A 230686-nucleotide genomic window follows, 5' to 3' on the forward strand; every position below is an offset into this window, starting at 1 on the left:
AAGATCGTGATCCGCCGTTAGCCCTCTTGACCACAACCAACGATGTCTGTTGATATTTCCTTAGAAACCCTCTGGAATCAAGTTCTTGAACTGCTTGAAAGCCAACTTAGCCGTCCTACCTACGAAGGATGGATTAAGACAGTTGTGGCTGACGAGCTTACGGCTGATCGCTTGACTATTCGCACGCCCTCAATTTTTGCTAAAAATTGGCTGCATAAATATTATGTGCAAAATATTGCGGATGCAGTCACTGAAATCCTTGGCTATCCAGTAGAAATTCATATTGAGGCATCTCCTAGTAGTGAACCGCCCACAGGTCAGCCTGAGCTAAATCTCCATCTTGACAGCGTAGAAGCTAGTCAAGATGGGATGTTGGAAACAGCGATCGCTGCTGAAGCAGTTCATGCCATGGCAGCCGCAATCCCTACTGCGCTCAATAATGTCCAAAGCCCTCAATCATCAGACAGCAACGGCAACGCGCAACGTCCTAGTAATCTCAATCCTAAGTACAATTTCAATCGTTTTGTGGTTGGCTCCACCAATCGCATGGCTCATGCGGCGGCTTTAGCGGTGTCTGAGTCTCCTGGGCGTGAATTTAATCCTTTGTTTTTATGTGGTGGTGTGGGCTTAGGTAAAACACATCTGATGCAAGCGATCGCCCATTACCGCCTAGAAATTGAACCGAAAGCAAGAATCGCCTATGTATCGACGGAGCAATTTACTAACGATTTGATTGCGGCAATTCGCAAAGATAGTATGCAGAGATTTCGGGAGCTATATCGCGAGATTGATATGCTGATCGTTGATGACATTCAATTCATCGAAGGTAAAGAATATACTCAGGAGGAGTTTTTCCATACTTTTAATACGCTTTACGAAACTGGTAAACAAATCGTATTAGCCAGCGATCGCCCACCTGCTCAGATTCCCCGTTTGCAAGAACGACTTTGTTCCCGTTTCTCGATGGGATTGATTGCGGATATTCAAGTTCCAGATTTGGAGACACGCATGGCAATCTTACAAAAGAAAGCCGAATACGATCATCTCAAAATCCCTGCCGATGTTCTGCATTATATTGCCGCTAGCTATACTTCCAACATTCGTGAATTGGAAGGAGCATTAGTGCGAACTGTTGCCTATATCTCGATTTCGGGATTGCCGATGACGGTGGAAAATGTTGCTCCAGTTCTCAATCCTCCTAAAGAACCTGTAGAGGTATCTGCTGAGATGGTTTTGAGCGTAGTTACGGAAATGCTGAATATCGATTTAGCCGATCTATTAGGAAATTCACGCCGCAGAGAAATCAGCCAAGCCCGTCAATATGTGATGTATCTCATGCGTCAACATACGAATCTCAGCTTGCCCAAAATTGGTGAAGCGGTAGGCGGTAAAGACCATACAACGGTGATGTATAGTTGCGAAAAGGTCGCTCAGTTGCAATCAACTGATGGTGATATTGCCCAGTTGTTAAGGCAGTTAAGCGATCGCATCTATCTCGTTGCTCAAACTAAAAATTAATGGAGTAAACAGCGCAAAGCGCTATCCACACTTACCACACTAAAAAACTATGCAGATGATTGATTTTGCCGTAAATGGAACTTTAATGCGAGGACTAGAGTTAAATGGGAACTTGCAGAAGGTAGGGGCAGTATTTGTAAGAGAAGATGTAACAGCACCTATATATCGGCTTTGGTCGATCGCTGATCGCCATCCTGCGATGTTACGAGTTAGCGAAAATGGACAAGCGATCGCCTTAGAGATTTGGTCAGTTACTCCCGATGCTTTGGGCGCAATTTTATTATCTGAGCCTGCTGGTCTATGTATTGGTAAAATTGTTTTAGCCAATGGACAAGAAGTTTTAGGCGTTCTCGGTGAACCATTTTTATGTGAAGGACAAAAGGAAATTACTTCCTATGGTGGGTGGCGAGCTTACACATCGAGTTAAACAAAGAACTCTTGTCGCTAGCCAAGCAGGGCAACCACGGGGGGATTGCCCCTACCTACTTGCTAATTAAATGTTCTGTAGGGGCTGTGCCCCCGTGCCAGCCCCAAACCTTAGCGATCACAGGAATTCTATCTGCGTAAGGTGACTTTTTTATTTGATGGGTAGTTGTAAATGGGAAGGATATTCCGCGCCATAAAAAATTTGCTGTGTTGCCTCCACCAAGTCACTGACTGTCGCCTCTGACGGTAACTTCTGCGTATTAGAATGTCGCTCGATCGCAGGAAAAGCTGAACTCGCGATCGCTACGCCAATCCGATGCCCTTGAGCAAAATTCTGACAGGTTGGACGCAACTTAATGCGATATTCATTCACCACATCAGACTCTATCCATTCAGGCTCAGTCCATGATTTACGGAACTTAGCGCGTAAAACACCCATTGACACCAGCATTTGCTTACCATCGGGATAAATATCTAAAAGCTTAATTACCCAATCAGTATCAGGAGCCGTAGTAGCTGCATAGAGAACAAATTCGGGAATACCTGCGATCGCTATATCTTGCTCCAATTCTGAACTCTCATAAACTAATACATCCCAACGATGATGCACATTGCGCTGATCGTAGAATCCGTAGGGAGTTGTAGGGTTGGGATTGCGGGGATCGTAGACGTAGATATCGGGTAATTGGTGATTGGTGATTGGTGATTGGTTGCTTAGTTGTTTTTGGGAAGAGAGATAGAGTGTTTTCGCATGAGGATTTTTCGGGAATTCTGGTAAATCTAGCCAGTGATTTTTGCCCATGAAGAACATCTGCACAGGAGCGCGATCGCAGATTCCATTCTCAATTCCCTTTAACCAAAAATCAAACCAATCTACTTGCAATTGATCGATTTTAGAAACAGCCGCTTCACCAAAATCAATCTCACCAACTTTCGGCAGCCAAGGCATATGCTGCCAAGGTGCAACTACTAAATGCTGTGGTTTTGTTGTTGCAGATTTGGCGTGATGGTAAGTGCTAATCGTCGCCTCAATAAAAATGTCAGCCCATCCCGCAATGTGTAAAGCAGGTAAATCATAGCGATCAAAATAACTGAGAGGATTTAGCTGTTGCCAATATTGATCATCAGCTTGTTGGTTTCCAATCCAATCAAAAAAGAATTGACCAAAATCTCCAAAAGACTCATTCTTAAATAATTCTATTTCACTTAATGGCACTGTCTCTAACCATTTAGAGATCTGCTTTTGGGCTTCAAAAAGATTGGTTGCCTGTGGTTCTTTTTTTAAATACCATGCTCGATTTTGAGCTAGCTGTAAAGCCCAGCCTAAGTCAAAGTCCAGACAAAGCGCACCACCAAAATAAAACCAACCGTGATATAAATCCGCCGTCGCCATAGTCGGACAGATTGTAACTAGTCCTTCAGGCTGTTGCACGGCAGCTTGGAATTGGGTTACCCCCTGATAGGAAAATCCATACATTCCCACCTTGCCACTACTGCCTTCTAGTTCCTTTGCACACCATTCCACTGTGTCAAATCCATCATCATATTCGCTAACAAATGGATAGAACTCTCCCTCAGAAGTGCCACAACCACGCACATCTTGGATCACGACAATATAGCCTTGGCTGGCATACCAACTGGGATGAGCATAGGTACAACTAGAGGCGATCGCTCGACCATAGGGCAAGCGCATCAATAGCACGGGCAAAGGCATGTCAACATTTTTGGGTCGGTAAATATCAGCCGTCAAGTTAAGGCGATCGCGCATGGGGATCTTGACTTGACGCTGGACATTAACTTGAGAATGGAATGAAGTTAATTTAGGAGGCATAGAGATATCCTAGTCCTGTTGCCAATCAGGGAAGATCTTTCTGATTTCAATTAAGAGATCATCAAGTTCTTCTAAGGCTTGGATCACATCGATGCTCAAGCTACCCAAATTATCTTTGAGAGACAACTGCACCAATAATTCACGCTTGCTAGCGATCGCCACAAATCTTTCTTTTAAAGCTTCAGGAGTAGACATATCTTAGGTTTTAATAAGTTGTTTTGGATTGGATTTAAGTAATATTTTAGCTCAAAAGCTATAGTCCGTGATTCTGTCGTTATTTTGGACTAAATAGCCAGCCTTTTTTCCAAAAGTAAAATAGCAATCCACCAGAAATAGACATGATCAATAGCCAAAAGAAAGGATATCCAAATGGCATTTTTAACTCAGGCATGTTCCATGGAATCTCGGTATCAAAGTTCATTCCATAGACTCCTGACACGAAAGTAAGGGGAATAAATACCGTTGAGATGACAGTCAGAAAGCGCATGATCTCATTGGTACTATTGCTCAAAGATGATAGGTAAATATCCATCAAGTTGGCGGCAAGTTCGCGATAAGTCTCAACCATATCGATTACCTGTACCGTATGGTCATAACAATCACGGAGAAAAACCCTGACCTCTCGATCAATCAAAGGACTTTCTTCACGAATTAAAGAGTTAATAGCATCACGCTGCGGCCAAATCGCACGACGTAGCAACAAAAGTTCGCGCTTGATTTTATGGATTTTATCGAGAGTTTGGCGCGTAGGATTAGCAACTACTTCATCCTGCAAATCTTCGAGACGTTCGCCGTAGTCCTCTAACACAGGGAAAAATCCATCAACGATCGCATCAATTAGGGCATAGGCAAGATAATCAGACTTTTGCGATCGGATTACTCCACGATTGCGATGGATGCGCTGACGAATTGGCTCAAATACGTCGTTTTCAGGCTCTTCTTGGACAGTGAGGATGTAGTTTTTGCCTAGGATTAAACTTACCTGCTCATCATAAAACCCCCGACCATCTTCACGGCTAGTCACCATATGCAAGATGATTAATTCCTGATCCTCAAAGCTCTCAACCTTGGGACGCTGGGGAATATTAACAATATCTTCTAATACAAGCTCATGAAGTCCAAAAACTTTACCTAGACGTTTCAAGACTTCTTCTGAACCCAAACCCTGTACATCTACCCATGAAACTGAGTGACTATCTAAATAGGGAAAACAGTCTTCGGGCGTAGCAAGCTGAATGCCTAGAGCTTCATCGGCATTGTAATCAATCAAGAAGATATTGGGAATAGCCGCATCTTCATCAATGATTAGCGTTCCCGGTGGACTGCCTGGTTCTGGTTCATTGAAGTCATAAAATTCCAATTCTTCATCATTTTCTTCAGAATCATCTTCAATGGGACTAGGTTTAAATCTGGTGGGGTTGTGAAGCATGGTGAAGTGCATTATGAAATACAGTTGTCAGTGTGCCACATTGTTAAGCCAAGTTCGTCTATGAAAACGCGGATAGTATAGGATTTATAGCAATTACAGCAATTTTCGATCAAATGAACCACAAGAAATTTTTTGAAAGGGTTGCTTCGCAACCCTTTCAAAAAATTTCTTGGTTTGAGCCTGAGCGTAAAGCACTGTAACAAAAGGGTTGTCATACTTTTGTTGGTTAAAAACCAAACCCAGTAAGGGTTTTAAAAACAAAAAATAGTTACATCATTTTTTGTTTTGGTACTATTTCTGAGCAGTCTCCCTTCAATTACTGGGATTACCATTTTTTATTCTATGAAATATAAAAGAAATCTAATCAAGATCAATAAATTTAATTTGTTGGCGATCGCCTCTATTAGCATCTTAAACTCAGCTTTTGCAGGGAAAGCGATCGCGGGATCTCTACCAGATAAAATCCTGTGGGGCAACCCTACCTGTGATGTGAGCAAGGCGGAAATCTTGCGAAAACATGAATTACGAAAATCAGCTTTAGTCACAAATCCTAGTAGCTCTACTGCTCAATCGCAATATCAGGCTATTGTCCAAAAGCATAAGTCAGAATTACAAGCCTGTCGCGATCGCAGCAAACCCCAAACACAAGCCACTTGGGTAAGGCTATATCCCAATGATGTTAAGTCAGGCGTGTTAGAGGATGTTTTCGACAAAATGGCAAATCGTGGCTATAACCAAGTTTTTGTCGAAGTTTTCTATGATGGTCGCGTCTTACTACCTGTTGCTGATAATCCGACACCTTGGCGATCGGTGATGGAGGAAGCAGTCAAGGCAGGGGAAGTGCCTGCGGATTATGATCTGTGGCAAAGGGCGATCGAGATTGGTAGAGAACGGGGCATCAAAGTTTATGGTTGGTCATTTACGATGAATTTTGGCTATGGCTATAGCGAAATCAAGGGACGCTCAGGAGCCTTAGCACTTAATGGTAGAGGGGAAAATAGTATTGCCAATACCAATTTTGATCGCAACATGGTTAGTAATGGACGTGCTTTTTACGAAGATGCCTATGAAGTTGATCATCTGTTTGCCGATCCCTATAGCGCGATCGCCAAAGCCGATCTGACAGCCGTAGTTAAAGCTTTAATGAAACGCAATCCTGATGGGATGGTATTTGACTATGTGCGCTATCCCACTAATTCCACGGGTGAATTGATCAATAACGTCAAGCAGCTTTGGATTCATGGACAGTCATCGCGATCGGCTTTGCTTAATAGCATTGACAATAAAAATGTGCGTGAGCTAATGGCAATTTATCTCCAAAACGGGGATCTCACGGCTGATGATGTTATTCAGACTGAGAAGAAGCTAACAGAGAGCATCAAGGTACAGCCAACCAATATCAGAAATCCTAGGGAAACTGCCACGATTACTAAAGGATTACTTTGGAATATTGCAACTAATCACGCCTACCAAGGAGTAGTTAATTTTGTCAATACAATTACTATTCCACTCCAACAAAATAATATTCCAATTGGAACAGTTTTCTTCCCTGGTGGCAATCGTGTTGAGGCAGGTCGATTCGATCCTAAAATGCAACCATGGGATCGATTCCCAAAATTTATGGAACGCCATCCGATGACCTATGCACTTTGTGAGGATGGTCAATGCGTTGCGGAACAGGTCGCTGAGGTTGTCCGCCAATCTGCTCCTGAGACTTTAGTTTGTCCAGTTTTAGCAGGAACTTGGGGGCAGAGCTTTGATGGACATCCTAGCTTTGAGATTCAAACGCGAGCTATCCTTGCTAGACAACCAAAGATTAATTGCATTAGTCACTTTGTCTATTCATGGATGGAACCCGAAAGCGATCGCCTTCGCAAATTTGGAAAAGCCACAGGTCTAGAACCCGCAACTCTTCCAAACTGACGTTACGTGGAAGTTTCTAAAGTAGGGGCGGGTTTTGCAGATAGATCCTGCATTCAGCACAGAATTATCAACTAAACCCGCCCCTACTGCATACACAATAACCTGACGGAGTGATGGTTCCACGTAACATCAGTTCCTAATTAAGTAAGGACTTCGCCATAAAACAAAGAACCCTAATTTAAAAACAGTGCGAAGCATTGTTTTTAAATTAGGAAATCGAACAAACGATGGGCAAGTTCTAATTTTGAGCAGAGGGGAGTAGTTTGCTCATGTCCCTCTTTATGAATGAATATGGCTTGATTGGTATCAGTGCCAAAACCTGTTAGGGAAGTATTAACGGCATTAGCCGCGATCGCATCTAGCCCTTTGCGCTCTAGTTTCTCCTGTGCTGCGGCGCAAACCTCTGCCTCAGTTCCAGTTTGCGCCGCAAAGCCTACTAGTATTTGCTCAGGACGTTTACGAGTGGCGAGATCGGCAATGATATCAGGAATATATTCAAGTTCAAGATTTAAGGGTAATTCTGATTTTGGTAATTTGCGATCGCTTTGCATTTTAGATCGCACATCACCAACAGCCGCAGCCGCGATCGTGATATCAGCATTAGGGAACTCTTCGAGCATGGCTTGGTGCATTTCTGCGGAAGTACGGACTACCCTCACCCCTATCCCCTCTCCCATGGGGAGAGGGGAACTGGAGGTAGTTATAAGGGTGACCTTTGCGCCACGATGGATTGCTGCTTTGGCGATCGCAATTCCCTGTTTCCCTGTCGATGGATTGCCGATAAACCGTACAGGATCGATAAATTCTCTGGTTCCACCTGCATTAACTAAAATATGCTTCCCTTTTAAATCCTGTTTGCCTTGAGTAAACAAGAAAGATTCTAAATATTCCAGAATAATCTCTGGCTCTGCCATTCGACCAGTCCCCACAGCATCACATGCGAGAATCCCATCCGTCGGTGCGATCGCTGTATAGCGAGAATCCTTTAATAACTTATGCCAATTCTCCTGCACGGTGGGTTGTAGCCACATAGTTGTATTCATTGCTGGCGCAAAGAGAATTGGACAATTGGAAGCGAGAACAGTATTAGTGAGAAGATTATCCGCCATGCCATAGGCGAGTTTAGCTAGGGTGTTTGCGGTCACAGGTGCAAGCAGAAATATATCCGCCCATTCTGCTAACTCAATATGCAATGGTCTACCATTAGTCGGTTGCCAAAAGTCAGAGTCAGTATAAGCAGGTTGGCGCGAAAGGGTGGCAAAGGTAAGCGGAGTCACAAATTCCGCAGCCGATCGCGTCAGGATAACCCGCACTTCAATGCCGCGCTTCGCTAGGCTAGAAACTACTTCACAAACTTTATAGGCGGCAATACCTCCAGAGATTCCAATCAGTATATGATTCATAGTCTTAGCATAGTTTGCAAATTATTCACATCCGCAAGACGGACTTCTCTCATTTTCTAAAATTCGTCGTCAGCTAGTCCAAATACTCTTTGTAAAATGCGACGATTTTCTACTTGTAGTCCTCTTACTTCGGTCTGCATTTCGCGGATTGCTGTCCATTGCTCCTGTTGCGATCGCGCTAAGTTGGTCATCGCTGACACCAAGGTTTCGATCGCTGCATCATTGCGGGCTTGACCTTCGCCCAGTTTGGCGAATAGTCTAGATGATTCAAAAATGAAGCTATCTAATTTTACGCTTGTGCTTTCAACAGTAGTTGCTAGGCGATCGAGTCTTTCATCTGTCCATCTTTCGGTCATGTTTTTTCTCCTTTAACTTGTTTTATTCCAAATCTAGCACACCCTGCTTGACTTCCATTTGCTTTTCAGCCGATTTTAAAACTTCTAGGGCAAGGAGGATTTCAAGGCGTTTTTGTTCTTCGATGATTTCTTGAACAGTGACGATGCGAATTTTATCAACGGGGGCGCTCATGTATTGGCTTTGATAAATTCCTGCTTCCTTGGCTTCCTTGAGCATATCTTTGGTGGGCTTTTGCAGGGTGATAAATACTCCTAGTACGGCGCTTTCACGGGTCATTGTGCCTTGCAGATCGCGGATATCGCCTGATTTGACTTTGCCTGATTTGACTTGCAGGATAATTTTTTCAGGATCATCTTTTTCACTGCGAAAGTAGGCAATTCCGTCAATGCCTTTGTCTGCGCCTTTCTTTTGGTTGATGGTGGCGCGGTTGTTGGAATAGGTAAGCACAGCCCATTTTTCAAATTCTTTACGGGTGCGATCGTCGCTTTTATTAGCCAGCGCTTCGGCAGATTTCATGTCTTTGGGAATGCCGTTAAGCAAAATATTGTCTAATACGCCTTTACCAAAGCTGTCTTCTAATCGTTTGAGGATTAAGCTAATGCTTTGATAGGTGATATCAATTCCAATCCATTGGCGATTTAATCTTTGGGATACTGCAACGGTTGTACCGCAACCGCAATAAGCATCAAGAACTACATCGCCTTCATTACTGCTGGATTTTAGGATTCTCTCTAATAAGGCTTCTGGTTTTTGAGTTGGATAACCTAATTTTTCTTTTGCTTTTGCAGATATAGGTGGAATATCTACCCATGTATCTTGAGCAGAAACTCCAGACATCTCATCTAAGTAATGCTTCAAACGTGGCATACCATTGCGAGTATATACAATACGATTTTCACTCTCGAAACGTTCCATATTGCTTTTGGAGTATGCCCAATATCTTCCTTTGCTCGGAAAAGCTCCTTTCCATTCGTACGATGTATCACCACCAGCTTTAGCTGCTGTCAAATCACTAGTTTTATATCGACGACCTGTAATCTCCTCAATGTTACTGTAGTTTGTACGGATATATTCTTCGTCATAATCAACATAGCTTGTATTCCATATTAGATTTGTTGTTTTTGTATAAAAAAATATCACATCATGATTTCTTCCAAACCTTCTTAGTCCTTGAGCAGCGTCATTGTGTGCATTTGTTCTCTTCCATATAATTTCATTCAAAAAATCCCCTCCTTGAGAGCAAAAAATTGAATCTAGTATAAGTTTGAGATAATGAGAAGCACTTGGATCGCAATGTAAATAAAAGCTTCCAGTTGTTTTTAAAACTCGATAGATTTCCGCAATTCGTAACGTCATACTGACAAGATAAGCCAACAAACTCCCCTTCCCCAAAACCTTAGTCAAACCAGAAATGAGATCGATACTTTGCGAAGTAAAATGACCTAAATAATTTTCTTGAATCTCTGCCAAACCCTGATTTGCAATATCATCTCAAGTCCAAGTATCGATAAAAGCTTGCGCCTGCGCCTGATCTTCTTTCCCAATATTGTTATAAATCTGGTTATAGTTCCGCTTCGAGTTAAACGGCGGATCGATATAGCACAAATCCACCGACTCATCCTTGATATGCCGCCGCAACACCTCAAGATTATCCCCATAGAAAAGTTGATTTTTGGGTTGATTTGGCATAAATACTTCATTTAATAGCTATATTTAATTTACGTTATCATAAAGGCTAGATAGTCTTAAATTTGCGACTTAAAAAATATGCTCACTGCTATTGACATCGGCACATTAGTAACTCGTACTAACAACAAAGGCGACATCCGCCCCATGATCACAGGCACAAAAACATCAGTCAGTAGGATTGTAGTCTTGTATAAACAAGGTGCAGATGCCGTTGAAATTTCCCGCCGCATTAGTCATCTAAACCTTGCTCAGGTTTATGCTGCTTTAGCTTATTACCATGCCAATCGCGATGAAATTGAAACAGAGTTAGCAGAATCTGATGCTGAATATTGGCGATTAGCAGAACTACATAGTCCAAAAGCTGAACTGATTTACACATGAGTTAGTAAATTTTGAGTTGAATGAAAATGCTAGGATAAATCTAGACAAAAGAAAAATGCTTTTATGATACAAACTAATGAACCACTAGCAGAACAGATCATTAGCTTGAGAGTTCCTGTCAGTCAAATTGAAATTGTTCAAGCCAAAGGCATTGACTGGATTCGAGAAGCGATCGCTGAGAAATTACAGAGAGAATCTGTAATTATAATTTCTGCTGAAGCTAAAGCAGTCCAAAGGTTAGATAGATTAAACAACCAAGACAACTATACAACTCTTGGCGAAATCGGCGAACCAATTGATATTACAGCAATCCAAAAACATCTAAGACAACGTGGCAAAAAGCAAATATCAATTACAGATTGACAATCTTCTTGTCAAAGAGGACTTACCTCTGCTACCTATAGAACTATTAGAAGATTTTACAAATCTCATTAAACCATTGCTACAGTTAGATCCCTTAAATTTTGGAGGAGTCTATTCTAGCCGTAATCTGATTGGTAAGTTGCAAGGATTTCGCGCTCTAGAGATTGACTTAGATAATAAAGTTTACCGTCTAGTTTATCGGATCTATGAAAAGCCAGCACCCCGTCGTGTTGTGCTTATTAGCTTTGGAGAACATGATCCAGCTTATGAGAAAGCCAAGCAGCGCAAACACAAAAGCTAGCTGTTAACAAGCACATACAATAAACTCTATGGCTGACTGCTAAATTCGGAATTACTGACAATTTCTTGCGATCGCAAATCGATTTCGGCGACTTTGATTTTATTGGAAGATGTGTAGAAAACAGACAACCGATTATTTTTAATTGCCGAATAACCGTTAAATCGCTCAACCTGATCGATTAATACTTTAAAACTCGTACCTGCGGCATTAGAGATAGCAATTTGTTTCTGATCGCGATCATTGATCCGTTTATCGTTGTTAGTATCTTTATCCACTAACACATACAGAAAGGCAACTACAGGAACTGGCTTCTCCTCATTATTAGCATTCAAAATGAGATTATTGTCAATAGGATTGCTATTTTGAACTAAAGCGATCGCAGATAGAAATAGTCCTTCGCTTTTCGGTCTCAACCAATAGGAGCGTTTTTGATTAGGATCAAAGAAGATGTAGTTTTGAATGGAACTAGATTCTTTAGAACCTGCTCTGTAGTCATAGTCTTGAATTAGATACAGTGGCGCTTGCAGGATTTCAGAGCCTGAGATCGGTGTAAACGTGCCAATTTCAGTCTTTGCCTTAACCTGCTCATTGTTCGCGATGTTTATGACACTATCAACTTCTCTAGTTCTCGTAGCTTGCAAGATGACATAAACTGCTGATGCTGATAACGAGAGTATTGCAAGAAGTCCACCCATCAAAATAATGACAGAATTAATGCGCCAAATATAGTGAAAGATTCGCCGTGATTTCATATTTGCTTATGGTTTACCTGAGGTATGCGGCAGGAGCGCTAAACCTAGTTATTTCAAAGACTTGCAGTGCAAGTCTTTGAAATAACTAGGTAATGACTAGGGCGCAACGTAGCCTTGAATATTCTCAGGACGTAAAGGACGCATAATTTGATTCGCACGAACTACCTGTTGATCAGTACCTTGGACAACGATTAAATATTTACCCTCATTAAGACGATTACGGAGAGGCACAGAATCACTACTAGTTGCCACCCCAACACCGCCGCCGATAAATATACTGCCCATTGCGCCGCCGAATGCGCCGAGCAAGCCACCAACTAGATGATTGCCAATATTTCCAGCCCAAGCAAAGGTATGTAAATCGGTAACGAGGCTAAACCCAATTCCTGCTAGAAATCCAAAGGGAACTAGCCAATAAGCCATAAAAAAAGCTTGTTTGCGACCTTGCACAAGGGGATCGATAAACCCAAATTCTTCCGCACTCTTGTAGCCTTTACCCAAGATTGAAATCGCTTCCATCGGAAATTTTGCTGCTTCTAGCTGGGTATATACCTCTTCAGCCTTGAGGCGATCGCTCCAAACACTAACCAAATAGTTCATATATTCTAAAAAATTACTAATAACTTCTAGCCAATATCCTATAGCGCAAAGCGATCTAAATAAATTAGGGCTACCCAAAAACTAATGAAGTGCCGCGCGGAGCGCGGCACTTCATTTAAATATTGGCGAGTTCTAAAATTTTTTGCCAATGCGCCTCAGATACAGGAACGACTGACAGACGACTAATCCGAATTAGGTCAAAGCCTTCAAAATCTGGGTCTTGTTTAATTTGAGCAAGGGTCACAGGCTGAGGTAGCGATCGCACAGCCTTTACATCAACTACTGCCCGTTTGGGGTCGTCCAATTTCGGATCAACGTAGGGCAAACTAACCACTTCCGCAATACCCATGGCACGCCGTTCATCGCCTGTGTGATAAATCAGGGCAAGATCTTTGATCTGCATTGTGCGGATATGCTTGAGCGCCAAATTATTATTCACACCATCCCAAATCGTTTGGCGATCGCGTTCTAGGTCAGCATAGGAATAGACATTGGGTTCACTTTTAAGCAGCCAATAAGCCATGATGCAAGTCACTGAAACTGTTTTGCCATTATAAGTACTTGTACAAAATAAATTATCCAAACCCATAAAGTTGCGACCCGCAGGGTCGCAACTTTATGGCGCGGCAAAGCCTTTACTTAAACAAAACAACAAAAGAAGAAGTGATTGATCCTGTAGCTTTGGGTTTCACATGTATGTCAAACTACACCCAAAAACTGTAGTGAGTCGAACATAAGAAAGATCTTTGTCGCTTATAATCAGTAATGCCCCACTTAAAAAATTCATACTAGAATATTTACTTAGTACCTATGCACAAGGCTAAGTAAAGAGCTATGCTCTAAAATCTGCTTTCATTCAAATGATTGAACGCAAGCTTGGTTCAAATGTTAAGTCTTGGCTTAGAACTCAAGCTCTAACTAGGGTAAGAGTGACAATTTGCAATAATCTTAAGCGATTTAAGTCAGTCTAAAGCAAATTTCTGTAAGCAAGATATTAACAGTTTTGCATCTGTTAATAAAAAGCTTAATCTAGAATTAACAATGTACAAGGTACGAAGTGACGCAGTGAGAGCTTCATCACCCACCTTAAGAATCTCATAATTTCAACATATATTTTTTGATAGCAACAGATAATCCGATGGAAGTGAGCCGCGTGAATACAAGTCAGTCTAATCAGTCTGGAACTAATAATCTTGTCCAAGGGCCCTACTGGCTGGTGGAAGAGCGTGATGCCTGTGGGGTAGGATTTATTGCGGACAAAGAAGGTCGTGCTAGCCATAAGATTGTGAGCAATTCTCTCAAAGCACTGACTTGTATGGAACATCGCGGCGGATGTAGTGCCGATCAGGATTCGGGCGATGGGGCAGGTTTGATGACCGCAATTCCTTGGGGTTTGTTACAAAAGGAATTCACAGATTTGACCATCAATCCTGAGTATTCAGCTTTGGGGATGTTTTTCTTGCCACAGGATAATGATCATGCGGCTAAATGTCGCGCCATTACCGAGAGAATTGCCGCAGAAGAAGGCTTAAAACTCCTACGATGGCGAATTGTGCCTGTAAATCCAGAGGTATTGGGTGTGCAGGCTAGGGAAAATCAACCCCAAATCGAACAAGCGATTTTCGTGGCTGATGCCGATCATCAACAGACCGATCAGATCGAGAGAGCGATTTACATTACCCGTCGGCGCATTAAACTTGAGGTCAAAAAGCTAGCTCCTGATCTCCCCAGCGATTTTTATGTGCCATCCCTTTCTAACGCCACTGTCATTTATAAAGGGATGGTGCGATCAGCGGTATTAGATGCGTTTTATGCAGACCTGCAAAATCCTGATTATGTGTCGGCTTATGCGATCTATCACCGTCGTTTTAGCACCAATACTCTACCAAAATGGCCCCTTGCTCAACCGATGCGTTTTCTCGGTCACAATGGTGAAATTAATACTTTGCAGGGAAATACCAATTGGTTCCTTGCTCGTCAAGGCGATCTCACCCATCCTACTTGGGTAGACGCAAAGGGCGATCGCCTCAAGGATTTGCTACCAATTCTTAAGCCAAATGAGAGTGATTCAGCAACACTCGATCACGTTTTTGAATTGCTAATTGAGACAGGGCATAGTCCACTTGAGGCGATGATGATCCTTGTGCCAGAAGCCTATGAGAATCAACCAGATTTAAGCGATCGCCAAGCAATCGTTGATTTCTACGAATATTACAGTGGCTTACAAGAAGCTTGGGATGGACCTGCTCTACTAGCCTTTAGTGATGGCAAAATCGTCGGTGCGGCTCTGGATCGCAATGGCTTACGTCCTGCTCGTTACATGATTACTAGCGATGGCATGGTGATTGTTAGCTCAGAAGCAGGAACTGTGGATATTCCTGAAACAGATATCATCGAAAAAGGTCGCCTTGGTCCTGGACAAACGATCGCTGTGGATTTGCAAACCCATGAGATTCTCCACAACTGGGAAATTAAGGAACGGGTTGCTAAAGCTCATCCCTATGGTGAATGGATTAAACAATATCGTAAGAATCTAGAAGTCAAACCTTTTGCAGAAGCGCCAACCCTCGATGAGCAGAAAGTTCTCACCTATCAAACCGCCTTTGGCTACACCCTCGAAGATGTGGAAATGGTGATCGAAGCGATGGCTCAAGATGGAAAAGAGCCAGTTTTCTGCATGGGTGATGATGCACCCCTTGCATTTCTATCGCAACGTCCCCACCTGCTCTATGACTACTTTAAGCAGCGCTTTGCACAGGTAACAAATCCACCAATCGATCCTCTCCGTGAGGGAACGGTGATGTCTTTATCGATGTTTTTAGGAGAAAGAGCGAATTTGCTCCTTGCCACTCCTGAAGCGGCTCATCAGATTAAGATATCCAGTCCTGTCATCAATGAGACTGAGCTTGAAGAATTGCAGAATTTGGGTTTTGCGGCGACGCAGTTAGATATGCTGTTTGCGATCGCCTCAGGAGCTGATGGACTGAAGGAGGCGATCGCTAAGCTCAGTGATGCTGCTGTGAAGGCGGTTCGCGATGGTGCAAAATTGTTGATTTTAAGCGATCGCAACTTGAGCGCTGAAAGTGCCTATATTCCACCTCTGTTAGCCGTGGGCGCTGTCCATCACCGTCTCTGTGCCGAAGGGCTTCGTATGAAGGCTTCGATCATTGTGGAAACGGCTCAATGCTGGAGTACCCATCATTTTGCGTGCTTGATCGGGTATGGAGCCAGTGCCATCTGTCCTTACCTAGCCTTTGAAACCACACGCCAATGGTGGGGCAAAGCTAAAACTCAAATGCAAATGCAGCAGGGCAAAATCAAGGCTCTGACAATTACTCAAGTGCAAGATAGCTATCGTAAAGCAGTTGAAGGCGGCTTACTAAAAATTCTCTCGAAGATGGGAATTTCACTTCTGTCGAGCTACAGTGGCGCACAAATTTTTGAAGCGATCGGTATTGGCGAAGAAGTAATTACCAGTTGTTTTAAGGGAACAGTTTCCCGTGTTGGCGGGGTTAACTTCGCCGATATTGCGTCGGAATTACTCAGTTTCCATTCTCAAGCCTTCCCTGAATTGCAAATCAAAAAGCTAGAGAACTACGGCTTTGTGCAGTATCGCCCCACGGGTGAGTACCACATGAACAGTCCTGAAATGGCAAAGGCTCTGCATAAAGCAGTAGCGGGTGATGGCTATGACCATTACGAAGTCTATCGGACACAATTACAGAATCGCACACCAACGGCGCTACGAGACTTACTCGAATTTAAGAGCGATCGCCCTAGCATTCCCCTAGACGAAGTTGAAGATGTTTCTGAAATCCTCAGCCGCTTCTGTACAGGAGCCATGTCTCTGGGAGCCTTGAGCCGTGAAGCCCACGAAGTCTTAGCGATCGCTATGAATCGCGTTGGCGGTAAATCGAATTGTGGTGAAGGTGGCGAAGATCCAATTCGCTATCTACCAATTAATGATGTGGATGCTAACGGCATTTCCGCAACATTCCCTCACCTCAAAGGCTTAAAGAATGGCGACACCGCTAACTCAGCAATTAAACAGATTGCATCGGGACGTTTTGGAGTCACTCCTTCCTATCTAGTCAGTTCCAATCAACTAGAAATTAAAGTTGCTCAAGGTGCGAAACCTGGAGAAGGCGGACAGTTGCCAGGACCAAAAGTCAGCAGCTATATTGCCATGCTCCGAAACTCCAAACCAGGGGTATCGCTAATTTCACCACCTCCACACCATGACATCTATTCCATCGAAGACCTCGCGCAGTTGATTTATGATTTGCATCAGATCAATCCCACTGCGAAGGTATCGGTTAAACTGGTATCGGAGATTGGGATTGGCACGATCGCCGCAGGTGTAGCTAAGGCAAACGCCGACATCATCCAAATTTCAGGTTATGACGGTGGTACGGGCGCATCCCCCTTGAGTTCGATTAAGCATGCTGGCTCACCTTGGGAACTTGGGCTAGCAGAAGTGCATACGGTGCTGATGGGTAATAAATTGCGCGATCGCGTTCTCTTACGTGTCGATGGCGGATTTAAAACTGGTTGGGATGTGGCGATCGCGGCTCTCCTCGGTGGTGAAGAATACGGCTTTGGTACGGCAGCGATGATTGCTGAAGGTTGCATCATGGCAAGAGTTTGTCACACAAACAAATGCCCTGTCGGTGTCACTTCGCAACTAGAACAGTTCCGCAAGCGCTTCCCTGGAACACCCGAACATGTGGTCAACTTCCTTTACTTCGTCGCTGAAGAAGTTCGTCAAATCCTTGCTAAGCTCGGTTACAAATCCCTCAAAGAGATCATCGGACGTTCCGACCTATTGGCTCAGCGTCAAGACTTGCAACTCGCCAAACTGAATCTCAATCAAGTAGATTTAGGTTGTCTCATCAATCTCCCTGACACCAAGAGCGATCGCAGTTGGTTAGAGCATTCTCCAACTTCCCATAGTAATGGTGCAGTTCTGGATGATGAAATCTTGGCAGATCTCGAAGTGCAGGAGGCGATTGCTAATCAAACCGATTTAAGTAAAACCTATGCGATCGTCAATACTGATCGTTCAGTGCCTGCGAGAGTATCGGGGGCGATCGCTAAGCAATATGGCAACTCTGGACTGGCTAGCCACCTCAACCTCGAATTTGTAGGCGCAGCAGGTCAAAGCTTCGGCGCATTCAATATCAATGGCTTGAATCTATCCCTAGTCGGTGAAGCTAACGACTACATTGGTAAAGGGATGAATGGTGGCACAATCAGCATCAAGCCAAAATCTGATTGCACCTTCAATCCTGCGGACAATGCCATCATTGGCAACACCTGCCTATATGGTGCAACGGGTGGCTATCTGTTTGTACATGGACGTGCTGGCGAACGCTTTGGAGTGCGGAACTCTGGTGCAAAGGCAGTAGTAGAAGGAACAGGTGACCACTGCTCTGAATATATGACGGGTGGTGTAGTTGTAGTTCTAGGAACCACAGGTCGTAATGTTGGTGCTGGGATGACAGGCGGGATTGCTTACTTCCTCGATATTGATGGCAAGTTTAAAGAGCGCTTAAGCCAAGAGGTTCTCAAAGTCCAGAGAGTTTGCACCGCCGCAGGTGAGAATCAGCTAAAGGAATTGATTCAATCTAGCTATGAGTATACTGGTAGTTCTAGAGCGAAGGAAATTCTCGATAATTGGTCTAGCTATTTGCCGAAGTTCTGGCAGGTTGTGCCACCTTCAGAGCAGAATAGCCCTGAAGCAACGGATGCAGTGCCTGTAGCAGCAACTGTTTAGAATCAACAAAAAAAGAGGGCATATGCCCTCTTTTTTTTGTTGATTCTAAGAGATTGTTGGAGAAGTATCCTAAGCAGGCAGATTTTTATTAACTTCTATCACAGTAATCTTACCGTTTTCGACTACGGTATTGCCCATAATTGTGTTGTGCATTGCCTCAAACTTCGATTCTGCATCGATTGTACATTCAAAATGCAGTATGACATGGTAAAGCTTGCTAATTGCTTCTCCATCAGGCGATCGCTCCACGGTCAGCATATCCACATTTTGCTGTTCTTCAGCAATCTGGCGATACTGCTCTGCTAGCTTTTCTAAAGCGATCGCAATGGAATGTTCTTGGGTTTGACCATAACAATTAATGGTGTTTTGGGAGGGATCTAGCAATGGGTTTGATAGCTGGCAAAGATAATAACCATTATTCTCAAGGGTTACAGTGATGGAAATGTTCTCACTATTTAGGTTGGGATTGGGATTCATGCATGTTGTTTGGTGTAGGTTTATAGTGGAGTTTGAGAAGTTGATGAACGGGTAATACCTGCATGGCTTAGGTTTGACCGTCATTATCACTAAATTCGACTTCGTAGACTTCGGGTGCGAGAATTTCGACTGATCAGGCGGTTACTGCTTGTTTAACTTGATCTCGGACTTGAAACTCTCTTAAGAGTTTAAAAAACATTTCAAAGCCTGTCTTTTCATCGTGACAGGAGAGCATGATTAGTTTTGCCCATGAGGTAACGGATCTTACGCCTAGTTTTTGCTGTAGCCAAGGCTGAAATTCGTTATAAAAGTCTTCTTCTTCTTGGGTGAGTTCTTCATTGATCTGACTTCGTGCAAATTCATATCCAGCCAAAAACATAAATAGATCGCTAACAGATTGACGACCTAAATACATTCCTGAGTTCTTTTCGATCTTTTGTAAAAGCTCAAATAGTCCAATCATTTTATGCCTCTCAAAAATGTTACAAATTAGTTAGTTCATCGACTACAAAAGAGCCACTCAGACAACTAAAGTCTTTTAGCCAATCTGCACGGGACAAGCCTTCAGCAGACAAATTATCAAATACCTTTCCCATGACTTCTACTCCATAATGAGTCCCATTTTCAGTTATTGATTCTTCTAATCCATAGCGATCACTTGTGATAAAGTTGTCACTACGGCGTTTGGTTCGTAATCGTAGGATTTTTGCTTCGATACCCCGCTTTTTTAGCCAACGCATTACGGTTAGGGCGCATTTATCACATTCTAGTAATGGATAATTAATCGTAATCCTACCAATTGCTTGCCAGATTTCCTCCTGTTTTTCCATGGTTGAAGTAATTTTTATGTTTTTTAGGATTAACTAGCTTTTGGGCTTATGAAAGAAATCACTAATCTTACTGAGAAAAGCATCGTACAGGGTCGCTTGCTTTAGAACTGCGAGAATAACTGTCTCAAAGGATTGTCCTTCCATTTGTCCTGTGGCTTTGAGTACAAAAATTACAGCAATAGTCATCAGCAGAATAATTGAAAACATTGCCACAATTAGCTGTGTAATATTCAAAATCCCTGCGAATGCAAGCACTAAAAACGCTGTAGTTGAAAATAGAAATCCAAAAGATATTGATGCAGCAATCACTGAGGGAAGTTGTACTTTCTCTGATTGGGGTAAGTTTTCGGGTTGGGGCTTCTCAGGTTCGGGCATGATATTTGCTTGTTGGTTGATGTTGTGGATATTAACATTTACAATAGGCTGCGATCGCCGATCGCTATCCCAATCGCTTTCTCGTAAGCCTTCTTTTGAACGCGATCGCCTGTCTTCGATACCATCAATAAGTTCGCGGATATTGTATCTGTGCTTAGCATTTTCAGGATAACAGGTTGTCTCACCATCATCTAATAATTGGAGGAGGTGCTTATAACTGACAGTAACTTGGAGATTATCGGGGAGAACGATACGCTCATCGGGAGTAAGTTTTGGACGGTCATGAATATCGTCAAATTTGTCGCGAATTACGGAGAGAAAATTGTGGCGGGTGTAGGGATTGCCTTTGATTTTGACAGAGATTTTGGTGTCTTCGAGATCGGCTTTGATGTAGGCGAAGTTGCCTGTATCGGAGGCGAGGATTACGCCTGTACGCCAGTAGGTGCGGCTGTTGGTGTGGGCGATTAGTTTGTGTGCTTTGACGATGAATCGGGAAATGACGCTATTGGGTAGGACTTTATCGTAGCGATATTCAAATCTCAGGCAGTCGTCCCATGTGCCTGTGTGGGGTTCATCTTTGGGTAGTAAATCGGGAATCAGGTATTCGGGATAGTCTCGATCGCGGGAGTTTTCCATTGCAAAGCAAAGCTCGAATTTTTCCATCATTCTGAGAATGAATTTACGCGCTTCTTCAGTAGTGTAGCAGTCCTGTTCTTTGCTAGATTTGGGCTGAAAGATACGCTCTGTATCTTTCCAATGCAATACGCCCTGATATTCTGTCATCAAGAGGTTATCGTTAATTATTTTGTATACGCCGACTGTGACCCATTCAGGCTTGAGAACGTTAGTGTTTTTGAGGTGTTTGTCATTGGTAAAGTCGATGATATTGGTGTCTTTGAGTCGTTTATCATCAGCGAAGTTGAGAACGATGCCCAGTTCATGCAGGAGGCGGACAAGGGTATGGCGCGATGATTCTCTAGTGATGCCCGTTTCGATACATTTTTGTTCGTATTCCTGATAGGTGATGTAGTCGCGATCGTCCTGTTCCAGTTTGTCCTTGAGGTTTAGCCATTTGACGGGTATGGGATCGAAGACATGGGGCATTTCGTTGGCGATGATTTCGGTGATTTTTTGTTTGAGTTCGCTAATCCCTAACCCTGTGGCGCAGGATGTGCCGATAAAGCCTTTGATGTTGGGATATTTGGTTTGCAAGCCGTGGCGATCGAGGTCGAGGGGATGGTCATCTATTTTATTGCCGACAATTATCACGGGGGCTTGATTTCCGAGACTTTCAATCAGTTTCAGCCAATATTCGATGCGATTGGCAAGTTCGTCTTCGCGGGTGTTGATGACTAATAGATAGAGGCTGCGCTCGGTGAGAAAAAACTGATGGGTGGCGTGCATGATTTCCTGTCCGCCAAAGTCCCAAACCCGCAGTTTCACTTGTTTATTGTTGGCTGTAATCTGCCAATCGCGAATATTAATGAGATCGGTTTTGCGTTCATCTGCATTAAATTTATTGTCGATTAAGCGATTGACCAGTGAGGTTTTGCCTACGGTTCCCTGTCCAACTAAAATCACTTTCGCTTCGTTTAATGGCTGTCTTTCTCGCTCTAACCAAAAATCAAAAATCGCTTTAGGGTTTTCATGTTCATCAAGAATTTCTGGCGGAATTGGTAAGAGATTATCTCTAAGATCAAGTGTATACAGATGGGGTAATTGGGTGATAGCGTTTGGTATTTCCGTAATTCGGTTACCAGAAAGGTAAATCTCAGTAAGATTGGCTAATTGGGTGACAGCGTCTGGTATCTCCGTGATTTGGTTGTTATCGAGGGAAAGCGTATTCAGATTAGCTAATTGGGCGATCGCATCTGGTATCTCTGTGATTTGGTTATTATCGATGGAAAGAGCATTTAGATTAGCTAAGTTGGCGATCGCATCTGGTATCTCTGTGATTTCGTTGTTATAGAGGTAAAGCGTATGCAGATGTGGTAATTGGGTGATAGCGTTTGATATTTCCGTAATTCGGTTACCAGAAAGGTAAATCTCAGTAAGATTGGCTAATTGGTTGATAGCCTGTGGTATAGACTTGATTTGGTTGTTATCGAGGGAAAGCTCCGTCAGATTTGCTAAGTTGGCGATCGCATCTGGTATTGTCGTGATTTGGTTGCTCTCGAGGCGAAGCTTTGTCAGATTTGCTAATTTGCCAATCGCATCAGGAATTTGCGTAATTTGGTTGTCACTGAGGTCAAGCTGAGAGAGATTGGCTAAGTTTCTGATCGCATCAGGAATCTGCGTAATTTGGTTGGAACGGATGTCAAGATCAGACAGATTGGCTAAGTTAGCGATCACATCAGGAATCTGCGTAATTTGATTAGAACGAAGTTTAAGTTGAGTTAGATTTACTAATTTGCAGATCGCATCAGGAATCTGCGTAATTTGGTTGTATGAAATATGAAGTTCTTTGAGATTGGTTAATTGACAAATCTCTTGAGGAATGGAATTTAAATGGTTTCCTGCATTATACCTACCTAAAATCAATCTTCCCAGACTTTGCAACCGTCCAATTTCGCTCGGCAATCCTTCCAGATCCTTCCCCGACAGATCGAGTTCTGTCCATCCCTCTCGTTCTGCTTGGGCGATTATTGCCAATAACTCTGCATCATTCATAAGGAAAAAGTAGAAAGGAAAAAGGAAAAAGTGTTTTTTTAGCTTGCAATTTAATCTGAAATATTATTCATAGAAATTCCAATACATTTTTTATCGATTCATGGGAAGTTCTTTGCAGCAAAGCTAACAGCCTTCGCAAAGCTTCACCAATCGGCAACTGCGGCGACACAATAATTCCGAAATGTTCCTGTTCTGAAATCACATAGTCATTGTGCAGCAAAACAAAATCTTTCACATTGAAAGTAAACATACAACTAGCCTGCTCGACCGCATACTCAATCTGTTCGCGATCATTTCTTCCCTTCCGTCCCAACTCCTGCACATGAATTGCTTCATATCCCCTTTTGCGTAAAGCCGAAGCCAAGTCAAGCTGCACATCTTCATCTAGCAATAACTTCACCTTAGCCATCTTTAATGACCTGCTTTAGGATGAACTAACGCCCGACTCTTCCAATACTCGATATTAGAAGACTCTTCCAAATCCTTCTCAACTTCCTCCTGATGATCGAAATAATAGGCAAGTGCCGAATGTACCTGAGAAGGTCGTAAATGGGAAAGCACACTTAAAATTTCATCCACATGCATCCCCATCTGATAATACCCCGCAATCCGCCGTACCGTTACTCTTGTACCTTCAATAATTGGCACACCACCCGCAATCTCAGAACTAGCGGCAATATAAGGATAAATTGTTGCGGTAATACTCATAGTTTCAGGTAATAACGAACTAATTATATTTTACAAGATTTTTAGATAGGCGATCATAGATCTTTTTAGATAAAATACCAGTATCGAGAACTACACGCTGACTCATTTCTGACCATATCCTTCCATATACTTCTGATTAAAAGAAAGATCGTCAACGCCACCTTCAACAGCCCCTTCCCATTTTTTGAGTAAATCACGAGGAGAACCTTGGGGTTTTTTAGTAATTGGGCATTCAGATTCTTGGGTAACTTGCCGATCTCCCAACTCAAACGTGAGAAATTCAATAAATCGCAAAACTTGTTGCTGTTGCTCAGTGCGAAGGAAAAATAAAATCGATCTCCACCTACTTCCCAATATGAGCGAACTATTTCTATTACGGCAAAGTAAGGTGACTTAAGCCACCTTACTTTATATTTGTTAGCGCATCGATTCGCGATGAACCTTGACTAATTTAATTTCATCTTCTTCTGCAAGATACTTATTCATCATATAGACCACATACTCAGGTTTGAGGTTGCTATCAGGCTTGCAACTTCCCATGAAATGAATTTTAGGGAATTCAGGATCAGGGTTGATTACATTGATCGCAAAAAGGCGATCGCGTAATTCCAACATTTGATTGCGACCCGATTTCGAGACTTTTGGCATTTGGATTGAAGTAGCCGCTAGCACACAGTAACTCGCACCTTCCAGTAAATCCATAATGTCCGCCGCATTGCGTTCCTTAGACGTAATAAAAGCACAAGTAAGCGTATATTCGGCAACTTCGAGCATCGCATCCAAAGAAGGCGCATGAACAGGAACTTCCTCGATCGCATAAATTGGCAGATCCGCATCTAATTCTACTTTGAAACGTTCTTGAAATTCTTCAATGGGTATAGTTGCCGTTAGCTCAAAATCCACAAATTCAGCGCTGCTAGTCTGACCGAGAGGCAAAGCCTTCGCTATAGAAATACGTGGTAAGGGATTGAAGCCTTCAGTATGAGCAATGGGCAAAGCGGCACGCCTAGCAGCACGCTGAAAGAAGCGATGCAAGTCTAGATGAGAAATTAGACTCATATCGCCTAATTTGCCAAACTTGAGGCGGATGCGTTGGACTCTAGGCGGTACTTTGGGCTTCTCTAGGGAAATGGGTGGCACTTCAGGCGGTGGAATCACCTCGTTATGTCCAAATTCAGGACCACAGACTCCACAATGGGAACAACCACCAAAGGAACAGTCAGGAACGATCTGAGCCGCGATCGCTCTTTCCCAATCTTCGATCAGCCATTGCTTATCGATACCCGTATCAATGTGATCCCAAGGTAAAGCATCCTCCATTTTTAACGATGGTGCATCCCAAACTAGATCTGCTTCAGCAATTGCCTGTGTCCATGCACCAAAGGCTTTTTCGGTATTTTCAAACCATGAATCCATACCCGCGCCCAGTTGCCATGCACGATACAACACTTTACCCAAACGGCGATCGCCCCGCCCGACAAAGTCCTCCATCGCACTGATGCGAACTTCCGTATAGTTCACTTTCACTCCACTGAGACGACGAAACTCCTTGCGAAGTAATTGTTGCTTCCGTACAAACTCACCACTAGAGACGGTGAACCATTGGAAAGGTGTATGGGGCTTGGGCGTGAAGTTAGAAATAGTCAAGTTAAAGGAAATTTTCTTTCTTCCCTTTTGTGAACATTCATTTTGGAGCCATTCCACTGTATTGACAATACCAATTACATCTTCATCGGTTTCTGTCGGTAAGCCAATCATGAAATAGAGTTTGACCTTGTCCCAACCTTCGACATAGGCAGTTTTTACCCCTTGCAATAGCTCTTCATCGGTCAAGCCCTTATTAATCACATCCCGCAAGCGTTGGGTTCCCGCTTCAGGTGCAAAGGTTAGCCCCTGTTGACGACCATCACCACTACGCAGCATATGGGCAATATTCTCATCAAAGCGATCAACTCTTTGGCTAGGCAATGAGAGCGTCACATGTTCTTCTTTGAAGCGATTCTTGATTTGTACGCCTACTGATGGTAACGCGAGGTAATCAGAACAGGAGAGAGAAAGTAAAGAGAACTCGTTATAGCCAGTTTCACGAATGGCTTTCTCAATGGTATCGACAACTTTTTCAGGCTCGACATCACGGGCGGGACGGGTAAGCATCCCTGGTTGGCAGAAACGACAACCGCGCGTACATCCACGCCGAATTTCAATAGTAAGGCGATCGTGGACAGTTTCCACTAAGGGGACTAAGCCTATGCTATGTTCGGGCATTGGTGTCGCCACACGCCGCAATGCACGGGGAGAAACATCGCTACGGTTGGGAGTAACTGCGCCTGTTTTCTCATCCATATCATAGAATTCTGGAACGTAAACCCCATCGACTTCATTGGCAAGATCTAGTAAGGTTTCACGACGAGTTTTACCTGCAAGTTTCGCGGCTTTGAGAACTTCTCCAATTTCAGGTAATAGTTCTTCGCCATCACCGAGAGCAAAGAAATCAAAGAAGTCGGCATAGGGTTCAGGATTAGAAGTGGCAGTTTGTCCCCCTGCAAAGATTAATGGGCATTCCTCAATACTTAATTCGCCCCTTTCACTCCATGTCATGGGAATATTGGCTAGGTCAAACATTTCCAAAACATTGGTTGCGCCTAGTTCATAACTTAGGCTAAAGCCTAAAATGTCAAATTCCCGCAGCGATCGCTTAGACTCGACAGCAAACAAATCTGTTTTGGTTTCGCGGAGTTTTGCTGAGAGGTCAGGTGCGGGGAGATAGGCGCGATCGCAAAGTTGCCCATCTTTAGAATTAATAATGCTGTAAAGGATGATATGTCCCAAGTTTGACGCACCCACTTCGTAAATCTCAGGATAAGTAAGTGACCAGCGCACGATCGCCTCCTCCCAAGGTTTATGCACTGCGCCAAATTCGTTACCTAAATAACGGGCAGGTTTGAGGATTTCAGAGTTAAGTAACTGTTCTACGGGTACAGGCATGATTTCACGACGATATGAGCTAAACCTATTTTACATTTAGCGCGAACGCGATTCCAATAGTGGCATTTTACTCTTCAGAAATACCAAGCGATCGCAACTTTGCCAATAATAATTCCACCTGTTTTTGTGCAACATCAGCCCTTTGCTTTTCGATTTCTGCCCTGTGCTGCTCAATATCTGCCCTTTCCTCTCCCGTGAGATAGCGATCGCCTCGTTCATCGAACCAGCTTAAAACTTCACGTCTAAAGCGATCGCTAGGCAATACATAGCGACCTATACCTAAACCGATCTCTGGCATCCACAATGGTTCACCAATCTGTAATTGGTAATTACCATCAACCAATTTATAAACCTCTAAGGGCAAATGTCCATCGCGCCGCCAGAATTGAGGATTATAAATCACGTAATATTTGACACCTAATTTGCGATAAATCTCTAATTTCTTTTCATACTCGTCGCCATAGGTATGGGATACCACTTCTAGGGTCAAAATTGGGGCGGTATAATCTTCTTCCCACATGACATAGCTCCTACGCGACTTGCCGTTTTTGCGGCGCTCAACACCTAAGCTCAAAAATCCATCGGGAATTATGGGAACTCTGGGACTTATATCAGTAGTGTGATAGATGCCCATATCGACACCAAAGTACCAATCATCGCGACTTTTCCAGATGTATTCCAGTAGGAATAATAGTAAATTTGGTAAAAAATTCTGGTCTTCGTTATCCACAGGCGTATCGTCAGAATCGGGTAATTCGTCACTAGTGGGTAGATGTTTGAGATCGATTTGTAGCATCGGAATCACCTTAAAAGTATCTTAGCTATCTGATGGGTATTATAGGCGATCGCAAAATAAGTAAGCCAAACAAGTAAAATGAGAGCATCATAAAAAATACAGGATTTTATGGCATACCGTGACTTCACTTTTAGTAAGGTCAAAGAAACTTTTCAGTTATCCGTTGACGAAAAGACAAATCTTTTTGCAGATACAGCCAAAGTTACACCGTCCCAAATCCTGACGACACTACTTCAAGAAAATCTATCTTTTGCGATCGCTGTTGGCACTGAGAAAGCGCGATCAGAATTTATTATTGCTCAAGTTTTAAGTGAAGTTCGCCGCCAATTGAACTATAAAATTTCATTGTTTTCTGGCTCAGAGTTTACAGTTGATCGCGATCGCGGTTTGACAGGATTTTGTGATTTTTTATTGAGTAGTTCTGAAGAACAATTAGAAATCACGGCTCCTGTGGTAATTATTGTTGAGGCAAAGCGAGAAGATATTTTTGGTGGTGTTGGTCAATGTATTGCGGCGATGGTTGCAGCCCAAATCTTTAACGAACAGCAGCATAACGAAATCCCAATTATTTATGGAGTCGTTACTAGTGGCACTAACTGGCGCTTTATTAAGCTAGAACGAAACTTAGTCCAGATTGATGCGGTGGAATACTATATTAGCGAGGTGGATAAGATTTTAGGAATATTATTAGAGCCATTGCGATCAGTTTCTCAGCTTGTAAGTGTTTAAATTGCTGTAATTTCATTTAAAAACTAACATCTTCATAAAGATCTTGAAATTTCCCTTCAAAATTAATACTTAATAGTTGAAAACTGTCTTGCTCTCCAGAATATGTTTCTAAAAACCAGCGTCCCTCTTCTTTGCGAAAGCAGTCAATTCTTTGACGTTTTGTATTTACGAGAACGTATTCTTCTAGACTGTCTAACTGCTGATAATCAGCAAACTTATCGCCTCTGTCAAATGCTTCTGTAGATTTTGATAGAACTTCAATAATTAGTTTAGGAAAACGCTTATGATTTGGGGTTTGGGTATCTCTAGGATCGCAAGTCACCATCACATCGGGATAGTAAAATCGATTCAATACATCTATCCGTGCTTTCATATCTGACATATAGACTCGGCAACCAGATCCACGCAAATGGTTGCGAACAGCAAAAGCCATATTCAAGGCGACCGTTACGTGAGGATCATTTGCTCCAGCCATTGCATAAACATATCCATCGATATATTCATGTTTGATATCGCTTTGTTCCTCCATTTCAAGATATTCATCTGGAGATATATAGTTAAATTTTGGATTGGCAATCATGGCTTACTTACAGTGAGTTGCTAGTAGATATTTTTCAGTTTAACCTTTAACCTTCATCACTAAACTACTAAATAATATTGCTAAACTTTGATATATTGCCATTTTCTCATATTGTCTTTTAGCTCATGCCATTTTCCTCAGTAATTCGTTCATTAATCCGATCGCCTCTCACTGATGAACTAGAGAGTAAGCTGATGCGATCGCATCAACTCACGCTTTCGGGTTTATCGCGAGTTGGTAAAGGGCTCGTTAGTTCGACTCTGAGCCAAAAACAAGAACGGCTGATGTTGGTCATTGCTGCCACAATTGAGGAGGCAGGGCGCTGGTCAGTGCAGCTAGAAACTATGGATTGGCAGACCGTGCATTTTTATCCCACTTCTGACGTACTGCCCTACGAACCCTATGCGCCTGAATCGGAGGTCGTTTGGGGACAAATGCAAATTTTGGCGGATTTAGTCAACTGGGACGAACGGGAAGGAGAAAAGAAAAAAGTAGTGATCGTGGCAACCGATCGCGCTCTCCAGCCACATTTGCCCAGCCCTAAAGAATTTAAAGAATATTGCTTATCTTTAGAAGTTGGCACAGAGGTTACACTGAAGGAAATGTCAGAGAAACTTACTCTGATGGGCTATGAGCATACATCAACGGTCGAGACAGAAGGACAATGGGGAAGACGTGGCGATATTATTGATATTTTTCCTGTTTCCAGTGAAATGCCTGTGCGGATTGACTGGTTTGGCGATGAAATAGAACGGATTCGAGAATTCGAGCCTTCTACCCAAAGACCACTCGATAGCATTCCCTCAGTGATTCTAGCACCGATTAGCTATGGGCATATTTTAGGCAAACTACCATCAAATGAGCGCGATCTACTAGATGATGAATTCAGCGTTCAAGGATTTGCAGTTCATCCCAAATCTACAGCTTCTCTATTAGACTATTTGCCGACTTCAGAGAACTGTTTGGTAGTAATTGATGAAATCGATCAATGCAAGGCACACTGCGATCGCTGGTACGAATCCGCCGAAGAAATTGCTCCCCGTTCCCACGGGAGTGTGACTGGGGGTGAGGGCAAACTCCATCGCTCCTTTGCTGAATGTTTAGAACAAATATCCAAGTTTGATCGCCTTGAATTATTTGAACTAGGTGAAGAAAATCGCGGCGTGAATATGTCCAGTCGGTCGATTCCTGCAATTCCCCATCAGTTCGGCAAAATTGCCCAAACCATCCGTGACTATCGCGAACAGAAATATAAAATCATTCTCATCTCCGCCCAACCTTCGCGCACAGTAGCACTGCTGCAAGAGCATGATTGCCAAGCCCAATTTATTCCCAATGTCCGAGATTATCCTGCGATCGACAAAACCCATAATCTCCGCATCGCCGTTGCTTTAAAATATTCGGGCATTGCTGAAATCCAAGGTTTTGTGCTTCCCACTTATCGGATTGTGGTGATCAGCGATCGCGAGTTTTTTGGACAACATGCCTTGGGTACTCCCAACTATGTTCGCAAACGTCGCAGGGCAGTTTCTAAACAAGTAGATCTCAATAAACTCTCCGCAGGTGACTATGTTGTTCACAAAAATCATGGCGTGGGTCAGTTTATCAAATTAGAAAAATTGACGGTCAATAATGAAACTCGTGAATACCTAGTTCTCAAATATGCCGATGGATTGTTGCGCGTCGTCGTCGATCAGATGTCAATTTTGTCGCGTTATCGGGGTATGAATGAGGGTAAGCCAGAACTGCATAAAATGACTGGCAAAGCGTGGGCAAACACTACTGCTAAAGCCAAAAAAGCAATTAAGAAAATTGCTTTTGATTTGCTAGAACTTTACGCTAAGCGATCGCAACAAGTAGGATATGCTTTCCCTCCAGATAATCCTTGGCAACAGGAAATGGAAGATTCTTTCCCTTATCAAGCGACTCCTGATCAATTGAAGGCGACTCAGGATGTGAAGCAAGACATGGAAAGTTCGCGCCCAATGGATCGCCTCGTCTGTGGCGATGTGGGATTTGGCAAAACTGAAGTTGCTATCCGTACAATTTTTAAAGCCGTCACAACAGGAAAACAAGCGGCGCTACTGGTTCCGACCACGATTCTCGCACAGCAGCATTATCACAGTTTGCAAGAGCGCTATGCAGCTTATCCTGTGAATATTGCACTACTTAATCGCTTCCGCACTACATCCGAGAAAAAAGAAATTTGTCGTAAGCTGAAGACTGGAGAACTGGATATTGTTGTCGGAACGCATCAACTTTTATCCAAAGATGTGGAATTTAAAGATTTAGGACTATTGGTCATTGATGAAGAGCAGCGCTTCGGAGTTGCTCAGAAAGAAAAAATCAAAACCATGAAAACGGAAGTTGATGTTCTTACCTTGTCAGCGACACCAATTCCTAGAACTCTCTATATGGCTATGTCTGGCGTGCGTGAAATGAGTCTGATTACGACACCACCCCCTTCAAGGCGATCGATTATGACGCATTTATCGCGTTATAACCCCGAACTAGTTCGCGCTGCAATTCGGCAGGAACTTGATCGCGGTGGTCAGATCTTTTATGTGGTGTCGCGCATTGATGACATTGAGGAAGTTTCGGCACGAGTTCATGAAATGTTGCCATCGGTACGCATGGCGATCGCTCACGGACAGATGCCCGAATCAGAACTAGAAGCAACGATGCTCAGTTTCAACAGTGGTGAAGCCGACATGATGATCTGTACTACGATTATCGAATCAGGGTTAGATATTCCCCGTGTCAACACGATCATTATTGAAGATGCTCAAAGATTTGGACTGGCGCAGCTTTATCAATTGCGTGGTCGGGTTGGTCGGGCTGGCATTCAAGCCCATGCTTGGTTGTTTTATCAGGAAAAAGGTGAACTCACCGATGTCGCTCGCAAACGACTCAAAGCAATTCAAGAATTTACCCACCTAGGGTCAGGCTATCAATTAGCGATGCGTGACATGGAAATTCGCGGTGTAGGGAATCTCTTGGGTGCAGAGCAATCAGGTCAGATCAATACGATTGGCTTTGATTTATACATGGAGATGCTGCAAGAGGCGATCGCCGAAATACGTGGCTCGGAGATTCCTGAAGTCGATGATACGCAAGTGGATCTCCCCATTACCGCCTTCATTCCTGCCGAATATATTCCCGATAGTGATCGCAAGATGAGCGCATACCGTGCGGTAGCCTCTGTAAGTTCTCGCCGCGAACTCAACCAAATTATCGAAGAGTGGAATGATTGCTATGGAAAAGTACCAGCACCTGCGATGCAGCTTGTCAAAGTAATGGAATTGAAGTTAATTGCTAAGCGCATCGGTTTCTCGCGCATCAAACCCGAAGGTAAACAGCACATTGTCCTAGAGTCTAAAATGGAAGAACCCGCATGGAAACTCCTCCATGAGCATCTACCTAGTCATCTGCGATCGCGCTTTGTTTATAGTCAAGGTAATGTCACCGTGCGTGGCTTAGGCACACTATCTCACGACAAGCAACTTGATAGTCTGATTGAATGGCTTGACATCATGCATCTTGCCAAAGCTGAAGCTTAATTAGTAATAGCTCAACGTAGGAAAATTGACAAAGGGGCAAAAGCTGATAAATTAAAGAAATGAAAGAACTACCCAACCTAAAAGAACTAACAGACGAGGCAAAAGAAGCCTTGATAGTTAAGTTATGGGAAGAACTACAAAAACTACAGAAACAGTTAGAAAAGAAACCAAAGAAGACTTCAAAGAACTCAAGTTTGCCACCAGCCAAAGGATTTAAAGCCGAAATCAATAATCAAGAAGAAATAGATAGCAAACGAGCAGGAAGCATAGGTAGAGACGGAGGAGGTCGCCAACTAAGTGAAAGCCCCGACCAAACGATCAAAGCAACTGTAAAAAGTTGTACAGAATGCGGGAAAGAGATCATCGAATCAATGCAGATATTACTGGAACGATACGACAAGATCGATATACCACCAATCAAGCCCATCGTTACCAGAATCGAAAGGTATGGATGCAAGTGTGAGCATTGCGGACAGGAACAGATAGCCACAGTACCAGTAGACATGGAAGCAGGTAGTCCCTTTGGAGAAAGAATAGCTGCGCTAGTGACAACGATGAGATACAGTCACGGTATAAGCTATGGAAGAATGCAGCAAATGCTGAGTGAAGTATTTGGCTTAGAGATATCAGAAGGAGGTATCGCCAATCTCTTAACAAGGGTGAAAGGACAACTAGAGTCGGAGGTGACAGGAATACTCCAAGCCCTAAAAACATCTCGTCTAGTATGCAGTGACGAAACCAGAGCAAGGGTAAACGGTAAAAATCAATGGGAATGGGTATTTCAGAACGAACAAGTATGTTTTCATATCATCCGACCGTCTAGAGGCGCAGATGTCATCGCCGAAGTGATGGCAGAGCATCAACCAGAGGTGTGGGTATCAGATTTGTTTAGCGCCCAAAAGACCAATCCAGCGACAGAATGGCAAGTTTGTCTTGCCCATCAACTCAGAGATTGTCAGTATGGAATTGATGCAGGAGACCAGATTTTCTCTGGCAGGATGAAAAAGCTGCTGCTACGAGCTTTGGTGCTGCGAAGGCGATGGTCGGATTTAGCTGACTCTACTCGTTATCAATATCGATGTCGATTGTATCGAGACCTCGACAATATTTTAGCTCTGTTACCTACTCAAGAAGATGGACTTAGATTACAGAAGCGATATCTAGAATTACGAGAAAACTTATTTCTGTTTTTGGATGACCACACCATCCCGCCAACTAATAACTCTAGCGAACAGGCTTTACGTTGGAGTGTCATTTTTAGAAAAGTTACGAATGGTTTTCGCTCCGATTGGGGGCGTGACTTATTTGCGGCTGTTCGTTCCATTGTCAATACTGGAAAAAGACAAGGCTTTTCTGCTTTTGAGTCCATTCTTATCGCTTTGAATCCTCTCAAATCATTGTTTTCTATAGGTTGAGCAATTACCTTAATTATTGAGAGCTAACGGTAGTTATGAAATTTATTAATCCCAAAATTGACTTTGCCTTCAAGAGAATATTTGGCTCAGAACAAAGCCATGACATTTTGATTAGCTTTCTCAATGCCATGCTTTATGATGGGCTTGATATCATCCAAGACTTAGAAATACTTGACCCATACCTTGCACCAAAGATACGTGGCATTAAAGATACCTACGTTGACGTGAAGGCAAATATTCGCAATCAAGGAGGTGAAATAACTTCTGTGATTATTGAAATGCAAGTGTTAAACGTAGAAGGCTTTGAAAAGCGAATTTTATACAATGCTTCCAAAGCATATTCTACTCAACTAGATATTGGTGAAGACTATACAATTTTGCAACCAGTCATTGCACTGACAATTACCGATTTTGAGATGTTTCCAGAGTTAGAACAGATTCTATCTCGCTTCATTCTTAAGGAAAAGACTTACCTTACTGACTATCCAGTTTATGATATTGAACTGGTCTTTATTGAATTACCCAAATTCAATAAAGAATTAGAAGAGCTAGAAACCATCACCGACAAATGGCTATATTTTCTTAAAACTGCGCGTAAGTTAGATGCTATACCAACAGTGATGGAAAATGAGCCAGCAATCAAAAAAGCTTTTGCGATCGCCAGTCAAGCCAACCTTAGCAAGCAGGAGCTAGATGATTTAGAGCGCCGTGCGATCTTTATCCATGACCAACGCAATGCCCTCAAAAAAGCAACCAGATTGGGGCTTGAACAGGGTAAGAAAGAGGGAATTCAACAGGGTATTGAGCAAGGTATCGAGCAAGGAGAATTAAAAGCAAAACTGTCGATCGCTCAGCAACTATTGGCATTCCTAGATGACGAAGCAATTTGTCAGAGTACAGGGCTAAGTTTAGATGCGATCGCCAAACTCAGAAATGGCTAAAGTGATCGCAAAATTTCCATGATCGCCATATTTTTTTGATCTGCAAATAAAACAAAATATGTCAGATGCTCAAATTAGTGTTATAAAGTTCGCAAACTAGACGCAACCAATTAAGCCAATTAAAAAATTAGTGCCAAACTTAGTCCCTAGCGTTATTTCAGATGGCATTGTTACGAGGTGATTTCTTCAATGGAGAGCAATAATATTCGTAGTAATAGTAATTACGAGCAGACCCTCGCGGGAGTCACCAAGGACTTGTCAGATCTGCGGGCAAATATCTTGGGCAAACTCAGCCGTGAAATTTTGATTTTACAAGCCCAAAAAAATGCCCTAACTGATGATATTCAGCGCCTCCAGTCTCAGCGTAAGGAGCTAGAGGTGTTAACTGTCGCGCAGCAAGGCATGAATCAGCAAGAAATCCAGCGCCAACAATGGATCGAGCAACTTGCCCAAGCGATCACCTATCATTTAAAAAATGATGTGATCGTCACTAACTCAAAGGTACTCAGTGATCATTCTGAGAATTTTGAGCAATTAATGCTTAATCTTGATGGTGCTATTCGAGCCACATTCCAGTCTTTACAACGGGATGTGGATACATATCAGCGCGATCTCGACGATCAGATGCAACGTATGTATACACAACGGCAACAAGGCGAGTTAATGCTCTCGGCTCTTGTTGAAAGAATTGATGAATACTTACGACGATCATCGGGCGATCGCTACACAGGTGGAAGTGTCGCGAGTAGTCCACCAATCAACTTTACGGGGACATCTGGTTTTGCGGGGGTGATCGGCACTAATGGCAGCAACACTGCACCTACTATTCCTAACGGCAATGCTAATTACGGTCAAATTCAGATTCCTACATTCAATAGTAGTCAATTTAGGCAATATGACCCAAATGACACTCGCCCCTATGCTGGTGATCCCACAGAACCATTTAACTCTTTAGAATCAGCTCCTTCGGTTCCCATAGCTCAACCAACTAAGAAGCTCAATGATTGGTGGTTAGGATTTATATTGGTATTAGGCGCTTCGGTAGTTTTGTCCTTGCAAAATATTTTGGTAAGGGTGATTTTCTCCAACTCCAGTATTTTTGGACTGTTTAGTTTTGGCGGATTGATTAAAGCCACTGTCCCCAACTCCTTCATGTTGTTACTGTTGCGAATGCTGTTCGCAACACCAATTATGTGGATGGTTGCTAAGTTTGTTTTTCGGGTGGATGTATTACGAGACTTTCAATATTTGCTCACACCTAACCGCAGATTGTTGTTCTGGCGGGTCGCTTTCAGCGCTTTACTGCAATTTGCCTCTTTTGCTTTCATTTATGTGGCTTTAGGCATTTTGAATCCAGGATTAGCCGTCACTCTATTTTTCATCTTTCCGACAGTTACAGTTTTGATGGCTTGGCTGCTGTTTGGCGATCGCCCTAGCAAGGAGCGCTGGTTTGTAATCGGGGTAATTTATGTAGGCATTATGCTAACCTACAATGTCTTTGGCGTGAATAAGCCTGATACTTGGGGAGTGATTGCAGCAATGCTTTCAGGAATTGCTTTCGCGGGATATATCATTACCTCTCAGGCTTGTTTTAAACAACTAAATCCTGTTTCTTTTACATCAATTAACTTTGCGATTATTTTGCTACTGTGTTTTGGGACATTACCATTCACCTTGGCTTCGATTTCCTTTAATAGCTCACTTATATTTATGTGCTTCTTGATTGCACTAACGACTTTAGGTGGTTATTTGCTGACCAGCTTTGGTACAAAGTTAATGGGTGCAGCGCAAGCATCGATTGTGAGTGCTAGTGGACCTGTGTTTACCACCTTCTTAGCATTCACAATCTTGGGAAACAAACTAGATTTTATCCAACTATTTGGGGTATTTCTAGTGACAGGTGGTGTGGGGCTGCTCAGCTTACAAAACATGTATAAGAAACCTGCTAAATAAAAAAGGTGAGATGGGCTTAGCGCCCCCTCACCTTTTTTATCTAAAATCCTGTAAAGTAGCTATTACAGTCCTTAGGGATAAAAGTGGCAATCAGTGGTCAAAACTTCACATCATTCAGAACAAGAATCAACTTCATCCTCATCGCAAACTCAACAATTCGTGCGATCTCTTTGGCGTGGGCTTGCCCGTGAGCAAGGTTTGCCAGTATGGGCTTTGTTAGCGATTTTTTTGGTGATGCTGCTACTGTGGAATTGGCAGCTAATCGCGGCAACCAGTGCGGGGATCTTTGCCATGACTGCGGTCTATATGATGCAGGACTGGAACTGGAATGTGATTTTGTGGCGCATTCAGAAGTTTTTGCAAAGTCCCTATCGCCACTTACCTTTATCAGTCGCGAGCGGCACGGTCACCGTTTTTTTGACCTATACAGTATTAGCTGTATGGTCAGACCAAGAAAATCATTGGTTAGCGTCAGCCAACATTTTGCAGCTTGTCGCAACTTTAGGGATTTTAGTGTTGCTCGTACGTCAAGCTTTTAGCCAATGGTTGCAACGTCAACAAAATAATTTTGATCAGCTTATTACTCAGCTAGCAGTAAATGATGATCTAGCAAGACTGATTGCCATTAAGAAAATCAATCAATATGTTCAAGATAATTGGTTGCCTGCTGCTCAAGAACGGGCGATCGCTGATTATTGCCAAGTATTGCTAAATCGCGAAACCGAGACAACTATGCGTGAGGCAATTTTTGAGACTTTAGAGTCATTGCAATCGATTACAGCCAAACCTGCTCTTCAGAGATCAGCCAATAATATTTAGATGATTAAGCCGCGCTCTGCGCGGCTTAATCATCTAAATTCAAGATATTAATCACGATCTAACGTTAACTAGAGATTCATGCAAACTAAAGATCAAATTCTCGATCGCCAAGTTGCTTTATTAGTTCAGAGTACACCTGATGAAGAAACGGCTAGTGCAGTCAGTTTGATTGCATCAGTACTAAAGGCGATCGCTCAAAATCTTAGGCATACAATTTATTTTGTGATTCAAGATATTGAAGGTGGTTGGTTACTCACACCGCTTAGCAATCACGATAACCCTGAAATTGAAAAAACAACAATTTATGCCTATTGCGATCGTACGCCTGCCAATATTGATCGATTGCGATTAAATGATGAAAATCTCGAATGTGGAGAATATAACGTAATTGATATGCTGTTTCGCCTAATTGGGATGAAACAGGTGGACAGCATTGTATTTTTTGATCGAGCCACGGATACGCAAAACGGGATTGAAATTGTGCGCACCGATATTGAAGAATTATGCGAAAAACAAATTAAACGCGCTCAGTTTGGATTGCAAAAGCTAAACGAACTTAAAAATAATGCCAATATTGCCTAAATCAATAAAAGGGACGCTTCGCATCCCTTTTATTATTCATAGTCGATGAATCCACACATGACAGCACCATCGACAGAGCCAGTGCCACTTACTAGGCAAGCAAGACTATCCTTGTGACTTACGGTTACGATGCGGTCATAACTACGACCAGTAAGTAAACTGTCCGCGATCGCCATTACTTCAGGGGTGGTGTTAACTGCAAGGATAATTTGCTTGTTGTTAATATCAGCACTGTCATAACGGACTTCAGTTTGAGGAGCAGTAGGATTTTGATAAAGTGCGGCAATAATCGCTGTTTGAGCATTAGCTGATGTAGCAAATGCAAAACCTGAAATGGCGAAACCCGAAATGGCTAAAAATGTGGCGACGATTGTACTTTTCATGACTGCCTCTACTTCTACGTTCTCTAATTACTTGCAACGAATTAGAAAATCAAACTTTTATAAATTTAATTTTCTATCAAAAGTAGCGATAGCTACTTCCTTCTATCAATTCAACCGACTGGGTGATCTTTAACTTGTGAGTGATTAACTCCATGAAGTCATCATCTAGCTTTTTTTGATAATCACCAGTGACATCAGATATCTACCCTTGTGATTGCGATCGCACTCCGTAGTGATATAAAGTTTTGCGCTTAATTCCAACCCCCCAAAACGAAAGCGGTGCAAAGCACCGCTTTCGTTTTGGGGGGTTGGAATTTGCTAAAGGGAAAGCTTCACACAGACTCCACTTTCTAGGTTTTATACTGACAGTAGTCTAAACAACTGAGATTTAAACAAATGAAACCTCTAATCAAGTCTTGTGTGATTATTTCAGGACTAATCAGCGCGATCGCGCCAATTAGCTGGACAGAAGTTGCCTTTGCTGATCCCAACCAAGTCCGTCAAGTTTTGCAAACTAGAGAATGCCAAGGTTGCGATCTATCAAGGGCAAAACTAAGTTTTGTAAACCTCAGGGGGGCAAATTTACGCAATGCGAATCTGTTCTCAGCGGATCTTAAACTTGCTGATTTACGCGAGGCGAACTTAATCGGCGCGATCCTTGATAAAGCGGATCTAAGGGGAGCAGATCTTACGGGCGCAGACCTGACCAGTGCATATACGTCAGAAGCTAACTTTTGTGGTGCAATTATGCCCGACGGACAAAAATCAAGCGAAGGCTGTCCTAAAGCACCAAAATAGACAATTCTCTATTGCATTTGTGTAGAATTGTATGCAAAGGATTGAGAAAGTTGGAAAACTATTACCTAAACTCAATTAAAGCTTTAGGCTAGAGATTATTTGAGTTGATCTCACGTCCTTATATTTATTCGTCCAAGCGGAGTTCCGCCCTATGATTGACGCTATTATCATTTTCACATTCATCCTCGCGGGAGCAGGTACTGGCTTTCACGGTATTGATTTTTTACCACCAGAGGCGATCGCTAATCTGAATATCCAAAATTTACGTTGGGTAACTCTTGGAGTAGGATCTGTGGTTGGACTAATTGCAGGCTTGATCGTCCAAAATACCTATCGCCGTATCGAAACGAATATTCGATCAATGCCGCTTGAGACGATTTTGGGTCGTGCTGTTGGATTGGTATTTGGTTTACTGGTAGCTAACTTGATGCTAGCACCATTATTTTTGATCCCTATTCCTGACAACTTTGACTTTATTAAGCCACTCACTGCAATTTTAGTAAGTATTATCTTTGCCTATTCGGGGATGACGCTGTCGGATACTCATGGGCGTGCACTGTTGCGTTTGATTAATCCCAATAATGTTGAAAGTAGTCTCCTTGCTGATGGGACTTTGCGTACTGCATCAGCAAAGGTTTTAGATACTAGTACCGTAATTGATGGACGCATTCAGACTTTAATGGAGACGGGCTTCTTAGAAGGACAATTATTGATCCCCCATTTTGTGATTCAAGAATTGCAGACGATCGCTGATAGCTCCAACGATCAAAAACGGGTACGTGGTCGCCGAGGATTGGATATTCTCAACAATATGCGTGACCAGTTTAGTGATCGCATCACAATTCATTCCGCCGATTATGAAGACTTGCACACTGTTGATGCCAAGTTAGTCCGTTTAGCCCAAGAGCTAAGCTGTACCCTAATCACCAATGATTACAACCTCAACAAAGTTGCCAATTTACAACAGGTTGAAGTTTTAAATATTAACGATCTTGCCCAAGCTTTACGCCCAACCTATTTGCCAGGGGATCTGATCGAAATCAAGGTACTCAAGGAAGGTAAAGAAGCATCGCAAGGCATTGGCTATCTTGAAGATGGCACTATGGTGGTAATTGAGGAAGGTCGTGAGTACCTCGGCAAACAAATTATTGTGATAGTCACTAGTGCTTTACAAACTTCGGCTGGTCGGATGATTTTTGCTCGTCACGAAGCGATCGCCACTGTGTAAGGCAAAAGTAAAAAGTAGAAAGTAAAAATTAATTACCAAGTCACTATCGCCTATGCAAGTTTTGCCCTCTCACTCACAGCGACAATTGGTATCGGGTAAAGTCGGGTGGGGCTGGCGGCAGGCGACTTATCCTATTTCTGCGAATTTTATTTTTGCAGGTTTTTTGATTCTAATGTTGGCGATCGCTCAATTAGTGCGACTAGGTGATGCGAGTATTTTGGTGCTCGTCGGTGTCATATTAATTGTGGGCTTTGTAGTTGGGCTATATACAGCTAAATCTGTAGTTGAAGTATGCCGCCAAAACTCAGATTATTTATTTTCGCAACCTCAGTTAATTGGGATGACAGCCTATTGGTTAGTCTTAATTGCAGGGCTAAGTAACTCTTCGGAAACTTTCGCAAAGTTATTTATCTCAATGTGGTGGATTTTACCTGCTGCTATTTTCACAGGTATGGCTAGCTCTCTAGCTTGGCGATCGGGTAAATCAAAGACAGCATCTGAGAAACAGCTAATCATCGAAGCCGTTAATGCAGACATATTGAATGTAATTACCTATTCTGACCAGACAGTTTTGGTTAGTCCATCGGCTCTTGGTCAGCAGCCAAGACAGTTTAATAGTCTGGTGCTAATTGTGTTGGGCTTTTTCTTTTGGACGATGCTTGACTTCTCCTCAAATTTAAAGGCGATCGCCGCGATTGCTTTGACAACTTCGGGACTGACAGGTTTTTTTACATGGCAAGCCCAGTTGCGATCGCCAGAGAAAGTTTTACATTTGAAGTTTAGTGGCTTATGGGGGATTGGTGCGGAATATGCGATCGATCTACGCCCATTTTCAAGTCTATCGGTAGTTAAATTGCAAGAGGCGAGTGGCGAACTAAGCTGGATGCAGCTATCGGGAAATAACAGTGACATCACCATCCCATTAGCGATGACAATTGTGCCATCTAGCACCAAAGAAGGTACAAATCAAAATGATCAGTTAGGGCAAACCATTCGTGATCAGTTTCATCTTGCGAAACAAGAATCTGAGCGTGACAGTTTAGGGATGGCGAATGTATTACTGCCGCAGGGTGCGGGAATTTTAGCAGGAACCGCATTTATTATGCTGGGGGGATTACTTCTATTTATTTTTCCTTTACCCACAAATCTATCTGCAGAAAGCATGATCTCTTGGCTAGGTGTTTGTCTGGTTAGTCCTGCGATCGCCAGATTTTTCTTGCAACTAGTTGCCCCTAATAGTCTGCAAAGCGATCGGCTTAGCTATATCAAAAATCATTTACAACCTTGGGAAATCGGTACAGCACTTTTACTAATCAGCGCTTTTTTATTCAGACAACCTACACAGAACATCAATTCCTTAGTGACATTCAATCAATCATTGCCCCTATTAACGCTAATTTGTGGCTGGCTCAGCATTAGCATTGGCGTTTGCCTGCTTTCCTTTGTACGACGCACACCTCTTTGGAGTACTAACTAACCAAGCAAAAAACTCGCTTCGCGAGTTTTTTGCTTGGTTAGTTAAGCATCGCTGTACATTCGAGAATTAGTTTTTGGTTGGTGAGGGAATAGGGTTGAATTTCTAAGGCGCGGCGAAAAGTTGCGATCGCCTCGTGATAATTACCGATCGCCGCATAGCACAAACCTAAACCGTGAACTGCTCCAAAATGATAAGGATTCAGGGCGATCGCCTTTTGACAATCTTTGATTGAACGCTTGTAATCTCCTTGCATATAAAACAAAACTGCTCGTCGATTCCATGCTTCCACAAAGTCTGGCTGAGCATGAATTAATTGCGTAAGCATCAGTTCCGCCTGTCTCACATTACCGCTATCAGCCATCATTTGGCTCTGTCGCAAAACTTGTAAGCCCTGCATTCCCTTTTGCATAAACCACATTTCCCAAAGCCCCTGTGTGGCGCGGTCTCGTATCTCCTCATCTTCACTTTTGAGGTCTCTCAACAATTCTTCGATGGGCTGGCTCATTAGTCTAGACAAATAAATTTATAGTACTCAAATAGTTTTTGAAGAACCTTGCTTTGCAAGGTTCTTCAAAAACTATTTGATTTTGTTGCGATGGCAAAGCGCAATAATCTAAAGTTTGAACTAAAAGCGGGACTTGTGTTAGTTTTTTAACTCATACCTAAGAGATATTTTGCACGTATGTCTATCATACAAATTACTGTCCAAGAGCTAGCCGAACGTTTGGCTGGAGATCGTCAAGATTTACAACTGATCGATGTGCGTGAACGTGATGAAGTGGAGATTGCCGCGATCGCTAATTTTACGATCTTGCCTCTCAGTGAATATGGAGAATGGTCTGTAGATTTTAAGGAAAAGTTTGATCCCCATGCGGAAACATTAGTGCTGTGTCATCACGGAATGCGATCAGCCCAAATGTGTCAATGGTTAATTAATCAAGGCTTTACTAACGTCAAAAATATTGGTGGCGGCATTGATGCCTATGCCTATGCGGTTGAACCAAGCATGGCTAAGTACTAAAACCCAATAAAGTAAAGCGCCCGCTACGCGGGCGCTTTACTTTATTGGGTTTTAGTTGGCGGTCAAGAAAGGAATGCTGAAAAATACTGCTAAACCGATCGCTGAGACAATACAGGTAATGATCGTGATAATGATGAACTTACGATCGCTTGCACCGTAGAACCTATTGGGTAGTGAACTAGCCAATACCATTAACCCAATTAAGACGAGAATCCCAATAAATAAGGTGCGATTCATAGGCTTTTGATTCTAAATTATAGAGAGGTGGCGCTTAGCGCCACCTCTCTATAATAAAACCATACCTTACGTAATCTATCTATGACCGATTGGTTGTGGCTTCAGCGATCGCTACCTGCAAACATGACAGGTGCAGATGTATGGCAATCGCTTTATGATGATGAACCGATTACAGTTCTGCTAGAAAGCCCTGCCACTGATACAGTTCCTTCAAAACTAGCAAGATATTCGATCTCCGCAGGGAAACCACAACAATTTTGGACTCCTGAAGTTGGTGAAATTTTGCCATGTTTGGAAAAATTGCGATCACAGATGCAAAATTCTCATTCTGATTTACCTAATCATTTGCCGTTTACAGGGGGATATTTAGGATGGTTAGGCTATGACCTCGCTTGGGAAATTGAACGCTTGCCATATACCAAACCTGACACCTTGCCTTTTCCCGTTGCATTTTGGTATGAGCCATCTAGTTTTGCGGTGATTGATCATCAGACTCAAACGGTATGGCTAGCCGCTAGCGATCGCCTTGAATTAACCGAATTAAGCGATCGCCTTAGCAATTTAGAAAACAAGGGGCTTACCCCCCTTGCTTTTCCTAGTAAAGCTCACATTGCACAAGCTACTCCAACTTATTTGCCAGAGCGACAAGGCTATGAAGCCATGGTGGAAAAAGCGAAACAGCATATCTATGCTGGCGATATTTTTCAGGCAAATCTCTCAATGCGGTTTGGATACCCTTGGGACTCGGATGGGTGGCAACTATACCGCCATTTACAAAAGATTAACCCATCACCCTTTGCAAGTTATTGGCGCACAACTTGGGGAGAAGTAATCAGCGTTTCGCCTGAGCGCCTAGTTAGCTTACGCGATCGCTATGCCGAAACTCGCCCGATCGCAGGTACAAGACCACGAGGCAAAACTGAACAGCAAGATCTCGACTTTGAGCGTGAATTACTTGCCTGCACTAAAGAGCAAGCCGAACATATTATGTTGGTTGATCTAGAGCGCAACGACCTTGGACGAGTTTGTGAATGGGGCAGTGTCAAGGTCGATGAGTTATTAGCAATCGAGCGCTACAGCCACGTTATGCATCTTGTCAGTAATGTGGTGGGTACATTACGTCGCGATTGCACTGTGGTTGATCTTATTCGCGCCACTTTCCCTGGGGGAACAATTACAGGCTGCCCGAAAGTACGCTGTATGGAAATTGTGGAAAAGTTGGAACCACAGCGACGCAGTTTGTTTTATGGCTCCTGTGGCTATATCGATAGACGCGGCAACATGGATCTGAATATTTTAATTCGGACTTTACTCAAGGCTAATGATCATATTTGGGGACAGGTTGGTGCAGGAATAGTCGCTGATAGTATTAGCGATCGGGAATGGCAAGAATCTTTGCAAAAAGCCCAAGCTCAACTAGCCGCACTAGGCTTAGCTTAGCCCCACGAGAGATTTGCAGCGCTTAGCGCTGCAAATCTCTCGTGGGGTTTGCAATCCTATAGAATACTTAAGCACCTACTATCGCTATATATCTATCCATGAGTGGAACCAAGCTCTACGAAGGCAAAGCCAAAATACTGTTTACAACAGATGATCCCAATATTTTGCTATCGCGCTACAAAGATGATGCAACCGCATTCAATGCTCTTAAAAAAGGTACGATCGCTAACAAAGGGGAAATGAACTGCGCGATTACCTCACATATTTTTCAATATCTCGAAGCGCAAGGCATTGCTACCCACTTCATCAAGCAAGTTTCACCCAATGAGATACAGGTTACTGCTGTCAAGATATTGCCGATTGAAGTTGTAGTTCGGAATATTGCCGCAGGGAGTATTTGCAAACGCCTTGGTTTAGCTCAAGGTCAACCGCTCAAAAAGCCCCTAGTTGAATTTTTCTATAAAAATGACGACCTTGGCGATCCTCTAATTACTGATGCTCATGTCGCTATGCTTGATCTTGCTACTCCTGAACAAGTAGCTCAACTCAAACAACTAGCTCTAGATATTAATCACCATCTGCAAATATTTTTTGACCGTTGCAATTTGATTCTCGTTGATTTTAAGGTGGAAATTGGCGTTGATGCTGATGGGCACTTACTACTAGCCGATGAAATTAGTCCCGATACATGCCGTCTCTGGGATAAGGCGATCGCAGACCCCACTGCTCGTATTATGGACAAAGATCGATTTCGCCAAGATCTCGGCAATGTTGCGGAAGCCTATCAAGAGGTGATGAAACGAGTCTTAGCGGCGATCTCTTAAAAGCAATTTTGCGAAAATTTGCAAAAAAGGGCTTCAACGGTAAACTTTTTAATTAAGTATGATTTTCAACATCAGCTATCAACATGACAAAATTTAGTTCTCAGCTAATTACTGCTAGCAATATAGGTGTATTGAAAGTTATAGTTATTTATTACTACCATTCTCAGAAACTTTCTGTTCACATTTGACCGTCAATAGTTTCCTGTTCAGTATTCTGTTTAAATATTCTGTAGGTGTTTGGAAGACTTTATGCGTATAAACTTGCTCGTATTCACAGCCATTGCCGCATCCAGCACGTTACTAACAAGTCCTTTGCTGGCACAGGCTGCTCCTGCAAAGCAAGAGATTGCTCAAGCGCCAACCCCGCAGCCAACTACTCCCCCCACTACAACGGAGGAGCCTCCTACTCAGCCAAGTACACCAACTCCTCCAAATACATCCCCAACCTTTAGCTTACCTTCTACAACTCCTCCCCCAGCAACTACAACTGAAACTCAAGTGCTAGTGGGAGAAGTTGCTATTAAAACTCCAGAAGGTCAGCCTCCTTTACCGCCTGAACTAGAGCAAAGAATTTATGATGCGATCGCGACAAAGCCAGGACGCACAGTAACTCGTACACAACTTCAATCTGATATCAATGCTGTATTTGCGACAGGCTTTTTCTCAAACGTTCAAGCGGAGCCAGAAGATACCGACATTGGTGTGCGCGTAACTTTCTTTGTATTACCCAATCCAGTCCTCAAATCTGTTAATACAGAAGGCACTAAAGTACTAGAAGACGGTGTAATTGATCGTATCTTTGGTTCACAGATTGGTAAAGTCACTAATCTCAAAGATATTCAAACAGGGGTTAAAGAACTTGAAAAATACTACCAAGACAAGGGCTACGTTCTAGCACAAATTGTTGATATCAAAGCCACACCCGAAGGAAATATCAATCTCGTTGTATCTGAAGGCGTGATTGAAGATATCAAGGTTGCCTTTATCAATGAAGATGGCAAAACTGTAGACAATGAAGGCAAGCCTGTTACTGGCACTACTCGTGACTTTATCATTACCCGCGAGTTGACGATTAAAGAAGGTGAAATCTTCAACAAAAATACAGTTCAAGGCGATCTACAAAAAGTCTTTGCGCTTGGGTTATTTGAAGATCTCAACATTGGGCTTGCCCCAGGAACTGATCCGCGTAAAGTAATCGTGACCGTCAATGTCAAAGAGCGCAACACAGGTTCGATCGCCGCAGGTGCAGGTTTAAGCTCATCAACAGGTTTATTTGGTACGGTTAGTTTTCAACAACAAAACCTTGGTGGCAACAACCAAAAGCTCGGTTTAGACATTCAAGTTGGTGAACGCGAATTACTATTTGATCTAAACTTCACCGATCCTTGGCTAGCAGGTGACCCCTATCGCACTTCATTTACTGCCAATATTTTTAACCGTAGTTTGTTTAGCTATATTTTTGACACCCCAATTGGGATTGGACCTGACAATGTTAGCCCTCGCATCAACCGACTTGGTACGGGTTTCAGTTTTTCTAGGCCTTTGGGCAATGCCACCACAGCCTCACTGGGACTACGTTACGAACGAGTTAGTATTACCAATAGCAACAACAACGTCATCTCTCCTACCGATTCTCTAGGCAATCCTCTTTCTGCTAGTGGTGTTGGACAAGATGATTTACTACTATTGCAATTTGCCTATGCTACCGATCAACGAGATAACCCAATTAAGCCATCCTCTGGTTCTGTATTTCGGATTGCTTCGGAGCAATCGATTCCGATTGGGTTAGGTTCAGTTTTCTTAAATCGTGTTCGTGCTAGCTACAGCTACTTTATCCCTGTTAATTTCTTAAACTTCTCCGAAGGTACGCAGGCTCTTGCATTTAACATTCAAGCAGGGACTGTAATTGGTACTTTGCCACCCTACGAAGCATTTCAATTAGGTGGTAGCAACTCAGTTCGTGGTTGGGATGAAGGCAAAATTGGTAGCGGTCGTAGTTTTGGTATCTTCTCGGCAGAATATCGCTTTCCTGTATTTAATATCGTAGGCGGCGTATTGTTCTTTGATTATGGTACTGATCTAGGCTCAGCTTCGGCAGTACCAGGTAATCCCGCAGGAGCGCGAAATAAACCAGGTAATGGAGCTGGTTATGGCATTGGTGTACGGGTACAGTCGCCTTTAGGTTCTATCAGAGTGGACTATGGCATCGGTTCAAATGGCGGTACACAGTTTAGCTTTGGTCTAGGAGAAAAATTCTAGTCATGCTCTACCAACAGACGATCGCTGCCCCATTTGCTTTATCGGGGATTGGATTGCATAGTGGTGAGAAAGTTTCTGTGACTGTCAGTCCTGCGCCCATTAATTCAGGTCGCTATTTTATCTATGGTGAAGCAAAGATACCTGCGGATACAACTGTAGTTTCGGCTTCGCAGCTATCGACGGAGTTACGCCAAAATGGCACAGGTGTTCGCACGGTCGAGCATTTGCTGTCAGCTTTGTTTGGTATGGGTATACATAATGCCTGTATTGAGCTTGATCGTCCCGAATTGCCTATCCTTGATGGGTCGGCGTTACCTTGGGTGGAAGCGATCGCTAAAGTTGGTATTGATACACAAGTACAAGGAGATCGCCTAATCCCTCTATCTGAATCAGTTACAGTATCCAAAGGTGACAGCTTTGTCACGGCGATACCTGCGTATACTTTGCGCTTCACCTATGGCATTGAATACCCAACTCAGGCTATTGGTGAGCAATGGTTTAGCTGGTCACCTGCGATCGCTAACTTCAGCGAAAGATTTGCTAGTGAAATAGCACCCGCAAGAACTTTTACGCTTGCAGCATATATTGATCAAGCGCGTTCGGCAGGGTTAATCAAGGGCGGAAGCCTAGAAAATGCGCTGGTTTGCGATGCTGAGAAGTGGATCAATCCACCTCTACGTTTTGCCGACGAACCATGTCGTCATAAACTTTTAGATCTTATTGGTGACCTAAGCTTGCTAGGATTCTTACCGAGAGCGCATATTCTTGCCTACAAAGCTAGCCATAATCTTCATGCTGAATTTGCGATCGCCTTAGCTCAAAAGCTATAGCCTCACAATTCATTTTCCTCCTATGCAAAATTAGTTAATATGTCAACTTTGACCGAAGAACCCACCATAAATAGTGCTGACCTCAATACTGATAGTACCGACAACGTCACTAGTCAGGTTTTAATGATCGAAGATATTCAGAAATTGTTGCCTCACCGCTACCCATTTCTGCTAGTTGATCGCATTATTGATTTTGTGCCAAATAAATCTGCCACAGGAATTAAAAATGTCACTTTTAATGAACCATTCTTTCAAGGTCATTTTCCTGAAAGACCGATCATGCCTGGTGTACTAATTGTCGAGGCGATGGCGCAAGTAGGTGGTATCGTCCTAAGACATTTACCAGGGATGGAAAATCAACTCTCATTATTTGCTGGTATCGATAAAGTTCGATTCCGCCGTCCTGTAGTTCCTGGCGATCGCTTAACTATTACTACCGAGCTATTAGTTGCACGCAAGCGCTTTGGTAAGATGCATGGACGTGCAGAAGTGGATGGTCAATTAGCCTGCGAAGGCGAATTGATGTTTTCATTAGTTAATCTTTAAATCTTTTAACTCTAGTTTCAAATTTTAATTTGTTATCTGGCGATCCAAGCGATCGCAAATCAAGCGATCTAACTTAGTATCAAGCGAGCCAAACTTTTTATGCCTGTGTCTCATGCGCCTGTGTCTGAATTTATTCACCCGACAGCCATAGTGCATCCTGATGCCCAACTCCATCCGACTGTCAAAGTTGGAGCTTATGCTGTCATCGGTGAACAGGTGAAAATTGGCGCTCATACTGTCATTGGGCATCACGCCATTGTCGAAGGGAGAACCGAAATCGGCGATCGCAACCAAATTTATCCAGGAGCCGCGATCGGTTTGGATTCTCAAGACTTAAAATATTCGGGTGCTGACAGTCTCGTCCATATCGGTAATGACAACCGCATTCGTGAATATGTCACAATTAATCGCGCCAATGAAGCTGATGAAGTTACCTATGTTGGCAACGGTAATTTACTGATGGCCTATGTCCATGTGGGGCATAATTGCGAAATCGAAGATCGCGTAATTATTGCTAATGGCGTAGCTCTAGCAGGACATGTACATATTGAGTCTCATGCCAGAATCAGCGGAGTACTAGGTGTACACCAGTTTGTGCGAATTGGGCGATTATCCATGGTGGGTGGTATGAGTCGGATCGAGCGAGATGTGCCTCCTTACACCCTAGTTGAGGGTAATCCTTCACGGGTAAGAACCTTAAATCGAGTTGGGATTGATCGAGCTGGACTAGATGTAGAAACCCAACAAGCTTTGAAGTCAGCGTTTCGACTGTTATATCACCAAGATTTAACCCTTGTTGAAGCTCTTGAGAAACTAGTTACTCTTGTTGATAACCCTCATGTTCAGCATTTGCGCCAATTTTTACAAGATTCGATCACTATTTCTCAACGACGTGGACCAATTCCCAGTCGCGTCTAATCCCAAAAGTCCAAATAGTCATGGCGGCGCAAAGCGCCTCTATGACTATTTGAGCCTTTAATTTGTTCTAACTACAGCTGTCGCGTTAGGACATAAAACCAAAATAGTGTGAGTCGGCGCTTCGCGCCGACTCACACTATTTTGGTTTTGATTTGTCTTGATACAGGTGGCTATAGCTATATCGAAATACTTTAACTTAAGCATTACTGCATAAAGTTATACCAAAGCACAAAATGGCGGAGCCATTTTGTGCTTTTAAAACCCTTGTTGGGTTTGATTTTCAATTCACAAAAGTGTCGCCACACTTTTGTGAATTGGTATTAAGTTGTACAAAAAAGAAGAGTCAGAAAGAATTTCTGACTCTTCTTTTTTGAGGTTATAGCGATCGTCTATACAGACAAGTGGGTACGATCTAAATTATCAAGGTCATAGAAAAAGCTCTATTCGTTCTGTTTGGAACGCCTATCTCATACATAAGAATGAATAATGTATTTTCTATCCTCTATTTAAGACAATTATGTTACGATTAGTAACGTAAATGCTTTAAATCTACATACTCTGTTGTAAAGAGCGTTTGGTGAATATGTCAAGTATTAATAGCTCAGGATTTGGCGGGGAAAACTCATATATCGGCAGACCTCAATCCAAAACAACTTTCGATCTGCTTCAACCTTTACGTAAGACCATCGATAACTTTGAAATCCACAAGTCTAAAACAGCCCATCGCATTGCTAAACTAATTCCTGCTCAATGTCCCTTTGAGCGCACCATTAAATTCTTTGGTCACACCCTCATTCACATTCCACCACTTTGTAAACTCAACCCTGTATACGATGAACTTGTAGGGCTTCGATTCCGCGCCCTTTGCTTTTTAGCTGATCGCTGTGGCGAAGACATTAGTGCTTATTGTTAAGCTAATTAAAAGGTTGCTTTGCAACCTTTTAATTTTATATGCGAAAAATAAATGATGTAAGCTAAGCTTGCATCATTTATTTTTTGTGCTTAGGAATTTGCATATGCAAAAAAAAATGCAGTGGCTATGGCGATCGCTAGTCGCCATTTTGGTCTCTGGCTTGATCGTTGTTACCTTGATCGCCTTACAGCCGAGTAATGCAGCGATCGCGCCATTACCTGACCCGTATCTCACCACAGGAAAGCTTGCTGAAGGCGAAAAGGTCTTTAATGAGTATTTAAAAAATAATTCTCAGGATGACAAAGCTCGCTTTGGGTTGGGTGTAATCCAATTTATGAGTGGTACTGAACGTTTAATGCAGTCGCTTTATCGTTATGGAATGATTCAAAACCCTGTAAGTGGATCGATTCCTTTTTTCCGCTTGCCAGTACCTCAAAACCCCAAACCACAAACTTTAACTTACGACGGACTCCAGCAGGTTTTTCAGAATTGGATTGATGATCTTGCTACTGTACGGACTACCCTCGAACCAATTAAAGATCAAAATCTTAAACTTGCCCTTCGCTTAGGCTTAATTCGTTTAGATTTTGATGGCAATGGCAAAGCCGATGACAAGGAAATGCTATGGCAGATTTTTAATTCTGTGACTGGTGCGAACGTTACCGAAAAAGATGCCCAACAGTTTTTAATCGCTTTTGATCGTGCTGATGCTTTGTGGTTACAGGGCTATACCCATGTCTTAGGAGCAATTAGTGAATTTTTACGCGCCTATGATAGCCGTGAGTTATTTGCTGCTTGCGCTCACTTATTTTTCCAAGATGTAGATACGCCCCATAAATTTTTGCTCTCGACGCGCAGAAAATCTCCTGAAGACTATAGTTCCAGTTTTTTTGAGGTTCTCGATTTGGTTTCAGCGGTTCATCTTGCCAAGTTCCCTTTAGCGGAACCGCAAAGGATGACGACTATTCTCAATCATATGAAATCAGTAATTAGTCTTAGCCGTGAGTCATGGAAGTCTATTTTGGCAGAAACGGATAGCGATCGCGAATGGATTCCCAATCCTAAGCAGACTTCTGCAATTCCTCAAGTTCGGGTTACGGAGGAAATGGTGAAATCTTGGCTAGCCGCTCTTGATGAAATCACCGCAATTCTTGACGGCAAGAAGAATTTACCTTTCTGGCGTGATGAGAATCTCAGCATTGATTTTGCCAGAATTTTTACAGAGCCACGCACTTTTGATTTGGGATCTTGGGTACAAGGAACAGCCGCTACTCCCTATTTAGAAAAAGGAAAGGTTACCGATATGAACGTTTGGAATACGATGGTTAGTGCTTTTGGTAGTAATTTATTTGGATTTGTCGTTTGGTTTAATTGATAATCCCTACTATCGCGATTATCAGTCTAGTTAATTACGGGTTTGTGTCCCCGCCGAAGGCGGGGACACAAACCCGTACCTCGCTTGCTTGAAAAGCGCTATATGACAATGAAAGTTTTGCTCAAACCCAAATACATGAAGGTGGCACTTCGAGCCACCTTCATGTATTTGGGTTTGGGTTGTAAGTTCTACTTGCGGCGTACAATGCAGCCCCATAGGCTGCTTCTGTTTGTTGAGACTGTTGCATCGAGATCTGTAAATGGCGATCGCGTATTTTTGTCCACACTATATTTTTTGCCCCACCCCCTGCGGTGTAAATTTGCTGAATCGGCGAAGCACCTAATTCTTGCAAAAGTTGATAGCCCTTTGTCTCAATTCTTGCCATACTTTCGAGCAATCCATGCAAAAACTCAACGGGATCATCAGGACGTGGTTCTAGTCTTGGCGCAAGATGAGGATCATTAATCGGAAACCGATCGCCTATTTGGGTTAGAGGATAGTAATCCAATGAACTAGCCATATGTGGATCAATGTGATCGCTAAACTCTTGCAACTCTGAATCTGTAAAAAATTGTCGCAATACAGCACAACCGACATTGGAAGCCCCACCCACTAGCCATAAACACCCCAATTCTGGATGCTCAAACCGATGGCTATAAATCCCGTAACGTGGATCATTAATAGGGCGATCGCTTAAAACTTTTAGCACCATCGTTGAACCGAGAGAGGTCACTGCTGTACCAATTGTAGGTGTCGCAGTGCCAACACTAGCTAAAAAAGCGGCATTACTATCAGTTGTTCCCGCACCAATCGCACAATCTAAAGGCAAATTTAATTTTAAGGCGATCGTCTCCTCAATCTTGCCTACAGTTTTACTTGGCGCAAAAACCTCAGGCAAAACTACCGCAGGATTATTGAGTAACCATGACTGTAACCAATCTGGATATTGCAGAAGCAGGGGATCATATCCTAACTTGAGTGAATTGTGATAATCACTCACGCCCAATTTGCCATGAAGTAAATAACCCAGCCAATCAGCTTGATGTAGAAAATAAAGCGATCGCGCATAGCTTGTAAATGAAGCTCGAATCTCAGCATCGACAAGGAATGAAATTAATTTAGCAAAACTTGAAGTTGCACTACAAACTGAGTGTTTTGGTGGTGCGATGTTTTTTACTTGATCTACAACTTCAGACTTACAGGTATCGCTATAGATCATTGGTGGCGAGAGCGCCTTACCAGTGCGATCACAAATCAAAATAGTTGCCGAAGTGCCATCAATAACTATTTTTCTGGTATTTTGCCTAATTTCTTGAGGTAAACCTGTAATTACTTCATAAAGCGCTAATTGCCATGTTTTGCAGTCACGAATGTCATATTCAAATCGAAAGACTGCTGCAATCTCGTTACTTGTATTAATGGCGATTGCCCTCACGCCTGAAGTCCCAAAATCAATACCTAAAAAGTAATTCATGCTGATTGCCAATACAGCATTTTATGCTGACTTAAAACCCAGAAATATTTTTAAAAGTGTTGCTAAGCGCCGCTTTTAAAAATATTTCTGTACTACTTTATTAATTAGTAGCAGGGTGGATAATGTCCACCCTGCTACTTACTACTTTTTCAGGGGAATATTTTTTTCTAAACAAGTTTTCAGCATTTTTGGATCAAATAAAACTGGTAAGAAATGAATACTTTTTACTTCTTTAAAATAGAACAAAATTGGAAAAGAAAACCAAAATACCTTCCAATCTTGCCACTCTTGATAAGGGAAAGTGCGAAACTTTTCTTGCGATCGATAAACATCTAAATCTGTCGCGGTAAATACTAACCGAATCGTCGCTGCTTGATAAACTAAAAACAATCCAAAAATTGCAACTACACCCGCAGCAATTGGTTGAACCCAAATAAGTGGTATTCCTGCCAACACAAGTACAACAGGTATTGCATAGTTTGGATTTAGTTCTGTAGCCTGCGATGCAATATTTGGATCAACAAAAGGATTTGAAGTAGTCATAATGATTTAAATGATTGATTTATACCTATAGATATACATTTAATTCTAGGTCTATGGCTTCTTTATTGAAGTGATAGGATAAATATTATTGAGCTAATTATGCTCTTTAGTTGGTTTATTCTTAACTAATTACGCTTTTAGCACATCTGGTAATTTCTATATTAAGCTTAGGAAATGTCTATGAACTTATCCTCAACAGCGAATGACTTGGATCTCCCTTTACACCAAGCTGCCAAAGATCCTAAAGTCTGGAGTCATCTCAAACAAGCGATCGCTACCAGTTCAGGATTTGATAAGTGGCAGCGATCTCGAAATGGTGATCCCAAGGGCGATCCCAAAGATGTTTTAGTAGTACAAGAAAGCGTTCTTGATGATCTCGTGCGTAGCTACTTACGTGAGACACTAGAAACGTTAGCGTATTAATTGCGAGATTTTCTTGTGAGCGAAACATCAGAAACTCAGTTTGAAACCTTAAGAGAGCAACTAGCTATAGATGATATGGGTATTCGGATGAAAGCCCTTCATGCTAGTCGCTCTCTTCCCATTTCTGAGAGATTTACTTTACTCTCGATCGCGGCGATCGACTCATATGCACGTATTCGTTATGATGCTGTTAGTCAAATTGGTACAGTCGGCACGGTTGATTTAGAAAAATCCTTAGCAATTTTAAGTGATCGCTTATCACTCGATCCTGAAATTGATGTGCGTGCCGCCGCCGCCGCTTCGCTTGGTTCTCTACAACTTACCCAAGCCTTTGATTTACTAAAAAAATCTTACGAGTCCACTAACGATTGGATGTTTCAATTTAGTATTGTGGCTGCGATCGGTGAGCTAGGCAATCCTCAAGGCTTTGATTTACTAGCTGAAGCTTTGCAAAGTCCCAATGAGCTAGTTAAAATTGCAGCGATCGGCTCCCTCGGTGATTTAGGCAATCCCGCCTCGGTGGCACTTCTGTTGCCCCTTGTCGAAGATCCCGATTGGCAAATCCGACATCGAGTCGCCCAGTCTCTGTCCCAGCTTGGCGGATCTGAAGCCAGAGCAGCTCTAGAAAAACTTGTCAACGATCCAATGCCCCAAGTCTCTGAAGCAACGCGATCGTTTCTCGCATGATGTGCAGTTAAAACAAAGGGGAGTTGCAGTGCGAAGCACTGCAACTCCCCTTTGTTTTTTAAATTGGCATTAGCCTAAATTAATTGGACGTTCCAATACATCCTCAATAGAGTAAGGACAATCGACTGGAAATTCTAAATCTGTTTCTTTTTGTGCATTTAAACTAGCTACCACATAAGTTTCGTCTAACCACTCATCGGTCAGATAACGCTTTAGGCTGGGACTATCTTTTAAATAACGAATGATATGAAGTCGTTCTCGTTGAATAGTTATCTGCCAACTCTTTAAGCTAATCTGGGGCTGATAGTCCCACTTAAGCAAATGGTTCACAATCAAACGTAGGCTGCTTAGTAAGCGATCGCGTTCTCGCTTTGACAAATCGCGTACCTCTTCTACCAAATTATCGATATCCAACTCGGCGAACCGACCCGCCGACAATAAATCAGCTATCTGTTCTGCCCAGAGTCCATAATCCTGCTCATATAGTACAGTCATTGTCACAACTCCAACAAAGGCGCATCACACTTAACTATATATTATTTTTTAAAATCAAAAAGGAGAGGCGCTCTGCGCCTCTCCTTTTTAACTAGATAACACTAAGTCTTAGAACGAGAAAGTGGTACGGATTACACCAACAGTCGCAGTACCGTTAGCATTGGCACTGTTTTGGTTGAATACAAAGAATACACCAGGAGTAATGCTGATATTCTTAGAAACACGGAAGCGATAGAAAGCTTCCAAGTGATAAGGAGTATCAGGACTACCTTGTGCAAGACCACCAATACTGGTTCTCAATAGGGGCTGACCGAAGGAAACAGCAGCAAGATCGCCTTCAGTAAACAAATCCTTAGCGGATAAAGATGCTAACCAGCTAGTGAAGGTGGTCGAAGAATTTATACCAGTTGCATCAGCAAAAGACCAAGATCCCCAAGTATTAAAAGTAAACTTCTTGGTGATGTCCCAAACTAAGCTACCAACAACAGTGTTGCTCTTAATACCAGTAACACCAGCAGCTCCACCCAAAGAGTCAACGTTTAAGCCAGCACTTAAAGTGTTGCCAACTGTGTAAGCATTGGCATAGCCAATACCGAGAGTCAATGCGTCAGATGGTTTGAAAACCAACTGAGCAGCAAGCTTAGTATCGTTACCAGTTACACCGCCTTGACCAGTGGGAGTACCTGCATTAGCAGCACTGTACATTAGTTCAAGAGCAGCTTGATTGTTAAACTTAAAGGCCAAACCTGCAATTGCTAAACCACTATCACGACCACTAGAAGCGATGCGGATCAAAGGATTAAAACGACCAAAGCGAGAGATTGTACCTTGGCTGTCACTTTCGAGAGGATTCAAAGGACTGATAACATCTTCTGGAGCGCCAATAGGTGCAATGTAAGCTGTGATGTTGTCACCAATAGGGAATTTGTAGTATAAGCGACCGATATTAAACGAATTGTTAGTATTGGTGTCAAAAGATAGACGGCTGCCATTCCAAGAGTTAACACCATTGTTTAGTGCTGTACCAATGTTGGGATTATTAGCTGCTTCCAGACGGGTTCTTAACAAGTCCTTACCAGTGAAGCTAGTGTCTAGGTTAAGACGAACACGATAGCTGAAGGTAGTATTGGTCTTGTCAAAAGGAGCGCCACCACCATCAGAAGCAGCAGCAAGAGCCATGATTGCTTCGCCACGTAGCTTGGTAGTTGTCGAGAATTGCTGAGCTTCGAGCTTAGCAGTCTTAGCATCGAGAGCATCAACACGACCACGAAGAGTTGCTAGCTCAGCAGCAAATTCTTCTTGTAGCTTTTGCAAAGTTGCGAGGTCTTCTTTGCTGACCTTATCAGCTAAACCTGCGGAGATAATTTCGTTGATCTTGTCTAAGCAAGCATTCAAACCAGCAGCAAATTCGTAACGGCTGGTTGCTTGTCTACCACGGAAAGTGCTGTCAGGGTAGCCAGCGATACAACCGTAGCGCTCTACCAAGGACTGCAGTGCAGTGAAAGCCCAGTCAGTAGGGCGGACATCACTGAGTTGAGATACTGAAGTTACATTTTGAGCAACTGCACTAGGACGAACCAAGCTGTCAGTAGTTACGGAGCGGATTACTTCAGAATCTTGAGAAGCTTGAGCATTAGCAGCACCGCTAATCAAAGCAGATGCAGCAACAGCGGCGGAGATTACAACGCTGTAGTTTTTCTTAGAAAACTTAGACATTTTGGTTACTATTCCTCACAACATAACAGCATTAAATATCTGTGTGTCAATAATGTAGCAATAATAGCAGCACAAAGTTAAGTGTTGCTCAATACATTGGCTATGTTAATTATGTATTTATGCTCATCAGATATAGAGCAATTGCAACAAACCTAAAAACTAAACTTGTAAAATACTTAGAGATGATGCACTAAGAAATCTAAAGTAGAATTTCTAAATTAAAGTTCAGATACAAAATATTTGCTGGAGCAATTGGGCTAAAATAGGATCAGTAGGGGAACACTATACAAGCTAACTTTGCAAATTCGTAAGTTGCTTAAGCCCTATAAGCATGGAAAAAAGCTAGAGCTAAACTCCCTACAGAAATAACTAAAGTTTCTTAGGGGAATGCTATTCGGGATAAATATATATGCGTTTCGATCCATATTCACTATCCTGTATTGAGTCTGTAGTACCATCACAGAGCTATCAAGATCGTCTCTAAGAAGATAGATTAACTTCCACAGTTTCGTTTTGATAAGTCGAATCTATCGAAGTTATTTGTCTGTGCTAATCGTCGAAATCTTGACTGTCGTTGATTTGTGATGTTGATGTTTGCTTCTAGTTTGTGTTTGTAAGTAGCTCTCTACTTTGCTGTTACCCCTCGTTTGCTCTAATTTGCTCACCTTAAACAATCGCTCGACCTTCGCCTCATGGAATTCTCGATTAATCAACTGTTAGACAATTTCTCTGATGACAAGCTAGTTACGCCCAAAGCGATCGAAAAAAAACTTGGGATCGGTGATGACAGCAAAAGCGTTCGCCGACTCCAAGTTGCCCTTGATGCGCTTGAAAAAATCGGTATTCTTGAAAAAGACAAAGGACGATACCGCCGTATCCACGAAGAAGGTCTGGTAGAGGGTCGTTTGCGTTGTTCAAGTAAAGGTTTTTGCTTTGCGATCCAGGATGTTGAGGGTGCTGAAGACATCTATGTGCGTGAAAGCCGTTTAAGTAATGCTTGGAATGGCGATCGCGTGTTAGTGCGTGTGACTAAAGATGGAGTTAGGCGGCGATCTCCTGAGGGTGAAGTACGTTTGATCCTTGAGCGATCAAATCCAACTTTGCTTTCGACCGTGAAATTCACTGATGATAGTTATCGAGCTGTACCACTAGACGATCGCCTATTATTTGAAGTGGAGCTAGTACCAGATGAGGAAACTCCCGATCTCAGTGTCGCAAATGGCAAATTAGTACATCTAGAAATGGTGAGATTTTCCTTGGGGAATCACTTGCCTTTGGGACGCATTTTGCAGATTTTAGGCGATGATGCCGAATCGACAAATGATATTGATCTGGTATGTTGCAAGCATAATTTGCCCAGAAGATTTAGTGCCAAGGCTTTGACTGCTGCGGCGAGTTTGCCTAGGGGTGTGCGAAAAGCTGACCTTAAACATCGTCTTGATCTACGCAAGACCCTAACTGTCAGAATTGGTAATGCCTCAGCAATTTCGATCACAGAGGTGGACACTGGATGGGAATTGGGTGTCCATATTCCTGATGTGGCGACCTATGTGACGGCAGGTTCACCTTTGGATTTGGAAGCTCAGAAGCGTCTACGGTCATTTTTCTTGGGTGACACCATTTTGCCGATGTTACCTGAGATGAATGTATTTAATCAGCCCGAATATCTCACAATGTCGGTGTTGATTAAATTGGATCATGAGGGAAATATGCTTTCTTTTGAGATTCAGCCTTCAGCAGTATTGGTTCGGGCAAACTTGAGTTACCAGAGAGCGCAACAAATTCTTGATGGGAAAGTAGCGGTTGATGAGGATGCGCCTAGTCAAGAAATTGATACAGAAGTAGAAGAGTTAGTCCATCTAATTGCCAAGGTAGGAACTTTACTGCAAGGGCAGTCCAATGCTATTAGACTGGTATTGCCACAGGTTCCTTCTCAAGAGGCGGATGAGGGAGTACGTGGCTTGACGGTAGTTCCCTTAACTTTGCAGATCTCTGGCAAGGTTATAGAAGTAATGATCTTGGCAAATAAAGCGATCGCTTCGCATCTACAATCTCTATCAATCCCAAGCATTTATTTGCGACAGATTCCTCCAGATCAAGGTAAGGTTGATGACTGGACAAAGCTATTAGAGAGCATGGGGATTTCGGCGCAATTAGAAACACCTGAGCAGATTCAAATTGCTGATTTACATCGGATTTTGGCGCAGGTAAATCAGCTTGAACAGGACGCAACTCGCGATATTCTCAAATATCTACTGATGTCTATGTTTAAGACTAATGAGTATGTACTTGCGCCGTCACTCCACTTTGGATTGGGATTAATTGATCAGCCCTACGTGCATGGCGTATTTCCGCAAAATCATTATGGCGATTTACTGATCCAACGCATTTTACATACTGTATTTGAAGAAGGCCGAGATCGCCGTAGCATCAGAATTAAAGATGGCATAAATCTTCGCAGTTCTAGCGCTCATGGTCAGGTCAATTGGAGCGTTTTACCACCTGAAACGGAACGGCAATTAATTGAAGATTTGGAGGCAATTGTACCAAAGCTCAATCAAGCCGATGCTTTGTACCACCGTTCAATTTCTGATCTTGATGGATTGCGTAAAGCAGAATTTATGCGATCGCATACAGGCGGTAACTTCTACGGTATCATCACCAGTGTTCAGTCCTATGGCTTCTTTGTGGAGATCGAATCTCTATTGGTTGAAGGACTAGTGCATGTTAGTTCCCTTAAGGATGACTGGTATGAGTTCCCATTGATTAATGGGAAGGGTCGAGCAAGAGCTTCAACTTTGTTGGTTGGTCGTCGTAGTGGTCGCCAATATTGTTTAGGAGATCGTGTAGAGGTACAGGTCAAGGGGGTTGATTATTATCGCCAACAAATTGACTTAGTTGCCGTAGTGAATTCTGAAAGCGATCGTGACTTGTCTAACTCCGAATCAGGAACTAGGGCAGAATCAGAGGAAGCTTTAGAGCTTTCTGACGATCTCGATGCAGAAAACTTAGAATGATCTCCTAAATAATTCTCTTAGGCTGAAGTATTTCTCTACTCCAGCCTAAGTCACACCTTAGAATTGCTCTAGCCCCAATTACTCTTTCCCACGAGTTCTCCACCATGTCGCTTTCCCGCCTATTGGTGACCGTTCTAAACCGTCTTCAGCCATCTGCGGAGACGGTTATGCTTGTTTCGGCGATCGCTGTGGGCTTAATCAGTGGCACTGGTGTAACCCTATTTCGTAAGCTGATCTTATTTACCCAAGAAATTTATTGGCATGAACTAGCCGTAGTTCTCAGCAATCATTGGCATTGGGCGATCATATTTATTCCGATGGTTGGAGCGCTAGTTGTCAGCCTTGTACGCTTAAAATTAGATAAATTAGATCAAGCAGAAGCGAGGACTGCTAACCGAGAACTAGGGCTTTCCTATTCACAGGTTCCTCTAAAAACTGTGGCAGCAGCACTTTCCCTAGGTGCAGGTGCTTCTCTTGGTCCTGAAGGACCGAGCGTCGAGCTAGGTAGCAATATTGGCTCTTTGCTTGGTCAAATGCTGCAATTTTCCAGTGAACGTATTCGCTTACTGATTGGGGCGGGGGGAGCCGCAGGCTTAGCCGCAGGATTTAATGCTCCGATCGCAGGTGTATTTTTTGCCCTTGAAGTCTTGCTCCGTGATTCCTATCGCACTAATAAATCTAGTCCCAACTCTGATGTAAGTGTTGTTGTAATTGCCTCGGTCATTTCGGCGTTAGTTTCTCAGATTAGTCTCGGTGAACGTCCAGCTTTTAGTTTACCTGTCTACGAAGTACGCAGCTACTGGGAGTTGCCTTTGTACCTTGGATTAGGGGTGCTGGCTAGTGCCGTTGCCCTGATGTTTACTCGCGCAATTAAACAAGCAAAGAAATTTTTTGCAGGGGAATGGGCGATCGCCCCATTTATGCAAAAGCTATCGATGCCCATCAAATTACTGATTGGTGGACTATGTGTCGGGCTGATTGCCTTAACTTTTCCTGAAGTAATTGGGATTGGTTACGAAACGGTGGAATCGATCTTGCAAGATACACCGTTCACGATTCCGCTATTAGCAATTTTGTTGGTAGTTAAACTTTTATTGACGGCGATTAGTTCGGCGAGTGGTTTTGTCGGTGGTATTTTTGCACCTTCAATTTTCCTAGGAGCCGTTTTAGGTAGTTTGTATGGACAAGCGATCGCCAGCTTTTTGCCTGCTTCGATCCCGATCGCTGCTTCGCCCGCCTATGCCCTTGTGGGAATGGCGGCAGTTTTGGCAGGAACAGTTCGTGCCCCCTTAACATCTGTATTGCTGCTATTTGAAATGACTCGCGACTACCGCATCGTTTTACCATTGATGGCAGCCGTAGGACTCTGTGCATGGGTACTTGACCAAATTGATTCATCAAAATCCGCTGATCGGATGATTATGCAATGGTCTGGTCTACCCGCCGACATCGAAGTCCTTGAAAAAATCAAAATTGCCGAAGTCATGACACTCAATCCTGCATCGGTTAAATATTCAATGCCTTTAATGCAAGCCGCCCAATTTATCACCAGTGGCTACCACCATAGCGCCTTAGTATTAGATGAAATTAACCACTTGCAAGGGATTTTAACCACTCAAGACTTAAAACGTTTGCTATCAGCACCTGCAACTGATCGCCCCCTTGAAGACATGACTGTCCAAAATATTTGTACCAGTGAGGTAATCTGTACTTTTGCTGATGAGTCTCTTGCTGAAGCTTTAAAACGTATGGCAACAAGGGATTTACGCCAGATGCCTGTAGTTGATCGCCACCAACCCAAGCGGGTAATTGGGATGGTAGATCGGCTGGCGATTACCACAGCCTACAATACAGCACTAACAAAACGAGCGATTACTGCTAGAATTACAGCGACTAAATCGACTGTACCTATTGCGAATAATACTTATACAGCTATAACTAACGTTGCTAGTAATGGTTCTAGTAATATTTCGAGCAATAGTGCTAATGACAAGAGCAACGATAAAGACAATAATTTAAGTAATTTAAATAATTCTCTAAGTAACACTTTAGATAGCACTTCAAACAATAACTTAAACAGAGAGTCAGATATTCATAGTTCTGAGGCGATTTCCTCTTAAAATTTACGCAGAGATTGTCTTAAATATCTGGCAATTAGCCCAAACAAGGATGTCATGGATAGCGAAGAAATACTAATTGAATTTGTGGGAAATGGCGATCGCGCCAATGGTGAGTCGATTAAATCGATCAGCACTACTAAGATTAAAGACAGCATTCAAAGACTTGCTAGCTTGGTGCAGCAACTCGCTACAGACAGCTCGCCAAGTCATGCCAATGGGTTAGCGCTAGATGAGGTCGAGATTTCGATCAAACTCACAGATACAGGCGAAGCAATTTTATTAGGTGATGGTCAAAGTAATGGAGCCATGACTTTACGGTTTCGTCGTCCTCAAAAAGGATTAGCGATCGCCAGTGGTGAACCATCTACTCAATTACAAGCACTCACTTCTAGCACAGGCGTTGACTATACCAAGTTAAGAGCCTTGCTATCCAGTGGTAAATGGCAAGCCGCAAATCAAGAAACATGGAATGTGATGTGTCATGCTGCACGTAAAAATATTGGTTCAGTGTTGACAGCCGAAGAGATTAAACAAATTTCCTGCGACGACTTGCAAATCATTGATAACCTGTGGCGGCAGTATAGTCAGGGTCGCTACGGATTCAGCGCTCAAAATCAGATCTATATGTCATCAATTCTGGGATAAGTATATGGACGTAATTAATTACAATCCAAGCCTGTAAAGTTTAGCTTCGCAAGGATGTGCAACTCTACAGGTTTGGGTAATTTATTTGCACAGGTACTTAGTAACTTCATCATCTCAATTTACAAGGCAAATCATAAGGGGTTAGTGTCATGGATCAGGATAAGCAAAAACAGATTACAGGCTATTTCATTGAGGAGGCAAAAGAACATCTCCAGACAATTGAATCAGGGCTACTCAATTTGCAATCACTGATGGGTAACTCTGAGTCGGTTAATGAAATATTCCGAGCGGCTCACTCAATTAAGGGGGGAGCAGCCATGCTGGGGTTTAGTAGCATTCAACATGTTGCTCATAACTTTGAAGACTATTTTAAAGTTATTCGAGAGAATACTAATTTTCAAGTCGATCAAGATTTACAGACACTTTTTTTACAAGCTTTTGACAAATTACAAGAGCTAGTTGAACATTTGCAAAGTCCTTATGGGCTAACCAAAGATGCTGTTGATAACGTTATGGCAGGCTCTGATCAAATTTTTGCAAATCTCAAAAATCATCTTCAAAATTTAATTTCAGGAAAAGAAACCCAAGGTAATGCACTAGATGGAGAGACAAAAATTGATACAAAAGCCATGGTGACAGCATTTCAGTCGGAAGTACCGCTTAAATTGCGAAATATGCTGGAGTTATTTAAGCAACCTGATAGTCCTCGTAGCCGTCAAAATCTAGCGGCAATTTGTACTCAGCTACAGCAAATCGGTGATCACTTTGGTCTAGCACCTTGGTCAGTGTTGATGGAATCAGTCAACATAGCTGTATCCAATCCTAACAATCAATTTCGCACCCTTGCACCAATTCTCATCAAAGAAATCAAACAATCTCAGGAGCAAGTTTTAGCGCAGAAAGCTGATCAAATTAAAGCATCACCGCAGTTATTACAATTACTCCCAGCCAATGTCACCAGCAAGTCACCAGCACCTAAAACGACTTCTTCACAGACTACCAAAGCGGCTAATATTGCTTCGGAGAATACTTCAGCTGATGAGGTGAGTAAGATTTTTGGTGCAGTCATCGAAGAAGATAAAGCGATGAAAGGTTGGCAAGTCTTTAGCGATTGTGTTGGGTGGCGACAAAATGGAACTTGGATTGCTTCCAATGCTACTTCTCCTCAAACTGCTCCTGATGGACATTTTCCCACACCACTTTGGTTAGCATCATGGCATCAATCTAAAGATTCTAAAGCTAAAGAGTTTCAAGCTCAGTATGCTGCTCTCTTAGCGAAGATTGCTAGCTGTAACATTAATTAATTATCTTAAAGAGAATGGAACATGCAAAGTGCTGCCCATTCTCATAATAAAGTTTTACCATTTACATTCAAGAGGGTTGCTTCTGTGAGGAGTCTGTTTGCCACGATTTTAGCGATTAGTGCTAGTACTTCAGCTTTGCCTACGATCGCTAATCCCATCAAAGATGTATCTGTTAGTCCCAAATTAACGAACTCTTTAAGTACTATTGCTACTGGAAATATCCAGAACTCTACATCTAGTCAATTTGCCCGACGTTCTCTTGATCTTGCTAAACAGATTCCCATAGATATAATCGGATTAGTCATGGTTGATCTGAATGTAGACTCTTGGAATGTGTTTGGTAAATCTCAAACTGCCGATCCAATTTCTGCGCTTGATCAATTATTGACATTTTTTGGTCAATTTCCCCAAATCTCCATTGCTAAAGACATTCAACCTTGGCTGGGCAAAGAAATGGCGATCACCTTTGCTGCGAATACTGGGGAGCACCTTGAGTTAACTTTTACAGCCTTATCTCCAATTACAGATGTACAGAAATTTGAGCTTTTTCTGAATAAGTTAAAAAGTATCAATTTGCCGAAACCAACAGAAACTCTATATCAAAATGTCAAAATTCTAGAATGGCAATTACAAGAAGAATCTATTGGAGCCAAGAAGCCAGTTCTATCTCAGAAAAAAACAGCAATCGCATTAAAATCTTTGCTAAGTGTCAAGCAAAATAATGCACCTGACACAGATGATCAAGAAGAAGATTCTGAATCAGAAGAAGATCCAATTGATCCAAGCATTCCTGACTTTAGCTTAAAAAGCTTGGTGATTGCCAAGTTGCCCAGTGGAATTGCGGTAATTTCTACCAATCGCCAAGCAGTTCAGAAAATAATTGATACATCTATTGAAACTCCTGAATTAAGGTTACCGTCTCTAGCTGCTCATCCTCTGTTTTTGAGATCTCTAAATAATCCTCTATGGAATCGATCGCTGATTGCAGGTTATGGTGATTTTAAAGGGCTAGGTCAAATTTCTGAGCTTGTGGCTGCGGATCTGCCTGAGACTTCGGAAATCCCGGGATTTAGTCGTGAAGAATATATTCAAGGCTTGAAGTATACGCTGGGACAGTACAGCAGTTTTGATCTATTCACATGGGTAACTCCCAAAGGTCTTCGTAGTCAGAGTAATAGCTATTTCTCGGAAGTGCGATCGCCTCTACCCAAGGATACGGAAACTCGTGATCGCCTGCTGTCTTACCTGCCCTCGAATATCTATGGAGCAATCACTAGTCGCAATCTCAATCGTCAATGGCAATGGTTTGTGGAAGAGTCAAAAAAGCAACCTTCCTACAAAATTTTTGTTGAAGGACTGCGAATGCTTACTCCTTTGATTGCTGGTTCTGGATTAGATCTCGACATTGAGAAAGATATTATCTCTTGGATGGATGGAGAATATGCAGTTGTTGTGTTTCCAAGTGAACACTCTCCTTTTAAAGAAATTGGTGTTGATTTGACCATAGGAGCGTTAATTCGTACATCCAATCCTGAAGCGGCTAATGCAACTCTTGCCAAATTAGCCAAGTTTTTTACTGGATTTACGGAGATGGATGAAAATATTCTCCAATTGAAAAAGCGTCAGGTAGGTACAACATTACTAACCAGCTTTGAGGTTCCTGATAATCGAGTCGCTGGTAAAACCCAGAGCATTTTTGCCTATGGCTGGCGCGATCGCCAGACCTTAATGCTAACCTTGGGTGCAAATACTGCATCAGCTTTTATTCCCATCCCCAAGCCTGCTTTGGCTGAATCAGAGATGTTTCGCGATGCGATCGCTGATATGCCCCAACCAAACTTTGGCTATTTTTATCTCAATGCTAATGCGATCGCCAAACAAGTCGTGACATTAGGTCTTCTCTTTACAGCACCTAATTTGGACATTCCACCAAGTCAAGACAAGTCATCGCAACCAGTAATTCCCGCCGAAATCCAAAAGGCAATTGATCGACTTGGAGGTGCAGTTTTTGTCTATTCCGAAACTAGCGATCACTTTCAGTCTGATTTCTTCCTTGGAATAAATCCATAGTATAAGTAATGGTGGCGCTCGCACCGTCATTACTGTTTGTTTTTTTGAAACACTGTATCCTAAGAATTTATAACTGTTTTGCTATGGCAATCATATATGATTCCCATAGCAATGATGGTTTAACAAATGTCTGATATGTCAACTCAACTGCAAAAATTAGTAATTGCAAGCGGAAATGCTGGCAAGATCGAAGAGTTTCGCGCTTATTTAGCAGACTTAGGTGTAACGCTGATTTCCAAACCTGACAGTATTGATGTCGATGAAACAGGTACAACTTTTATTGAGAACGCTCATCTCAAAGCTTCTCAAGTCGCGATTGCTACAGGAGAATGGGCGATCGCTGATGACTCTGGATTAGAAGTAATGGCTCTTAATGGCGCTCCAGGAGTGCTTTCTGCTAGATATGCTGATACAGATAGCGATCGCATTAATCGAGTCTTATCTGAACTTAATCATCACTCCAATCGCGAAGCCCAATTTGTTTGTGCGATCGCGATCGCCTCACCCGATGGTGCGATCGCTGCTGATGCATTAGGAGTTTGCAAAGGCGAGATCGCCAATGCTCCTCGTGGTAATAATGGATTTGGATATGATCCAATTTTCTTAATACCAGAGTTTCAGCAAACCTTTGGTGAAATCCCACCAGAAGTTAAAGCTAAAATAAGTCATCGCGCCAATGCGCTCTCTATCCTTCGTTCCAAATTACAATATTTCGTAAATCAGTAAATTCTTATAGCTATAGCAACGCAAGAGATAGCTAGGACAAATCGCCAAAAAGATAAGTGGCGGCGAGAAGCGCTGCCACTCAAGCAAAGCTTACATTGCCATACTACTTATTAAACGAATTACAAAATATTTTTTGAAAGTGTTGCAAAGTAACGCTTTCAAAAAATATCTTGGTTTGGATTTAAGCGTAAGACTTTATCAAAGACTTTTAAAATCCTGTAAAGCAAGGCTTTAAAATCTATTCGAGAAACGTCATTGGCTGAGCCACATTATTTCTGGTAATAATGTCAATTAGTTCCTGTTTAACTTCTTCTGCTTGTTCATTATCAACCTGACAAGTACCAGCATTAGCATGTCCACCACCTTCGTACCTCAACATTAACTCACCGATATTGATCGGACAGGTGCGATTGAGAACCGACTTGCCAACTGCAAAAACAGAATTCTGTTTTTGTCTTCCCCACATCTGATGAATAGAGATATTACACTGAGGATATAGAGCATATACCATAAAACGATTGCCAGCATAAATCGTTTCTTCCTTCTGCAAGTTCACTATAACTAATTTGTCGTGAACTTCTGCACAGTGCTGAATCTGTCTCTTAAATATCTCCTGCTGCACAAAATAAAGATCTACTCTCTCCTTAATATTCGGAAGTTCCATAATTTGTTCAATGGTCATGCTCCGACATGCCTCGACCAATTCCATCATTAAGGCATAGTTAGAAATCGTGAACTCACGAAATCTCCCCAAACCTGTCCGCGAATCCATCAAAAAGCTCAACAATACCCATCCCTGAGGAAGGAGAATGTCATCGATATCAAACTGTGCTGAATCACATTTGTCTACTGCTTGCATCATTGCTTGCGAGATCTGTGGAAACTTTAATTTGCCACCATAGTAGTTATAAACAACTCTTGCTGCTGATGGAGCTTCACCTTCGATAATATGGTTTTCAGGAGTATCATAAATTCGCATCGTTTCACTTGTATGGTGATCAAAGACTAAATATGCACCCTCTATATATGGCAAGTTAGTCAAAATATCGCGATCGCAGACCTCTACCTTCCCGTCTTGGACATCTTTTGGGTGGACAAATAAGATCTCATCAATCATATCGAGTTCTTTAAGCAACACAGCACTGACGACACCGTCAAAGTCACTACGGGTAATTAATCGATATTTTTTGGTTGTGGATGACATACGCTAATGCCCTTGATAATCTTACAAATATTATGATTCTGTCCATAACTATAGCAATGCTTGAGTTAGTTAGGGCAAATCAAATTCAACCTATGCGACTTTTCTGAAAGTGCGTTCTAAGCTCCCATTTCTATGAGTCAGTTTAAAATTAAAACGAACTGAGGTTAAGTTAAGTCTGAAGGTAAGGTTAATCAACTAATCTTAATTTTTTGTCTTGTAAGCGTAGCGTGAATTCGATATAGCTATTTGCGCTTCACTTCGCGCCAGCAATTCTAATTATGAAACCGATTTTGATAATGAGCATTGCTGACTTCGCGCAGTACAAACAGCGCAAAATGGTAAAAATTGCTCTGCGATTTTTACCATTTTGCGAGTGCGTCGAATTGATGTTAAGTTTAGAGATCGCAGTAAGCAGAGACTTAAATTGTGCAGAAATTACCTTACAGAATTTGGCTCTTCTGGGGTTTTCGTGTAAATTGTAAAGAAATGATACAATAATCGATGATATGATGAATCTGAAACTGTTGCTTAGAAAGGCTTCTGGAAGATATTAGCTATGCTTGCAAACCCAGAAAAGCCAGTTGTTGTTTGGGGTAGAGCTTCGTAAATGTGTTTGCTAGAACGCAATAACTAGAACGCAATAATAAGGGTACTTATATGGACAGAATAAAATATGCATTAGGTTTGGTATTAGCCAAATTATTTCCTAAAAAAGCTGATGAAATCCGCGAAAATTTTACGATTCCTAATTATCTTTGGAGTAGCCGAAAAGTCCCTGTTGTTGATAGATTAATTCGGTTTTACCTTGGATGCAAAATAAAAAAGCAAAAGGGTAAGATCTCAGATGAGTTGGAATCAATCCATAGAAATTTTTGGAGCAAAGCAGACAAGTATTTTGCTGACACTAAAAATAGAACGGAAGAAGTACATATACCAGCACATAAGAATATCGTTCAAGGGCTAATCACTTTATTAGAGGATAAAAATATTCAAACTGTGTGCGAATTTGGGACTGGAGATGGAAGTTGGTTGAATTATCTGTCTCAACAATGGACAGTTGTTAAGAAATTTATTGGGATTGATATATCAGAGCATCAAGTTGATGACAATAATAGAAAGTATAGCCACCTTACATTTGTTAGGTCAGATTTAATTGAATGGACTGAGAAAAACGCAACACACAATACCCTATATCATACCTGCGGTGGAGTTCTTGAGTATTTATCGGAAGACTCAGTTAGGCGACTCATTCAGATATTGAGAAATCAAGCAAAAGATTCGATAGTATTCTTTATTGAACCTCTTTATGGTGATTATGATATTAACAAAGATATTGCTTCAGAAATAATCAGTTTTGAATATTCATACACCCATAACTATGTTCACTTGCTCAAATCAGCAGGCTTTGAAATCATAAGTCATGATGAAAAAGAAGTGGGTTGTTTGGGCAGAATGATTATTGTGTTAGCTTATAATAAGGGGTGATTTAGGATTTGCAAAAGTATTATGGTGCAACTGTTTTCATACATAGAACTACAGAGTTTCGCGCTTAAACTTAAATCAATAAATAATTTTGAAAGTGTGGCAAAGCGCCACTTCTAAAATTATTTTCTGTGGGTTGTTTGAGTGGTAGATGATGTAATAATCAAAGAGTGGTCGCAGATTATTTTTAGTCCGTAAGAAATATCTTAAGTGATCTCCACACTAGTAAAGACTTGCTTATTGAACTACATATTGTAGTTGTAATAGTTTTTAAAATAAATTTATGACCAACATTCTCAAACGCACTCCCTTGTATGATCTCCATGTTGCTGCTGGTGCGCGATTGGTGGAATTTGGGGGCTGGGAGATGCCTGTTCAATACAAAGGTCTGGTTGCAGAACATAATGCCGTGCGATCGCAAGTTGGAATGTTTGATGTGTCGCACATGGGCAAATTTGCAATTTCTGGGGAAGGTGTTCTCGAAACCTTAAACAAACTTGTGCCATCTAATTTAGGAAGAGTGAAGGTGGGACAGGCGCTATATACGGTTTTACTCAATGAACAAGCAGGGATTATTGATGATGTGATTTTTTATCGTCATGAACCTGATGGAGAGCGCGAAAATTGGTCAGTAATCGTCAACGCTTCAACTACTGACAAAGACAAAGCATGGTTACAACAACATTTAGGCGATCGCCTGATTGATAATTCGGCTTCGCAAACGCTCATTGCAGTTCAAGGCAAAACTGCGATCGCTACGCTACAAAACATCATTACTGAAGATTTATCCAAGCTACCCCGTTTGCGGTTTGGACATACTCGTACCGAAGTGTTAGGTGTGCCCAGTTTTGTGGCGCGGACAGGCTACACAGGCGAAGATGGCTGTGAAATCATGACCGATATCGAAACAGGTAAGGCTCTTTGGCAAAAACTTCTCGATCTCGATGTTGCTCCCTGTGGCTTAGGTTGCCGAGATACCCTGCGCCTAGAGGCAGGAATGCATCTTTATGGTCAAGATATGAATGATACGATCACTCCTCTGGAAGCTGATCTAATGTGGATTGTGCATCTTAAAGAGAAAGGTGATTTTATCGGACGTGCGGTTTTAGAAGATCAAAAACTAAATGGAGTCTCTCGCAAATTAATCGGTTTAGAACTAGAAGGACGCAATATTGCTCGTCACGATTACCCAATTCGGTTTGAAGGCGAAACTGTCGGTATTGTCACCAGTGGCACAATGTCACCAACTTTAGGCAAGGCGATCGCTTTCGGCTATGTACCAACTCACCTCGCTAAGAATGGTCAAATCCTCCAAGTCCAAATCCGCGATAAAGAGTTTCCTGCCAAAGTAACTAAGCGAAACTTCTTATAGGACTTGAGTCAACAACAAGTAAAACCGAAGAAACCCGATTTTTTGTGGGTTGGCTTTGCCAACCCACAAAAAATCGGGTTATTGACTAACGTCAGTTTTCCGAAAGTAAAAAAAAGATAAGAATCGCTTAGCGATTCTTATCTTTTTTGCCATTTGCTTCGTACAAAGCACGAAGCAAATGGCTATATCGAAATTACGTTTTGATACCAAATCACAAAATGGCGTAGCCATTTTGTGATTTTAAAACCCTTACTGGGTTTGGTTTTTAATTCCCGAAAGTGTAGCCACACTTTCGGGAATTGGCATGATTAAGCCGCAGGACTTTAAATCTAGGTTTCGGTGAAAAGCAATCATTGTTTTTTCGTGTTAGCAAAATCTTAGATATGTTTAAGGTGCATTAGCAAAAAACTAGTTTTTTGAGCTGGCTATTAAATATCAAAATAGCTTGACAATCGGATCAGAGGTAAGTTAGGATAATGTGCTTATGTCTAGAATTAAAACTAAACATATACTCCGCCCACTAAAACTGCAGTCATTAGTGCATGAATAAGCCTACTCTTGTTACTCCTGCCTTCGTTCTACCAGATCTTGTAGAAATCCAGCGGGAGAGTTTTCGATGGTTCCTAGAAGAAGGACTTATTGAAGAGCTTGAGAGTTTCTCACCGATTACAGATTATACGGGCAAAATGGAACTCCATTTTATTGCCAAAGATTATAAACTCAAGCGTCCAAAATATAGTGTTGATGAGTCCAAGCGTCGGGATGCCACCTATGCCGTACAGATGTACGTTCCCACCAGGCTTATCAATAAAGAAACAGGAGAAATAAAAGAGCAAGAAGTTTTTATCGGCGATCTGCCTCTGATGACAGATCGTGGAACATTTATTATTAATGGCGCTGAGCGAGTCATCGTCAATCAGATTGTCCGTAGCCCTGGGGTTTATTACAAACAAGAGATTGACAAGAATGGTCGCCGTACTTACAACGCCAGTCTCATTCCTAACCGAGGTGCTTGGTTAAAGTTTGAAACCGACAAGAATGATCTTGTATGGGTACGTATTGACAAAACTCGTAAACTTTCCGCACAGGTATTACTCAAAGCGATCGGCTTAAGTGACGCTGAAATTCTTGATGCGCTTACCCACCGTGAGTATTTCCAGAAAACAATTGATAAAGAAGGTCAGTTCGACGAAGACGAAGCGCTGAAAGAGCTATATCGCAAGCTCCGTCCAGGTGAACCTCCTACGGAGTCGGGTGGACGTGAACTATTGCGATCGCGCTTTTTTGACCCTAAACGTTATGACCTCGGAAAGGTTGGACGTTACAAGCTCAATAAGAAATTGCGCTTAAATACCCCTGACACCATGCGGGTATTGACCGAAAAGGACATTCTCACGGCGATCAATTATTTGATTAACCTCAAATTTGACATCGGTGAAATCGACGACATTGACCACTTGGGTAACCGTCGCGTTAGGTCAGTTGGTGAATTGCTACAAAACCAAGTTCGTGTTGGCTTAAACCGTCTAGAGCGAATCATTCGCGAACGAATGACTGTCTCTGATGTCGATGCACTCACCCCTGCATCTTTGGTCAACCCCAAACCGTTAGTAGCTGCGATCAAGGAATTCTTTGGTTCCAGTCAACTATCTCAGTTCATGGATCAAACCAATCCTCTCGCTGAGTTAACCCACAAACGCCGTCTTAGCGCCCTCGGACCTGGTGGTCTGACCCGTGAACGCGCAGGTTTCGCGGTGCGAGATATTCACCCTAGCCACTACGGTCGCATCTGCCCCATTGAAACTCCTGAAGGACCTAACGCCGGTCTGATCGGTTCCTTGGCAACTCACGCCCGTGTGAATCAATACGGCTTCATCGAGACTCCTTACTATGCAGTCGAAAACGGCAAAGTTCTCAAGAATGAAGAACCTGTCTACATGACTGCTGATGAAGAAGATGAATTCCGTGTGGCTCCTGGTGACGTAGCCACTAACGATGAAGGTTACATCTTTAACGAAATTGTACCGATCCGCTACCGTCAAGAATGGGGTACTGCTTCACCTGAAGAAATTGACTATGTCGCGGTTTCACCCGTGCAGATTATCTCGGTAGCAACATCGCTGATTCCCTTCCTTGAGCATGATGATGCTAACCGCGCCCTGATGGGATCGAACATGCAACGTCAAGCAGTTCCACTTTTGCGTCCTGAGCGTCCTCTGGTCGGTACGGGACTGGAAGCGCAAGCGGCTCGCGACTCAGGGATGGTCATTGTCTCGCGTGTTACAGGTGAAGTCTCCTATGTCTCTGCCGATGAAATTCGCGTTAAAGCTGATGATACTGGGCTGGAAAGCATCTACCGTCTGCAAAAATATCAGCGATCAAACCAAGATACCTGCTTAAATCAGCGTCCTCTGGTATGGGTTGGCGATACGGTCGTAGCAGGGCAAGTGCTTGCTGATGGCTCAGCAACTGAAGGCGGCGAAATCGCCCTTGGGCAGAACATTCTGGTTGCCTATATGCCTTGGGAAGGCTACAACTACGAAGACGCAATTCTGATTAATGAGCGTTTGGTAATTGATGACGTTTACACCTCGATTCACGTTGAAAAATACGAAATTGAGGCGCGTCAAACTAAATTAGGTCCTGAAGAAATCACTCGCGAAATTCCTAACGTTGGCGAAGATTCCCTGCGTAACCTTGATGAGCAGGGCATTATCCGCATCGGTGCTTGGGTTAGTTCTGGGGAAATCCTTGTTGGTAAGGTTACTCCTAAGGGTGAATCCGATCAGCCCCCTGAAGAAAAGCTTTTAAGAGCAATCTTTGGTGAAAAAGCTCGTGATGTAAGGGATAACTCTTTGCGTGTTCCTAACGGTGAAAAGGGTCGTGTCGTTGATGTGCGCGTATTTACTCGCGAACAAGGTGATGAATTACCCCCCGGAGCCAATATGGTCGTCCGTGTTTATGTTGCTCAAAAACGCAAGATCCAAGTCGGCGACAAGATGGCAGGTCGTCACGGGAATAAGGGTATTATTTCGCGGATTTTACCGAAGGAAGACATGCCTTTCTTGCCTGATGGTACTCCTCTCGACATCGTGTTGAATCCTCTAGGTGTACCTTCACGGATGAATGTTGGACAAGTATTTGAATGCTTGCTAGGTTGGGCTGCGGAAAACTTGAATGCTCGCTTTAAGATCGTACCTTTCGATGAAATGTATGGCGAAGAAGCTTCTCGCGAGTTGGTACATGGCCAGCTAGAACATGCACGTAATCACACTGGCAAGGACTGGATCTTTAATGATGGATTCCCAGGTAAATTGACCGTATATGACGGACGCACTGGCGAACCATTCGATCAGCCCGTGACCGTTGGTAAAGCCTACATGCTGAAACTAGTTCACCTTGTCGATGACAAGATTCACGCACGTTCGACTGGACCTTACTCTCTGGTTACGCAGCAGCCTCTCGGAGGTAAGGCTCAACAAGGTGGTCAGCGCTTTGGAGAAATGGAAGTGTGGGCTTTGGAAGCTTTTGGTGCTGCCTATATTCTCCAAGAATTGCTCACTGTCAAGTCTGACGATATGACGGGACGTAACGAAGCTCTCAATGCGATCGTGAAAGGTCATGCAATTCCACGTCCTGGTACTCCAGAATCTTTCAAGGTATTGGTACGCGAACTTCAGTCGCTATGTTTGGATGTGTCAGTTCATAAGCTTTCTGAGGATGGGAGCAATCAAGATACTGAAGTGGATCTGATGGTGGATACTGGTTCCCGTCGCACACCAAATCGCCCAACCTATGAGTCAGTCTATCGAGGTGATATTAACTTTGATGAGGATGATGATTAATTATTAGCTGTTGGCTGTTAGCTGTTGGCATTTAGCTTTTTGGATATCCAAAGCTAAATGCCAGTAGCTAACAACCTTTCGCTAACTAAAGTTTGGTGCTGAAATTCAGCGAGCGCAATTCAATTATAAAAAGCTAAAAGCCAATGGCTAATAGCTTTTAGCTTTTGATCTAAAGAACTTAATTTAAGGACATTGTAACGTATGGCGAAAGTGGAACAGCGATTTGACTATGTCAAGATTGGCTTGGCATCACCTGATCGCATTCGTAAGTGGGGCGAGCGCGTTCTACCAAATGGTAGTTTGGTTGGCGAAGTCACAAAACCTGAGACTATTAATTACCGCACACTGAAGCCAGAAATGGATGGCTTGTTCTGTGAGCGGATTTTTGGTCCTGCTAAGGATTGGGAATGTCATTGTGGCAAGTATAAACGTGTGCGCCATCGTGGTATTGTCTGCGAACGCTGCGGCGTAGAAGTCACGGAGTCGCGAGTACGCCGTCACCGCATGGGCTTTATCAAGCTAGCCGCTTCAGTTACCCATGTATGGTATCTCAAGGGTATTCCTAGCTATATGGCGACTTTGCTAGATATCCCTTTACGTGATGTTGAGCAAATTGTTTACTTCAATGCTTACGTTGTCCTTAATCCAGGGATTCAGTCTGAAGTTGATGGCGAAGTTACGGTAGTAAATAGCCGTGAAATTCGTGTTCGTGGTATTGATGGTATTGAGAGAGCTTATCATCTCCACCCTAAACATGTTCCCATCACATCAGAAGGAAAAATTGTTGAAGCTGGAGAAGCGATCGCGAGTGCCTATAACCTCTCTTACAAGCAATTGCTTTCTGAGGATCAGTGGATTGATCTAGAAGATCAAATCTATGCTGAAGATCCTGTCTTAGATGGCATTGAAGTTGGTATTGGAGCGGAAGCAATCAAGCAATTATTGCAAAATATCAATCTTGAGAAAGAAGCTGAACGTCTTCGCACAGATATCGAGAACTCCAAAGGTCAAAAACGCGCCAAATTAATTAAACGGTTGCGCGTAGTTGACAACTTTGTGGCGACTGGTTCTAAGCCCGACTGGATGGTGTTAGATGTCATTCCTGTAATTCCTCCAGATTTGCGTCCGATGGTACAGCTTGATGGTGGGCGTTTTGCTACCAGTGACTTGAATGATCTCTACCGTCGGGTGATCAACCGTAATAACCGTCTGGCGCGTTTGCAGGAAATTCTTGCACCTGAAATCATCGTCCGTAACGAAAAACGGATGTTGCAAGAAGCCGTTGATGCCTTGATCGATAACGGTCGTCGTGGTCGGACGGTAGTTGGCGCAAACAATCGCCCACTTAAGTCTCTCTCAGACATTATCGAAGGTAAGCAAGGTCGTTTCCGTCAAAACTTACTCGGTAAACGGGTTGACTACTCTGGTCGTTCTGTTATTGTGGTGGGACCTAACCTGAAGATTCACCAATGTGGTCTTCCCAAGGAAATGGCGATCGAGCTATTCCAACCCTTTGTAATTCATCGCTTGATCAAAACGGGCTTGGTGAATAATATCAAGGCTGCGAAAAAGCTAATTCAACGTAATGATCCAGCCGTTTGGGACGTACTCGAAGATGTGATCCGCGAACATCCTGTCATGCTGAACCGCGCTCCAACGCTTCACCGTTTGGGTATTCAAGCCTTTGAACCATTGCTAGTTAGTGGTCGTGCGATTCAATTACATCCCCTTGTATGTCCCGCCTTTAACGCCGACTTTGACGGTGACCAAATGGCGGTTCACGTTCCCCTATCGATTGAAGCTCAGGCTGAAGCCCGCTTGTTGATGTTGGCTTCTAACAACATTCTCTCGCCCGCAACGGGTCGCCCGATCGTTACCCCTAGCCAAGATATGGTTTTGGGCTGTTACTATCTCACTACTGAAAATCCCTATAAGCAGAAGGGGCAAGGACGTTACTTTGCTAACTTCAATGATGTAGTAATGGCATACGAACAAGGTGAAATTGATATTCATGCCAATGTTTGGGTGAGATTTGAGGGAATCGTTGAAGGTCAAGGTGCAGCCAAAGAAAATGAGGAGCCTAAGGTTACGGTTCTTGAAGATGGCACAAAGGTCAAGGAGTATGATTTCCGACGTACTCGTGAAGATGCTGAAGGTGGCTTGATTTCGCAATACATCAAAACTACTCCTGGGCGCGTGATTTTCAACCAGGCAATTTATGCGTCTCTAGCTAGCTAAATGTTGTGAATAGTCACGCTTTGTGGGGCTATTCATAACCATAAAATTTCGATTAATTACTCAAAAGATTATTTAATAGCTTAATACCATGGCAGATTTCACGACTAGCAACACGGATTCGCCTGAAGAGAAGAAGCCTCAACGCTTTATCAATAGCACCATTGATAAGGGGCAGTTGAAGAAGTTAATTGCTTGGGCTTTTACGCATTATGGAACAACTAGCGCCGCCAATGTTGCTGACCAATTAAAAGCACTAGGCTTTCGCTATGCAACACAAGCTGGCGTGTCAATTAGTATTGACGATTTGCAAGTTCCTGCTAGTAAGAAAGCTTTGCTAGCGGCGGCTGAGCAGGAAATCGAAGAAACCGAAAGCCGTTATACAAGGGGCGAAATTACTGAGGTTGAACGTTTCCAAAAAGTAATCGACACATGGAACGTGGCTAACGAAAACCTCAAGGATGAGGTTGTGAAAAACTTTAAGAGTAATAACCCCCTTAACTCGGTATACATGATGGCGTTCTCTGGAGCGCGTGGTAACATCTCGCAGGTACGTCAGCTAGTCGGTATGCGTGGTTTGATGGCAGATCCACAAGGGGAAATCATCGATTTACCGATTAAGACGAATTTCCGTGAAGGTCTGACAGTCACCGAGTATATTATTTCATCCTACGGTGCGCGTAAAGGACTTGTAGATACAGCGTTACGCACGGCTGACTCTGGATATCTTACCCGTCGTCTTGTTGACGTATCGCAGGATGTAATCGTTCGTGAGAATGACTGTGGTACGACTCGCGGCATTAAGCTCAAAGCGATGCGTGATGGGGAAAAGACCTTAATTAAGTTGTCCGATCGCCTATTTGGTCGTGTGGCGGCTGAGGATATTGTCGATCCTAATACGGGCGAAGTAATCGTCATGCGTAACCAAGAGATTTCTGAAGATCTCTCCTTGGCAGTTCAAAAGGCTGGGGTCGAAGAAGTTTGTGTGCGCTCCGCCTTTACCTGTGAATCGACGAGATCGGTTTGCCAGATGTGCTATGGCTGGAGCTTGGCTCATGCTGAGTTGGTAGATATTGGCGAAGCGGTAGGTATCATCGCCGCCCAGTCGATCGGTGAACCTGGCACACAGCTAACCATGCGTACTTTCCACACAGGTGGTGTATTTACTGGGGAAGTTGCCGAACAACAACGCGCTCCCTACGATGGCACAATTAAATATAGTAAAAAGCTAAAAGTTCGTCCCATGCGTACCCGTCATGGTGAAGATGCATTCATCGTGGAATCAAATGGCGACTTTACCTTAGAAAGTTCTGAAGGCAAGCGTACCTATGCAGTTACCCAAGGTTCGACTCTATTAGTTCGTGAAGGACAAAAGGTAACTCAAAACCAACTGATGGCTGAGGTTTCGGCGACAGGTAAAACTTCTCGCAAAACTACAGAAAAGGCGACCAAAGCGCTAAATACTGGTTTGGCTGGTGAAGTTTTGTTCTCAGATCTAGCGATCGAAGAGAAAAAAGACCGTCAAGGTAACACTAGCTATGTTGCTCGTGGTGAAAAAGGTCGGGTTTGGGTATTGGCTGGTGAAGTCTATGACTTGCCTCCAACGGCTGAACCAACTGTAAAAAATGAAGCCTATGTCAAAGAAGGTGATGTACTTGCAGAAACTCGCTTGATTACTGAGCACGGTGGAGTTGTCCGTCTAAGTGAAGAAGATAGCCGCCATAACCGTGAAGTTGAAATTATTACTGCTTCAGTGGTATTAGATCAAGCGATCGTCAAAGAAGAAAGCTACCAAGGTCGTGAGCATTATGTTCTGGAAACTCAAGGTGGTCAGAGCTTCTCGCTCAAAGCTTCCCCAGGTTCAAAACTGATTAACAATCAAGTTGTTGCCGAACTTATTGATGATACTTACCAAACTAAGAGTGGCGGTATTATCAAATTTGCAGGTGTGGAAGTCGCTAAGCGCAGCAAGGGCAAGCAGGGTTATGAAGTCGTCAAGGGTGGTACTTTGCTTTGGGTTCCTGAAGAAACCCATGAAGTTAATAAGGATGCTTCCCTATTGATGGTGGAAGAAAATCAGTTTATTGAAGCTGGTACTGAAGTTGTGAAAGATATCTTTAGTCAAACCGCAGGGGTAGTGGAAGTATTCCAAAAGAATGACATTCTGCGCGAAATTGTGATCAAACCAGGTGATTTACATCTTGTTGATGATCCACAAACTGCCATGCAAAAGAATGGCACTTTAGCTCAACCAGGCACAGAAATTATGCCAGGATTGACTTCCCCTGAACTGCGCTATGTGGAATATCTGGACTCAACCGAAGGGCCTGCCCTACTACTGCGTCCCGTGGAAGAATATCAAGTTCCTGATGTACCAACGGTTCCTAGCCAAGAGTCAGTCAACCAAGAAGGTCGCTCGATTGGTCTACGGGCTGTGCAGCGTATCCCCTACAAAGATGGCGATCGCGTCAAGGCGATCGATAGCGTTGAGCTACTCAAGACCCAACTATTGCTAGAGGTTGACACCGATGCCCCTCAATTGGCTGCGGACATTGAGTTTATTCCTAATGACAGCGATCCAGGTAGCTTACGTTTGCAATTGGTAATTCTGGAATCCTTAGTGATTCGTCAAGATAACTCTGGCGATCCAGCCCATACCAACTCACGCACCCGTTTGCTAGTAAATGATGGCGATCGCATTGACCCAGGTGCAGTTGTTGCACGTACCGAAATTCTCTGCAAGAAAGCTGGTCAGATCCGTGGCATTCGTCAAGGATCGGAAGTAGTACGTCGCTTACTAGTTGTCACCGAGGCGGATTGCATCACTACACCTTGCCCTAATCCCACGGTTCAAGCTGGCGATCTTTTACGTTCGGGCGATGAAATCGGTGAGGGAGTGATTACTGAAGAGTCGGGACAAGTCCTCAAGGTAGAAGATGGCTCCGTCGTATTTCGGATTGGTCGTCCCTATCTGGTATCCCCTGGCGCATTGTTGCAAATCCATGATGCTGACCTTGTACAGCGTGGTGACAACATTGCATTGCTAGTGTTTGAGCGTGCCAAGACTGGAGACATCATCCAAGGTCTACCTCGGATTGAAGAACTCCTCGAAGCTCGTAAGCCCAAGGAAATGTGTGTACTTGCCCGTACTTCGGGTACAGCCCAAGTTACCTATGACTCAGATGATAATCCTGAAGTGAAGATTCTCGGTGATGATGGGGTTTTAGATGATGATTACTCATTCAATGCAGGTCAAAGTGTAATTATCTCCGATGGTCAGAAAGTCTTAGCTGGTGAAGCTCTCACTGATGGACCCGCCAATCCCCATGACATTCTCGATATTTATTTCCATGCTTACAAGGAATCTCTAGGAGTCAGACAAGCTGCCCTGATTGGTTTGCAAAAGGTACAAGAGTTCTTGATGAACGAAGTCCAATCGGTATACCAATCTCAAGGTGTAGACATTTCCGATAAGCACATTGAAGTGATCGTTAAACAGATGACTTCTAAGGTACGTATCGAGGATGGTGGTGATACTACTCGTCTCCCAGGTGAGTTGGTAGAACTCCATCAAGTTGAACAAATCAATGAGGCGATGGAAATTACAGGCGGCGCACCTGCGGACTATACGCCTGTGTTGATGGGTATTACCAAGGCTAGTTTGAATACAGATAGCTTTATCTCGGCAGCGAGTTTCCAAGAGACCACTCGTGTTCTCACGGAAGCTGCGATCGAAGGTAAGTCTGACTGGTTGCGTGGCTTGAAGGAGAACGTCATTATTGGTCGTTTGATTCCTGCGGGTACTGGCTTTAATGCTTACGATACGCCAATCGTGGATGTCGATAATGGCTATGAGCCAGATCTTGGCTATGACGAAGAAGCAGATGACGTGATTATTGATGACAATACTGCCCGTAATTATCAAATCATTGAGCCTCGGATCGAGCCAATCCGTGTTGTCGATAAGCCTCGCAGTCGTCGCAGCTTTGACGATGAGCTAGTGGATGATGATGTGGAGTTTGATGATGACGATGAGGAAGATGATGATGATTTTGAGGATGAGGACTAAATAAAAAAGCGGTGCTTAGCACCGCTTTTTTTACTCATTGATAAACCTTTTCTATTGTCTTTCTGAGCTATTTTTCACTGATTTCTCTGAGGTAATTAATTCAAATCGTATACCAGTATCAATATATTTTTGAAGGTATTTATTTTTCTTAAAGCTATTACCCCTTTCGCTTGTCGTTGCTTCAATCCAAGCTATATCTTCGCTTTTCTCTTTGGAATTCTTGAATATGTCGTTCATAGCTCGAATTATTGCTGCATTCTTTAATGACTTTGTATCATCTTTTTCTCTGCCATTAGTATCTATTAATTCCTTACAAGTAAGATGTTTTAAGTGTATGTTGTTGATAAACTTGTGAGATATATTTTTTAGAAAAGAATATAATGCTATGATACCAAGCTCAGTTTGTTTATCCCCTTCTTTTTCGGGTTTTATAGTTCCAAACTTTTGATTGACAAGACTTAGATAAAGAAGAGAAATCATTACTCCCCTAATAGGGATTGGAGCTTTGTTTATATCATTTGACAGTACACACAAATGATAGAACAGTAATCCAATTAATCCGCTTGCTATGCCAAAACAAACAAGCGGAAGATAAATCCACTTATTTTTGTTGTTAATACCATGTAAAGCAGGCAGTGAAGACCAAGAGTCAAAAGCGGTAACTATTGATATTACTAAAAAGCAAAGAAGTTGATCGATTATAGTCTGCTCCATTTTTGACTACTCTTTTTGGGTGCTTGCTCCGTCGGGATTTCCAAATCCACCAGCTGGATAAATACGATTTGATCCAACTTTTCCTTTTATGTCATAAGCCATGCTAGCTTTTACTTCTTTCCCAAGTTTTGTTAAGGAAATATAATCTTTTTCAACAACAACTAATTTTTTTTCTTGCAAAAGGCGAACCGCTTCATCTGATTCATTTGGAGTCAACCTTGCTTGAACAGATACCGAAATCAAGTCATTTGATTTCGTAACAAGTTCAAGCAAGGCTGCGGCTTCCCCAGTCAAAGTTAATCGGCTATCCATAATATTTGAACTCCCTAATGGGTATCCATGTCGAGCTAATATGCAAATATGTTTATTAGCTATCAACTATACGTTAATTATGTCATATCTTAAGAAAACTTCATGAAACCGTAACAAAAAATGATTATTTTAAAAATAAATCAAGACTGACAGATGAGGAAATTGCTGAGAATAATGCTATTGAAGTAGCCAAACAAAAAAAGAATTTTTAAGTTTAGTTTGTAAAACATATTGTTAACGACTTTTTCTATAGATTACGAAGAGAGGTAATTGCTTGATTAAGCGTTCGCAGTTCTTGCAAAATTTCTCGTAATAGCCGATTAGTCTCGTTTTGAGTAGATTCTTGTACCTGAATTGTCACTTGTTTCATTTTCAAGACATCCCTCGCAAATCTTGACACCTCTGTGGGATGAAATAATAAAGGATCGCGATCGCTTTGACGGAGTTCAGGATTAAGCCTAGTGGGGTCATAGGGTAAGTTTAATAAACCTTGCTCTGGGTCAGTATTGGCATAGCGATATACCGAAGCACGCGATCGCCCTAATGCTTTTTGGATTGCTTCTACATCCATTAGCTCGTAGTTATGATCAGTTTTTAGTTCAGCGTGGGAATACGCAGGATTCATGTTGTCACGAGCATTCATAGTCATCTTGAAATAGCTTCAACTTATTATGCAATGTCGCCAAGCCTGATTAGTCCAAACCTGTAAAGTTGCGCCCCACACGAGTGCAACTTTACAGGTTTGAGTAAATTGTTGGGCAGTCCGCTACGCGCACTGCCCAACAATCTGGGGTTAGGTTATAACTATTATGCTGAGCTACTTATAATAAAAGCTGTATTTCGTGGAGATTTCGGTGAAGCGTAATTTTATGCTCTCTTTTTTGAGTCGTGGCTTAGCTACAGCGATCGCTGTGGTGATGCTCGGTAACTTGCCCCTATCTTGGCAATCATCTTTGTGGCAATTGTCAGGTAATCAAGCATATGCTGCTCAGCCTGATCTAGTTGCTAAAAACGCTATAACCTCTAGTCAACCGTCTAGTCAATCGCCTGATTTACTAACGGGTAATGTCGTTAAAACTGTTTTAGATAATGGATTGACGGTTTTAACCAAAGAAGTAAATACGGCTCCAGTGGTCACCGTCCAAGTATGGTATCGCGTTGGTTCGCAAAATGAAAAAGCAGGAATCACAGGTATTTCCCATCAACTTGAACATTTACTATTTAAAGGAACTAAAGAGCGTCCGATCCAGTTTGGACGACTGTTTAGTGCATTAGGTAGTGACTCTAATGCTTTCACTAGTTATGACATGACCGCCTATTTTGGGACAACAGGTAGCGATAAACTGGATGCCATGCTTAGACTGGAAGCCGATCGCATGGTTAATACTGTCGCTGGTGAAAATGAACTCAAAAGTGAGCGTACTGTCGTTTTATCGGAACTAGATGGCGGAAATAATAGCCCAGGCACAAGACTTTATCGACAGGTGATGCTAGCCGCCTATCCAGATAGTTCTTATGGCTGGCCAGTGATTGGCTATCGCCCTGATGTCGAAAACTATACGGTTGAGGATATCCAAAATTATTACCGTACTTTTTATCGTCCTGATAACGCCACACTGGTAATTGTTGGCAATTTCAACACCGCCGATACACTTAAAAAGGTGCGTGAAATCTATGGCGCGATCACCGCTCCCCCAAAACCTAAAGTTTTAATCACCCCTGAAGCCCAACAAAGTAAACCCAAACCACCAGAACCGAAATCAGCGCAGGAGCCAATTCGCCTCAAAGAGCCTGGCAGTGTGCCATTTTTGCAAGTGGTCTATCCGAACTTGCCTAAGGTTAATGATGCTGATGTCGCGGCGATCGATGTGATGGACAGCATTTTGACATCGGGTAGAAGCTCTCGACTCTATCAAGCTTTGGTAGAGACAGGCTTGGCTAGTAGTGCCAGTGGTAGTGCCTCATCAATGATTGGCACAGGTTGGTATTTTATGAGTGCTACTCCGACCGCAGGTAAATCTCTCGAAGAACTGGATCGCCTGTTACTTGCCGAAGTTGAAAAATTGCAAACGCAGACGATTACGTCCGAAGAACTAGAGCGGGCGAAAACCAGTATGCGCGCAAGCTACATTTTGGGTAATCGGGATGTTAATTCACAGGCTATTCAAATTGGGTATAACCAAACCGTAGCTAAGGATTATCGCTATAGTGATCGCTATTTGAGTGCAGTCGATAAGGTCACGAGTGCCGATGTCAAGCGCGTAGCCAAGCAATATTTACAACGCGATCGCCGTGTGGTTGGATATTTTGAGCCATCGGTGATTACGGCTGGGGCAGGAACAACGCCTAGTAATGCTCACTCTTCGGATGCATTTAAACCCAGTTCTCCCGTTGATCCTGCTGAAGTTGCCAAATACTTACCAGAGAGCGCTTTAGTTGCTAAGGCAGCAATTCCCCCTGAGGTCAATCCTGATAAGTTCACCCTATCCAATGGATTGAAAGTTCTGTTATTAAGCGATCGCAGTACCCCCGCTGTAACTTTGGTTGGCGAAATTGACGCAGGAGCAGGTTTTGACTCGTCTGAGAAAGCTGGTTTAGCGGTCATCACAGCTCAAAATATCACCAATGGTACGGTAACTAAAGATGCATTAACCCTTGCCTCGCGGTTAGAAAATCGTGGAGCCAGTTTAGGATTTTCGGCTGGTCGTGAAAGTGTCGGTATCTCTGGTATATCACTGTCTAAGGACTTGCCAATTGTGATCGATCAATTAGCTGACTTGCTCCAAAATGCGACTTTTCCAGCTAAAGAATTTGAACTCAATCTTCAGCGCAATCTTCTCGCCTATAAGTCAGAGATGGATAACCCCAACTCTTTAGTGCGTCGGATTTTTCAATCAACGCTCTATCCTAAAGGACATCCATTTCAGGCAATGCGAACTGAAGAAACGCTCAAGTCTTTAACCCGTGAAGATTTAGTTAAGTTCTATAAAACCTATTATCGACCTGACAATACGATTCTCACGCTCATGGGTGACTTCGACCCTGCGGTAGTGAAATCTTTACTCGAAGAAAAATTGGGTAAATGGCAAGCTACAGGTAAAGCGCCAAAGTTTCAGTACCCCAAAGTTCCTAATCTTGAACGAACCAATGAAAAACAAGCAACTTTAGCAGGTAAAACTCAAGCGGTAACCATCATCGGTCATCCGAGTATTTCCCGCTTCGAACCTCAGTATTACCCTGCGCTCTTGCTGAATCAGGTTGTCGGTGGTGATACCTTAGCCAGTCGTCTTGGTACAGAAATTCGCGATCGCCTTGGTTTGACCTATGGCATTTACAGCTATTTCCAAGCGGGTAGACCACCGCAGGGAGCATTTATTGTGCAGATGCAAACCAGTGGTAAGGATACGGAAAAGGCGATCGCGGCTACGGTGGCGTTGCTTAGATCTGTCCGCGATAAGGGCATAACTCAAGCTGAATTTGATGTGGCAAAAAAGAGCTTGCTCAATGGCTTTAGTACTGAATTTGCTAATCCTGACAGCGTGGCAAGTTCTCTACTCAGTGATGAAATCTATGGCTTCCCAGTTGGCGATTTCTACAAGTTCCCCCAGCGCATCCAATCAGTAACTCTTGAGCAGGTCAATCGTGCAGCTAAGGAATTATTACAACCCGATAATCTCTTGATTGTTTCGGTAGTTCCTAAAGCTGAAAAATAGTAATACCAAGGGTCAAAAGGGTAATGCCCCTTTTGACCCTTGGTATCAAATCCATGAATTACGATCACAATGGACAAGCTTTCTCTTTTCCCAACTGAAGACGGATCAGTTACTTTTTGGTCAGACACTTTTCAAGAAACATTTCATAGCTCCCACGGTGCAAAACACGAAGCCGAAGCTAAATTTGTCATACCTGCCAAAATTACTGAGAAAGCCAGAACTCAAACTCAACTCAACATTCTCGATGTTTGCTATGGCTTAGGCTACAACAGCGCTGCCGCGATCGCCTGTGTCTCCGAAGTACCTGATTGCAGGGCAAATCTCCACATCATCGCTCTCGAAAATAACCTCGAAGTCCCCCAAAAAGCGAGCGCCGCAGGATTAGTAGATATTTGGCAACCTGCGATCGCGCAAATCTTAAAAACTGCTGCCGAAACTCAAACCCTAGTTACCGAAAGTTTATCTTTACAACTACTCATTGGCGATGCCAGACAAACCATTAGCCAAGTCCCTCACAAATGGGCAGATGCCATCTTTCTTGATCCCTTCTCACCACCCCACTGTCCTCAACTCTGGACAGTCGAGTTTATCCAGCTTTTAGCCAACTGCCTCAAACCCGATGGCTATCTGGTTACTTACTCCTCATCCGCCGCCGTTCGGGCTGCCATGCTGTTGGCAGGACTACAAATAGGAGCGATCGCCCCCATCGGACGCAAATCCCCCAGCACGATCGCCGCCTTTGCACCCACACCATTACCACCAATTTCCGACACCGAAGCCGCTTTTTTAAAAACTCGTGCGGCGATTCCCTACCGCGATCTCACCTTACAAAGTACAGCCTCAGAGATTATTGCTCTTCGCCAAGATGAACAAAACAACAGCAATCTTCCTCCAAGCTCTAGCCTCCGTAAAAAAGTTTAGACATAAGCAATCCTAAATGATTTGTGAGAGTGCGCCTAAAAGGCGCACTCTCACAAATCATTTAATCTCATAAAGAAAAAAGTTTAGATATAGCGCGAAGCGCTATATCTAAACTTTTTTGTGGAAATTATAGACATTAGATCATTCATGCTCTAACATAGATGATCGCGACTTTTTTGGCATTCCTCATGAACGCTTCTGAAATCATCCGCTCAATTGAAGCGGAATATATCAAAACGGATCTTCCCACAATTTATGTGGGTGATACTGTCAAGGTTGGAGTTAGGATTAAAGAGGGCGGCAAAGAGCGTACTCAGCCATACGAAGGCGTAATCATTGCAAGACGTGGTTCTGGCATTAACTCTGTCATTACCGTTCGTCGTGTATTTCAAGGAATCGGAGTTGAGCGAGCCTTCTTGCTACATTCTCCCCAAATTGAAAGCATCAAAGTGATTCGTCGTGGTAAAGTGCGTCGTGCTAAGCTCTATTACTTACGTGACCTCGTTGGTAAAGCAACTCGTCTTAAACAACGATTTGATCGACCACTATAGAGCAATCTATGGTTATACTAAGTATCAAATACTATTTTGTTATAGCAATTGATACAGTAGATATAACTGGTTGCGTATCGAAATCGTGTTTTCATTACGTGCGTCCTTAGTTCAGTTGGTAGAACGCAGGTCTCCAAAACCTGATGTCGGGGGTTCGAGTCCCTCAGGGCGCGCTTCACCAATTTCATAAGATCGAAATTATTTAAGTTTGTTCAAGACTTTACTTAAACACATCGCATTTATCAAGATTGCAAAGGGATCGCAAGAGTTGCCGCTATGACGAAAAACGAACTAAAAGAGCAACCAAAAGAAGCACCGAAAGCTGGAGCAGATGTACAGTCTGAACCAACTGGAGTTGCCAAACTTTTTGTAGAATCCAAAGCCGAATTCGGTAAGATTGTTTGGCCCACCCGCCAACAACTTATTAGTGAATCTGCATCGGTTCTTTTGATGATCGTTGCAGTAGCAACCTTTGTTTATCTAATTGATGCTTTGTTTAAGGCGATCGCATTGCAGGTGTTTCAATAATGTTTACCGAGGACATCGACCACTCATCTAGTGGCCACGAAGATGAAGACGTACTATTTAACTGGTATGCCGTCCAAATCGCTTCAGGCTGCGAAAAAAAGGTTAAGTCGAGCCTAGAGCAACGCATCAAAACTCTTGATGTCGAAGATAGGATCAAGCAAATTGAAATTCCGCAGACACCGACCGTCAAACTTAGAAAGGATGGCAGTCGAGCAACTTCTGAGGAAAAGATTTTCCCTGGGTATGTTCTGATCCAAATCAAAACTGTCAGAAATGAGATCGGACAGTTAGAAGTTGATGACGACGCATGGCTAGCTGTTAAAAGCACGCCCCATGTAATTAACTTCGTTGGTACAGAGCAAAAACGTCATTACGGTCGTGGTCGTGGACATGTTAAACCTCGTCCTTTAACCGAAAAAGAAGTCGAAAGAATCTTCCGTGTCACCGTCGAACAAGAGCCAGTTCTCAAAATTAATATGGCTCAAGGCGACAAAATCAAAGTGCTTAATGGACCCTTCAAGGATTTTGAAGGTGAAGTGGTGGAAGTTAGCCCAGAACGTAGCAAACTAAAAGCCCTTCTTTCCATCTTTGGTAGAGACACTCCTGTAGAACTAGAATTCAATCAGGTTCAAAAGCAAAACTAATTCACTCAAACGCAGGTTTGTAGATTTTTTAACGGCTAAAATCAATGGCTAAGAAAGTTACAGCAATTATCAAGTTAGCACTTAATGCTGGTAAAGCTAGTCCAACTCCACCAGTTGGTCCTGCTTTAGGTCAGCATGGTGTCAACATCATGATGTTTTGTAAGGAATATAATGCCCGTACTGCTGATCAAGCAGGCATGGTCATTCCTGTAGAAATATCTGTTTATGAAGACAGAAGCTTCACCTTCGTTCTCAAAACACCACCAGCATCAGTTTTAATTCAAAAAGCGGCTGGTATTTCCTCTGGTTCGGCAGAGCCTAACCGTAAAAAAGTAGGTTCGATCACTAGAGATCAACTGCGCCAAATCGCGGAAACCAAGATGCCTGATATCAATGCAAATGATATCGATGCAGCAATGAAGATCATTGAAGGCACGGCAAAGAATATGGGCGTTACCATTAGCGCTTAGTTCTTAGCTTTGTAAACTTGCAAGATCAACAAGCAAGATCAATAAGTTTCAATAAACATTTTAGTTGGGGGAGGGAATTAAGTTTTCCGATCGCACCCCGTAGGAGCAATCATGGCAAAAAAAATCTCGAAGCGTCTTAAGGAAGCTCTCAGTAAAGTTGAAGCCCGTCCTTATGCACCAATTGATGCATTGGAACTAGTTAAGGTAACTGCAACTGCTAAGTTTCCTGAATCTGTAGAAGCACACGTCAGACTAGGTATCGATCCGAAGTACGCCGATCAACAATTGCGGACAACGGTGACTTTACCTAAGGGAACAGGTCAAACAATTCGTGTAGCAGTTATTGCTCGTGGTGAAAAAGTTGCTGAAGCAACCGCCGCAGGTGCAGATATCGCTGGTTCTGAGGAGCTAATCGATGAAATCAGCAAGGGAAGAATGGATTTTGATTTGCTGATTTCCACACCTGATATGATGCCTCAAGTGGCTAAGCTCGGTAAATTGCTTGGTCCAAGAGGATTGATGCCTTCGCCTAAAGGTGGTACGGTAACTACTGATTTGGGTGGTGCAATTAATGAGTTCAAAGCTGGTAAGCTAGAATTCCGTGCTGATCGTACTGGAATTGTTCACATTCAGTTTGGTAAAGCTGCTTTTCCTGCTGAAGACTTGCTAACTAACCTCAAAGCTTTACAAGAAACGATTGATCGTAATCGTCCTTCTGGCGCAAAGGGTAGATACTGGAGATCACTCTATGTGTCCGCAACGATGGGACCAGCGATCGAAGTCGATGTTGCGGCCTTACGCGACCTCAAACTTGCAGAAGCGTAAATAAAGCCTTTCTAAAGTCATTATCCTTGAGATTACTTAGCCCCAAGCAGTAAGAATCTCAAGGAACTATTAAAAGCTCAGTCTAATTGTTGTAATAAGCCTAGAAAGAAATTTCGACAACTGAATATCTCCATAGACAGCAGGTGCTAATTGCTTAATTTCCTGCCGAGGTGTTTTAAAAAAGATTCTTGAGAGAATACTTTTTTGGCCTCGGTCTGCGAAAAGACGAGGCTTTTTTAATGACTTTTAAAGATACATACAGCCAATTTAATAGCGAGTCAAATCGTTGAAATTGGTTCCAAACACAAGGAGGTGAAAACCATATGGGTAAGACCCTAGACCAAAAGAAATTTTTAGTCGGAGAAATGACCAAAGAGTTTGAAGGAACTCAGATGGTCATGGTAATCGACTATTCAACTCTGTCAGTAGCTGAAATTACTAAGCTCCGCCGCTCACTCCGTCCTACGGGTACGGTGTGCAGAACTACTAAAAACACTTTGCTCAAGCAAGCAATCTCTGATGTGCCCGAATGGAAATCTCTTGAAGGGTTTCTGGTTGGTCCTTCGGCATGTTTGTTTGTCAAAGATGACATTGGTGGTGCTGTTAAGGCTTATCAAGCATTCCAAAAGGAATCTAAGAAAACTGAACTGCGTGGTGGTGTCTTAGAAGGTCGTGCTTTGACTGCAAAAGACTTGCAGGCGATCGCTGATCTACCTTCTAAGGAAGTACTTATCTCGCAAATTGCTGGCGCAATCAATGCGGTTACCGCCAAGATCGCGATCGGCATCAAAGAGGTTCCGCAATCTCTGGGCAGAGCTATCAAAGCTGTTTCCGAAAAAGAAGCTGCTTAAGAAGCGATTGGCTATTAGCTATTAGCTATTAGCTCAATCTCTATAAAAGCTAAAGGCTAATTGCTAATAGCTAACAGCCTCAAGCAACCAAACCTAAAATCTAATCTAATTAATTAAAGAGAAAAACTATGTCTGCAAAAATCGACAGCATTATTGAAGAACTAAAGTCTTTGAGCCTTCTTGAAGCTTCTGAATTGGTCAAAGCGATCGAAGAAACATTCGGCGTTTCGGCTGCTGCTCCTGTTGGTGGCATGATGATGGCTGCTCCTGGTGCTGGCGCTGCTGCTGCTGAAGAAGTTGAAGAAAAGACTGCTTTTGACTTGGTACTTGACGAAGTTCCTGCTGATAAGAAGATCGCTGTTCTAAAGATCGTTCGCGAAATCACTGGTTTAGGCTTGAAAGACGCTAAGGATATGGTTGAGTCTGCTCCTAAGACGATCAAAGAAGGTCTGCCTAAGGCTGATGCTGAAGCTGCTAAGAAGCAAATCGAAGAAGCTGGTGGTAAGGTTTCCATCAAGTAATTGTTGGCAACATTTATTTTGGGAATATCCTGCTTAGCAGGATATTCCCAAACAATCATAAAGGCACGCTATGCGTGCCTTTATGATTATTAACTGATGTTACGTGGAACTCAGATGATGAAACTCTTGCTGCTAGCATAACAGGGCAACCACGGGGGGATTGCCCCTACCTGTAGATTTTAGATCTTGTAGGGGCTGCGCCCCCGTGCCAGCCCTAGCCTTACGCCATCGCAAGAATTCCTTCCACGTAACATCAGTTATTAAAGAACAATAGTGCTGAGCTAAGAGACGCACAGTAAAATAAAGAACTGATTTTTGTGGTGCGGCTTCGCCGCGCCACAAAAATCGGGTTCTTTATTAAATTGCAGAACCTTAAGCTCAACACTATTGTTGATTATTAGGTACTTTTATGAACGATCCTTTATCAGAATTATTTGCGGTGATTGTCGATCGCCGTGAGCATCCGCAAGAAAGTTCGTATACTTGCAAATTATTTGCTGGTGGCGACAACAAAATTTTAAAAAAGATTGGTGAAGAATCCGCCGAAGTGGTGATGGCTTGTAAAGATGATGATCCCGATGCGATCGCCTCAGAGGTGGCGGATTTGTTTTATCACACCTTAGTAGCGATCGCGCATCATCAAGTCGATCTGCAAATGGTATATGAAAAACTCGCTCAACGACGCTAAAAGTCAAAAACTTAAGGTTGTACTTTGCACAACCTTAAGTTTTTAGTACGCAATACTTAATTAATGCAGTAAGATTACCTATGAATTGATCAAAGGGTAGATTGCTGTGGCATCGAATAGTGTAGAGCGTTCTCAGTCTCTGGCAAGCAGTATTTTAAAAGGCACTCTCAAAGCTGTTGGTGGCACATTGCTGGGCATTATCATGATTGGTGGTGCGGGAGTAGCGGGTGCACTTGTAGGCTTAGCTCTCAGCTTTCGCGATCTGCCTGATTTGCGAGTCCTCAAAGGCTATGTGCCAGTTGAGACTACTTACATTTACGATATCAATGGCGGGCTGATAGCACGGTTACATGGGGATGTTAATCGTGAAGTTGTTACCCTCGATCGCATTTCGCCACACCTTAAGCGATCGGTTCTGGCGATGGAAGATGCGTACTTCTATACCCACAAAGGCATTGATCCCAGCGGTATTGGACGCGCTATTTTAGCCAACTTTAATGCAGGTGGAACTGTTGAAGGTGGCTCAACCCTGACACAACAATTAGTTAAAAATTTATTTCTCTCTAATGAGCGTAGTCTCAATCGCAAAGTTGCCGAAGCGGTTTTAGCTATGCGTGTTGAGCAGGTATTTACCAAGGAGCAAATCCTTGAAATGTATCTGAACCAAGTGTTTTGGGGTAAAAATACGAATGGTGCTGAAACTGCTTCTCAAAATTACTTCGGCAAATCTGCCGCAGATTTGACCCTTGGTGAGGCTGCGATCTTGGCAGGCACGATTCAAGCCCCTTCGGTCTTTAATCCTGTTGATAACTATGCTGAGGCAAAAAAGCGTCAGGGACTTGTACTTGATCGACTTTTAGAGCTTGGGTGGGCAACAGAGGCTGAAGTAAAAGCTGCAAGAGCGCAAAAAATCACAATTCGGAAACAGGGTATCTCCTACGAAGCAAGCCGCGTCCCCTATGTGTCACAGGCAGTCACTGCTGAGCTAGAAGAAAAATTTGGTCGTGATGTTGTTCTTCAAGGTGGGTTAAGGGTTCAGACAACAATTGATCTAAAGCTACAACGTATTGCCGAAGAGGTAGCTGCTGAAGGACATAAGGACTTAGTAGATCGCGGAGCCTATGCTGATCAACTAGCTCTAGTTGCCGTTGATCCACGTACAGGATTTGTGAAGGCGCTAGTAGGTGGGGTTGGTGACTTTGATAAGAATCAATTTAACCGTGCTGTATTAGCAAGAAGACAACTGGGATCATCTTTTAAACCCTTTGTTTATTATCTTGCTTTTGCCTCAGGTAGCTACACTCCTGACTCAGTGATAGACGATAGCCCAATGTCAATCCCTGATGGTGATGAGCCTTATATTCCTCGTAACTATGACAATAAATTTTCAGGAGCGATGAGCATTCGCCAAGCGATCGCCGTTTCTCGAAATATTCCTGCTCTGAGGCTGGGGCTAGAATTTGGTAATGAAAATGTAGTTGCTCTCTGTCGCAAACTGGGTATTAACAGCCCAATTATTCCAGTTGTTTCCTTACCCCTTGGCGCTGCGGATGTTACTCCTATGGAGGTAGCAGGAGCCTATGCAGTATTTGCTAGTGGTGGCTACAAGTCCAAAACTACATTGATTGCAAGGGTTACTGATCGCAATGGCAATTTAGTCCTAGACAATACTCCTAAGCCTGAACTAATCCTTGATCCGATCGCTGTTTCCTATTTAACTGATGCATTGCGCGGAGTTGTTACTAACGGTACTGCAACAGAGGCGCAAATGAGTGATGGGCGACCTGTAGCAGGTAAAACGGGTACTACTTCGGATTTTCGAGATGCTTGGTTTGTCGGCTATGCACCTCAATTATCAGTGGCAATTTGGATCGGCAATGATGATTACTCGCCAATGGCAAATGGTGTCACAGGAGGGGTCTATGTGGTTCCAATTTGGCGTAAGTTTATGGAAAGAGCTTTAGCTGGTCAACCAATCGAGCAGTTCCCTGTTCCAAGTGAAATCCAAGAAAAAGAAGGTACTAAAAAGAAAAACTAGCAAAGCAATACTCGGTAGTGCTAAATAGGTAAGGATGGGCGGCGCGAAGCGCCGCCCATCCTTACCACCATAAATCCTTTCCTTTTTAGGACTACCCAATACTCTTTGCTAAATCTGACGAAATTATGTGGCAACAAATTTTATTTATTTTGCGATTATTGGTTTATTCAGCGATCGCGTCAGCAGTAATTAAATATGTTGCGCCTACTTGGAGTTTGCTGGCGAATAATTTAACTGTGGATGTGATGAATGCGATCGCTGTATCTGCAATTACCTTACCCGTTGGTTTATTTGCCTTTGTTTTGTGGCTTAAGCGCTAATTCGCATTAGATTTGAGAGGCGGCGCTTTGCGCCCAAATCTAAACAAGCTTTGCAAAATTCTTGGTCATGACGAAGCAATTACGACCGTCAGGCATGACATCGTATCTGAGTTCGTCAGCAATTGTGTTGGCGATCATTAACCCTCGACCACCTGTAGGAATATCATCAATACTTTCAAAATTTTTGTTTTTTTGTGATTCCATAGTGGCTCTTTCAATTTCTGCTTGAAGATTAAATGGTTCACCAAAGTCCCAAATCTTCATCTCTAAAAAATATCCAGTCTTATCGATCGCAATCTCAATATCGATTGGCGTTTCTTCAGGCATCCCCTCATGGGCATAGGAGACTACATTGGTAAATACTTCAACTAAGACAAGATTGCACTGCATCCAAGTTTGCTTCGGCAATAAATTTTGAAATTGTTGAAACCACTCTTGCAAGTTAGCAAGAGCATAAATATCACTGTTAAACTGAATATAGTAATGCTCTAACACTGATAACTTATCTGACTTTCTACGAATCTAGTATTTTTAGGTTTAAGTTCAATTACTGGCGGTTGTACCAACGCATTAATACACCCGCAAGTTTTTCTGAGTCATGACATACAGTGCCATTGTCTTTTTCTCGCATGATGTTAGCCATTAAAATAGGGCATCCCATAGCAGAAAGGCTATCACGATCTAGATATGTAAAGTGTGACCCAGAAGAAGCATAGTGTTGTAGAGATCGTTCTGAAGGTGGATGCTTTTGGGCTAAAACCACATCAAACAATCGCACACCTGCGATCTCGTCTAAAACTCGCACATAATCAGATACAGCATATCCGTCTGTTTCACCTACCTGACTCATGATATTACAAAGATAGATCGATGGCACATTGCGATCAATCAATGCTTGCAGTATTTCAGGTACAAGTAGGTTAGGAATAATACTTGTATATAAGCTTCCAGGTCCAATCACAATCAGATCGGCTTCGCTAATATCCTCAATGGCTTGGGGTAAACCCTTAGGATTATCTGGCTTACAGCCAATATGCTTAATTTTACCTTTGGCTTCAGGAATATTTGATTCTCCCTCAACATATCGTCCATCTTCAAATTCTGCCCATAGCACCATGTGATCAAGGGTTGCTGGCAATACGCGCCCCCTTACCGCTAATACCTGTGAACTAGCTGCGATCGCTTTTTCGAGATCACCTGTGACTTCACTCATGGCGGTGAGAAATAAATTGCCAAAGCTATGACCAGTTAATCCTTCTCCTGTTTGAAAACGGTATTGAAATAATTCTGTGACTAGTTTCTCCTCATCGGCGAGTGCTGCGAGGCAGTTACGAATATCGCCTGGGGGCAAAACTCCATACTCACGTCGCAAGCGTCCAGAGGAGCCTCCATCATCGGCAACAGTGACGATCGCCGTAATGTTAGCGCTATATTGCTTCAGCCCACGCAACAAATTTGATAAACCTGTGCCACCACCTACGGTTACAATTTTCGGTCCACGGTTGAGCTTGCGATGGGAAACTAGCAGTTCTAATAGTTCTTTGTCTTGATTGGGCATCAAAACTTGGGTGATCGAACCGAGAGCACGTTTTTGTCCTAGCCACAACAGTCCTAGTCCGATTAAAAGTGCGAGGGGACCACTCATATTGCGGGGCAAGATCGATACCAAGGTTTCGATCGCATTACCAATCAAGCGTGACAGAAATAAGATCGGTGTTAGTCTTGCGGAAATGGCAATCCCTAACACGATTAATACAATGCCGATGATGCTAACTAGTAGCCATCGCTTCACAAATAATCCTGGTAAAAACCACTGAAATCCTCTCAGCCACTTGCTTCTCTTCAGGGCTGGACGATATCGATTTGCTGGTGGCTTTTTTGAGGGCTTCATTTAGCATCCTGTAATATGTACCAGCACTTCGCGGGTATGACCCAAATTGCGATGTTCCCAGACAAAGATTCCTTGCCAAGTGCCGAGGGCAAGTTTACCATTAGCGATCGGGATCGTTTCTGAGGTTTTGGTAAGAGTGCTGCGAATATGTGATGGCATATCATCAGCCCCTTCGGAAGTATGGCGATATTTGCTGGCATCTTCAGGAATCAATTTTGTGAAAAATGTTTCTAGATCAGCTAATACATCGGGATCAGCATTTTCTTGGATAATTAAGCTAGCTGATGTATGACGTAAAAATACATTGCATAGACCTATCTTTATCCCTGATTGAGATAAGATAGCATCCACTTGATGGGTGATATTGTGTAGTTTTTTGCCATTGGTACGCAAAGCGATCGTTTGCTGCACCATAGTTTGGACTGTATTTGTGTTCATTGAGTATCTAGAAAAGCGCCGACTATGGATAATGCTACCACTGGCGCTGTGATGGCGGATAAAACCCGATCGCCTAACGATACAGGGATAAATCCTGATGCGATCGCCATTTCCTCTTCTCTAGCAGTCCAACCACCCTCGCTACCTGTGGTAATGATGATCTCAGAATTTTCTTCCCCATTTGAGTTTTGCAGACTAGTTAGTAAATGTGGGGCATTATGACTAGTTACGCATATATATTTACAAGTTGGTGACTTTGAGCTTGCCAGAGTATCTAGCCATGCAGCTAATGTTTGGGGACTATTAATTTCAGGTACATAATTACGCATTGATAGCTCGGCCGCTTCCTCGGCGATGCGTTGCCAGCGATCGCGTTTTTGGTTGCCAATTTCTGTACCTGATTTGATGATTGTGCGATCGCTAAATAGAGGCACAATTTGACGTACTCCTAGTTCCGTAGTTTGACGAATTACCGACTCGATATTGCTGCCTTTAGGCATGGCGATACCAAGAGTAATCTGGGCGGCTAACTCAGAATTATTTTCTAATTTGGCAATGACTTCCGCAATATCGGGATCATTGGACAGCTTTGCTAGCCACCATCCACCTTGGCGATCAAGGGCAATAAATTCGGATTCCGCTTCTAATCTCAATACATTGCATAGGTAATGTCTTTGCTCGGTGGTAAGTGCGATCGAACTATTAATTTGTAAAGCTGACAAGACTTGGTGTGCTTGTAAAGTTAATCTTTGCAGTCGGCGTTTTTTGATCACAGCTTAGAGGAGTTATTGAAATTACAAGAATTTATAGCAATAAAGGGTTTGCTTAGGGCATAAAACCCCAAATAAAAGCGGCGGTGCTTCGCACCGTCACTTTTATTTGGGGTTTTGGTGAAAGTTAGCCTTCGGCTAACTTTCACCAAAACTGCTTAAAAAAAAAGGTTAATGGCGGCACGAAGCGCCGCCATTAACCTTATCCTGAGTAAAAATTGCATCGCTATACAATGAGAATTGCAAGGTTTTGAGTTTTTATTTTGCTGTAAGCAAAATGAAAACCTTCATAATGGCGAGTTTGCTTTACTAGAGGATAATTCGCGATAAACTTTAACCTAAAAGAAATTTTGAAAGGCTTATGCACGGCAAATTTACATTGCATCCCCCCATACGCTTTGGAACTGACGGTTGGAGAGGCATCATTGCCGATGATTTTACCTTTGAGCGCTTAGCCGCAGTTGCCCCGATCGCTGCTTATATTCTCCGTGAGACCTTTGGTGCGTCAGGTAGTAACACAATTATTGTGGGATACGATCGCCGCTTCATGTCTGACGCTTTTGCCAAACGTACTGCTGAATCCGTAGCCGCGATCGGGTTTGATGTTTTACTTGCCGATGGCTTTGCCCCGACACCTGCCTTTAGCTGGGCAGCATATGACCGCAAAGCTTTGGGAGCTTTGGTAATTACAGCTAGTCATAACCCTGCCAACTATTCGGGTTTAAAAATTAAAGGTGCATTCGGCGGCTCCGTATCTCCAGATGTGACCGCAAAAGTTGAAGAGATTTTAGAGCGCGGTGATTTTGTCTATGAAAGTCATCATCTTGACAAAAGAGTAGGCACAATCGAAACCTTTGATGCATGGGCAAGTTATTGCGAAGCTTTGCGGGGCAAGGTAAATATTGAAGCGATCAAGAATGCGATCGCAGTGGGAAAGTTGACCGTATTCGCCGACGTAATGCATGGAGCCGCCGCAGGTGGTTTAGCAAAAATTTTAGACTTGCCATCTACAACCCAAGCCAATTTAATTGAAATTAATAGTGATAGTGATCCCCTCTTTGGTGGTGGTGCGCCTGAGCCTTTGCCAAGATATATTGCTGAACTCTTCCGTCAAGTCAAAACCTATCACCACGATCATCCTGACCAGACTTTGGTGGGTTTTGTCTTCGATGGAGATGCCGATCGCATTGCGGCTGTGGATAGTGAAGGTAATTTTTTAAGTTCCCAAATCCTGATTCCGATCTTGTTAGAGCATCTCGCAAAGCATCGGGGCTTCCAAGGGGAATTGATTAAGACTATTAGTGGTTCTGATCTGATGCCTAAAGTGGCGGCGCTCTTTGACTTACCTGTGTATGAAACTCCTGTGGGATACAAATATATTGCCGAAAGAATGCTTTCGGGAATACCTTGTTTATTGGGAGGAGAAGAGTCGGGCGGTATCGGCTATGGTAATCATATTCCTGAGCGGGATGCTTTATTGTCGGCTTTGTATGTGTTAGAGGCGATCGCTGAATCTGGAAAAGATTTGAGCATTCTCTACAGTGATCTCCAAAAGCAAACTAATTTTGTCTCTCATTACGATCGCATTGATAAGAAGCTCTCAGGTATGGCGGCGCGTGAGAAATTAGTATCTACGCTGCAACAATTTTCATTGACTGAAATTGCTGGGCGCAAAGTAATAGATGCTAAGGCTCCCGATGGCTTTAAGTTCCGTTTAGCGGATGGAAGTTGGCTCTTAATTCGGTTTAGTGGAACTGAACCATTGCTAAGGCTCTATTGCGAAGCTTCTACTCCTGAACTTGTGCATAAAACTCTCAATTGGATTTCCAATTGGGCTGAGCAATTCAACTAAAAAAGGAGGGGCGTTTTACGCCCCTTCTTTTTTGTAGCAATTACTTGTTAACTGATGTTACGTGGAACTCAGATGATGAATCTCTTGCTGCTCGCATAACAGGGCAACCACGGGGGGATTGCCCCTACCCTGTAAATTTTAGATCTTGTAGGGGCTGTGCCCCCGTGGTTGCCCTAGACTTACGCCATCGCAAGAATTCTTTCCACGTAACATCAGTTATTAACAAGCTTCAGCTTCTAATGCACAACGTAATGTTGATAAACCTTTCTTAAGTTGACGTGAAATTGTGACTGCACTCACTCCTAACATTTTGGCAACTTCTCTTTGAGGAAGATCTTCAATAAAGACAAACTCAACAATTTCTCTAGTGCGTTGCTCTAAGAGAGACAGCGCTTGCTGTAAACGAAACTTTTCATCCTGTTGTAACTGCATATTACTTCTAGGATCGGCAACAAGATCACCGATAGAGGAAGAATCTTCTTCTTCAGAACGAATTGGTGCATCAAGACTTAGGGGAGCACGATTTTGACAGGCGAGTTTTGCTTCTTGCCATTCGCTGAGTGTCACACCAAGGGCATTAGCAACTTCCTTTGCGGAAGGTTCTCTTTGCAAGGTATTACGCAATTTTTGCATTACTCGTACTGATTGTTGTTGCAGATCCATCCAACGGCGAGGGATGCGTACTGATGAATTTTTGTCCCGTAGATAATGCTGAATTTCGCCACGAATGTAACGCACGGCAAAAGAGCTAAAGGCGTAACCTCGATTTAGTTCAAACCGATCAACTGCGCCGATTAAACCCAAGGCTCCCACCTGTAATAAATCGTCATATAATTCAGAGTGACGATCTGCCCAGAAATGGACTTCTTTTTTGACTAGACCAATATTTAGGCGCACGATGCGATCGCGTAGGTATGCTGATGGTGCTTTACGATATTGCTTGAGTAATTCGAGGGTTGTGGTTTTGTCCGCCGCCGAAAACTCACGTACTTTATGAGTGGTAATGCTCGACTGAGTAGGAATATCAGATAAAAAAGTGATTGCTGCGGTGGTCATAGTTTTGCCCTGAACTAATCAAGCTGGTTAATTAAGTCATGAAGAACATTGCTTGTTTCGATGTACTTAGATTAGGGGCTTGAGGAGCGATCGTCACCTTGCAGGCTGTTAGGGATTTTTTGATTTGTCAAATACCTAACACCTAACAAGTTGTTAGGTGTTAGGTTTAGAAAGAGTTAGAATTATCTTTAGGATGTGATTTTATGATCATTTATTCTTCTTTAACTTTGTTTATTTAAGATGCTGTTATGCCAACTCATAAAAGTTTGATAACACTTTTATGAATTAAAAATCAATCCCAGTAAGGTTTTTAAAAACACAAAATGGTGTAGACATTTCGTGCTTTGGTGTTAGATATCTGGGGACAGTAAGTTGGTGATATTGGGAAATATTATTGAACTCATTTAAATTTAACGAATTACTCAGGCTTCAACTTAACATTAGTTTCCAATTCATGAGCTTCTAGCTATGGACAATTTACGAACTGAAACTGAAAAATCCCCTTTGCAGTCAGTGGGATTTGTCGAACTAAAGACTGATATCAATGTTTTAATTGTGGACGACTCGGAAACCGATCGCCTCACTTATGCTCGTTATCTGCAATTAGACTCAGAAAACGTCTATCACATTATCGAATCAGAAACCTTAGAAGAAGGGGTTGAATTGTGGCGATCACAGCAACCTGATATTGTGCTGCTCGATCTGAATCTGCCTGATGGCGATGGCTTAGAATTTTTAGAGGCGCTCAATGTGGATCATGCAGGAGACCGTGTTCCTGTGATTATGTTGACGGGGCAGGGAAATGAAAAAATGGCTGTTAATGCCATGAAATTGGGGGCGGCTGACTATTTAGTTAAAGGGGATATTACAGCGAAATCGCTCACTACTGCGGTTAAGCAAGTACTGCGAGAATCAGTGTTAGGTCAGCAATTACGGCGATTGCAACAACAGCAAAGATTAATCGCCGAAATCGCCCTGCGGATTCGCGAGTTTCTGAATTTAGAAGATATCTCGAATGCAATTGTTAAAGAGGTGCGTCAATTTATAAATGCCGATCGCGCCGCTATTTATAAATTTAATCCAGATATGAGTGGCACAATTGTTGCCGAAGATATTGTCTCACCTTGGCAGCCTTGTTTAAATGTGCAGGTTGAAGACACCTGCTTTCGAGAAAATCTTGGCGGTGCATATTGTGAGGGCAGGGCTTTCGTTGCCAATGATATTCATGCTGCTAATTTGACCGCTTGTCATGTACAACTGCTCGAAAGATTTCAAGTACGTGCCAATCTAGTAGTGCCGATCCTATTACCAAATGAGAACAAGCGCATTTTATGGGGTTTGTTAATTATTCATCAATGCTCAGCTCCAAGGATTTGGCAAGAGTCAGATATCCAACTACTTCAGCAGCTAGCGGTGCAGCTATCTATTTCCATTCAGCAAGCGATCGCTTATCAACAAGTGCAATCCGAACTGGCAGAGCGCAAACGAGTTGAGCTATTACTCTTAGAGCAGCAGGCTGAGCTAGAAGAACGCAATAATCTATTAGAAATAACAAGTGCAGACCTAGAATGTACTGTGGAGGAATTGAGGGTCACTACTGAAGATTTGATCGCTCAGCATCAACAACTAGAATACGAACAGATACGCTACCAAAATTTATTTAACTTTGCTCCTGATGGTTATCTGGTGACAGATACATCAGGCAGGATATTAGAAGCAAATCAAGCAATCTTAGATCTGCTTGTGATTATCCATGAGGCTATTTTAGGGAAACCATTAGCTAGTTTTATTGACTTTTCTCATTTGGAACTTTTCTATGACCAAATCAATTCTCTACTATCTCAAAACAAGTTAGAAGCAACTTGGGAACTTACCATAGTTTCGCGTCAGGGTAAGACTTTTCCTGCCGAAATTACCTTAACCAAAAATATTAATCCTGATACGCAGAACGTTCAACTTTTATGGATAGTTCGTGATATTAGCGATCGCAAACGCGCCGAGCAAGAACTGCTCCAACTTAATCAATCGCTAGAAGTGAAAGTCTTAGAGCGCACCCAAGAACTGTGGCAAGTTAATCAGATCCAACGCGCGATTCTTGATGGTACAGACTACGCGATTATCTCCACAGATTTGAATGGCATCATTCAGACTTTTAATGCTGGTGCAGAAAAAATGTTTGGCTACCGCAAGGAAGAAGTAGTCGGTAAGGTTACAAAAGAAATTTTCTACGATGCTCAAGAGGTGCTCGATAAAGTCACCAAAGCCTCAGCAAAATTAGGGAAAGATCTAGGCGTGGGATTCGGAGCATTAACCTCTATGGCTACGGAAGGCTTGATTGACGAAGAGTGGACAAATATTCGCAAAGATGGATCGCGCTTTCCCGTATCAATATCGGTGACAGCACTTAAAGACGACAACGATCAACCTATCGGGCTTTTGAGTGTCAGACAAGATATTAGCGCTCGTAAACTCGCTGAAGAAAGTCTCAGAGAGAGCGAACGACGTTTTGAGAATTTAGCGGCGGCGGCTCCTGTGGCGATTTTCCAAATCAATCAAAATAATGAATGCACCTATGTCAATGAGTTTTGGTCTCAAATTACGGGGCAAGAACCCAGTATGGCTCTGGGCTTTGGATGGCTTCAGCCCATTCATCCTGATGATCGGGAACAGATCCATCAAAAATGGACGCAAGCTGTCGAGCAACAAGCATATTATCAAAGTGAAGGAAGATGTATCAAACCAGATGGAACAATTTGCTATTTCTATTGCCAAGCTATACCTGAACTCGATGAAAGTGGTGTTTTTACAGGTTATATTGGCACATTAACCAATATTAGCGACTTCAAACAAGCTGAAAATGCCTTGCGAGAGTCTCAAACATTACTCCAAACTGTTCTTGATGCATTTCCATTGTCTATATTCTGGAAAGATCGCCAATCAATCTATTTGGGATGTAACCAACTCTTTGCTGAGGCATCTGGAATCAAGTCACCCTCGGAAGCGATTGGTAAAAGCAATTTTGACTTTTCCTATACAGAAGAAGAAGCGCTTGGTTATCTTGCTGACGATCAACAGGTGATGGAGTCTGGCTTAGCGAAATTGAATATTGAAGAAACAATTACCTTGCCTTCTGGGGAACAGAAATGGATACAGACTAATAAAGTTCCTCTACGGGACTCAGAGGGAAATGTGATCGGCGTGATGGGGACTTTTCAGGACATTAGCGATCGCAAAGTTGCCGAAAAAGTTATTAAACAGCAACTTGCTGCCATTGAAGCCGTGGTCGATGGTATTGCAATTTTGCAAGACAATAGCTTTGTCTATGTCAACCAATCGCATCTAGAAATGTTTGGTTACAAACATCCTGATGAACTTTTGGGCAAATCTTGGGCAGGGCTGTACTCCGCAGAAGAGCTATCTCGGTTCGAACGTGAAATATTTCCTGTACTAGTGCGCGATAACTCATGGGAAGGAGAAGTGATCGCTACCCGTAAAGACGGCTCTACTTTTGATGAAGGGTTATCTCTCACCATTGCTGAGGATGGCTTGCTGATTTGTGTATGCCGTGATATCAGCGATCGCAAACAAGCAGAATTGCAACTACAGAAAACTACTGACCGTCTAGCTTTAGCACTTAATTCTGGTGCGATCGGCTGCTGGGAATGGAATATTCAACAGAATCTTCTCGTTTGGGATGATCGGATGTATGAACTATATGGAACATTAAAAGCAACTACTTCCCATATACCTTATCAAATTTGGGCAAATGCCATACATCCTGATGATCGTGTCGCTACTGAAACTTTACTCCAACAAGCTGTCCTAGGACAAGCAGAATATGATTGTGAGTTTCGGATCATTCATCCTGACCATAGTATCCACTTTATTAAAGCCTATGGAAAGGTTAAGCGAGATGCTCAAGGTAATGCTGAAAGTATGATTGGGGTTAACTTTGATATTAGCGATCGCAAACAAGCAGAAATTGCCCTACAAAGTAGCGAAGACCGTTTTCGTAGAGTATTTGATTCTAGCGTCGTCGGTATGCTCTTTGCTGATTTTCAGGGACATGTTACCGATGCTAATGAGCGCTTTTTAGAGATGGTTGGCTATACCAGAGAAGAGTTCCTATCTGGGGCAATTGATTGGCTAGCGATGACTCCACCCGAATATCTTGCTAAAGATTATGCTTGCATGGAAATTCTGAGAGCACAGAGTCAAATTGCTCCTTGGGAAAAGGAATATTTTCGCAAAGATGGTAGTCGTGTCTCGATCTTGATTGGAGCTGCATTGCTGCAAGGATCAGTTGATGAAACTATTTGTGTGATTTTAGATATTAGCGATCGCAAACAAGCTGAGGCTCAACTACTACAAGCTAACGAGGAACTTCTCCGTACCACCAAGCTCAAGGATGAATTTCTCGCCAATATGAGTCATGAACTCCGCACGCCGCTCAACTCCATTTTGGGACTGTCGGAGGTTTTGCAAGAGCAAGTTTTAGGGGGGCTGAACGAAAAACAATTAAATGCGATCGCCACAGTCGAGTCAAGCGGCGAACACCTGCTATCACTGATTAACGACATTCTCGATCTATCAAAAATTGCATCAGGAATGATGGAACTAGATATTGCATCAGTCTCAGTCAATAATCTTTGTAATTCCAGCCTTATTTTTATCAAACAGCAAGCATTTCATAAGCGCATTCAAGTCGTTAGTAATATTCCTCAAAATCTAAATCAGATTAATATCGAAGAGCGACGCATTAAACAGGTACTAATCAACCTGCTCACCAATGCTGTTAAATTCACCCCACATCAAGGACAAATCAGTTTGCTGGTTGCCGTCGGTAGTGGCGATACATGGCAAGGTGAGGTGACAATTCCTAAACGACTTCGAGAAATGAATTCACCGATGATCGTATTTCAAGTTGTAGATACTGGCATTGGCATTGCCCCCAAAGATTTACAACTACTCTTCCAGCCCTTTGTACAGGTAGATAGCGCCCTCAACCGTCAGTACGAAGGTACGGGCTTAGGACTCGCTCTAGTCAAGCAAATTGTCGAACTGCATGGTGGTCAAGTTACGGTTGAGAGTGAACTTGGCAAAGGTAGTCGATTTACATTTGCTCTACCCTATGAATTCTCTCTGTCTAGCATTGCAGAATCCGAATCAACTGCTGCAAGTTCACTTCCACAGATTGCAACTCCTGAAAATGTGATCGCGCCACTTATTTTACTGGCTGAAGATAATGCAGCGAATGTCCAAACCTTTATCTCTTATCTGAACGCTGTCAACTATCGTGTCATCGTTGCTAAAAATGGAAAAGAAGCGGTGGCTATGGCGAAAGAAAATTCTCCAGATGTTATCCTCATGGATGTGCAAATGCCAATTATGGATGGTCTTGAGGCAACCAAGCTAATTCGCCTTGATCCTAACTTGATTAATACTCCCATTATTGCCCTAACTGCTCTGGCTATGGAAGGCGATCGCGAAAGATGTCTAGAGGCAGGTGCTAACGAATATCTCAGTAAACCGATCAAACTCAAGCAGCTAGCAACTGTAATTCAACAACTTTTATCGTCGCTTTAACTTAGAACTTTGAATAGAGTCAGCATGTGAATACAGCCACAATCAAATCATCTAAATTATCTAAATTATCTGAACTAAAGTCAGCAATTATTCGTGAACCGTTGATCGTTAATGCTGGAGCAACTGTCATGGAGGCGATCGCCTTAATGAGTAGTGGGAGAGTGCAATGTGATGCGGAGAATCATAGCGACAATCATCAGCAACAATTTCTGCAAGAGGCAAGATCTAGCTGTGTCTTGGTATTGGAAGAAGAAAAGTTGATCGGCGTAGTGACCGAGCGCGATGTGGTACGCCTCAGCGCTCAGCAACTAGACCTCAATCGTCTATTAGTCCGAGAGGTGATGGCACATCCTGTGGTTACTATGCGCGAGTCTGACCTTACAGATTTATTGTTAGCAGTCAACCTAATTCAGCAATACCACATTCGCCATTTGCCTCTTCTCGACGATCAAGATCTCCTCGTGGGAATGGTAACTCATGAAAGTTTACGCCAAATTACCAGACCCATTGATCTCATGCGGCTGCGATTGGTGTCTGAGGTGATGACTTCTGATGTAGTGTGTGCTGCTCCCGATTGCTCGATGTTGGCGATCGCGCAAATGATGGCAGGGCAGAAAATTAGTTCGGTGATGATTGTTGAGACATGCAGAACAGATGACTCCCTCCAGATTCCAGTGGGAATAGTGACCGAGCGTGATGTTGTGCAGTTTCAAGCTCTAGGCTTAAACCTTGAAACCTGTATCGCGCATACGGTGATGAGCACGCCGATTTTTGCGGTTACGCCAGAGGATAACCTGTTGACAGTGCAGCAAATTATGGAGCAGAGGTTGGTTCGGCGCTTGGCGGTGACAGGTGAATTTGGCGAACTATTAGGAATCGTCACACAGACCAGTTTGCTCCAAGCCTTAAATCCGATTGAAATGTATAATTTAGCCAAGGTTTTAGAGGCAAAAGTAGAACAACTAGAATCAGAAAAAGTAGCTCTGCTAGAAAATCGAAATATTGAGTTAGAACTTCAGGTTGTAATTACTCAACGTATCCGTCAATCCCTCGATCTCCCAATAATTTTTGATACCGCTTGTCAAGAAATTCAGCAATTACTGCAATGCGATCGCGTCGGTATTTTTAAACTCGATCCTGATTCTAATTTTGATTATGGCGAATTTGTTGCCGAGTCCGTTGCCGATGAATTGTTCTCCGTCATGAAAGTTCGCATTTCTGACCATTGCTTTGGCGAAGGCTATGCCGCCGCCTATGCCAAAGGTCGAATACAGGTCGTGAATGATATAGATAACGCTGGTCTGATGGACTGTTACCGTATTGCCTTAACCAAGATTCAGGTAAGGGCAAATCTAGTGATACCAATATTACGTGGCAACAACCTATGGGGCTTGCTATGCATCCATCAATGCGCTAACACTCGCCAATGGCAAGATCATGAAATTAATCTAGTCCAACAAATTGCGAATCAATTAACGATCGCTATTCAGCAAGCTAGTCTATATGAGCAATCTCAACAAGAAATTGCGGAACGTAAACAAGCCCAGCAACAATTAACCGAAACTAACCAACAACTCGCCCGTGCAACCAGACTCAAAGACGAATTTCTCGCCAATATGAGCCACGAACTGAGGACACCGCTCAATTCGATTTTGGGAATGAATGAAGCTCTACAGGACGAAATATTTGGCAGTATTAATGAGCGCCAGCTTAAAGCATTGCAAACCATTGAGAGTAGCAGTAAGCATCTTTTAGAATTGATTAATGATATTCTTGATGTTGCCAAAATAGAGTCTGGACAAGTCACGCTAGAACTAACAGCGACAGATCTCGACAGCCTTTGCAAGTCGAGCATAGCATTTATCAAGCAGCAAGCGTTAACCAAGCGAATTCAATTAATACCGAGAATTCCTAAGAATTTGCCAGAAATAATGCTAGATGAAAGGCGGATTCGGCAAGTCTTAATCAATCTACTAAATAATGCTGTTAAATTTACTCTAGAAGGAGGGACAATCACGTTAGAAGTATCGCAAGTTCAACTTGAAAGTAGTACAACTAATCTAACGCCTCTAAACTACATAAAGATAGCCGTGATTGATACAGGGATAGGCATCTCGGCAGAAAACATTCAGAAACTGTTCCAGCCCTTTATGCAAATCGATAGTGCGCTGAACCGTCAATATACTGGCACGGGATTGGGGTTGGCTTTAGTCAAAAGGATTGTAGAAATTCATGGAGGAACCGTAGAACTGACTAGTGAGGTGGGAGTCGGTAGTTGCTTTGCGATTAATCTTCCCATTAATGTCGGCGACCCAGCAATCGAAGAACAAACTGAGCAGGACTCGTCAGGACAGTCTCAGATCGGTCAGAGCCAAACTGAAGAACTAATTTCACCCTTGATTTTGCTAGCAGAAGATAACGAGGCTAGTATTGCGACATTCTCCACTTACCTCGAAGCTAAGGGCTACCGCATTTTATTGGCAACTGATGGACAAAAGGCGATCGATCTTGCCAAAGCAGAGCAGCCCGATTTGATTTTGATGGATATCCAGATGCCAGTTATGGATGGATTAGAGGCAATTAAACAAATTCGTCTTGATGCCAATTTAGTTAATATTCCGATTATCGCTTTAACGGCTTTGGCAATGGCAGGCGATCGCGAAAGATGTTTAGCCGCAGGTGCTAACGAATATATCAGTAAACCGATCAAACTCAAGCAGCTAGCAACTGTAATGCAACAACTTTTATCGTCGCTTTAACTTTGAACTTTGAACTTTGAATAGAGTCAGCATGTGAATACAGCCACAATCAAATCATCTAAATTATCTGAACTAAAGTCAGCAATTATTCGTGAACCGTTGATCGTTAATGCTGGCGCAACTGTCATGGAGGCGATCGCCTTAATGAGTAGTGGGAGAGTGCAATGTGATGCGGAGAATCATAGCGACAATCATCAGCAACAATTTCAGCAAGAGGCAAGATCTAGCTGTGTCTTGGTATTGGAAGAAGAAAAGTTGATCGGCATAGTGACCGAGCGCGATGTGGTACGCCTCAGCGCTCAGCAACTAGACCTCAATCGTCTATTAGTCCGAGAGGTGATGGGTCATCCTGTAGTTACTATGCGCGAGTCTGACCTTACAGATTTATTTTTAGCAGTCAATCTACTCCAGAAGTCCCACATTCGCCATTTGCCAATTCTCGACGATCAAGATCTCCTTGTGGGAATGGTAACTCATGAAAGTTTACGCCAAATTACCAGACCCATTGATCTCATGCGGCTGCGATTGGTGTCTGAGGTGATGACTTCTGATGTAGTGTGTGCTGCTCCCGATTGCTCGATGTTGGCGATCGCGCAAATGATGGCAGGGCAGAAAATTAGTTCGGTGATGATTGTTGAGACATGCAGAACAGATGACTCCCTCCAGATTCCAGTGGGAATAGTGACCGAGCGTGATGTTGTGCAGTTTCAAGCTCTAGGCTTAAACCTTGAAACCTGTATCGCGCATACGGTGATGAGCACGCCGATTTTTGCGGTCAAGCCAGAGGATAACCTGTTGACGGTGCAGCAAATTATGGAGCAGAGGTTGATTCGGCGCTTGGCGGTGACAGGTGAATTTGGCGAACTATTAGGAATCGTCACACAGACCAGTTTGCTCCAAGCCTTAAATCCGATTGAAATATATAATTTAGCCAAGATTTTAGAGGCAAAAGTAGAACAACTAGAATCAGAAAAAATAACTCTGCTAGAAAATCGCAATATTGAATTAGAGCGTCAGATTCATGAAAGAACCGCATTTTTATTGGAAGCAGAGAAAGCGTTACAAAAAATCAATCAATCATTAGAGTTGACAGTTCAAGAGAGAACTCAAGAGCTATGGCAAGTCAATAAACTGCAACGAGCAATTCTTGATGGTACGGATTACGCGATTATCTTCACTGACTTAAATGGCATTATTCAGACCTTTAATGCTGGTGCTGAGAAAATGTTGGGTTATAGCACAGAAGAAGTTATCGGCAAGATCAAGTCCGAAATCTTCTTTGATCGTCAAGAACTTATCAATAGGGCTTCTGGTATTTCAACCGAAGGAGAAGAAAATATTTGGGAGTTTAGCTCATTCTTGTCTATGGCGAATCAAGGGCTTCTTAGTGATGAATGGACGCATATTCGTAAAGATGGATCGCGCTTTTCTGTTGAGCTATCGGTGACACCCCTTAATGACGATAATGGGAAAACGATTGGCTTTTTAAGTGTCAGCAAAGATACTAGCGATCGCAAACAAGTTGAAAAAGCCTTAAAAGAAAGCGAACAGAGCTATGCTAGCCTCATGGCAGCGGCTCCAGTAGGAATCTTCCGCACCGATGCGATGGGACATTGCACCTACGTCAACGAGCGCTGGTGTAGTATTTCAGGGCTGACCCTAGAATCTGCCTTAGGAGACGGATGGCGACAAGGTCTCTACTATGAAGACAGGCAAGCCATCAGTGACGAGTGGTATCGATCAGTGCAAGAAGATCGACCTTTTTCCCTTGAGTATCGCTTTCAACGTCCTGACGGAGTATTAACTTGGGTTTATGGGCAATCAGTCACCAAACTTGATGTCGATGGAATCATCACAGGCTATGTCGGGACGATTACAGATATTAACGATCGCAAACAAGCTGAAAAAGCCTTAAAAGAAAGCGAACGTCTTTTCTCAACATTGGTCGCTACTTCTCCTGTTGTCATTACTCGCTTCGATCTTAAGCCATTAAACTGTATCTACGTCAACGAACGTTGGAGCGAAATGACAGGAAGATCCGTCGCATCAGCAATGGGGAGAGGATGGCTCGACGCAGTGCATCCCGATGAGCGAGATATGATCAGAGGATTGACAGAACATGAGTTCTTCTCGCCTTTATCTCGTCAATTTGTGTTGACTGGGGAAGGCAGACATCTTCGCCCAGATGGCACAATTAACTGGTATTTTTCTCAACTCGTCAAAGAATACAATGAGAGTGGGGAAGTCACTGGCTACATCGGAACGTTAACTGATATTAGCGATCGCAAACAATCTGAAACAAAATTGCAGTTAGCTAACGAAGAACTGAAGCGTGCAACCAGACTCAAGGACGATTTTCTCGCCAATATGAGCCACGAACTGAGGACACCGCTCAATTCGATTTTGGGAATGAATGAAGCTCTACAGGACGAAATATTTGGCAGCATTAACGAGGGGCAACTTAAAGCATTGCAAACCATTGAGAGTAGCAGTACGCATCTTTTAACATTGATTAATGACATTCTCGATGTTGCCAAAATAGAGTCTGGACAAGTCACGCTAGAGCTAACAGCGACAAAGCTCGACAGCCTCTGCCAGTCGAGCTTAGCATTTATCAAGCAGCAAGCATTAACCAAGCGAATTCAATTAATATCGAGAATTCCTAAGTATTTGCCAGAAATAATGCTAGATGAAAGGCGGATTCGACAAGTCTTAATCAATCTACTAAATAATGCTGTTAAATTTACTCTAGAAGGAGGGACAATCACGTTAGAAGTATCACAAGTTCAACTTGAAAGTAGTACAACTAATCTAACGCCTCTAAACTACATAAAGATAGCCGTGATTGATACAGGGATAGGCATCTCGGCAGAGAACATCCAGAAACTGTTTCAGCCCTTTATCCAAATCGATAGTGCGCTGAACCGTGAATATCAAGGAACTGGATTGGGTTTGGCTTTAGTCAAAAGACTTGTCGAACTTCATGGAGGAAACGTAGAACTGACAAGCGAAGTGGGAGTCGGTAGTTGCTTTGCGATTAATCTTCCCATTAATATCGGCGACCCAGTAATCGACGCGCAAAGTGAGAACTTGTCAGGACAGTCTCAGATCGGTCAGAGCCAAACTGAAGAACTAATTTCACCCTTAATTTTGCTAGCAGAAGATAACGAAGCTAATATTGCGACATTCTCCACTTACCTTGGATCTAAGGGCTACCGCTTTTTATTGGCAACTGATGGACAAAAGGCGATCGATCTTGCCAAATTGCATCATCCTGACCTGATTTTGATGGATATCCAGATGCCAGTTATGGATGGATTAGAGGCAATTAAACAAATTCGTCTTGATCCCAATTTAGTTAATATTCCGATTATTGCTTTAACGGCTTTGGCAATGACTGGCGATCGCGATCGATGTCTAGCAGCAGGAGCTAATGACTATCTCTCTAAACCCGTCAAGCTTCGACAACTTAACCTCTTAATTCAGGAGGTTTTAGGCTCCGTAAAATAAGAACCGACTAAACCCCAAGAAGACGAGTGGCGGTGCAAAGCACCGCCACTCGTCTTCTTGGGGTTTATGTCCTAAGCAAAATTTGGTATAGCTAACCTTTATCAGGACAAATAGTGTGAGGCGGCGCGAAGCGCCGCCTCACACTATTTGTCAAAGCTCAAGAATTGAATGGCGACGCTCCGCGCCGCCGTTCAATTCTTGGGCTTGGCGACAGCTATAAAATTACACTTTTGGTAATTGGTACTGAGCAATGATTCGCTTCGCAAATTCAGGGACGTGAGCTTCTAGCTTCTTGGGATAATTGCGGCGCACGTAGAGATAATTGCGGACAAAGTGAGAATCAATGGAGAAACGCCCATATTCCAAACCTTTTGGCCCAATTTTATTCACTACAAAACTGATGATCCAAGCTAACCAAATTGGTAAAGTCACTGCCTGATCGTATGCCGAGATACCCTGTTGCACGGCGGCACGGCGATCGCCACCAGAGATCACAGGTTGAGTCTGCAATTGATCCTTGATTAACTCCAGCATCTCTTTGCCCGTCTCATTTCGCACCACGATCCATTGCCAGCCAAAGGTTGCGCCCATATAGCCCACGACGATATCAGCGAGGGCATTGGTGTAGTCAAAGCAAGTCATGCAGGATGGGGCGAATACATCCTTAAGTTCCTTGGTATTTAGTCCAAAAAATGGCACTAACTCCGTCGAACCATCGGAATGCTTGAAATGTACATTAAAGTCCTGCATGAATTCGTAATGCACTACCGTTTCAGGCGATCGGCTAGTGGTATCGAGAAATTTCTGTAAGCCTTCTCTCGTGACGTTATCAGTACAGGGTGTCCCCAATACATACAGCTTTTCTAAGCCCAGTTCTTTCTCGACAGTTCGCAGGGCTTGAATTTGGCAGCCGACACCGATCGCCAATAATCTTTTAATTCCCGACTGCTCAATCTGTTCTAATACTGAGAGATTCGGTGAAAGAGTCGGTTTATTCACCCGTGCAGCAAGAATTTCCTCACGATTTCGGGCAATTATAGGCTGTGGCTTAAAGCGATCGCTAGCACTAGACTGCACACAGACCACACCTTCAACTAACCCTTTTTCGAGCATCTCGATCGCCAGAGTAGACACAATGCCTGTCCATTGCGCCCCTGCGATCGGTTCAGTTTTGCGGGCGGCGATCATTTCTTGATGCACGCCGAAATAAAGTTCTTTTTCATTATCAAGATCACGCGATCGACCGTGGGACTGAGTTTCGAGTTCGTCAATATGCTGCGTGATAAATGCACAAGCCTCTTTGACGTAATGAATGTAATAGGTATCACAGAGACCACACTCACTGCATAATTCTTTGGCAGGACGACGCTGTGTATCCGCAAGAGCTTTGGCTTTGCGATGGGATGGGACAACCGACATTTTGCTATTTCTGACTATAAAGAGCTAGCTAGATCATAGCTTTTTTGGGTTGTTGAGGATATCTGAGAACGCAAAGCGTTCTTCTCAGTTATAACTGATGTTACGTGGAAGGAATTACTGCGATCCTCAAGGTTGGGGGCTGGCACGGGGGCACAGCCCCTACAGTTTCTAAAATTGTACAGGTAGGGGCAATGCCCCCGTGCTTGCCCTGTCACGCTAGCAGTAGGAGATTCATCATCTGCGTTCCACGTAACATCAGTTAAAAAGAGGGGGCACAAAGCGCCCCCTTTGTCTAAGCTTTAAAAAGGAATTGAGATACAAAGACTTGTACCTACATTTTCTTGGCTTTGGATATCGATTTTACCGCCATAAAATTCCACTAAAGTCTTGGCTAGAGACAAACCTAGTCCCATACCCTGCTGTTCATAAAATTGACGCTCAAATTGAATAAATGCACCAATGCTAGCGATTTGCTGTTCATTCATGCCACGTCCATGATCTTGGATCGTAAATATCCATGTACCGTCAGTAATCTGACTACTGATAGTTACCTTGCTACCCTGTGGAGAATATTTGAAGGCATTATCGATTAACTCTTCACTGATTTTAGTTAAATCTTCGGACGAAACTGCAAGATTAATTTCGGCAAGATTTAGTTCTAGGTCATCTAGGCGATCGCATGATCTCGCCTTGCGATCGCCCAGATTGCTAATAATCATCTGGCTATTGCAGGGATAAGTCGAAGTAAACAGAGTCTGACCTTGAGATTTCATCACAATTAATCGGCTATAAAGCAAATAGTTTTGGATCAGCCGATAGAGACGCTTCGCTGACTTATGAATACCATCAGCATATTCATAAACTTCAGAAGGAAGTAGCTCTTCACTTTGCATCATCATCAATTCTGACAGCCCCATAATTCCTGAAAGAGGAGTCTGCAATTCATGGGGCAAAGATAGCGTAATGCTAGTTCGCAATGCTTCCATTTTTTCTTCGATGCGTTGGTCTATCGCCTTTTGCCTACCTAGACGCACAGCGATCGCTTCTAGCAATTCATCCTTTGTACAGGGCTTTTCTAAGTAATCATCAGCTCCTAACGCCATCCCCTTGCGAGTACTGCGTCGATCCATCATCGAGGTCAAAAACAGAAAAGGAACAGTACTTAATGCTTTATTTTGGCGCAATTGCTCGAGGACTTCATAACCGTTGAGTATTGGCATCATTACGTCACAAAGGATCAAGTCAGGATGTTTTTGGCTTGCTAGATTTACGCCTCTTTCACCATTTTCCGCAGTAATTACTTCAAATCCTTCTAACGAGAGTAGATCTTCTAAAGATTCTCGAATTAAGTCTTCATCTTCGATGACTAAGATACATGTCATGCTTTTGCCTGTTTTTATTCAGATATTACCCACTTAATGCTCTAGCTAATCAAACAGCTACTTATGAATTGATATAACGTCATAAGTTTCCTAAGCAAACTTAAGCCCAAAAATATAGTAGCGGTGCAAATTTTTGCCGCTCTATTTTGAATATTTATCTAGCAAAATTGTAAAAATTGAGCCTTTGGGTTGATTATTAGTCACTGAGATTACTCCTTGATGCGCTTCAACCATCATTTTACAGAAAGATAGTCCTAAGCCAATTTGTGAGACTCCCATTACAATATTGCCAACTTCATACTTTTCAAAGATTACTTGTTTTTGTTCAGGGCTGATGCCAATACCACAATCAATAACTTCAATCTTGATCAAATCTTGGCGATCAGGATTTTGGGGCAAAAATTCGACTCTGAGAATAATCGAACTTTGATGGGGAGAAAATTTGAGGGCATTATCTACTAAATTGGCTAATACACGCCGAATTAAGTGCATGTCGCCAGATATATAAGCTGGCTGTGAAGGAAATTCACCTAAGATTTGAATCTGCTTATTAGTGGTTATTGTTTCAAAATCTGCTATCACTAACTTGGCGATCTCGGTTATATCAAATTTAGTGTGATTGAGAATGAGCTTATTCGCTTCGATTCTACCGATGGTCAAAATGTCATCTACTAGCAAACGCATTTGCTCAATCGTTTGACCAATCTGGGCAATTCTCTTTTTAGCGCGATCGGGCAGATCCAATACTTTGAGAGAGTCACAACCCAATAAGATGCCAATTAAAGGATTACGAAGATCATGCACAATGGTCTGCATCATTTCTTCGCGTAGCATGATTGTCTGTTGGATGTGATCGTATTGCGACTTAATCCGCAACATTGAGCGAACACGGGCGCGGAGTTCAGTGCTGTTAATTGGTTTACTAATAAAATCATCGGCTCCTGCGTCAATACAACGAGCCAGATCTTCTTTATCCGATAGGGCGGTAACGATAATAATCGGAATATGCTGCCATTGGCGATCCGTCTTTAGTTTTTGACATACTTCGATGCCGTCTACGTCTGGCATCATGACATCTAGCAAAATGAGATCAGGATTAATACTTTCAAGAGAGGCGATCGCATCGGCTCCATTGTCACGATGGTGTAGCTCATACCCCTCTTTAAACAGCAAAATTTCTATTACATCAAAATTAGCTGGTTCATCATCTACAACTAAAACTACTTGTTTATTGCCCATACTGTTCATATTTGGGTCATATTGGGGTTAGGACGGCACGAATAAACATTCACAGCGTTGTGCACTCACACCCGAACCAAGAAATTTTTGGGAAGTGTTGCTCAGCAACACTTTCCAAAAATTTCTTGAGGTTCGTTTGATCGGCAATTGCTGTCACTTTGTACACTAGGTTATACCAATTCAAAAAATGTTGTCACACTTTTTTGAATTAAAAACCGAACCCAGTAAGGGTTTTAAAAACACAAAATGACTAAGCCACTTTGTGTTTTGGTATTAACTGACTATATCTTCTATTCTGACAGGTTTTCATTTACCATGACTTAAGTACTTGTACAAAATAATTTATCTAAATTTTGTAAGGTTGTACCTCGCGGGGGTGCAACCTTACAAAATTTGGGTTTGCAATTAATTTCGCGGAAACAGCCCATGACTTCAGATGTCAAAACCTTAGCGGCGATCGATGTTGGTACAAATTCCATTCATATGGTAATTGTGCAAATTCAGACATCGATCCCTAGTTTTAGTGTGATTGAGTCAGAGAAGGCAACCGTAAGGCTAGGAGAGCGTTGCGCTCAAACAGGGAATTTGACTGAAGATGCGATGAAGCGATCGCTGGAAGCTCTTAAGCGTTGTCAAGAAATCTGTCGTACCTTTAAGGTTGAAGAAATCGTGGCTGTGGCGACGAGTGCGACCCGTGAGGCTCCCAATGGTCATGATTTTATTCGCCGCATTTACGAAGAAATAGGCTTACATGTTGAAGTTATTTCAGGACAGGAGGAAGCTAGACGCATCTACTTAGGTGTCATTTCGGCGATGGAACTTAAGGATGAGCCACATCTTTTGATTGATATTGGGGGTGGTTCTACGGAGATGATCCTAGGAGATGGTCGCGATCCGATGCATCTTAGTAGCACGAAGATTGGCGCTGTTAGGTTAACGGATTTGTTTGTCAAAACTGATCCGATTTCTCAAACGGACTACGATCGCCTATTGGGTTATATTCTTGGCTCGATTGAGCGTCCCACCGATGATTTGAGATTTTTGCTTAAGAATAAACTTGAGGGCAAAACGTTAAAGGCGATCGGTACATCTGGCACAATTGAGACTCTGATATCTCTACATGCCAAGGAAAAGCTAGGGCTAGTTCCTAATCCTCTACAAGGTTATGAACTTCCCTTCACTGATCTAGAAAATATTGTCTGGCGGTTACGCCGAGCTAATTTAGAAGAACGCACGGTCATGGTTCGGCAAAAGAGAGCCGAAATTATCTTAGCAGGAGCCGTAGTTCTCTTGGAAACCATGCGCCTATTAGGAGTTCCCAAAATCATGCTCTGTCAGCGAGCCTTACGTGAAGGCTTGGTGGTGGATTGGATGATCCGTCATGGCTATATTGAGGATGGTTGGCGCTATCAAAGCACAGTTCGCGATCGCAGTATTCTCAAACTTGCTGATAAATATGGCATTGATACTAAATACGCCAAACATGTGGCGGAACATGCGCTGAGTTTATTTGATCAAACCAAGGGGATTTTCCATGAGTGGGGTGATGATGAGCGTCATCTGCTCTGGGCGGCGGCGATGCTGCATAACGCAGGACATCACGTCAGTCACGATGCTCACCACAAGCATTCCTATTATTTGATTCGCAATGGGGAGTTATTGGGATATACCGAGTCTGAGATTGAGGCGATCGCCAATCTGGCTCGCTATCACCGTAAGAGTGAACCCAAGAAAAAACATGACAATTTCCAGCGTTTAGATAGTGAGCATTTAAAGTTGTTTGTACGTCAAGCGAGTACATTTTTGCGTTTGGCGACAGCCCTTGATCGTCGGCAAATTGGCGCGATCGCTGCGATTCGGGTAGTTTGTAATCCGCGTACTCGTACTTGCTCTTTACAACTCACACCTAGGCAGACTAATGATCCCTGTACTCTAGAGCTTTGGAGTCTTGATTATAAGAAACAACCGTTTGAGTCTCAGTTTAACGTTACGCTGTCAGTGTCCTTAGAGTAGAGAGGGTTGGTGCTTAATTCCAACCCTCTTTACTGAGATTTATGTTATGGAAGGCTCTCTCTCCTTAATTATTATTATTGCGATCGCCGCAGGTATTTTTGCCCGTGCCATAGCGAATTTTTTTCGTGTGCCGAGCATTGTGTTTCTGCTGATTTTTGGTGTAGCACTGGGGGGAAATGGCTTAAATTTAGTACAGCCACGTCTATTGGGGGATGGCTTAGAGGCGATCGTTTCGATTTCTGTAGCTCTGATTTTGTTCGATGGGGGACTGAATCTGCAACTCAAAGAATTGGGTAAGGTTTCGGCTAGTTTACGCAATTTAATTACAATTGGAACCTTGATTACCCTAATTGGTGGTGGGATTGCCGCCTATTGGTTGAGTGAGTTTCCTTGGACGATCGCCTTTTTATATGCGGCTTTGGTGGTGGTGACAGGACCAACGGTAATCAATCCAATTATTGAAGAAGTGGGACTTGATCGCCGCCTTGCCACGATTCTCGAAGGGGAAGGAGTGCTAATTGATGCGATCGGGTCAGTGCTAGCCGTGGTCGTCCTTGATGTCGCTTTAAACCCGACTTCTAGCGCTTTTGCGGTGGTTAGCGATCTCGGTTTGCGGCTAGGGGTTGGCGGTGTGCTAGGGGCGATCGCAGGATGGTTATTGGGTAAATTTTTGCAACGTGCGGCTTTTCTTGCTGAAGATACTAAAAGTGCGGTGGTTGTGGCGGCAGTTTTAGGACTATTCGGCATTGCTCAAGAAATCCAAAGTGAATCGGGACTGACAGCAGTTGTCTTGATGGGGCTTGTCTTACGCGCTTCTGAAATTCCCAATAGTCGTGACTTGCTGAAATTTAAGAGTCAACTTGTAGCTCTTATAGTTTCCGTTCTATTTATTTTACTCTCGGCAAATCTTTCCATTCCTAGTATTTTTGCCCTTGGTTGGGGTGGGGTGCAGACAGTTCTCTTTTTGATGTTTATTGTCCGTCCGATTAACGTGATTGTCAGTACATGGAATAGCAGCTTCACTTGGCGACAAAAGGCTTTCTTGTCATGGTGTGCGCCGAGAGGGATTGTGGCAGCTTCGGTAGCGTCACTCTTTTCGATTTTATTAACTGAACGTGGAGTCAATGGCGGTGAATCGATTAAGGCGTTAGTTTTCCTGACGATCGCGATGACGGTGTTTTTGCAAGGACTATCCGCCAAATTGGTGGCGAAACTTCTAGGACTCAATCAGCCTGACATTTCTGGATTGGTGGTTGTTGGCAGTAATCCAATTGGAATTTTGGTGGCACGACTATTTCAATCGAATGGACAACGTGTAGCGATTATTGACACTAGTGCGGAACTTTGTAAACAAGCTGCTGAGTATGATATTCCCGCTTTTGTGAGCAATGGTTTAGATGCGAAGTCTCTGGCTGAGGCAGGGCTTGACTCGGTGGGAACCTTTGTGGCGCTGACGATTAATACCGATGTGAATATCGTGATTGCTCAACTTGCTGTCAAAGAATTTAAACCACCCAGAGTTTTTGCTGTTTATGTCAGAGAGGCGGAGAGTGATCGCAATGGTGAACCTGAAGTCCAGCAAGCTTTTAGCGCCCGTGTTCCGATTAAGACTTGGAATCAATATGTTCTACAACGGGAAGTAAGAGTTGGTGAATTTTTGCTCACCGAGGAAGAACTACAAGATCAGTTAAATCGGTTTAATACGATGTTTAATGCGGGAATATTGCTGCCATTGCTGTTTGAGCGCAAAGGTCAATTGCAAATCGTATCCGCCGATATGACATGGGAAAAAGGCGATCGCATTTTATATTTGTTATACACTCCTAAAGCTTTACCCCCTGCTCAATCCGAAGTTCTACCACCCAAAACGCTAGACATCACACCAATGGTTCTTTCGGATCTGGACATTGCCCAAAAGACTAGTGATTCTAATGGGGTTGGTTCACGCAGCAATAAAAATAATGATAGTTCTACTAGCCCCGATTATTTCTTGAAGATGGCAAAGGATATTTTAAATAGGCGATCGTAGAAGTTTTATCGATGCTTTAGCCGATCGCTAAGGTTGTTAATGGTTGAATAGTTTGCAATTCATCATTTTCTGTTTGTTGAGCGTGATATAAATCCCAACATTGTTGCAGGTTCATCCAGAAGTCTGGTGATGTGGAAAAGAATTTTGCTAGACGGAGTGCGGTGCTAGGGGTGATGCCTCGGCGGCGATTGATGATTTCATTTACTCTCTGATAAGGGACATGAATGGCATTGGCTAGTTCTTGTTGAGTTAATCCCAAAGGAATGAGAAATTCTTCTAGCAACATTTCCCCTGCGTGGGTTGGTGGGCGATGGGTTGGTATGCGTGTCATATTTTTTCCTGATATTTATACTTCTATCTTTAAACTTCAGTGATAATCTACAATTTCTACTTGATTTGCTCCTGTGCTAGTCCAGATAAAGCAAATTCGATACTGGTCGTTGATGCGAATACTATGCTGACCTTTGCGATCGCCTGCTAATGCTTCCAGTCGATTGTTGGGTGGAACGCGAATGTCGTTGAGGGTTGTTGCGGCGTTGATTTGGTCGAGTTTGCGGGTTGCAACTTTACAAATGGATGCTGGACAAACTTTTCTTGCCTCCTGAGAGTTTTTGCCATTGAAGATATCTTCAGTGCCTTGATTTTTAAATGAGACAATCATAATTTAGCATAGTAACACGGATGTCATGCTAAGTATGTATTTCCTGACGCAGGGCGAGATAGTGTTGATAGTCATTTGCCCATTCGATAAATTCAATTTCATCTGATGTTTTTCCTTGGCGATATTGATGGAAAAATTCTTCAGAGTCGAGTTTATGTTGATTTTCGTAGATGCTAAGTCTTTTGGCTACGGCGATGAAGGCATCGAGTGGGGATAGATAGGTAATGTTTCGTTTAGGCATATTTATTTCTCTTGGTATTCCTGAAAGTTTTTATCATTGGGAATCTTAAGGTAACGAGAATAGCTTCAACTAAGAGCCTAATTTTGTTTCTCCTTTTCAGCAGCTTCTAGTAATTTTTTGCTCATTTCGATGGAGATACCGAGAGGAGGACAGATAATCTTGACTAATTCGATGCCACCTGCCAAAAACATATCTCGCAGATTGGAAACCTTTTGAATTGCTTGAATAATTCTGGTAACTAGAGTTTGTTCTTCAGCTTTGTTAGTGGCTGGGGTATTTAGGTTAAGTTGTGCGAGCAATTCCTGCACTTCTTTTGTGGCTTCGGCTAGGCTTTGTTTGGGAACTTCGGTCTTTTGAACAATTTTCTGTTCGTTGACATTGCCGCCGAGGTTGGCGATATTGGCTCCACTAAAGTTTGCGCCGCTAAAATCATTTTTAATTTCTGTCATGTGTATTATGTTTCTTTGTGGGTTTGATAGGACTTTATCATTGTTGTTTTCTTCCTGCAAAGGTGTTTGGGCTATGTCGTAGTTGTAGTATTTGCATCGGGCTTGGATGGCGGTGATGACTGAGAGGGCTTGTTGGCTGGATTCTGTGGGGATGAGGGTGAGGAGATGGGGGAGTTGTTGGGTGAGGGTGGGTAAGTTGCGATCGTTTTTAGTTATATTAATCAACGCCTCTTGTACCCGCAAATGCATATCAAAACCGCCATATTTCAGAGATTGAATAAGTGATTCAATTGCTTGTTTACCGCCAATATTTTCTAATGCGCCTATTAATTTATTTTGTACATTTGAATAATTAAAATTAACATCGCGGAAGTTGAAACTCTCAATAAGATGATGAAGTGCTTTTTTACCGCCGATTTTACCCATTACCTCTGCTACGCTCTCGACAATATAAGAATTTTCATCTTTCAGCAAATCAATAAGATGTTCAACAAATTCTTCACCTCCAATTTTGCCTAATGCTTCTGCCGCAATTGCTCTAACATAAGGAAAATGTTCTTGATCTTTTAAGACTTTTATTAGAGGTTCAACCGTATTGTAAGAGCCAATTTGGCTCAATGCACACGCAACACTCTCACGAACATAGGGATCTAAATCATTAAACACTTCATCAATAAGAGGCTGAACTGCTTTTTCATTCCCAATTTCACCTAAAGCTCTTGCAGCACTTTTGCGGACATTGGGATTATTATCTTTAAGTAAATCAATAATATGTTCAATAGCTTGTTCGCTTCTAATTTCCCCTAATGCCTCTACTGCCTTACTACGAACATTAGTTTCTTGATCTTGGAGAGATTGAATGAGCGATTCAACAGATATTCTACTTCCAGTTTTACCTAAAATCTTTGCTACTTGTCCCCGAATATCAGGATTTGGGTCATTAAGCATATTAATAAGATGACAAATACCTTTGTCACTGGCAATTTTCCCTAATGCCTCAATTAGATTTCTACGAATATAATTATCATTATTTTCATCTTGGAGATTACAGATAATATCTTCAGCAGCTTGATCGTTGCCAATCTTTTCTATTGCACATATTGCCTCTCCAACAACGAGGATATTTTTATCTTTGAGTAAGTCAATTAAAGGGGCGATACATCTATTGTTACGGATTTTTCCTAATGCTTCTGCTGAATATTGACGAACTTCATAAATTGGATCGCGCAGAGATTCAATAAGAACATCAATAGATTCTTCACTACCAATTATCCCCAAAGCTTCTACTGCAAATCTGCGGACTTCATCGCTACAACTTTTTAGGACATCAATAAGATGTTTTACAACTTGATCACTTCCAATTCTAGCTAAAGCTTCTGATGCCGCTTTAGGTGCATCATCTATTTCGGCAATTAATAAATCACCAGTACTTTGACAAAATTCCCATAGGCAAGGAATATCCAATTCATCAGTAGAGACAGGATTTATAGTTTCGTCATTTGTGATTTTTCCTAGAGCCTCTACCTCGCTACTACGATTAGAATCTCGATTTCTAAGTATGTCAAAAAGAGGTTCAATAGCTCTTTCATCGCCAATCTCCCCCAATGCCTCTGCTGCTCTTCTACAAACAAACGAATCTTGATCTTGGAGAGATTGAATAAGAGGTTGAACGGCTTGCTTGTTGCCGATTTTACCAAGCACTTCTATTGATTTTATGCGAATATCAGAATCTTGATCTTCGAGGGTTTGGATCAGAGATTCAACTGCTCTATCATTGCCAATTAAGCCTAATGCTTCTATTACCTTAGTACGAACATGAGGACTTTGATCATGGAGAGATTTAAGAAGGGATTCAATAGCATTATCACTGCCAATTGAGCCTAGCACCTCTACTACTGTTATACGAATACCAAAATCTTGATCTTCGAGACATTGGATAAGAGATTCGATAGCTTTATTTGTACCAATAGCTCCTATAGCAGTTAGCGCACTCATCCACTTATCACCATCTTGCTGTTTAGAAAATTGCAAGAGGGATATGATCGTATAATCAGATTTCGTTTCTCCTAAAAGCTCAATCGCCGACCCCTGAGGTATTTCCCGTTCCTCAATTTCCCGAATCAACGTAAAGAATCAGGTAAGAAATTGACAAAAGAGTCAAAGTGGTTAAAGTAAAGGGATGAAAGAACCACCACAATATGAACGAGAAGCACTAGAAAACATGCCAGTAGGAGAACTGGTAGAAGTAATCGTGCGCCAACAAGAATGGGCACAGCAAATATATGAAGAAATAGAGAGCCTAAAAGCAGTCAACAACAGAAGTAGCAAAGACTCATCAAAACCGCCATCAAGCGACCTATTAAAACGGTCAGAGAAAAAAGTCGAAGAAATAGCAGAAGAGGAGGGTAAGAAAAAAGTAGGAGGACAATTCGGACATAAAGGAAAAACGAGAAAAGGATTTAATCGAGTAGATCGCTTTGAGACGCTCTCGCCCGAAGGCTGTCCAAATTGCGGAGGACAAGCATGGACAGAGATAGGAGTCAGCATCAGACAAACAGCAAGATTGGTAGAACAACCAATTGAAATCGTTGAATATCAGCAACAGGAATGTCAATGTAAGCACTGTGGCGCAGTGGTGTGGGGAGAATTGCCTAAAGATGTGATTGGCGAACAAGACCTAGAAGCAAGCCTACAAGGGATGTTGGTATGGTTAGGGAATTATGGACATATGAGTTATAAAAAACAGCAAGAATTGCTAAAAGAGATGGGACTAGTCGAAATCGGACTAGGAACCATCGCCGCCACCAATGAGCGAGTAGCAGACAGTATTGAAGCAAAAGTGGAAGAGCTAGCAGATTGGATTAAAGACCAACCCCAAGTTCAAGTCGATGAAACACCGTGGCTCGTCAAAGGCGTAAAAGAATGGCTATGGTCATTCAGTGGTGAAGGTTATGCGCTATATCGTGGTGCAGATACTCGTAGTCGTGCCGAACTAGAGTCAATGTTGGGAGAAAGCTATGATGGCGTATTGTGTAGTGACGACTATAGTGTGTATAACGGTTACGCCGTTGAGCGACAACAGAAATGTCTGGCTCACCTAAGACGACACTTTAAAGCACTACTTAAATTAACCCTTAAATCTCAACAAGAAATTGGGCGTATATTCATTAGGCTGATTGATGAAGCATTTGAACATCATGCGACTTGGCAAAAAAATCGTGATACTCGACCATATTTTAACTGGGCGATTGATTTTAAAAAACGAGTCAGCCAAGCTATCTCGGATTGGATGCCCAAAGTTGGCTATGCCGCAGGTAATTTATTAAAGTCCCTCAAGAAGAAATCGGCTCAATGGTGGTATTTCCTTGAAAATCCTCATGTCCCTCCTGACAATAATCGTGCCGAGCGTAATCTCAGACTTGCTGTTACCAAACGCAAAGTTTGTGGTGGCTCCCGTTCTATGGATGGTTTTCGCAATACCGCCGCTTTATTGACGGTTATTCAAACTTGTAAAGCTCAAGGTAAATCTGTCATTGATTTTTTCCGTCAAGCTTTAATTGATCCTTCTTCCATCTCTCTCATCCCTATTCTTACCTGAATTCTTACGAATCAACAACCCAACAGTCTTTTCCTGAAACTCATACTTCACCGCCCCAGCCAACCTCGCCCCCAACCGCAAATCTACCTCCAGCGCCAGCCTTACCACCCGCACCGCCTGCTCCTCACTCTCCATCAACTCCAACATCAACGCCAAAGGTTCCGTCCATTTCAAATAATTGAGATAGACTTGCTGTAATCGTTCATAGCTGATTTGTTGATTCTCTAATAGTCCTAACAACCATTCCGCAGCATAATATTCCTGAATTAATTGATGCTCAAATTCAATGAGATCATTACTAACCTGAATTAAATGATGGTTTAGTAAATCATTTAGCCATCGAATTGCACAATCATCGGGATATTCTACTTTTCCTTTCAAGAACTCAACCAAAATTCTTTCTGCTCGTTGACGTGAAATCGCTACCCGCGAATCTGTTAGATTTTCCCCAGAGATCATCTCAAATGCTAGGCACTGCAACAATCGTCCCCACCAAATCTGAGAATTTTTATATGTTGTTATGCTGCCTTTAATTTTACTTGTATAAATTTTCTCTATAAAGTCCCGAAATACCATACCCAAATTTGGTGGAATTTGTTGTGATGGGGTAAATATCCAACACAACATCCATAACAACAAAGGCGTTTGCCCAAACTCCCGCAACCGTCCCGACAACTGCCGCAACAACCTCTCCCCCTGCGTCGGCAAATACGCCATCACAAACTGCTGCATCTGCGGTTCCGTCAAAGGCTGCATCTCTAACCGCTTCCCAATCCCCAAATCCCCACCCGCACTCAACTCCCGCGTCGTAAAGATCATCGGGCAAGTTTTTTGATAAAGCTCCCGAAATTGATTTACCATGACGCGACCGCGATCCGATGGCAACTCATTCACCCCATCCACCAACAGCAACAACCGCCCCTGACGCAATAGCTGCTTAATCCCCGCCTCATCAATATCCAAGGCAGGATCGTGTTTGTGCATAAAGGCAAGAATGCGATCGCATACAGACGACTCATTCGCCTCAGAGGTCAAATACCGCAACTCCACCAACACAGGAATTTTCGCTTGCTGATCCTTTAACGCATTTTCCGCATCCTGCAACAACAACCGCGCCAAAGCCGTAGACTTCCCCGACCCCGGTCTACCCACTAGCAACACATGATCCGCCGCATACTTACAGATCCCCTCTAGTACTGGCAATCGTTCGATTTTTTCTTTTTTCTCTTCCCCTTTTTCCGTTCGACTGACGCTCACGGCGGAAGCCTTTTGACTTTCTACTTTTTCCTTTTCCACCGTCTGCACCATCAAGCCGAAATCAAAAAAAGCAGGTACAATGCGATCGCTTTCTACCCGTTGCGATTCCCGCCCCGTCGCATCCGTCAGCGTATACAAACGCCACCACTGCTGATAAGCGCTTATCAGCGATCGCAAATAATCATCAAAACAAATCTCTGCACCCATTCTGTAAATCTTTTCCTAGACTGTGGTTGCGAAATATTGACTATAAATATATCAGGACAATTTAGAAAACCTCTATAATTCAAGGCGATCGCTACTGTCACTTAAGCATAAATAATCTAGGTATTGGCAACATGACAAGGGTAAATAGCGCTGAACAATTGCTAGAGCATTACAACCAAGGTGAACGAAACTTTGAAGGCTCCAATCTAGATGGCGCTAACTTAAGTGGATTAGTTTTAAAAGAGATTAACTTGAGTAGAGCTAACCTAAGAAAAGCCGACCTTACAGGTACAGATTTAAACAAAGCAATCTTATTTCAAGCAGACCTATCAACCGCAATATTGAATCGAGTTGAACTCAGTCAAGCAAACTTAACAGGTGCAAATCTCAGTCGTTCACTAATTACTGGTGGAATTCTCAAAAAGACGATTTTGCTAAAAGCATCTTTAAATGGAGCGATTCTAATCGGGGCAAATTTGACACAGGCAAGACTTCGGCAAGCTGACTTAAGTGACACAAATTTAAGTAGTGCGGATTTGTCAGAAGCAGTAATTACAGAAGCCAAGTTTACCCAAGCAAGATATAGTATCAGCACAAATTTTCCTATTGGCTTTGATCCCGTTATTGCAGGTATGCAAATTTAGGAAAGCGAAGGGCGATCGCATCCCTAAACTGACGCATCACAATCACTCAAGTTTTTTAAGCGTCACAGGTTAAGAACCCCGACTTTTTCTAAGCAAGTAAAGTCGATTTGTAAATTTACCAAAAAAGCCGAGGATCTGTACATTGATAATTTTCTTTTGCTTACATCCTTAAGACAAAAGGCGATCGCACGTTACTTTACTTTTTAGGGGTAGAATCTAAGGGATTTTCTTGTACATTTACTAAAAAATTTTGCTTATGTACGACTGCATTGTTGTGGGAGCAGGTCCATCTGGTGGTTCAGCCTCCTATCATTTGGCAAAACGAGGACGATCGGTTTTGCTACTCGAAAAAGAGAGCCTGCCTCGCTACAAACCCTGTGGTGGTGGCGTTTCGCCTATGGTACAAGAGTGGTTTGACTTTGACTTTTCGCCAGCAGTATCTCTGACAGTCCAACAAATTCGCTACACATGGCAAATGGGTGATCCTGAACTCGTTGCCCTTGAAACCAAAGAACCCGTCTGGATGGTACGTCGAGATGTTTTTGACCATCACCTTGTGCAGCAAGCCCAAAAACTAGGCGTAGAACTTCGTGATAATACTGGCGTTACAGGGATTGAGTGGAAAAGCGATCGCTGGTTAGTCAAAACCGAAAATGATGTTTTTGAAGCCAAGTATGTAATTGCTGCTGATGGAGCAAAAGGCAGCATGGCAAAATGGTTAGGATTTAAAGAACGGAAACGCCGCATGGGAGCAGCCCTTGAAGTCGAAGCTCCCTGTCCTGCACCAGATGTTAGTGCAGCGCATTTTGATTTTGGCTCTGTTCAAAATGGATATATTTGGAACTTCCCAAAAGCTGACGGTTATTCCATCGGAGCAGGGACATTTATCGGTGGCGAAAAGCAAAATCTTAAGGAAATTGCTGCTAAATATGCCGAGGAATTTGGAATTAACGTCACTTCCATGAAGCAATTTGGACATCCCATTTGTCTATGGGATGGTCATCAACCATTGCATACTCAAAATGCGCTACTCACAGGCGAGTCAGCTTGTATTGTTGATCCATTCACGGCTGAGGGCATCCGTCCTTCGCTCTTAACTGGTATGTTTGCTGGTCAAGCGATCGATGAAGCGATCGGTGGTAATACTGATGCGCTCAAGCAATATACCCTCAGAGTCCAAGAAGAATGGGGTGAAGATATGGTATGGGCGCAACGTATTGCCAATATTTTCTATCGCATTCCTAGCTTTGGCTACAAGATGGGAGTGAAGCGTCCTAGTGCTAGTCAGCGCATGGGTAAAATTCTCTGTGGTGAGATGCGTTATCGTGATGTGGCAGGAGCCGCCATTAAGCGTCTGACTAAGGGACTAATGGGCATGAAGTAAAAGAAGAGGTGGCGTAGCCCTGCACTCAAGTGCGGGCTAAAAGCTCAAACCCGTTGAAACGGGTTGTTTAGATTCTTTAGTCTGCTTCACCAGACTTGAGCTTTTAGCCAAGAACTTGAGTTCTTGGTTTATTTGCGTAATTCCTAAAAGTACAAACTGATGTTACGTGGAACTCAGATAATGAACCTCTTGCTGTTAGCATAACAGGGCAACCACGGGGGGATTGCCCCTACCTGTAAATTTTAGATCTTGTAGGGGCTGTGCCCCCGTGCCAGCCCTAGACTTACGCTATTGCAAGAATTCCTTCCACGTAACATCAGTACAAAGTAAAAATATGACTAAAAAAAATTATCGATTGCTATTTCTATCTACTCCTGTAGGAGCATTGGGATCGGGAATCGGTGGGGGGGTGGAATTGACCTTGCAAAATGCGGCGAAAGCTCTAATTGCTAAAGGGCATGAAGTGGAAATCGTCGCGCCTGAAGGTTCCGTTACCAATGTTACCAAACTGACCCAAATTGCAGGAAATATGCAAACTTCGGCACAAACTCAAGTAGGCGCTGACATGGTTGTTCTTCCTCAAAACTCAGTTCTCGAAAATATGTGGAGCTATGCGAGGGAATCACAGGATCAGTTTGATTTGTTATTTAACTTTGCCTACGATTGGCTACCTCTGTACCTCACACCATTTTTTCGCCGCCCGATCGCCCATTGGATCAGCATGTCATCACTTTCGCCCGTAATGGATGCGATGGTATCGAAAATCTCCGCACTTTGCCCTGATGCGATCGCCGTTAATACTCGCGCCTGTGCAGATACTTTCAGTCATGGCGATCGCCTAATGATTATGGGTAAGGGGATTGATGTAACGCAATATAATTTTGTCACTAAGCCAGATAAACCAAGCCTTGCATGGGTCGGACGTATTTCTCCTGAAAAGGGTTTAGAAGATGCTGTCGAGGCAGCACAGGAGAGTGGATTCCCTTTGCATATTTTCGGATTAATTCAAGATCAGAGCTATTGGTTGGATATTCAGGCATCTTTTCCTAAAGCTGAACTTCATTATGAAGGATTTTTATCTACTGATGGTTTGCAGCAAAAACTAGGACAATGTAGTGCTTTATTAATGACTCCCCGTTGGGTTGAAGCGTTCGGGAATGCGGCGATTGAGGCGTTTGCCTGTGGTGTGCCTGTAATATCCTATCGTTCTGGAGGACTTACTGAGATCGTTCGGCATGGCAAAACAGGATTTCTTGTGGAAATGGGAAGTGTGTCTGGTTTGATTGAAGCAATTTCTAAATTAGACCAAATTGATCGCGTTACCTGTCGCCAACAACTTGAAGCGGAATATTCTTTAGAAGTATGGGGCGATCGCCTAGAAAAATGGTTTGACAGACTGATTGCAAGCTATGGCAAGACGCAAATTATCTAAAAAAAACAAGAGGATGGGGGCACGAAGCGCCGCCATCCTCTTGGTGATGATTGTTATAATTACTGATGTTACGTGGAACTCAGATAATGAACCTCTTGCTGCTAGCATAACAGGGCAACCACGGGGGGATTGCCCCTACCTTTAAATTTTAGATCTTGTAGGGGCTGTGCCCCCGTGCCAGCCCTAGCCTTACGCCATCGCAAGAATTCCTTCCACGTAACATCAGTAATTATTTAGAAAAGTTTAATCAAAGACATATGCAAACTATCAAGCTCGGCTCCAATGGTCCAACTGTAACCGCGCTAGGTGTGGGAACATGGGCATGGGGTGACACCCTGTTTTGGGCTTACGGCAAGGATTTTGGGGCAAAAGATGTAGCGGAAGCATTTCAAGCTTCTGTTGATGCAGGTATCACATTTTTTGACACTGCTGAAGTCTATGGATTGGGTGAATCAGAACGCTTAATTGGGAAGTTTTGCAAGCAAACTTCCCAGCCAGTACAGATTGCCACCAAGTATTTCCCATTACCTTGGCGTTGGCAGAGATCGGCGATCGCTGATGCTCTAACCGCCAGTCTAGAGCGTTTGCAAACAGAGCAAATTAGCCTCTATCAAATTCACTGGCCTTTAGAATTTCTACTCAAGACCAAGGACTTTATGGAAGTTCTTGCGGAGGAAGTGAAAAAAGGACGGATTCAATCGGTGGGAGTCAGCAATTATTCTGCGGATCAAATGGCACTAGCTCATCAATATCTAGCCGACAAGGGGATTCCTCTAGCGGTGAATCAAGTTCCTTACTCTTTATTAACTAGACAAATTGAGCAGAATGGAACTATTGAAAAGGCAAGACAATTGGGAGTGACGATTCTTGCCTATAGTCCCCTTGCTCAAGGTTTACTGACAGGGAAATATACGCCAGAATCTGTGAAAAATCTTCAAGGTGCGCGGCGCATTGATCCTCGCTTTAGTCCTAAGGGCTTACAAAAGTTAGAGCCTTTATTCTCAACGCTTAAAGATCTATCTGCAAAATATGATAAAACACTGGCTCAGGTTTCTTTAAATTGGCTAGTTGCTCAAGGAAATATCATTCCGATCCCTGGGGCAAAAAATGCCAATCAAGCTAAACAAAATGCTGGCGCTTTAGGTTGGTCATTAACACCTGAAGAAGTAGAACTGCTCCGCCTCAAAGCCCCAAAAATTTAGTCCTTAATTAGGGCTTGCTGAAAAAGAGACTAAGGGAAAAGTAGTGGGCAAAGAGGAAGGGGATAATACTTTGAGTGTCTACAAGGAAATTGCCAAGAAAAAGAATTAAAGTTAAAAAGGGGTTTCCAAGAAGGAAGAACAAAGAGTTGCCAGCAAAAGATAAACCAAGACAAACCGAAAAAAGCAAGCTGCTTGAGCAGCGCTTCCAAATTCATCACCAAGAAAGTGATAGCGATCGCCGTTTCCGATGTATTTGCCAACTTGGACATGACGCGATTTAGACTGAACCGTCGTTTAGCCAGTCCAAACTTACCTTCAATTTGATTGCGAACCTTAGCATCTTCGAGAGTCTGCTTGCGAATAGCCGCCAACTCATCGGGTACAGGTCTGCCCAAAGGCGGAGCCGTAATCCGAATACCGAGATTTCGACAATAGGCGCGATTGCTGCGAGTGCGGTAAATCTGGTCAACGTAAACCGCTTCAGGATAATGTCCAAAGCGAGATTTAAACAATGCTACTTGTTGCTGCAAATCCCCCGATTCATTGAAGTTATCCCAACTGAGATGGTCGAGAAAGGCATGACCATCGACACAACTAACTGAGAGTTTAGCGCCAAACTCCACAGGTGTTCCTGCCTTACCTCTGACAATCGGACGTACATGAGGTTGCGTAATACTGACGATGCGGTCATCTATGCGATGACCACCTTGCTCGTACATCCATTGTTGTTGCCGATATACTTCACTGACGACTAGCAAGTTCCGATAGAGACTCCTCTTCAATTCCGATAGCTTTGCCCCTGCGGCAATTAGAGTGTCAATATGGGCAAGATTGCGACGCACATATCCCAACTGTTGGCGCAATGCTTTGCGAATCCTTTTACGATTGGGTTGGCGTTGTTTGGCAATTTGGAGATACGCTGTCCTTGCTTCACGGCGATAGGTGCGTGGTTTCTTCGCTAATTGTTCTTTCACTTGTTGGTAAAGAGCATCAATCACTATTTCCGTTTGTTCTCTTGCTTCGTTCAACAGTTTGATGTCAGTGGGATAACGGATGTCGGATGGCGCGACTGTTGCATCTAGCAGCAATTTTCCTTGGTTTGCTGGTTCTGGTTCTTTCTGTTCCTTTTCTATATTCTGCTCTTCTAACTTCTCTTCTATCTCTTCTCTTTCTTCTTTCTTGTACTGCTTTGCTTCCTTCTCTTTTTGTCCCGACTCTTTAGGAGGCTTCACAATCCGTTCGTTGATTCTGCCCACGATCTCTAGATTCAATCGCTTGCGGAAATGTACCATCATGCTTGCTTCAAATGGGGCGTTGTCGCTGTACTCTGATAAGCCTAGGAAGTATTGTAAATATGGATTCTCACGAATTTGTTCTACTGTCTCTTCGTCACTTGTTCCTAGCTTCTCTTTGATGATCAGCGCCCCAAGTGCTATCCGAAATGGTTTTGCTGGTGCTCCTTGTCCTTCGCTAAATTGTTCTGCATATTCATTCTCAAATTCTTCCCACGGCACTAGTTCTGCTAATCTTACCCATCGATTTTCTCCTGATAGTTTGCCGCCAAATGGTAAGTAGAAGTTCTCGAATGATAGCTGTCCTGTGGGGGATTGTCGGTACATGCAATTTTATTGGTGCAAGGGTTTTTCTAGCTTTTCTTGCTTTTTCTTGCATTTTATCTGTTTTCGTTCTCCTTAGAAACCTTTGCTTGTATGCTTTTCTTGCTTTTTCAGTAAGCCCTAATTATCCATGTTATGCAGAAGGTTGTAAGACCCTCACCCATAGCCCCTCTCCCAAAGAGGGAGAGGGGGACAAAAAAAATCCAAAAGCGTCTCTTACTCCCCTTCTCTCCGCTTGGGAGAAGGGGTTGGGGGATGAGGGCAACTACGTAAGGTGAGTTAATTGTTTCAAGAAGTGCGTCGCTCCGCGACGCACTTCTTGAGGATTTATGAGCGCTTGCGAATGGGAATTTGGACTTCGCGACGTTTTAACGGAGATGGCGTATAGGGAGAGTCGTAGAGAAATTCTCGTGGTTCACCAATAATTTCATACTCTGGATGATTAGCTAACCACTGTTTTAACCTTGCAATATGTTCGGGATAACTACCATAGCTATAGGCTCCCTGTATTCCTAAACTGACAACGAGCATCGGCGGATGGTCTTCTACTTGAATATCAGGAGATATTTGCTGTGGCTTGATCTCGTTATTGTTATACAAAAAGGAAACCTTAGCTTTGCCCAGTTGCATGGGCTGATCGATAGTAGCGATCGGGTAGCGAGCTTCGACAGGAGCAGTCATCGAAATATTGTTACTACTGATATGGCGAAATAACGGGTTAAAGGAATAACTGGTAGCATCACTAAGGTTTCCTTCATAGGTATACGTACCTGAACGATAGGCAGGATATTGCTTAACTTCGATTGTGTCGTGGGGAGTGGGCGTGGGAAATCCGACGGGTAGAGGAGCAGACATAGCTTTTTTTACGGCAAAGAATGCAACAGGAAGGGCGATCGCACCAACAATGATGAGCAATGTAGAAAGTTTCATATTTCTATTGTAAGAGGTATTTCTAACTATGTATAAGCATATGGGCTTGGAGACCAAGCCCCTACCTTTACAAAAATGTAGGGATTTGGTCTCCAAATCCTCTTTAACTTAATCAAAAACCAAAAGATAAGTGTCAGTGCGAAGCACTGACACTTATCTTTTGGTTTTTGCGATAAAGCAAAGTGCTATAAATACTGATAAGTCTTGAATATGTAGATAACAATGATTGAGAATTCAGTGAAAGTGAGCCAAGACAATAATAAGTGGCAGTTCTGGATCGATCGCGGTGGCACATTTACGGATATTGTCGCGCAAAATCCTGATGGTGAAATCTTGATTCATAAACTGTTATCTGAGAATCCCGATCGCTATAGCGATGCACCGATACAGGGGATTCGCGATATTCTTGGTATCCCTCAAACTGAGCCTATTCCCATAGAACAAATTGCTGCAATCAAAATGGGAACGACAGTGGCAACTAATGCGCTCTTAGAACGCAAAGGCGATCGCACAGTTTTATTGGTTACTAAAGGCTTTAGGGATTCTTTACGCATTGGTTATCAGCATCGCCCCAATATTTTTGCGAGACATATCGTTTTGCCTGAAATGCTCTATGAGCAAGTAATCGAAATCGAAGAACGCTATAGCGCCCATGGAGAAGTTCTCCTGACCTTAAATGAGGATTTGGCGATCAGAGAATTACAAAAGGCTTATGATTTAGGAATTAGGGCTTGTGCGATCGCTTTAATGCATAGCTATCGCTATCCTCAGCATGAGCAAAAACTAGCCGAATTAGCTCAGCAAATCGGGTTCACGCAAATTTCCATATCCCATAAAATTAGTTCTCTCATTAAATTTGTGAGCCGTGGTGATACTACGGTTGTCGATGCCTATCTATCACCAATTCTCAAACGCTATGTGGATCGGGTGAGTTATCAACTTAATCAGACTCTTACCCCTAGTCTCTCTCCAGCAAAAGAAGGGGATCAGATTGCAAAATATTATCCCCTCACCCCTAGCCCCTCTCCCGCAGGAGAGGGGAATCAGACTGCTAAATTAATGTTCATGCAATCCAATGGGGGACTGACAGAAGCCGCATCTTTTCAAGGCAAAAATAGTATTCTATCGGGTCCCGCAGGGGGGATTGTTGGTGCAGTACAGACCTGTTTGCAAGCGGGGTTTGCGAAAATTATTAGCTTCGATATGGGAGGGACTTCTACAGATGTAGCTCATTATGCAGGAAGTTATGAGCGATCGCTATCTACAGAAGTCGCTGGCATCAGGCTAAGTACGCCCATGATGTCCATTCATACGGTGGCGGCCGGTGGTGGCTCCTTACTATTTTTTGATGGTGCGAGATATCGCGTTGGTCCCGAATCCGCAGGAGCTTTCCCTGGCCCGGCTTGTTATCGCAATGGTGGTAATTTAGCCGTGACCGATTGCAACGTCATGTTAGGGAAGTTACAGCCTGAGTTCTTTCCCAAAGTATTTGGCAAAGATGGAGATTTACCACTCGATCGCACAGTTGTAATTGAGAAGTTTACAGAATTAGCCCAAACCATCAGCCAAGCAACAGGACAAGCCGTTACTCCTGAAGTCGTTGCCCAAGGATTTCTAGAAATTGCGGTGGAAAAAATGGCGATGGCGATCAAAAAAATATCAGTACAGCGTGGTTACGATGTTACTGAATATGTTCTTTGTTGCTTTGGTGGTGCAGGTGGTCAGCACGCCTGCGCGATCGCCGATGTCTTAGGCATGACGCAAGTATTTATTCATCCCTACGCAGGGGTTTTATCCGCATATGGTATTGGATTAGCAGATATTCGCACTATCCGCGATCGCACAGTGGAGTCAGAACTAAATTTAGAATTACTAGCAGAATTAGCAACTATTGCTCAAGAACTAAGTGAAGATGCGAAGAAAGAACTTTTGCATGGTGACCATCCTAACGGTGATTTGCAGATAGAGACTAGCTTGAGACTACGCTATGCTGGCACAGATTCTTCCTTAACAGTGGCGATTGGAGACTTCTCGCAACATATTTTAGAATCCTTGAGAACTAGTTTTGAGGCATTGCATAAAGAGCGCTATGGTTTCATCTTTGCAGACAAAGTGCTGATGGTAGAAGCGATCACTGTAGAAGTCATTATTTCAAGGAAAAAGGAAAAAGGAAAAAGGAAAAAAGCTAACAGCCAAAAGCTAACATCTAATAGCCAGCAGCTAACAGCCAACAGCCAAAAAGTACAAGTCTATATGGCAGGCGCTTGGCGAGAAACTCCCATCTTGCGGCGAGAGGATTTGCAGGTGGGCGATCGCATTCAAGGGGCAGCGTTGATTATTGATGCGACGGGAACTAATGCGATCGAGCCTAATTGGGAAGCAGAGTTAAATGAGGATGATTGTTTGATCTTGAGAAGATCCCCCCTAGCCCCCCTTGTAAAGGGGGGAGAAGATTCTCTTCAAGTCCCCCTTTATAAGGGGGATTTAGGGGGATCTCTATTTAAAGTCGAAGACAGATCCCCCCCAGCCCCCCTTATAAAGGGGGGAGAAGATGCTCTTCAAGTCCCCCTTTATAAGGGGGATTTAGGGGGATCTCTTCCTGATCCGATTAAATTGGAAATCTTTAATAATCTTTTCCAATCGATCGCTGAACAAATGGGATTTACGCTGCAAAATACTAGTGCTAGCGTCAATATTCGCGAGAGACTAGATTTCTCCTGTGCCATCTTTGACCGTGATGGTGAACTGGTTGCTAATGCTCCGCATATTCCTGTACATCTTGGCTCAATGGGTGAAAGTGTAAAAGCTTTGATTGGCGATCGCCAAGGTAATATCCATTTTGGAGATGTCTTTGCCACGAATAATCCCTACAACGGTGGGACGCATTTACCTGATATCACCGTAATTACGCCTGTATTTATCGAATCTGAGCAGCCAATTTTCTATGTTGCCTCACGGGGACATCATGCCGATATTGGCGGGATTACCCCTGGTTCTATGCCTTCGCATAGTACGAGTATCGAAGAAGAAGGCATTCTCTTTAACAATTTTCAGCTTGTAGAAAGTGGCAAATTTTGTGAAGCAGAAACCCTTGCTTTGTTAACTTATAGTCAATACCCAGCCCGTAACCCAGCCCAAAATATTGCAGACTTGCAAGCTCAAATTGCAGCGAATGAATGTGGCGCAAAAGAACTTCAGCGTATGGTTGCTAGTTATGGTGCGTTAACTGTACAGAACTATATGCGCCATGTGCGGGACAATGCCGAGTTAGCGATTCGGAAAGCGATCGCTAATTTGGTCAAGGAAACAGGAAAAGGGGAAAAGGAAAAAGATGAACGTAAGTTTATTTATCCCATTGATAATGGAAGTCAGATTGTGGTATCGGTGAGTTTAGATGCGAACGCAAGAACAGCAAAGATTGACTTTAAAGGAACTTCGGCACAATTAGGGAATAATTTTAATGCACCTCTAGCGGTCTGCAAAGCTGTAGTTCTCTATGTATTTCGCACCCTCGTTGATGATGAGATTCCCCTTAATGCTGGTTGCCTTGTTCCGTTAGAAATTATTGTCCCTGAAGGCTCGATGCTCAATCCTGTCTATCCTGCGGCGGTAGTGGCGGGAAATGTGGAAACATCTCAAGCGATCGCCAATGCTTTGTATGGCGCATTGGGCATGATGGCAGCATCACAGGGAACGATGAATAACTTTACCTTTGGTAGCGATCGCTATCAATATTATGAAACTATTTGCGGTGGATCGGGATCTGGGATGGATTTTGATGGTACGGATGCGATCCAGACTCACATGACCAATTCCCGACTGACTGATCCTGAAATTCTGGAATGGCGATTTCCTGTACTTTTGGAGCAGTTCTCGATTCGAGAACATAGTGGCGGTAAGGGCAAGCATCAAGGCGGTAATGGTGTTATTCGACGGATTAAGTTCCTCGAACCGATGACTGCGGCGATTTTGTCGAGTAGTCGCGTTATTCCTCCCTTCGGTTTAAATGGTGGTGAGTCAGGAGCAACTGGGCGAAATTATGTGATTAGAAATGATGGCGCGATCGCTGATTTACCTAGTACAGCCACAGTGCAAATGGAGATGGGCGATACTTTTGTGATTGAGACTCCTAGTGGTGGTGGTTATGGGTAAAGAAAAAATGTTACTTAGTAACAGTTTTTCTTGGATCAGTCATAATAAAGGCGATTCCTGATTTTTGAATTGGAGCGATCGCCCATGACTGCCTCACCACAGCAGTATTTGCGCCTTGATCTTGAGATAGCAGTTCCCCATAGCGTTGTCCTTGATGGATTGGACGCTTGGTTTGAGTGGGATCTGATATCTGAAGTGGATTTTAAATGGCGCAATAATCGCCGTTCAGCAAATCGCCTAACGGTTGTGGCGATTCAAAACGATCTGATTCTCCAAGGTCTGGATCTTTGGCTAGAGTTAGGCTTAATCAAAGAGAAATCAGTAAAACTAATTTGCGAAACTCGTTTCGTTTGCGACATTAAGGCAAAGGCAGCAGAACCAGCGATCGCCAGTAGAGGTTCACTAATTGCGGAACCAAATCGCCCACCTGCCAATATTTCGGGTTCGCGATTGCCGCGATCGCCTATTGAATCGCCCATTGAAAAGATACCGATAAAACCTAAAGCACCTCAAGAACCGAGTAAAGTTGCCCAAACGGTGCGATCGCTACTATCAGAATTCAGCACCATGTGGTTGCTATTTCTGGGCGTGTTTCTGGTGGTGGTTTCTTCGGGATTGCTAGCGGCTAGTCAATGGGATAACTTTTCATCACAAATCCAATATTTGCTGCTGTTGGCTTATACGTTGGGATTTTTTGGCGTGAGCTTCTGGACAAGTAAGAATGAACGTCTGCGAATGACCACTCGCGCTCTGCAATTGGTGACATTGCTCTTAGTTCCTGCGAATTTCTGGGCGATGGATGGTTTAGGCTTACTCAAAAATCCTGCGGGAATAGGAATTAGTGCGATCGCAGGTTGTTTACTTTCAGCGATCGCTGTTTTTTTATTGCAAACATCGTTCGTATTTCGCGAAACTCAAGCATTATCGGATGACGCATCTACTAACCAAAAGAAAAAACGAGCCAAAAGACAACTTAGCCAAATCTCAGTTTTGGTGATTTTATTACTGGGTTGGCTACATCTAGGTTGGTTTCTATCTCCATACTATCCATTAATTGCTGTCTATTTGGGCATCAGTGGGCTTGCGATTTCAACCTTTCTAAATCGTCGTCAAAGCTTAAATACTGCCGATAGTTCGACATTTCCCCTTGCGCTGATTACGGGGGCTTACAGTACTGTTTTGCTGATTAGTCGAGCACTTTTGTTTGGAAATGTTTCGGTTTTTAAATTAGGTTTAGCTTTTGGGGTTTGTGGCTGGGTTCTAGTACAAATTACGAACAAAGCAGATACGAACAAAGCAGAAAAGTTGCGATCGCCTTCTGAAGCCTCAGATTTAACTACAGCAAATTCATCGAACCTTTCATTTCAAGCGAATTTAGGCAAGGTTTTGCTAGGTTTAGGTTGGTTAGTGTCAGTTTGGGATCAATATCCTTGGCAAACCTTGATGATTAGTTTATTAATTGCTTGGATACTCAGCGATCGCCTAATCAAACTAGAGCAAAGCATTGATTTAACCTATTTATTTTTGTGGGGCTTACAAATTCTGTGGTTAGGTCAAAGACTAATTCCTGATGCTTGGAAAGTAGTTTCTAAACAGCAATTAATAGCCTTCTTTCAAACTCAATCGGCAATTAATTTGCTAGGAATTTGCCTGTTTCCCTATTTGATTGTGACTTTGATAGTTGCCGCAATTTATCGCGATCGCCAAAAGTTCCATCTAGCTGATACTGCGGAATTACTCGCTTTAGGGTTTGGGGTTTTACTGACTATTCTGAGTTTTGGTTATCCGTTACCGATATTTGTCAACCTATCGCTTTCAGCCGTCACCCTCTTAATCGTCCAAGCAAGGCGATCGCCTGTTAGCAAAGATCTGCATAGCCTAGTTTATTTCGCCCATATCGTTAGTCTCAGCGCAATTATCTCAGGTGCTTTCTTTTTCACTCGTTCCACTGAGATCTTTACATGGGTTGGCTTTCTGCTCATTACAATGTTGATTGAATGGAGTGCAGTTTTAGTAATAGGGAAGTTTAGCCCTCCCCCCCAGACCCTCTCCCAAGGGGCGAGGGGAGAAAGAAATCAAATTCAGATTCACTCTGCGAGTGAATCCCTAGAAAACATCTTGCCCCCCTCTCCCTCTGGGAGAGGGGCTGGGGGTGAGGGCATCTTACCCACTGAGAGAATATCTGGGAGCAATCTCCATCTACAAGCATGGCGCGATAGCGCATGGCACATTGGCGCAAGTTTAGCCGCCCTTAGCTATATCTTGCTTTGGAATGATCCATTTTCAGGACAAGGTGATAATAGAGAACTACTATTTTTAACCAGTTCTTGGGGTGTGGCTTGGTTAAGCGTACCTTTGTCTCTAACCTTTTTAGGAACTTGGCGCGAATTTGCCGATCGCGATTTGGCAATTAGATTGAGCATTGCAGGGCTCGCGATCGCCCAGTTTTTGACATGGCAAGGTGATGGCTCGCGGTTGATTGGTTTGGGTGTTGCCTTTGCCCTGATGCTAGTGAATACGCGCCGCAGCAAATCGCTGCTCACCGCTTTTAATACGGTCGGTTATGGCTTATTATTTATCGCCTTTTTACTGTGGCAATTCAAATCTAATGATGGCTCAACAGCCCAGTTTATCTTCTGGACTAATGGCATGGTTTTCAGTGCCATTTTGCTATATGTTCTCAATCATTGGCTCAAATATCGCCGCGATCGCCAAGTTCCTAATCTCAATTTATCCTTAAATCAATCCTATTCCCAAGCCTTTGATATTTGGTCAGCTTTAATCTCCACATCCGTTCTGATTTTACAAACGGTTTTAGCTGTTCTTGTTTTTGGCTTCAATGGTGATGACCAACTATTTGTCAATCTTTTACCCAGTACAGTCTTGGTTACGTTAGGACTGATTTATCGAATCTGGCAATCCACCGCAAAAGTTCCTTTTTGGGCAGAATGGGGAGTTGCATGGAGTGTGGAACTGCTAACTTCAGGAGCGATCGCAGTTACAAATGGCTCAGCACTTGAACTCGCGATCGCCAATATTGCCTTGGGCTTTATCACCCAACTAGGCGGCGATTGGTGGATGCAACGCTCAGGTAAAAATGAATATCCTCGCAGTTGGGATGTCATTCCCTTGATTTACGGTGTGATGGGTTCGCTATTGAGAATCGGGAGCTTTAGCAGTCTTACAGGTTTGTTTTCGCTAAGTACATCCCTCATCGGTATCGGCATCGGGCGCAGAGCTTCCCAATCTAATCCTATGTTCAAAGCGCTTACCTATTTGTCCATGGTAGTAGCGACTTTCTCCGCCTATGAGTTACTTTTCTATCAAATGGTGTCCCGTTCTCAAGGTGGTAGTCTTGGCGATGGCTTAGTGATTCTGGCGACCTTAGGTTGTGCGATCGCTTATGCCTACAAACTCTTTGTCAACTGGATCGCTCCTTATTTAAGACTTTCTATCCGAGAGATTGGTATTTCGGCGCATTTACATTGGACTGCGAGCGCCATCTTTTTGTTATTGGGAAGCTTCTTAAATCCATCGGCTACGGGTGGTTTACTGGGTGGCGGGATTGGCACTGCGCTGACAGTTTATGCGATCGCTGAGGGTAAGAAATCCTTCCTAGCCCCCCTTACCAAGAATGGGATAGATCGAGTTCCACTCTATAAGGGAGATTTAGGGGGAGCAGATCTCTGGATTTATACAGGAATAACTACCGCAATTGGCGCGATCGCCTATTTTATTTACTTTGCTTTCCCTAATCCTTGGTTGATTGCGAACTTCATTCAGCCCTATGCGGCGGCGATCGCCTGTATCGGGGCAACAATGCTCTATTTACCACCTTGGGAAGAATGGGGATGGGCAGAACGTCCTTGGCATAACTCCGCTTTCCTATTGCCATTGCTCTTTATATTTATGACCCAACAGGTGATCGCCACACCTTGCCTGATCATTGTTGGTGTTTTCTACGCCATCTATGCCAAAGTTCGAGACCAAATCCGTGCTACTTACATCACAGTATTTCTATGGGATTGGGCGGTTTTCCTTTACATTTCTTTAATTAGATCATCCAGTTTCGATATCAATGCGATGATCCATGTGGCGGTGATTGGCTTCTCTGGACTATATTTTGCTCAAGTCGAACCCAACCTGCGATCGCCTAATACTAAAGCGCTTCGACATGCTTTTCGAGTTCTCTTAAGTGGTGGTATGGGATTAGTTGCCTTTCTTTATTCCTTTTCTAATACTACGATTGCGCTCTCGACTTGGGGCTTAAGTGCCGCTTTTATCATCGCAGGGCTAGCTTTTCGGGTCAGAGCCTATCTCTTTATGGGAACGTTCACGTTTATTTTGTTAGTAATCACTCAAGCTGTCATTTTAGTTACGCAATATTCCTTCTTAATGTGGGCGCTCGGTATTATTGCAGGGATTGGATTCATTCTAGTTGCTGCTAATTTTGAAGTCAGACGCGATCGCATTCTCGCTCTATTTCGCAATGTAGCGATCGAGTTGGAAGCTTGGGAGTAAATGCAGTTAGCAGTGATTGCCTAATCTTACAAATTTTCCTTGAGTTAAATCTTGCGGTAGATCAGGTGTTTAAATCAATGGAGTTTAGACTAAAAAGGTAAGAAAGGCAGAGTAAAAGAGATACAAACTGCCTAAAGTAGATAAAAAAGAAAAGACATATCTACAGCCATGATTATTGACAAACTACAGGAATTCCGTCAACAGGTATAGAACCCATTTGGTATCTTAGGAAGAGTAAGAAAAGGGTTAAAACATGGAATATAGCAGCAGTCTAAGCGATAAAGAGTGGAGATTATTGAACCTCTGTTGCCGAAAAGAAAGAAAACTTGTCCGCCAAAATGGACAAAACGGGAAATATTAGATGGCATACTTTACCAACTGAAGCAAGGAAGTAATTGGGCAGACTTACCCAAGGATTTGCCCCCATACTCCACAGTGTATTGGCATTACAAGCAATAGCGAGCATCAGGAGCACTGAGGGAAATCATGACTACATTGCACGAGCAAGTGAGAGCGCAGCCGAAAAAAGCCTAAGTGGACAACCTTAATCATCGTCGATTCACAAGCCACCAAAAACACCTGTAATGCAAGCATTGATTCAAAAGGTTACTGCTCCTACAAAGTCACCAATGGCATCAAGAAAAATCTCGGTGTGGATTCTCTCGGTTTGCCATTCTTTACACTTTGCACTAAGGCAAGTCTGTCCGACGACAAGGCTTTGATTGAAATGTTTGCTCAAAAAACATTGTGAATATTCCCAAGATAACTGTCATGGTTGATCATGGCTATCAACCCGACAAGCTCATCCCTGCTCTAGAAGAGATTTATCCGCAGAGCATGACCAAGATTAGGTTTAAGGTTGCACCGAAAATGTCTAGACAGGAAAAGAAGGCTTTGGGTATATCTGGTTTTGTGGTCATTCCTATGCGTTGGATTGTGGAACGTTCCAATGCTTGGATGGAGCTTTGTAAAAGTCTGGTCAAAAACTTTGACAGAACGTTAGTCAATGCTAATGCCAGAATTCACCTTTGCTTTATTAGGCTTATGCTTAAGCGTCTTGCTAACGCTTCCTAAGATGCCAAATGGGTTCTATAGGAGAGCGTTGTCATGAGTTGCGAATTCGGGATGCAGAGAAAAACTGGAGAATCATTTATCGAATTGATGATGATGTAATTTTGATTGTAGATATTTTTAATAAGTCAACGAGAACGACACCTAAAAAATGTGATTGATATTTGTAAAAAGAGACTTAGTAAATATGATACTGATTAGGCGAATATGATTGATCAAGCTAAAAGAGAGCGTTTAGAAGCTAAAGGTTGGAAAGTTGGATCGGTTTCAGATTTTTTGGAGTTAACGGCTGAAGAGTCAGTTTTAGTTGAGATTAAACTGGTGCTTAGTCAAAATCTAAAGGAGCGTCGGCAAAAGATAATGACTCAAAGTGAGCTTGCTTCTAAAATGAGTTCTAGTCAGCCTCGGATTGCTAAGGCTGAGAATGGGGATGCTTCTGTTTCTATTGAGTTATTGATTAGGGCGATGTTGGCGACTGGTGCTACGCCTCAAGATATTGGTCAAGTTATTGCTGGGGTAAGGTAAGGCGATCGCCCAACCATTCACCCAAAACACGATCGCCCAACCTCGCACCAAAAATGCGATCGCCTATCCATGATCTAAAAATTGCTATAATCAGCCATATATTTCATCGTTAGTAGAAACTATGCAAGTAAAAGACTTGACTGTAGAGCAACTACAAACTTTAATCCGTAATACTGTGGATGAACGTTTGGATGAATACTTTGGCGATCCTGATCAGGGACAAGAAATCAAAGAATCATTCATGGATAGTTTGCTAAACATACGAAAAAAACGGATGGAGGGAAGAGCTACTATTCCAGCATCAGAAGTATACAAAAGATATGGAATAGATCAATAAATGGCTTATTCAGTAAGTTTTGAACCAGAGGCTATTGATGATTTAGACCAAATTTCTCAGGTTGTGCGTGGGCGGATTCTGAAGAAAATCCAATGGTTGAGCGCTAATTTTGAAAAGATTTCGCCACTGCCATTGACTGGTCAGTGGTCTGGATTTTATAAGTTGAGAGTGGGAGATTATCGAGTCATTTATGAATTTGATATAGAAAATCAATTGATCTTCATCGCTAGGGTAGGGCATTGCAGGGAAATTTATTAGAGTTAGATCACCTCACAAAAACATGATCGCCCAATCACTCACAAAAAATGCGATCGCTATAATCACCTATCAAAACAAAAGTCTATCAAAATCTTTATAACTTTCTTTGAATGATGTTAAATAGTTAATATCTGAGTAAAATAGGAACAAGTTAAAAATCTAAAGGTGTCAGTTATGACCCAAGCATTACACGCTGCTATTGAGTCGGTTAACGTTCTTAGTCTAGAAGAAAAGCATCAACTCTGGTTAATTCTCGATGAAGCGATCGCCCAAGCCGAAGAGCAAGACTGGTTAGAGGACGATGAAACGGCTGTGGAAATCCAGCAAGTACGCGAAGAGTATAGAAAAGGTGAATACATCACATTTCATCAGTATCTTGCTCAGAAATAGCTATGACTTACACAATTATCGTCACGAAGTCTATCCAAAAAGATCTAGATAATCTTCCTAATGACATAAAAGCTAGAATTTACAGCAAGATATCGAAACTATCCGAAGATCCACGTCCCGACAGCGTAACAAAGCTGAAGGGTTATGAGAATGAATATCGGATTAGAATTGGCGATTATCGAGTTCGTTATGAAATTCTTGATAAAGATGAAACTGTTTTGCTGTTGCAATGTAAGCATAGACGAGAAGTTTACAAAAATCGTTAAATAGCGATCGCCCCACCACTCACTTCTCAACAACACGATCGCCCAACCACTCACTAAAAACACGATCGCCCAACCACTCAACAAAAACACGATCGCCCAATCACTCACTAAAACACGATCGCCCAATCACCCACCAAAAAAGCGATCGCCCAATCACCTAACCAAAACACGATCGCCCAAACACTCCCCAAAAACGCGATCGCCAAAAGCTGCTTGTTGTTGTTAAGCTAGAATTATATAGATTTGGTTTATGTATGAGAGTTTGAATATGCAAATACTCCTTAACGATGAGAAGACAAGAGAACTGCTCACTGAAATCTTAATTGACTTGATTAAGACTAGAAAGGAGCTTTTTGCGGAAATATTTCAAGATGCTTTAGAAGAAGTCGGTTTAGGGAATGCGATCGCTGAGGGTAGAAAAAATGAGTTTGTTCCTGAAGAGAATATCTTTGCGCTTCTGGATGGTGATGTTGCATGAATGTTAGGTTTGAGTCTAGGTTTGAAAAGGACTTGAAGTTAGTCAAGGATCGTAGTCTTTTGGCAAAGTTGAAGCAGATAATTTTGACCTGTAAGCAAGCTGAATCTTTGGGGGAAATCAATAATCTAAAAAAGATGCAGGGATATGATAGTTTTTATCGCATTCGTCTAAGTGATTACAGGGTAGGGATAGAAGTTTTGGAAAATGAATTAATCTTTGTAAGATTTTTGCATCGTAAGGATATTTACAAGTTTTTCCCTTAAAGGCGATCGCCAAATCATCCCCTTACAAAAACATGATCGCCAAATCATCCCCTCCAAAACACGAGCGCCCAATCACCCTAAAAAATACGATCGCCCAATCACCTACTACAATTACTTTTTAACTATCTGGAGGTGCATAAATATCAGTGCCAATAGTTTCTACGAACTCGTTGGCAAATGAGAAATTATTATTAGGTGAAATTACAAATCGAGTTGCCATAAATACTTGTCCAGCGTTTTCATGCTCTATCATATCTGGAGTCATCTTTACAGGAGAAAGATAACAATCTAATTTCTTTAACATTGCCCAATAATTTGGCTCTTTGCAATAAAGCACATAATGTGGATTAATTGGATAAACTATATAGCTTCCCTCTGACATTATTCCCATGCCTTTAAGCCACATTCTATTATCTCCCGTTTTAAAACATACAGGATTATCTGATGTCCAGAACGGTATTTCAGTATCATTACGAGCAAAAAGCCAAATTGACTTCTCTATTCTCTCCGCAATTTCCTCAACTAATCCGCTACTGCAAAGCATATATGCGTGAAGATTTATTTTCTCGTTAGGAGATATATCGGAATTATCTTGTCCAACAAGTTTAGGAAATAGCGCGAGAATATCTCTTTGTTGGGCAGTTCTTAAGAATTGAACAGATATGAAAACTGATAGGAGCCGTCTTTCTTCTGGTGTAACTAGAAGTTTTTCCATTATCTGCATTGAGTTCAATGATTCAAGCCACTTATTCATAACTATTGATGTATCAAACTCTAGCTTAGACAGGTTATGCTCCAAGAAAAGTGGATCATACTCACTGCCAATAAATTCGGGAACACGATAAAAATGCTGCTCTGCTGCAACACCATATGGATTACCTTTAAAGACTTTTTTAGTATTTTTATTCCATACCCAAAAACATTCCTTTTTGTCAGCAAATTGTTTCAAGTAAAAGCGGGGCACGTAATGATGTAATTTGGGTGAACTCATGGATGTATGAATTAGACGAATTAAAAATGCGATAGTCTAGTTAGATGAACCCACTATAGCTAATCTAACTAGATTTATACAGCTAGACCAAACTGCGACTTATTTCAACCTCTCAATTACCCGATCGCCTACTCTTAGAGCATTAGCAATAATCGTCAAAGCAGGACTCACTGCCGCATTAGATGGAAAGAAACTGCCATCTACAACGTAGAGATTATCGAGATCGTGGGTGCGGCAATCGCGATCTAAAACGGAAGTTAAAGGATCATCACCAAAGCGACAAGTTCCGCATTGATTGGCGACTACTTGCAAAGGCGACTCGGCACGGGGATGTAGGAAACCAGTACGGAAACCATCTAGGGACTTTTCGATATTTTTTAACACATCAGTCCAGCGATAAATTAAGCGATCGTGGGCTTCCATATTGTTGGGATTGTAATCGATATGGATTTTATTGTTTTCAAGGCGCACCCGATTATTTGAGTCTGGCAAATCTTCCGTTTGCGCCCACCAGCCGATCGAATGGGTTGCTAACTGCTTCAATCCAAAGTTGGGCATGAGCTTGGCAACAATAGAGAATACGGGAGGAGATTCCGCAAAAATGATGTCGGTGAGGAGTCCGCCAGAGTTCTGAATATGTCCCATTGGATAGGGAAAATCCGCATCACCCCAATAGAAATCATTCACATAAATAGACTTTTGGAAGGAGCCGTTATTGGGCTTAGTGCTGAGTTGGACTACCGATGACAGCAAGCTTTTCATCAAATTCCGTCCAACTTGATCGGAACTGTTGGCAAGCCCTTTGGGATGGGAATCATTAGCCGATCGCAACAGTAGCGCCGCCGAATTAATCGCACCACAGGCAAGCACGACGATATCACCTAAAAAGAGATAGGACTGTCCGCCCACTTCCGCTTCTACACCTTTCACCGATCGCCCTGATGGATTGGTATGGAGACTGACTACTTTGGCTTGAGTTTTTAAGGTGACATTGGCATATTTCAAGGCGGGGACGAGGCAACTTTCTTCAGAGTCGCTAGTGGGGTCATCCTGTTGACGGGTCAAGCCGAGGGGAATTGTGGAGGGATGCAAACCTTGATTAGCGATCGCCTCATAGATCTTCTGCATCTCAGGTTCATGACTCACCGCAACATAGGGATAATCAGCGCTGTGAGTTGGTTCAGTGCTGTCAGAATTTGTCTCGCCATGCACTTTGTAGAGATTTTCGGCTTCGGTGTAGTAAGGCTCAAATTCGTCATACTTCACGCACCATGCGGGGGAAATTCCCGCTTGATGAGTGACTGCTTCAAAATCCTTCTCGCGCCGCCGCAAGAGAGCCGCCCCGTAAATTTTTGTGTTTCCACCGATCGCATAGTTAGTCTGTGGTGAAAATGGCTCCCCTGATTGGTCATACCATTGTTCTGGAGCATGGTAGCGATCGCGTTGAAAGATATCGATATTGCTGCGATTCTGTTCTTCGAGGGGCATAAAGTCGCCACGATCGAGAATCAGAATTTTTTTGCCTGTGGAAGCGAGTTTATAGGCAAGGGTTCCACCCCCTGCACCAGTTCCCACAATAATCACATCGTAATAATGGTCATCAATAATCATTGGGTTCTCCTTCTCTAATTCATAGGATCTGCTATAAGCGGAGGTTCGATCCCCCTGCCTTCGGCATCCCCCTTAAAAAGGGGGACTCAATTATTTGAATTTTCTAAACTGTTCTAAAGCCCCCCTTTGCAAGGGGGGTAGGGGGGATCGAGCTATTGCCAAACATAAATCAGCGTAAACAACGCAATCCAGATCACATCAACAAAATGCCAAAATAGCGAAGTTGCCTCAATGCCATATAAGCCCTTGTCATATTCTTTAGGAAGGAACGATCGCACTAACATGATTAACTGCAACAGCACACCCGTCAAAACGTGTAAGCCATGAAAGCCTGTCAGCAAATAGAACGTACCGCCAAACACGCCATCACCAAAGCCAAAGGCTAAGCCACTCCATTCCACGGCTTGACCATAGAGGAAGTAACTACCCATCGCGATCGTTAGCAACCAAAAGGCGCGAAAGCCCCAAAGTTGCTTTTTATGGAGGAACTTCTCAGCAATGTAGATCGTGAAACTACTGGATACGAGAACGATTGTATTAATTGCAGGATCTTTGATTTCTAAGCCCGTTACGCCTTCAGGAAGCCATGCGATCGCTGTCGTTTTATAGACAATGTAAGCAACAAAAAAGCTCAAAAAGATCACACTTTCGGAAAGCAGAAAGACGACAAATCCGAACATACGGTTATCGGAATGCTCATGATTGCTGGCATGGCTGACTTCTAAGATCGAATTTTCGCTAACAGAACTATTAACTGGTTGCATGATTGACCTCCAACTTATCAGGATTTGCTACTAAGGGTTCATCTTTACCGTAGCCATAGGGTTCCGAAATGATGATTGGTAACTCTTCAAAGTTCTCATGGGATGGTGGCGAAGCAACTAGCCATTCTAGACCGATCGCTCGCCAAGGATTTTTCGGAGATTTTTCCCCCTGTACCCAAGAGCTAACCATATTCAGAATAAAAGGAATTGTTGATACGCCTAAGAGAAAGCCACCGAGACTAGCGATCACATTCCAAAAGGCAAATTCGGGATCGTAGGAGGCGACGCGGCGAGGCATTCCGTGCAAGCCAAGGGGATGCATCGGGAAGAAACAGGCATTTGTACCGATGAAAGTGAGGATGAAATGGAGTTTGCCTAAGCCTTCGGAATACATTCTCCCTGTCATCTTTGGGAACCAATGATAGAGGGCGGCGTAAATGCCCATCACCACCGCACCGTAAATTACATAATGGAAATGCCCCACTACAAAGTAAGTATTATTCACATGGATATCGACAGGGACAGAGGCAAGCATGATTCCCGTAATCCCTGCAAAGACAAACATCACCAGCGCTCCTAATCCGAACAGCATGGCAGTATTGAGCTTAATCTTGCCGCCCCAGATGGTCGCCACCCATGCAAAAACTTTAATTCCTGTCGGTACAGAAATTAACATCGTCGTTGCCATGAAAACCATCCGCATCCAGCTAGGTGTACCACTAGCAAACATATGATGCACCCACACAATACCGCTTAATCCTGTAATGATGAGAGAAGACACAGCAACGACTTTGTAACCAAAGAGAGGCTTACGGGCATAGACAGGGAAAATCTCGGAGAAGATGCCAAATACGGGCAGGATAATTACATAGACCGCAGGATGGGAATAGAACCAGAAAAAATGTTGAAAGAGAACGGGATCGCCGCCTTTAGCAGGATCAAAGAAACTAGTTCCAAAGGTTAAGTCAGACAAGAGCATCACGGCTCCTGCGGTGAGGGCTGGCAATCCGAATAATTGAATGATCTGGGCGGCAAGGACTGTCCAGACAAACACAGGCATTTTGAACCAAGTCATCCCTGTGGTTCGCATTCGGAAAATGGTCGTCACGAAGTTAATCGCGCCCATAATCGAGGCAACGCCCGAAATCGCCACTGCCAGCAACCACAGAAACTGACCATTAATCAAATTACCTGTGGGATTTTGCAAACTCACGGGTGGATAAGCCCACCAACCCGATTGCGAAGTACCTCCGGGGATAAAAAAGCTTGCCATCAGGATCACTCCAAATACAGGAACCATCCAAAAGGCAACGGCATTTAAACGGGGGAAAGCCATGTCACGAGCGCCGATCATTAGTGGCACGAGGTAATTCGCTAGACCTAGCAACATGGGAAATGTCCAGAGAAATAGCATGATCGTCCCGTGCATCGTGAACATGGAGTTATACACAGCGCGATCAACTAGATCTGATTCAGGGGTAATTAGTTCACCCCTAATCACCATCGCCAGCACGCCACCAATGAGAAAGAAGAAAAAGGAAGTAACAATATATTGAATCCCAATCACTTTATGATCGGTACTAAATCCAAAGAATCGCCGCCAGTCTTCAGGTTGCTCAGACTGGGGGGGAAGATCGGCGATCGCATCAATAGGAATATTTGTCATAAAGAATAAACTTGATTAAGAATTATGGAAACCGATGATATGTTGAATTAATTGAGTCCCGATCGCGAGCTACCTGAAAATCCACTGGGACAAGTAAATTGCTCACCATTGAATATAGGCGTAGGTGGCTTATCGAAAGTATTGCTTTCCGATATACATAGAATGGAAACTGTAGCTTGGCGTTTCTTGTCGTAGGCAACAGCACCAACAAGCCCAGCGATCTCAGCTTTAGTAAGCCCTAAGCGAAATAGGTCAGTTGGTACTTCTCTGGGGATTGCATAAATATATGCGCGATCGCTAATTACTTCTGTAGAGAAGAGATAACGAGTTGTTGTGTCAGGAATCGGTGCAATCTTTAGGGACTCGAAAGATTTGCTAAAAGTCCGATGCTCTAGGTAGTAAGCTTCTTGGGATCTAAGATAAGTACCAGTTGCTTGTATTCCTGGATTTCCGCAAGCGCAACTAATCGGCACTTGAATAAAGCAAATTCCAATGCCTAAAGGAATCGCCCCAACAGCAATCAGAGCTAGAGGTTTAGCAGATTTTTTGACAGGAATTACTTCAGCTTCTTTTCCTAATAGATCAGACATCGCTTAACCTCGCAAATTAATTGGCATAATTCACCACAGGGGGAGCCGCAGGGACAACCGTAGCCCAATTGGTTGCATTGGCGCGTTTAGCATATTCACTCGCCGCAGGATTGTAGGCAGGGGCAGGAGTTGCGCTAGAGGCATCCGCTAGCCATTTTTGATAGGCTTCAGGGGATTCCACCACCACATCGGTTTGCATCGATGCGAAATAAGTACCGCTATATTCCGAATCCCGCAGACGATATTTACCTTCGCGGATGGGCGTAAATTCAAAATCAATATCATGTCCAGGAATGACATCTTGCTTCACTCGAAAGGCAGGAATATATAAGCCATGCAACACATCTTCAGAATGGAGGACAAGCTTAATGCGGCGATTATTCGGCAAATGTAATTCGGTACTGCTGACTTCGCCATTTGTGCCATTAGCGTAATGAAATTCCCAAGCCCATTGCCTTGCTAGCACTTGGATTTTTTCAATTTCCTCCGTCTTCGGTTCACTGACCTCATCTGCATTTGCTGCTGCCATCATTGCTCCGTGATGAGCGTGATCCATTGGTCCTAAAATCGACATTTGATCATAGATTTGATAGCTGTAGGTCGCAATCCAAATCACCAAAATGAAGGGAATAGCTGTCCAGATGATTTCTAATTTGACATTGCCTTCGATGTGGGGACCATCACTGAGATCGTATTTCTCGGCGCGTTGAAACAGGATTGAATAGGTCAAAGTGCCAACGACACCAAGAAAAATAAAAGTTCCTAAAGTCACCAAAAAGCTAAAGAGGTTATCCACCAAAACTGACTCGGCGGAAGCTTGGGGCGGAAACCATGTATAGGCAACCTGTCCCATCCAGAGACTAATCAGAGCGATCGCGATCGCTGCAACTCCTAAAATCAAAATCGTGCGAAGTTTCATATCATCCCCCTTACTTCAATAACTGATTGAGATCGACATCAGGACTGAAGCGTAAAAGGCGATCGGCAGTGATATGCACCCCAAACTCTGAGGCAAGCTGTGCGCCCAAAGTACCATGCACAAACATCAGCGCAAAAATTCCTAGCCCTGCTAAGAGATAGCTCCATTGCACCTGCTGACCCATATCCTTACGCCAGAGAAAGCGCTGAAAGCCTCTCCAGACAGTCATTCCCACAATTAGGGTTAATAACAGGACACCACCGACACCATGCCAGATCATCGTATCCATCGCTTGCAAGCCCCAAGCACTTTTCACATTCTCATCGGGAGTCGCTAGTAGCATTTCGTAAAAGCCAACTGCAACCGTAAAGAACGTAACGATCGCTGCCGCAAGCATGTTATACCAACCCACATCAAAGAAATTTGACCTTGTTGCAGGGATCGCCATAAATTTGAATAGTGGCTTTTCCAACACAAAAAACACGCCCACAATATCAAACCCGATCGCCACAATGAATAAGCCAAGGGTTAAATGAACGAGGTTGGGATGCATCGGAATGCTGTAGGGTAAACCATTCAATCCCAACTGTCCATGCAGTTGATCAATCAAAGTTGCCATTGAAATCATTTTAAGCTAGCCTCCCGTATCGCTTCGACAACTGGAACTGTATGGAGTCCATAGACCCAAACTAATAAATCACCTAAATAAACTTGAAAGAGAACGATTCCTGTTAATAGGACACCGACTCCTAAAAAAGATATTGGTAAAGTCTTGGGATCACGTACTCGTAAAACGTAACGCCATCCAGTGATCGCCGCAATAATCCCTGATAGAGACCAGCCAATAATTGTATGTAGATTTAAAGTGGGTTCTACAGATGGATAGGGTTCCGCTAGCCCTGCTTCAACTTGTCCAAAAATGATGGCAATAAAGATGGAAATGGTAGCAAAGAAAAAATTCCACCAGCTAACTTCGTAAAATCGAGGATTGCGCGTGAAATAGCCGATTGCATCGCATACTACGGCAAATAACACCATTGCAATCACAAAATGCACCACAATCGGATGAATTGTATCGGGATAAGGTAAATTATGGTCATTTAACGATGGTAAAGATTTCAGCATAGCTATTGTTCATTCTTAACAAGATAATTGATTTCCCGATCGTACTATTAGGTTAAGCCAAGATTACTAGGCTTTAGCAAATGCTTATCTAGATTTAAGAAAGCTACTGATAGCTTAGTTACAGAACTTTGTATTCAAGTCTAAACTAAGGGATTTTTGAAAGTGTTGTAAAGGAATTCTTTCAAAAATCCCTTCTAAGTAGCTAGGCATAAATAAACTAAAAACCGAAAAGATTGTTCCGCCTTGCTTAGCTCGTTTGTTAGCTGCATCCGCTTCATCGCATAAATAAACTGAAACCCGAAAAGATTGTTCCGCCCGCGTAGCGGGCGGAACAATCTTTGGTTTTAGGTTTTAATATGCTCATCTACTTAGCCTATTTGAGAGAGAATTGATGTAATTACATCAATGTAAGTTGTCAGTTAATTGCCATTACTAATCAATTTCTATAGCATTGCGTTATTCCTTCTTTCAAGTCAAAAGACATCCTGTCATACAGTCACGTATATGACGCTAACAAGATGTGATTCCAATATCACTAGCGGCGTGCTTCAGTCACTAATTCAGGCAATACAGGGCAGGGTGCATCCTCTAACTCATAACTTGCGTCTATATCTGGTAACCTCAAAAACTCCTCTAAGGTTAATGGTTGCTTTGTCTCTTGGCTAGTTACGCTTTTTTCAGTAGCAATACTGGTCATGTTTTCGCTCCTAATCAAATTAGACAAGTTATGCCCTAATTTAGCAAATGGGCGATCGCCTCTATTAGAAAAGGCACAGCATTCTCATCCCAGAAGCCTTCTGAGCGTCGCCCTATTAATAGTTGAAAATGTAAATTAAAAGCATGGGGATAGCCATTCACCTCAAGGCAAAGCTCTTCAGTCTCTAAGGTACAGCAAATTTTTTCCCCGTCTGACAACTCACCTGCCATCAACTGCATCGTCTCTGCAAGTTGTGAAGCTAATTTACAAAAATCTTTAAACTCACCCTCAGTTAGCTCGATCGCCCAACTGTCTGCCCCCACCAGTCCTTTATATACATCTACGTCTGAGCGCCAGCCAACCCGCCAACCCTCGCCACAAAGTAGCTGCTTTGCTGCGTTTTGATCTGTGAAATTTAACATATTTATCTAAGAATTTATAGTTTGTCGCGCAAAGTGCGACAAACTATAAATTTAAGCCTTTCAGTCGCTTAGAATTTCAGGCTGGGAAATTTCGTCAGACATTTCCATAATGGCGCGGAGAATAGGCTTCATCATGCGATCGTCATAATCATCATCTTCATAGCGTCTAAGTTTGGCACGGTTAGCGACCTGTACCGTTATGCGATAACGATTGGAAGAAGCATCTATCAGTTCTTCGACACGACGAATAATTTGTGATGAATCAATAGTGTAGCGTTTTGCCATAAAACCGAAAGAAAATGGGTCTTTTAAGTCTAGCGCGATCGCGCTCATGTTGAACTGAACAGAAAATATTTTAACCAACCAAGGTTTGTGATGTAATATGATGGTCTTGCATAGCTATTTGGGGCGGATTTTTCAAATCCATGACTGCAAAGAAAGTACTGGTAATTGACGACAGCATCATGATCCGCAAAATGGTCAAAAGCATTTTGGCAGGAAAATATGATGTTTTAGAAGCAAGTGATGGCAAATCAGGGTTAGATGCCGCTCGCCGAGCCTTTCCTGACCTAATTTTGCTTGATTTCGTGATGCCCAAATACAATGGCTATCAAACTTTACAGGCTATCCGTCGCGTCGAAGGATTACAAAAAGTTCCTGTAATCATGATTTCAGGGCTTAAAGAACAAGTTACTGAGCATGTGCCTGAGCCATTCACGGAGTTTGATTTTCTTGAAAAACCCTTTGAAGCGGATGTGTTAGTTGCCCGCATTCAAAACTTTTTAACGACCGAACCTTCTCAACCCGTCTCAGCAGCAACTGCCCGATCTGCACCTGCTGTGGTGAGAGATCTGCCGCGTGCTGAAGAGCCAAGTCTGCAAATGATTGTTAATCGACTCACTGCAACTGAGACTTTGCTAGTACAAGGGATTGAAAACTTGATTCAACGGGAAGTTGTGGCGCGTTTTAATGAGTTAAATACTCGAATTGATCATCAAGATCAGGCGATCAATTCTTTGAATCAGCGCATGGACAAAATCTCTGAACAAATCGATCATCAAAATAAAGGTTTGATGGTGATTTTACGAGAGTTAAAAGTTTTACAGGCAAAATAACTAGCAAACGTAAGTAAAGAATTCAATCAAAAAAGAGATGTAAATGTTTGATTTGCATCTCTTTCGTTTTGTGTAGCTACACTTCAGAGAATTACTGCTTTAAAAAGGCAATAATTTTATAGAAATAAAAGAGATAGATAGGACAGATCAAAGCCCAAAACGAAAGTGACAGCAATTTTTGCTGTCACTTTCGTTTTGGGTGTTATGTCCTGAGTAAACCTTTTATTACTATAAGATTTAGTATCAATATGAGTATGTTAATATTTAATCTGTTGTTAACCAATGATTAACTATAAACACACTTTAATGAATGAAAAAAAATATTAATGAAATAATTATTACTTTTGTGCCAAGCTTGCTGGTTCTAGGAGTAATTGCTATAGCTACGATTGCCTTTAAAGTACCAACAGAGCTTATGACTAAAGACATAGCTGTTATTGCTGGAGTTCATCCTCTTACTGGAGTCCTTTCAAGTCTTGGATCTTTTGGTTGGTGTTCGGCGGCAACAGTTTGTTTCTTTTCGGCAATAGCTTTGCGAAGCTTTAAACCTAAGAAGATATTTAATTTCTTTTTCTGTGCTGGGATATTGTCTATTTATCTAGCTTTTGATGATTTCTTTATGTTTCACGAGCATCTAGCTCCACAGTATTTAAAAATAAAACAAATTTATATTTTGATTGCAATTGTAATAGCTGTAACAGTTTATTTGGCTAGCTTTTACAAATTAATACTCTCAACTGATTATCTTTTAATTGTTTTAGCTTTGCTCTTTCTTGCCTTTTCAGTTTTGTTAGATGTTGCACAATACAGATGGATTAAGCTAGATGATAACTTACAAGACTTCTATGAAGATGGATTCAAGTGGTTAGGCATCATCAGTTGGCTTAGTTATTTTTCTTGCACTTCCTATCAATTTTTTCTTAATAGTTTGAGCAAAGATAGTTAATTTAACGTGAGTTTGATATATCTATTCACATTGTGTGAAGCACGCCGTAAATGGCGGAAAAGGGTAAGAATCGCTTAGCGATTCTTACCCTTTTCCGCTTTCGTCGAACTGACGTTTAATGCAAGTTTTGCTTAGGACATAAAACCCAAGAAGTAAGGGGTGGTATTTTGAACCGCCCCTTATACCAATTCACGAAAGTGTTGCAACACTTTTGTGAATTAAAAAATAAACCCAATAAGGGTTTTAAAAACACAAAATGGCTATGCCATTTTGTGTTTTGGTATTACTTCTTTGGTTTTGGTTTGTACTAGCTAACTATTTTTTACTATATATATAGCAATCCTATATCATTTGTGGATTTTTTTGGTTTGTGGAAGGACACCCCGATGGGGTGTCCTTCCACAAACCATTTAGGATTGCTATAGCAATCCTAAATGAATCATGAAAAGTCAAAGCTCATAATAAGGGGCTTAAGTCCCTTGCCTTTCTTACGAATGATTTAGGATTGCTATAATTTGAAAAAACTAACCAACAAAAAAGAGTTGCTGAATTGCAACTCTTTTTTGTTGGTTAGTTTAGATTGATGTTTTTAGCGAGTAGTAATTGTTTCTACCTTGGAAGCATCTATCGCTACTAATGGAATATTGGGAGAAGAGTTAACAACGATCGCTTCTTCGTCTTCAACTTTAGGAGTAGATAAATAAAGCACCACAATTGGCACAGCTCCAACGACAATACCCAACAAAGCTGGAACGTAAAAACCTGCATTAAAGCTCAATATCAACGCAAACATAAAGTTTCCTGCATACATAATTGTAGGGAAAACAATTTGTTGGCGATTGAGAATTGGTTGATTGTCTTTCCCCCAAATTAGTGATGCAACAGTCATAAATACACAACCAGTTCCGAACCAGCCAAAGAAGTTTTGGTAAGGCATTCCGTAGAATTCGCCTGCTTGATGCCATTCCCAGAAAGGATAGGGGGTTTGGCTCATCGCGGGGTCAAGCACAAAGTCCCAAGAAGTCAGCATTAAAGAGCCTAGAGCGATCGCCAAAATTTTGTAGCCCCAGCCTGTGCCAAAGCGCATCAGCGTTGCGGATACTAAGAAAGCAGAGAATCCCATGTAAAACCATGATAGGGGAATTGTGAAAGGTACTAAATCTGCAATTTTGTAACCTAACCCACTGAGATAGGCATAAGCACCAAAAGGAAATCCAGTACTAGTTCCTAGTAATTCACTACTTAAAGAAAGCCCGATCGCAGGAATGCAAAATGCAAGTGTACGTTTGAGACCGATAGTTTGCTTCCCATAGAGAAAAGCGGCGATCGCGCCAAAAATCATGTAGGATGCACCGCCATTTTGCATTCCCCATGAAAAGACTTGCAAACCAGCTTCAGATAAGCTTTCAATAAACTCGGTATTTGGCAGTACGAAAATCAAGCCAAATAGACCAAACACCATTGAAACTAGGTGCATTCCTAAATTAATCCATTGTGCGGGGATCGCTCTCCTCATCACGCCATTTACTCCCAGAAATAGTTGAAATTTACTTGATTAAGTTTGAATTTTGCTTTAATTAACTTAACAAAAGTATAAACTAGCATACCATTCATTTTTGAGTTTGATGTTTACAGCACTTAAAGCTACAGAATAGAGACAGGGATGGGCACTATTGGCTTATTTTGTTGTCCAAAATGCTAATAGCAAGAGAGAAACGGCGATCGCAAACCACAAAAAGTTATTGTTGCTCTCAGTATTTGGCTTCTCAAGAGGAACTTCGCGAAATGGCTTTTGATTATTGGTTGTAGTGTTACTTTTCGCCACTGGCTTCGATTGATACCTATCAGGTGATTGCAAAATGGGGACTTCTGATACAACACCTTCAAGTTTGCTTAACTGTGGCGCAGTCAAAATTCCCAACATGTAACGAGATGATTTCCGCACACTATTAACTGGGTGCTTTTTAAGGCTACGGCATAGGGCGATCGCCTCTTCTGTCTTACCATCTGCATCATAGGCATTAGCTAACCAGATTAAAATTTCACCGCCTAAAGTAGTTTCTAAAATGGCTAAAGCACGGGCGCGATCTAGTATGGCGATCGCCTGTTGATAGTTACCACTTTCAAAGTTACTAACTCCTTGTTGATATAGCTCCGATGCTAGTTGTTCCGCACTGATTTCTTCCATCAGTAAATTCCATACCTCGATTAGTAAAATTAGTCAAACGATTTTGAACAAGGATTTTTATTCCTTTAGAGCTTGGACTATTTGGTAATTAGCTGCTGGCAATTGATAGGTATCTAGCTCATCGACGGTTACCCAACGGATTTCTGAACAAGCGATCGCCTGCGGTTCGCCTGAGATATGGGTACAGTGATGCACAATCAAACTTACTCTCAGTGTTTCATATTCAAAATCGACGGTGATCAAATGATCGCCAACTTCCACATTGATCGCTAGTTCCTCTTGTAACTCACGTTTGATGCACTCAGCCGCAGTCTCATGTTGCTCAATCTTCCCACCAGGGAATTCCCAATATCCAGCCAGCTCTCCTTCAGGCAAACGACGATCAATCAGAATATGTTGGCGATCACGATCCCAGACCACCCCAACACCGATACAGCGATACTTTTTCGTTGGCACATTCATTGGCACATTAGTCATCAATAAACTCCAGCTCTTTAGCCACTGGAGTTAAACCTTTTTCTGCTAGCCATTCTGGGTTATACATTCGGCTCTGATATCGACCACCACCATCACAGAGAATTGTGGCGATCGTATGACCTTTGCCTAGTTTTCGCGCCAACTTGACTGCACCAACGGCATTCAAAGCCGCCGAACTACCGACAAACAAACCGTCGTGCTTTAGTAAATACTGAGCCATCTCGATTACTTGCTGATCAGTGCCTTGGAAAGCTCCATCTAGTTTTGCTCGATTAAAGTTTGCTGTTGCTCGGTTGATGCCAATACCTTCAGTAATCGAACTACCTTCAGCCTTAAATTCACCCGCAGTCACGTAGCTATACAAACCCGAACCAGTGGGATCAATTAAATAGGTAGCAATTTTGGGGTTTTGTTCTTTAAGGTAAGCAGTTACGCCGCCGATCGTGCCACCAGTACCAGAGGACATGACAATTCCATCCAGTTCGCCGCCAGTTTGATTCCAGATTTCTGGTGCAGTCGTGTAGTAGTGCGCGTCAGAATTAGATAAGTTCTCAAACTGATTTGCCCAAAAAGAATTAGTAACTTCTTCTGACCGCTTTCGAGCAACGTGATAGTAATTATCAGGACTAGAAAAAGGTGCAGGGTTAGTCAGTTCTACTTCAGCGCCTAAAGTCCTCAGCAAATCAATTTTTTCTTGTGATTGATTACTTGGCATTACAATTACACTCCGATAACCACGTGCATTGGCAACGAGAGCTAAACCGATACCTGTATTGCCTGCCGTTCCTTCAACAATTGTGCCACCAGCTTTGAGGATTCCCGCTTTTTCAGCTTCTAACACCATAAATAAAGCTGCTCGATCCTTAACGCTACCACCTGGATTTAGGAATTCAGCTTTTCCTAAAATAGTACAGCCTGTCGCTTCTGAAAGAGACTCGATTTTAATGAGAGGGGTATTACCCACAGAGTTAGCAAAACCAATACGAATATCGCGTGTCATGGAATATTACAAGAGATGAACTACAGCAAAGATTTACAACTTGTTGATTAACTTCAGTATATTTGGGTCTGTAATTAGTTATATAGATATTTGCAAATTTGAATTTTCTGGGTTTATTTCAGTTAAACGTAAGTTATCGCAGATAAACGCCCTAACTTAACCAAATCTTGAAAATTAAAATTAGCGATCGCTATATGTGAATGAATGCATTACTTACCAAGCATTTAAAGATGCATGACAGACACTATAAGTTCTATATTACGGTAACCATATGAAATTCTTAGTTGCTATCGATGGCTCTCAAGCTAGCGAAAACGCTCTTGCAAAAGCTTTAACCTTTGCAGTTCCTCTAGAAGCCGAAATTGTTTTGTTGACTGTGGTTGAACCACTTAGTAGCTACATACCTGAGGTCATGCTACCCACGGGTGACTGGGTTGGTTGGCGTGGGCTGCCAGATGTGGAACTGGAGCGCAAAATCTTAAATGCAGGTCAATCTCTGCTCCAAAAAGCCCAAGATACTTGTCAAGCTTCACAGATGAAAACCCGTACTAGACTAGAGACAGGTCAACCTCGTGACGTAATTTGCTATGTGGCTAAGGAGGAAACCCCAGACTTAGTGATTTTGGGATCGCGAGGATTAGGATCGATTGAAAGGATGATGCTAGGCAGTGTTAGCGATTATGTGATGCACCATTGTGTCTCACCAGTTTTAGTCGTGCGCTAAAATCTAAAAAAGTCTAAAAACATTGCTAGTTAAGATAAATTTCAATCAAACGAACTAAGAAATTTTTTAAAATTTCTTAGTTTGAGTTTGAGCTTAGATCTTTGAGTTACTTCTGGACTTTCTAGACTATTTTGGAAAAGGCGATCGCTACTATTTTGGATAGTTCTGCCCCCCGTCAAGTTCTTGTTTGTCAACATCGCACCTGTGCAAAGGATGGTGCGGCTCAAGTCTTGGCAACATTACAACAGCAAAATATTGCCAATGTAAGTATATGTGGTTGTTTGGGACTATGTGGCTCTGGGCCAATAGTCGTTGTATTGCCAGATAATATCTATTACTGGCATGTTACGCCCAAAAAAGCTCAGGCAATTATTGAAATGCATCTAATTGGCAATGTAGAGATCCGCTCAATGATGCATCCTCGACTACATCCGAATAATTAACGATATGCAGCTTCGCCGTACATCGCTAATTATTCGCTAGGGATAAATCCTATTCTTTGATCCCAATTCACGAAAGTGTTGCCACACTTTTGTGAATTAACAAACAAACCCAGTAAGAGTTTTATAGCTATAGCCACCTGTATCAGGACAAATCAAAACCCAAATAGTGTGAGTTGGCGCGAAGCGCCAACTCACACTATTTGGGTTTTATGTCCTAACAAGAATGGCGGCAGCTATAAAAACACAAAATGGCGGAGCCATTTTGTGTTTTGGTATTAACGTGAGTTCGATATAGCCATTTGCGGCGGGCTTTGCCCGCCGCAAATGGCGGAAAATGGTAAGAATCGCTTAGCGATTCTTACCATTTTCCGTTTTCGTCGAACTGACGTGGTATTAGTAGAAATCGAGTAAGTACAGAAAAGCCCACGTAGAAACATGGGCAAACTTGCAAGTATTAAGTGATAGAAAAAATAAGTCCTGAAAAGAAATCGATATCTATTACTCAATTCATAATTAAAAAACAAACAAATTTAATAAGCTCCAAATCCAGACAAAACTTTGGGAACAGTCATCAATAAAATTTTCAAGTCTGACCACAAAGTCCAGCTGTGCAGATAACTTAAATCACAATCAGTCACAGCATCTAAATCAAGCATGGTTGATCTAGCACTTACTTGCCACGCACCAGTGACACCTGGTAGTGAATTTAATCTTCTTTTGCGATCGCCATTAATACGCAAAGCATCATACAAAGCCCAAGGACGAGGACCCACCAAACTCATTTCACCACGCAAAACATTAAAGAGTTGAGGAAGCTCATCAAGACTATACTTACGCATCCAACGACCGACATTAGTGATTCTTGGATCGTCTTCACATTTATGCAGTCCAGTTTGACCACTCATCACTAAATGATGTAGTTTGTCAGCATCAGTAATCATGGTACGAAATTTAATGATTCTAAATAACTTACCACCCTCACCAACACGCCATTGGTGAAAAAATATTGGACCACTTGAAGTAGTCGCAATAATCACAGCTAAAGCAAACATAACTGGACTAAGAATTAAGAGAATAAACAAAGATGCTAACCAATCTAAAGCCCGTTTTACGATCCAAGTGATTGGCTTGTTTATTTGTGGTAATTCATTTGCATAGGGCAGGTTTAACAATACAGATTTTTCAGATCTATAACATACATCAGCTAAATTTTTAAGTTTAGCTTCACCAATTTCAGGCTCAACCTTCACTAAATTTAGTTTAGTCTGACTATATTTACCAAATCTGGTATTACTTAATATCAAGCACATAAACATACTCAATTGAGTACGAAATAATGAACCTAAGGTACTTAGAGTAATCTCGATTTGCTTGGTATTAAACATTGAATTAGATATAGATGAAATCTCTGTTTGGTGATCAATTTGAATTACTTGTGGTTTTCTGACGATAATCCCTGTCATTTCTTCCTCTCGGTTATTCTTATATCTCTAATACTTCAGCTTTCCTAATCTAGATTTCAACAGTTTAATTTTGATTAATATTAGTGCGTACGTATATGTATCTATCTAGCAATGAATTTTGGCTTTTCCAGTAAATTTGAAGATAGATACGGAGCTTTTATAGATATATTTATCTATCAATTCCATAGATATAGCAACTACTATAAGTTAGTAAAAGGTCATACTAAAAGTTATATAAAAGTTATATTCTTGTTTGATATTTTGCTGGAGTACCACACCTATACAGATGCTTTTCCCCACAAAACAAAGAAAGTGTCGGTGCGAAGCACCGACACTTTCTTTATGGGTTTTGATTTGTCCTAACTATCTCTTTTATACAAAAGTACAAAATGGCGTAGCCATTTTGTACTTTTGTATTACTTAGTTTTATGCACTATCTTCTTCATCGCCAATGGCAACTGATTTGTAGCTATGCGGTAATTCTTTCACTGCATTAGCAATTACCCCTATTAAATTCAACTTTTGGAGAATAGATATGGCTTGAGAGAATTCTCCACGGGTAATTCGATCAATGCGAGCTACTGCAACCACTCCACCACTACATGAGGCTATTTGAATTGTGTCAACTGTACCAAGAATAGGCGGGGAATCAATAATGACAAGATCATAATCCTGCTCAAAACTGGAGACTAACTTTTGCATCCACTCTGAACTCAGCAAAGTGACAGAATCACTGGGAATTGGTCCAGCCGTGAGAATATCAATAGCTGAGTTGGACGATTGGATCACATCTTGACTATCCACAGCACCTTTACTAGCAAGTAAGGTTGATAAGCCTCTTTCGTTTGGTAAGTTTAGTTGCTTATGTAAAGTTGGCGATCGCATATCTGCATCGATTAGCAGGACTCGTTTGTGTAACCGCGCGGCACTAGTAGCGAGTCCAAGAGCAATCGTGGATTTACCCTCACCAGGAAGAGCCGAGGTGATTACCAGCGATCGCACACTGATTTCTTGAGAAAAACTATTAAGTTGAATATTTTTATAAATTACATCTAACCCCTCTCGGAAAGGTAACCATTGGACAATTTCAACTGTAAGTGGTGAGACTGATTGACCTTTAAGAAACTGGGGTAAGAAACTAGAGCTTGATTCTTCAGCTTGCAAGTATTGTGGAGTCATACCCAACAATGCTAGAGAAGCAATTTGCTGTTCTAACTCGCTATAGGTATGCATTGTATCGTCTTGCATATCCCTAAGAAAAGCAGCCATACCACCAATAAACAACCCAGCAACTATGCCCAGCAACAAATTTCTACGTAAAGTATCTGCGGTGTCAGTCGAGCCAAGACTAGGTTCCTCAACAACTTGCCAATCAAAGCCGCCTCGAGTAATCTCTAAACTTAGTTCTTGACGATTTTTGAGCAAAGTTTGCAACGTATCTTGCTGAACCTTCAGCTTGGGTATTAAGGTTTCGTATTCACCAAGTAATTTGGGTAAGCGATTGATTTCAGAGCGTAGAGCTTGTTCTTGAGATTTCAAAGAATCGAGCTTAGACTGGAATAGCGTAATTTGAGTCTGAGTTTCCATAATTTGGTTTGCTAAGGCTAAATCAACACTACTTAGCTGATCAACATTCCATTTAGGATCATTGGAGAAATTGCTATCCCCTAAAATACTTCTTTTTTCTTCTTCAAGACTACTCTGCTGTTGCCTGAAACGTAACTCAAGAGCTTCAACAATAGGATTAGCCGATTGGAATCTAGCTTTTTCGCGATTTAGTGCAACTTCGATACTTTGCATTTCCACGATAAGGGCTTGATAACGTGGCGACTGATTTAAGCGGGTAAGTAATACAGCGTCTTGTGAAGATAGGTTGAGTTTTTGTTGTAGAGATTCTAGCCGAGCGATGGCTTGATCGTATTCTAATTGGGTACTGCGTAATTGTTGTTCGATCCCATTGAGGGCTGTGGTAACTTCAGTTACTCGCTGAGTAGCATCAAAAAGATTATTTTTACGACGAAATGCTTCGATCGCATCAGCAGCTTCAGAGATACTTTGACGAACAGTGGCAACTTGCTCATCGATACCTGCTAAGCCCTTCTGCAAGCGCTTTTCCTGCTGCTCGCGGTTGTAGTCAGTATAAACTTTTTGAAAAGCTCTTAAAACTTCTCGCGTCTTTACAGGATCTAAAGCTGTGTACTGTACTTCGACAATTTTGGTTGGGGCATCTTGTGAACCCAACATATCAATTTTTAAAGATTGCAGTTCAGCACCAGTAATACCAGGATACTTATCGTTTAGCAAAGCCGCAGCTTTTTGAAACAATGAAGAACTTTGTAGCAAATTTAATTGCGTCGCATAATCAATCTGAACATTTGAGTCAATAAATGAGGAGGAATTAGACTTGTAAGTTGACTCAACTAGTAATCGCATCACACTTGTGTATTTAGGCTTAGAGTTGATGTTTATAAAAACAGCAATTACTAAACCTAAACTTAATCCACCCAAAAGCCAAAAGCGTCTACGAGAGAGAACCGCAAAAATTTTCCCATAACCTGGATCTTGTTCAGGGAGAACAGGAACTGTTGAATTTGCAGCATTAATATTCATCATTTAACCTTCTTATAGTTCCAGTAACTAAAAACGCTTCTGTTCAGTTAAGTTGTTTTTGTGATTCCTCTACTAGTACAGATTTCTTCTACGATCTGATTAACCTTTGTGAAGAATACTAATTCGGAAAAGTTAGAAATAGCATGTTCTCGGATTTTGGCATAGTCCCAATCGATTTTTTGAGCTTTGATTATGGCATTTTTTAAGGATTCCGCAGTTTGTTGCTCAAATAAAATACCCGTTAGTCCTGAAACTTGGGTATCCATGACTCCGCCAGCACCATAGGCAATTACAGGCGTACCACTAGCGTTTGCTTCAATGGGTACAAGTCCATAATCTTCTAAAGCAGCAACAATTACAAACTTTGCTTTTGACATAAGATTGCATCGATCACGATCACTAACATGACCAAGAAATTGAATATTGGGACGTGCTCTTGCTTGCAATTGTTTCGTTTCAGGACCTTCTCCTGTAATCAGCAGAGGCAGATCTAAGCTATTAAAAGCATCAACAATTATATCAAGCCGCTTATAACTAAGATGTCGCGAAGAAACAAGGCAGTAATCATCTTTTTGATCTGAAAAGGTAAATCGACAATCGTCGATTGGATAATTTACAACTACCGCATCTTTTTTATAGGTTTCTTGAATCCGTTTTGCGACTGTGGTGGAATTAGCAATGTAATAATCAGGAGACTGGGCATAAAAAATGTCTTGTTGACGCATTTTTTGAAAAATCAGCTCAATCAAAGGTTTAAAAAAGCTATATGTGCCATATTCTCTCAAGTAAGTATTGGTGTCCCAGAGAAAGCGAGTAATATTGTGGCAAAAGCAAATATGCACTGCATCAGCACGCTTTTGGACTCCTTTAGCAAAACTAGCACTACTGCTAAGAATTAAGTCGTACTTGCGAAGATTTAAAGAACTAAAAGCCTTGTAGTAAAATGGCGCAAATAGGCGAAAGTATTTGCGAGTTGCAGGAATATTTTGCAAAAATGTTGTGTAAACTGGGCGATCACCTAGATCGATTGTATTTCGGCGATCGTATACAGATGTATATATATCTGCTTCTGGGAAATGCTTGCATAAAAGTTCAAATACCCTTTCAGCACCACCACGTTGCGTAAGATAGTCATGAACTAAAGCAATTTTCATTGGATTTTTATGGAACTGTTTAGGGTTACTAATTTCAAAGAGCAATATTCCAACAACTCTCATTATAAAATTGGTTTTGATGAAAGATTGCTGTAGGCAGATTATCATCAAAACCAATTTTGGGGTATTCAACGTCGCAGGCGCTAAATACCCCAAAATTGCTTTCATAATTAAAATTGCTATCAATATCAATATTCATAACAAAATACAACAAAGCATAAAACGTCTTAGAATGACAAGAGTGAAGTTATATAAAAGTTATATTTATATATTTAAGGCGCATCTATGACGGCTGATGAGGCGGTAACATTTGTAGAGTTGTCGTTAAAAGAGCGCAGTCTGTCTCGAGTTGAGCAGTCTGTCTTTCTTGGGGTATGGCAGGGCTTGTCTTACTCTGAGATTGCTAAGCAGACTGGCTATGATGCTGGCTACATCAAGTTAGTCAGCCATAAGCTTTGGCATTTATTGACAGAGACTTTCGGCGAAAAAGTAACTAAAAGTACGGTACAAAATCTAATTCGTCGTCAAATACAAAAGAAGCTAGCTGATTCTCACACAACTATCCCCAATTTACAGTCTTCGGGAAACAGTCATCAAGACTGGGGCGAAGTAATCGATGTCACTTTTTTCTATGGTCGGGAACATGAGCTGGATATCCTAACTAAGTGGATAGATCACGATCGGTGTCGGTTAGTGGCTCTTTTGGGTATGGGAGGCTTAGGCAAAACGGCTCTGTCGGTCAAGCTTGCTCAACAGCTACAAGATAAGTTTGATTTTGTGGTGTGGCGATCTCTCAATAATGCCAAGACCCCCAGTGAAATGTTAACGGCTGTGATCCATTTCCTGTCACAGCAGAAAGAAACTCCCGATACCACGGATACCAATGCCTTAATTTCGAGATTAATGGAATACTTACAGCGCTATCGCTGTTTATTGGTATTAGACAATTTTGAATCAGTTCTAAAAGATGAAGCTCAAGCAGGGGCTTACCGTAAGGACTTTGAAGGCTATGGCTCACTGTTAAGAAGGGTTGGTGAAGTTTCCCATCGTAGTTGTGTCGTGATTACTAGCCGCGAAATGCCTGAAGAAGTCGCCACATTGGAAGGGGACATTCTGCCAGTGAGAGCTTTGCAACTAACTGGGTTAGACGAACCTGCTGCCGAGCGCGTCCTCGAAGCTAAGGGTATCAAAGCCATGAGCGATGATTTGCATCGTTTAGTAGATTGGTATCGTGGTAATCCTTTAGCACTGAAAATTGCGGCAACTTCGATTAAAGATCTCTATTCAGGTAGCATTAACCGCTTTTTAGAGCAAAAAACGATCATTTTTAGCGGTATTGGCAATCTGATCGAGCAGCAATATCAGAGACTGACGGCTCATGAGAAACAAATTATGATTTGGTTAGCAATTAACCGTGAGCCAGTTCAGCCTAATGAACTACACTCAGATATTGTGCCAAAGATCGAGCAAAATCATCTCATGATGTCACTGCGATCGCTAAAACGGCGATCGCTAGTTGAGCATACAGCCGCTGGTTTTACGCAGCAACCTGTGGTCATGGAGTTTGTCACTAATTTATTGATTGAGCAAATTTATCAAGAAATTACCCAAGAGCATCCTCTCGGTGCTTTACCAAATATCCAATTAAAACTAAATCGTCAGCTTTTCTATTTACGCCACTATTCTCTGATCAAAGCAACTGCCAAGGACTATATTCGCCAAAGTCAAATTCGTCTAATTTTAGAACCTCTGGTCACCAAACTTTTAGGACGTTTGGGTAGTAAGCAAATGGTTGCTAAAGAGCTATTTCAAACGCTTGAGGAATTACGAAGACGTGAACTACGCCCCGAGGGAGAACTAAAGTCAACCTTTGGCTATGGGGGCGGCAATATCATCAATTTGTTATGTAATCTTGGTATTGATTTGACGGGGACTGACTTCTCCTATCTAGCCATCCGCCAAGCTTATTTGTCTGAAGTCAAATTACATCGAGTGAACTTTGCGCAAACTGCGGTCATTAAATCAGTGTTTGCAGAGGTAATTGGTGGAGTTTTGGCGGTCGCTTTTAGTGCTAATGGCAAATTACTAGCGATCGGTGATACTAAAGGCGATATTCATCTTTGGCAAGTCAGTGATGGTAAACCAATACTCACTTATCGTGGGCATAAAGGATGGGTAGTTTCCGTAGCCTTCAATCCCGAAGGTACGGTTTTAGCGAGTAGTAGTGTTGATCAATCGATTAAGTTATGGGATGTCTCAACGGGAGATTGCTTAAACACTCTGCAAGGATATATCGGTGCAGTTATGTCAGTCGCTTTCAGTCCCGACGGCACAACTTTGGCTAGTGGTCATGCCGATCGCACTGTGAGACTGTGGAAATCAGGGAAATGTATCAAAATCCTGCATGGTCATGAAGATATTGTTGAAGCTGTTGCCTTTAGCTCAAAGGGTAACTTACTGGCAAGTAGTAGTGACGATTGCACTGTAAGGCTGTGGGATATTGATACTGGCGAGTGTTTTCAAATATTTGAAGGACATGAAGATATCATCTGGTCGATCGCCTTTAGTCACAATGGCAATGTTTTAGCCAGTGGCAGCGAAGATAAAACCGTAAGACTATGGAATGCGGATACAGGTAATTGCATCAAAACCTTGTCAGGACATACCCATACAGTCTTTGCCGTTAGCTTTAGCCATGATGGTTCAACCCTTGCGACAGGAAGCGGCGATCGCACAATTCGTCTTTGGGATCTCAAGACAGCTCAATGTTCTAAAACCTTAACTGGGCATAACCATTGGGTACGTTCAGTAGCCTTTCATCCTGAACGCTTAGTTTTGGCGAGCAGTAGTGGCGATGAAATGGTGAAACTCTGGGAAATTGACACAGGCTTTTGTATGCGAACTTTTCAAGGACATACGGGGCGATCGTGGACAGCTAAAAATGATAATCAGGGCGATAGCCAAGTGTCAGGCAATGTCTCTAATGAACATCTCCTTAATCTCTGGGAAGTTACATCGGGTCAACAGTTTCGTATTTTGCAAGGTTATACCAATGCTGTGCGCTCAGTTGTTTTTAATCTTGAGCAAACGATTTTGGCTAGTGGCGGTGATGACTCAATCATTCGTCTTTGGGATATCCAATCAGGTGAATGTATTCGGGCTTTGCATGGTCACGCAGGACATGTTTGGCAAGTTGCCTTTAGTCCGATAGGAACCCTACTGGCTAGTTGTGCTGAGGACTGCACAATCAAACTATGGGATGTCAGCAGTGGCAATTGTCTAACTACCATCACCGAGCATCCCGATTTAGCTCGAACTCTTGTATTTAGTCATGATGGTAAATTGCTAGCAACTGGTGAAACTAGCCGAGTGATTAAGCTCAGAGATATTGTGACTGGTGAATGTTTGCGGATTCTTCAAGGGCATACATCAGCAATCTTGGCGATCGCCTTTAGTAACGATGATCGGTATATCATCAGCAGCAGTCGCGACAAAACTGTAAAAATCTGGGACACCAAAACAGGAGATTGTCTGCAAACGCTAGATACACTTACCTCGATTACTTCAAATATCAAATTTATGCCAATGCACCCCCATATAGCTTTTGGCTGTGGGGATCAACTGATCTATCGATGGAATATTAAAAGCGGTGAATTGATCTCTGAGCGGCTAGGTCACGATGGCAACATCTTGACAATTGCTGCTGATCCCAAAGGAGTCTTACTAGCAAGTGCAGGTGAAGATGCTCAAATAAATATTTGGAACTGGCAAACTGGTGAAGTGATCAGCTCCTTAGTTGGACATATTGGCACAATATATTCAGTGTCATTTTCTGCGGATAGCAATCTGATCGCTAGCAGTAGTCGTGATGAAACTGTCAAACTCTGGAATGTGCAGACAGGTGAATGTATCAGGACCTATCGCGAACCTCGTCCCTATGAAGGACTGGATATTACTGGGGCAACAGGCTTGACCTCTGCTCAAAAAGCGAAGCTTATCGCCCTCGGCGCGATCGAAAGATAATTGACGGCTGGTAAAGCGCTCCATCTATTGTCGGATAACTTGCTCATAAACAGATTTCATTTGAGTAGCAATTACCTGCCAGTCATAATTTTGCTTGACATAGGTTTGACAAGCTCTCGCACTGGGAATGTGTCTTTGACCAGATAAAGCTTCGATCATTCCTTGTGCTAGTAGATCGGTTGTATTACCTTGCAAGACAAGCTCAGGAGAAAATGGCAGTAAAATTTCAGGAATGCCACCAATCGGTGTACCCAATACTGGTGTACCTGCGGCTAGTGACTCAATCACGATCAATCCAAATCCTTCTAGTGATACGGTCGGCACAATTGATAACTCAGCCGCTCGGTAGGCGATCGCCAAGTCTTGATCAGGCACAAACCCCAATAACTGCACATGATTTTCCAGATGCAATTCTTGAATCTGCGATCGCAACGCTTCCGCGATTGCCCCTTTGCCAGCAATTAGTAGCAATACATCAGGATGTTGCTTGCGCACCAAGGCGATCGCGGCAATCAAGTTCTCTAAACCCATACGTTGAACTAGTCGCCGCACACAGAGAATAATTCGCCGATCCTTTTGCCAACCTAGTTTTTCTCTTGCTTTGGCGATCGTTAAGTCCAAATCAAATTCTGCTGTATCAATGCCTCCACCGACGATAAAAATCTTTTCTAATGGCACATTATAGGTTTTATGCAAAGTCTGTCGAAATGCCTCAGACAACACAATGAAGCCATTAGCCCTGCGATAAACCAATTTTTCGACTACCCATTTTCCCCAAGTCGATAAACGTCCTGCGCCTTCAGCTTGACTCTCCAATGCCCAAGGACCATGAAAATGCATTACTAATGGGACTTTTCCCAAGCGATCAAGTACAGGCAATGTATACAAAGCAAAATGTGAAGCAACCAAATCAAATTCTGAATTCGCGATCGTATGATTGAAGGCTTTTCTCATGCCTAGCGATCGCTGCCATGTTGAGCTTTTTACTGAAGCAAATGTTTTGACTTGGCCACCAGAACTTTGGAAAACGCGATCGGAGCCAGCCACCAGACCATTTACCTCAACTCCAACTTTGGGTAGGTAATTGACACAACCGTAATAAACGCGAGCCAATCCACCTGCTTCTTCTAAAAACCAGCTCGTACCTAGCTGTAATGTTTTCATAAAATCTTATTAACTATTGACATCTCTACATAAAGCCGAAGATAGCATAATGCTAGCCCTGACTTTATAGCTATAGCCACTTGTATTAACGTCTATTAACCTCAGTTCGGGTTAAGCTTGCAAATTTTACAAAGCCCAGAGACAAAAGCATTGCTTAGTAAGGCTTTTGTCTCTGGGCTTTGAGAGAAGATTTGGTCTCCCAGCCCCTTTTTTCTGCTTCTAAGTAACATGAGTTAATATTAAATATAAAAGCAGCGCCAAGCGCTGCTTTTATACTTTTGGTTTTTATGTGCCAATCAAAACTTGCATTGCTATATAAAAACAATTGAGTTTCATAATTAAAAAATTGTCGTTATCATTGCTCAAATTTGGATATCACTCTACATGGCTTATACGATCGCCTCAAATATCTGTGAAGGCATAGCAGACTGTGTACCAGCTTGTCCTGTTGCCTGTATTGAACAGGGAGAGGGCGCAAATATTAAAGGGACGATCTGGTTTAAAATTGATGCCTCAATTTGTATTGACTGTGGCGTTTGCTTACAGGTATGTCCTGTGCAGGGGGCGATCTTGCCAGAAGAACGACCAGAATTAGTAATCTAAAAACTTAATTTTGATGATTCCAGTGCCGAAGACAATGATTTTCATCAAAATTGGTTTTTAGATGAAAATCAGATTGATCTGTAATAGGCGTGATAGTATAGACTTCAGTACTAGCAGGCAAGTAGTCAAGAGGAAACACACTAAGATAGCTGTGTTTTACCTGTAGTACACAAGCTCCGAAGAAATGTATCTGACTATTACTTGTTGCATGTTTTGCAAGTAGCAGCTAGATCTACAGCAGCAAAAAGATCGCATCGGTGATGTTTTTTGTTGTGATCGGTTAAAGAGAAAAGCACTCAAAGAGTGGGCAATTGTCCCACTTTTTTGTTTTTAAATTAGCTTTTTACAGCTTGAATCAAAAACTCTTACGTCAAAAAACAAAGAAACGCTCACACTGTAAGCTCAAATCGTAAATTCTATGAGTCATCCTCTAATTCCGCAAATTTTTCAAATTGCTGAAGAAGTTGCCTCGCCCCTTGGGTTAGAGGTTGTCGATGTGGTGTTGCATACCAATAAAAACCCTGTGGTCTTGAGGGTCGATATTCGCAACCCAGACCAAAATACAGGGCTAGAAGACTGCGAACGCATGAGCCGTGCGCTAGAACCAACTCTTGATGCGATCGATTTGATTCCCCATGCCTATGTGTTAGAAATTTCTAGCCCAGGGGCGGAACGTCAGTTACAAAGCGATCGCGAATTTGTGGCTTTTCGGGGCTTTATGGTCAATGTCAGCACAAACCCACCTTATGATGGCAAACAAATTTGGAGTGGTCACCTCATATCACGCAACGAGACACATGTGACGATTAGCATCAAGGGTCGGATTATCAATATTCCCCGTGAACTTGTTGAGCGTGTTGAATTAACCAAAATGGAATAACAAAGAAAATCTATGACTAGTCAATTCCAATAATCAGAGCAAAACTCTGATTCATCCTATTTCTAAGAACCTAATTTAAGAGCTGCTTTTGGGTGCTAAAAGCGCTAAGCGATCAAATTTCCCTTAAAGAGTGGGAAGACTTAAACTCTCTACCCTTTTTATGGGGATCTAAAGTAGTTCTTAAATAGTCCCTCAAGCATTGTAGTTATTGATTTTTATAGAAGCGAGAAAACTTATGTCTTTATTGAATTTACCTGGATTAGGGCAAATGGTGGAAGTGATTAGCAAAGAACGTAATCTCCCCAAACATGCTGTCCAAAATGCTTTGCGAGAAGCTTTACTCAAGGGATATGAGCGCTTTCGCAAAACCTATCGCTCCGATGGAATTAACTTTGAAGAAGAACATTTTAATAATTTTGATGTAGAACTAGATCTTGAAGGTGAAGGATTTCGGGTTCTCGCGACAAAAACAATTGTTGATGAAGTTGGTGATGCCGATCATGAAATTGGATTGTTTGAGGTGCGTGAAGTTGCTCCTGAAGCACAAGCTGGTGGAACTGTAGTTGTTGATGTGACTCCAGAGCAGGGCGACTTTGGACGTATGGCAGCAATCCAAACTAAACAAGTCCTAGCTCAAAAACTGAGAGATCAGCAGCGCAAGATTATTCAAGAAGAGTTTCAAGACATTGAAGGAACAGTCCTGCAAGGTCGAGTGTTACGTTTTGAAACAACCTCTGTAATCGTGGCAGTTAGCAGTGGATTTGGACAACCTGAAGTTGAAGCCGAACTTCCCAAACGTGAACAATTGGCAGGTGAAAGACCTTATCGCCCCAATATGACCCTGAAAGTATATCTAAAGAAGGTCTTTGAAGGTTCACGCCGTGGTCCTCAGTTGTTAGTCTCACGAGCTGATGCAGGTTTGGTAGTGTATTTGTTTGCCAATGAAGTACCTGAAATTGAGGAAGAAATCGTCCGTATTGTGGCTGTGGCAAGAGAGGCTAATCCGCCATCCCCTGCGGTTGGTCCTCGTACTAAAATTGCTGTAGATACACTTGAGCGCGATGTTGATCCTGTAGGTGCTTGTATTGGTGCGAGAGGAGCGAGAATTCAGGCGGTAGTTGCTGAGCTACGCGGTGAAAAGATAGATGTGATCCGTTGGTCACCCGATCCTTCGACCTATATTGCTAATTCCTTAAGCCCTGCAAGGATTCATGAAGTACGCCTAATTAATGCTAATGAAAGAATTGCCCATGTGATTGTGCCTGAGGATCAGCTTAGTTTGGCGATTGGAAAAGAAGGTCAAAATGTCCGTTTGGCAGCGAGACTAACAGGCTGGAAAATCGATATCAAAAATTTGGCAAAGTATGACTATGAAGATGAAGACCGTAAAGCTCAAGAAAGCATTGCCAGAACATCGACAATTCTTGAAGCTAATCATGATGATGAAAATGACTATGACAACGATGAAGATTAAGATCTCCAAAAATTGCAAGCAACTAAACTGCAAAATTTTTGTTTTAGTCCAAAGCGCTGTAGGGGTAAACTAGTTTGGCTCTAAAGCTACACCGTCGTTGTGTTAGTTGCCAATGTGTCGCTATGCGCGATACTTTTTGGAGGATAGTACGTGTGCCGATCGCTGATCAGCATTCCAACGAAGATAAGTCCAACCATGATCAAGCTCGATATCAAATTCAACTTGATCATGGCATGGGTCGATCCGCGTATGTTTGCCAAAAGCTGGAGTGTTTACAAATAGCTCAAAAGAAAAATCGTTTAGGGCGATCGCTCCGCACCCATATCCCGCCTGAAATGTTTGAAATTCTCAAATCACGTCTCTAATCCAAATTCAATTAGTAATAAGGGACGCGCAGTAAAATAAATAACCCTTCCCAGCAAAGTTATGAGCAAACAGACAATTTTGGTTACAGGTGGCGCAGGCTATATTGGCTCTCATGCAGTCAAAGCGTTGCAGCAAGTTGGTTATAAGGTAGTAATTTTAGACAATCTCGTCTATGGTCACCAAGATATCGCTGAAACCCTAGATGCGGAATTGATTATTGGGGACACAAATGATCGAGCCTTGCTTGATCGCCTATTTAGCGATCGTCAAATTAGTGCTGTTATGCATTTTGCAGCCTATGCCTATGTTGGGGAGTCGGTGACACAGCCTGACAAATACTATCGTAATAACGTTGTTGGCACTTTATCTTTGCTGGAAGCAATGATTGCCGCAAATATAAAAACCTTTGTGTTTTCTTCTACCTGTGCTAGTTACGGCGTGCCACAACAAATACCAATTACTGAAGATCATCCCCAATCGCCGATCAATCCCTATGGTGCGACTAAGCTAATGGTTGAGCGGATTTTGCAAGATTTTGATGTTGCCTATGGGCTAAAGTCGGTAATTTTTCGATATTTCAATGCGGCAGGATCTGATCCTGATGGGGCGATTGGTGAAGATCATGATCCTGAGACGCATTTGATACCGCTAGTTTTGCAGACAGCTATGGGTATCCGAGAAGCAATTACAGTTTATGGGTCTGATTATCCAACCGCAGACGGAACTTGTATCCGTGACTATATCCATGTAACTGATCTAGCTGAAGCACATGTATTAGGCTTGGAATATTTACTTAAGGGTAACAAGAGTGAAATTTTTAATCTTGGTAATGGTAATGGGTTTTCGGTCAAAGAGGTAATTGATGCTGCCAAGCAGATTACGGGTAAGCCGATTAATGTTGTGATGGGCGATCGCCGTGCAGGAGATCCACCAGCTTTAGTAGGTAGCAGTGAGAAAGCCAGAGCTATCTTGAATTGGCAACCAAAATATGCTGATTTAAACTTGATTTTGCAACATGCATGGCAATGGCATCAAAAACGACATGCTTAATAAAAAAGGGACGCGAAGCGTCCCTTTTTGCTAATTCCAAAGGCTAAATGCTATGGAATACAGGTTTGTTTCTCCCGCCTTCGGCGGGGAAACAAACCTTTGTACTTCGCTTGCTTTAAAAGTGCTATAGCAGCTTGTCAATTTTTTGAGCTAGCTCAAAGTCAAGGGCGCTGATACCATCAGCATCATGGGTAGTGAGGTCGATCTTGACTTTGTTATAGACATTAAAAAGTTCAGGATGATGCCCCATCTTGTCAGCAACGATCGCCACTTTACTGATAAAGCCAAAAGCTTCCACAAAATCCCGAAACTTAAAGTTTTTTTGCAACTTATGATCAACAACTGCCCAACCTGCTAATTGGGCGAGTGCCGAAGAAATTTCTACTTCAGATAATTTTTTAACAGCCATAACTCTCACAAAATATAGGATTAACCCTATATTTACACAAAACTAAAAAAAGAAGGCTGCACATTGTGCAGCCTTCTTTTTTTAGTTTTTAATGGGTTGATCGCGATACCACCAAGATAGGATTTGTACCCAATTCCAGCCATTTTGAGCCATTTGTTGGGTCATTTCTTGATCAAGGTGCTGACCATCGGAAACAGGCATATATCCGCCACCCCAGCTAATCCAGTTGCGAGGCAAACGGGCGCGATAATAACCTTTAAAACCAGGTCTGAGCATATAGCCTGCGGTTGAGGCAACCGCCTGATCGCTACGACTATGGATTAGGGCGATCGCTTGTCCCGTCTGAGGATCAAAGCGATAGAAGCCTTTATATACTTGATCGCGAGTATCACTCACAAGATCATAGGGGGCTTCACCCCATTTACGTTGACGTTGGGTATTGACAGCATAGCTACGAGCTGCCACTGCTTGCGCCATTAATGCATCCATATGCCAACTAGCAGGCATTTCGCTAGGTACAACGCTACGAAGATATTCTTCAAGGGATAACACGTTAACCGCGATCGCCTTGTTATTCCAAGCTCGCAATTCGATCTCGCCTGGATAAAGATTGCTGCCGACTTGTACCAATCCATTATTACTAGGGGTAATTCGATATGCAGAAGTAAGTGGCAAGGTGTACCACTTACCAGGATCGAGACGGCGGCTTGCCTGCCCTGAAGCTTGGAGAGTTGATGGTTGAGTCACAGCTACAGACATTTTGGAGCCATTTTCTTCTCTTACCAAAACCCTTAATAGATTAGCCGCAGCAGCCTGAGAAACTCCTGCAACTACTACCAGCATCAAGGACAAAATTAGCGTGTACATCCCTTTGGAGAAGTGTTTCATCATTTAGTTAGTCACTCACACCTGTAAGCAAAGAATGTAATAAATTTTTAGTAAGATTTGAGGCATTTTAGTTTAGCCTCGGATAACCAGATAGTTTAGCAAAACAATCTGATTTTGATAAACATTATTTCTGCATATTTATACCAGCTTTTGTCTGAATTTTACCGAGGTAATTTAATAAAAACAAAAAACGTTTCGGCAGGCTTTGCCCGCCGAAACGTTTTTTGTTTTTATATTTAATTGAGCCTAGCCACTTAGTACATAATGGTAACAAGGGAGAGTAAGCGTGCGGTTGCGAAATTTGTCTCAAAATTAACGAAAGGCTATGGCGAGTGCAAGTTTTGAGGAAAGTCCGGGCTTCCATGAAGATCAGGCTGCTGGATAACGCCCAGTGCGAGTGATCGTGAGGATAGTGCCACAGAAAAATACCGCCTATTGTAGAGATAGCGCGAAGCACTACCTCTACAATAGGTAAGGGTGCAAAGGTGTGTTAAGAGCGCACCAGCAGAGGCGTGAGGCTCTGGCTCGGTAAACCCCAGTTGGAAGCAAGGCGAGAGGATACAAGTGTTGCGATCTTCAATTGATCTTGTGTCCGTTGCTTAATGGGGTTGCATAGTGAAAACTAGGCGATCGCAGATAAGTGTGTGCCGCATGAGGTATTTGGTAACAAATATCCCAGATAGATAACCGCTAGGGTAGTTGCTAAAACTCCCGAAACAGAACCCGGCTTATGTCTTACTCTTCCTATTAAAATTTGGTAGTTGTGCAAAGTAATTTTTTTAGTATCTGTACTATGAGTGCTTTGTGACTTCAATATAAATACATTGCAGGATTTATAGCGTGAATTTGCATAAGTCCTAGGTTCTAGACTTAAAATGTTTTTCAGTTTTGTATCACTGCTTTTCAAAAGACAAAGGACAGATTTTAAGTTTTTTGATTGATATTCACCTTAGAGATCTGGTACATCTAGAATCTACATGAGATCTCTTAGATTGCAACCTGAAACTGCATTTGTTTTTACGAAACATTTTAACTAGAGTAATTAAACTATGGGAATTGCTCCCAACCATTCATCTTTGCTCCCAGAAACAACCCACAACATTTCTCGCAAGTGGTCTGGTAGAGCAGTTATAGGAATTACCTTTGTCTGCCTGATCTCAACACTCAGCGTTAGGTTTTATTCTGAGCCGCGCTTAGGAATAGGTACATTTGTTGATCAAGATCTAAGATCGCCTAGAACGATAGTAGCTACAGACATTGAGGCAACTAAACAGGCAAAAGAACTAGCTAAACAACAAGTAATACCTATCTATCGTAGTAATCCTGAGATTGATGCTAATGCTATCAAGCACCTAGAAGAACTTCTGCAAGTAGGTGATAACCTGAGGATATCGTCTGGTAGTTTACCTTACGTTGATCGCCAAATTTTGAGCGATGACGTGCAACGATATTTTAGACGAATACCAGATTTTGAGTGGTTGCAGTTACAAGATAGGGCTAATCGACTTGCTGCTAATGTCAATAATCAGACTGCTATATCAGGTTTTATCAATAGAGATAAAGAAGCCCCATCCGTAGCATTGGCTGAGCTAACTCTATACAAAATTAATGCTCTTCCCCAAGACTATCAAAAGCTGATCAATACTGTGACTGAGATTCGCAAAGCCTATGCGATGACTCAGGAGAAAGCAACCAAAGGACCTGCGATGTTTCGCGATCGTCTCTTGGAAATGACCAATGAAGAATGGGAAAACTGCAAGAAACTGACGCGGCAAGCATTGATCGATGTCCAGTCCACAGGGATTGTGGCTGGATTGCCCGATGACATGCTGCAAAAACGGTTAACGAATCTGAGCAATTTGCCAACCAATGAAGAGCATCGAGCTATGTCGATCGCTTTGCTCGGTGCCACAGTCAAGCCAAATATGACAATTGACTATGTAGGTACAACTGAAAGAGCAATTAAAGCATCTGAATCGGTTCAGACACAAAGGATTTCGCTGAAAGCTGGTGATTTAATTGTAAAAGGTGGCGAGAAAATTACTGAGCGGCAATTTGTTATTTTAGATGAACTCAAAATGACTCAAAGACAAGTCAATCTAAAGGGATTGGTCTTGATGGTCACAACTACAGCGCTCTGCTTTGCCATATTTGGCTATGCCAACCGACGATGGCAATATTTACTCAAAGTCAAATTACATATCAAAGATATTTTGGTGCTTGGCATTATCTGTACAGGTAGTGCTTTAGCGACCGTGGTGATGGCTCCGAACATGCTCGTATTTCTGCCATTAGCAAGTATGAGTTTAATCATTGGTAGTTTTTATAGTTCTCGCCTTGCAGTTCTTGTCACCTGTCTCACCTCAATCTTACTAGCGATCGCGATTAGCTCTGACTTACTAGCTCTTGTGCCGATCATCATTGGCTCAATTGTCGCTGCGGTGATTACTAATCGCCCTCTAACGCGATCTCATCTAGCTGCAACAGGACTATTGGTCGGCTTTTTACAAGCGGCTGTATATATTGCGATTGCCATTATTGCTGGCTCCACACCACCAGTGCTGATCGCCATCACAGCCCTTCAGTATTCCTCGGGCGGACTAATTGCCGCGATCGTTGCCCTTGGCGCGATTCCTTATTTAGAACATATTTCTTATGCATTAACCCCATTTCGTCTAGCGGAGCTAGCGAACCTGGATCGCCCTTTACTGCGCCGCCTAGTCACAGAAACCCCTGGAACTTTTCAGCACACTTTATTTGTGGCAAATCTTGCTGAAGCTGCCGCCCGTGAACTAGGAGCTGATACAGCCTTAGTACGCACTGGTACGCTTTATCACGATATTGGCAAAACTCTTCGCCCTGAATATTTCATCGAAAATCAAATGGGGCAGCCTAATCCTCACGATATTCTTAATGATCCTTGGGAAAGCGCTCAAATTGTCAAAGAACATGTTTCAGGTGGTATTAAACTAGCTCAAAAATATCATCTCCCTGAAATGCTGCAAGCATTTATTCCAGAGCATCAAGGCACGATTACGATTACCTATTTTTATTGCCAAGCCCAAAAGCGATCGCAGCATATTGTTGAGTCAGACTTTCGCTATGTTGGACCGATACCTCAATCGCGTGAAACAGGAATTGTGATGTTAGCGGATGCCTGTGAAGCCGCCCTGCGATCGCTTGGAACAGATACAACCCTTGAAGCCGCTAAGAGCTTACTCATGAGGATTTTTCAAGCTCGATGGGATGATGGTCAACTCAAAGATTGTTCATTGACTTGGGAAGATTTAGATCGAATAGCGCCTGTATTTATCAAGGTCTGGCAAGAGCGTAACCACGGTCGGATTAAATATCCAAATCTAGCCGACAAACTTGATCCATCAGGCTCAGCTTTACCTGATCATCTTTGCAAACCCAAAGATGCACTAACACCTAAAAAGATTGCTTTGAAATAAGGAGTCCTGACTTGCAGCTATTCCAAAAAGAGAGGGACGGAGCCAATCTCTGCCCCTCTCTTCTTGGATGGCAGTTCCCAGTCCACTTGACGACAGTTAATAGATGTTGCCATTTTTGTTAGGACATAAAACCCAAATAGTTTGAGGCTGCGCTTCACGCAGCCTCAAACTATTTGGGTTTTGATTTGTCCTGATACAGGTGGCTATAGCTATACAAAAACACAAAGTGGCGTAGCCACTTTATGTTTTTGTATAAGTATGTTTTGAGTATAAACACTTATATTAAATACAAATAAAAAATATCTATATATTTTCTTAACTATTACAATAGCCAATTTGTATTTTGATAATGCTCAAAAAGATTGTCATCAAAGCATTACAGGAATCAGTTAAGACATTGTTAAATTTATGCCTTGTTCGGGATCGCTGAACCTAACTCTAAGTAAAGGTTAGAGCCTGATTTATCCCCAATTCTCACCCTACATAATTATATTAATTAATAAAAATTTTTAGTAAATTTGGCAAAGTCAAATTTAAGATATATGAACTCTTCAGGTAACTCAGTTACAGCTTGTCGATTGTGTCAGCACTACAATCCTGAAGGAAGAAGGGGCGGGTTTTGTGAAAAGTTAGATGTTCCTGTCAGTCCCGCATGGAATGCTTGTAGTCTAGCAGCCCATCCTTTTGAGCCATCTTGGCAACCTACAGATGATTTCAATTCCTTATTAAATGAGTCCTTTCATGACTCAATTCCCTTAGTGCATGAGCACACTATAGAGCTACAAGAGGTTAATGGGCGATCCCTTAGCTTCTCAGAATATTAAAAATATTAAATTGTTAACTAGATCTCAATACTTGGATTTTAATAAAGCCACTGATTGATGAATTTAAGATAAATCTAAGAGATTGTAGAGATCGTAACAATATACAAGTCATAGTAAATTTACATATGATAATCTTGATTAATTGAGATTTTGTTAAGTCTTACTGCGATAGGTAACAAGTGCTAGCAAGGGTTTGGAGTGCAGCAATTTTAGGCATCGATGCCATCCAAGTGGGGGTGGAAGTCGATGTATCGGGAGGATTACCAGGGATTACCTTAGTGGGATTACCCGATACCGCAGTGCAAGAAAGCCGAGAAAGGGTTAAAGCTGCGATCAAAAATGCGGGCTACGCTTTTCCTATGCGGAAGATTGTCATCAATCTTACTCCTGCCGATCTACGTAAAGAAGGACCTATTTTTGACTTACCAATTAGCATTGGCATTTTAGCTGCCTCTGAACAGGTCGATCCACAGCTATTGGGCGATCATTTATTCTTGGGCGAAGTTTCCCTTGATGGATCATTGAGACCTGTTTCAGGTGTGTTGCCAATTGCGGCTGCCGCTCAACGTCTAGGTATGGTTGGGATTATTGTTCCCAAGGAAAACGCTCAAGAAGCAGCTCTAGTTAAAGGTTTAGCAGTATATGGCTTACAAAGTATCACCGAGGTAGGTGATTTTCTAGCACACCCCGACAAATATCCGCCAATAGTTGCTAATCCTGAGTTGAAATGGCATGAAAGCGAGTTTAAGCTAGATCTTAAAGATGTTAAAGGGCAGCAACATGCTCGTCGCGCTTTAGAAATTGCTGCCGCAGGTGGGCATAATCTAATTTTTGTGGGTCCCCCTGGATCGGGAAAAACCCTATTAGCAAGGAGGCTACCAAGCATTTTGCCCAATATGAATTTTGATGAAGCCCTAGAAGTAACTAGAATTCATTCTGTGGCTGGTCTATTAAAAGGTAAAGGTTTAGTAAGCGATCGCCCCTTTCGCAGTCCCCATCATTCTGCCTCTGGTCCCTCGCTAGTTGGTGGTGGGAGCTTTCCCCGACCTGGAGAGATTACGCTTGCCACAAACGGGATCTTGTTTCTGGACGAATTAACAGAGTTTAAGCGGGACGTATTAGAATTTTTGCGCCAACCCCTAGAAGATGGCTTTGTGAGTATTTCCCGTACTCGTCAATCGGTTACATTTCCAGCCCAATTTACCCTTGTTGCTAGTACAAATCCCTGCCAGTGTGGATATTATGGTGATTCGGTACAGCCTTGTACTTGCACACCCCGTCAGCGTGAGCAGTATTGGGCAAAACTTTCAGGACCATTGATGGATCGCATTGACTTGCAAGTAACTGTGGCAAGGTTGAAACCTGAAGAAATGACGCGATCGCCAGAGGGGGAAACCTCCAGTGCTGTGAAAGATAGAGTCCAAGCTTCCCGCAAAATTCAACAAACCCGCTTTCAAAAAGAGGCTAAAGTAAATTGCAATGCTCAGATGCAGTCTAGACATTTGCGGCAATGGTGCCAACTAGACAACCCTTCCCGTGACTTGTTAGAGTCAGCAATTAAGCGTTTAGGTTTATCTGCTCGCGCAACTGATCGCATTCTCAAAGTATCCCGCACAATTGCCGATCTCGCCAATGCTGAAAATATTCAAGTAGTCCATGTAGCTGAGGCAGTTCAATATCGCACCCTTGATCGTGTTACTTAACTTAAAAGCACCGTTGTTATAACGTCATTTCGCCGCAAGTGGCTATATTAAACTCCCGTCGGGCAAACCCTAAGGATCAAGTTGTGCCGCAACTTGATCCTTAGGGTTGATTTGTCTTAATACAAATGGTGACAGCTATTATATGGGCTATACCAAAACACAAAATGGCTACGCTATTGCGTGTTTTGGTATAGCCCTGTATGAGTTTTAGATTTAATGCACAAAATTTCGTCACACTTTTGTGAATTGGTATTACATACAGGGCAACTTACCCAGAAATTTAAAAATTATTTTGGCTTTAATAGGAGAGCAAAGCCCTATACATGCTATTTTGTGTCTTGACTTTCGGCTCTACTATTACATCTCTATATCGGAGAAGACTAAAATATGAACAGTTTAATAAATAATTAAGCGCTAACTTAAAATTTAAGATGGGCAAAGCAAAATGCCAATCATATTAACCCTAATATATTTGTTTGGTGAGTTGCTAGTGGAAGAATCCTATCGGGGCATTCATGTATGAGTACAGTTCTGGTGGTTGAAGACAGCGTGACACAAAGAGAAATGATTGAGGACTTACTCAAAGGTAGTGGCTTAACAGTTAAGACCGCAGGTGATGGTGTGGAAGCACTAGAGCAAATGCAAGGCAGTTGCCCAGACATCGTAGTTATGGACATTGTCATGCCCCGCATGAATGGCTACGAGCTATGTCGTCGTATTAAAACTGATCCTAAAACTGAGCGCGTTCCCGTCGTAATGTGTTCATCTAAAGGTGAAGAATTTGATCGCTACTGGGGAATGAAGCAAGGTGCTGATGCCTATATAGCTAAGCCATTTCAGCCTCAAGAACTAGTAGGCACTGTAAAGCAGTTACTTAGAAAAGCTTAAGAATTTCACGAAGAATGCTAAAAGTGTAGACAATTCTTGATTATTTAATGGCTGTTAGTTAACATCAATACTTTAATATTTGCTCAATGTTCTCAATGTTTATTTTTCAGTTTAGTTTTTAAAACTTGAAGACACTTAAAATTTGCTATTTTGCAAGGTAGAGATCCTCAAATTATGGTAGGAAACCAAGAATTCTTCCCTGGCATCGGACAAGATCAGGCTACAGACTTTGATCAAGGCATCGAAGCTCCAGAAGGCGAGCTGCACTTAAGATTTTTTGTGGCTTCTGGAATTGAGTTTGCTTTACCTGCAATTGGAGTCAGTCAAGTTTTGGAATATGCTCCAGATCGGATCAACCCCATGCCCAATGTTTCCCCACTGCTGCTAGGTACAGTGAATATTCGGGGTAGAGTAGTTTGGGTAGGAGATCTCGGTCAATTTTTGGGAGAGGCTCCCCCAGTTAATACTGATCGCGCAGAAATTTCAATTATTGCGATCGAAGATCAGGGCATGATGTTAGGTTTAGCGGTAGAACAAATTGGCGTAATGGCTTGGCTTGATTCTTCACAACTCAATGTCTCTAGAAATAGCTCTGACAGTATGGCTCCGTTTATCAAAGGTGAGTGGATAATGGAAGATAGCGAGCCCCTCAAGCTGCTAGATCAAGTCAATATTTTACGATCAGCACGGTGGGCATCCTAGATAAAGTAATTTCAAGATGATTTCGCGCAAATGGCAGAGACTTTAGGGATTTTAGGAGAAAGCAAATGGCATCAAGTACACAATATCAAAAAGAATACGAAAAGGCTTCCTTAGCCTATATGCAAGGAGACTACAGCCAAGCTGGTAAATTGACACAGGAACTGGTTAAAGTCTGCCCTAGCGATCCCATGTATCGTCTACTTCATGCCCATATCAATCTTGCCCTAGAGCGTTATCAAGATTCAATTGGTGAATATGAAACTGTTTTACATTTGACCGACGACAACTCAATTTTGGAATATGCCCATAGTGGTATTGCAGCCGCCAAAGAAAGACTAGATATAAATGATGATAGCTATGGTTTAGGGGGTATTGGCGGCGCACCTAGCGAATTTGGTAATCAGCAATACGCTTACGAAGATAATACCTATAACCAATCGACCTATATGCAGGGATCTTGGTCTACCGATGATAGTGGTGGCCAAAGCACTGGCTCAAATCGTACTGATGATTTTGATTTTGAAGATTTTAGTTCTGATACTTCAATGAATGGTTCCAGTCAGTACAGTTATGGTGCGGAAACTCAGCTTACAGGAGAGTCAAGTTTTAATTCTAGTTATAAATCTAGCAATTCTTCAGGGAATATGACTGCGGATACCGATGTTGTCTTTATGGATGAATTTGATGATTTTGATGACATTAGTGAATCATCTTTTTCAAGTTCATTTGGTGATTCTGAAGCGACACAGATGGCTTCAGACCGATCTATGAATGATTTTGGGAATCAAGACTTTACAACTTCGGGCCGGTCAAATACAACATCATTAGCTAATCAAGATATCTCGGCTGCAAGATTTAACCAAACAGAAAATGAGGCTGAGCTATTTGGGCTAGGAGCAATTAATACACCAGTGGGTGCAAAGAGAGCAGGTGCTGATATTGTCACCGAATCATCTGAACAAGGTGGTTTATTTTCTCCTTTTGATAATATGCCGCTTAAGACTAAGAGTGTGATCACGGCGATCGCCGCAGGGGTTGTTGCCATGGTTGCCGCAGGGATAGTTACAAACTTCGCCACAGGTTCAATCTCTGATAAAAGCTCACGGGAGCAAGTGCGGAATACAGGTTGGATGATGGGTGGTGCAGCCGCATTGGCAAGTGGGGCGATCGCTTGGGGACTAGGCAAACGCTCTTCGAGACTGATTGATCAGTCAACTGCTAACTTACAAGCTCAGTTTGAGGCAGTTATTCGTGGTGATATGAGTCCCCGCGCCACTGTTTATAGTGAAGATGAGTTTGGTAGACTTGCCACAAGCTTTAACCAGATGATTCAGTCGATTGTCTCTAATACCACGGAAGCCCAGCGCAAAGCTGCTGAACAAGAACAAGCTAAAGAAGATTTACAACGTCAGGTAATCCGCTTACTTGATGACGTAGAAGGCGCAGCGCGAGGTGACTTGACTGTACAGGCTGAGGTGACTGCCGACGTACTTGGCGCGGTTGCTGACTCCTTTAACCTCACGATTCAAAACCTGCGCGAAATTGTTAACCAAGTAAAAATTGCGGCGCGTCAGGTAAACGAAAGCTCTCGCGAAAATGAAGCATTCGCCCGAAGTTTGTCTTCAGACGCATTACGTCAAGCTGAAGAGTTAAGCGTTACCCTAAACTCAGTACAAATGATGACCGAATCGATTCAGCGTGTAGCTGAAAGCGCGCGTGAGGCGGATCAAGTTGCAAAACTTGCTTCTGAAACAGCGATCAAGGGCGGTGATGCCGTAGAACGCACCGTAGCAGGTATTTTGGACATTCGCGAAACGGTTGCGGAAACTACTCGCAAGGTAAAACGCTTGGGCGAATCCTCACAGGAAATTTCTAAGATTGTAGGTTTAATTTCGCAGATTGCTTCGCGGACGAACTTACTCGCACTTAACGCTAGTATTGAAGCAGCAAGAGCGGGTGATGCAGGTCGTGGTTTTGCGATCGTTGCGGACGAAGTTCGACAACTTGCCGACCGCGCTGCGAAAGCATCTAAAGAAATCGAACAAATCGTATTGCAAATTCAGAGTGAAACTAGTAACGTGCAACAAGCGATGGAAGTCGGTACACAACAGGTTATTGATGGGACAAAACGTGCTGAACAGGCGCGTCAATCACTCACAGACATCATCCAAGTTTCCCATCGCATTGAAACTTTGGTACTATCCATTACTGAAGATACAGTTAAACAAACCGAGACTTCAAGGACAGTATCGCAAGTTATGCAATCAGTTGAGTTGACCGCTCAAGAAACTTCGCAAGAGTCTCAAAGGGTGTCAGCTTCACTACAAAATCTCGTAGGTGTTGCCCGCAGCCTACAAGATTCTGTGGAACGATTCCGCGTTGATTCGGGTGATAAAACAACGGGAGTTCGTTAGGATTATTACCTTCTAGCTATGCTACTCACACCCTAATCATTGAGAGGATTCTGTCATGAACTCGGAACAACAACAGCAGCGAATCATGGGCTACTTCATCGAAGAAGCTCGCGAACATCTTCAGACCATTGAGCAAGGCGTATTAAACTTGCAAGATGTTTTAAATGATTCCGAATCTATTAATGAGCTTTTTCGTGCTGCTCACTCGATTAAGGGCGGCGCTGCCATGTTGGGAGTCGGGAGTATTCAGCATGTTGCTCACCGATTAGAAGACTTTTTCAAAATCCTCAAAGAAAATTCGCAAATAACTGTTGATGAGCGCTTAAAAAGTTTGTTGTTAGCTGGATTTGATCCCTTGTCAGAACTTCTAGATGAGTTGCAAGGTGGTTACAAAATATCTGACGAGTTAACTATTGAAACCAATAATCGCGTTAAGCCTGTATTTGCAGAGTTGGAATCCTATCTAAATCAGTTAGTGTCAGATACTGATGGGAAAATTTCCGTTGAAACATATAGTCACGAACCAGAAATTATTTCTCAGCCACAGCCAGTAGTTGTTTCTCAGCAGTCGGTATTTCAGAAAGAAATCACGACTAAAATGCGAGATATGCTGCAATTGTTTCGAGCGACAGATAATGCAGAAAGCCGATCGCAGTTACAAGCAGTTTGCAATTACTTCCAAGAGATTGGCAACAAATTTGATTTGCGAAATTGGACTAATTTAGTTACTCAAATTAAAAATGCGATCGCTCAGCCTAATAACTCATATCGTACCCTTGCTCCGATCTTGATTCGAGAGCTAAAAGAAGCCCAAGATCTAGTTCTCTCAAATCGGGAATCAGAAATTGGCGTGTCATTACAACTCCAAAATCTATTGCCTTATCGATTTTCGGAGCCAGAGGATGATGAAGTTAGTACAATTTTTACTACTGCATCTGGGGATATGGGCGAAGACTCGATGGTAGATGATTTTGAGGTTGATGCTGATATATCCACTACTAAGGATCTAGATATAGGTACGAATCCAGATGTAGATATCGATCTATTTGCTGATCAGGTCAATGAAGAATCATTTGATTTGACAGAAGATATCCAAGACAACCAAATGGATTGGATGGATGGCGAATATGAAATCACCGAAAATCAGCATATTGACGGGCCGAAAGTTGGAGCTTCAGAATTAAAATCTCTAGCAATTTTGTTTGAGAATGATGATATTGATTTTGATGCTGCTTGGGAAGATATCGAATCCAATGAAACGAATATAGCAAACCATGGAGTCACTACAACTTCAGACAGTCAAGATGAATTTGCTGATTTGCTTGACGATAATTCTGACAATAATGACTCAACAGTTCCTAATCTAAATAGTGAGCAATCTAGAATTGATCAGCTCTTTGGAGATTTTTCCACCCAAGATTCTGTGGCTGAAGATACCAGTAACTCTCTATTCCCTGATGATCTTGATGATTCATGGCAACAAGCGAGTGATATTGTTTCAGGAATTAGTTCTGAGTTTACTTTAGATAGTGATAGTGAGCAGTCAAGCCTAGATACTTTATTCCCAGATGATTTTGCTCCTGAGGAGTCCTTAGAAGACCAATTGGATGTGGATTTAGGTGATGCTGATTTAGGTATGGATATTGTCGAACAAATCAGTGATTCTCAAATTGATGATGCGATCGCAATCAATGATCAGTTTAATGATTTTAATGATAGTGATCTAGATTTCAACGGTGATGTCAACAATGACAATATTAATGACAACATTGATGTTAGTGAATTCAATATTGATGATATTGATTTTTCTCAATTACCAGATCAGACAGCATCTACTGAACAGTTTATAGATAGTGGACTTGCTGATACGGACGAGTCTCAGCCCCTGTCTAGTGAGGAGTATTTTGCGGCACTCGCAATGAATGAAAATGCGGCTAGTGATGATAACGATGATCCTAGCGATGAGCCATTTGCCTTGACTTTTTCGGAAGAGGGCATGAATTTGCTTGATGAGCCCTTTGCGATCGATGAAAATCTTGATGAAATGCTTTTGGAATCAACTCCAAACATAGTTAATGATGAAGAGTCTAATTCTGATATTGATAAATTCTTTGAAGATTCTGAAACTATCGAATCTAGTGATCATGTAGAGACGATATCAGAAAACAACAACTTTGATGGAATTGATACGACTGGATTGAATTTATTTGATGAACTAGGGTTTGATAATGATGAATTTGATGAACCTGTTGCTCCTTTAGGGAAAGGAGAGTCGGCAAGCACATCCGATATTACAGTCGATGAAAATCCTGATGACTTCTTAATAGCTGCAACTGACAGTTCAGATATTATCGATAATCTTGACTTTATTAATGAAAGTGGTGAGTTTATAGAAGAGCAAATTTCTACTATCAATAATGCTGAATTAGATGATAGCTTCGATGCTGTAGTAGAAGATGTCTCTACATCAAATTTTGTTGATTTCACTGAAGAAAATGAAATTGATGAAGCAATTCATGATGCTAGTGATCTCAATAACTTCTTTGCAGAATCTGAGGAGGGAGAAAACATTTCTGAAGCGATCGCTGAATTGACCAACACTGACGACTTGGGTGATTTCTTCGCAGAAGTTGACGAACCTGTAGTTGCTACAGATATCTATGATGTTGTCAATGATATTGATGAATTTACTAACACTGATGATTTGGGTGATTTCTTTAACTCTGAGGAATCCGAAGAACCTGAACTAATTGGTGGCATAGATAGCGATTTAGCTAGTGAGTCAGTCAGTTTTGCTGAGCAAGGTAATCAATTAGATGATTTCTTTGCTGATGGATATTCTGAAGACCCTGAAGCTATCACTAACGATATCAATAATAGTTTTGATAGTTTTGATCAAGGTGTTGTTGATAGTTTTGATCAAGAATTAGATAGTACTGATGACGATCTGGGCGATTTCTTTAATCCTACCGAAGAGCTTGAAGTTTCTGGTGATGTGAATAATGAGTTAGATGTTTTCGCTGAATCAGTTGATTACTCTGCTGAATTAACTAGCACCGATGATTTAGGTGGTTTCTTCGCAGATTCGGAAGAACCTGAAATTCGCACTAGCGATATTCCTGAAAGTGATGAAATTGCTGCTGAATTAACCAGCACTGATGATCTCGGTGATTTCTTTGCAGACTCAGAAGAGTTTCCTGATAGCGATACAATTGCTGCTGAATTAACTAGCACCGATGATTTAGGTGATTTCTTCGCAGATTCTGAAGAGCCTGAAATTCGCACTAGCGATATTCCTGAAAGTGATGAAATTGCTGCTGAATTAACCAGCACTGATGATCTCGGTGATTTCTTTGCAGACTCAGAAGAACCTGAAATTCTATCTACTGAAGACATCAATGATGAATTTGGCAATGCTCTCACTGATAGCAATGAGTTTGATGATATTGCTATAGTTGATACAGTCGATAGATACGAAGAGCAGACAGAAGACTTTATTGATTTTGATGTTACTCAAGATGCTAATTCTGAATTCTTGTCAACATTAGACATAAATGAGAGTATTGCTGAAGTATATTCTGATGACTCTGAAAGGGAACTATTCGAGCAAATCGATTCTTCTGATGACTCTGATATGGCAAATTTATTTGCTAATGCTGGTGAAGAAGATTTAACTGTTCTAGAAAATGATTTTAACTTTGATCAGAATAGATCGCTAACTCAAAGTGATGATATCAATGATTTTGGAAGTACATCAGACCAAGACTTTGAATACGAATCTCTAGAATCAGTGTCAACAGAATTGGCAGACAATCAAGAAGATCTTATTATTGAAGATAATGACACTCCAGTACAAACAACTATTGATAGTTTGGTGGATTTCTTCCAAGGTGATGACGATTCTGAAGTAAGTTTGTTACAGATGCCAGAAGAAGTTGTAAGTGAAAACCTAGCCATTGATGAACCCCTTAGTTTTGGTGAATTCAATGAATTTGAAACCTTAAACGAAGAGCATTCCGAAGTATTGAATTATGCGCTTACTCAAGAGCCAGAAACGGACAATCTATCACCTGAGCATCAATTGCAAACTGAAGAACTGAACGGGATTGATGATAACTTCGACTTCGATGATTTGGAAGCGATGATTGGTAGTTCTGTGAATATACCAAATGATATTAATGATGGAAATGGCACAACCTTCAACAATCAAATTACAGAAACTGTTATTAATGCTCAGTCTTCAGTGAATTCTGATGATATGGATTTTGATGAATTAGAAGCTCTTTTGGGGGACTCTGGTCGCTTTGATGACTCTGGCACAACAAATAGTTTAGGGACTACTCCTACCAGCGCACCAGCAAGTTCCACTGATGACTTTGACGAGTTGGAGAATATGCTCCAGAGTGCTTTTGCCAAAGATGTCGGACCAATCAAAACTAAAGCTCCTGCACGTCAACCCGCAGTTGCTCGTAAGCAAAGATTAACTGACTCGACGATGCGTGTTGATGTTAAGTACCTAGACAGTCTTAATAACCTTGTTGGGGAATTGGTTGTAAACCGCAACCTTTTGGAACAGGATCAGGAAAGGCTACAGCAGTTTATTACAAACCTATTGCATCAAGTCCAACTGCTAAGTGATGTATCTCAAAGAATGCGTGATCAGTATGATCGCTCTTTGCTCGAAGCATCTTTAACCGCTGGGCGTGGGCGTTCGTTCAGTAGTAGTTTTGAGACATCCTCATATTCAGGTGATGGAGCTAGCTCTCATAGTTCTGTTAGCAATGACTTTGAGGGCATTGAGTTCGATCGCTACAATACTTTCCACGTTTTATCCCAAGAAATCATTGAGTTGATTGTCCGAGTCCGTGAGTCGGCTTCTGACATTGAGTTCGTGGTTGGTGAGACAGATCAGGTAACTCGCCAGTTAGGCACGATTACCACTCAAGTTCAAGACGATTTGAAACAATCGCGCATGGTTCCCTTCGCGCAAATTGCCGATCGCTTGCCTAGAGGTATTCGCGATCGCGCTCTCAAAACTGGCAAACAGGCGGAGCTAGAAATTTTTGGGCGTGAGACTCTAATCGACAAAGCGATTCTGGAATCTTTGACCGATCCACTAACGCACCTTGTGAATAATGCGATCGATCATGGTTTAGAAGAACCTGCTACTCGTCAAGCGGCTGGTAAATCAGCAACTGGTAGACTGACCGTAAGAGCCTACCACCAAGGTAACCAAACTGTAATTTCCATCAGTGATGATGGTGCGGGCATTAGTACCGAAAAAGTGAAGAAAAGCGCTGTTGCGAAGGGAGTGCGATCGCAAGCTGAAGTTGATCGCCTCAATGACACTGAAGTTTATTCTTTGCTATTTGAGCCTGGATTTAGTACTGCGGCTCAAGCCGATGAATTTAAAGGACGCGGGGTTGGTTTAGATGTGGTCAAAACCTGTCTAGATGATATTCGTGGCGTAATTATTGTGGAATCAGTGGTTGGTAAGGGTACTACCTTTACAATTCGCCTACCGCTTACCCTGAGTATTTCTAAGGCGATGTTCTGCATTAGCGATCGCGCTCGGATTGCGTTCCCCGTTGATGGCTTTGAGGATATGGTGGAAGTCCCACAGAGTCAGATTGTACTTAACGAAAAAGGTCAACCCTGCTTACCTTGGCGCGATACGATTTTGCCATTCCAACATCTTTCCAATTTGCTCTCCTATAGCCGTCACCTCAGTCGCAGCAGCATCTATGGTAAGCAAGAAAATGATGAACTTTGCATTATTATTCTTCGCAATGACACTAGTTATCTTGCCCTACAGGTTGATCAATTCCTTGGTGAATACGAAATCGTAATCAAGCAACTTGAGGGACCCATTCCGCAACCTGCAGGAATTGCAGGGGCAACCGTTTTAGGGGATGGTCGAGTTATGGCGATCGCTAATGTGTTGGAATTATTTGACATTGCTAGTGGCAGGTTACGTCCTTCAACTTCGGGTGTCACGATCCAGCCAACTGTCGAAGAAGATGTGGCTGTCGATCCGACTGTACTGATTGTTGATGATTCGATTACGGTACGAGAGCTACTATCGTTGACCTTCGCAAAAGTTGGCTATCGTGTGGAACAAGCCAAGGATGGTCAGGATGCATGGGAAAAACTCCGCGCTGGTCTTCCTTGCGACATGATCTTCTGCGATATTGAAATGCCTCGCATGGATGGATTAGATCTACTGTCGAGATTACAAAAGGATTCTCGACTGAAAGAGATTCCTGTGGCTATGTTAACTTCACGAGGAGCCGATCGCCATCGTCAGTCAGCTATTCAGCTTGGGGCAAAGGGTTACTTCACTAAGCCCTACCTCGAAGAAGAATTACTGAGTGCCTCGAAGCGTCTACTAGCTGGAGAAACTCTACCTATCTAAGCCAATAGGCGAGCGCCTATAATACAAATCAAGAAATTGCTCCGCAATTTCTTGATTTGAAAACCCTTGCTGGGTTTGGGTTTCAATCAACGAAAGTGTTGTCACACTTTCGTTGATTGGTATAATACTAACTAGATAGCTAGGATACTTCTGGGATTAGCTGATGCTACAAATAGATCGTCAATATCTACCCACCAGCGACGAATTACCGGATTCTGACGATACACCTGTGGATAACGAAGACCAGAATTTTGTACCGAATTTACTATTATTCTTATTGGAATATATTTGGAAAAATCGTGACGATTGGTACTTTGGTGTGGATATGGGTATCTATCACACCACTGGCGTGAGTCCGAGAGTTCCTGTGATTCCCGATGGATTTTTGAGTTTGGGAGTGGAACGTCGAAAAAATGGCGGATCGCGCAGTAGCTATGTGATGTGGGAAGAAGAAGATATCGCACCGATCTTGACCTTAGAAGTTGTATCCCATACCTATGGCGATGAATATGAAAAGAAATTCGATATTTATCGCAAATTAGGTGTCAAATATTATGGAATTTACAATCCTCAATTCTGGCGGCGAGATGGACATTTGCCTTTAGAGATTTACAAATTAGTAGATGGCGATTACCAATTACAGATTGGTGAGCCTCTATGGATGCCAGAGATCGGTTTAGGGATTGGAAGATGTATTTTGCCAAGCGATCGCTTTAGGCGAGAAGTTTTAAGCTGGTTTGATGAACAGGGACAGCGTTATCTTACAGGTGAAGAAAAAGCAGATATTGAGATGCATCGAGCTGATATAGAGAGCCAAAAAGCAAAATCTGAAAAACAACGGGCTGATGCTGCACAGAAACAGGTTGAGTTCTTATTGGAAAAGCTGCGATCGCTTGGTATTGATGAGAATTGATAGCAAATTATTATTGACACTTAGGAATAAGTTTAGAAAAAATGGCAAAGCGCGGCGAAGTACTTGTGGCAATTATTCCAACAAAATCTGACATGAAAATTGCTCGTGAGCAACACTGGTATAGAATTCCTATCGAGCAAGTAGAACGCCTTAAACAACGCGATATGTGGGAACCGAAATGGTTAGCCTTTTATCAACCAAAGGTTTTTGGTGATGAGGCTTTTGCTATCAATTATTATGCTTCCATAAAGTCTATTAGTCAGGTTTTCAGATACGAGCTTTTCCCTGATGAATCACAAAATCCAAAAAGTCAGAAGCGTTATTACAAAATAGATATACAGTCTATGGAAAAACTACCGCAGCCAATCTATAGCCGTAGGCTCAGACGTATATTGTTCATTTCTACAACTTGGGAAAAGCTTATAAATGCAGTCGAAATTAACGATTTATGGGATGAAAGTCCATTAGAAGATAAGCTTTGGGCTGAATTAAAGCGTTATTCCATAGATGCTGAGCGCCAACATGAAGAGAAAGTTAAGAATAAAACTTATCTCCTTGACTTTGCAATTTACTGTGAAAATGGGAAAATAGATGCAGAGACAGATGGTGATACTTGGCACTCAGTCAGAGAACGTATTGCGGAGGATAATCTTAGGGATAACGATCTTGAGACTGTTGGTTGGCGAACTATCCGTTTCAATTCTCAACATGTCAAAGAAGAAATGACGGAATATTGCATTCCTACAATTCTAGAAAATATCAAAAATCTAGGCGGATTAAAAGATGATAAAAAAAGAATGCCCCGCAAAATTGGTTTAGATGGTTCGGAACAGTTGAGTCTATTTTAGGAGCATACTTAGGTTAGGATTGGCGGAATAATGATTGCCTATCCTAACTTAGATATCACGATATAATAACAATCAGATAGCAAGACACATTTCGGATTAGCTGATGCTACAAATAGATCGTCAATATCTACCCACCAGCGACGAATTACCAGATTCTGACGATATACCTGTGGATAACGAAGACCAGAATTATGCTCCTAAGTCTCAAAATTGAAAATTTTGCCCTGATCGATCGCTTAGAGCTTGAGCTATATGCAGGGCTAAATATTCTCACAGGCGAAACAGGAGCGGGTAAATCAATTGTCCTCGACGCTCTAGATGCTGCTCTTGGAGGCAAAGTATCAGCGAGAATGCTACGAACTGGAGCAGATCGCGCCAATATCGAAGCGACTTTTTCAACGAATCAGGCGATCGCCCAGTGGCTAGAGATTCAAGAAATTGATGCTCTCGATGCCGAAACGCTGATTTGTAGCCGTGAAATTACGGCGAAGAGTAATCGAACCCGCATTAATGGTGTGGTTGTAAACAAGCAACAGATTCAAGAATTGCGCGATCGCCTTGTTGAGATTACGGCTCAAGGTCAGACGATTTTACTGAGTCAAGCTGCTCAACAACGAGAATGGCTAGATAGCTTTGGCGATCAAGTTTTTAATCAGGCTTTGTCATTGCAAAGGCAAAAAGTCGCAAAACTATTTGAAGCAAAGGAGCGATCGCGCAAAGCTCTCTTTGATCGTCAGCAGAATGAACGCAATCGTTTACAGCATTTGGACATGTTGCGCTATCAGCTTAAGGAATTAGAATCGGCGAATTTAGATGATCCCGATGAATTAGATAATCTCGAAAGCGATCGCAATCGGTTAGCCCATAGTGTGGAATTACAAAAGCAAGGCTATGCCGTGTACGAAGCGCTTTATCAGAATGATAGTGGGAATGCTTGTGCGGATTTATTAGGGCAAGCGGAGTCAATTCTTACGGAAATGGTCACCCTTGATCGCGAAGCTGAGGGCATTCTTGAACTAGTTTCTAGTGCCCTTGCTCAAGTCGAAGAAGCAGGTAGACAGATCAACAATTATGCCAATCGTCTTGAATCTGACCCCGAACAATTGGAAGCGATTGAACAACGAATTAATAAAATCAAGCAAATCTGTCGTAAATATGGCACGCTTCCCGAAGCGATCGCCTATACCGAAAAGCTTCAACTTGAACTTGCTGAACTTACCGATCAAAGCATTTCCATTGAAGATTTGGAACGCAAAGCTGCGGCTGATTTACAGGCTTTGCTGAAGGCTTGTAAAAAGCTGACGGAATTACGTCGGCAAACGGCGATCGCTCTCGAACAAGTGCAAATCGATGCTTTGAAAATGCTGGCGATGGAAAAAGTTCGTTTTCAGGTCGGAATTTATCCGAGTGAACCCAATGCATTAGGCGGCGATCGCATAGTCTTTGAGTTCAGCCCTAATCTTGGTGAGCCTTTACAACCTCTTGCGGAAACTGCTTCAGGAGGAGAAATGAGTCGATTTTTATTAGCGCTGAAAACCTGTTTTGTAAAGCAGAAAACCCAAGATTCTCAACCAGCACCTGATGAATTTAATCATGCGAAGGTTGGCACAATGGTATTTGATGAAATTGATGCTGGCGTATCAGGTCGTGTTGCCCAAGCGATCGCAACGCAACTCTGGCAACTGAGCCGTAGTTCTCAAGTTCTTTGTGTGACTCACCAGCCATTAATTGCCGCGATCGCTGATCGACATTTCCATGTTAGTAAGCAAGTAATCGGCGATCGGACTCAAGTACAAATTCGTCTCTTGGAATTGGAAGAACGGAAACAGGAGTTAGCTCAGATTGCTTCAGGAATGAATGTTGAGGAGGGGAAAGAAGGAAAAAGGAAAAAGGAAAAAGGAAAAAATATTGATAAGGAGAGTGTTAGTAGTACGGTGTCTCAGGCGATCGCTTTTGCTGAGTCTTTGCTAGAGCAGGCTGCTACGATCAAAGCTAGTAGTTAAAATATTAAGGTAGCCCTGCACTCAAGTGCGGGCTAAAAGCTCAAGTCTGCTGAAGCAGACTAAAGATTAACCTTAAGCAACTCGTTTCAAAGGGTTTAAGCTTTTAGCCCGTACTTGAATGCAAGGCTGCTGCGGATAACGATGCTCTTTATAACTAATTTTAAAGCTATGACAACTCAACCTCAAACTGATAAACAACCTTGTACTGAAACTAAGCAAGAACCCATTCTCTGTAATCACTGTTTGCGTACAGCTACTAATGGCATTAAATGTCAGGGTATCTGTGTTGCTGATAGTGGCTATTAATTGTTGATGATATTTCTATCTATCAGAAAATCTTGAAGCGTGACTATATCTAGGAATAACCCCGTAATAGACTCAGATATTGCTAATCATTGCGGAATTTTACTATTTCTAAATTATAGATTCTCGATAATTTACACTAAGGGCATAACTATCAACAGTATTCTTAAAAGAGTAATGATGTGTGGCACTTTGCGCCGCGCATTATCACTCCCCATAACATTAATTTATGTCACAACCAACGATTGAATCAGTTTTACAAGAAAAACGCTTGTTTGAACCATCAGCAGAGTTCTCTCAGGCAGCCCATATCAAAAGTCTTGCGGAATATCACCAAATTTACGATCGCGCTAAAGCCGATCCTGCTACATTTTGGGCTGAGCTAGCCGATCAAGAACTCCATTGGTTTGAGAAATGGCACACCGTTCTCGACTGGCAACCGCCATCGGTGAAATGGTTTGACGGCGGTAAAATTAATATTTCCTATAACTGTCTCGATCGCCACTTGACCACTTGGCGCAAAAACAAAGCGGCTCTAATTTGGGAAGGTGAAAATGGCGACTCTCGCACATTGACCTATAGCCAATTGCATCGCGAAGTTTGTCAGTTTGCCAATGCCCTCAAACAATTAGGAGTTCAAAAAGGCGATCGCGTTGGTATTTATATGCCAATGATTCCTGAAGCAGCGATCGCCATGCTTGCCTGTGCCAGAATCGGCGCGGTACATGGTGTCGTATTTGGTGGATTTAGCGCCGAAGCTTTGCGCGATCGCCTTGTCGATGCTGAAGCAAAACTTGTTATCACCGCTGATGGTGGTTGGCGCAAAGATGCGATCGTGCCATTAAAAGAGCAAGTAGATAAGGCGATCGCCAATGGAGCCGCACCTTCCGTTACCGATGTCTTGGTTGTGAAACGGACAGGTCAGAATACGCATATGACCGCAGGGCGCGATCATTGGTGGCATGACTTACAGCAGGGTGTTTCTGCTAAATGTGAAGCAGAGCCAATGGATAGTGAAGATATGCTATTCGTTCTCTACACTTCTGGCAGCACTGGCAAACCAAAAGGAGTTGTGCATACTACGGCTGGCTACAATCTTTATAGCCACATGACCACCAAATGGATTTTTGATCTCAAAGATACTGATGTGTATTGGTGTACAGCTGATGTGGGCTGGATTACAGGACATAGCTATATTGTGTATGGACCCTTATCAAATGGTGCAACCACATTGATGTATGAAGGAGCACCTCGCCCTTCTAATCTTGGCTGTTTTTGGGATGTAATTGAGAAGTATCAGGTTAGTGTCTTCTATACCGCACCCACAGCCATTCGCTCCTTTATCAAAATGGGTGAACATCATCCTAATACCCGCGATCTTACCTCACTGCGCTTATTGGGAACCGTCGGTGAGCCGATTAATCCTGAAGCTTGGATGTGGTATCACCGCGTGATTGGCGGTAGTCGATGTCCGATTGTGGATACATGGTGGCAAACAGAAACGGGTGGAATCATGATTACAGCACTTCCTGGAGCCGTTCCCACAAAACCAGGTTCGGCAACACTTCCATTCCCAGGAATTATTCCTGATATTGTCGATCTTGAGGGCAATCCTGCCCATGACAATGAAGGTGGCTATCTGATCGTGCGCCATCCTTGGCCAGGAATGATGCGAACGGTTTACGGTGACCCAGAGCGTTTCCGTAAGAGCTATTGGGAGCATATTCCCCCCAAAGACGGCAACTATGTCTATTTTGCGGGTGATGGCGCTCGTAAGGATGAAGATGGCTATTATTGGGTGATGGGTCGTGTCGATGATGTAATTAACGTTGCTGGTCACCGTTTAGGAACTATGGAAATCGAATCGGCATTAGTCTCCCATCCTGCGGTTGCCGAAGCTGCTGTAGTTGGTAAGCCTGATGAGTTAAAGGGTGAGGATATCTTTGCGTTTGTGATTCTGGAAGGCGATCGCCAACCTAGTGAAGAACTCGCCAAGGAACTCAAAAAACACGTTGTCGGTGAAATTGGGGCGATCGCTCGTCCGAATGAGATTCGCTTCGCCGAGGCTTTGCCTAAAACGCGATCGGGGAAAATTATGCGGCGTTTATTGCGATCGCTAGCCTCTGGTCAAGAAATCACCAGCGATACTTCTACATTAGAAGATCGTTCAATTTTGGATAAGTTACGCGAAGGTTCTTAACAAAAAAGTCTGTGCATCGCACAGACTTTTTTGTTGTTTAATACCAAAACACAAAATGGCGTAGCCATTTTGTGTTTTTAAAACCCTTACTGGGTTTGGTTTTTAATTCACAAAAGTGTTGTCATACTTTCGTGAATTGGTATAACTGATGTTGCGTGGAACGCAGATGATTAATCTTTTGCTGCTAGCGTGACAGGGCGACCACGGGGGGATTGCCCCTATCCGAAAAAATTCATTTTCCGTAGGGGCTGTGCCCCCGTGCCAGCCCCAGACCTATGCTATGACAAGAATTCCTTCCACGTAACGTCAGTTATTTAAGTTCTGCTAGAGCTTTGCGGGCTTGATTTAACCCATCAATGTTACCTTGTTGATTAAAGAATCTTTCAGCACTTTCTAACATCTTGCGGGCTTCGATCGCCCGTTGTTGAGTTGCTAATAACTTGCCTAAGGCTAGATAAGTTGGTGCATCCTCTGGCTCAGCTTCAAGGATTTGGCGATAAGCCACGATCGCCCCCGATAGAGAACCTTGCTGAATATAGATCTCCGCGATCGCCCGTTGTAACTCGATCAAATTATTAACAGGGATATTTCTTGCTCCTGCGGCGCGACGGAGAGAGGTGATCGCTTCAGCATAATTGCCTTCACTTTGAAAGACCTTAGACATGGCAAGATTGGCTTGAGGGTGTCGAGGATCGACTTCTAAAGCTCGTTTGAACTTAGCGATCGCCTCTTCATATTGATTTTGCTCAGCAAATAAACCACCAAGCGCCACCAATACATCAGCGTCAAAAGGCGCAATTTTATCAGCTTGGTTATAGGCGGCAAAAGCTCCTGTACGATCTCCTGAGAGTTTTAGAACGTAGCCCAAATTCAGATAAATCTTGGCATTTCTAGGAGCAACCGCGATCGCCTGACGATAAATTTTGGCAGCTTCGGCATATTGTTTTTGTTCCGTCAACAAAAAGCCAACACTGTTGTAAGCATCAATATTTTTGCGATCCAAGGCAATTACACGACGATAGGCGGTTAATGCGCTGGGATAGTCTTTAATGCGGACATAGACAAAACCTAATGCATTAAAGGCTTTAGCATTATTGGCATCTAGTTTGGTAGCTTTGTCTAGAGCCGCGATCGCCCCAGAATAATTATTCTGTTGGGTTAGTAAAAAGCCAAGGCTAGTTAAAATGCGCGAGTTTTTCGGCTCTAGATTTGCCGCCTGCTGATAAGCAGCGATCGCCCCTGCAATGTTATTATTTTGCCACAGTTGCCGCCCCTGCCTAATCCATTCTGTCGCATCTTTTTGGGTTTGGGCAGAGACACTTTCAGCAATTGGCATCGTGATCGCTCCTGCGATCGCTGTTACTAGAGCAAGATTTGTCAGTTTGGTGAGTGAACGAAACAAAGGCATAAGCTTTCTGATTTACGTTAATTAATTTTCATAGTTATGCAAATAACGCTTGACTATAAAAATTTTATTCTTCTGAGTTTACCTCTTCCATATTAACAAGCATATTAACAAGCTCGACTGAGTTAGGTGCATTACGTGCGTCCGTAAAATCTGTGCCTTCAATACTCTTAAGGGTCGATAGATAGGTTCCTGTCAAATCTGCTCCAATTAATTTGGCATTAGCCAGATTTGCCCAATTTAGCTTGGCATTAGTCAAATTAGCGCGGCTAAGATCGGCTCCAGCGAGATTTGCACCCGTTAAATTTGCCCTTGTGAGGTCAGCTTCGGTGAGATTTGCCCCGCGCAAGTCTGCCCCATTTAGGTAAGCTCCTGTTAAAAAGGCGTTTGATAGATTTGCCCGACATAGACGCGATCGCGTGAGGTTGGCGCTAGTCAAAAACGCATTACTAAAATTAGTCTCTACTAAGACTGCATCACTAAGATCGGCTTCAATTAAAAATGCTTCGGAAAGATTTGCACCAATTAATGATGCTTGTTCGAGAATAGTGCCATTGAGATTTGCTTGAATCAGAATTGAACCACTCAAATTTGCTCTTACTAAATTTGCCAGATTTAGTTCCACATCTTCTAAATTGGCAATATCAAGAGTTATTTCCTCAAGATCTGATTCAATAAAATTTGCTCCAGTCAAATTCGCTCCAGTCAAAATCAATCCGATGAGCGATCGCTTACTAAAGTCGCGATCGCCCAAAGCGTAACTTTCGAGAAGTTCTTTTGCATTCATGATTGATTGACAGATGATTAGGGACGATAACCCGAAGCAAGCAACTGCGCGACTGACTTGGCATGGTAGGACAAGATAATATCTGCACCAGCACGCTTCATGCTTAACAGAGTTTCAAACATTACCTTCTTCTCATCAATCCAGCCGAGTTGCGCGGCTGCTTTAACCATTGCATACTCACCACTGACGTTGTAGGCAGCTACAGGTACATTGGTTGCATCTTTGACCTTGGCGATGATATCCAAATAAGCGAGAGCAGGTTTGACCATCACAATATCTGCACCTTCAGCAATATCGAGATAGACTTCCTTAATAGCTTCACGGGAATTGGCTGGATCCATTTGATAGGTTTTTTTATCACCAGACTTAGGTGCAGAACCTAGAGCATCACGGAAAGGACCATAGTAAGCAGATGCATATTTTGCTGAATAGGCGAGAATCCCCACATTCTCAAATCCAGCTTCATCTAGCCCTTGTCGAATCGCTCCAATCCGACCATCCATCATGTCAGATGGCGATACAAAATCAGTTCCAGCAGCAGCTTGGGAAATAGACATTTTGACAAGAACTTCGACTGTCTCATCATTGAGAATTACGCCGCTATCATCAATGATGCCATCATGTCCATGTGTGGTGAAAGGATCGAGGGCAACATCGGTAAAAATAATAATATCGGGAACTACTGCCTTAATTTCTCTAACTGCACGCTGTGCTAGTCCTTCAGGATTGAAACTTTCACTTCCTGTAAGATCTTTTTTCTCTTCAGGTACAGCAGGGAAAAGGGCGATCGCCTTAATTCCTAGTGCATAAATCTCTTCTACTTCTTTTACCAATAGATCGAGAGTAAATCGATAGGCTTCGGGCATTGAGGGGATTTCAACACGATTATTCTCTCCTTCCATCACGAACATGGGATAGATGAAGTCATCTGTTGATAGATGATTTTCTCTAACTAGGCTACGGACAGAAGGATTACGGCGGAGACGGCGAGGACGATGTGTGAGTTGCATTGATGTTTCTTGACTTTTCTTAATGAATTTGCGTTAAAAACATTTAGTAAAACATTTATTTTTTAGATATGTATTATACCAGAATCACTAACACTAATTCCAAAAAGAAAAGTGGCGCGATGCGCCACTTTTCTTTATAAACACTCAAACGTTTACTAAAAAGAAAGGCAGCGCTTCGCGCTGCCTTTCTTTTAAATACCCAAACGTTGATAGATTTGGTCAAGATTTTTAAGATGTTTATTAGGATCAAAACAAGCAGCTAACTCTTCTTCAGAGAAAGTTTTCTTGACGGTTTCATCTTCGCTGATCAACTTACGGAAATCACCGTCAGTTTTATTCCATGCAAGGTGGGCGGCGTTCTGAACGATCGCATAGCTATCTTCACGACTCAAGCCCTTAGTGACAAGTCCGAGCAGCACCTGCTGACTGAAGACCACACCACCATAACAATAGAGATTGCGCTCCATGTTGTGGGTATGCACCAATAGATTTTTGGTCAAGTCAGTGATTTCTCGAAGCATGAAGTGAGTGAGAATGCAGCTATCAGGGAGTAATACCCGTTCCGCCGCACTGTGGGAAATATCGCGTTCATGCCATAGGGCAACGTTTTCTAGAGCCGTGGTCGCATAGCCACGCAACAACCGCGCCATACCCGTTAAACGCTCGGAACGGATCGGATTGCGTTTGTGAGGCATGGCTGACGAGCCTTTTTGTCCTTTGGTGAAATGTTCTTCAACTTCGAGGACATCAGTGCGCTGAAGGTTACGAATTTCGACGGCAAAGCGTTCGATTGATGCGCCGATCAGGGCTAATACTTGCGAAAACTCGGCATGGCGATCGCGAGAAATTACCTGCGTCGATGCACAGTCAGGCTGTAGTCCCAACTTTTGACAAGCGATCGCTTCAATACGCGGGTCAACATTGGCATAAGTACCAACAGCACCCGAAATTTTGCCGACAGCAATCGTTTTATTTAAGTTCAAGAGGCGATCGCGATGGCGCAACATTTCTGCTAACCAGCCAGCGAGCTTAAATCCAAAGGTAATTGGCTCCGCATGGATACCATGCGTCCGACCCGACATAATCGTGTAGCGATGTTGTTGGGCTTGGTAGCGAATGGCTTGGATGGCTTCTTCTAACTGGGCTTGGATGATTTCTAAGCTATCGACTAATTGCACTGCTAGAGCCGTATCTAGCACATCGGAACTAGTCAAGCCGAGGTGGATGTAGCGCCCTGCATCACCTACATATTCATTTACGTTGGTCAAAAACGCGATCATGTCGTGCTTGACCGTTAACTCAATTTCATTGACGCGATCGGCATCAAAGTTTGCTTTCGCCTTAATTTCTTTGACAGCATCGGCAGGAATATATCCTAGTTCTGCCTGTGCCTCGCAAACGGCGATCTCAACTTGCAACCAAGTTTGGTATTTATGGCGATCCGTCCATAACCGACCCATTTCGGGTAACGTATAGCGTTCTATCAAAACTTACGCTCTTGAAATAATCACAATTTTTAATTATAGCAAGTTTTTCTAGCCATAGCTAAAACCCAAAAATAGAAAAGCGGCGCGAAGCGCTGCCTTTCTATTGCATCATTGTCAAAATACCTTGCTGACCCAGCAACATTTCGCGCAAAAGGCTAAAAATACCCACCCCGATCACAGGCGAAATATCAATGCCGCCGATGGGTGGGATTAATTTCCGCAGCACGAATAGTAAAGGCTCAGTGGGGAAAGTAATCAGGCTATAGGGAAATTGCTTGAGGGGAATCTGGGGATACCATGTCATCACGATGCGAAAGATATACATGAGGATGAATAGTCCCAACACAATATTGAGCGCTAAAGAGCTAATGGCGATCGCGTCCACAACAGTAACCAGTTTCTAATTTCAAAGTACTTATGTGATCGATCCTAACAGTTTTACTTGCGTTTGAACTAGATCATGCCTCCATAAATTGCAGTCCCCTCATTACTAATCCATGCCCAAAGTTGATCGCCATAGGAAAAACGCCACCACTCATTAGGATGTCTTACCAATCCACTATGGTTCATCACTTCATTTAATAACTGATGTTACGTGGAACGCACATGATGAATCTCTTGCTGGTAGCGAAGTAGGGCAACCACAGGGGGCTTGCCCCTACTCCAAAATTTAAAGATTCTCGTAGGGGCTGTGCCCCCGTGCCAGCCCCAAACCTATGCCATTACAGGAATTCCTTCCACGTAACATCAATTAATAATTCGCGATCGCAATGAAATTCCATTTCTAAACTATCAACAGAATTTACAAAACAATTAGGTAAAGGGCGATCGCTTTATTTTCCAAAAGTTCTCATTCTAATCTTGTCTTCTTCGATAACACTTTTGACGTAATTCTTCAACAGCATCAAAGGGGAAATTTTCATTAGCAAGGAACCTCATAAATTAAGCAGAAATAGCATAGACTTTTTCGGATTTGAGAGCAGCACTGGCATAGCTGAGACAAGCTTGGATATCTGCAACAGTTATACCTGGATAATTTCGCAGAATTTCGTCAATGCTCCAGCCTTGTGCTAGAAGATCAATGATAAATTCAACTGCAAGTCTTGTTCCCTTAATAATCGGCTTGCCAACTAAAACATTTGGATTAACAGTAATTCGAGTTTGCCAGTCCATAATTCAAGCTGTGTATTCTAACACTCTCAATATAGCTTTTCTTCTTGATATATAGACAAATAATCTCTACATTTCTTCAAAATATGGAACTATACAACCCCTCCATAAATAGCCAGTTTTGCATTACTCATCCATGCCCAAAGTTGATCACCATAGGAAAAATGCCACCACTCATTCGGATGTCTCAAAAATCCGCTATGTGTCATCACTTCATTTAATAATTGGCGATCGCAATGAAATTCCATTTCTAAACTATCAACAGAATTTGCAAAATAATTAGGTAAAGAGCGATCGCTAATTTCATCAATAGGAGAACCCATATTTACAGGAATCACGCCTTCAGCATGATTTCTGTAAAAGGTGACATCGATCGCCGCACCCGTACTGTGAGGCGGCGGCATTGTCGGATCATGGCTAGGAATTGCCCAAAACTTCATCACTTCCCCCATGAGTGAGTTTTTTTGTTCTTCAGAAAGAGAATTAACTTCTAAACCCTTACTTTCTGCTAACTGCGCGAAACTATAATCCACCATAAACTGCTGCACAGGAATTGGGCGATAGGCATCAAAAATTGCAATTTGATAATTGGGTCGAATAGTTTGTAAATAGGCTTGAGATTTTTGCAGTTTCTCTAAAATACCTTGACGCACAAAAAAAGGAGAGCGATCGCCGTAAGGTGCGCCCAATGACATATATGGATGAGGATCGATGGTTATGATGTTTGTGGTAAGCGCTACTAGAGGCTCACCACATTCAGCGATCGCAATACTTTGATAGGGCTTCATGGTCAAGGAAAAAGGAAAAAATAACGCTAACAGCAAATAGCTAAGTAGCTGAGCATAACTAAAAAAATAGAACCAAAACCTGTGGCGCACTCTGCGCGTGCGCCGCAGATTTTGGGGTTTTATATTTAATTGCGTCTAGTTACTTATAGCCATATACGACTTGATCGCTAATAATGAGTAAATACACTTACTGTACAAAAGTTAACAGTTTTTTGGATATACTCCGCTAAACTTTTGGCTACGCTAATTCTGATGTGAGGAGGACAAGGCGATCGTTTCTACAACCAGTTCAACCAATGCAGGTATAACCACCAATCTACAACAGCCTATGCAATCGACGATGGATCTCGGCAACGCTTCACAAACTATTGAGCCAATCGAATTAACCACGCTCGAATCTTCGCAAATGCCCCAAATCGAACCCAACGCCCCAGTCCTCCGTATTATTGGCAAAGCACCATTATCAGGTCATGTCCCCATTAGTGGTGCAAAAAATTCGATCCTTGCCCTGATGGCAGGCACACTTTTATCCTCCGAAGGCTGCCGCATTCGCAATGTCCCTAATCTCGCTGATGTACAGCGTATGGGCGACATTCTCGAAACCCTCGGTGTGAAAATTTCGCGCAATGGTGAAGTTCTAGATCTTGATACCAGTAACTTGACCACCAACTCTGCGCCTTATGAATTAGTCAGCAAAATGAGAGCAAGTTTCTTTGCTCTTGGTTCATTATTAGCCAGACTTGGCTCAGCCAGAATGCCTCTACCAGGTGGCTGTGCGATCGGTGCGCGTCCAGTAGAATTGCATGTGCGTGGTTTGCAAGCCTTAGGTGCAGATGTCCAGATTGAGCATGGCATCGTTCAAGCCTATGCCAAGAGCCGTAACGGACGTTTGCAAGGTGCAAAAATTTATTTGGATTATCCCAGCGTAGGCGCAACCGAAACCCTAATGATGGCGGCAACGCTTGCTGAAGGGGAAACAATTATTGAAAATGCCGCGTTAGAACCAGAAGTCACCGATCTTGCTGATCTCTGCATGGCTATGGGCGCCAAGATTAGAGGTGCTGGTACTAATACGATCATCATTGATGGTGTCGATAAGCTACATTTTGCTGATTTCACCGCCATTCCCGATCGCGTTGAAGCCGCAACTTTCATGGTCGCCGCCGCAATTACCCGCTCAACCCTATCGATGTCCCCTGTGATTCCCGCGCACCTCACCGCCGCGATTTCTAAATTACAGGATATTGGCGTGACAGTTCGCCAAGATTCGGACAATATGATCACTGTCATTGGTGGCGATCGCTATCGGGCAGTTGATATTGAAACCTTGCCTTATCCTGGCTTCCCAACGGATATGCAAGCGCAATTTATGGCATTACTAAGCATCTGCGAAGGTAATGGCGTAGTCACCGAAACTGTATTTGAAAACCGCTTGCAGCATGTTGCCGAACTCAATCGCATGGGTGCAAATATTCGCCTCAAAAACAATGTGGCAGTAGTGACAGGTGTTCCCCAACTGTCGGGCGCTCCCGTTATGGCAACGGATTTACGTGCCTCAGCAGCTTTGGTCATCGCAGGACTAGCTGCCGATGGTGAAACCACAGTCATGGGCTTACATCACCTCGATCGCGGCTACGATCGCATCGAAGAGAAGTTACGCAATGTTGGCGCTAAGCTCTATCGCACCACTGAGACTGTTGCTGTATAAAGCTAGCTATTAACGTGAGTTCGACATAACTATTTGCATCGTGCAAAGCACAATGCAAATAGCACTGAGATAAGGGTTGCTTAACAACGCCTTATCTTAGTGCTAAGAATTCTTCCATTTGAGCCATTTCTAATTTCATTCCTAATCGATAGAAACTATCTTTTGCTTTAATACCCCATTCCTGCGATCGCTCAAGATTTCCTTTTGCAAGTTCAAATCTGGCATAGCAACGCTCAAAAAAGGCAATCCTTTGGCGATCGTGATTGCGTTCGGCGGCAATAAAGCCAGTCATTAACAATTTTTCAGCTTTTGTGAAATCGCCTTCGATGATCGAAATATCGGCTAACCATCCCCTTGTGTAATTAGTGTAGCGTTGCCATTGAATCTCTAAGGCTAAATCTAAAGCAGTTTCATAGATTTCCTTTGCTTTGTCATAGTTTTGCTCTTGATAGAAGATATCGGCTTTAGTGCATAGTCCATAAATCTGAAAGCGAGTGCGATCGGGATCTTCAAGTTCTAAAGTGAGGCGATCGCAGGTTTCACTCCATTGACGAGCAGTTGTGTAATCCCCTTTGCGAATATTTAGAATTGCTAGATTATCGGCTATCTCACAGCGTGTAAACATCGTGCCATAGTCATTGCTGAGTTGCCATCCATAGGACAAATGATGTTCGGCATAGTCAAGTTGTCCCATCATAAGCATAATCCATCCACTCATCGCTCTTAGCTGGACAACCGTGAGCCAGTCTTCGCGCCGTTCGCCTGATTCGACTACCCAGCCTAAAATTGCCATGCCACGATCCCAGTGACCATACAAATAGAGGTAATAAGCAAGACTAATACCAATATCGCGTCCATCGGTATAGCGATCGCGAATCGCGCACCAATCGAGAACAGAGGCAAGATTTTCCCATTCTGCTTCTAGATAGTCATAGTGTGAATGCCAATCTCCCCAATCCTTGCCGCCATACTTTTTCGAGAATTCCAAATGCCAACTAATCCAGCGATCTCGCATTTCTACTTCTCTTTCGTTTTGCTTTGCTAATTCTTGTAAAACATATTCACGGGTAAGGGATGACATTTCATAACGCTCTCCTTCTTGAAAAATCAAAGATAGTCTTTGCAATTTTGCCAAACTCTCATTCGCAATGACATCATTTGCTTCTAATCCTGCTACAGCAATTAGCGCCTCGCGTCTGGGGCTTTGGTGGAATAGGGAGATCGCTAGTAATAATTGATAGGCTGGTCTTTGGGAAATCCCCTGTATCAATGATTCAAAGCAGAATTTACCAATATCTTGAAATAAGGGAGTTGTTCTTTCAATTAAATTCGTGAGGGAAAATCCATTAGCAAGTTGTCCAATTGCATAAATTAGGGCTATAGGAACACCACTAAAACGCTGATATAACTGCAATATTTCTTCATCATTAAGATTAACGCCTTTATCAGTTGCCTGTTGACGAATTAATTGCAAACTATCGATTTCTGCTAAAGCATCTAGACGGAGTGATGCATAAATAACGCGCTGTTCACGACTAGTGATAATTGCTTTGGTTGTATTTGGTAAATCATCAAGAAAGCTAATAATTTTATCTTTGTCTTCGATAGTCTCTAGGTTATCGATTATCAAGAGTGTAGTCTGTGCAGATAAGGCTTCTTTAACTTTTTGAAACTGTTCTATGGGATCAATAGCTTGGGTAATGGCGGGGGCATCAAGGGTAGTAGCGATCGCTTGAAAGATATCGAGCAAACTAACCTGACGTTTGAGCTTCGCTGTAATTCCTGTGGGTAACAGATTGCTCTCTTTTGCAGATACAAAAATAATCGCCTCAAATTGCGGCGGTAAAACTTCTAAATCTGGAGTACTCAGTAACTTGAAATCACCTCTATTTTCGCGTAAATACCGATATTCTAAACATAAATAAGCGGCTTGCAGTACAAGGGCTGTTTTGCCAACGCCACCCATGCCACTGACGGTAATAATTGGCGATCTATAGTCTAGAGACATGACGCGCAGCAGTTGCTCAAGTTCGCTTTTGCGTCCTAAAAATTCATTGGTTTGGTGCGGTAGTCGCTGTTTGGGGAGACAAAGTAAAGCAGTGCGATCTAGGCGATCAATTTTGGTTGTTGATTTAGTTGAGGTATTTAGGCGATCGCTTTTCCGAGAAGGCTTTTGAGTTAGGTTGGATGCTTTACTACTCTCTGCAATATCTCGCCAATTTTCAATTCCGACAGCTTGGCAAATCCTGATAAAGGAGTCCTCTCCAATATCCTCGCCTGCCAGAAAGCGCTTAAGTCCAGAAACAGAGACAGTGGCTGCCTGACACCAACGTGTATCTTGTCGGTTCCACTTTTTTCTGAGTCTCGCCTCATGGATTTTTTCTAAGCCTTGAACTGACGCTTTTAAGGACATAGCGGATTTACTTATCAGAAATTAGTTTTTTTGCGATCGGCGCGGTGACTTGGTTGGCTGAATTTGTTTTTCAGAAATTTTTTGTAATTTTTGAACTTGTTTTAGGGTAAGCCCTGTAACTTTGGCAATTACCTCTACAGCAATATCAGAACGCAGCATATTGATCACAATCTGGTTGGTTGCTTCAGCCTTGCTTTCGTTTTTGACTTTGGCTAAACCCTGAGCTAAACCTTCAAGCAGTATTTTTTGATGAATTACTGACTCTTTCATGATTTCTCTACTGAGTAATCTTTGCACGATTTCCTTGTTTAAGGCTAACCCAGAAATAATCGATGTAGCCGCATCGACATCACTTTTTACTTGCAAGTTCTGATGGTTCGAGTTTGGTTAACTCTATGGGTTTACTAAAAAGATACGTCGCGAAGTCTTTAGAGAAGTTTTCGACTAAGAATTTTCATGTATTGTCGTACATCTATAGAGCTAACTCTTGGATAAGAATGGGATAAAAGACCTCTCAATTGATGTCACCAGAAATTATTTAAATTTCATTATTGATCGAATAGAATTATTTTATTTTTACCTGACTAGTAAATTTAATATAACCAGATAAGACTTTTTGAAATACACGAATATTTTAAAATAGAGATTCTCTTAATTATTTTTTCGAGATCAATTAATAATAGTTAAAATAAGACATAATTTTAGCTCAAGATATATTTAACTGAGCTAATTTGAGCTAAAAAATGAAATAAAACGAGCCATTTTTTAAATGTTTTTCAGTTATTTTTCTAGTGATTGCGATGTATTTATGATTGAATGTAAGGGAGTAAATTTATGCTAATTGAAAAGATCGAAAGTAAAAAGTTCTATCGATTTTCTAGGATTTCACTATGCGTAATCACTTTTACTGCTTTGTCTGCTCCGAGTTTTCTAAATCTTGATTCTCAACAACTAGAAGCTCGACCTTGCAAAAAAACATGGTTTGGTAGATTGGGATGTGCGCTCGATCCGACAAACCCTGAAAGAAATGGAGGTATAGTTCAACCATATGTTGTAAAACCAGTTCAAAAAGCGGTAAAAAGGTATGCTGCACGTGTAACATGTGGAACAGCTGGAGCCGTGACTGGTGCAGCTTTAGCGTCTTCAGGATTTGGTACTGGATTGACTGTTGTAGGCGGTACACTTGTTAGTGAGGGATGTTATAAAGTCTGGGAACAGTAATATTTCTTTTTGTTCCCTAAACTGGGAGTGTGGAACTATCTCTAAAATTGTTATCTGCACTCCTCTATTGTTTTAAATTTGATAGATCGTTTTGCTTAGGCTCGTTCATTCTAGATAATTCCTCAAGGTGATTTATGAAGGTCAAAATATTAGGTAGCATTTTAACAGCTTCGGCTTTGTTCTTTGCATCTCCTGCGCTTAGAACTGATTTTGCTTTTGCCAGAGATCCTAATAAACAAAATATATTTCGACTTTCAACTTCTGAGGATATTCGTAATACACAAAATGAGCTAAGAAATGGGAAAGGACCTGTAGTCATTCTTGTAAGTGGTTTTGGTGGATGTAGGAATGGTATATTTGATAGTGGTTTAGAGAATTGTATTGCCCGTAGTCTATTTCAAAAGTTTAGAGAAAACGGTATTGCTGTTTACGATGCAGAGTGGAGTTCTGTAGATGCTACACAGAATTTTGGATCGGACAAGAAATTTCGAGAACAGATGCGAACGATAATATTGCCAAGTATTCCAGATAACAGACCAATTATTCTAATTGGTCATAGTTTTGGTGGAGACTCAGTTTTAAAAGCTGCCCAAGATGCTAATGTTATAGGTAAGAGAATTGCACTTTTGGCAGTTTTAGATGGAGTGGCAGGTGGCAATATAAGAACTAGAGAAGCAGTACCAGCAAATGTAGACTATTTCTATAATCGTTGGACAACTGAAGGTACACAAGTTGTACGCTTACTGATGAATGTTCCTGTAGATGCAAAGGCTTCTGGGAAAATAGACCTCTGTTCGGCAAGAGACTGTAGAAACCAACATCAACAATCAGTCCGAAGAGATGAAAATGGGAATGTGAGGACAAATCTTGGTGGTTTAAACAAAGAGTCTCTCTATCATGGTGTTGGAATTTTTGGTAATGCAGCCATTCACGATGATGCTTATATTCAAGCAAGCTTATTTGAGCTTACCAATTCTATTAAACTAGCAGTCGATCCTCCTAGTAGAAGTGATGTTGCTGGATTATTTAGGAGTGTCAACAACTGGGTTTCTCAGACTAGTTCTCCTCAATTTGTTGGTGGCTTTCCTAACTTTCAGCAAGCAGCAGGAAATATGCGAGGCATAGTTAGCATCAATGCCAAGGGCGCAGTATGGAGAGACATTTTAGGGCGTGAGCTAGGAGATATTAGCTCAGATGCAAAAAAAATTGCCGCAGTTGATGAGTGGGCAAGAGCTAATGGCTATGCGGGTGGCTTACCCAACTTTAATCATGCGCGTAACAATAATGGCGAGAATGTGCATGGAGCCATTCTCTTCAAGTCAGGTTTGGTAGAACGCAGAGTAATAGACAGAGCAGCAGATCTCAAAAATAAGTACGAGGATTTGGAAGCTTTGTTTCGCTCCGTTGACAACTATGCTGGTAGCCAAGGATTTGCTGCTGGTTATCCCTCCATGCGATGGACAGGACGAGGAGATAAAATCGAAGTTGTATTGATCAAAAATACTGGCATTGAGAAACAGGATGTTGCCTTTTCAAATCTGGTAAATCCACCACAGACTCCCTATATTACAATTACTCCAGAGAATAACGGCTATTTTCAATGGATGTTTCGGAATGTCAATACTTGGGTAGATGTTAATCACAAAAACTATTTTGTTGGTGGATTTCCTAATTTTCAAGCTCGTGACTATTTACGCGGCACATTAAGCATTGGTCGTAATGCGGGGGGCTTTAAAGACATTCCAATTCAAGAGCTAGGTGATATTAGTTCTCCTCATAAGCTTATTGCAGCAGTTGACCTATGGGCAAGACAACGCGGGTTTGCTGGGGGCTTACCGACATTTTACCAAGCAAGATACAACGGTGTAGAGGTGCGTGGGGCAATTCTCATAAATCCAAACTCGGCAGAACGGAGGCTAGTTTCTCAAAATGAGCTTAATAACTTTGAAGATCTTGAGGGACTTTTTCGGGCGGCTGACGAATATGCAAACAAAAATGGTTTTCGCGCTGGCTACCCTTCGTTACGAAAGGTGGGTAATCAAGGCACGATTGAAGTAGTACTAATGAGAAAAGATGCAGTTGCATGGAATGATGTTTCATTGAATGACCTTAAGAGTCATACATCTAACGTAGTCTATCGCATCCCACAGCTTGGAGATCCTGGTTATATTGCAACCTCAACAGGTGGCACTGATGGCGTAATAGGAATTCGCCGTGAGATTTCTCCTGTTCTTTCACCCGATATAAATGGCAAATCTCCAATTCAACTAACTCTTGGTTTACAAAGGAAAGTTACTCATTATGGACAAGAGTCTTGGCAAAGAATTCCAGAAAACACTCAAATTTATATTGGAGAAACTATTCGATATGTTGTGACTGCTAGCAACTTTAGTAATCATCCAGTCGAAAATTTAGTAGTATTCCAAGAAATTCCTAAAAACTCGTTATATTTTTTAAATTCAGCTACCTTACCAAGATTTGTTGAAGGAGCAAAGTTATATTTCAGTATTGATGGAGGGAAAACATACAGTGAACAGCCTATGATTCAAGTAAAACTGGAAAATGGTGAGATTTTTACCCAACCTGCACCAGCAGATAGATACACTAACATCAAATGGGATTTCGGATCCAGATTACCCGCAGGAACATCTAGTAGTGTAACTTATCAAGTCTTGATGAGAGATGTACAGAAAACCGAAGCACCACACAATTAACGAAACTTCGGATTTTTAGATTGGCTTTTTTTGTATATTATTAAATCGTAAGTCCCTATGTCCGTAGTTTTACTTTTTATAATAATTAAATAGTAGAAAAAGTTGCTATAAATTTAAGAAAATTGCTGATATGTTGATAGACAATAATGAGGCAGCCGAACAACTTACCATCAAAACATCTATTAACGAACAGCAGGTAATTGATCTGGTTAATAGCGCATCTAAAAGAATCAATGCCCGAATTAGTTCTAAAGGTCTAGATATCTCTCTTGTTTTAAAATCATAGAGCGCTCGCAGATCGCTAGAAACACCTAAACTATAATCAAGGGACAGCCAAACCAATCTATCCATAACAGATGCCTCAAATTACCATTGATTTACCTGAAAACTTAGTTGAATCTGTTGAACGACAGGGAACAGCTACAGCGTGAAATTTATCGGATATTTTAGCCGACACGCTTTAAACTAATCAGATAAAACGTAAATATGGGTAACCTCACAATTATTAGCGAAACAGGCTTTCCCCATGCTGCTTGCTTATTTGAGTATGCAGAAGTCAAAACTTGGTGCGGATTTAAGCCGAAGATCCCCAAGTTTCCAGCATTTTGGGGTTATGTTGATCGCTCTGATCGTGCAATATATACTAAGAAATCAATCCGCTTTGAAATTCCTGATCAAACCTTACAAGAAGCGATCGCTATCCTAGAAGAGAAATATACTAATCGCTGGTTTTCAATTTGGTGGGGAATTAATTGTATTGACTTTGCGATCGAGGCGGCTAAATTATGTAAACTCCAAGTCCCTATTCAAAAGAAACTGTTTCCTTGTGATTTAATTCATGACCTAAAGCAATTAAACTTTTAGTTAAAGAATACAAGTACAGAGCTTGATCGTACAACAGAAGCTTGATTCCCGTATAATTCAACAAAGGCGCTGCATAGCAGCGTCTTTGTTGTTATTAATAAAAATTCATGACAGAGCTTTGCGCGATCGCCCTAGGTAGTAACCTGAGCAGTGAAATTGGTGACTCTCAAAAAATTGTCCAAGCAGCGATCGCCCAACTCGCTACCCATCCTGAAATAGAAGTGGTTAGGGTTTCCCGTTGGTATCGGACTAAGGCGATCACTTTGCCCAATACTGCGCCGCAGCCAGACTACATCAATGGCTGTGCTGTTTTAAGAACTACGCTTAATCCGTTTCAGTTATTGCAAGCGCTATTTTATACAGAGCAGTTTTTTGGGCGCGAACGTCGTGAACGTTGGGGGGCAAGAACTCTCGATCTAGATTTACTACTCTATGGCGATCTCCAAATCGATACACCCGAATTAGTATTACCGCATCCCAGAATGAGCGATCGCGCCTTTGTTTTGTTACCCCTAGCCGAAATTGCTGCCGATTGGATTCATCCCGTACAAGGTTTAGCCATCTCTGAGCTATCTCAAAATCCCCCCGACTTAGATTTGAGCTATCCGATTGCGCTTGACGCTAAGGAAATTGTCTTAATCTGAGATTGAGTGTATCTCTTGCATTAGGTGACAGACCTAACAAATTAAAAAACTAATTTAAACAATGACAAAGCGATCGCTGATGTTTTGGGGTTATGTGGACATCCAATTAATCAACCTAGTTTTGATGCGTTTCAATCGCCACAACTAATGCGGGTCTGAGCTTTCCTGTCGTTAAGTCAGCTTGAGGAAATCGAACTAGAACAATATCTCCCGATTTCATGATTTATAGATTTCCTTAGCGTCTTCCAAGAAATACTCGATTTCATCATCTTCACTAAAAAATTGGATAAGCGAAAACTCCTGCCATTGACCACTTTCCCAATCACTATATTCTGAGATTTCTTGTTTATTGGTTAATATTTGAGTAAATTTAGCGATTTGTTCGATGATGTGATCTGGCAAGCTATCAATTTGTTGATGGAGTTGTGCGCGAGTATTTACTGGCATGGATTAAGTACCTCATCAATTTTCGGGAACAAGCAAAACAAAATATTGCTAAATAATTCGCTGAAGCAATCGAGCGCAATGCGCCCGTTTGCTTAAATTCTAGGAACTATGTCCAAACCGAATTGCGTATACGTCTTGTTCTTTGTCGGTGTAGATTTCGACATCGGACTTGGGGTGTGATACGCATAGAAGGATATAGCCCTTAGCATCTAGCTCTTCACCCATGCCACCGATGCCCATGCCTTGGCTCTGATCGACTTGCCCCTTCACAATTTGAGCAGCACAAGTGGTACATACACCCGCATAGCAAGAGCATGGCAAATCTACACCCGCAGCGATCGCAGCATCAAGAATGGATTGGTCTTCGGGGACAGCAACAGTAAAGGTTTGTCCGTGATGATGAAGTGTGGCTGTAAAAGTCTGAGTCATTTTTTATAGGTTTTAGTGCGTAAAGAGAATGATACGATGTTCAATTGGCTTAATTTTATCTCCTCCTATGCAACCCCGCCACATCGCCCGCGAACTCGCACTGTTTAGTATCAATCAATTACCTAGCCAACCCCAAAAGCTAGAAACAAAAACCTTAGATGACATTGTGACAGCAGTTGTGCGATCGCTGCATGATGAAACCAAAGAACTATTGCAAACTGCCAGCGCTGAGTTACAACGAGGTCAGGAACGTGTATCTGCTAGCGAAACCCGTACAGGTGACATTCGCCAAGATATCCAAGCCGTTGAAGGCATGGTGCGTGAAGCGATCGAGCTGACTAAAAACGCAATTAACAATATTGGTGCAGCTTTAGAATTTCCTGTAACCCTAGTATTGTCACAACGCGCCGAAGTGCGTAACTATACGATTGATATTCTGAAGACTGTAAATAGTAAGCGATCGCAAATTGATGAAACGATCAGCAGTGCTTTAGTTAATTGGCAAATTGACCGATTAGCTCAGGTGGACAAAGACATTTTGCGAATTGCGACTGCGGAAATGATGTTTATGAGTGTGGCTAGTAAAGTAGCGATCGATGAAGCTATTGAACTGGCTAAGCGTTATAGCAGTGAAGATGGTTATCGGTTTATTAATGGTGTTTTACGTCGCATTGACGATCAACTAAAACAAACCCGTAAATCTTAACCGAATATTTTGCATAACAAAAAGGCGACGCAATGCGTCGCCTTTTTGTTATAAAAGAAAAAAGCGGCGCATCGCGCCGCTTTTTTCTTTTATAACAAGAGAGTCTAACTAGAATAACTATTTCGATTCAGTAAAATCAGCATCGATTACATCGTCGTCGCCACTAGCGGCATCCTTAGTTCCATCTTCAGGAGCAGCGCCAGTTGGAGCTTCCGCACCACCTTGCTGATAGACCGATGAGCTAAGAGCATACAAAGCTTGCTTCAACTCCTCAGTTTGGCTAGAGATGGCTTCATGATCATCCTTGGCAATGGATTCACGGAGATCTTTAACCAAGCCTTCGATCTTAGTCTTGTCAGCGTCAGGAACCTTGTCACCGAGATCCTTGAGTTGTTTCTCAGCTTGGTATGCGAGAGAGTCAGCTTGGTTTTTCGCTTCAATGCGATCGCGCTTTTCTTTATCAGCCGATGCATTGCGCTCAGCTTCATTAACCATGCGCTCAACTTCATCCTTAGGCAAGGTTGAAGCACCAGAGATCGAGATGGTTTGAACTTTACCAGTTCCCTTGTCCTTAGCAGTTACCGATAGCAAACCGTTAGCATCAATGTCAAAGATAACTTCGATTTGAGGTACGCCACGAGGAGCAGGAGGAATTCCATCGAGACGGAAGGTTCCCAAGCTCTTGTTGTCGTTGGACATTTCGCGTTCACCTTGGAGAACATGAATTTCCACATTGCTTTGTCCATCAACCGCAGTCGAGAAGACTTCTGATTTCTTAGTAGGAACGGTGGTGTTTCTGGGAATAATCTTGGTCATGACTCCACCCAAGGTTTCAACACCGAGAGATAGAGGAGTTACGTCAAGTAACAAGATGTCTTTGACTTCACCAGCCAATACACCCGCTTGAACTGCTGCACCGATCGCAACTACTTCATCAGGGTTAACGCTTTGGTTAGGGTCTTTGCCAAGAATCTTCTTAACGACTTCTTGCACCGCAGGAATACGGGTAGAACCACCAACGAGAACTACTTCATCAATTTTGGATTTGTCGATTTTGGCATCACGGATGGCTTGCTCGACGGGAACACGGCAGCGATCGATTAGATCAGAGCAGAGTTCTTCAAACTTGGCACGAGTCAAGGTGGTATCTAAGTGCTTAGGTCCATCTTGAGTGGCGGTGATGAAGGGGAGGTTGATTTCAGTTTGAGTTACGCTCGAAAGTTCAATCTTCGCTTTTTCCGCAGCTTCAGTCAAACGTTGCAATGCTTGCTTATCTTTGCGAAGGTCAATGCCTTCGGCAGACTGGAACTGATTCGCAAGGAAATCGACGATCTTTTTATCGAAGTCGTCACCGCCGAGGTGGGTATCACCACTGGTGGACATTACTTCAAATACACCATCGCCAACTTCGAGGATCGATACGTCAAATGTACCGCCACCAAGGTCAAATACGAGGATGGTTTCGTTGGTCTTGCTATCAAGTCCGTAAGCTAGAGCCGCAGCCGTAGGCTCGTTGATGATGCGGAGCACTTCAACGCCTGCAATCTTGCCAGCATCCTTGGTAGCTTGACGTTGGGAATCATTGAAATATGCAGGAACCGTGATAACCGCTTGAGTGACGGTTTCACCTAAATATTTGCTAGCGTCGTCAACTAACTTACGCAGTACTTGTGCCGAAATTTCTTCGGGTGCAAATTGTTTACTAGCTGCAGGTGCATCAATTTTGACGTTTTCGCCTACCTTCAAAACTTTATATGCAACTTGCTTTGATTCGCCACTAACTTCGTCATAACGTCTGCCGATAAAACGCTTTACTGAATAAAAAGTGTTGTCGGTGTTCATCACAGCTTGACGCTTAGCAATTTGTCCAACTAAGCGATCGCCATTTTTGGCATATGCAACAACTGAGGGTGTGGTACGGAAGCCTTCGGCGTTTGCAATCACCGTTGGCTTGCCACCTTCCATGACGGCGACGACTGAGTTTGTCGTACCTAAGTCGATTCCAACTACTTTAGCCATAAGGCTTCTAACTCCTAAGTTTTGTTAATCTTTAATCTCATACAAGATTAACTACTTTTCCTGATTAGCACATCAGGGGGACTCTACCTAATCTGGTAGGGTTTCCCGTACAAATGCCAAAAAGTAAAGTAAAGGCGGCACTTCTGACCACCTTTGCTTTTTGGCACATACGACGTGATTTCGCGATCAGAGAACAGCAAAGTTGGCGGGATCTTGATCGCGACGATGACGGATAGGAATGGGTGGACTTTGCCGATCACCTGCTAAAGCCGCAGTTTTCTCAAGTGATTCTCTGAGACGCTTTGCTGCATAAATCGACATGTCACGAGGTACGCTAATGCGATCGCGCAAATACCTTAAAGCAATATCAGAATTAGGTGGTGGCGCACAATCTTCACCAGTCATCATATTGGTTAAAGCACAACGTAGAGCTTCATCAAATAATTTATTGTCCTCAGGATTGACTTTAATGATATTGGTTCGATGTTTGATCACTCTTTGCAATGCTTCTTGACGAGAGTTATCAGGCTCTGCATAGGTTACGTCAGGCAGCCCAAACCAAGAGCCATGATCCACTCGCTCCTTATTGATGAGCATCTGTGGTTCCCCATTTTCATAGCAACCTCCCATTTGTGGTGGTAGGTCATGGGCATGGGTATGGAAGTCACTCTGCGTACCGCGATAGGTTGAACGACTTTCCATAGCATCAAACCAAGCGGACATGCGTGGATTGGCTTCGCGCAGAGAATAGCCTTTGTAATAGTAGAGACTAGCATTCATCCGCTCGACATAGGGCGTAAAAATCACATCCGCAGTACCAAAATCTTCAAGAAAATAGGGGCTAGGGGTACTACCTAAAACCGCTTCTACTTTTTGCATAACTTCGATAAACTGTTGACGGTGGCGCTGCTCTTGGGCGGCAGAACTGACAGGACGACAGAGCCATTCACACCAAGCTCGAAATAGAGTTCTTTCTAATCGTCTAATGGGAATTACTTGAGCATCAAGCATACTGTGTCTGAGAGAGCCAAACACCTTCTCTAAAGCAATCAAGATATCATCGCTTTCAGTAATGATTTTTCCATCTAAGGCGATCGCAGGTAACATTCCCGAAGGCACAATCTGTTTGTACCACCTTTCCTTTTCGCCGTAGCAAAACATGGTTACTTTTTCGATGCGGTAGGGAATCTGTTTTTCCTCTAACCACAGCCAAATCTTTTGACAGTAAGGACACCATGCATGATTGTCACGATATAGTGTCACCCGTACATCGGCTTCGGTATGTCCAAATAGGCGTAACCTTGCTTGTGAGTTAGTAGAACCATTGACAGTATCTATGTGGAAATCTGTGAGGGATTCTAATTCTGTCCAGTTTAGCGGAGCAATAGTCATAGAAACAGGCGTGATGATTGGGCAGGGTTTTAATCCATCATAGTGCCATAAATTGCGATCGCGACACTCACAGTGCTTTGCGCCAAAAATTCACACTATAAAACTAAGCCCAATCAGATTAAATTGAAGCAGTTGCTCATAGACGAGAAATTACCAAAGTAGGATTGTAGAATTTTGGCGATCGCAATCTTGTAATTGGGACGATAGCGGATGCCATAGAGCATCAGTTTTTCGTGCATGGCAAGGGCATTGGCGAGGTTTTCAATTCTTCAAATTTTTCGCCCCTTGTCATTTCTAGCAGTGCCTTTGCTTCGTAGAGGTTGTTGATGACGGGTGTGGCGCTCATGCCTAAGACGCAGAGTTCAGGATTTTGGCGGGAGTATAGTAGGGGGTTAAGGTTTTTTTGCGGCGTTTACTTTCTTTGTTGGGATTGGGATCGCTTTGTTTGACGTTTTGGATTTCATCGATGACGACAAAATCGATCTTAAAAAAGCAGGTATGTCATTATAATAGAGATATTTACGAAGAATTCACAATTAAAGCTTTTTCAGTATAAAAATGTACCTCTAGAACAAGATAATATGCTAATTGAATTTAATGTCGAAAACTATAGGTCTTTTAGAGATGAAGCGAACTTTAGTATGGTCGCAGCAAAAATCGTTTCAAAAGATAAGAAGTTAGATCAGGAAAATATTATCCAAGTAGACTCAAAGTTAAGTCTATTAAAGAGTGCGGTTATTTACGGAGCAAATGCCAGTGGCAAGAGTAATCTCCATGCTGCTCTACGTTTTATGCGTTGGTTTGTACTTAATTCCTCAAAAGAATCTCAAGAGGGGGAGTTAATAGCTATTGAACCATTTAGACTCAGCACGGAAACAGAACAACAATCATCTGTTTTTGAAATAATTTTCATTCTCAATAAGAGAAAATATCGATATGGATTTGAGGTTACTACCCAAGAAGTTATATCTGAATGGCTATTTGACGTTCCAAGCACTAGGGAACGAAAACTTTTTATTCGTGAAAACAATCAAATTGATGTAAAAAAATCATTTAGTGAAGGTATAGGACTCGAAATAAGAACTAGAGCTAACGCTCTTTTCTTATCTGTTGTTTCGCAATGGAATGGAAAAACAGCAAAAGAGATATTACATTGGTTCAACACTTTGTCAATAGCGGAACCAAATGCTAATGATGGTCGTAACAGGAGATATACTATTAAATGTTTTGAGGATGGTTTGTATAAACCTGAAATTATTGAATTTATAAAAAAATTGGACTTAGGAATAAGTGGTATTGAAATAGAACCAGATTTTTCTATGGTTCCGCAAGTTCTTCAAGATAGGCTTACTGAGGAGTCATTAAAAGTTTTGGGTAGAAAATCAGTAAAAACACTTCATTGGAAATATAGTCAAGACGGAGGTAAATCGCCTGTATTTTTTGATCTTGATGCCAATGAATCAGAAGGTACTAGGAGATTATTTGCCCTAGCTGGTCTATTAATAGATACGTTAAAGCAAGGAAAAATTCTATTTATCGATGAATTTGATTCTAGTATCCATCCTCTCATCACTTGTGCAGTTATTAATCTTTTTAATTCAAAAGATACTAATCCTAAAAATGCTCAAATTATTTTTATTACGCATGACACTAATCTTCTAAGTCATAAAATTTTTCGCAGAGATCAAGTCTGGTTTGCAGAGAAAGATGAACAAGGTTCCACTCACCTTTATTCCCTCGCTGAATATAAAATACCTACTGAAGAAGACTCAAAAGAAGACACTTTCAAGAAAGTAAGAAATGATGCTTCATTTGAAGATAATTACATACATGGTAAATATGGTGCTATTCCATTTATCGGTAATTTGCAAAGTTTATTAGGTAATTCAAATGGCTAAACGATCACGTACTGAGGTAAGAGATCAGAGTTATTCAGAGAGAACCATTAACACGCGAGGTGTTTTGCCGTCATTTCTGATTATTTGTGAAGGGAAAAAGACTGAGCCTAACTACTTCAGGGCTTTTCGCATTCCAGATTTATCTGTGGAAGAATTGGATGTGATTGGATTAGGCGATAATACATTGAGCTTAGTAGAGAGAGCGAAACAAGAAAAAGGTGATAGGAAGTATGATTACGTGTGGTGTGTTTTTGATCGAGATTCATTTCCCGCAGGAAGATTTAATGCTGCCATAACTTCTGCTTACGATAATGGGATGCACATAGCATACTCAAATGAAGCATTTGAATTATGGTACTTACTACACTTTCATTTTTATAACACTGGGATATCACGAGACTCCTATAAATCAAAGCTAACCAAGCTACTCAAGCATAAATATGAGAAAAACAGTACAACAATTTATGAAGAGATTAAAAGTAGACAGCCTAATGCTATTAAAAATGCTACGAACTTGATTAGTCAGTACGATCCACATAGACCCGAAAAAGACAATCCTTCAACAACTGTACATTTTTTAGTTCAGTGTCTAAACGCTTTAATAGAATGCATTCAAAAAGGAAGGAAATCTGAAGATATTGAACTTCTTCATAAATGTTTGAATGAATACCACTCACAAGCAAGAAAAAATTGCGGGATATTTGATTAAGTGATTTTTTAAAGGGTTCAACGAGGGAGAGCGCCGTTTTGTTTGGAGTTTTGGGGGAAAGACGCTCGGGTTTTGGGGGTGTTGTTGGGGCGATCGCTGTTTAATGTGGGAAATAGGCGATCAGGTTTTGTGGGTGATGAAGGTGCGATCGCTGTTTGATGTGGGGAATAGGAGATCGGGTTTATGCGTTACGAGAGGCGATCGCTGTTTGGTTTGAGGGAATAGGCGATCGGGTTTGTGGCTGGTGAGGGGCGATCGCTGTTTGATTGGGAAATAGGCGATCGGGTTTTGTGGGAGATGATGAGGGCGATCGCTGTTTGGTTTTGAGGGAATAGGCGATCGGGTTTTATGGGTAGTGAGGTGCGATCGCTGTTTGATTTGAGGGAATAGGCGATCGGTTTTGTGGGTGATGATTAGGGTGCGATCGCTGTTTGATGTGGGGAATAGGCGATCAGCTTTATCCCAAATGTTAAAATTAAATTGGCACTATCAATTAAAAACACATGACTGAACAAATTACGATTCAAGACATTTATGCACTATTCCGCGAAAGCAAACAGCAACGCCAAGAATATCAGCGTATCGCCGAACAAGAAATGGCAGATCTTCGTAAAATTGTTGCCCAAACCAACAAACAAATAGGAGGATTAACTAGTCGATGGGGAGAATTTGTAGAGAACTTAATTAAACCTGCCGCCGCAAAATTATTTAGAGAACAAGGCATAGACGTACACCACACTGCCTTACGAGTTGATGCACAAGATGAAAAAGGTTCCATTGAAATCGATATTCTTGTAGAAAACACTAATGAAGTCGTAGCGATCGAAGTGAAATCTCATTTAGAAGTTCGAGATATAAAGCGTTTTTTGCAAACATTAGAACGATTTAAAGAAGCGTTTCCCAAATATCAAAACTACAAACTCTATGGAGCCGTTGCTGGAATAAAAATAGATGAAAGATCCGATCTCTTTGCAACACAGGAAGGACTATTTGTAATCGCCCCCGCAGGAGATTCAGTCATTATTGCCAACAGTCAAATTCTTGAACCAAGAATTTGGTAGTTCAATTACTTTTATTAACCAGCGATCGCTGGTTGCTTTTGGGAATAGGCGATCGGGTTTTATGGGTGTTGAGAGGGCGATCGCTGTCCTTACCAATGCTCTATCACCAAACCATCCACATAATCAAAATCTGAATCATCAGTCACAAGCACCCAACCCCGTTCCAAACAATGCGCCGCAATCCAAACATCATTCATCGGAATTGGTCGCCCCTTTCGCTTCAAAGCCAAACGAGTTTGTGCATAAACAACAGCCGTTTTTCTCTCAATTGGAACAACTACACAAGCCTCAATAAACTCCAAATAGCGAGGTAAATTTTTTAATGCGCGAGTAGAGTTCTCAGCACCAAACAATAACTCTCCCGCCACAATCGCCGACAAAAAAATTTCTGGCAACGCCAAAACTCTTGAAACAACTTCAGGATCACCATTCAAAAAACGAACTGCAACGGAAGTATCTAACGCAATTTCACCACTCATTTATATCCACCTGACGGCAATTATTTCTAATCGTGTTCTGTAAATCAGCCGCCTCATCGTCACTTAAAATACCCGCAAATTTAGCTAGAGGATGATGAATACGTGTCGTCTTAACCCGATGTAAAAAATCTAAAACTACTTTGACTAACTCATCTGGAACCTCTGTAAGTTCTTGGATAAGCTGCTCACGACTAGTCATGTATTTGACCCTCTTTAGCAAATTTATCGCTAATATTATAACGAATCAGCATCAAAATGAAATATCCATAATTTAGGCGATCGCTGTTTGATGTTGAGATTTAGGCGATAGGGTTTTGTGGCTGGTGAGGGGGTGATCGCTGTTTGATGTTGAGGTTTAGGCGATCGGGTTTTGGGTGTTGTGGGGCGATCTCTGTTTGTTGGGGAATAGGCGATTGGGTTTATGGGTTGGGAGAGGCGATCGTTGTTTAATTTGAGGGAAATAGGCGATCGGGTTTTATGAGTGATGTTGGGGCGATCAGTTATAATTATGACCAATCCAGTAAGTTATATTGGCTGCTATGACCAACGCATTACAATACATCTGTGATTCAGAAGGGCAAACTGTCTCCGTAGTTGTCCCCATTGCCTTTTGGCAAGAACTAATGGCAGAACGAGAAACTGCTTATTTGCTCAGTAGTCCAACTATGAAAGAAAGACTACTTAAAGCTAGAAAACGTCAAGATGGAATTTCTTTGGAAGCAGCTTGTGAAAAACTTGGAATTTGATGCAGATGCTTTTGAAGACTTAGCTTGGTGGATTGAAAATGATCGTAAAAAAGCATTGAAAATCATCAAACTGATTCGTGAAGTTCAACGTAATCCATTTGAAGGCACAGGTCAACCCGAAGCTCTAAAACACGATCTATCTGGCTGTTGGTCGCGCCGTATCGATCAAGAACACCGTCTGGTTTATGAAATACTAGACAATAAAATCAGGATTCTCGCTTGCCGTTTTCACTACTAGAAATCGCTGTTTGATGTAGGGAATAGGTGATCGGGTTTGTGGTTGGTGAAGGGGCGATCGCTATTTGATGTGGTGGGAATAGGCGATCGGGTTTATGGGTGGTGAGGGTGCGATCGCTGGTTGATTTGGAGGAATAGGCGATCGGGTTTTATGGGTAGTGAGAGGCGATCGCTATTATTACAGGGCAAATTAGATGGAAATCTCAGCATAATCACCAAGTTTAATTGCATTGATGACATCACAAACTTTTTCAGTCTGCGTCCGAATTTTTGGCTATGAAGTAGAGAGTAAAACAACAATAGCAATTTGGCGATCGCTCAAATTTTGTTGATAGCGCAAATTCCGATCCGTTGTCACAAATATTTGATATCCCTTATCTTCCGCAGATTTGAGCAAGTCTCCATTCGACAGGTTAGACCAACCCTCTTCATAGGTAGTTGTCACAGAATGTTCTGTCAAATATTGTCGCAAAGGTACAGGAGTTCCCTGATCGAAAAGAATCCTCATAATTTAAGCCGCCTCAGCTAGCATATCAAGCTCATAGTTTAGTACAGCCTCAACCTGCAATCGCTGTACAGGCGGAAACCACTCCAAAAAGTCTTCTACTGTTGCACCATCGCGCAAATTTTCAAACAAAGCCGAAACTGGAACTCGCGTCTTCCGAAATACCCAAGCACCACTCACTTTATAAGGTTCTCTTTCTATAGCATCTAGACTTTCCCAATGCCTCATACACTGCACCTCTGCAAAGTAAAAATATACCTAACAACTCGATTATAAACCAACTTGAAAGTAAGACCTGACTGTTTAGTTGATCGCTATTTGATTTGAGGGAATAAGCGATCGGGTGTTAGTTGGTGAGGGGGCGATCACTGTTTGATTTTGAGATTTAGGCGATCGGGTTTGTGGGGGATGAGGGTGCGCTCGCTGTTTGATTTGGAGGGATAGGCGATCGGGTTTGTGGGTGGTGAGTGGCGATCGCTGTTTAAGAAGTAGGGGCAACTTATACAAACTCACACGAGTCATTGATTGATATAACAACTCCTGCGGGTAAAGAAGTAATCACTTCACTTATTCGTTCCATCAATGGCAGCAAATAATCAGGTCTAGTACTACGAGCATCCAAAATGACAATTCTCAAACTCTTTCCCACTAAATTTTGCTGATAACGCAAGTTCTTGTCCGCAGTAATAAAAGCATCAAAGGGATGATTCTCAGCTAAGCGAAGAATTTCACTATCCTTAAACCCACGCCATCCCATATCATCAACATTGTAAACTTCATAACCTCTAGAGAGAAAAGACTGCTTGAGTTTTCTACTCAGAAGATTTTCATCCAATAATATAATCATCAAGCAGAACGTTCCTGAGCAATTAATAATTTAGCAGCACTTTCCAAAACCCTCATGACTTGTGATTTTAGATAAGGAAAATCATCAATAAATTCGGCTAAACCTCCCTCACCTTCAAGATAGTCAAAAAAAGTCTGCAAAGGAACTCGCGTTCCCTTAAAAACTGGAACTCCACTCATAATATCGGGATCGCGATGAATAATCCCTTTCATTTCCAATAAGTTATTTAGTGTCATTACATTGCACGATATAACTTATTTCATTATAAAACAAAAGCATAGAAAGGCGATCGGGTTTGTGAGTGTTGAGGGGCGATCATTGTTTGGTTTTGAGGATATAGGCGATCAGGTTTTGTATGTGTTGAGGGGCGATCGCTTTTTGATGTGGGGAATAGGCGATCGGATTTTGGGTGTTGAGGGTGCGATCGCTGATTGATGTTGGGAATTAGGCGATCAGGTTTTGTGGGGTTGAGAGTGCGATCGCTGTTTGATTTGAGGGAATAGGCGATCGGGTTTGGTGGTGGAGAGGGGTGATCGGGTTTTGTGGGTGGTGAGGGGGCGATCGCTGTTTGGTGTGGGGAAAAGGCGATCGGTTTTTGGTTGGTAAGGGGTGATCGCTCTAAAATCCTAAGCCGCAGTAAGCTCATATTGCAAAGTAAGAAATTCATTAGCCTTCAAATAGGCGATCGCAAACTCACATCCATCAGAATCCGCAAACTCCACCAGATAGTCAACCCCTTGATTATCCTGATGAATATCCACAATCGTACCAACTAAACCCACTGGCAAAGCTGAATTAAAATCATATTCTGCTTCCATAAGAGAAAGTCTATCTATAGAAATTGGTTTTAGAATAGCAATCGTATCGAGTAACTGTGGAGTTTTCATTATTTCTCTCTCTTTAAAAAAGCACTAATCAATCGTGGATAACCAGATTCCATACTAACTTCCCAAATAGTTCTTAGTTCAGCACCTCCTGTATTAGGAATTTCGCAGTCCACCTTGTATTCTTTACCAAATTTTGTATTACTCTCCTGCACAACTTCACCTTCAACTGCCGCAACTTGAATTAATTCAACCAAACGATCAGCATTTTGAATTGTAATACCCAGTCTGGATTCAAACACTCTTGCCTTGTCTTTACCCTTATCATGGTTGATGTTTAAGCAATATCCTAAAATCTTTTGCATAGAAATTTCAGGGCAATCGCCATTTGGTAATTTCATAGGCAGAAGTCAATACTAAATTAATCTTAAGTATACCCAACTGTGAGGCGATCGCTGTTTGATGTGGGAAATAGGCGATCGGGTTTGATGGGTGATGAAGGGGCGATCTGTCCAAATAGTCTGACAAGTATTAAAATTAGATATATCAACAGCTTCAATTCTATGAAACTACCAAACGGCGATAAAGCCGAACTAGGTGACAAACTAGAAAGATACTGTCTGAACTATGAACATCAGAAAGGTAAACATAAAGCCCTATTGTTTGAAAAGCGTCTTGGGATTACCATCGCCAACAAAGAAATTCTAGAACAAGCTCTACAAGAAGCAGCTATCGAAGGTGAAGCCGAACTTTTTAAAATCGATCAATATGGTACTCATTACGATCTTGCATTTTCACTCTGCACAGATGTTGGCGAATCCCTAGTTCTAAGTTGTTGGATTATTAAAATTACAGAAGACTTTCCACGCCTAACTAATACTTACCCTATTGATTAAAAAACACTATGAACGAAATCCAAGAATACGATCTTGTGGCTCTAACTGAAGATGCGATCGCCACTCACAAAGTTACCCATCAA

At 42.4% G+C, this 230686-nt stretch carries 201 protein-coding genes, 1 tRNA gene, 1 other RNA gene, 3 pseudogenes and 1 other annotated feature (1 of these 207 cut by a window edge); of the genes and pseudogenes, 112 read left to right on the forward strand and 94 right to left on the reverse strand.

Annotated elements, in window-relative coordinates:
• The first annotated feature begins 42 nt into the window (after nucleotides 1–42).
• On the forward strand, nucleotides 43–1518 hold the full coding sequence (dnaA, locus tag ABM313_RS00005; protein WP_434685662.1) for a chromosomal replication initiator protein DnaA: 1476 nt from the start codon (nucleotides 43–45) through the stop codon (nucleotides 1516–1518).
• A gap of 55 nt (nucleotides 1519–1573) precedes the next feature.
• The gene (locus ABM313_RS00010; RefSeq protein WP_434688592.1) at nucleotides 1574–1945 is read left to right on the forward strand and encodes an allophanate hydrolase-related protein; all 372 of its coding nucleotides are present in this window, start codon (nucleotides 1574–1576) and stop codon (nucleotides 1943–1945) included.
• Nucleotides 1946–2095: 150 nt separating this feature from the next.
• Here the strand turns inward: ABM313_RS00010 and ABM313_RS00015 are convergent, their stop codons facing one another.
• The 3 genes from ABM313_RS00015 to corA all read right to left on the reverse strand — a co-directional run bounded on the left by ABM313_RS00015 (nucleotide 2096) and on the right by corA (nucleotide 5204).
• Entirely contained in the window at nucleotides 2096–3775 is a 1680-nt protein-coding gene (locus tag ABM313_RS00015; protein ID WP_434685663.1) for a CocE/NonD family hydrolase, read from the reverse strand.
• A gap of 9 nt (nucleotides 3776–3784) precedes the next feature.
• On the reverse strand, nucleotides 3785–3970 hold the full coding sequence (locus ABM313_RS00020) for a hypothetical protein (RefSeq protein WP_190576340.1): 186 nt from the start codon (nucleotides 3968–3970) through the stop codon (nucleotides 3785–3787).
• Between the two features lie 79 nt (nucleotides 3971–4049).
• A complete protein-coding gene (corA, locus tag ABM313_RS00025; RefSeq protein ID WP_434685664.1) occupies nucleotides 4050–5204 on the reverse strand; it encodes a magnesium/cobalt transporter CorA in 1155 nt (384 codons plus the stop codon).
• Nucleotides 5205–5546: 342 nt separating this feature from the next.
• On the opposite strand from corA, the gene ABM313_RS00030 reads away from it, so the two are divergent.
• Nucleotides 5547–7127, forward strand: coding sequence for a hypothetical protein (locus ABM313_RS00030; RefSeq protein WP_434685665.1), 1581 nt, complete (start codon nucleotides 5547–5549; stop codon nucleotides 7125–7127).
• Between the two features lie 203 nt (nucleotides 7128–7330).
• Here the strand turns inward: ABM313_RS00030 and coaBC are convergent, their stop codons facing one another.
• The 3 genes and pseudogenes from coaBC to ABM313_RS00045 form a co-directional block, all read right to left on the reverse strand.
• A complete protein-coding gene (coaBC, locus tag ABM313_RS00035; RefSeq protein WP_434685666.1) occupies nucleotides 7331–8530 on the reverse strand; it encodes a bifunctional phosphopantothenoylcysteine decarboxylase/phosphopantothenate--cysteine ligase CoaBC in 1200 nt (399 codons plus the stop codon).
• A 56-nt stretch (nucleotides 8531–8586) separates the two neighbouring features.
• A complete protein-coding gene (locus tag ABM313_RS00040; RefSeq protein WP_434685667.1) occupies nucleotides 8587–8886 on the reverse strand; it encodes a hypothetical protein in 300 nt (99 codons plus the stop codon).
• A 22-nt stretch (nucleotides 8887–8908) separates the two neighbouring features.
• A pseudogene (locus tag ABM313_RS00045) lies at nucleotides 8909–10576 on the reverse strand (DNA methyltransferase).
• A gap of 78 nt (nucleotides 10577–10654) precedes the next feature.
• Here ABM313_RS00045 and ABM313_RS00050 point away from each other — a divergent pair.
• The 3 genes from ABM313_RS00050 (at nucleotide 10655) to ABM313_RS00060 (ending at nucleotide 11621) form a co-directional block, all read left to right on the forward strand.
• On the forward strand, nucleotides 10655–10957 hold the full coding sequence (locus ABM313_RS00050) for a DUF433 domain-containing protein (protein ID WP_434685668.1): 303 nt from the start codon (nucleotides 10655–10657) through the stop codon (nucleotides 10955–10957).
• Nucleotides 10958–11020: 63 nt separating this feature from the next.
• Nucleotides 11021–11320, forward strand: coding sequence for a hypothetical protein (locus tag ABM313_RS00055; protein ID WP_434685669.1), 300 nt, complete (start codon nucleotides 11021–11023; stop codon nucleotides 11318–11320).
• A complete protein-coding gene (locus ABM313_RS00060) occupies nucleotides 11289–11621 on the forward strand; it encodes a hypothetical protein (protein ID WP_434685671.1) in 333 nt (110 codons plus the stop codon). Before ABM313_RS00055 ends, ABM313_RS00060 begins: the two co-directional genes overlap by 32 nt.
• A 26-nt stretch (nucleotides 11622–11647) precedes the next feature.
• On the opposite strand, the gene ABM313_RS00065 is transcribed toward ABM313_RS00060, so the two are convergent.
• The 3 genes from ABM313_RS00065 to ABM313_RS00075 form a co-directional block, all read right to left on the reverse strand.
• Nucleotides 11648–12373 carry a hypothetical protein gene (locus ABM313_RS00065; protein WP_434685672.1) on the reverse strand — a complete coding sequence of 242 codons (726 nt, stop codon included), beginning with the start codon at nucleotides 12371–12373 and terminating at the stop codon, nucleotides 11648–11650.
• 96 nt (nucleotides 12374–12469) lie between these two features.
• Nucleotides 12470–12973: a hypothetical protein gene (locus tag ABM313_RS00070; RefSeq protein WP_434685673.1), complete on the reverse strand. Its 504-nt coding sequence runs from the start codon at nucleotides 12971–12973 to the stop codon at nucleotides 12470–12472.
• Nucleotides 12974–13088: 115 nt separating this feature from the next.
• Nucleotides 13089–13496: an EVE domain-containing protein gene (locus ABM313_RS00075; RefSeq protein ID WP_434685674.1), complete on the reverse strand. Its 408-nt coding sequence runs from the start codon at nucleotides 13494–13496 to the stop codon at nucleotides 13089–13091.
• 615 nt (nucleotides 13497–14111) lie between these two features.
• Here ABM313_RS00075 and gltB point away from each other — a divergent pair.
• Nucleotides 14112–18749, forward strand: a complete 4638-nt coding sequence (gltB, locus tag ABM313_RS00080; protein ID WP_434688594.1) for a glutamate synthase large subunit — start codon at nucleotides 14112–14114, stop codon at nucleotides 18747–18749.
• Between the two features lie 69 nt (nucleotides 18750–18818).
• Here gltB and ABM313_RS00085 read toward each other — a convergent pair whose 3' ends face one another.
• From ABM313_RS00085 to ABM313_RS00125, 9 genes are all read right to left on the reverse strand, one after another.
• The gene (locus ABM313_RS00085; protein ID WP_434685675.1) at nucleotides 18819–19226 is read right to left on the reverse strand and encodes a hypothetical protein; all 408 of its coding nucleotides are present in this window, start codon (nucleotides 19224–19226) and stop codon (nucleotides 18819–18821) included.
• A gap of 133 nt (nucleotides 19227–19359) precedes the next feature.
• On the reverse strand, nucleotides 19360–19689 hold the full coding sequence (locus ABM313_RS00090; RefSeq protein WP_434685676.1) for a hypothetical protein: 330 nt from the start codon (nucleotides 19687–19689) through the stop codon (nucleotides 19360–19362).
• A 19-nt stretch (nucleotides 19690–19708) separates the two neighbouring features.
• Entirely contained in the window at nucleotides 19709–20056 is a 348-nt protein-coding gene (locus ABM313_RS00095) for a papain fold toxin domain-containing protein (RefSeq protein WP_434685677.1), read from the reverse strand.
• Nucleotides 20057–20089: 33 nt separating this feature from the next.
• Nucleotides 20090–23101 (reverse strand): COR domain-containing protein, encoded by a 3012-nt coding sequence (locus ABM313_RS00100; protein WP_434685678.1) that lies wholly within the window; start codon nucleotides 23099–23101, stop codon nucleotides 20090–20092.
• A gap of 67 nt (nucleotides 23102–23168) precedes the next feature.
• Entirely contained in the window at nucleotides 23169–23510 is a 342-nt protein-coding gene (locus ABM313_RS00105; protein WP_434685679.1) for a DUF5615 family PIN-like protein, read from the reverse strand.
• Between the two features lie 2 nt (nucleotides 23511–23512).
• Nucleotides 23513–23809: a DUF433 domain-containing protein gene (locus ABM313_RS00110; RefSeq protein WP_323262516.1), complete on the reverse strand. Its 297-nt coding sequence runs from the start codon at nucleotides 23807–23809 to the stop codon at nucleotides 23513–23515.
• A 102-nt stretch (nucleotides 23810–23911) separates the two neighbouring features.
• Entirely contained in the window at nucleotides 23912–24163 is a 252-nt protein-coding gene (locus ABM313_RS00115; RefSeq protein ID WP_434685680.1) for a hypothetical protein, read from the reverse strand.
• A 63-nt stretch (nucleotides 24164–24226) separates the two neighbouring features.
• Nucleotides 24227–26794, reverse strand: coding sequence for a TIGR03960 family B12-binding radical SAM protein (locus ABM313_RS00120; RefSeq protein ID WP_434685681.1), 2568 nt, complete (start codon nucleotides 26792–26794; stop codon nucleotides 24227–24229).
• A 67-nt stretch (nucleotides 26795–26861) separates the two neighbouring features.
• Nucleotides 26862–27590: a Uma2 family endonuclease gene (locus ABM313_RS00125; protein ID WP_434685682.1), complete on the reverse strand. Its 729-nt coding sequence runs from the start codon at nucleotides 27588–27590 to the stop codon at nucleotides 26862–26864.
• Between the two features lie 108 nt (nucleotides 27591–27698).
• On the opposite strand from ABM313_RS00125, the gene ABM313_RS00130 reads away from it, so the two are divergent.
• Complete coding sequence (locus tag ABM313_RS00130; RefSeq protein ID WP_434685683.1) at nucleotides 27699–28319, forward strand: hypothetical protein; 621 nt, start codon at nucleotides 27699–27701, stop codon at nucleotides 28317–28319.
• A gap of 16 nt (nucleotides 28320–28335) precedes the next feature.
• On the opposite strand, the gene ABM313_RS00135 is transcribed toward ABM313_RS00130, so the two are convergent.
• Nucleotides 28336–28899 carry a Uma2 family endonuclease gene (locus tag ABM313_RS00135; RefSeq protein WP_434685684.1) on the reverse strand — a complete coding sequence of 188 codons (564 nt, stop codon included), beginning with the start codon at nucleotides 28897–28899 and terminating at the stop codon, nucleotides 28336–28338.
• Between the two features lie 125 nt (nucleotides 28900–29024).
• Between ABM313_RS00135 and mfd the strand changes: the two genes are divergently transcribed.
• The 6 genes from mfd (at nucleotide 29025) to ABM313_RS00165 (ending at nucleotide 38169) form a co-directional block, all read left to right on the forward strand.
• The gene (mfd, locus tag ABM313_RS00140) at nucleotides 29025–32459 is read left to right on the forward strand and encodes a transcription-repair coupling factor (protein ID WP_434685685.1); all 3435 of its coding nucleotides are present in this window, start codon (nucleotides 29025–29027) and stop codon (nucleotides 32457–32459) included.
• A 59-nt stretch (nucleotides 32460–32518) separates the two neighbouring features.
• Nucleotides 32519–33874 carry an IS66 family transposase gene (gene tnpC / locus ABM313_RS00145; protein ID WP_434685686.1) on the forward strand — a complete coding sequence of 452 codons (1356 nt, stop codon included), beginning with the start codon at nucleotides 32519–32521 and terminating at the stop codon, nucleotides 33872–33874.
• 35 nt (nucleotides 33875–33909) lie between these two features.
• Nucleotides 33910–34815, forward strand: a complete 906-nt coding sequence (locus ABM313_RS00150) for an Rpn family recombination-promoting nuclease/putative transposase (RefSeq protein ID WP_434685687.1) — start codon at nucleotides 33910–33912, stop codon at nucleotides 34813–34815.
• A gap of 189 nt (nucleotides 34816–35004) precedes the next feature.
• Complete coding sequence (locus ABM313_RS00155; RefSeq protein WP_434685688.1) at nucleotides 35005–36768, forward strand: EamA family transporter; 1764 nt, start codon at nucleotides 35005–35007, stop codon at nucleotides 36766–36768.
• Between the two features lie 93 nt (nucleotides 36769–36861).
• Entirely contained in the window at nucleotides 36862–37587 is a 726-nt protein-coding gene (locus ABM313_RS00160; RefSeq protein WP_434685689.1) for a hypothetical protein, read from the forward strand.
• Nucleotides 37588–37665: 78 nt separating this feature from the next.
• Entirely contained in the window at nucleotides 37666–38169 is a 504-nt protein-coding gene (locus ABM313_RS00165; protein WP_434685690.1) for a hypothetical protein, read from the forward strand.
• Between the two features lie 32 nt (nucleotides 38170–38201).
• Here the strand turns inward: ABM313_RS00165 and ABM313_RS00170 are convergent, their stop codons facing one another.
• The gene (locus ABM313_RS00170) at nucleotides 38202–38552 is read right to left on the reverse strand and encodes a hypothetical protein (RefSeq protein WP_434685691.1); all 351 of its coding nucleotides are present in this window, start codon (nucleotides 38550–38552) and stop codon (nucleotides 38202–38204) included.
• 396 nt (nucleotides 38553–38948) lie between these two features.
• On the opposite strand from ABM313_RS00170, the gene ABM313_RS00175 reads away from it, so the two are divergent.
• From ABM313_RS00175 to ABM313_RS00185, 3 genes are all read left to right on the forward strand, one after another.
• Entirely contained in the window at nucleotides 38949–39350 is a 402-nt protein-coding gene (locus tag ABM313_RS00175; protein ID WP_434685693.1) for a pentapeptide repeat-containing protein, read from the forward strand.
• Nucleotides 39351–39501: 151 nt separating this feature from the next.
• Nucleotides 39502–40578 (forward strand): PIN/TRAM domain-containing protein, encoded by a 1077-nt coding sequence (locus ABM313_RS00180; protein ID WP_434685694.1) that lies wholly within the window; start codon nucleotides 39502–39504, stop codon nucleotides 40576–40578.
• 52 nt (nucleotides 40579–40630) lie between these two features.
• Nucleotides 40631–42055, forward strand: a complete 1425-nt coding sequence (locus ABM313_RS00185; protein WP_434685695.1) for a hypothetical protein — start codon at nucleotides 40631–40633, stop codon at nucleotides 42053–42055.
• A 37-nt stretch (nucleotides 42056–42092) separates the two neighbouring features.
• On the opposite strand, the gene ABM313_RS00190 is transcribed toward ABM313_RS00185, so the two are convergent.
• Entirely contained in the window at nucleotides 42093–42560 is a 468-nt protein-coding gene (locus tag ABM313_RS00190) for a tetratricopeptide repeat protein (protein ID WP_094531081.1), read from the reverse strand.
• Nucleotides 42561–42737: 177 nt separating this feature from the next.
• Between ABM313_RS00190 and ABM313_RS00195 the strand changes: the two genes are divergently transcribed.
• Nucleotides 42738–43076, forward strand: coding sequence for a rhodanese-like domain-containing protein (locus ABM313_RS00195; protein ID WP_434685696.1), 339 nt, complete (start codon nucleotides 42738–42740; stop codon nucleotides 43074–43076).
• A gap of 51 nt (nucleotides 43077–43127) precedes the next feature.
• Here ABM313_RS00195 and ABM313_RS00200 read toward each other — a convergent pair whose 3' ends face one another.
• Entirely contained in the window at nucleotides 43128–43313 is a 186-nt protein-coding gene (locus ABM313_RS00200; RefSeq protein WP_434685697.1) for a hypothetical protein, read from the reverse strand.
• Between the two features lie 81 nt (nucleotides 43314–43394).
• Between ABM313_RS00200 and ABM313_RS00205 the strand changes: the two genes are divergently transcribed.
• The 8 genes from ABM313_RS00205 (at nucleotide 43395) to ABM313_RS00240 (ending at nucleotide 52418) form a co-directional block, all read left to right on the forward strand.
• Nucleotides 43395–44753 carry an anthranilate synthase component I gene (locus ABM313_RS00205; RefSeq protein WP_434685698.1) on the forward strand — a complete coding sequence of 453 codons (1359 nt, stop codon included), beginning with the start codon at nucleotides 43395–43397 and terminating at the stop codon, nucleotides 44751–44753.
• A gap of 98 nt (nucleotides 44754–44851) precedes the next feature.
• Nucleotides 44852–45577 carry a phosphoribosylaminoimidazolesuccinocarboxamide synthase gene (gene purC / locus ABM313_RS00210; protein WP_434685699.1) on the forward strand — a complete coding sequence of 242 codons (726 nt, stop codon included), beginning with the start codon at nucleotides 44852–44854 and terminating at the stop codon, nucleotides 45575–45577.
• 249 nt (nucleotides 45578–45826) lie between these two features.
• Nucleotides 45827–47836, forward strand: a complete 2010-nt coding sequence (locus tag ABM313_RS00215) for a BamA/TamA family outer membrane protein (RefSeq protein WP_434685700.1) — start codon at nucleotides 45827–45829, stop codon at nucleotides 47834–47836.
• Between the two features lie 2 nt (nucleotides 47837–47838).
• A complete protein-coding gene (gene lpxC, locus ABM313_RS00220; RefSeq protein ID WP_434685701.1) occupies nucleotides 47839–48666 on the forward strand; it encodes a UDP-3-O-acyl-N-acetylglucosamine deacetylase in 828 nt (275 codons plus the stop codon).
• Nucleotides 48667–48705: 39 nt separating this feature from the next.
• On the forward strand, nucleotides 48706–49212 hold the full coding sequence (fabZ, locus tag ABM313_RS00225) for a 3-hydroxyacyl-ACP dehydratase FabZ (RefSeq protein WP_434685702.1): 507 nt from the start codon (nucleotides 48706–48708) through the stop codon (nucleotides 49210–49212).
• 99 nt (nucleotides 49213–49311) lie between these two features.
• Nucleotides 49312–50130, forward strand: a complete 819-nt coding sequence (gene lpxA / locus ABM313_RS00230) for an acyl-ACP--UDP-N-acetylglucosamine O-acyltransferase (protein ID WP_434685703.1) — start codon at nucleotides 49312–49314, stop codon at nucleotides 50128–50130.
• A gap of 583 nt (nucleotides 50131–50713) precedes the next feature.
• Nucleotides 50714–51043: a Mo-dependent nitrogenase C-terminal domain-containing protein gene (locus ABM313_RS00235; protein WP_434685704.1), complete on the forward strand. Its 330-nt coding sequence runs from the start codon at nucleotides 50714–50716 to the stop codon at nucleotides 51041–51043.
• Between the two features lie 103 nt (nucleotides 51044–51146).
• Nucleotides 51147–52418, forward strand: a complete 1272-nt coding sequence (locus ABM313_RS00240; RefSeq protein ID WP_434685705.1) for a hypothetical protein — start codon at nucleotides 51147–51149, stop codon at nucleotides 52416–52418.
• A 160-nt stretch (nucleotides 52419–52578) separates the two neighbouring features.
• Here ABM313_RS00240 and ABM313_RS00245 read toward each other — a convergent pair whose 3' ends face one another.
• Both ABM313_RS00245 and ABM313_RS00250 read right to left on the reverse strand, forming a co-directional pair.
• Nucleotides 52579–53892, reverse strand: a complete 1314-nt coding sequence (locus tag ABM313_RS00245) for an FGGY-family carbohydrate kinase (protein ID WP_434685706.1) — start codon at nucleotides 53890–53892, stop codon at nucleotides 52579–52581.
• A 141-nt stretch (nucleotides 53893–54033) separates the two neighbouring features.
• Nucleotides 54034–54435 (reverse strand): DUF3119 family protein, encoded by a 402-nt coding sequence (locus ABM313_RS00250; protein ID WP_434685707.1) that lies wholly within the window; start codon nucleotides 54433–54435, stop codon nucleotides 54034–54036.
• Nucleotides 54436–54615: 180 nt separating this feature from the next.
• On the opposite strand from ABM313_RS00250, the gene ABM313_RS00255 reads away from it, so the two are divergent.
• Nucleotides 54616–54858 carry a hypothetical protein gene (locus ABM313_RS00255; protein WP_434685708.1) on the forward strand — a complete coding sequence of 81 codons (243 nt, stop codon included), beginning with the start codon at nucleotides 54616–54618 and terminating at the stop codon, nucleotides 54856–54858.
• A gap of 15 nt (nucleotides 54859–54873) precedes the next feature.
• Complete coding sequence (locus ABM313_RS00260; protein ID WP_434685709.1) at nucleotides 54874–55545, forward strand: HEAT repeat domain-containing protein; 672 nt, start codon at nucleotides 54874–54876, stop codon at nucleotides 55543–55545.
• 69 nt (nucleotides 55546–55614) lie between these two features.
• On the opposite strand, the gene ABM313_RS00265 is transcribed toward ABM313_RS00260, so the two are convergent.
• On the reverse strand, nucleotides 55615–56040 hold the full coding sequence (locus tag ABM313_RS00265) for a DUF29 domain-containing protein (protein WP_434685710.1): 426 nt from the start codon (nucleotides 56038–56040) through the stop codon (nucleotides 55615–55617).
• Between the two features lie 108 nt (nucleotides 56041–56148).
• Nucleotides 56149–57756 carry an iron uptake porin gene (locus ABM313_RS00270; protein ID WP_434685711.1) on the reverse strand — a complete coding sequence of 536 codons (1608 nt, stop codon included), beginning with the start codon at nucleotides 57754–57756 and terminating at the stop codon, nucleotides 56149–56151.
• Between the two features lie 692 nt (nucleotides 57757–58448).
• Between ABM313_RS00270 and ABM313_RS00275 the strand changes: the two genes are divergently transcribed.
• From ABM313_RS00275 to rdgB, 6 genes are all read left to right on the forward strand, one after another.
• Nucleotides 58449–60773 (forward strand): ribonuclease R family protein, encoded by a 2325-nt coding sequence (locus ABM313_RS00275; RefSeq protein WP_434685712.1) that lies wholly within the window; start codon nucleotides 58449–58451, stop codon nucleotides 60771–60773.
• A 104-nt stretch (nucleotides 60774–60877) separates the two neighbouring features.
• On the forward strand, nucleotides 60878–62893 hold the full coding sequence (locus ABM313_RS00280; RefSeq protein WP_434685713.1) for a chloride channel protein: 2016 nt from the start codon (nucleotides 60878–60880) through the stop codon (nucleotides 62891–62893).
• 54 nt (nucleotides 62894–62947) lie between these two features.
• Nucleotides 62948–63538, forward strand: coding sequence for a GUN4 domain-containing protein (locus ABM313_RS00285; protein WP_434685714.1), 591 nt, complete (start codon nucleotides 62948–62950; stop codon nucleotides 63536–63538).
• A gap of 149 nt (nucleotides 63539–63687) precedes the next feature.
• Nucleotides 63688–64842 (forward strand): Hpt domain-containing protein, encoded by a 1155-nt coding sequence (locus tag ABM313_RS00290; protein WP_434685715.1) that lies wholly within the window; start codon nucleotides 63688–63690, stop codon nucleotides 64840–64842.
• 21 nt (nucleotides 64843–64863) lie between these two features.
• Entirely contained in the window at nucleotides 64864–66912 is a 2049-nt protein-coding gene (locus ABM313_RS00295; RefSeq protein WP_434685716.1) for a DUF3352 domain-containing protein, read from the forward strand.
• A gap of 126 nt (nucleotides 66913–67038) precedes the next feature.
• The gene (rdgB, locus tag ABM313_RS00300) at nucleotides 67039–67638 is read left to right on the forward strand and encodes an RdgB/HAM1 family non-canonical purine NTP pyrophosphatase (RefSeq protein WP_434685717.1); all 600 of its coding nucleotides are present in this window, start codon (nucleotides 67039–67041) and stop codon (nucleotides 67636–67638) included.
• Between the two features lie 238 nt (nucleotides 67639–67876).
• Here the strand turns inward: rdgB and ABM313_RS00305 are convergent, their stop codons facing one another.
• Complete coding sequence (locus ABM313_RS00305; RefSeq protein WP_434685718.1) at nucleotides 67877–68842, reverse strand: exopolyphosphatase; 966 nt, start codon at nucleotides 68840–68842, stop codon at nucleotides 67877–67879.
• Nucleotides 68843–69499: 657 nt separating this feature from the next.
• Here ABM313_RS00305 and ABM313_RS00310 point away from each other — a divergent pair.
• From ABM313_RS00310 to ABM313_RS00330, 5 genes are all read left to right on the forward strand, one after another.
• Entirely contained in the window at nucleotides 69500–70327 is an 828-nt protein-coding gene (locus ABM313_RS00310) for a methyltransferase domain-containing protein (RefSeq protein WP_434685719.1), read from the forward strand.
• 280 nt (nucleotides 70328–70607) lie between these two features.
• Nucleotides 70608–71696 carry a glycine cleavage system aminomethyltransferase GcvT gene (gcvT, locus tag ABM313_RS00315; protein WP_434685720.1) on the forward strand — a complete coding sequence of 363 codons (1089 nt, stop codon included), beginning with the start codon at nucleotides 70608–70610 and terminating at the stop codon, nucleotides 71694–71696.
• Nucleotides 71697–72238: 542 nt separating this feature from the next.
• The gene (rpoB, locus tag ABM313_RS00320; RefSeq protein WP_434685721.1) at nucleotides 72239–75541 is read left to right on the forward strand and encodes a DNA-directed RNA polymerase subunit beta; all 3303 of its coding nucleotides are present in this window, start codon (nucleotides 72239–72241) and stop codon (nucleotides 75539–75541) included.
• A gap of 201 nt (nucleotides 75542–75742) precedes the next feature.
• Entirely contained in the window at nucleotides 75743–77779 is a 2037-nt protein-coding gene (gene rpoC1 / locus ABM313_RS00325; RefSeq protein WP_434685722.1) for a DNA-directed RNA polymerase subunit gamma, read from the forward strand.
• Between the two features lie 88 nt (nucleotides 77780–77867).
• On the forward strand, nucleotides 77868–81845 hold the full coding sequence (locus tag ABM313_RS00330) for a DNA-directed RNA polymerase subunit beta' (protein WP_434685723.1): 3978 nt from the start codon (nucleotides 77868–77870) through the stop codon (nucleotides 81843–81845).
• 51 nt (nucleotides 81846–81896) lie between these two features.
• Here ABM313_RS00330 and ABM313_RS00335 read toward each other — a convergent pair whose 3' ends face one another.
• The 3 genes from ABM313_RS00335 to ABM313_RS00345 all read right to left on the reverse strand — a co-directional run bounded on the left by ABM313_RS00335 (nucleotide 81897) and on the right by ABM313_RS00345 (nucleotide 83442).
• Nucleotides 81897–82559, reverse strand: coding sequence for a hypothetical protein (locus tag ABM313_RS00335; RefSeq protein ID WP_434685724.1), 663 nt, complete (start codon nucleotides 82557–82559; stop codon nucleotides 81897–81899).
• Nucleotides 82560–82565: 6 nt separating this feature from the next.
• On the reverse strand, nucleotides 82566–82871 hold the full coding sequence (locus ABM313_RS00340; RefSeq protein WP_434685725.1) for a hypothetical protein: 306 nt from the start codon (nucleotides 82869–82871) through the stop codon (nucleotides 82566–82568).
• 247 nt (nucleotides 82872–83118) lie between these two features.
• The gene (locus ABM313_RS00345) at nucleotides 83119–83442 is read right to left on the reverse strand and encodes a resolvase (RefSeq protein ID WP_434688596.1); all 324 of its coding nucleotides are present in this window, start codon (nucleotides 83440–83442) and stop codon (nucleotides 83119–83121) included.
• Between the two features lie 298 nt (nucleotides 83443–83740).
• On the opposite strand from ABM313_RS00345, the gene ABM313_RS00350 reads away from it, so the two are divergent.
• From ABM313_RS00350 to ABM313_RS00410, 13 genes and pseudogenes are all read left to right on the forward strand, one after another.
• A complete protein-coding gene (locus ABM313_RS00350) occupies nucleotides 83741–86584 on the forward strand; it encodes a M16 family metallopeptidase (protein WP_434685726.1) in 2844 nt (947 codons plus the stop codon).
• A 69-nt stretch (nucleotides 86585–86653) separates the two neighbouring features.
• Nucleotides 86654–87505: a tRNA (5-methylaminomethyl-2-thiouridine)(34)-methyltransferase MnmD gene (locus tag ABM313_RS00355; protein ID WP_434685727.1), complete on the forward strand. Its 852-nt coding sequence runs from the start codon at nucleotides 86654–86656 to the stop codon at nucleotides 87503–87505.
• A 188-nt stretch (nucleotides 87506–87693) separates the two neighbouring features.
• Entirely contained in the window at nucleotides 87694–88056 is a 363-nt protein-coding gene (gene rplS, locus ABM313_RS00360) for a 50S ribosomal protein L19 (protein WP_094529846.1), read from the forward strand.
• 100 nt (nucleotides 88057–88156) lie between these two features.
• Nucleotides 88157–88229 (forward strand) — tRNA-Trp (locus ABM313_RS00365).
• A 103-nt stretch (nucleotides 88230–88332) separates the two neighbouring features.
• Nucleotides 88333–88584: a preprotein translocase subunit SecE gene (gene secE, locus ABM313_RS00370; protein WP_281007305.1), complete on the forward strand. Its 252-nt coding sequence runs from the start codon at nucleotides 88333–88335 to the stop codon at nucleotides 88582–88584.
• Nucleotides 88581–89228 (forward strand): transcription termination/antitermination protein NusG, encoded by a 648-nt coding sequence (gene nusG / locus ABM313_RS00375; protein WP_434688598.1) that lies wholly within the window; start codon nucleotides 88581–88583, stop codon nucleotides 89226–89228. Before secE ends, nusG begins: the two co-directional genes overlap by 4 nt.
• 44 nt (nucleotides 89229–89272) lie before the next feature.
• Complete coding sequence (rplK, locus tag ABM313_RS00380) at nucleotides 89273–89698, forward strand: 50S ribosomal protein L11 (RefSeq protein WP_434685728.1); 426 nt, start codon at nucleotides 89273–89275, stop codon at nucleotides 89696–89698.
• 111 nt (nucleotides 89699–89809) lie between these two features.
• Nucleotides 89810–90523, forward strand: coding sequence for a 50S ribosomal protein L1 (rplA, locus tag ABM313_RS00385; protein WP_434685729.1), 714 nt, complete (start codon nucleotides 89810–89812; stop codon nucleotides 90521–90523).
• A gap of 112 nt (nucleotides 90524–90635) precedes the next feature.
• Nucleotides 90636–90770: a sequence feature (ribosomal protein L10 leader region), on the forward strand.
• Between the two features lie 76 nt (nucleotides 90771–90846).
• Complete coding sequence (rplJ, locus tag ABM313_RS00390) at nucleotides 90847–91374, forward strand: 50S ribosomal protein L10 (protein WP_434685730.1); 528 nt, start codon at nucleotides 90847–90849, stop codon at nucleotides 91372–91374.
• 128 nt (nucleotides 91375–91502) lie between these two features.
• Nucleotides 91503–91895 carry a 50S ribosomal protein L7/L12 gene (rplL, locus tag ABM313_RS00395; RefSeq protein ID WP_434685731.1) on the forward strand — a complete coding sequence of 131 codons (393 nt, stop codon included), beginning with the start codon at nucleotides 91503–91505 and terminating at the stop codon, nucleotides 91893–91895.
• A gap of 415 nt (nucleotides 91896–92310) precedes the next feature.
• Nucleotides 92311–92583 (forward strand): annotated as a pseudogene (gene hisE, locus ABM313_RS00400) (phosphoribosyl-ATP diphosphatase); the annotation flags it as partial.
• 106 nt (nucleotides 92584–92689) lie between these two features.
• Nucleotides 92690–94621, forward strand: coding sequence for a transglycosylase domain-containing protein (locus ABM313_RS00405; RefSeq protein WP_434685733.1), 1932 nt, complete (start codon nucleotides 92690–92692; stop codon nucleotides 94619–94621).
• 125 nt (nucleotides 94622–94746) lie between these two features.
• Nucleotides 94747–94941 (forward strand): hypothetical protein, encoded by a 195-nt coding sequence (locus ABM313_RS00410; RefSeq protein WP_434685734.1) that lies wholly within the window; start codon nucleotides 94747–94749, stop codon nucleotides 94939–94941.
• A 39-nt stretch (nucleotides 94942–94980) separates the two neighbouring features.
• On the opposite strand, the gene ABM313_RS00415 is transcribed toward ABM313_RS00410, so the two are convergent.
• Genes ABM313_RS00415 through ABM313_RS00430 form a run of 4 tightly spaced genes read right to left on the reverse strand, consistent with a single transcriptional unit; the run spans nucleotide 94981 to nucleotide 98043 of the window.
• A complete protein-coding gene (locus tag ABM313_RS00415; RefSeq protein WP_434685735.1) occupies nucleotides 94981–95436 on the reverse strand; it encodes an ATP-binding protein in 456 nt (151 codons plus the stop codon).
• A 52-nt stretch (nucleotides 95437–95488) separates the two neighbouring features.
• Entirely contained in the window at nucleotides 95489–96832 is a 1344-nt protein-coding gene (locus ABM313_RS00420; RefSeq protein WP_434685736.1) for a gluconeogenesis factor YvcK family protein, read from the reverse strand.
• Entirely contained in the window at nucleotides 96833–97270 is a 438-nt protein-coding gene (locus ABM313_RS00425; protein ID WP_434685737.1) for a secondary thiamine-phosphate synthase enzyme YjbQ, read from the reverse strand.
• Nucleotides 97267–98043, reverse strand: coding sequence for an RsmE family RNA methyltransferase (locus tag ABM313_RS00430; protein ID WP_434685738.1), 777 nt, complete (start codon nucleotides 98041–98043; stop codon nucleotides 97267–97269). The genes ABM313_RS00425 and ABM313_RS00430 overlap by 4 nt, the downstream gene beginning before the upstream one ends.
• 358 nt (nucleotides 98044–98401) lie before the next feature.
• Between ABM313_RS00430 and ABM313_RS00435 the strand changes: the two genes are divergently transcribed.
• On the forward strand, nucleotides 98402–99892 hold the full coding sequence (locus ABM313_RS00435; RefSeq protein ID WP_434685739.1) for a phosphoglucomutase/phosphomannomutase family protein: 1491 nt from the start codon (nucleotides 98402–98404) through the stop codon (nucleotides 99890–99892).
• A 219-nt stretch (nucleotides 99893–100111) separates the two neighbouring features.
• Here the strand turns inward: ABM313_RS00435 and ABM313_RS00440 are convergent, their stop codons facing one another.
• Nucleotides 100112–100948 (reverse strand): sigma-70 family RNA polymerase sigma factor, encoded by an 837-nt coding sequence (locus ABM313_RS00440; protein ID WP_434685740.1) that lies wholly within the window; start codon nucleotides 100946–100948, stop codon nucleotides 100112–100114.
• A 468-nt stretch (nucleotides 100949–101416) separates the two neighbouring features.
• On the opposite strand from ABM313_RS00440, the gene ABM313_RS00445 reads away from it, so the two are divergent.
• Genes ABM313_RS00445 through ABM313_RS00455 form a run of 3 tightly spaced genes read left to right on the forward strand, consistent with a single transcriptional unit; the run spans nucleotide 101417 to nucleotide 112803 of the window.
• Nucleotides 101417–106534 (forward strand): PAS domain S-box protein, encoded by a 5118-nt coding sequence (locus tag ABM313_RS00445; RefSeq protein WP_434685741.1) that lies wholly within the window; start codon nucleotides 101417–101419, stop codon nucleotides 106532–106534.
• 26 nt (nucleotides 106535–106560) lie between these two features.
• On the forward strand, nucleotides 106561–109293 hold the full coding sequence (locus tag ABM313_RS00450; protein ID WP_434685742.1) for a CBS domain-containing protein: 2733 nt from the start codon (nucleotides 106561–106563) through the stop codon (nucleotides 109291–109293).
• A gap of 33 nt (nucleotides 109294–109326) precedes the next feature.
• Nucleotides 109327–112803: a PAS domain S-box protein gene (locus tag ABM313_RS00455; RefSeq protein WP_434685743.1), complete on the forward strand. Its 3477-nt coding sequence runs from the start codon at nucleotides 109327–109329 to the stop codon at nucleotides 112801–112803.
• Nucleotides 112804–113025: 222 nt separating this feature from the next.
• Here ABM313_RS00455 and ABM313_RS00460 read toward each other — a convergent pair whose 3' ends face one another.
• The 3 genes from ABM313_RS00460 to ABM313_RS00470 all read right to left on the reverse strand — a co-directional run bounded on the left by ABM313_RS00460 (nucleotide 113026) and on the right by ABM313_RS00470 (nucleotide 116843).
• Nucleotides 113026–114222, reverse strand: a complete 1197-nt coding sequence (locus ABM313_RS00460) for a Coenzyme F420 hydrogenase/dehydrogenase, beta subunit C-terminal domain (RefSeq protein ID WP_434685744.1) — start codon at nucleotides 114220–114222, stop codon at nucleotides 113026–113028.
• A gap of 299 nt (nucleotides 114223–114521) precedes the next feature.
• Nucleotides 114522–115604, reverse strand: coding sequence for a hybrid sensor histidine kinase/response regulator (locus ABM313_RS00465; RefSeq protein ID WP_434685745.1), 1083 nt, complete (start codon nucleotides 115602–115604; stop codon nucleotides 114522–114524).
• A 141-nt stretch (nucleotides 115605–115745) separates the two neighbouring features.
• Entirely contained in the window at nucleotides 115746–116843 is a 1098-nt protein-coding gene (locus ABM313_RS00470) for a hybrid sensor histidine kinase/response regulator (RefSeq protein WP_434685747.1), read from the reverse strand.
• 426 nt (nucleotides 116844–117269) lie between these two features.
• On the opposite strand from ABM313_RS00470, the gene ABM313_RS00475 reads away from it, so the two are divergent.
• Nucleotides 117270–118856 carry a Ppx/GppA phosphatase family protein gene (locus tag ABM313_RS00475; protein WP_434685748.1) on the forward strand — a complete coding sequence of 529 codons (1587 nt, stop codon included), beginning with the start codon at nucleotides 117270–117272 and terminating at the stop codon, nucleotides 118854–118856.
• A 46-nt stretch (nucleotides 118857–118902) separates the two neighbouring features.
• Complete coding sequence (locus tag ABM313_RS00480; protein WP_434685749.1) at nucleotides 118903–120885, forward strand: cation:proton antiporter; 1983 nt, start codon at nucleotides 118903–118905, stop codon at nucleotides 120883–120885.
• A 16-nt stretch (nucleotides 120886–120901) separates the two neighbouring features.
• Here ABM313_RS00480 and ABM313_RS00485 read toward each other — a convergent pair whose 3' ends face one another.
• The 4 genes from ABM313_RS00485 to ABM313_RS00500 form a co-directional block, all read right to left on the reverse strand.
• On the reverse strand, nucleotides 120902–121216 hold the full coding sequence (locus ABM313_RS00485; protein WP_103667168.1) for a HigA family addiction module antitoxin: 315 nt from the start codon (nucleotides 121214–121216) through the stop codon (nucleotides 120902–120904).
• 36 nt (nucleotides 121217–121252) lie between these two features.
• On the reverse strand, nucleotides 121253–121546 hold the full coding sequence (locus ABM313_RS00490; RefSeq protein WP_434685750.1) for a type II toxin-antitoxin system RelE/ParE family toxin: 294 nt from the start codon (nucleotides 121544–121546) through the stop codon (nucleotides 121253–121255).
• Between the two features lie 28 nt (nucleotides 121547–121574).
• Entirely contained in the window at nucleotides 121575–121787 is a 213-nt protein-coding gene (gene tumA / locus ABM313_RS00495; RefSeq protein ID WP_434685752.1) for an antitoxin TumA, read from the reverse strand.
• Between the two features lie 77 nt (nucleotides 121788–121864).
• Complete coding sequence (locus ABM313_RS00500) at nucleotides 121865–124360, reverse strand: HEAT repeat domain-containing protein (RefSeq protein ID WP_434685753.1); 2496 nt, start codon at nucleotides 124358–124360, stop codon at nucleotides 121865–121867.
• A 55-nt stretch (nucleotides 124361–124415) separates the two neighbouring features.
• Here ABM313_RS00500 and tnpC (ABM313_RS00505) point away from each other — a divergent pair, with 55 nt between their 5' ends.
• A complete protein-coding gene (gene tnpC / locus ABM313_RS00505; protein ID WP_434684214.1) occupies nucleotides 124416–125834 on the forward strand; it encodes an IS66 family transposase in 1419 nt (472 codons plus the stop codon).
• On the opposite strand, the gene ABM313_RS00510 is transcribed toward tnpC (ABM313_RS00505), so the two are convergent.
• Nucleotides 125790–127298 (reverse strand): NACHT domain-containing protein, encoded by a 1509-nt coding sequence (locus tag ABM313_RS00510; protein ID WP_434685754.1) that lies wholly within the window; start codon nucleotides 127296–127298, stop codon nucleotides 125790–125792. The two genes, tnpC (ABM313_RS00505) and ABM313_RS00510, sit on opposite strands and share 45 nt — an antisense overlap.
• A gap of 131 nt (nucleotides 127299–127429) precedes the next feature.
• Here ABM313_RS00510 and ABM313_RS00515 point away from each other — a divergent pair, with 131 nt between their 5' ends.
• From ABM313_RS00515 to ABM313_RS00530, 4 genes are all read left to right on the forward strand, one after another.
• Nucleotides 127430–127942, forward strand: a complete 513-nt coding sequence (locus ABM313_RS00515; RefSeq protein ID WP_434685755.1) for a pentapeptide repeat-containing protein — start codon at nucleotides 127430–127432, stop codon at nucleotides 127940–127942.
• 256 nt (nucleotides 127943–128198) lie between these two features.
• Nucleotides 128199–129326 (forward strand): geranylgeranyl reductase family protein, encoded by a 1128-nt coding sequence (locus tag ABM313_RS00520; protein WP_434685756.1) that lies wholly within the window; start codon nucleotides 128199–128201, stop codon nucleotides 129324–129326.
• Nucleotides 129327–129660: 334 nt separating this feature from the next.
• Complete coding sequence (locus ABM313_RS00525) at nucleotides 129661–130758, forward strand: glycosyltransferase family 4 protein (protein WP_434685757.1); 1098 nt, start codon at nucleotides 129661–129663, stop codon at nucleotides 130756–130758.
• Between the two features lie 257 nt (nucleotides 130759–131015).
• Complete coding sequence (locus tag ABM313_RS00530) at nucleotides 131016–131960, forward strand: aldo/keto reductase (RefSeq protein WP_434685758.1); 945 nt, start codon at nucleotides 131016–131018, stop codon at nucleotides 131958–131960.
• A gap of 29 nt (nucleotides 131961–131989) precedes the next feature.
• Here ABM313_RS00530 and ABM313_RS00535 read toward each other — a convergent pair whose 3' ends face one another.
• Nucleotides 131990–133579 carry an IS5 family transposase gene (locus tag ABM313_RS00535; RefSeq protein ID WP_434683668.1) on the reverse strand — a complete coding sequence of 530 codons (1590 nt, stop codon included), beginning with the start codon at nucleotides 133577–133579 and terminating at the stop codon, nucleotides 131990–131992.
• A gap of 324 nt (nucleotides 133580–133903) precedes the next feature.
• Complete coding sequence (locus ABM313_RS00540) at nucleotides 133904–134506, reverse strand: heme-binding protein (protein WP_434685759.1); 603 nt, start codon at nucleotides 134504–134506, stop codon at nucleotides 133904–133906.
• 222 nt (nucleotides 134507–134728) lie between these two features.
• Here ABM313_RS00540 and ABM313_RS00545 point away from each other — a divergent pair, with 222 nt between their 5' ends.
• The 12 genes from ABM313_RS00545 to ABM313_RS00600 all read left to right on the forward strand — a co-directional run bounded on the left by ABM313_RS00545 (nucleotide 134729) and on the right by ABM313_RS00600 (nucleotide 146767).
• Nucleotides 134729–138658 (forward strand): hydantoinase B/oxoprolinase family protein, encoded by a 3930-nt coding sequence (locus tag ABM313_RS00545; protein ID WP_434685760.1) that lies wholly within the window; start codon nucleotides 134729–134731, stop codon nucleotides 138656–138658.
• Nucleotides 138659–138742: 84 nt separating this feature from the next.
• Nucleotides 138743–143179 carry a hypothetical protein gene (locus ABM313_RS00550; RefSeq protein ID WP_434685761.1) on the forward strand — a complete coding sequence of 1479 codons (4437 nt, stop codon included), beginning with the start codon at nucleotides 138743–138745 and terminating at the stop codon, nucleotides 143177–143179.
• Nucleotides 143180–143464: 285 nt separating this feature from the next.
• Nucleotides 143465–143638: a transposase gene (locus ABM313_RS00555; RefSeq protein WP_434685762.1), complete on the forward strand. Its 174-nt coding sequence runs from the start codon at nucleotides 143465–143467 to the stop codon at nucleotides 143636–143638.
• A gap of 288 nt (nucleotides 143639–143926) precedes the next feature.
• Entirely contained in the window at nucleotides 143927–144253 is a 327-nt protein-coding gene (locus tag ABM313_RS00560; RefSeq protein ID WP_434685763.1) for a transposase, read from the forward strand.
• A gap of 8 nt (nucleotides 144254–144261) precedes the next feature.
• A complete protein-coding gene (locus tag ABM313_RS00565; RefSeq protein WP_434685765.1) occupies nucleotides 144262–144411 on the forward strand; it encodes a type II toxin-antitoxin system RelE/ParE family toxin in 150 nt (49 codons plus the stop codon).
• Between the two features lie 49 nt (nucleotides 144412–144460).
• Nucleotides 144461–144775, forward strand: coding sequence for a helix-turn-helix domain-containing protein (locus ABM313_RS00570; protein ID WP_434688599.1), 315 nt, complete (start codon nucleotides 144461–144463; stop codon nucleotides 144773–144775).
• A 121-nt stretch (nucleotides 144776–144896) separates the two neighbouring features.
• Complete coding sequence (locus ABM313_RS00575) at nucleotides 144897–145112, forward strand: hypothetical protein (protein WP_434685766.1); 216 nt, start codon at nucleotides 144897–144899, stop codon at nucleotides 145110–145112.
• Nucleotides 145113–145370: a type II toxin-antitoxin system RelE family toxin gene (locus tag ABM313_RS00580; protein ID WP_434685767.1), complete on the forward strand. Its 258-nt coding sequence runs from the start codon at nucleotides 145113–145115 to the stop codon at nucleotides 145368–145370.
• A 174-nt stretch (nucleotides 145371–145544) separates the two neighbouring features.
• Entirely contained in the window at nucleotides 145545–145760 is a 216-nt protein-coding gene (locus tag ABM313_RS00585) for a hypothetical protein (protein ID WP_434685768.1), read from the forward strand.
• A 2-nt stretch (nucleotides 145761–145762) separates the two neighbouring features.
• Nucleotides 145763–146026, forward strand: a complete 264-nt coding sequence (locus ABM313_RS00590; protein ID WP_434685769.1) for a type II toxin-antitoxin system RelE family toxin — start codon at nucleotides 145763–145765, stop codon at nucleotides 146024–146026.
• Between the two features lie 268 nt (nucleotides 146027–146294).
• Complete coding sequence (locus tag ABM313_RS00595) at nucleotides 146295–146504, forward strand: hypothetical protein (RefSeq protein ID WP_434685770.1); 210 nt, start codon at nucleotides 146295–146297, stop codon at nucleotides 146502–146504.
• Entirely contained in the window at nucleotides 146501–146767 is a 267-nt protein-coding gene (locus ABM313_RS00600; RefSeq protein ID WP_434685771.1) for a type II toxin-antitoxin system RelE family toxin, read from the forward strand. Before ABM313_RS00595 ends, ABM313_RS00600 begins: the two co-directional genes overlap by 4 nt.
• 118 nt (nucleotides 146768–146885) lie before the next feature.
• On the opposite strand, the gene ABM313_RS00605 is transcribed toward ABM313_RS00600, so the two are convergent.
• The 11 genes from ABM313_RS00605 to ABM313_RS00655 form a co-directional block, all read right to left on the reverse strand.
• Nucleotides 146886–147758 (reverse strand): DUF4238 domain-containing protein, encoded by an 873-nt coding sequence (locus ABM313_RS00605; protein ID WP_434685772.1) that lies wholly within the window; start codon nucleotides 147756–147758, stop codon nucleotides 146886–146888.
• Between the two features lie 99 nt (nucleotides 147759–147857).
• Entirely contained in the window at nucleotides 147858–149369 is a 1512-nt protein-coding gene (locus ABM313_RS00610; protein WP_434685773.1) for a GMC oxidoreductase, read from the reverse strand.
• Nucleotides 149370–149521: 152 nt separating this feature from the next.
• On the reverse strand, nucleotides 149522–150133 hold the full coding sequence (locus tag ABM313_RS00615) for a cytochrome c oxidase subunit 3 (RefSeq protein ID WP_434685774.1): 612 nt from the start codon (nucleotides 150131–150133) through the stop codon (nucleotides 149522–149524).
• Nucleotides 150120–151799: a cytochrome c oxidase subunit I gene (gene ctaD, locus ABM313_RS00620; RefSeq protein ID WP_434685775.1), complete on the reverse strand. Its 1680-nt coding sequence runs from the start codon at nucleotides 151797–151799 to the stop codon at nucleotides 150120–150122. Before ctaD ends, ABM313_RS00615 begins: the two co-directional genes overlap by 14 nt.
• A gap of 47 nt (nucleotides 151800–151846) precedes the next feature.
• On the reverse strand, nucleotides 151847–152389 hold the full coding sequence (locus tag ABM313_RS00625; protein ID WP_434685776.1) for a type IV pilin-like G/H family protein: 543 nt from the start codon (nucleotides 152387–152389) through the stop codon (nucleotides 151847–151849).
• A gap of 16 nt (nucleotides 152390–152405) precedes the next feature.
• Complete coding sequence (locus ABM313_RS00630) at nucleotides 152406–153308, reverse strand: cytochrome c oxidase subunit II (protein ID WP_434685777.1); 903 nt, start codon at nucleotides 153306–153308, stop codon at nucleotides 152406–152408.
• 10 nt (nucleotides 153309–153318) lie between these two features.
• Entirely contained in the window at nucleotides 153319–153927 is a 609-nt protein-coding gene (locus ABM313_RS00635; protein ID WP_434685778.1) for a DUF2231 domain-containing protein, read from the reverse strand.
• Nucleotides 153928–153932: 5 nt separating this feature from the next.
• Nucleotides 153933–154433 (reverse strand): DUF2231 domain-containing protein, encoded by a 501-nt coding sequence (locus ABM313_RS00640; protein WP_434685779.1) that lies wholly within the window; start codon nucleotides 154431–154433, stop codon nucleotides 153933–153935.
• A 535-nt stretch (nucleotides 154434–154968) separates the two neighbouring features.
• The gene (locus ABM313_RS00645; RefSeq protein ID WP_434685780.1) at nucleotides 154969–155130 is read right to left on the reverse strand and encodes a hypothetical protein; all 162 of its coding nucleotides are present in this window, start codon (nucleotides 155128–155130) and stop codon (nucleotides 154969–154971) included.
• Nucleotides 155131–155165: 35 nt separating this feature from the next.
• On the reverse strand, nucleotides 155166–155552 hold the full coding sequence (locus tag ABM313_RS00650) for a DUF1818 family protein (RefSeq protein WP_434685781.1): 387 nt from the start codon (nucleotides 155550–155552) through the stop codon (nucleotides 155166–155168).
• Nucleotides 155553–155612: 60 nt separating this feature from the next.
• The gene (locus ABM313_RS00655; RefSeq protein ID WP_094532780.1) at nucleotides 155613–155837 is read right to left on the reverse strand and encodes a DNA-directed RNA polymerase subunit omega; all 225 of its coding nucleotides are present in this window, start codon (nucleotides 155835–155837) and stop codon (nucleotides 155613–155615) included.
• A gap of 140 nt (nucleotides 155838–155977) precedes the next feature.
• Between ABM313_RS00655 and ABM313_RS00660 the strand changes: the two genes are divergently transcribed.
• Together ABM313_RS00660 and ABM313_RS00665 are read left to right on the forward strand one after the other, a co-directional pair.
• Nucleotides 155978–156667, forward strand: a complete 690-nt coding sequence (locus ABM313_RS00660; protein WP_434685782.1) for a response regulator — start codon at nucleotides 155978–155980, stop codon at nucleotides 156665–156667.
• A 310-nt stretch (nucleotides 156668–156977) separates the two neighbouring features.
• On the forward strand, nucleotides 156978–157613 hold the full coding sequence (locus ABM313_RS00665) for a hypothetical protein (RefSeq protein ID WP_434685783.1): 636 nt from the start codon (nucleotides 156978–156980) through the stop codon (nucleotides 157611–157613).
• 589 nt (nucleotides 157614–158202) lie between these two features.
• Here ABM313_RS00665 and cruF read toward each other — a convergent pair.
• From cruF to ABM313_RS00685, 4 genes are all read right to left on the reverse strand, one after another.
• Nucleotides 158203–159129, reverse strand: coding sequence for a gamma-carotene 1'-hydroxylase CruF (gene cruF / locus ABM313_RS00670; protein ID WP_434685784.1), 927 nt, complete (start codon nucleotides 159127–159129; stop codon nucleotides 158203–158205).
• 162 nt (nucleotides 159130–159291) lie between these two features.
• Complete coding sequence (locus ABM313_RS00675) at nucleotides 159292–159801, reverse strand: tetratricopeptide repeat protein (protein WP_434685785.1); 510 nt, start codon at nucleotides 159799–159801, stop codon at nucleotides 159292–159294.
• Between the two features lie 57 nt (nucleotides 159802–159858).
• A complete protein-coding gene (gene mutT, locus ABM313_RS00680; RefSeq protein WP_434685786.1) occupies nucleotides 159859–160278 on the reverse strand; it encodes an 8-oxo-dGTP diphosphatase MutT in 420 nt (139 codons plus the stop codon).
• Nucleotides 160271–161278 (reverse strand): cysteine synthase A, encoded by a 1008-nt coding sequence (locus ABM313_RS00685; protein WP_434685788.1) that lies wholly within the window; start codon nucleotides 161276–161278, stop codon nucleotides 160271–160273. Before ABM313_RS00685 ends, mutT begins: the two co-directional genes overlap by 8 nt.
• A 271-nt stretch (nucleotides 161279–161549) precedes the next feature.
• Here ABM313_RS00685 and ABM313_RS00690 point away from each other — a divergent pair, with 271 nt between their 5' ends.
• Both ABM313_RS00690 and ABM313_RS00695 read left to right on the forward strand, forming a co-directional pair.
• Nucleotides 161550–162002: a universal stress protein gene (locus ABM313_RS00690; protein ID WP_434685789.1), complete on the forward strand. Its 453-nt coding sequence runs from the start codon at nucleotides 161550–161552 to the stop codon at nucleotides 162000–162002.
• A gap of 155 nt (nucleotides 162003–162157) precedes the next feature.
• Nucleotides 162158–162445 carry a (2Fe-2S) ferredoxin domain-containing protein gene (locus ABM313_RS00695; RefSeq protein ID WP_434685790.1) on the forward strand — a complete coding sequence of 96 codons (288 nt, stop codon included), beginning with the start codon at nucleotides 162158–162160 and terminating at the stop codon, nucleotides 162443–162445.
• Nucleotides 162446–162975: 530 nt separating this feature from the next.
• Here ABM313_RS00695 and hepC read toward each other — a convergent pair.
• From hepC to ABM313_RS00710, 3 genes are all read right to left on the reverse strand, one after another.
• A complete protein-coding gene (gene hepC, locus ABM313_RS00700) occupies nucleotides 162976–163908 on the reverse strand; it encodes a heterocyst development glycosyltransferase HepC (RefSeq protein WP_434685791.1) in 933 nt (310 codons plus the stop codon).
• 426 nt (nucleotides 163909–164334) lie between these two features.
• The gene (locus tag ABM313_RS00705) at nucleotides 164335–166521 is read right to left on the reverse strand and encodes a GumC family protein (RefSeq protein WP_434685792.1); all 2187 of its coding nucleotides are present in this window, start codon (nucleotides 166519–166521) and stop codon (nucleotides 164335–164337) included.
• A gap of 44 nt (nucleotides 166522–166565) precedes the next feature.
• Nucleotides 166566–167672, reverse strand: coding sequence for a glycosyltransferase (locus tag ABM313_RS00710; RefSeq protein ID WP_434685794.1), 1107 nt, complete (start codon nucleotides 167670–167672; stop codon nucleotides 166566–166568).
• Nucleotides 167673–167957: 285 nt separating this feature from the next.
• On the opposite strand from ABM313_RS00710, the gene ABM313_RS00715 reads away from it, so the two are divergent.
• Complete coding sequence (locus tag ABM313_RS00715) at nucleotides 167958–171695, forward strand: NB-ARC domain-containing protein (protein ID WP_434685795.1); 3738 nt, start codon at nucleotides 167958–167960, stop codon at nucleotides 171693–171695.
• A gap of 24 nt (nucleotides 171696–171719) precedes the next feature.
• On the opposite strand, the gene ABM313_RS00720 is transcribed toward ABM313_RS00715, so the two are convergent.
• The gene (locus ABM313_RS00720; RefSeq protein ID WP_434685796.1) at nucleotides 171720–172859 is read right to left on the reverse strand and encodes a glycosyltransferase family 4 protein; all 1140 of its coding nucleotides are present in this window, start codon (nucleotides 172857–172859) and stop codon (nucleotides 171720–171722) included.
• A gap of 384 nt (nucleotides 172860–173243) precedes the next feature.
• Here ABM313_RS00720 and ABM313_RS00725 point away from each other — a divergent pair, with 384 nt between their 5' ends.
• The 5 genes from ABM313_RS00725 (at nucleotide 173244) to galE (ending at nucleotide 177232) form a co-directional block, all read left to right on the forward strand.
• Complete coding sequence (locus ABM313_RS00725) at nucleotides 173244–173462, forward strand: indolepyruvate ferredoxin oxidoreductase subunit alpha (protein WP_094532749.1); 219 nt, start codon at nucleotides 173244–173246, stop codon at nucleotides 173460–173462.
• Between the two features lie 418 nt (nucleotides 173463–173880).
• Nucleotides 173881–174342 carry a ribosome maturation factor RimP gene (gene rimP / locus ABM313_RS00730; RefSeq protein ID WP_434685797.1) on the forward strand — a complete coding sequence of 154 codons (462 nt, stop codon included), beginning with the start codon at nucleotides 173881–173883 and terminating at the stop codon, nucleotides 174340–174342.
• A 235-nt stretch (nucleotides 174343–174577) separates the two neighbouring features.
• Nucleotides 174578–175816: a transcription termination factor NusA gene (gene nusA, locus ABM313_RS00735; RefSeq protein WP_434685798.1), complete on the forward strand. Its 1239-nt coding sequence runs from the start codon at nucleotides 174578–174580 to the stop codon at nucleotides 175814–175816.
• Nucleotides 175817–175890: 74 nt separating this feature from the next.
• Entirely contained in the window at nucleotides 175891–176181 is a 291-nt protein-coding gene (locus tag ABM313_RS00740) for a YlxR family protein (protein ID WP_434685799.1), read from the forward strand.
• A gap of 61 nt (nucleotides 176182–176242) precedes the next feature.
• Nucleotides 176243–177232 (forward strand): UDP-glucose 4-epimerase GalE, encoded by a 990-nt coding sequence (gene galE / locus ABM313_RS00745; protein WP_434685800.1) that lies wholly within the window; start codon nucleotides 176243–176245, stop codon nucleotides 177230–177232.
• Between the two features lie 124 nt (nucleotides 177233–177356).
• Here galE and ABM313_RS00750 read toward each other — a convergent pair whose 3' ends face one another.
• A complete protein-coding gene (locus ABM313_RS00750; RefSeq protein ID WP_434685801.1) occupies nucleotides 177357–177641 on the reverse strand; it encodes a 4a-hydroxytetrahydrobiopterin dehydratase in 285 nt (94 codons plus the stop codon).
• Between the two features lie 81 nt (nucleotides 177642–177722).
• Nucleotides 177723–178508 (reverse strand): SpoIID/LytB domain-containing protein, encoded by a 786-nt coding sequence (locus ABM313_RS00755; protein ID WP_434685802.1) that lies wholly within the window; start codon nucleotides 178506–178508, stop codon nucleotides 177723–177725.
• Between the two features lie 297 nt (nucleotides 178509–178805).
• On the opposite strand from ABM313_RS00755, the gene rnpB reads away from it, so the two are divergent.
• The 13 genes from rnpB (at nucleotide 178806) to acs (ending at nucleotide 201197) form a co-directional block, all read left to right on the forward strand.
• Nucleotides 178806–179276: RNase P RNA component class A (gene rnpB, locus ABM313_RS00760), an RNA gene on the forward strand.
• A 302-nt stretch (nucleotides 179277–179578) separates the two neighbouring features.
• Nucleotides 179579–181984: an HD family phosphohydrolase gene (locus ABM313_RS00765; RefSeq protein WP_434685803.1), complete on the forward strand. Its 2406-nt coding sequence runs from the start codon at nucleotides 179579–179581 to the stop codon at nucleotides 181982–181984.
• A 542-nt stretch (nucleotides 181985–182526) separates the two neighbouring features.
• A complete protein-coding gene (locus tag ABM313_RS00770) occupies nucleotides 182527–182808 on the forward strand; it encodes a hypothetical protein (RefSeq protein WP_434685804.1) in 282 nt (93 codons plus the stop codon).
• 179 nt (nucleotides 182809–182987) lie between these two features.
• On the forward strand, nucleotides 182988–184511 hold the full coding sequence (locus ABM313_RS00775; protein WP_434685805.1) for a YifB family Mg chelatase-like AAA ATPase: 1524 nt from the start codon (nucleotides 182988–182990) through the stop codon (nucleotides 184509–184511).
• A gap of 519 nt (nucleotides 184512–185030) precedes the next feature.
• A complete protein-coding gene (locus tag ABM313_RS00780; RefSeq protein WP_434685806.1) occupies nucleotides 185031–185399 on the forward strand; it encodes a response regulator transcription factor in 369 nt (122 codons plus the stop codon).
• Between the two features lie 174 nt (nucleotides 185400–185573).
• Nucleotides 185574–186101: a chemotaxis protein CheW gene (locus tag ABM313_RS00785; RefSeq protein ID WP_434685807.1), complete on the forward strand. Its 528-nt coding sequence runs from the start codon at nucleotides 185574–185576 to the stop codon at nucleotides 186099–186101.
• A gap of 65 nt (nucleotides 186102–186166) precedes the next feature.
• Nucleotides 186167–188515, forward strand: coding sequence for a methyl-accepting chemotaxis protein (locus tag ABM313_RS00790; protein ID WP_434685809.1), 2349 nt, complete (start codon nucleotides 186167–186169; stop codon nucleotides 188513–188515).
• 55 nt (nucleotides 188516–188570) lie between these two features.
• Entirely contained in the window at nucleotides 188571–194930 is a 6360-nt protein-coding gene (locus tag ABM313_RS00795) for a response regulator (protein ID WP_434685810.1), read from the forward strand.
• Between the two features lie 163 nt (nucleotides 194931–195093).
• The gene (locus ABM313_RS00800) at nucleotides 195094–195843 is read left to right on the forward strand and encodes a Uma2 family endonuclease (RefSeq protein ID WP_434685811.1); all 750 of its coding nucleotides are present in this window, start codon (nucleotides 195094–195096) and stop codon (nucleotides 195841–195843) included.
• Nucleotides 195844–195908: 65 nt separating this feature from the next.
• Complete coding sequence (locus ABM313_RS00805) at nucleotides 195909–196691, forward strand: endonuclease domain-containing protein (protein ID WP_434685812.1); 783 nt, start codon at nucleotides 195909–195911, stop codon at nucleotides 196689–196691.
• Between the two features lie 191 nt (nucleotides 196692–196882).
• Nucleotides 196883–198694, forward strand: a complete 1812-nt coding sequence (gene recN, locus ABM313_RS00810; RefSeq protein WP_434685813.1) for a DNA repair protein RecN — start codon at nucleotides 196883–196885, stop codon at nucleotides 198692–198694.
• A gap of 168 nt (nucleotides 198695–198862) precedes the next feature.
• Nucleotides 198863–199000: a hypothetical protein gene (locus ABM313_RS00815; RefSeq protein WP_190577603.1), complete on the forward strand. Its 138-nt coding sequence runs from the start codon at nucleotides 198863–198865 to the stop codon at nucleotides 198998–199000.
• 226 nt (nucleotides 199001–199226) lie between these two features.
• Complete coding sequence (gene acs / locus ABM313_RS00820) at nucleotides 199227–201197, forward strand: acetate--CoA ligase (RefSeq protein ID WP_434685814.1); 1971 nt, start codon at nucleotides 199227–199229, stop codon at nucleotides 201195–201197.
• Between the two features lie 310 nt (nucleotides 201198–201507).
• On the opposite strand, the gene ABM313_RS00825 is transcribed toward acs, so the two are convergent.
• The 8 genes and pseudogenes from ABM313_RS00825 to ABM313_RS00860 form a co-directional block, all read right to left on the reverse strand.
• Entirely contained in the window at nucleotides 201508–202605 is a 1098-nt protein-coding gene (locus tag ABM313_RS00825) for a tetratricopeptide repeat protein (RefSeq protein WP_434685816.1), read from the reverse strand.
• Between the two features lie 64 nt (nucleotides 202606–202669).
• Entirely contained in the window at nucleotides 202670–203389 is a 720-nt protein-coding gene (locus ABM313_RS00830) for a pentapeptide repeat-containing protein (RefSeq protein WP_190577606.1), read from the reverse strand.
• A gap of 17 nt (nucleotides 203390–203406) precedes the next feature.
• Entirely contained in the window at nucleotides 203407–204399 is a 993-nt protein-coding gene (gene hemB / locus ABM313_RS00835; protein WP_434685817.1) for a porphobilinogen synthase, read from the reverse strand.
• 191 nt (nucleotides 204400–204590) lie between these two features.
• Nucleotides 204591–205886, reverse strand: coding sequence for an adenylosuccinate lyase (purB, locus tag ABM313_RS00840; RefSeq protein WP_434685818.1), 1296 nt, complete (start codon nucleotides 205884–205886; stop codon nucleotides 204591–204593).
• Nucleotides 205887–205986: 100 nt separating this feature from the next.
• Complete coding sequence (locus tag ABM313_RS00845) at nucleotides 205987–206271, reverse strand: YggT family protein (RefSeq protein WP_103667749.1); 285 nt, start codon at nucleotides 206269–206271, stop codon at nucleotides 205987–205989.
• 68 nt (nucleotides 206272–206339) lie between these two features.
• Nucleotides 206340–206462, reverse strand: a pseudogene (locus ABM313_RS00850) (D-alanyl-D-alanine dipeptidase); the annotation flags it as partial.
• 366 nt (nucleotides 206463–206828) lie between these two features.
• The gene (locus ABM313_RS00855; protein ID WP_434685819.1) at nucleotides 206829–207059 is read right to left on the reverse strand and encodes a DUF433 domain-containing protein; all 231 of its coding nucleotides are present in this window, start codon (nucleotides 207057–207059) and stop codon (nucleotides 206829–206831) included.
• A gap of 89 nt (nucleotides 207060–207148) precedes the next feature.
• Complete coding sequence (locus ABM313_RS00860) at nucleotides 207149–207844, reverse strand: M15 family metallopeptidase (protein ID WP_434685820.1); 696 nt, start codon at nucleotides 207842–207844, stop codon at nucleotides 207149–207151.
• A gap of 328 nt (nucleotides 207845–208172) precedes the next feature.
• On the opposite strand from ABM313_RS00860, the gene murA reads away from it, so the two are divergent.
• Entirely contained in the window at nucleotides 208173–209552 is a 1380-nt protein-coding gene (gene murA / locus ABM313_RS00865; protein WP_434685821.1) for a UDP-N-acetylglucosamine 1-carboxyvinyltransferase, read from the forward strand.
• Nucleotides 209553–209643: 91 nt separating this feature from the next.
• Here the strand turns inward: murA and ABM313_RS00870 are convergent, their stop codons facing one another.
• Together ABM313_RS00870 and ABM313_RS00875 are read right to left on the reverse strand one after the other, a co-directional pair.
• Nucleotides 209644–211965 (reverse strand): NB-ARC domain-containing protein, encoded by a 2322-nt coding sequence (locus ABM313_RS00870; RefSeq protein ID WP_434685822.1) that lies wholly within the window; start codon nucleotides 211963–211965, stop codon nucleotides 209644–209646.
• 21 nt (nucleotides 211966–211986) lie between these two features.
• On the reverse strand, nucleotides 211987–212331 hold the full coding sequence (locus ABM313_RS00875) for a hypothetical protein (protein ID WP_434685823.1): 345 nt from the start codon (nucleotides 212329–212331) through the stop codon (nucleotides 211987–211989).
• Nucleotides 212332–212799: 468 nt separating this feature from the next.
• On the opposite strand from ABM313_RS00875, the gene ABM313_RS00880 reads away from it, so the two are divergent.
• The 5 genes from ABM313_RS00880 to folK all read left to right on the forward strand — a co-directional run bounded on the left by ABM313_RS00880 (nucleotide 212800) and on the right by folK (nucleotide 217408).
• A complete protein-coding gene (locus tag ABM313_RS00880; protein WP_434685824.1) occupies nucleotides 212800–213186 on the forward strand; it encodes a hypothetical protein in 387 nt (128 codons plus the stop codon).
• A gap of 134 nt (nucleotides 213187–213320) precedes the next feature.
• On the forward strand, nucleotides 213321–215900 hold the full coding sequence (locus tag ABM313_RS00885; protein WP_434685825.1) for a hypothetical protein: 2580 nt from the start codon (nucleotides 213321–213323) through the stop codon (nucleotides 215898–215900).
• A gap of 130 nt (nucleotides 215901–216030) precedes the next feature.
• Nucleotides 216031–216186: a hypothetical protein gene (locus tag ABM313_RS00890; protein ID WP_434685826.1), complete on the forward strand. Its 156-nt coding sequence runs from the start codon at nucleotides 216031–216033 to the stop codon at nucleotides 216184–216186.
• Between the two features lie 200 nt (nucleotides 216187–216386).
• Nucleotides 216387–216764, forward strand: coding sequence for a hypothetical protein (locus ABM313_RS00895; protein WP_434685827.1), 378 nt, complete (start codon nucleotides 216387–216389; stop codon nucleotides 216762–216764).
• Between the two features lie 107 nt (nucleotides 216765–216871).
• On the forward strand, nucleotides 216872–217408 hold the full coding sequence (gene folK / locus ABM313_RS00900) for a 2-amino-4-hydroxy-6-hydroxymethyldihydropteridine diphosphokinase (RefSeq protein ID WP_434685828.1): 537 nt from the start codon (nucleotides 216872–216874) through the stop codon (nucleotides 217406–217408).
• Between the two features lie 216 nt (nucleotides 217409–217624).
• On the opposite strand, the gene ABM313_RS00905 is transcribed toward folK, so the two are convergent.
• Nucleotides 217625–217855 carry a hypothetical protein gene (locus ABM313_RS00905; RefSeq protein ID WP_434685829.1) on the reverse strand — a complete coding sequence of 77 codons (231 nt, stop codon included), beginning with the start codon at nucleotides 217853–217855 and terminating at the stop codon, nucleotides 217625–217627.
• 99 nt (nucleotides 217856–217954) lie between these two features.
• Nucleotides 217955–218284: a 2Fe-2S iron-sulfur cluster-binding protein gene (locus ABM313_RS00910; RefSeq protein WP_434685830.1), complete on the reverse strand. Its 330-nt coding sequence runs from the start codon at nucleotides 218282–218284 to the stop codon at nucleotides 217955–217957.
• A gap of 67 nt (nucleotides 218285–218351) precedes the next feature.
• Here ABM313_RS00910 and nusB point away from each other — a divergent pair, with 67 nt between their 5' ends.
• Nucleotides 218352–218990 carry a transcription antitermination factor NusB gene (nusB, locus tag ABM313_RS00915; protein ID WP_434685831.1) on the forward strand — a complete coding sequence of 213 codons (639 nt, stop codon included), beginning with the start codon at nucleotides 218352–218354 and terminating at the stop codon, nucleotides 218988–218990.
• Between the two features lie 117 nt (nucleotides 218991–219107).
• Here the strand turns inward: nusB and dnaK are convergent, their stop codons facing one another.
• The 3 genes from dnaK to ABM313_RS00930 all read right to left on the reverse strand — a co-directional run bounded on the left by dnaK (nucleotide 219108) and on the right by ABM313_RS00930 (nucleotide 222640).
• A complete protein-coding gene (dnaK, locus tag ABM313_RS00920) occupies nucleotides 219108–221009 on the reverse strand; it encodes a molecular chaperone DnaK (protein ID WP_434685832.1) in 1902 nt (633 codons plus the stop codon).
• A 186-nt stretch (nucleotides 221010–221195) separates the two neighbouring features.
• Nucleotides 221196–222401 carry a glutathione S-transferase family protein gene (locus ABM313_RS00925; RefSeq protein ID WP_434685833.1) on the reverse strand — a complete coding sequence of 402 codons (1206 nt, stop codon included), beginning with the start codon at nucleotides 222399–222401 and terminating at the stop codon, nucleotides 221196–221198.
• A 113-nt stretch (nucleotides 222402–222514) separates the two neighbouring features.
• On the reverse strand, nucleotides 222515–222640 hold the full coding sequence (locus ABM313_RS00930; protein ID WP_434685835.1) for a hypothetical protein: 126 nt from the start codon (nucleotides 222638–222640) through the stop codon (nucleotides 222515–222517).
• Between the two features lie 342 nt (nucleotides 222641–222982).
• Between ABM313_RS00930 and ABM313_RS00935 the strand changes: the two genes are divergently transcribed.
• From ABM313_RS00935 to ABM313_RS00945, 3 genes are all read left to right on the forward strand, one after another.
• Nucleotides 222983–224299: an AAA family ATPase gene (locus ABM313_RS00935; protein WP_434685836.1), complete on the forward strand. Its 1317-nt coding sequence runs from the start codon at nucleotides 222983–222985 to the stop codon at nucleotides 224297–224299.
• Entirely contained in the window at nucleotides 224292–225008 is a 717-nt protein-coding gene (locus ABM313_RS00940) for an RloB family protein (protein WP_434685837.1), read from the forward strand. Before ABM313_RS00935 ends, ABM313_RS00940 begins: the two co-directional genes overlap by 8 nt.
• Nucleotides 225009–225511: 503 nt before the next feature.
• Complete coding sequence (locus tag ABM313_RS00945; RefSeq protein ID WP_434685838.1) at nucleotides 225512–226069, forward strand: DUF3782 domain-containing protein; 558 nt, start codon at nucleotides 225512–225514, stop codon at nucleotides 226067–226069.
• 89 nt (nucleotides 226070–226158) lie between these two features.
• Here ABM313_RS00945 and ABM313_RS00950 read toward each other — a convergent pair whose 3' ends face one another.
• From ABM313_RS00950 to ABM313_RS00960, 3 genes are read right to left on the reverse strand one after another with little or no spacing between them, the layout of a single operon-like run.
• The gene (locus tag ABM313_RS00950) at nucleotides 226159–226548 is read right to left on the reverse strand and encodes a type II toxin-antitoxin system VapC family toxin (RefSeq protein WP_434685839.1); all 390 of its coding nucleotides are present in this window, start codon (nucleotides 226546–226548) and stop codon (nucleotides 226159–226161) included.
• Nucleotides 226538–226747, reverse strand: a complete 210-nt coding sequence (locus tag ABM313_RS00955) for a hypothetical protein (RefSeq protein ID WP_434685840.1) — start codon at nucleotides 226745–226747, stop codon at nucleotides 226538–226540. Before ABM313_RS00955 ends, ABM313_RS00950 begins: the two co-directional genes overlap by 11 nt.
• 35 nt (nucleotides 226748–226782) lie before the next feature.
• A complete protein-coding gene (locus tag ABM313_RS00960) occupies nucleotides 226783–227064 on the reverse strand; it encodes a hypothetical protein (RefSeq protein WP_434685841.1) in 282 nt (93 codons plus the stop codon).
• A gap of 23 nt (nucleotides 227065–227087) precedes the next feature.
• Here ABM313_RS00960 and ABM313_RS00965 point away from each other — a divergent pair, with 23 nt between their 5' ends.
• Both ABM313_RS00965 and ABM313_RS00970 read left to right on the forward strand, forming a co-directional pair.
• Entirely contained in the window at nucleotides 227088–227294 is a 207-nt protein-coding gene (locus tag ABM313_RS00965) for a prevent-host-death protein (protein ID WP_434685842.1), read from the forward strand.
• Nucleotides 227251–227532 (forward strand): Txe/YoeB family addiction module toxin, encoded by a 282-nt coding sequence (locus ABM313_RS00970; RefSeq protein WP_434685843.1) that lies wholly within the window; start codon nucleotides 227251–227253, stop codon nucleotides 227530–227532. The genes ABM313_RS00965 and ABM313_RS00970 overlap by 44 nt, the downstream gene beginning before the upstream one ends.
• A gap of 92 nt (nucleotides 227533–227624) precedes the next feature.
• On the opposite strand, the gene ABM313_RS00975 is transcribed toward ABM313_RS00970, so the two are convergent.
• The 10 genes from ABM313_RS00975 to ABM313_RS01020 form a co-directional block, all read right to left on the reverse strand.
• Nucleotides 227625–227771, reverse strand: coding sequence for a hypothetical protein (locus ABM313_RS00975; RefSeq protein WP_434685844.1), 147 nt, complete (start codon nucleotides 227769–227771; stop codon nucleotides 227625–227627).
• A gap of 34 nt (nucleotides 227772–227805) precedes the next feature.
• Complete coding sequence (locus ABM313_RS00980; RefSeq protein WP_434685845.1) at nucleotides 227806–228039, reverse strand: hypothetical protein; 234 nt, start codon at nucleotides 228037–228039, stop codon at nucleotides 227806–227808.
• Nucleotides 228040–228042: 3 nt separating this feature from the next.
• Nucleotides 228043–228264: a DUF433 domain-containing protein gene (locus tag ABM313_RS00985; protein ID WP_434685846.1), complete on the reverse strand. Its 222-nt coding sequence runs from the start codon at nucleotides 228262–228264 to the stop codon at nucleotides 228043–228045.
• 75 nt (nucleotides 228265–228339) lie between these two features.
• Entirely contained in the window at nucleotides 228340–228558 is a 219-nt protein-coding gene (locus ABM313_RS00990; protein WP_434685847.1) for a hypothetical protein, read from the reverse strand.
• Nucleotides 228536–228883, reverse strand: a complete 348-nt coding sequence (locus ABM313_RS00995) for a DUF5615 family PIN-like protein (protein ID WP_434685848.1) — start codon at nucleotides 228881–228883, stop codon at nucleotides 228536–228538. The genes ABM313_RS00990 and ABM313_RS00995 overlap by 23 nt, the downstream gene beginning before the upstream one ends.
• Complete coding sequence (locus ABM313_RS01000; RefSeq protein WP_271255106.1) at nucleotides 228883–229119, reverse strand: DUF433 domain-containing protein; 237 nt, start codon at nucleotides 229117–229119, stop codon at nucleotides 228883–228885. Before ABM313_RS01000 ends, ABM313_RS00995 begins: the two co-directional genes overlap by 1 nt.
• Nucleotides 229120–229145: 26 nt before the next feature.
• On the reverse strand, nucleotides 229146–229550 hold the full coding sequence (locus ABM313_RS01005; RefSeq protein ID WP_434685849.1) for a hypothetical protein: 405 nt from the start codon (nucleotides 229548–229550) through the stop codon (nucleotides 229146–229148).
• Nucleotides 229510–229770 carry a DUF4926 domain-containing protein gene (locus ABM313_RS01010; protein WP_434685850.1) on the reverse strand — a complete coding sequence of 87 codons (261 nt, stop codon included), beginning with the start codon at nucleotides 229768–229770 and terminating at the stop codon, nucleotides 229510–229512. Before ABM313_RS01010 ends, ABM313_RS01005 begins: the two co-directional genes overlap by 41 nt.
• Nucleotides 229770–230108 carry a DUF6883 domain-containing protein gene (locus ABM313_RS01015; RefSeq protein ID WP_434685851.1) on the reverse strand — a complete coding sequence of 113 codons (339 nt, stop codon included), beginning with the start codon at nucleotides 230106–230108 and terminating at the stop codon, nucleotides 229770–229772. Before ABM313_RS01015 ends, ABM313_RS01010 begins: the two co-directional genes overlap by 1 nt.
• Nucleotides 230109–230134: 26 nt before the next feature.
• Complete coding sequence (locus tag ABM313_RS01020; protein ID WP_434685852.1) at nucleotides 230135–230257, reverse strand: hypothetical protein; 123 nt, start codon at nucleotides 230255–230257, stop codon at nucleotides 230135–230137.
• Between the two features lie 13 nt (nucleotides 230258–230270).
• On the opposite strand from ABM313_RS01020, the gene ABM313_RS01025 reads away from it, so the two are divergent.
• Nucleotides 230271–230603 (forward strand): DUF6883 domain-containing protein, encoded by a 333-nt coding sequence (locus ABM313_RS01025; RefSeq protein ID WP_434685853.1) that lies wholly within the window; start codon nucleotides 230271–230273, stop codon nucleotides 230601–230603.
• Between the two features lie 8 nt (nucleotides 230604–230611).
• Nucleotides 230612–230686, forward strand: the 5' portion of a protein-coding gene (locus ABM313_RS01030; RefSeq protein WP_190352380.1) for a DUF4926 domain-containing protein. It continues 168 nt past the right edge of the window; only the first 75 of its 243 coding nucleotides appear in the window; its start codon is at nucleotides 230612–230614; its stop codon lies off the right edge, out of view.

Source organism: Pseudanabaena minima str. Chao 2107 (assembly GCF_051131155.1).
Classification (GTDB): Bacteria; Cyanobacteriota; Cyanobacteriia; order Pseudanabaenales; family Pseudanabaenaceae; genus Pseudanabaena; species Pseudanabaena minima.

Coding starts and splice junctions, on each gene's coding strand:
- dnaA (WP_434685662.1), top strand. CDS start 43: ATGTCTGTTGATATTTCCTTAGAAACCCTCTGGAATCAAGTTCTTGAA.
- ABM313_RS00010 (WP_434688592.1), top strand. CDS start 1,574: ATGATTGATTTTGCCGTAAATGGAACTTTAATGCGAGGACTAGAGTTA.
- ABM313_RS00015 (WP_434685663.1), bottom strand. CDS start 3,775: ATGCCTCCTAAATTAACTTCATTCCATTCTCAAGTTAATGTCCAGCGT.
- ABM313_RS00020 (WP_190576340.1), bottom strand. CDS start 3,970: ATGTCTACTCCTGAAGCTTTAAAAGAAAGATTTGTGGCGATCGCTAGC.
- corA (WP_434685664.1), bottom strand. CDS start 5,204: ATGCTTCACAACCCCACCAGATTTAAACCTAGTCCCATTGAAGATGAT.
- ABM313_RS00030 (WP_434685665.1), top strand. CDS start 5,547: ATGAAATATAAAAGAAATCTAATCAAGATCAATAAATTTAATTTGTTG.
- coaBC (WP_434685666.1), bottom strand. CDS start 8,530: ATGAATCATATACTGATTGGAATCTCTGGAGGTATTGCCGCCTATAAA.
- ABM313_RS00040 (WP_434685667.1), bottom strand. CDS start 8,886: ATGACCGAAAGATGGACAGATGAAAGACTCGATCGCCTAGCAACTACT.
- ABM313_RS00050 (WP_434685668.1), top strand. CDS start 10,655: ATGCTCACTGCTATTGACATCGGCACATTAGTAACTCGTACTAACAAC.
- ABM313_RS00055 (WP_434685669.1), top strand. CDS start 11,021: ATGATACAAACTAATGAACCACTAGCAGAACAGATCATTAGCTTGAGA.
- ABM313_RS00065 (WP_434685672.1), bottom strand. CDS start 12,373: ATGAAATCACGGCGAATCTTTCACTATATTTGGCGCATTAATTCTGTC.
- ABM313_RS00070 (WP_434685673.1), bottom strand. CDS start 12,973: ATGAACTATTTGGTTAGTGTTTGGAGCGATCGCCTCAAGGCTGAAGAG.
- ABM313_RS00075 (WP_434685674.1), bottom strand. CDS start 13,496: ATGGCTTATTGGCTGCTTAAAAGTGAACCCAATGTCTATTCCTATGCT.
- gltB (WP_434688594.1), top strand. CDS start 14,112: ATGGAAGTGAGCCGCGTGAATACAAGTCAGTCTAATCAGTCTGGAACT.
- ABM313_RS00085 (WP_434685675.1), bottom strand. CDS start 19,226: ATGAATCCCAATCCCAACCTAAATAGTGAGAACATTTCCATCACTGTA.
- ABM313_RS00090 (WP_434685676.1), bottom strand. CDS start 19,689: ATGATTGGACTATTTGAGCTTTTACAAAAGATCGAAAAGAACTCAGGA.
- ABM313_RS00095 (WP_434685677.1), bottom strand. CDS start 20,056: ATGGAAAAACAGGAGGAAATCTGGCAAGCAATTGGTAGGATTACGATT.
- ABM313_RS00100 (WP_434685678.1), bottom strand. CDS start 23,101: ATGAATGATGCAGAGTTATTGGCAATAATCGCCCAAGCAGAACGAGAG.
- ABM313_RS00105 (WP_434685679.1), bottom strand. CDS start 23,510: ATGGCTAAGGTGAAGTTATTGCTAGATGAAGATGTGCAGCTTGACTTG.
- ABM313_RS00110 (WP_323262516.1), bottom strand. CDS start 23,809: ATGAGTATTACCGCAACAATTTATCCTTATATTGCCGCTAGTTCTGAG.
- ABM313_RS00120 (WP_434685681.1), bottom strand. CDS start 26,794: ATGCCTGTACCCGTAGAACAGTTACTTAACTCTGAAATCCTCAAACCT.
- ABM313_RS00125 (WP_434685682.1), bottom strand. CDS start 27,590: ATGCTACAAATCGATCTCAAACATCTACCCACTAGTGACGAATTACCC.
- ABM313_RS00130 (WP_434685683.1), top strand. CDS start 27,699: ATGGCATACCGTGACTTCACTTTTAGTAAGGTCAAAGAAACTTTTCAG.
- ABM313_RS00135 (WP_434685684.1), bottom strand. CDS start 28,899: ATGATTGCCAATCCAAAATTTAACTATATATCTCCAGATGAATATCTT.
- mfd (WP_434685685.1), top strand. CDS start 29,025: ATGCCATTTTCCTCAGTAATTCGTTCATTAATCCGATCGCCTCTCACT.
- tnpC (WP_434685686.1), top strand. CDS start 32,519: ATGAAAGAACTACCCAACCTAAAAGAACTAACAGACGAGGCAAAAGAA.
- ABM313_RS00150 (WP_434685687.1), top strand. CDS start 33,910: ATGAAATTTATTAATCCCAAAATTGACTTTGCCTTCAAGAGAATATTT.
- ABM313_RS00155 (WP_434685688.1), top strand. CDS start 35,005: ATGGAGAGCAATAATATTCGTAGTAATAGTAATTACGAGCAGACCCTC.
- ABM313_RS00165 (WP_434685690.1), top strand. CDS start 37,666: ATGCAAACTAAAGATCAAATTCTCGATCGCCAAGTTGCTTTATTAGTT.
- ABM313_RS00170 (WP_434685691.1), bottom strand. CDS start 38,552: ATGAAAAGTACAATCGTCGCCACATTTTTAGCCATTTCGGGTTTCGCC.
- ABM313_RS00175 (WP_434685693.1), top strand. CDS start 38,949: ATGAAACCTCTAATCAAGTCTTGTGTGATTATTTCAGGACTAATCAGC.
- ABM313_RS00180 (WP_434685694.1), top strand. CDS start 39,502: ATGATTGACGCTATTATCATTTTCACATTCATCCTCGCGGGAGCAGGT.
- ABM313_RS00185 (WP_434685695.1), top strand. CDS start 40,631: ATGCAAGTTTTGCCCTCTCACTCACAGCGACAATTGGTATCGGGTAAA.
- ABM313_RS00190 (WP_094531081.1), bottom strand. CDS start 42,560: ATGAGCCAGCCCATCGAAGAATTGTTGAGAGACCTCAAAAGTGAAGAT.
- ABM313_RS00195 (WP_434685696.1), top strand. CDS start 42,738: ATGTCTATCATACAAATTACTGTCCAAGAGCTAGCCGAACGTTTGGCT.
- ABM313_RS00200 (WP_434685697.1), bottom strand. CDS start 43,313: ATGAATCGCACCTTATTTATTGGGATTCTCGTCTTAATTGGGTTAATG.
- ABM313_RS00205 (WP_434685698.1), top strand. CDS start 43,395: ATGACCGATTGGTTGTGGCTTCAGCGATCGCTACCTGCAAACATGACA.
- purC (WP_434685699.1), top strand. CDS start 44,852: ATGAGTGGAACCAAGCTCTACGAAGGCAAAGCCAAAATACTGTTTACA.
- ABM313_RS00215 (WP_434685700.1), top strand. CDS start 45,827: ATGCGTATAAACTTGCTCGTATTCACAGCCATTGCCGCATCCAGCACG.
- lpxC (WP_434685701.1), top strand. CDS start 47,839: ATGCTCTACCAACAGACGATCGCTGCCCCATTTGCTTTATCGGGGATT.
- fabZ (WP_434685702.1), top strand. CDS start 48,706: ATGTCAACTTTGACCGAAGAACCCACCATAAATAGTGCTGACCTCAAT.
- lpxA (WP_434685703.1), top strand. CDS start 49,312: ATGCCTGTGTCTCATGCGCCTGTGTCTGAATTTATTCACCCGACAGCC.
- ABM313_RS00235 (WP_434685704.1), top strand. CDS start 50,714: ATGTCAAGTATTAATAGCTCAGGATTTGGCGGGGAAAACTCATATATC.
- ABM313_RS00240 (WP_434685705.1), top strand. CDS start 51,147: ATGCAAAAAAAAATGCAGTGGCTATGGCGATCGCTAGTCGCCATTTTG.
- ABM313_RS00245 (WP_434685706.1), bottom strand. CDS start 53,892: ATGAATTACTTTTTAGGTATTGATTTTGGGACTTCAGGCGTGAGGGCA.
- ABM313_RS00250 (WP_434685707.1), bottom strand. CDS start 54,435: ATGACTACTTCAAATCCTTTTGTTGATCCAAATATTGCATCGCAGGCT.
- ABM313_RS00255 (WP_434685708.1), top strand. CDS start 54,616: ATGAACTTATCCTCAACAGCGAATGACTTGGATCTCCCTTTACACCAA.
- ABM313_RS00265 (WP_434685710.1), bottom strand. CDS start 56,040: ATGACTGTACTATATGAGCAGGATTATGGACTCTGGGCAGAACAGATA.
- ABM313_RS00270 (WP_434685711.1), bottom strand. CDS start 57,756: ATGTCTAAGTTTTCTAAGAAAAACTACAGCGTTGTAATCTCCGCCGCT.
- ABM313_RS00275 (WP_434685712.1), top strand. CDS start 58,449: ATGGAATTCTCGATTAATCAACTGTTAGACAATTTCTCTGATGACAAG.
- ABM313_RS00280 (WP_434685713.1), top strand. CDS start 60,878: ATGTCGCTTTCCCGCCTATTGGTGACCGTTCTAAACCGTCTTCAGCCA.
- ABM313_RS00285 (WP_434685714.1), top strand. CDS start 62,948: ATGGATAGCGAAGAAATACTAATTGAATTTGTGGGAAATGGCGATCGC.
- ABM313_RS00290 (WP_434685715.1), top strand. CDS start 63,688: ATGGATCAGGATAAGCAAAAACAGATTACAGGCTATTTCATTGAGGAG.
- ABM313_RS00295 (WP_434685716.1), top strand. CDS start 64,864: ATGCAAAGTGCTGCCCATTCTCATAATAAAGTTTTACCATTTACATTC.
- rdgB (WP_434685717.1), top strand. CDS start 67,039: ATGTCTGATATGTCAACTCAACTGCAAAAATTAGTAATTGCAAGCGGA.
- ABM313_RS00305 (WP_434685718.1), bottom strand. CDS start 68,842: ATGTCATCCACAACCAAAAAATATCGATTAATTACCCGTAGTGACTTT.
- ABM313_RS00310 (WP_434685719.1), top strand. CDS start 69,500: ATGGACAGAATAAAATATGCATTAGGTTTGGTATTAGCCAAATTATTT.
- gcvT (WP_434685720.1), top strand. CDS start 70,608: ATGACCAACATTCTCAAACGCACTCCCTTGTATGATCTCCATGTTGCT.
- rpoB (WP_434685721.1), top strand. CDS start 72,239: ATGAATAAGCCTACTCTTGTTACTCCTGCCTTCGTTCTACCAGATCTT.
- rpoC1 (WP_434685722.1), top strand. CDS start 75,743: ATGGCGAAAGTGGAACAGCGATTTGACTATGTCAAGATTGGCTTGGCA.
- ABM313_RS00330 (WP_434685723.1), top strand. CDS start 77,868: ATGGCAGATTTCACGACTAGCAACACGGATTCGCCTGAAGAGAAGAAG.
- ABM313_RS00335 (WP_434685724.1), bottom strand. CDS start 82,559: ATGGAGCAGACTATAATCGATCAACTTCTTTGCTTTTTAGTAATATCA.
- ABM313_RS00340 (WP_434685725.1), bottom strand. CDS start 82,871: ATGGATAGCCGATTAACTTTGACTGGGGAAGCCGCAGCCTTGCTTGAA.
- ABM313_RS00345 (WP_434688596.1), bottom strand. CDS start 83,442: ATGGATGTAGAAGCAATCCAAAAAGCATTAGGGCGATCGCGTGCTTCG.
- ABM313_RS00350 (WP_434685726.1), top strand. CDS start 83,741: ATGCTCTCTTTTTTGAGTCGTGGCTTAGCTACAGCGATCGCTGTGGTG.
- ABM313_RS00355 (WP_434685727.1), top strand. CDS start 86,654: ATGGACAAGCTTTCTCTTTTCCCAACTGAAGACGGATCAGTTACTTTT.
- rplS (WP_094529846.1), top strand. CDS start 87,694: ATGAACGCTTCTGAAATCATCCGCTCAATTGAAGCGGAATATATCAAA.
- secE (WP_281007305.1), top strand. CDS start 88,333: ATGACGAAAAACGAACTAAAAGAGCAACCAAAAGAAGCACCGAAAGCT.
- rplK (WP_434685728.1), top strand. CDS start 89,273: ATGGCTAAGAAAGTTACAGCAATTATCAAGTTAGCACTTAATGCTGGT.
- rplA (WP_434685729.1), top strand. CDS start 89,810: ATGGCAAAAAAAATCTCGAAGCGTCTTAAGGAAGCTCTCAGTAAAGTT.
- rplJ (WP_434685730.1), top strand. CDS start 90,847: ATGGGTAAGACCCTAGACCAAAAGAAATTTTTAGTCGGAGAAATGACC.
- rplL (WP_434685731.1), top strand. CDS start 91,503: ATGTCTGCAAAAATCGACAGCATTATTGAAGAACTAAAGTCTTTGAGC.
- ABM313_RS00410 (WP_434685734.1), top strand. CDS start 94,747: ATGTGGCAACAAATTTTATTTATTTTGCGATTATTGGTTTATTCAGCG.
- ABM313_RS00420 (WP_434685736.1), bottom strand. CDS start 96,832: ATGAAGCCCTCAAAAAAGCCACCAGCAAATCGATATCGTCCAGCCCTG.
- ABM313_RS00425 (WP_434685737.1), bottom strand. CDS start 97,270: ATGAACACAAATACAGTCCAAACTATGGTGCAGCAAACGATCGCTTTG.
- ABM313_RS00435 (WP_434685739.1), top strand. CDS start 98,402: ATGCACGGCAAATTTACATTGCATCCCCCCATACGCTTTGGAACTGAC.
- ABM313_RS00440 (WP_434685740.1), bottom strand. CDS start 100,948: ATGACCACCGCAGCAATCACTTTTTTATCTGATATTCCTACTCAGTCG.
- ABM313_RS00445 (WP_434685741.1), top strand. CDS start 101,417: ATGGACAATTTACGAACTGAAACTGAAAAATCCCCTTTGCAGTCAGTG.
- ABM313_RS00460 (WP_434685744.1), bottom strand. CDS start 114,222: ATGTCGGTTGTCCCATCCCATCGCAAAGCCAAAGCTCTTGCGGATACA.
- ABM313_RS00465 (WP_434685745.1), bottom strand. CDS start 115,604: ATGACATGTATCTTAGTCATCGAAGATGAAGACTTAATTCGAGAATCT.
- ABM313_RS00470 (WP_434685747.1), bottom strand. CDS start 116,843: ATGGGCAATAAACAAGTAGTTTTAGTTGTAGATGATGAACCAGCTAAT.
- ABM313_RS00475 (WP_434685748.1), top strand. CDS start 117,270: ATGACTTCAGATGTCAAAACCTTAGCGGCGATCGATGTTGGTACAAAT.
- ABM313_RS00480 (WP_434685749.1), top strand. CDS start 118,903: ATGGAAGGCTCTCTCTCCTTAATTATTATTATTGCGATCGCCGCAGGT.
- ABM313_RS00485 (WP_103667168.1), bottom strand. CDS start 121,216: ATGACACGCATACCAACCCATCGCCCACCAACCCACGCAGGGGAAATG.
- ABM313_RS00490 (WP_434685750.1), bottom strand. CDS start 121,546: ATGATTGTCTCATTTAAAAATCAAGGCACTGAAGATATCTTCAATGGC.
- tumA (WP_434685752.1), bottom strand. CDS start 121,787: ATGCCTAAACGAAACATTACCTATCTATCCCCACTCGATGCCTTCATC.
- tnpC (WP_434684214.1), top strand. CDS start 124,416: ATGAAAGAACCACCACAATATGAACGAGAAGCACTAGAAAACATGCCA.
- ABM313_RS00510 (WP_434685754.1), bottom strand. CDS start 127,298: ATGGGTGCAGAGATTTGTTTTGATGATTATTTGCGATCGCTGATAAGC.
- ABM313_RS00515 (WP_434685755.1), top strand. CDS start 127,430: ATGACAAGGGTAAATAGCGCTGAACAATTGCTAGAGCATTACAACCAA.
- ABM313_RS00520 (WP_434685756.1), top strand. CDS start 128,199: ATGTACGACTGCATTGTTGTGGGAGCAGGTCCATCTGGTGGTTCAGCC.
- ABM313_RS00525 (WP_434685757.1), top strand. CDS start 129,661: ATGACTAAAAAAAATTATCGATTGCTATTTCTATCTACTCCTGTAGGA.
- ABM313_RS00530 (WP_434685758.1), top strand. CDS start 131,016: ATGCAAACTATCAAGCTCGGCTCCAATGGTCCAACTGTAACCGCGCTA.
- ABM313_RS00535 (WP_434683668.1), bottom strand. CDS start 133,579: ATGTACCGACAATCCCCCACAGGACAGCTATCATTCGAGAACTTCTAC.
- ABM313_RS00540 (WP_434685759.1), bottom strand. CDS start 134,506: ATGAAACTTTCTACATTGCTCATCATTGTTGGTGCGATCGCCCTTCCT.
- ABM313_RS00545 (WP_434685760.1), top strand. CDS start 134,729: ATGATTGAGAATTCAGTGAAAGTGAGCCAAGACAATAATAAGTGGCAG.
- ABM313_RS00550 (WP_434685761.1), top strand. CDS start 138,743: ATGACTGCCTCACCACAGCAGTATTTGCGCCTTGATCTTGAGATAGCA.
- ABM313_RS00565 (WP_434685765.1), top strand. CDS start 144,262: ATGGGTTCTATAGGAGAGCGTTGTCATGAGTTGCGAATTCGGGATGCA.
- ABM313_RS00575 (WP_434685766.1), top strand. CDS start 144,897: ATGCAAGTAAAAGACTTGACTGTAGAGCAACTACAAACTTTAATCCGT.
- ABM313_RS00580 (WP_434685767.1), top strand. CDS start 145,113: ATGGCTTATTCAGTAAGTTTTGAACCAGAGGCTATTGATGATTTAGAC.
- ABM313_RS00585 (WP_434685768.1), top strand. CDS start 145,545: ATGACCCAAGCATTACACGCTGCTATTGAGTCGGTTAACGTTCTTAGT.
- ABM313_RS00590 (WP_434685769.1), top strand. CDS start 145,763: ATGACTTACACAATTATCGTCACGAAGTCTATCCAAAAAGATCTAGAT.
- ABM313_RS00595 (WP_434685770.1), top strand. CDS start 146,295: ATGCAAATACTCCTTAACGATGAGAAGACAAGAGAACTGCTCACTGAA.
- ABM313_RS00600 (WP_434685771.1), top strand. CDS start 146,501: ATGAATGTTAGGTTTGAGTCTAGGTTTGAAAAGGACTTGAAGTTAGTC.
- ABM313_RS00605 (WP_434685772.1), bottom strand. CDS start 147,758: ATGAGTTCACCCAAATTACATCATTACGTGCCCCGCTTTTACTTGAAA.
- ABM313_RS00610 (WP_434685773.1), bottom strand. CDS start 149,369: ATGATTATTGATGACCATTATTACGATGTGATTATTGTGGGAACTGGT.
- ABM313_RS00615 (WP_434685774.1), bottom strand. CDS start 150,133: ATGCAACCAGTTAATAGTTCTGTTAGCGAAAATTCGATCTTAGAAGTC.
- ctaD (WP_434685775.1), bottom strand. CDS start 151,799: ATGACAAATATTCCTATTGATGCGATCGCCGATCTTCCCCCCCAGTCT.
- ABM313_RS00625 (WP_434685776.1), bottom strand. CDS start 152,389: ATGTCTGATCTATTAGGAAAAGAAGCTGAAGTAATTCCTGTCAAAAAA.
- ABM313_RS00630 (WP_434685777.1), bottom strand. CDS start 153,308: ATGAAACTTCGCACGATTTTGATTTTAGGAGTTGCAGCGATCGCGATC.
- ABM313_RS00635 (WP_434685778.1), bottom strand. CDS start 153,927: ATGGCAACTTTGATTGATCAACTGCATGGACAGTTGGGATTGAATGGT.
- ABM313_RS00640 (WP_434685779.1), bottom strand. CDS start 154,433: ATGCTGAAATCTTTACCATCGTTAAATGACCATAATTTACCTTATCCC.
- ABM313_RS00645 (WP_434685780.1), bottom strand. CDS start 155,130: ATGACCAGTATTGCTACTGAAAAAAGCGTAACTAGCCAAGAGACAAAG.
- ABM313_RS00650 (WP_434685781.1), bottom strand. CDS start 155,552: ATGTTAAATTTCACAGATCAAAACGCAGCAAAGCAGCTACTTTGTGGC.
- ABM313_RS00655 (WP_094532780.1), bottom strand. CDS start 155,837: ATGGCAAAACGCTACACTATTGATTCATCACAAATTATTCGTCGTGTC.
- ABM313_RS00660 (WP_434685782.1), top strand. CDS start 155,978: ATGACTGCAAAGAAAGTACTGGTAATTGACGACAGCATCATGATCCGC.
- ABM313_RS00665 (WP_434685783.1), top strand. CDS start 156,978: ATGAAAAAAAATATTAATGAAATAATTATTACTTTTGTGCCAAGCTTG.
- cruF (WP_434685784.1), bottom strand. CDS start 159,129: ATGAGGAGAGCGATCCCCGCACAATGGATTAATTTAGGAATGCACCTA.
- ABM313_RS00675 (WP_434685785.1), bottom strand. CDS start 159,801: ATGGAAGAAATCAGTGCGGAACAACTAGCATCGGAGCTATATCAACAA.
- mutT (WP_434685786.1), bottom strand. CDS start 160,278: ATGACTAATGTGCCAATGAATGTGCCAACGAAAAAGTATCGCTGTATC.
- ABM313_RS00685 (WP_434685788.1), bottom strand. CDS start 161,278: ATGACACGCGATATTCGTATTGGTTTTGCTAACTCTGTGGGTAATACC.
- ABM313_RS00690 (WP_434685789.1), top strand. CDS start 161,550: ATGAAATTCTTAGTTGCTATCGATGGCTCTCAAGCTAGCGAAAACGCT.
- hepC (WP_434685791.1), bottom strand. CDS start 163,908: ATGACAGGGATTATCGTCAGAAAACCACAAGTAATTCAAATTGATCAC.
- ABM313_RS00705 (WP_434685792.1), bottom strand. CDS start 166,521: ATGATGAATATTAATGCTGCAAATTCAACAGTTCCTGTTCTCCCTGAA.
- ABM313_RS00710 (WP_434685794.1), bottom strand. CDS start 167,672: ATGAAAATTGCTTTAGTTCATGACTATCTTACGCAACGTGGTGGTGCT.
- ABM313_RS00715 (WP_434685795.1), top strand. CDS start 167,958: ATGACGGCTGATGAGGCGGTAACATTTGTAGAGTTGTCGTTAAAAGAG.
- ABM313_RS00720 (WP_434685796.1), bottom strand. CDS start 172,859: ATGAAAACATTACAGCTAGGTACGAGCTGGTTTTTAGAAGAAGCAGGT.
- ABM313_RS00725 (WP_094532749.1), top strand. CDS start 173,244: ATGGCTTATACGATCGCCTCAAATATCTGTGAAGGCATAGCAGACTGT.
- rimP (WP_434685797.1), top strand. CDS start 173,881: ATGAGTCATCCTCTAATTCCGCAAATTTTTCAAATTGCTGAAGAAGTT.
- nusA (WP_434685798.1), top strand. CDS start 174,578: ATGTCTTTATTGAATTTACCTGGATTAGGGCAAATGGTGGAAGTGATT.
- galE (WP_434685800.1), top strand. CDS start 176,243: ATGAGCAAACAGACAATTTTGGTTACAGGTGGCGCAGGCTATATTGGC.
- ABM313_RS00750 (WP_434685801.1), bottom strand. CDS start 177,641: ATGGCTGTTAAAAAATTATCTGAAGTAGAAATTTCTTCGGCACTCGCC.
- ABM313_RS00755 (WP_434685802.1), bottom strand. CDS start 178,508: ATGTACACGCTAATTTTGTCCTTGATGCTGGTAGTAGTTGCAGGAGTT.
- ABM313_RS00765 (WP_434685803.1), top strand. CDS start 179,579: ATGGGAATTGCTCCCAACCATTCATCTTTGCTCCCAGAAACAACCCAC.
- ABM313_RS00770 (WP_434685804.1), top strand. CDS start 182,527: ATGAACTCTTCAGGTAACTCAGTTACAGCTTGTCGATTGTGTCAGCAC.
- ABM313_RS00780 (WP_434685806.1), top strand. CDS start 185,031: ATGAGTACAGTTCTGGTGGTTGAAGACAGCGTGACACAAAGAGAAATG.
- ABM313_RS00785 (WP_434685807.1), top strand. CDS start 185,574: ATGGTAGGAAACCAAGAATTCTTCCCTGGCATCGGACAAGATCAGGCT.
- ABM313_RS00790 (WP_434685809.1), top strand. CDS start 186,167: ATGGCATCAAGTACACAATATCAAAAAGAATACGAAAAGGCTTCCTTA.
- ABM313_RS00795 (WP_434685810.1), top strand. CDS start 188,571: ATGAACTCGGAACAACAACAGCAGCGAATCATGGGCTACTTCATCGAA.
- ABM313_RS00800 (WP_434685811.1), top strand. CDS start 195,094: ATGCTACAAATAGATCGTCAATATCTACCCACCAGCGACGAATTACCG.
- recN (WP_434685813.1), top strand. CDS start 196,883: ATGCTCCTAAGTCTCAAAATTGAAAATTTTGCCCTGATCGATCGCTTA.
- ABM313_RS00815 (WP_190577603.1), top strand. CDS start 198,863: ATGACAACTCAACCTCAAACTGATAAACAACCTTGTACTGAAACTAAG.
- acs (WP_434685814.1), top strand. CDS start 199,227: ATGTCACAACCAACGATTGAATCAGTTTTACAAGAAAAACGCTTGTTT.
- ABM313_RS00825 (WP_434685816.1), bottom strand. CDS start 202,605: ATGCCTTTGTTTCGTTCACTCACCAAACTGACAAATCTTGCTCTAGTA.
- ABM313_RS00830 (WP_190577606.1), bottom strand. CDS start 203,389: ATGAATGCAAAAGAACTTCTCGAAAGTTACGCTTTGGGCGATCGCGAC.
- hemB (WP_434685817.1), bottom strand. CDS start 204,399: ATGCAACTCACACATCGTCCTCGCCGTCTCCGCCGTAATCCTTCTGTC.
- ABM313_RS00855 (WP_434685819.1), bottom strand. CDS start 207,059: ATGGACTGGCAAACTCGAATTACTGTTAATCCAAATGTTTTAGTTGGC.
- ABM313_RS00860 (WP_434685820.1), bottom strand. CDS start 207,844: ATGAAGCCCTATCAAAGTATTGCGATCGCTGAATGTGGTGAGCCTCTA.
- murA (WP_434685821.1), top strand. CDS start 208,173: ATGCAATCGACGATGGATCTCGGCAACGCTTCACAAACTATTGAGCCA.
- ABM313_RS00870 (WP_434685822.1), bottom strand. CDS start 211,965: ATGTCCTTAAAAGCGTCAGTTCAAGGCTTAGAAAAAATCCATGAGGCG.
- ABM313_RS00880 (WP_434685824.1), top strand. CDS start 212,800: ATGCTAATTGAAAAGATCGAAAGTAAAAAGTTCTATCGATTTTCTAGG.
- ABM313_RS00885 (WP_434685825.1), top strand. CDS start 213,321: ATGAAGGTCAAAATATTAGGTAGCATTTTAACAGCTTCGGCTTTGTTC.
- ABM313_RS00890 (WP_434685826.1), top strand. CDS start 216,031: ATGTTGATAGACAATAATGAGGCAGCCGAACAACTTACCATCAAAACA.
- ABM313_RS00895 (WP_434685827.1), top strand. CDS start 216,387: ATGGGTAACCTCACAATTATTAGCGAAACAGGCTTTCCCCATGCTGCT.
- folK (WP_434685828.1), top strand. CDS start 216,872: ATGACAGAGCTTTGCGCGATCGCCCTAGGTAGTAACCTGAGCAGTGAA.
- ABM313_RS00905 (WP_434685829.1), bottom strand. CDS start 217,855: ATGCCAGTAAATACTCGCGCACAACTCCATCAACAAATTGATAGCTTG.
- ABM313_RS00910 (WP_434685830.1), bottom strand. CDS start 218,284: ATGACTCAGACTTTTACAGCCACACTTCATCATCACGGACAAACCTTT.
- nusB (WP_434685831.1), top strand. CDS start 218,352: ATGCAACCCCGCCACATCGCCCGCGAACTCGCACTGTTTAGTATCAAT.
- dnaK (WP_434685832.1), bottom strand. CDS start 221,009: ATGGCTAAAGTAGTTGGAATCGACTTAGGTACGACAAACTCAGTCGTC.
- ABM313_RS00925 (WP_434685833.1), bottom strand. CDS start 222,401: ATGACTATTGCTCCGCTAAACTGGACAGAATTAGAATCCCTCACAGAT.
- ABM313_RS00930 (WP_434685835.1), bottom strand. CDS start 222,640: ATGCACGAAAAACTGATGCTCTATGGCATCCGCTATCGTCCCAATTAC.
- ABM313_RS00935 (WP_434685836.1), top strand. CDS start 222,983: ATGCTAATTGAATTTAATGTCGAAAACTATAGGTCTTTTAGAGATGAA.
- ABM313_RS00940 (WP_434685837.1), top strand. CDS start 224,292: ATGGCTAAACGATCACGTACTGAGGTAAGAGATCAGAGTTATTCAGAG.
- ABM313_RS00945 (WP_434685838.1), top strand. CDS start 225,512: ATGACTGAACAAATTACGATTCAAGACATTTATGCACTATTCCGCGAA.
- ABM313_RS00950 (WP_434685839.1), bottom strand. CDS start 226,548: ATGAGTGGTGAAATTGCGTTAGATACTTCCGTTGCAGTTCGTTTTTTG.
- ABM313_RS00955 (WP_434685840.1), bottom strand. CDS start 226,747: ATGACTAGTCGTGAGCAGCTTATCCAAGAACTTACAGAGGTTCCAGAT.
- ABM313_RS00965 (WP_434685842.1), top strand. CDS start 227,088: ATGACCAACGCATTACAATACATCTGTGATTCAGAAGGGCAAACTGTC.
- ABM313_RS00970 (WP_434685843.1), top strand. CDS start 227,251: ATGGAATTTCTTTGGAAGCAGCTTGTGAAAAACTTGGAATTTGATGCA.
- ABM313_RS00975 (WP_434685844.1), bottom strand. CDS start 227,771: ATGTCATCAATGCAATTAAACTTGGTGATTATGCTGAGATTTCCATCT.
- ABM313_RS00980 (WP_434685845.1), bottom strand. CDS start 228,039: ATGAGGATTCTTTTCGATCAGGGAACTCCTGTACCTTTGCGACAATAT.
- ABM313_RS00985 (WP_434685846.1), bottom strand. CDS start 228,264: ATGAGGCATTGGGAAAGTCTAGATGCTATAGAAAGAGAACCTTATAAA.
- ABM313_RS00990 (WP_434685847.1), bottom strand. CDS start 228,558: ATGACTCGTGTGAGTTTGTATAAGTTGCCCCTACTTCTTAAACAGCGA.
- ABM313_RS00995 (WP_434685848.1), bottom strand. CDS start 228,883: ATGATTATATTATTGGATGAAAATCTTCTGAGTAGAAAACTCAAGCAG.
- ABM313_RS01000 (WP_271255106.1), bottom strand. CDS start 229,119: ATGACACTAAATAACTTATTGGAAATGAAAGGGATTATTCATCGCGAT.
- ABM313_RS01005 (WP_434685849.1), bottom strand. CDS start 229,550: ATGAATTTCTTACTTTGCAATATGAGCTTACTGCGGCTTAGGATTTTA.
- ABM313_RS01010 (WP_434685850.1), bottom strand. CDS start 229,770: ATGAAAACTCCACAGTTACTCGATACGATTGCTATTCTAAAACCAATT.
- ABM313_RS01015 (WP_434685851.1), bottom strand. CDS start 230,108: ATGAAATTACCAAATGGCGATTGCCCTGAAATTTCTATGCAAAAGATT.
- ABM313_RS01025 (WP_434685853.1), top strand. CDS start 230,271: ATGAAACTACCAAACGGCGATAAAGCCGAACTAGGTGACAAACTAGAA.